The organism is Paracidovorax wautersii, from assembly GCF_900113035.1.
Lineage (GTDB): Bacteria > Pseudomonadota > Gammaproteobacteria > Burkholderiales > Burkholderiaceae_C > Paracidovorax > Paracidovorax wautersii.
In genome coordinates this window covers 1-174804 of the sequence record NZ_FONX01000012.1, presented here as the reverse complement: position 1 = coordinate 174804, position 174804 = coordinate 1, and the positions used below count along the sequence as shown (strand labels likewise).

Genomic DNA, 174804 nt, shown 5'->3' with positions numbered 1-174804 from the left:
CCTAGGCCGCCCGAAAGGGTCGCTGTAAGCGGGAATCGGCCGTCCGAAGGTACCTCAAAGACCCCTCAGACGAATCGCAGGCTCGGCCAATCCGAGTAAGCCACTGTGGGCCGGAGTAGCGCTGCTGCGAGGTAAGTTCTCCGTGCGTTATCACACGGCCTCGCCGCATCGCGGTCCTTCACCATGCGGGCACAAAAATTCAGCAGTTCGCGGTAGTAGCGCTCGAGCACGGATGAGCCATGGCGAAAGATACCGACACCTTCCCTGACAGGCCGGGGTTCGTGTGCGGAAGAGCGCAGTGGAGGCGCTCATAGATGGGAATAATTCGCATTATCCCCGATCCACGCCGCCCTCCGATAACCCACTCGCAGACGCTACAAAATCAATAGCAAACAATTATTACGTATCAAGCGCCAGCAGTCATTTTTGCAGTGGATCTGTCTTTCGCGCTCTGCTTTTGGCGTAGCAGCCACTCACGCCGTAGGCTCTTGCGCGTCTTCCGGTGCAGCGGTGTGGCGGATGAAGATCTGCGCGGCCCAGATGCCCAGCTCGTACAGCAGGCACATCGGCAGGGCCAGCGACAGCTGCGAGACCACGTCGGGCGGCGTGACCACCGCCGCGACGATGAAGGCCAGCACGATGAAGTAGCCGCGGAAGCCCTTGAGCTTTTCCACGCTCACGAAGCCCATGCGCGCCAGAAGCACCACCACGATCGGCACCTCGAACGCCAGCCCGAAGGCCAGGAACATGGTGATGACGAAGCTCAGGTAGGCCTCGATGTCAGGCGCGGCGGTGATGCTCTTGGGCGCGAAGCTCTGGATGAAGCTGAACACCTGGCCGAACACGAAGAAGTAGCAAAACGCCACGCCGATGAAGAACAGCACCGTGCTGGAGATGACCAGCGGCAGCACCAGCTTCTTCTCGTGCGAGTAAAGGCCCGGCGCCACGAAGGCCCAGACCTGCCAGAGCACGAAGGGCAGCGCCAGCATGAAGGCCGCCATGAGCAGGATCTTCAGCGGCACCATGAAAGGCGAGATCACCGAGGTGGCGATCAGCGTGGCGCCGGCCGGCAGGTGCGCCACCAGGGGCGCGGCCAGCAGGTCGTAGAGCGGGCCGGGGCCGGGGTAGAAGAACAGCACGGCCGCCATGACGCCGATGGCGATCAGCGCCTTGACGAGGCGGTCGCGCAGCTCCATGAGATGCTGCACGAACGGCTGCTCGGTGCCCGCGAGCTCGTCTTCTTTATTGGGAATATCGGACATGGTGGGGAAGGTTGCGGACTGGCTGCGTGCCCGCAGGGCAGGCCCGGGCGGGCAGCTGCACAGCGGCCGTCAATGGAATTTCTGCGGCCGGAAGCGCGCCACGCGCGCTGCGCCCGACTGGGCCTTGGTGCGCACGCCGGCGCGCGCCTTGTACCACTGGGGCGTGGTACCGCGCTTGAGGCGCCAGTTCTTGCCGGGGTTCTTGTAGGCCGGCACCACCGGGGCGGCATCGAACCCGACGGCGGATGCATCGCCCGAAGACGAATCGCCCGCGCCGTGTATGGAGGACTCCCAGTCTTTCTGGAAATCGCTGGCGTGGGTCTGCACCGATTGATGGACGTCGCGAGCGGCGCTCTCGACCGTGTCCTTCATCTTGCGCAGCTCGTCCAGCTCCATCGAGCGGTTGACCTCGGCCTTCACGTCGGCGACATAGCGCTGCGCCTTGCCCAGCAGCGTGCCCACGGTGCGCGCCACGCGGGGCAGCTTTTCGGGGCCGATGACGATGAGCGCGACGGCGCCGATCAGCGCCATCTTGGAGAGACCGATGTCAATCATGGAAGCGTGGGGAGGATGAAGCGCTAAGCCGCTGCGGCCGGGCCGTCATCAGCTCTTTTGCTTGGCTTCGACGTCGATCGTGGTCTTGTCGGCCGCCGTGTGGGTGCCGACCTGGGTGGGCGGCGTGACGGTGCTGGCGGCGGGAGGCGGCGCATCGGATGCACCGTCCTTCATGCCGTCCTTGAAGCCCTTGACGGCGCCCCCGAGGTCGGAGCCCATGTTCTTGAGCTTCTTGGTGCCGAACACCATCACCACGATGAGCAGCACGATGAGCCAGTGCCAGATGGAAAACGAACCCATGGAAATCTCCTGATGAATTGCGGCCCATTTTAGACGGGGGACATGTCAGGCCGGCGATACCCCTTGCAGCCTGCTGGCTGCGTGCCGCGCGGTCAGCGGAACCGGCTGCGCGGCATGGATGCGGTCATCCCTTGAGCCAGGGGCGCGGGCCGCCCATGACGTGGATGTGCAAGTGATGGATCTCCTGGCCGCCTTCGTCGCCGGTGTTCACCACGATGCGGAAGCCCCCTTGCGGATACGGGTTGCAGCCCTGCTCCAGCGCCAGCCGGGGCGCCAGCGCCATCATGCGGCCCAGCACGCCGGCATGCGCGTCGGTCACGCCGGCCATGGAGTGCACATGTTCCTTGGGCACCATGAGGAAATGCACCGGGGCCCAGGGGTTGATGTCGTGGAAGGCGTAGATCTCGTCGTCCTCGTACACCTTGCGGGACGGGATCTGGCCGGCAATGATCTTGCAGAAAAGGCAGTCGGGGTCGTGCATGGAGGAAGGCGGGGAAAGCGATGCGAAAGACGGGCGTGGGGCGGACGAGGGGCTGATGAGGAGCGGCGCGCCGCCCGTCAGGCATTGTCCGCGATGTTGACCGTGGGGCGCACGCCGATGTCGGAGCCATGGGCCTTGAGCCAGCGCTGGCCTTCTTCGCGGCCGAGGGTGAACAGCTCGCGGATGAACGGCAGGTCCGCCCGCGACTTGCTGGACGAGCCGAAGCTGGCCAAGAGCGAGCCGCCGTCGATGCGGTGCATGCGCACGCTGCGGTAGCGGCGCTCGTCGAGCTTGCCTTCGGCCAGCAGGCGGCGCACGAACTCGATGGCCCGCATCTCGGACAGCAGGCTGGCGTTGAAGGTGACCTCGTTCATGCGTTCCATGATCTCGGAGGCGTTGTCGGGCACGGTCGGGTATTCGATGGGATTGATCTGCACCAGCAGCACGTCGGCGCATTCGGTCTTGTAGATCAGCGGATGCAGCGCCGGGTTCCCGGAAAAGCCGCCGTCCCAGTAGGACTCGCCGTCGATCTCCACCGCCTTGAAGAGCAGCGGCAGGCAGGCCGAGGCCATCACCGCATCGGCGCTCAGGCGCTTGCCCGTGAAGATCTCGCCGCGGCCCGTGCGCACGTTGGTCGCGCAGACGAAGACCTTGGGCGAACGGGCGGTGCTGAGCACCTCGAAGTCCACCTCGCGCTCGAGCAGCCGGCGCAGCGGGTTGATGCCGAGCGGATTGGTCTGGTAGGGCGAGAGCCACTGCGTGAGCATGCCCACCATCGGGTTGTTGCCCGCCAGCGGCACGCCCAGCATCATGCTGCCCAGCGTGCCCACGCCTTCCCACAGCCGGCCCAGCGTGGCGCGGGCCATGTCGCAGCCGATCTGGTGCAGCTCGCGCGGGTCGGCGCCTGCATGCTGGTGCGCCGCCTGGGCGAAGCCGTGGGCGAGCGCCACGGCGTTCATGGCGCCGGCGCTGGTGCCGCTCAGGCCTTCGATGGCGAAGCGGCCGTCTTCGAGCAGCGCGTCCAGCACGCCCCAGGTGAGCGCGCCGTGGGAGCCGCCGCCTTGCAGCGCGAGGTTGAGCCGCTGCGGCTGGAAGGTCGCGTCAGGCATCGACGGCCCGGTTTTCGCTCATGGCCAGCATGCCGCGCACGATGCGGTAGAGGAACCACACCGAGATCACGGCCCAGGCGATCCAGCCCGGAATGATGAACAGCAGCCACAGCGGGAAGGTGAGGATGTAGAGCACGCCCGCCCAGAGCACGCTGCGGATGCGCCAGGAGAAGTGGCTCGCCTGCCAGGTGCCGTCGGCATCGCCGCGCTTGACCAGGTCGATCACCAGCGCGATCAGCAGCAGCGCGATGCTGGGCTGGGCGCTGGGCAGCACGGCGGCCACGGCCACGAGCAGGTGCAGCACGTAGCTGACCCAGCCGATGGTCTTCAGCGATTCGGCGCGACCGTTGGGCGTCACGTCGATGATTTCGTTGTCGCTCATGCTGCGGCTCCTCCTTCAAGGGTGGTTGTCAGGTGCGCTCTTCGATGGCGCGGTGCTCGGCCTTGCGCAGGGCCTTTTCCTCGATGCCGCTGGTGCCTTCGCGGCGCTCGAGTTCGGCCACCACGTCGGCGGGCGTGAAACCATAGTGCGCCAGCGCCACCATGGTGTGGAACCAGAGGTCGGCCACCTCATAGACGATCTTGCCGGCATCGCCGCCGTGGTCGGCGTCCTTGGCGGCCATGACGACCTCGGTGGCCTCTTCGCCGATCTTCTTGAGGAAGGCGTCCGGGCCCTTGTGCAGAAGGCGCGCGACGTAGCTCTTGTCGGGCTCGCCGCCGTGGGCCGGCTTGCGGCTTTCGATGACGGCGGCCAGGCGGGCGAGCGCGTCGTGCGATGCCGGGGATGCGGCGGGGGATGCGGATTCGTGGGCGGCCATGTCGGTCACTTGTAGATGGATTCGGGGTCTTTCAAGACCGGATCGACGGCGGTCCAGGCGCCGTCCTTGAGCACGCTGAAGAAGCAGCTGTGCCGGCCCGTGTGGCAGGCGATGCCCGGTTCGTGGCCCAGCTGCGTCACCTTGAGCAGCACCACGTCGTTGTCGCAATCCAGGCGGATCTCGTGCACGGTCTGCACGTGGCCGGACTCTTCGCCCTTGAACCACAGCCGCTGGCGCGAGCGGCTGAAATACACGGCGCGGCCCAGCTCCGCCGTGCGCTCCAGCGCCTCGCGGTTCATCCACGCGAACATCAGCACATCGCCGGTGGCGGCCTCCTGCGCGATCACGGGCACCAGGCCCTGCGCGTCCCACTTCACTTCATCTAGCCAGTTCATGGTGTCATTGTCTCTTGAATTGCTGCAGTGCAGCATTTTTCATTTGCTACTGAAAACATAGCAAACCATACAGGCGGAATAAGCGCTGATGGCCTTTTTCGCTGCCCACTCCAGCGCCACGGACATCACAGCCGCACCGGGATGCCACGCTCGGCCATGCGCGCCTTGGCCTGGCCCACGGTGTATTCGCCGTAGTGGAAGATGCTGGCAGCCAGCACGGCATCGGCGCCGCCCTGCTGCACGCCGTCGGCCAGGTGGTCCAGGTTGCCCACGCCGCCCGAGGCGATCACCGGCACGCCGACCGCGTCGCTCACGGCGCGGGTCAGCTGCAGGTCGAAGCCGGACTTGGTGCCGTCGCGGTCCATGCTGGTCAGCAGGATCTCGCCGGCGCCGCGCCGCGCCATCTCGGCGGCCCACTGCACGGCATCGAGGCCGGTGTTCTTGCGGCCGCCGTGGCTATAGACGTCCCAGCCCTCGCCGCGCGCGGCCAGGTCGTCGCCCTGGCGCCGCTTGGCGTCGATGGCCACGACGATGCACTGCGCGCCGTACTTGTCCGATGCGGCGTTGATCACGTCGGGATTGGCGAGCGCTGCGGAATTGAAGCTGGTCTTGTCGGCCCCGGCGTTGAGCAGGCGCCGCACGTCTTCGACGGTGCGCACGCCGCCGCCCACCGTGAGCGGAATGAAGACCTGGCTGGCCACGGCCTCGATGATGGGCAGGATCAGGTCGCGCCCGTCGCTGGTGGCCGTGATGTCGAGGAAGGTGAGCTCGTCGGCGCCCTGCGCGTTGTAGCGGGCGGCGATCTCCACCGGATCGCCCGCATCGCGCAGTTCGAGGAAGTTGACGCCCTTGACCACGCGGCCTCCGGTGACGTCGAGGCAGGGAATGATGCGTTTGGCCAGCATGGAGGCTCCAGGAGGGAAAGGGAGGGAAAAAGCGGAAATCAGAGGACCTGCAGCTGCTGCCAGCCAGACCAGCGGGCGCCGGGCGCCATGGCCACGGGCCGGTCGATGCAGGCGGCCTCCACGCACAGCATGTGGCGATAACCGTCGGCAGGCATGTCCGCCAGCGCGGCGCAGCGGGTGGCGCCGGGGTTCCAGACCACGGTGTTGTCCCACTCCGCGCCCTGCGCGATGGACAGCCGTCCGCCTGCGGCCGGCTGGACCTGCAGGGGAGCGGGCGCGGCGGCGAAGACGCTGTCGTATTCGCCCTCGAAGCTGACGGGGCCGTGCTGGACACCGTGCACGTCGGCCACGGCATCCCAGCGCGCGCAGCCGTCCAGGCCGTCGAGCCGGACCGTGGCGATGTCGTCCACCCGCAGATAGGTGTGCAGAGCGGCGGTGAAGTCCCACGCCGTGGTGCCGGGGTTGTGTGCCGACAACTCCACCCGCAGTGCGCCGGGGCGCAGCGTGACGGCCAGTTCCGCGGCGAAGGACTGGTCAGGCCACCAGCGGCGCGTGGCCTCGCTGTCCGCCAAAGAGAGGCGCAGGAACCGGCCCTGCCCGTCCGCCGCCTCTCCGCTGCCTGACAGCTGCCACGGCAGGTTGCGGGCGAAGCCGTGCTTGGGCAGCGGCCCGCGCTGGTTGAACTGGGGAAAGCACACCGGCACGCCGCCGCGGATGGCGGTGTGCCCGTCGAAGACGCTGCGCGGGCTGAGGAAGAGGCGTTCGGTGCCGTCCGCAGTGGTCCAGGACAGCACCTGGGCGCCCTGCGCGGCCACCACCACCCGGTCTCCGCCAGGCAGGGCCATCTGCCATGCCGGCTGGCCGTGGAAAAGGAAGGAAGATGCCACGGGCGGCGCTGCGTTCAGGGGGGCGGACATGGGTTTATTGTAAAAGCCCGTCACCATGCCGGTGGCGGGCTGCGCGGCGCGGCGCCGTCTTGCTGGACAATCGCCCCTTTTTTCCATTCCGGCAGGACGTCCCGCACCGAGGGCCGCCCGGCCCGCAGACCGCCTTCTATGTCGCTTCGCAAAAAAAAGCTGCCGCCCACGGCCGGCATCCTGGTCGCCATGGTGCTGGGCATCGTGATCGGCCACTTCATCCACGCCAACGCCCTGGAACCCCAGCAAGCCACGCGCATCGCGGGCTATATCTCGATCGCCACGGACGTGTTCCTGCGGCTCATCAAGATGCTGATCGCGCCGCTGGTGTTCTCCACGCTGGTGGTGGGCATCGCCCACATGGGTGACGCCGCCTCGGTGGGCCGGGTGTTCCTCAAGGCCATGGGCTGGTTCCTGACCGCCTCGCTGATCTCGCTGCTGCTGGGCCTGGTGCTGGCCAACGTGCTGCAGCCCGGCGCGGGCCTGAACCTGCCGCTGCCGGACGCCGGCCAGTCCGCCCAACTGGCGACAGCGAAGTTCACCCTCAAGGACTTCGTGAACCATCTGGTGCCACGCTCGTTCGTGGAAGCCATGGCCAACAACGAGATCCTGCAGATCGTGGTGTTCTCGATGTTCTTCGGCATCGCGCTGGCGGCCCTGGGCGAAAAAGGCCAGACGCTGGTGCGCGGCATCGAGGAGCTGTCCCACGTCATGCTCAAGATCACGGGCTACGTGATGAAGTTCGCCCCGGTGGCGGTGCTGGCGGCCATGGCGGCCACGGTGGCGGTGAACGGGCTGGGCATCCTGCTGAAGTTCGCCGTCTTCATGGGCGAGTTCTACCTGGCGCTGTTCCTGCTGTGGGGCGTGCTGGTCCTGGCGGGCTTCCTGGCGCTGCGCGGGCGGGTCTTCAAGCTGCTGCGCGAGATCAAGGAGGCGTTCCTGCTGTCCTTCGCCACCGCGAGTTCCGAGGCCGCCTACCCCAAGCTGCTCGATGCGCTCGACCGTTTCGGCGTCAAGCGCCGCATCTCCAGCTTCGTGATGCCCATGGGCTACTCGTTCAACCTGGACGGCTCGATGATCTATTGCACGTTCGCCACGCTGTTCATCGCGCAGGCCTACGGCATCCACCTGCCGCTGGAGACCCAGGTCACCATGCTGCTGATCCTGATGCTCACCTCCAAGGGCATGGCCGGCGTGCCGCGCGCCTCGCTGGTGGTGATCGCCGCCACGCTGAACCACTTCGACATCCCCGAGGCCGGCCTGCTGCTGATCCTGGGCGTGGACACCTTCCTTGACATGGGCCGCTCGGCCACCAATGCGGTGGGCAACTCCATCGCCGCAGCCGTGGTCGCCAAGTGGGAGGACGCGCTGCTGTCCGAGGAAGACGCCGAAGTGCGCGCCGCCACCCTGGACACGCAGCCCGATCCCCCGCGCGCCCACGCCCACGGGGCCTGAGCGCGCAGGCAGCGGCACGCCGCACGCCGCGCGGCGGTGGGCGGACCGGCGCCGCCCGCCCCGCCCTGATGCCGCTCAGCCCAGCGTGCGGGCCGTGCCGTCCTGCCAGCGCCAGGCGTCTTCGCACATGCGGTCGATGCCATGGCGCGTGCGCCAGCCCAGCAGCGATTCGGCCATGGCCGGATCGGCCCAGCACTGGGCCACGTCGCCGGGGCGGCGGTCCACGATGCGGTAGGGCACGGGCCGGCCGCTGGCCTTCTCGAAGCTGGCCACCATCTCCAGCACCGACACCGGCTTGCCGGTACCCAGGTTCACCGTCAGCAAGCCAGGGTTCTGGCGCAGGTAGTTCAGCGCCGCCACATGGCCGTCGGCCAGGTCGCAGACGTGGATGTAGTCGCGCACGCCCGTGCCGTCCGGCGTGGGGTAGTCGTTGCCATAGACGCTGAGCGCCGGCCGGATGCCCGCCGCCACCTGGGTGACGTAGGGCATGAGGTTGTTGGGCACGTCGCTGGGGTCTTCGCCGATCAGGCCGCTTTCATGCGCGCCCACCGGGTTGAAGTAGCGCAGCCGGGCGATGCGCCACTGGCCGGGCTCGGCCTTGTCCACGTCGGCCAGCACCTGCTCCATCATCAGCTTGGTCCAGCCGTAGGGGTTGGTGGCGGTGAGCGGGAAATCCTCGCGGATCGGCACCGTGGCGGGCTCGCCATAGACCGTGGCCGACGACGAGAACACCAGCGTGCGGACCTGGGCGGCCTGCATCACGCGCAGCAGGGCGACGGTGCCGGCCACGTTGTTGTCGTAGTAACGGAGCGGCTCGCGCACCGACTCGCCCACGGCCTTGAGCGCCGCGAAGTGGACCACCGCATCGACCTTGTGCTCGCGGATCACGCGCTCGACCAGCGCCTCGTCGCGCACATCGCCTTCCACCCACAGCGGGGCACGGCCTGTGATGCGCTCGATGCGCTCCAGCACCGAGCGGCGGCTGTTGGAGAAGTTGTCGAGGATGACGAAGGGCATCTGCGCGGCGGCCAGCGCGACGCATGTGTGGGAACCGATGAAGCCGGCTCCGCCTGTGACGAGAATCAATCGAGGCTCCTTGAAAGCAGAGGAATGCCGCCACGCGGCACGCGCCGCCATCGTGGCAGCCGCGTAAATGTATATGCTGCACGCGAACCCATTCCTGCACTCCCGCACCCCGGTGCACTCCGCCATGCCGAACTCGCCCGCTCCCTCCTCGCCCCCGCACGCAGGCCTGAGCCGGCGCACCTGGCTGTGCCTGGCCGGCTCGGTACTGGCTGCCGCCGGCTGCACCACGCAGAATGGCCGCTTCCAGGGCACCTTCATCCAACCGTGGAAAAGCTTCGAATCGCTGTCGCTGGACGAGTGGCGCCAGCGGCTGCGCACCACGCGGGCGCTGGGCTGCGACGAAATCGTGCTGCAGTGGAGCGCCACGGAAGGCGGCACCTACCCCTGGACCCTGCCCGAGAGCCTGATCGCCCTGATCTTCGACGAGGCCGCGCGCGAGGGCATGTCCATCCGCATGGGCCTGCCCTACGACGAGCGCTGGTGGACGGTGCTCTCTTCCACCGATCCGCAGGTGCTCAAGGACTTCTTCGCCAGCACCCAGAAGCGCTGCCTGGACTATGCGAAGACCGCGCCCTGGAGCCGCCGGCCCAGCTTCCGCGGCTGGTACCTGCCTTACGAGCTGGACCAGTACAACTGGGCGACGCCCGAGCGGCGCGCGCTCCTGGTGGCCTGGCTGCAGGCCATCGCCGCAGGCACGAGCCAGCCCCAGCCGCTGGCCGTGTCCACCTTCTACAGCCAGCTGCAGACCACGGGCAAGCTGACCACGCTCTGGTCGGACATCCTCGACAAGGTCATGCTGCGCCCCATGCTGCAGGACGGCGTGGGCGTGGCCGGCATGGGCAACTACGCCGGGCTGGAGCCGCTGCGCGGCCTGCTGCGCCAGCGCAAGGTGCCGTTCGACCTCATCGTCGAGCTGTTCGAGCAGCTGCCGGCCCTGGAAGGCACGGGAGGCGCCTTCCGCGCCCGCGCCGCGACGGCCGAGCGCGTGCGGGCCCAGCTCGAAGTGGCGCGCAACTACGGAGCCGAGCGCGTGATCGCCTTCGCCATCGATCCCTGGATGCTGGGCGACACGCCGGAAGCGCGCCAGCTGTTGCAGGACTGGCAAAAGTAGCACGGGTTCAGCCAAGAGTGCGCAAGCAGACAAAGTCTGCCTTGTGAAATACAAAAAAACTATTGAAAATGCATGTTCACTAAATTCACAACTATATGCCCCCCTCCGAGTCGTTGAGTCCGGCCGTCGCCGACCCAGATCTGGCCCAGGTTTTCGCGGTCGCCGCACAGCATGCCGACGCTGTGGACCGCGAAGGCCGCATCCCCACCGAAGCCCTGCAGGCCCTGCGTGAAGAAAAGCTGCTGGGCCTGCTGGTGCCGCGCCGCTTCGGTGGCCCCGAGCTCCCGATGCGGGCCGTCGCCAACCTGTGCCGCCGGCTCTCCGAAGCCTGCGCATCGACGGGCCTGATCTTCGCCATGCACCACTCGCAGGCCGCGGTGGCGATCCGGCAGACGGGCGACAGCGCCTGGCACCACGCCCTGATGGAAGACCTGGTGCGCAAGCAGCACCTGATCGCCTCCGCCACCACCGAAGGCGGCGGCGTCGGCGGCTCGATCCGCACCAGCTCCTGCTTTCTCGACCGGCGCACCGACGGGCTGCACCTGGACAAGGGCGGGGCCGTCATCTCCTATTCGGCTGCGGCCGACGTGTTCCTCGTCTCCGCGCGCCGCTCGGAAGACGCCGCGGCCTCCGACCAGCAGCTGGTGTCCGTGATGCGCGACCAGCTCACGCTCACCCCCCGTGGCCGCTGGAACCCCATCGGCATGCGCGGCGCCTGCACCGACCGGTTCGACCTCGCAGCACGCTGCAGCAACGATCAGATCTTCGAAGGCACCTTCGCCAAGGCCATGTCCGAGGCCATGCTGCCGACATCGCACATCCTGCTCGGGTCCGTGTGGCTGGGCGTCGCCGTGTCGGCGCTGTCGCGGGCGCGGGGCTTCCTGCGCATGCGCAACCGCAAGGGCATGCCGCTCAACCCCATCGCCAACCTGCGGCTGGCCGAAGGCGAGGCCCTGGTGCAGCAGATGCGCGGCATGCTCGCCGCCAACGTGGCGCTGTACGAAGACGGCGTGAGCCAGGCCTCCGGGCTGGACCGCATGGTGAGCTACAACGCGCTCAAGGTCGGCGCGTCGGAGCTCGTCGTGCGCATCACCGACATCGCGCTGCGCATCTGCGGCATCCAGGGCTACATGGAAGAAGGCGAGTTCTATCTGAGCCGCCACATCCGCGATGCCCATTCCGCCGCGGTGATGGTCAACGATGACCGCATACTCGGCAACATGTCGTCCGTGGTGCTCGGCGCACCGCTCGAACGCGACATCTGACAATCGGCGGGCCTGCGCGCTGCCTGCCTGCGGGCGGCGCAGGTCCACTTTTCCCATCGACACCTCACTCCTCATCGCCATGACGCAATCCGAAGTCGAAGCCCAGCTGGCCGACATGATCCAGGCCGCCATCTTCAAGAAGGTCGAACCCGACACCCTGCTGCTCGAATCCGGCCTGCTCGACTCCGTCGCGGCCGTCGATCTGATGCTGGCCATCGAGGCCCGCTTCGGCTGCACCGTGCCCATCACCGAGGTCGAGGAACACCTGCACTCGCTGCGCACGCTGTCCACCTACGTCGCAGCGCACAGCTGAGCCCGGCCTGGCCGAGGCGTTTGCTCCGCCGGCCCCGGCCGGCCTTCACTCCCCCTCTTTCCTGCGCGATGCCTGCCAAGGCGCGAAAGGAGCACCCATGCATTTCGACTTCGACACCGGCGAGTTCCGGGATCTGTCCACCCGCCCCGATGCGCTGGCCGTGATCGCCCACGACCGCAGCCTCAGCTGGCAGGCGCTGCGGGCCGAGGCCCAGGCCTGGTGCGACGAAGCCCGCGCGCTGGGCCTGGAGGCCGACGCCCCCATCGTGATCCGCGGCCACAAGGAAGCGGCCTTCATGGTGGCGCTCACCGGCGCCCTGATGCTGCGCGCGCCCTTCGTGCCGGTCGATGCGGTCTATCCGCAGGACCGGCTGCAGAGCATCATCGACACGCTGGACGCCCACCTGATGTACGACGCGGCGGCCGGCCGCTTCCAGGTGCTGCGCGAGGGCCCGGCCCCCACGCTGGCCGAAAGCGGGCTGGGCTACATCATGTTCACCTCGGGCACCACCGGTAAACCCAAGGGCGTGCAGATCGGCCGCGAGGGCGTGCAGGGCCTGATCGACTGGATGCGGCTCGACTTCGACCTGGGCGAGCTGCCGGTCTTCCTGAACCACACGGTGTTCAGCTTCGACGTGTCGCTCTACGACGTGTTCGGCGCGCTCACGACCGGCGGCACCATCATGATGCTGGACCGCGACTCGGGCGCCTCGGTGCTCAAGGTGGCCGAGCTGATCGCGCAGCACGGCGTCACCACCTGGGTCTCGACGCCCTCCTTCGCGCAGCAGCAGCTGCTGAACCCCGGCTTCTCCGGAGCCTCCCTGCCCTCGCTGCGCACCTTCCTCTTCTGCGGCGAGCCGCTGCCCGTGCCGCTGGCGCGGCAGCTGCGCAAGCGCTTTCCGGGCGTGCCCATCCTCAACACCTACGGGCCTACGGAGGCCACCGTCGCCACCACGCTGCTGAAGGTGGACGACGCCCTGCTGGCCACCGATGCCGTGATGCCCATCGGCTACGCCAAGCGCGACGCGCAGGTGTATTGCGACGAGGGCGAGCTCTGCATCGTGGGCACGCACGTGATGCGCGGCTACATCAACCGCCCCGACCTGAACGCCACCCGCATGTTCGTGAAGGATGGCCTGCGGGGCTTCCGCACGGGCGATCTGGGCACCGAGGGCGAAGGCGGGCTGCTCTTCTGCCAGGGCCGGATCGACGACCAGATCAAGCTCAACGGCTACCGGCTCGAACTGCTGGAGGTGGACGCCGCCCTGGCCACGCTGCCCGGCGCGCGCGCCGGAGCGGCCGTCGCCCTGCGCCGCGCCAACGGCTCGGTGGCGCGCCTCGTGGCCTTCGTGGAAACGGGCGAAGGCAACGAGAGCCTGCCCGAAGAGCTGGCCGACTGGAAGAACCTGCTCGCCGCCCGCCTGCCCCACTACATGCTGCCGACCGAGCTGCTGCCCTGCCCGCGCATGCCGGTGTCGGTCAACTACAAGATCGACCGCGCCAAGCTGGCCGAGCGGTATCTGGCGCTCAACGCCTAGCGCTTAACGCTTGACCGGGTCGGTGCGGCTGGGCTGCATCACCAGCACCGGCTTGCCGGCCGGGCCGACCAGGAAGAGGCTCAGGTAGTCGCCCGGCTGCAGCGCCGGCAGCGCCTGGGCGGCGGTGGCGGCTTCACCGCACTGGCCGCTCAGGCTGGCCTTGACGGGATTGACCGAGCGCGCAGCCGAGGCACCGGCCGCCACATCACGGAACACGGGCGTGCCGGCGGGCGAGAGCGCCAGCTGCGCCTTGGCACAGCCCTCCGCCAGGTTGTAGAAGCGCAGTTCGGCCTTGAGCGCATCGGGCGTTTCCGCCGTGTCGTCGATGGGCGTGAAGGCGAACTGTGCGCCCTCGCGGCGCAGCACCAGGGTGCTGAAGGTATTGGGCTTCACTTCCAGCGAGGCGGCCGGCTTGCCGTCCACCTGCACGCTGAAGCGGCGCCCACCGGCCACGATGGCGTAGCTGGTGGCGGGCAGCTCGCCCCCGACGCGCTGCACCGGCCCTTCGGCCACGCGCACCTGGAGCTTGGCCGGGGCAGGATTCACCACACGCACGAACGATGAGCCGGCCGGCGGACGCGCGGCGTAGAGCTGCGACAGCGCGCCCTCTTCGGCCGAGGCCGCACCCACCGCGGCGCCGAGCGCCAGGGAGAACATCAGACCACGCAGGGGGAAACGGATGGGAAAGCAATGCATCTGCGAACTCGCGTCAGAACTGGAAATAGAGGAAGCGGGTTTCCCGGTGCAGGTTGACCAGGCACAGGAACAGCACCAACAGGGTGGCGGCCAGCCAGGCCCCGTTGGGCCGCCAGCGCAGCCAGGCCGGCGTGGCCTCCTGCGGCTTGGCGAGGGCGGGCGAACAGTGTCCCAGGATCTGGTGCGAATTGGGCGCCAGCCACACGATGGCCAGCAAGAGGACCAGATACACGGCGTGCAGGTTCCGCCCGATCCAGAGGCTGGGCGGCGCGTCGCCGGCGATCAGGCCGGCGAAGGAGGCGCGGATGTCTTCCATGCCGTTCGCGCCCGCCATGGCCTTGAGCAGATCCACCGCCTGCGGCACGTCCACCGCGCGGAAGAAAGCGTGCGCCACCATCACCGCGACGAAGGTCAGCAGCACGCAGAAGCTGCGCCACAGCCAGCGGCTCCAGGCCTGGGAGGGAGCGATGCGCGGGCCCATGACGATGCGCCACGCATGGTTGATGCACAGATAGCTGCCATGCAGCAGGCCGTAGATGAAGAACTGCCAGCCCGCCCCATGCCAGATGCCCGCCAGCCCCATGGTGTAGAGCGTGGGCAAGGCGATCATCACCGTGAAGCCGCCCGCGGTGCGGCTGCCCACCGAGCCCACCGGCAGGCCGCGCCGGCTGCGCCAGCGCGACAGGCGCATGGCCATGGGGTAGTACAGGTAGGCGGTGAGGTAGCGCGTCAGCGTCATGTGCCAGCGCGCCCAGTATTCGATGATGCACGGCGCCTTGAAGGGCGAATTGAAGTTCAGCGGGAAGCGGATGCCGAACATCTTCGACAGGCCCATGGCCATGTCCGAATAGCCCGAGAAGTCGAAATACAGCTGCATGGCATAGGCCAGGCTGGTGCCCCAGGCGCCCCAGAACCCCAGGTGCGACGGGTCGGCGAAGCCCGTATCGGCATACGGGGCGATGGTGTCGGCGAACAGCACCTTCTTGGCCAGGCCGATCACGAACAGCGTGCCGCCGATGGACAGGTTCTCGGCCTTGAAGCGGTAGTTCTGCGGGTCCGCGAACTGCGGCATCATTTCCTTGTGGTGCAGCACCGGCCCCGCGATCAGGTGCGGGAAGAAGGTGACGAACAAGGTGTGGTTGAGCAGGCTGGGCGACTTGACCATGCCTGCCTTGCAGTCGAGCAGGTAGCCGATCTGCGTGAAGGTGAAGAACGAGATGCCGAGCGGCAGCAGGATGTCGTCCACCCGGGTGGCGGTCCAGCCCCAGTCGTGCAGCTCGCCCACCAGCGCCGCGAAATACTTGTAATAGAAGAGCAGCACGAGGTTGCAGGCGATGCCGAAGGCCACGGTCCACCACTGCCGCCGGGCCTGGCCGGCGCTGCGCACGATGAGCAGGCTCACGCCGTAGTTGAAGGCGATGGACGCCGCCAGCAGCACCACGAAACGCGGGTTCCACCAGCCATAGAAGACGAACGACACCACGCACAGCCAGAGCGCGGCCCAGCGCAGCCGCACGGTGCCCAGGGCGTAATAGCCGCCCAGCGCCAGCGGCAGGAAGAGGAACAGGAACAGATAGGAATTGAACAGCATGCCGTGTCAGCGCAGCTCGGCCAGCGCTTTGCGTTCCGCCGCGCTCAGGGGCAGCGAGAGCGAGAGTTCGGAGAATTGCCAGACCACGACCTTGAGGCTGGCGGGCCACTGGCCCTGCCGGCCCAGGGCGGCCAGCATGGCTCCGGCGAAGAAGCCGCCGTCCTGGCTCTGGTTCCACACCTCGCGCCCCAGGGCGCGCCCCAGCCGCCCGGCGAATTCGCTGCGCAGGCCGTTGGAGTCGCCCAGCAGCATCACTTCGGCGGCAGGCCCTTCGTCCAGCAGGCCGCCTGCCTGCACGGGCCGGATCTGCTCGGGAACGAAACTCTCGAGCGGCGGGCGCCAGCCTTCGGGGGCCTTTTCCAGGCCCGCGAGCACGATGAGATCGCCCATGCGGGGCTCGGGCGCGTTGCCGCGCACGTCGTCGAAGGCCTGCGCGCCCTTGCCGCCCAGCCCCGGCAGCGCGGACTGCGCCACCTGGCCGGCCGCCGCCTCGGCGCCTGCGGGCGCCATGTGGACGTCGGTGCGGTAATAGGCCTGCGGCAGCGCGGCGAGCGTGGGGCGCAGATCGATATGGGCCACGCCCTGCTCGGCCAGCGCCTGCTGGAACGCATCCATCCTGGCGCGCATGGGCTGCGACACGCGCAGGCCGCACAGCTGCGCGGCCTCGATGCGCGACTTGTCGGGCACGACCGCCACCACGGTGCGGATGCCGGCCTTGGCGAGCCGCTCCGTCCAGGCGCGCATGAGCTTCAGGCGCTCGTCGAAGGCGCCTTCGTTGCCGGGTTGCGGGCGCAGTCCGTCACGGTAGAAAAGCCAGCCCGGGCAGCCTTCGGCGACCTGCGGCCCCAGATCGCCCAGCAGCCGGTAGCGCAGCGCGGCGCTCCAGAGATCGATCTCGCCCTGCCCCGGCAGCACGCCGAGGGCCTTGTTGAGCTGGTTGCCGGCATGGCCGTCCACCCAGGTCGAGGGCTGGAAGTCCGCGGCGTCGAACTGCAGACGGGTCAGGCGGAAAACGCCCCAGGCGCAGCCAACGACCAGCACGAGGCCGATCACCCAGGCGATCAGTCGGTGGCCGGCCAGGGATGCGTCACATGAAGAGGGGGAAGGCGAAGGCGACGCCATCGCTCAGGATGCCAGCGCGGCCTTGAGCCTGCGGCTCCAATCCGCATCGCTGATCACCGAAGCCGCGTCCCAGAGGCCGCGCGCATCGGGGCCCAGGTGGAAGTTGGGCTCGAACAGCTGCCAGACCAGCGCCTGGGGCGGCTGCTTGCGGTACGCGTCCGACTCCAGGTATTCGAGCAGGATCGACCAGAAGCCCACGTCGCCCGGCTTCCAGTTGACCGAGACGCGCCGGTCGAGCAGGTTGGACAGCTTCTGCGGGAAGCCGAAATACGGCTGCACCATGCTGTTGCCCGTGACATGCACCGGGGCCTGCACCTCGCCCAGCAGGCTGTCGGCCTCCACGGCGCGGCGCACCGAGAAGATCTCGCGGCCCACGGACTTGCGCTGCTCCGGCGACAGGAAACGGTCCGCCAGATCGCCGAAGCGCCGCTCGTTGGACATCGAACCCAGGGCGAGGCCGGTACCGGGAGCCCCGGCCAGCTGGGGCACCAGGGAGCGGATCAGATCGGCCGTGGCCTGCGCGGTGGCGTCGGCAGCGGGCTGGGTCCAGTGCTGGTCGGTGCGGTAATAGACGGGCTGGCCGCTGCGCACCAGGCCACGCAGGATGCTGTCGTCGTCGAAGGTGGGGATGCCTGCCGCACGCATCCGCTCGAGGATGCCCGCATAGCGCGTGCGCATCTCGGGCGAGAGGCTCATGCCCTCGGGCAGCTTGTCTTCGTACAGCGCCATCTTGTCGGGCAGCACCGGCACCACCAGGGCGATGCCCTTGGCCGCCAGCAGCTTGCGCACCTCGGCCACGCGCGCGACGGTCGCATCGATGCCGGCCCAGTCCGGCGTGGCGGCATTGCCCCAGCCGGCGAACAGGTAGCCGTCCTTGCCGATCACGGCCAGCGTGCCCACCTGGGGCTGCTGGGCGGCCGCGGGCAGCGCGAGGCCGCAACCCAGGCCCAGAGACCAGGCCAGCACGGAACGGCGGCTGAATGCGGGGGAGGAAGCGGCAGGCAGGTTCATCATGGCAGCGAAGTGAAAAGGTTGAAGAGGCCAGGGAGCCGTGCCGGTATCCGGCGCCGGCCCCTGCGCCACAGGTCAGTAAGAGTACGACAGGTTCATGAACACGCCCTTGGAGCGGCTGGCATCGCCGCCGCCCAGGTTGGCGCGGTACTGCACGCTGAGGTCCACATGCGAACGCTGGGCGTTGTAGCGGTCCCCGGCCAGCCAGTAGCGGAAGTTCACGCCGGGCCCGCCACCCATCGACCACGACCGGCCGTTGCCCGCCAGGTCGAACGAGTCGTTGCCCGCCAGGGGAACGCCCGATGCGCGGTTGCGGGTGGAATACCAGTCGGCACCGACGGAGATGTGCGGGAAGATGACCAGCCGGTCGCTGTACGAGGACAGGAAGCTGCGGCCCACGCGCACTTCGCCCGCGGCAAAGCCCTGGCCGCGCTTGAGGCGGCCACGGTCGCTCGCCAGCACCTCGCCCGTGGCGCTGCGCACGGTGTAGCGCACGGGGGTGTCCAGCATGGTGTAGCCGGCCTGGAGGTAGCCCTCCATGGTGTACCAGCTCGTCGTGTCCAGACGCAGCGCCGTGCCGTCGTAGAAGCCGTAGAGCATGTACGCCTGCCAGCCCCCGGTGCCGCGGCTGGATTCGTAGTTCACCGCGGCGGCCTGGTTGTTCAGCTGGCAGCGAACGTCGTCGGGTGCCGGGTTGAGCGAGCCGCTGCGCGTGGCGCTGCCCAGCAGGAACTGCCGCTCCAGCCCGAAGGTGAAGTTGGCGGCCGTCGAAGGCGTATAGCGCGCGCCGATCGCCCCCGTGGTGGTCGGCAGGCCGGACACGCCCTGGAAGCTGGAATCACCCACGTTGATGGTGCCGCCGCCGCAGGGGTTTTGCACGACCTGCGAGCCGGTACGGTCGGTGCCGCTGCGCAGGGTGTTGGAGATCCGGCCATAGACGTCGAAGGTGGACGTGGTGGAGTTGAGGAACTCCGGCGGACGCCAATAGACCTCGGCCGTCGAGAACACCGAGTCGCCCGGCACCGACACCGGCTGGCCCACCAGCCCGTTGGACGCGGACCGTGCGCCGCGGTAACCGACCGAGACCGTCGCGCCCCATTCGCGCGAGAAGTTGGCCACGGCGCTGCGGGTGTCGAAGCGCTGCTGGGCATCGAGCGGCAGCTTGCCGGCATCGGCATCGTCGATGGCCTGGCGCAGCATGGCCGCAGCCGCCGGGCGGTTGCCGGTGGCGGCCGTGGCGTAGGCCTCGTCGAGGATGTTCGTGGGCGGCGCCTGGCCGGTGCTGCGCGCGGCGACGAAGTCCTGCAGCGCCAGCGCCGGCTGGTCGTCGGCCAGATAGAGGTAGGCGCGCTGGCGCAGCATGGCGGCGTCGTCGGGCGTCGCCTTCAGGGCCACGTCCAGGCGCTCCAGGGCTTCCTTGCGCTCGGGCGGCGTGCCGGCGGCCAGGGCGATGGTCAGCAGGTTCTGGTTGGCCGCGTTGTCGGGCTGCTCCGCCACAGCGCGGCGCGCCAGGGCGATGGCGTCGGCATAGCGCTTCTGGCCATAGGCGGCGTAGGCGCGTGCGGCGGGGTTGTCGGTTCCGGGGGCATCCCAGGGATGCACTTCGCAGACCGTTCCGTAAGGCGTGTCGCGGCACAGCTGCAAGGGCGCGTAGGCGGCGACGTCGAGCTTGTCGGCCGTGCTCCAGCCCCAGCCGCCGATCTTGGCTGCGGCCTGCCGGCGCTGGTCGGCCTGCGCATCGCCTGAAGGCAGCGGGGCCAGCAGCGCCAGGGCGCGCTCGGGGTCGGCGGCGGCCAGCGCCAGGTCGGCACCGATCAGGCGGGTGTCGCGGCGCTGCGCGTCATCGATCCAGTCGTGGGCGAGCACGGCATCGATATCTTGCTGCGCGGCCTCGGAGCGCCCCAGCTGCTGGCGCAGATAGGCGCGCAGCAACTGGATGGCGGTGTTTTCGGGGTCGGCTTCCAGCGCTGCGGTCGCGGCCTGTTCAGCGGCCGGCAGCTCCTGCGCGCTCTGCAGGGCACCGATCAGCAGCAGCTGGTGGCTGGCCACGTCGGGCGCCAGCCGCACGGCCTCGCGTGCGCTCTGGACGGCGTCGGCGAGCTTGTTCTTGGACAGCGCCTCGTAGGCTTTCAGCGCGTACTGGTTGGCGATGGCCTGGCGCGCCAGGCGGACCCGGGCCACGATCTCGTCGCGGTTGGGTGCACCCAGGGCCAGGGCCTCGTTGCCGGCCTGGATGGCGGCATCGAAGCGCTGGTCGCTTTCCAGCGCGTTGAGCCAGAGCAGCACCCAGGGGCCCTGCGTGGGATCGGCGCGCACGGCCTCTTCGGCGGTCTTGGCGGCTTCGGCGTACTTGCCGGCGTTGTACTGCTCGTAGGCCACGGTCGCGATGGGGAAGCCCTTGCGGTAGGCCTCCGTCGTGGGCGCCCCCGTGCCTGCGGGCTGCGGGCTCAGGTTGGTCACGGCGGCGGTGAGCTCGGGGCTGTCCAGGCCCTGTGCCTTGGCCTGCTGCGCGGCGCGCAGTGCCTCGTCGCGCTGGCCGAGCTTTTCGAGGGCGTAGATGCGCAGCAGATGCAGCCGGACCACGTCGGGGCGCAGGCGCAGGGCCTGGTCGGCCCGCTGCAGCGCCATTTCGTAACGGCCGCGGTCGTAGGCACGGAAGCCGGCATTGGCCAGGCGCCAGGCCCGGCCGCGCAGCGCCGGTCCGGCCTGCGTATCTTTCGGGGCCCTGGCCGCCGAACGCGTGCGGCGCTTGCGCCGCTCCTGGGCGGCCGGCCGCTCGCGCGCGGCATTGGCATTGCCTGCGAGCGGCGGGGGCAGTTCGATCACACCGCGCGGAGCGACCGGCGTGCTCGGCGCTGGTTCCGCAGGCTCAGCCGGCAGATAGATGGGCCGCGACCGCGACGACACGGCATAGAACTTGGCAGGCCACAGCGGCATGGGGGCCGGCATGCCGACCACCATGTCGGGACTGCCCGGGAGAGGGAGCGCGCGCGCGCCATCGGCGGAGGCCTGCTCCAGGTAGGCACGCAGGGCGGCCTCCAGACGGGCGCGCAGCTTCTCGTGCTCGATGCTGACGGCAGCAGCTGCGCGGCCCTGGGCCGACGCCACCAGCGGCGGCAGGCTGCCCACCGGGTCCACGTCCGGACTGGCGTGCAGCGCATATTCCAGGCGCATGCGCCGGGCCATCGCGTCCCGCGGGTCCAGCAGCGGATAGGCGGTCTGGACGGGGCTGGGCGGCGCCGTGGGCTGCGGCGCATTCTTCGGCGGGGCCGACAGGCTGTAGCTCATCGCCAGGTGCAGCGGCAGCTCGTCGTCGGGCAGGCCATTGCGTGCCGCGTGCTCCAGGCCCGCCGCCGCGAGTGCCGGCGTGATGGGCCATACGGCGGCCAGGGCGATCGCGAGGATCGTGCGATTGCTCAATCGGTTCATGCGGGTACTGCCTCTGGGGCGCCTTTGTTGCCCAGGGGGGCTGCGGCGGCCAGCGCCGCTTCTTCTTGTTGGAACGAAATCGCTTCGTCCAGCGTTCCCTGATCGAGCCAGCCGTTTTCCAGCAGGATGGTGCCCAGGGGGCGCCCGGACTCGGCCTGCAGCTTCAGTGCCTGCTCCAGGTGGACGTCATCGATGGCACGCCAGGACAGCAGCACCTCGCCCAGACGCTGGCGGCGCTGGGTGAGCTGGTCCGCCGACGGGAAGTCGTGCATGGTCTTGTCCCAGACCAGCCGCGTGCCGAAGAGCTTGCTGGAGAGGAACAGGCGCCAGGCGCGGGCCGCCGCCATCGCGTTGATGCAGTTGCCCACGATCATGCGGGGCACCGACAGCACGCCGTGCTCCCAGCCGTACATGGTGGTGACGAAGTAGGCACGCTGGACCACGCGCATGAGCAGCGCGAAGGCGTTGAGGCCCATGACGGTCAGGAACCAGCCACCGGGCGGGAAGACCGACGGGTAGTACACCGTCCACCAGCCCATCGCATCGGCGATGTAGAACAGCAGGAAGTTGAACATCAGCAGGTAGCCGAGCATGGCCACGAACGAGGTGACGAGGCCCTTGCGGTCGCGGAACAGCAGGTACTTGGTCGCGAGCGAGCCGCTCCAGCCCACCTGCTCCCAGCCCTGCAGGCCGATGCCCAGCGTCCAGCGCGCCTTCTGGCGGTAGGCCGTGCGGAAGGTGTCGGGGAAGAATTCGCGCACGCCCAGCGGCATCTGGATGGAGCCGACCTTCTCGCGCCCCAGGCCGAAGAAGGAGATGCGCCGGGTCACGTAATCGACGTCGAACTTGCCGAAGATCTGCTTCATGCCCATGCGGCTCAGGCGTGTGCCGATGTCGTAGTCCTCGGTCAGGCTGTCCACGTTGAAGGGCTGGTTGTTGGTGGTCAGCGACAGTTCCTTCAGCGCCCGGTGCGAGAAGCAGGTCCCCACGCCGGCGGACGGCACCATGCTCGAGAGGCTCTCCCGCACCACCAGATCCTTGCTGTGCCATTCGGCGAACTCGTCCATGTAGGTGCCGGCGACGAGTTCGAACCAGCTGCGCTCCAGGGAAGTGACCGGCAGCTGGATGAAGTCCATGCGCGGCAGCAGGTAGCTGTAGTACTTGAGCTCCAAGGGGTGAAGCACGTCTTCGCTGTCGTGGAGCACCACGCCGGCGAAAGGCGCGGGCAGATGCTTCTCGTGCTTGAAGAGCGCCTGCACGATCCAGTTGAGGCAGTCGGCCTTGCAGGTGGGGCCGTCGTGCGGCACCTCGACGCGCACCAGCTGCCGGTAGCGGCGGCGCATGCGCTCGACCTCGGCGATGGTGCGCGCGTCGTTGCGATACGTGCCCACGAAGATGGTGTAGTTCTTGTATTCGAGCGTGGACACCATGTTGCTCAACATGGGTGCGATCACGTCGTACTCGAGCCACGCAGGCACCATGATCGCCATGGGCTGCTCGGGGCGTTCGCGGAGTTCCGCAGCGGTCAGGCGCTTGTACTTGCGCCGCACGGTCATAGACCGGTAGATCTCGCGCACCCAGTACCAGACATCGACGAACAGATCGTCGATGCTGGACAGCAGGATGACCACGCTGACCACGGCCGTCAGGATTTCAAGCCAGTGGTAGTAGTCAGCGAAGAAGTACGGCCAGTACAGCGACATGCGGATTCAATCCATCAAGTGACGGCAGCGGAGCGCAGCCATCAGGACGACTGGTCCTTGCGGCGCTTGGCGCGGTAGGCGAACACCAGCAGCAGCAGCAGTGCCAGCAGCAGCAGGCTCAGCAGCGGAACGCCCCACGACAGGTAGCGGCGCCATTCGTAGAACGCGCTCTCGCCGGCGCCCGGGGGCTGGCTGGCGGAGGGGTTGTTGCTGTCCAGCCAGCTCACCGGGCCTTCGGCGCCGATGATGGCGATGTCGCCACGGTTGAGCACGAACGACTTCAGCATGCCGGTCGGCTGCTCGCCCAGGGCCTGCCAGATCAAGCCGTCATGGCCGTTCGAGCGGCTGACTTCGGCAGCGCTCAGGCGCGAGAGGCCGTCCACATCGAGCCACGGCGTCTTCTTGCCGCTGATGCGCAGATGGGCATCCTTGATCTGGACCTTGGAGTCCACGCCATCCACTGGCACCTGCATCGCCAGGAAGGGCTTGGAGGGCGAGAACGCCTTGCCTTGCTCGGTCACCACGAATTCGGCGCGCACCGGCGTCACGCCGGAAGCCACGGCGATGCGGATCAGGCGCATGAGGGTCGTGGGCGCATCGGACAGGTAGGAAGCCGGCACGGCCACCACGGGCGAGCCGGACATCAAGGGCAGCAGACCCACGAAGGTGCCGTCGGGAGCGGAGTCGCCGGCCCTCACGTAGCTGGTCGGCAGCACGTTGACGGGGAAGCCTTCAGGCGTCTCGTTGCAGTCATTGGAATACGGCTGGCGCTGGAACGACACGCGCACCACGTTGTTCAGGCCCAGGGCGTAGCCGGGAACGCGCGCATCCAGCCGCTCGGGACGGCCGTCGGCCTCCAGGCGCTTGGCCGACAGCAGCACGTTGTTCCAGAACACGGAGGCCACGGGCCGCGTGGACGAGGCGCCGGGCGCGGCCGCGACGTCGATGACGAGGTCGGTGGGCATGCGGCCGTTCACGGCCACGGCGCTCAGCGGCAGCGTGGCGGTCCAGTCACCGCGGGACACGACGTCGAAGTTGGCCTCGGTGCCCATGTTGGCGAGGCGCAGGACGGAGCGGTCATCCAGCTCCGGCGCATCCGCCTTGTTGACCACCACCTGGCGGGAGGTCAGCACGTTGCGCCACACGTCCGCGAACGCGCCGGCCGCCTGGGCGCCGGCATCTTCGGACAGCACGATCACCGGGCGGGCGCCCAAGGTTTCGAGCTTGATCTGGTGCGAAGCCGGTGCCGCGGCACCCGCAGCGGTCTGCAGGCCACGCCAGCTCGCGAAGGCCTGGGCGGCGGCGGAATCGCTGCCGAACTGTGCGGCCACGGCGTTCAGCGCCTTGCCGATCTGCTGCTGCAGCGCGGCATCCGACACCAGCAGGTCGCCAGCGGCTTCTGCAGCGCCCAGCACGAGGAGCGCGCCGACTTCGGCGTCGTCCTTGAGCACGTAGCGGGGATTGCCGCCAGCCAGGCCCGCGAAGGCGGGCAGCGCGGCCAGGCCGGCCGGCACCTGCCAGCCGCTGGTGTTGATGGTGTCGCCCGGCACCGGGAAGGCCTTGACCTGCACGCGGCGGCCGGCCTGCTCCAGCGCGGCGCCCATGCGCCATGCGGTGTCATAGGACGCCTTGGACAGGTTGCGCGAAGCCACCAGGAGCGTGGGGCGCGCAGGCAGGGTCAGCCAGGCATCGGCCAGGCTGGTCAGCGCAGCGCTGTTGAAGCGGTAGGTGAAGCGGGTCTCGGGCGAGATGGACAGCACGTTGCCGGTGGAGCGTTCCACCTCGCAGATGCGCTGGGCGACGTTGTTGCGCCAGTTCACGCCCAGGCGCAGGAAACCGTTCGTGCGCACCGAGGTATCGACCTTCAGCAGCTGGCTGGCATCGCCCTCCTGGGACTCGATGCGGCGCGAGAACGTCGGCCGGCCGTTCACGAAGACCACCATCCAGGTGCGGCCCTCTTCCGCCTTGTAGTAGCGGCCGTTGAAGTCGATGGTGGCCTCGGCCAGCGGCAGCGAGCGCGGCACGGGCAGGTAGAAGTCCTGCTTGGAGTCGAAGCCGTTCATCAGCACGGCGTCGTTGAAGCCCAGGTCGGACAGCGCGAAGCTGCGCGTGACCCACACGTCGCCTTGCAGCCGCTGCAGAGCGTCGCTCGCAGGGCTGGCGAGCGCCAGCAGGGGGGCACTCAAACCCATCATGCAGACCAGTCTGGCGGTGTGCTTCAGGCGCGGCGGAAGGGAAAGGACCATGGGAAAGCTCCGGGGTAATACGAACATGAATCGGGAAAACGGCTGGCCGGACATGGCTCAGGGACGGAATTCGGTGAACGGGCGGTTGCAGAGGGCATCCACGATGCGCTGACAAGCGTGGCCGTCGCCATAGGGATTGCCCCGACGGCTGAACTCGGCATGCACGCCCGCGTCGTCCAGCAGGCGCCGGGCCTCCTGCACGATACGGCTGTGCGAGGTGCCCACCAGGCGCACCGTGCCGGCCGCCACGGCCTCGGGGCGCTCGGTGACGTCACGCATCACCAGCACCGGCTTGCCCAGGTAGGGCGCCTCTTCCTGCACGCCACCGGAGTCGGTGAGGATGAGGTAGGCGCGGCGCATGAACCAGACGAAATCCAGGTAGTCCAGCGGCGCGATGAGATGGACGTTGGGCAGGCCCGAGAGGGTTTCCTTCACGACATCCTGCACATTGGGATTGAGGTGCACCGGATAGACGATCTGCACGTCGCTGCGGCCGGCGAGTTCCTTGAGCGCGGCGCAGATGTTGCGGAAACCGTCGCCGAAGTTCTCGCGGCGGTGGCCGGTCACCAGCACCAGCTTGCGGCCGGCGTCGAGCCAGGGGTAGCGGGCGGACAGGCTCGAGTCGAGCACCGGGTCGGCATCGAACTTGGCGATGGTGGTGGCCAGCGCGTCGATCACCGTGTTGCCGGTGACCCAGATCTGGCCGGCAGCGCCCTCGCGCGCGGCGGCATCGCGGGCCGACGGCGTGGGCGCGAACAGCCACTGGCTCATGCAGTCCACGACGCGGCGGTTCATCTCTTCGGGGAAGGGCGACTGCATGTCGCCGCTGCGCAGGCCGGCTTCCACATGGCCGATGGGAATGCGCCGATGGAAGGCAGCCATGGCGCAGGCCGCCGCGGTGGTGGTGTCGCCATGCACCAGCACGCTGTCGGGGCGCACGGTCTGCAGCACGTCGTCCACGCTGCCGACGAGGCGGGAGAACAATCCGTTCAGGGTCTGGTTGGGACGCATGACGTCGAGGTCATGGTCGGCCTGCAGGTCGAAGAGCGCCATGACCTGGGCCAGCATCTCGCGGTGCTGGCCGGTGACGCAGACCACGCTCTCGATCTGCGGCTCACGGCGCATGGCGATGACCAAGGGAGCCATCTTGATGGCTTCGGGTCGGGTACCGAAAATCGAGAGAACACGCATTCGAGGTCGCAGCAGCTATGCCCGCGCCAAGCGTGCCGCCGTGGGGCGACCCCTCCTTCGCACGAGCTGGACAACAAGGAAGGCACACGGAAGTGCACCTGCGGGCGGGAGCGATCTGCGTCGTCTGACCCTCGAAGGCGCGATATTAGCAAATGTCTCAGGGGTAAACGGACGTGACAAATCGACTTTCCACCCCGATAGCAATAATTAAACATCGGAGCGTCGTAGCCGTCCTACGAATCTGACGAGGAGGCCCGTGTTAGCCGTTGAACGCGGCGCCGTGTTCAAGGCCTGTTGACGATCCCGTCATGCCGGTTGACGATCCCTCGAGAGATCACGCTGGAGCGCACTCACTCGGATGGGTGGGTGCTTCGGATGCGCCGCATGGGCTTTCGAGCCCACGCAAGCGACCGGCGCGTCCCCGGACAGACTGCATGGTCCAGCGGCGCTTCAACCCGAAAGGCAGCGGAATGGGTGGGATGGGTGGTGTGGGGGACGAGGCGCGGTGCGGACCACCCGCCACGCCAACTCACGCCCCCTTTCCGGGAAATTCCCAGCGGGCTCCCCAGCCCGCATAGAGCGGCCTCAGGCCAGCTCGTCGGCCCGGGCCTGGGCCGCAGCGAAGTCCAGGTCGCCCGAATAGATGGCGCGGCCGCAGATCACGCCTTCGACGCCTTCGCTCTCCACGGCGCAGAGCTGCTCGATGTCGGCCATGCTGCCCAGGCCACCCGAGGCGATGACGGGAATGGTCAGCGCCTGCGCGAGCTTGACCGTGGCGTCGATGTTGATGCCCGACAGCATGCCGTCACGGCCGATGTCGGTGTAGATGATGGACTCGACGCCCCAGTCCTCGAACTTCTTGGCGAGGTCCACCACCTCGTGGCCGGTGAGCTTGCTCCAGCCGTCGGTGGCGACCTTGCCGTCCTTGGCGTCCAGGCCCACGATGATGTGGCCGCCGAAGGCGCTGCAGGCATCTTTGAGGAAGCCCGGATTCTTCACCGCCGCCGTGCCGATGATGACGTAGCGCAGGCCGCCGTCGATGTACTTTTCGATGGTGTCCATGTCGCGGATGCCGCCGCCCAGCTGCACGGGGATGTCGTCGCCCACCTCCTTGAGGATGGACTTGATCGCGCCGTAGTTCTTGGGCGCGCCGGCAAAGGCGCCGTTCAGATCGACCAGGTGCAGGCGCCGCGCGCCGGCATCCACCCAGCGCCGGGCCATGGCCGCAGGGTCTTCGCCGAAGGTGGTGGATTGATCCATGTCACCTTGCTTGAGGCGCACGCAGTGACCGTCCTTGAGGTCGATGGCAGGGATGAGCAGCATGATGTGAGAGATGAGCCGACGAAAGGTAAGGCTGTGCCGGGCCTGGGCCCGGCGGGTTGATGGAACTCAGGGATTCCAGTGCAGGAAGTTGCGGTAGAGCGCCAGGCCCTGGTCCGCGCTTTTTTCCGGATGGAACTGCGTGGCAAAAATATTATCGCGTGCGATGGCCGAGGCAAAGCGGCCGCCGTAGTCGGTTTCGCCTGCGCAATGGGCCGCATCCCGCACCACGGCATGGAAGCTGTGGACGAAATAGAACCAGCTGTCGTCGGGAATCTCGCCCCAGACCGGATGCTCGGCGCCCTTGCGCACGCGGTTCCAGCCCATCTGCGGCACCTTGTAGCGGCTGCCGTCGGGCTGGGTGCGGCCTGCCAGGTCGAAGCGGATGACCTCGCCCGGGATCAGCCCGAGGCCGGGCGTGTCGCCCTCGGCGCTGTGGTCCAGCAGCATCTGCATGCCCACGCAGACGCCGAAGAGGGGCTTGGAGGCGGCGGCTTCCAGCACGCTCTCCTGCAGGCCGGAATCGCGCAGCTCGCTCATGCAGTCTGGCATGGCGCCCTGCCCCGGCAGCACGACGCGCTGGGCGGCGCGCACTTCGTCGGGCTGGGAGGTGACGAGCACCGTCCAGCCGGTGCCGGCCGCCGCGGCCAGCACGGCCTGCGACACCGACCGCAGATTGCCCATGCCGTAGTCCACGACGGCGACGGTCTTTGCTTCACTATTCATAGCAGATTGCGCAGGAGGAAAGAGCGCCAGAGGCCGATGGGAGCCCGAGGAGTTACAGGGAGCCCTTGGTCGAGGGGATGACGCCGGCCGCGCGCGGATCGCGCTCCAGCGCGGCACGCAGGGCGCGGGCGAAGGCCTTGAAGATGGTTTCGCACTGGTGATGGGCGTTGAAGCCCTTCAGGTTGTCGATGTGCAGCGTGACGCCGGCATGGTTCACGAAACCCTGGAAGAACTCATAGACCAGCTGCGTGTCGAGCTGGCCGATGCTGCCGGCGGTGAACTTCACGTCCATGTGCAGCCCGGGGCGGCCCGAGAAATCGACCACCACGCGCGAGAGCGCCTCGTCGAGCGGCACGTAGGCGTGGCCGTAGCGGCGGATGCCCTTCTTGTCGCCCACGGCGCGCGCGAAGGCCTGGCCGATGGTGATGCCCACGTCTTCCACCGTGTGGTGGCCGTCGATGTGCAGGTCGCCCTCGCAGTCCACGCGCAGGTCGATCAGCCCGTGGCGGGCGATCTGGTCGAGCATGTGGTCGAAGAAGCCGATGCCGCTGGAAAGGCGCGCTTCGCCCGTGCCGTCGAGGTTGACGTACACGCTGATGCGGGTTTCGGCGGTGCTGCGGGAGACTTCGGCGGTGCGGTCGGCCGAGGCGTCGCCCTGCGAGGCGGAGGGTACGAGTGCGGAGGAGGTCATAGGGAGGCCTGGAGGGCGGCCAGCATCTGGGCGTTGTCGGCGGCGCTGCCGACCGTCAGGCGCAGGCAGTTGGCCAGCAGTGGATGCATTGTAGAAACGTTCTTGACGAGCACCTTGCGCTCTTTCATGCCTGCGAAGACACGGGCGGCGTCGGCCACGCGCAGCAGCACCATGTTGGCCTCGCTGTCCCACACGCGCTCGATGCCGGGCATGGCCCGCAGCGCGGCCAGCAGTTCGGTGCGCGCGGCGCACAGCTCGGCGGCCTGGGCGGCGAACACCTCGGCATGCTCGAGCGCGAAGAGCGCCGCCTCGCAGTTGAGCACGCTCACGTTGTAGGGCGGGCGCACCTTGTCGATCTCGTTCACCAGCGCGGCGGGGCCGATCAGGTAGCCCAGGCGCACGCCGGCCAGGCCGAACTTGCTGAGCGTGCGCATCAGCAGCACGTGGGCGTTGCGCTCGGGCTCGGCGCGCATGCGCGTGATCCAGCTGCGGCTGGCGAAGGGCTGGTAGGCCTCGTCCATCACCACGATGCCGCCCTGCTCGCCCACCGCGTCGGCGATGCGCTGCACCACGGCCTCGTCCCACAGCGTGGCCGTGGGGTTGTTGGGGTAGGCGATGTAGGTGATGGCGGGCTTGTGCTCGGCGATGGCGGCGAGCATGGCCGCCTCGTCCAGCGCGAAGTCGGGCGTGAGCGGCACGCCGACGAAGTCCAGCCCCTGCAGCTGCGCGCTCATGGGGTACATCACGAAGCCCGGCATGGGCGCCAGCATGGTGGCGCGGCCGCCGGCATGCGGCTGGGCGCAGGCCAGGGCCAGCAGGGTGATGATCTCGTCGGAGCCGTTGCCCAGCAGCAGCGCGCTGCCTTCGGGCGCGCCAGCATAGGCGGCCAGCGCCGCCTTCAGGTCGTTCTGGCGGGTGCCCGGATAGCGGTTGAGTTCCAGCGCGCCCAGGCGCTGGCCCAGCGCGGCCTGCAGCTCGGCCGGCAGGCGGAACGGGTTCTCCATGGCGTCCATCTTCAGCACGCCGGTGGCGGGCTGGACGGAATAGGCGTGCATGGCGCGCACGTCGGGGCGGATGCGGTCCAGGGCGCGCAGGGCGGCAGGAGCGGTGACGGCTTGGTTCATGCGGCGGATTCCTTGGCGGCAGAGGGAGGGCAGCGGGCCGGCGGCACGGGCGTGAGGCGCAGCTCGGCGGCGCGGGCATGGGCCTGCAGGCCTTCGCCGTAGGCCAGCTCGGCGGCGATGGTGCCCAGCTTCTGGGCGCCCTGCTCGCTCACTTCGATCAGGCTGCTGCGCTTCTGGAAGTCATAGACGCCCAGCGGCGACGAGAACCGCGCCGTGCCGCTGGTGGGCAGCACGTGGTTGGGGCCTGCGCAGTAGTCGCCCAGGCTTTCGGACGTATAGGCGCCCAGGAAGATCGCGCCGGCGTGGCGCAGCAGCGGTTCCCAGCGGTGCGGGTCGGTGCTGCTGACTTCCAGATGCTCGGGCGCGATGCGGTTGCTGATGGCGCAGGCCTCGTCCATGTCCCTGGTGAGGATCAGCGCGCCCCGGTCGCTCAGGCTCTTGGCGATGATGGCGGCGCGGGGCATCTCGGGCAGCAGGCGGTCGATGGCGGCCTGCACGGCGTCGATGTAGGCCGCGTCGGGGCACAGCAGGATGGATTGCGCGAGTTCGTCGTGCTCGGCCTGGCTGAAGAGGTCCATGGCCACCCAGTCGGGCGGCGTGCTGCCGTCGGCCAGCACGAGGATCTCGCTGGGGCCGGCGATCATGTCGATGCCCACGGTGCCGAACACGCGCTTCTTGGCGCTGGCGACGTAGGCATTGCCCGGGCCGGTGATCTTGTCCACCTTCGGCACGGTGGCCGTGCCGTAAGCCAGCGCGGCCACAGCCTGCGCGCCGCCGATGGTGAAGGCGCGGGTGACGCCAGCCACGTAGGCGGCGGCCAGCACCAGCAGGTTCCTGGCACCCTGCGGGGTGGGCACGACCATGATGATCTCGCCCACGCCCGCCACGTGCGCGGGGATGGCGTTCATCAGCACGCTGGACGGATAAGCCGCCTTGCCGCCGGGCACGTAGATGCCCACGCGGTCCAGCGGCGTGACCTTCTGGCCCAGCAGCGTGCCGTCTTCGTCGCGGTAGCTCCAGCTCTCGCCCGAGGCCTGCTTCTGCGCCTCGTGGTAGCGGCGCACGCGGGCGGCGGCGGCTTCGAGCGCGCCGCGCTGCACGGCGGGAATGGCGTCGAACGCGGCCTTGAGCTCGGCCTGGGTCAGCTCCAGCGCGGCCATGCCGTCCACCTGCAGGCCGTCGAAGCGGGCGGTGTATTCGAGCACCGCCGCGTCGCCGCGCGCCTGCACGTCGGCCAGGATGTCGGCCACGCGCTGCTCGATGGCCGCGTCGGTGTCGGCGGACCAATGCAGGCGGGCTGCGAAATCAGCCTCGAAACTGGCTGCAGCGGTGGACAGACGGGCGGGGGCAGCTACGAAATTCATAGTGACTTCAGTCGTTGCGGATGGCGCCGGCGAAGGCGTCGATGATGCGGCGCAGCGGCGCCTGCTTGAGCTTGAGCGCGGCCTGGTTGACCACCAGGTGCGAGCTGATGTCCATGATGCGTTCGACCTCGACCAGGTGGTTGGCGCGCAGCGTGTTGCCGGTGGAGACCAGATCGACGATGGCGTCGGCCAGGCCCGTGAGCGGCGCCAGCTCCATGCTGCCGTAGAGCTTGATCATGTCCACGTGCACGCCCTTGGTGGCGAAGAAGTCGCGCGCGATGCTGGTGTACTTGGTGGCCACCTTCAGGCGCGAGCCCTGCTTGACGGCCTGCACGTAGTCGAAGTCGTTGCGCACGGCCACGCTGACGCGGCAGCGCGCGATGCGCAGGTCCAGCGGCTGGAACAGGCCCTGGCCGCCGTGCTCGATGAGCGTGTCCTTGCCGGTCACGCCCAGGTCGGCGCCGCCGTACTGCACGTAGGTCGGCACGTCGGAGGCGCGCACCAGCACCACGCGCACGTTCGGCTGGTTGGTGGGCAGGATCAGCTTGCGCGATTTTTCGGGGTCTTCGAGCACCTCGATGCCGGCGGCGGCCAGCAGCGGCAGGGTCTCTTCGAAGATGCGGCCCTTGGAGAGGGCCAGGGTGAGGGTGTCCTTGCTCATTCTTATTGCACTCGCTCGATGTCGGCGCCCAGGCCGCGCAGCTTGGCTTCCATGCAGTCGTAGCCGCGGTCCAGGTGGTAGATGCGGTCCACCACGGTCTCGCCGTCGGCCACCAGGCCGGCGATCACCAGGCTGGCGGAGGCGCGCAGGTCGGTGGCCATGACGGTCGCGCCAGAGAGCCGACCCACGCCTTCGATGATCGCCACCTTGCCGTCGGTGCGGATGTGCGCGCCCAGGCGCAGCAGCTCGTCCACGTGCATGAAGCGGTTCTCGAAGATGGTCTCTGTGACCGTGGCCGTGCCCTGAGCGACCACGTTCAGCGTCATGAACTGCGCCTGCATGTCGGTCGGAAAGCCGGGGTATTCGGTGGTGCGGAAGCCTTGCGCCTTGAGGCTGCCGGCGCCCGCGCTGCGCACGCGGATGCCGCCCTCTTCGGGCTGCACCTGCACGCCCGCTTCGCGCAGCTTGTCGATCACGGCGTCCAGATGGTCGGCGCGGCCGTGGCGCAGCAGCGCCTCGCCACCCGTGGCGGCCACGGCGCAGAGGAAAGTGCCGGCCTCGATGCGGTCGGCCACCACGCGGTGCGTGCAGCCGTGCAGGCGCTCCACGCCCTGGATGCGGATGCGGCTGGTGCCGTGGCCCTCGATCTTCGCGCCCATGGCGATCAGCATCTCGGCCAGGTCGGTGATCTCGGGCTCCTGGGCGGCGTTCTCCAGCACCGTCTCGCCCTCGGCCAGCGTGGCGGCCATGAGGAAGTTCTCGGTGCCGGTCACGGTGACCATGTCGGTGGTGATATGCGCGCCCTTCAGGCGCGTGCGGCCTGCGGGCAGGCGCGCGATCATGTAGCCGTGCTCGACCACGATCTCGGCGCCCATGGCCGCCAGGCCCTTGATGTGCTGATCGACCGGGCGCGAGCCGATGGCGCAGCCGCCGGGCAGCGACACGGTGGCCTCGCCGAAGCGCGCCAGCAGCGGGCCCAGCGCGAGCACGGAGGCACGCATGGTCTTGACCAGGTCGTAGGGTGCCTCGGGCGTGTTCAAGCCGCTGGCGTCGATGCGCACGGTGGATTCGTCGCCCCGGCTGTCCAGATCGTCGCAGCCGGGCGTGCCGGGCTGCTCGACCTGAACGCCCATGTTGCGGATCAGCGTGAGCATGGTGGCCACATCCTGCAGGCGCGGCACGTTCAGCAGGGTGACGGGGTCGGCGGTGAGCAGCGCGGCGCACAGCTCGGGCAAGGCCGCGTTCTTGGCGCCGGAGATCGGCACTTCGCCGTGCAGCGGCCGACCGCCGCGAATCAGGAGTTTGTCCATGGCTTTTCGCCCCAGAATGTCATCAACAAAAAGCTGCCAGAGCGCCCGTGGATCAAGCGCTGGCAGCTATCAAAAATATAGTGAAAACCGAAAGATGCCGGCGCGGGTCAGCGGCCGTCCGGCTGCGCGGCCCATTCGGCCGGCGTGAAGGTCTTCATCGACAGGGCATGCACCTCGTCGGTGTGCATCTTGCTGCCCAGCGTGGCATAGACGCGCTGGTGCCGCTGGATGGCGCGCCGGCCCTCGAACTCGGCCGAGACGATGGTCGCATACCAGTGGCGGCCGTCGCCTTCGAGCGCGATGTGCTCGCAGGGCAGCCCGGAGGCGATGAGGTGCTTGAGTTCGTCTGCGGTCATGTGGGTCAGTTTCTGATTTTGTAGCCGGTGCGCAGCAGGTGGATGGCCAGGGCGCTGACGGCCAGCCAGGCCGAGCCGACGATGGCCAGGCTCAGCCACGGCGAGGTGTCGCTCTGGCCGAAGAAGCCGTAGCGGAAGCCGTCGATCATGTAGAAGAACGGGTTCAGGTGGCTCACGGCCTGCCAGAAGGGCGGCAGCGACTGGATGGAGTAGAAGACGCCCGAGAGGAAGGTCATGGGCACGATCACGAAGTTCTGGAACGCGGCCATCTGGTCGAACTTGTCGGCCCAGAGGCCCGCGATCAGGCCCAGCGTGGCCAGCAGCGCGGCGCCCAGCAGCGCGAACACGGCGATCCAGACCGGCGCGGCGAACTCGGGCCGCGCGAAGGCCAGCGTGACCACGAACACGCCCAGGCCCACGGCCAGGCCGCGCACGATGGACGAGCCCACATAGGCCGCGAACCAGCCCCAGTGCGACAGCGGCGTGAGCAGCACGAACACCAGGCTGCCCATGATCTTGCTCTGGATCAGGCTGGATGAGCTGTTGGCGAAGGCGTTCTGCAGCAGGCTCATCATCACCAGGCCCGGCACCAGGAAGGCGGTGTAGCCGATGTGGTCATAGACCTTGACGTGGTCTTCCAGCACGTGGCCGAAGATCAGCAGGTAGAGCACGGCAGTGAGCACCGGCGCGGCGATGGTCTGGAAGCTCACCTTCCAGAAGCGCAGCACTTCCTTGTAGAAAAGGGTTTGCCAGCCGGTCATAGCCGCACCCCGCCTTCTGCCGTCTCTTCGGGCCCGTCGGCCGGCGGCGGCGCGGCGGCCGGGTCGGGATAGCGGGATTCGGCCATCACGCTCAGAAACACGTCTTCCAGGTCGGCACGGCGGATCTCCACGTCATGCACGCGCACGCCGGCGGCGCGCAGCGTGGCCAGGTGCGATTCGATGTCTTCGGCCTGCTGGGCGGGCAGCTGCACCACCCGGCCGGTCACGCGGGCCACGGCCGCCAGCGCGGGCGGCAGGGCGTCGTCGGTCTTGAAGCGCAGCACGTTGGTGGAGGCCGCCTGCAGCAGCTCGGACGTGGTGGACAGCGCCACCACCCGGCCGCCGCTGGCGCCGCGCTTGAGCATGGCGATGCGGTTGCATAGGGCCTCGGCCTCTTCCAGGTAATGCGTGGTCAGCAGCACGGTATGGCCTTGCTTGTTCAGCCGGGCGACGAAGTGCCAGAGCGTCTGGCGCAGCTCCACATCGACGCCGGCGGTGGGCTCGTCGAGCACGATGATGGGCGGCTTGTGGACCAGCGCCTGCGCCACCAGCACGCGGCGCTTCATGCCGCCCGAGAGCTGGCGCATGTTCGAGTTGGCCTTGTCGGCCAGGCCCAGGCTGTCGAGCAGCTCGTCGATCCAGTCGTCGTTGTTCTTCACGCCGAAGTAGCCCGACTGGATGCGCAGCGACTCGCGGACATTGAAGAACGGATCGAACACCAGCTCCTGCGGCACGATGCCCAGCTTGCGGCGGGCGGCGGCGTAGTCGGACTGCACGTCGCTGCCCTGCACCAGCACGCGGCCGCTGCTGGCACGCGCCAGGCCCGCCAGGATGCTGATGAGGGTGGTCTTGCCCGCGCCGTTGGGCCCCAGCAGTCCGAAGAACTCGCCTTCTTCGATGTCGAGGCTGACGCCGTCGAGTGCCTGGAAGGGCCCCTTGGGGGTGGAGAACGTCTTGGAGACGGATTGGAAGGAGACTGCTGGCATGTAAGCCCGCGATTTTACGACCTCAGGCCGGCTCCCGGCCGACCTGGGGACTTGCGGCCCCGCCAGGGCACCGCGTGGCGCACGGCGTCAGGCGGCCGGCAGCAGTTCTTCGACGCCGTAGAGGCCCGCCAGGGTGGCGAGCGCGGGCGGCAGCGACTTGACGGCGAAGGTCTTGCCTTCGGACAGCGCCGCGCGGCGGCATTCGAGCAGCACCGCCAGCGCGGACGAGTCGAACGAGGCGAGCGCTGCAGCATCGACCACCAGGCCCGGATCGCGGTGCGCCTTCAGGCCCTGCAGCAGCATGCGCAGGCTGGCGGAAGCCTGCTCATGGGTCAGTTCGGGCGGTAGAACCAGCATGTTGTTACCTGCCGGCCGGATCAGGAGGACTTGCCGGAGTTGGCCTTGTTGCGCGCGGCCAGTGCTTCGATCAGGCCGTCGATGCCCTTGGTGTTGATTTCCTGCGCGAACTGGCTGCGGTACGTATCCACCAGCCACACGCCCATCACGTTCAGGTTGTAGACCTTCCAGCCGGCGCCGTCGCCGGGCGTCTTTTCCAGGCGGTAGTCGAGCTGGACCGGGTCGCCGCGGCCCTTGACCTCGGTGCGCACCAGCACGTCGGTGTCGCCAGGCGACATGCGCAGCGGCTTGACGGTGATGGTCTGGTCGCTCACCTGGTTGAGCGCGCCGGAATAGGTGCGGATCAGCAGCGTCTTGAATTCTTCCTGCAGGCGCTTTTGCTGCTCGGGCGTGGCCTGGCGCCAGGCCGGGCCGGTGGCGGCAGCGGTCATGCGACGGAAGTCCACGTGCGGCAGGATGGTCTGGTCCACCAGCTCCACCACCTTGTTGATGTCGCCGCGCTGCAGGGACTTGTCTGCACGCACCTTGACCAGCACGTCGGTGGAGAGGCGCTTGACCAGTTCGTCGGGAGCCTCGTCGGCAGCCCAGGCGGCCAGGGGGCCGGCCAGCGAGGTGGCAGCGGCCAGGGCGAGGGCCCAGCGGGCCAGGTCACGTCGGTGGATCATGTGTGGTTTCCTTTCGGTGCGGGCCACAGGAGCCCGCCATATGCAATAGGTTCTGATTGTGGAACCGGCCCGTGCGCGCAATACGTCGGACGGGTACCCGGATGCAAGTCGATGCAACGCCTGCAAGCGGATGCCAAGGCCGGCAGGCCTCTCAGGCCCGCCCGGCCCGCTCAGTTGGGCACCGGCGGCAGCTTGCCGGCATTGGGGTCGTAGCTGGAGTCGTCGTCCTTGCCGTCGTCGGACGAGGGGTCCATCTCCAGGCTGCGCACCCGCAGGAACACGTCGCGCGTGAAGCTGTACTTGTCGAGCGCGGCCGTGTCCAGCACGTTGCCCGCGGCCAGCAGGCTGGCGCGCTTGTCCACCACGCGCAGCACGTAGAGCTGGTTGCGCGCGGACACCGGGTCCACATCGCGCAGAGGATTGCCCTGCACGTCCACCGGCAGCGCGACGGTGTCGCGCACGGTGGAGGGGCCCAGCAGCGGCAGCACCAGGTACGGGCCGGTCGGCACGCCCCAGCGGCCGAGGGTCAGGCCGAAGTCGGTCTTGCGGCGCGGAATGCCCATCTCGCTGGCGATGTCCAGCACGCCGCCCAGGCCGAAGACCGTGTTCACGTTGAAGCGCACCAGGCTGTCCATGGCTTCGCTGCCGCGGAACTGCAGCACGTTGTTCACGAACGACCAGATGTCGCCCAGGTTGGCGAAGAAGTTGGAGACGCCCGTGCGGACGGGCGAAGGCATGACTTCGCGGTAGGCGGTGGCGACGGGCTTGAGCACGGCGCGGTCCACGCCGTCGTTGAAGTCGGTCACCGTGCGGTTGTAGGGTTCCAGCGGGTCGCGCGGGTTGGCGTCGGGCCCGGTGGCGCAGCCGGCCAGCATGAGCGAGCCCAGCGCCAGCGTGGCGGCGGCCGCTGCACGGCGCGCCGGCAGGCGCACCAGCGCCCCGCCCTGCCGCGTAACGCTAGATTGAGGATGGATGTTGTTGTTCATTTCTTGCTCCCGCTGTCCGAAGACCCCTGCTCCGCCTTGCCGTACAGGAACTGTCCGATCAGGTTCTCCAGCACGATGGCCGATTGCGTCTGCGTCACCACGTCGCCGGCCGCGAGGTTCTTCTCGTCGGCGCCGGCTTCGATGCCGATGTATTGGTCGCCCAGCAGGCCGCTGGTGAGGATCTTGAACGAGCTGTCCTTGGGGAAGACGTAGCGCTTGTCCAGGTCCAGCAGCACGTTGGCGCGGAAGGTCTTGTCGTCGAAGCTGATGGACTTGACCCGGCCGACCACCACGCCCGAGCTGCGCACGGCCGCCTGGGGCTTCAGGCCGCCGATGTTGTCGAACTTGGCCGTGACGGCGTAGCCGCTGTTGAAGTTCAGGCTCAGCAGGTTGGCGGACTGCAAGGCCAGGAAGACGAGAGCCGCCCCGCCCAGCAGGACGAAGAGGCCCACCCAGAAGTCGTTCTTGGAGTGCTGCATGGTGTTTTTGATTTCCTTGAAAGGCTGGCGATCGCTGCGGTCGGCAGCCATCAGATACTGAACATCAGGGCCGTGAGAATGAAGTCGAGGCCCAGCACGGAAAGCGAGGCCATGACCACCGTGCGCGTGGTGGCGCGCGACACGCCTTCGGGCGTGGGCTTGGCCACGAAGCCCTGCAGCACGGCAATGAAGGTCACCGCCACGCCGAAGACCAGGCTCTTGACGACGCCGTTGCCCACGTCCTTGAACACGTCCACGCCGCTTTGCATCTGGCCCCAGAAGGCGCCGGCATCGACGCCGATCAGCAGCACGCCGACGATCCAGCCGCCGATGACGCCGATGGCGCTGAACACCGCCGCCAGCAGCGGCATGGCGATGACGCCGCCCCAGAAGCGCGGCGCGAGAATGCGGCGCACGGGATCGACGGCCATCATCTCCATGGCCGAGAGCTGCTCGCCGGCGCGCATCAGGCCGATCTCGGCCGTGAGCGAGGTGCCGGCGCGCCCGGCGAAGAGCAGCGCGGTGACGACCGGGCCCAGCTCGCGCACCAGCCCGAGCGTGACCACCAGGCCCAGCGCGTTGGCCGAGCCGTAGCGCTGCAGCACGTTATGGCCCTGCAGCGCCAGCACGAAGCCCACGAACAGGCCCGACATGGCGATGATGGACAGCGAGTAGTTGCCCAGGAAATGGATCTGGTCGCGCAGCAGCGCGGGCCGGCGCAGCGTGGCGCCGATCAGCCCCACCAGGCGCACGAAGAGGCGCGCGCCCATGCCGATGTCGGCCAGCTTGCAGCGCACGGCATAGCCGACGTCGGAAGGTCTCCACCAGCTCATCGCGCACCTCCTGCGGGCATGCCGCCCACGGGGCCGAAGTCCTCCGCGAGGCTGGGGCCGGGGTAGTGGAAGGGCACGGGCCCGGTGGGCAGCGCGTTCACGAACTGGTGCACCAGCGGGTCGGTGCTGGCGCGCACCTCGTCGGGCGTGCCCTGGGCGGCCACCATGCCCGGGCCGAGCACGATGACGTGGTCTGCCACGCGGAAGGTCTCCTCCACGTCGTGCGAGACGACCAGGGTGGTGAGGCCCATGGCGTCGTTCAGCTCGCGGATGAGCTGCGCGGCGATGCCGAGCGAGATCGGGTCCAGCCCGGCGAAGGGTTCGTCGTACATGATGAGTTGCGGGTCGAGCGCGATGGCGCGGGCCAGCGCCACGCGGCGGGCCATGCCGCCGGAGATCTGGCTGGGCATGAGGTCGCGCGCGCCGCGCAGCCCCACGGCGTGCAGCTTCATCAGCACGATGTCGCGGATCAGCTCCTCCTGCAGGTCGGTGTGCTCGCGCAGGGGGAAGGCCACGTTCTCGAACACGTCCATGTCGGTGAACAGGGCGCCGAACTGGAACAGCATGCCCATGCGACGGCGGGCGGCATAGAGCTGGGCCTCGTCCATGCGGGCCACGTCCTGGCCGTCCACCAGCACCTCGCCCTGCTGGGCGCGGTACTGGCCGCCGATCAGGCGCAGCACGGTGGTCTTGCCACCGCCGGAGGCGCCCATGAGCGCCGTCACCTTGCCGCGCGGCACCGACAGCGACAGGTCGCGCAGGATGACGCGGTCTCCATAGGAGAAGGTCACGTTGCGCAGTTCGACCAGGGCAGAGGACGGAGGCATTCGGTAGGTACGCAAGAGGATGGGAACGGTGCGGGCGGATTGTCACCGCTGGCGCCGAAGCGCCGTGTGGGACGATGGTAACTCAAACATACATGCATGCATGTTTGCAACAAACGGCGGCATCATACCGCTATTGTTAAGTGAGCGCCCCGCCCCGCCGATGTACGCACCGGCAGGCCTTTGGGACCATGAGCGGTGGCGCTTTCTCACAGCATGCTGCGCAGGAAGCTGCGGGTGCGCGGCTGTTGCGGATCCGCGAACAGCGATGCGGCCGGGCCGGATTCGACGATGCGCCCCTGGTCCATGAACACCGCCGTGTGCGCCACCTCGCGGGCGAAGCCCATCTCGTGCGTGACCACCAGCATGGTCATGTGCTCGTCGGCCAGGGCGCGCATGGTGCGCAGCACCTCGCCGGTCAGCTCGGGGTCCAGCGCCGAGGTGGGCTCGTCGAACAGCATGATCTCCGGCTCCATGGCCAGCGCCCGGGCGATCGCCACGCGCTGCTTCTGCCCGCCCGAGAGGCGAGCCGGGTAGTTGTGGCGCTTTTCCGCGAGGCCCACCTTGGCCAGCAGCGCCTCGGCGCGGGCGATGGCCGCGTCGCGCGGCACGCCCTGCACCACCATGGGCGCCTCGATCACGTTCTGCAGCACGGTCAGGTGCGGGAACAGGTTGAAGTGCTGGAACACCATGCCGGTCTTGCGGCAGATGCGGCGCAGCTCGGCCTCGGGCGCGTAGCTGCAGCGGCCGTCCGCGCCGGTGGTGGCCAGCACCTCGCCGCCGATGGCGACATGGCCGCGGTCGATGGTCTCCAGCCGGTTCAGGCAGCGCAGGAAGGTGCTCTTGCCCGAGCCCGAGGGGCCGATCACCGCCACCACCTCGCCGCGGCGCAGCTGCAGCGACACGCCCTTGAGCACCTCCGTGGCGCCGAAGGCCTTGTGGATGCCCTGGGCGTCGATCATCGGCGCGGCGCCGCGCCGTTCTTCAGTCGTCGTGCTTGGCATAGCGCCGCTCCAGCCGCTGGAAGCCCCAGGTCAGCACCAGGGTCATGAGGAGATAGAAGGCCGCCGCCACGATGAACGGCGTGGTCGTGAAGTCGCGCTGCACGAAGCCGCGCGCGGCGCGCAGCAGGTCGTTCAGGGCCAGCACGTAGATGAGTGAGGTGTCCTTGACCAGCGTGATGGTCTCGTTGCTCATGGGCGGCAGCACGCGGCGCACCATCTGCGGCAGCACGATGCGGCGCATAGTCTGGCCGTAGGTCATGCCCAGCACGCGGGCGGCCTCGTACTGGCCCCGGTCCACCGACTGGATGCCGGCGCGGAAGATCTCGGCGAAGTACGCCGCGTAGTTCAGCGCGAAGGCCGCCACCGCCGCCGGGAAGTCGGGCAGCCGCACGCCGATGACCGGCACGAACGGCAGCGCGAAATAGATGAACAGCATCTGCAGCATGAGCGGCGTGCCGCGCATGAGCCAGATATAGCCGTTGACCACGCCCGACAGCACGCGCCAGCTCGACGTGCGCGCCAGCGCCAGCAGCAGCCCCAGGGGCACGGCCAGCGCCAGCGTGATGACAAACAGCTTCAGGGTGACGGTGGCGCCTTGCGCCAGCGGCCCCAGAAGGGAAAGAACGTAATCCATCTGCGAGAAGAATGATGGTCAGGATGCCAGAGGCCGCCATGGCTCGAGGCCTCGGCAACCGGCGCGGCCCAGGGCCAGCGGCAGCCGCGCAAGGGCCGCCCCGCCGCGCCGGCTGCGTCCCCCTTCCCGCATCGCGCAGCGAGGCGAGAGAAGGGGGAAGCGGCGAAGCCGCTCAGGGGGATGCGCCGAAGTTATTTGATGATGTTCTTGCCGAACCACTGCTCGGCGATGCGGCCGGCCGTGCCGTCCTTCTTCATCTCGGCCAGAGCCGTGTCCAGGCGGCCCTGCAGCGCGGTGTCGTCCTTGCGCACGCCCACGCCGTACTCTTCGGTGCCGAAGTTGTCCTGCAGCACCGCGTAGTCCTGCGGCTTCTTGGCGACGTAGTAGCGGCCCACCACTTCATCGACCACCACGGCGTCCAGGCGGCCGGTGGACAGGTCCATCAGCGCGGTCACGTTGTCGCCGAAGGTCTTGAACTCCTTGAACGACTTGAACACGGCCTCGTCCTTCTTGACGGCATCGACCGCGCTGGAGCCATCCTGCGCGCCGACGACCTTGCCGGCCAGATCGGCCTTGGTCTTGATGGCGGACTTCGCGGGCACCACGATGATCTGGTGGTTTTCCATGTAGGGCGCGGTGAAGGCGATGTTCTGCTTGCGCTCGTCGGTGATGGTCAGGCCGTTCCACAGCGCGTCCACGCGCTTGCCCGACAGCTCGGCTTCCTTGGCGCTCCAGTCGATGGGCTTGAATTCGACTTCCACGCCCATGCGCTTGGCGGCCTCGCGGGCCATGTCGATGTCGAAGCCGACCAGCTGGTTCTTGTCGTCACGGAAGCCCATGGGCGGGAAGTTGTCGTCCAGGCCCACCACGATCTTGGCGACGGCGGCCGGCGCGGGTGCGGCGGCGGCAGGAGCCTGGGCGGTTTCGTTCTTGCCGCAGGCGGCCAGCAAGGCACCCACGGACAGCAGCGCAATGGCGGCGATCTTCTTCATGGCAAATCGGTTTCCAGCAAGCAAAAAAACACCGCACGGCGCCGGACGGGAGGAGCGGCGGCTCGCGCGGATGCGGATGAGGGAGAACCCGTATTGTCGCCCACTCGGGCAGCGGGCGGTCCCAAGGCACCGCAAGCGCGCCGGGACTTCAAGCCCTTTGGGCCTGCAGCACAGGTGGAATCAGGGCATATAGCTATCAATTCAATAGCAAATCAGATGGATGAGCGCCATGAAAAACGGCGCCACGCGAGCGCCGTTCTCTTTTCCAGGCTGTCCCGCCCCCGAGGGCAGCGAGGCCAGCCGGGCCGGCCCCACGCCGCCGGTCAGCGCGGCAGGTCGGAATAGCCCATCAGGAACTCGTCCACCGCACGCGCGGCCTGGCGGCCTTCGCGGATGGCCCAGACGACCAGCGACTGGCCGCGGCGGATGTCGCCGGCGGCGAACACCTTGGGCACGTTGGTGACGTAGCCGCCATCGAATTCGGTGGTGGCCTTGGCGTTGCCACGGGCGTCCTTGTCCACGCCGAAGGCATCCAGCACGGCGGCGACCGGGCTCACGAAGCCCATGGCCAGCAGCACCAGGTCGGCCTTGAGCACCTGCTCGGAGCCGGCGACCTCGACCATCTTGCCGTCCTTCCACTCGACGCGCACGGTCTTCAGGCCGGTGACCTTGCCCTTCTCGCCGATGAATTCCTTGGTGGAGATGGCGAACTCGCGCTCGCAGCCCTCTTCATGGCTCGAGCTGGTGCGCAGCTTGATCGGCCAGTAGGGCCAGGTCAGCGGGCGGTTCTCTTCTTCGGGCGGCTGGGGCATCAGCTCGAACTGCGTGACGCTGGCAGCGCCGTGGCGGTTGCTGGTGCCCACGCAGTCGCTGCCGGTGTCGCCGCCGCCGATCACGATGACGTGCTTGCCGTCGGCGCGCAGCTGGCCCTTGAGCTTGTCGCCCGCGTTGACCTTGTTCTGCTGCGGCAGGAACTCCATGGCGAAGTGGATGCCGTCCAGGTCGCGGCCGGGCACGGGCAGGTCGCGGCTCTGCTCGGCGCCGCCGGTCAGCAGCACGGCGTCGAAGTCCTTCTGCAGCTGCTCGGGGGTGATGGTTTCCTTGGCCCAGTTGGTGACCTTGGAGCCCTTGCCCAGGCCGTCCTTGGCCGCACCCACGAACACGCCGGTGCGGATGGTCACGCCTTCGGCCTTGAGCTGGTCGGCGCGGCGGTCGATGTGCGACTTCTCCATCTTGAAGTCGGGGATGCCGTAGCGCAGCAGGCCGCCGATGCGGTCGTTCTTCTCGAAGAGGGTCACGTCGTGGCCGGCGCGCGCCAGCTGCTGGGCGGCCGCCATGCCGGCCGGGCCGGAGCCCACCACGGCCACCTTCTTGCCGGTCTTGTGCTTGGCCGGCAGGGGCTTGACCCAGCCTTCGGCCCAGGCGCGGTCGATGATGGCGTGCTCGATGGACTTGATGCCCACCGCGTCGTCGTTCACGTTCAGCACGCAGGCGGCCTCGCAGGGCGCGGGGCAGATGCGGCCGGTGAACTCGGGGAAGTTGTTCGTGCTGTGCAGCACGGCGATGGCGCTCTTCCAGTCCTGCTGATAGACCAGGTCGTTGAAGTCCGGAATGATGTTGTTGACCGGGCAGCCGTTGTTGCAGAACGGCGTGCCGCAGTCCATGCAGCGCGCGCCCTGGATCTTGGCCTGCGCTTCATCGAGGCCGATGACGAATTCCTTGTAGTGCTTCAGGCGCTCGGCAGGCGGGCGGTAGCCCTCTTCGATGCGCTCGTATTCCATGAAGCCGGTGGTCTTTCCCATGATGTCTGTCCTGATGTCTGTGAATGCTTGGCTGTGCGTCGGTCGCGGCCCGCCGGGCGGAGGTGCTCGCCTGGCGAGGCCGCTGCGCGTGGCTGGCCGGCCTTACTTGGCGGCGACAGCCTCCTTCTTGGAAGCCGTGGCGACCGCGGGGGTCGCCGGGTCTTCCAGCAGCTTGCGTTCATGGATTTCAGACAGGGCGCGCTTGTACTCGGTCGGGAAGACCTTGACGAACTTCGCCCGCGATGCCGCCCAGTTGTCCAGCAGCTCGCGCGCACGCTTGCTGCCGGTCCAGCGGTTGTGGTCTTCCAGCATCTTCTTGAGCTGGGCCTCGTCGGTCTGGCCGCGGTGCCAGATGCCGCGCGAGACGGTGGCTTCCTGCTCGTCGGCCGGCAGGATGCGTTCGAGCTTGACCATGGACAGGTTGCAGCGCGTCTCGAAGAGGCCATCCTCGTCATAGACGTAGGCCACGCCGCCGCTCATGCCGGCCGCGAAGTTGCGGCCCGTCTTGCCCAGCACCACCACGGTGCCGCCGGTCATGTATTCGCAGCCATGGTCGCCCGTGCCTTCCACCACCGTGGAGGCGCCCGAGAGACGCACCGCGAAGCGTTCGCCGGCCACGCCGCTGAAGAACGATTCACCCGAGGTGGCGCCGTACATCACCGTGTTGCCCACGATGGTGTTGCGCACCGTGTCGCCGCGGAAGTCGATGCTGGGGCGCACCACCACGCGGCCGCCCGAGAGGCCCTTGCCGGTGTAGTCGTTGGCGTCGCCGATCAGATAGAGCGTGATGCCGCGCGTGAGGAACGCGCCGAACGACTGGCCGCCCGTGCCTTCGAGCTGGATGCGGATGGTGTCGTCAGGCAGGCCTTCGGGATGCGAGCGGGTGACCTCGCCCGAGAGCATGGCGCCCACGGAGCGGTTCACGTTGCGCGCCACCTCGATGAACTGCACGCGCTCGCCCTTGTCGATGGCGGGGCGACTGCGCTCGATCAGCTTGCGGTCCAGCGTGTGCTCGATGTTGTGGTCCTGCACATCGACATGGAAGCGCGGCACGTCGGCCGGCACGTTGGGCTGGGCGAACAGGCGGCTGAAGTCCAGGCCGCGGGCCTTCCAGTGGGCGATGCCGGCGCGCACGTCGAGCAGGTCGGCACGGCCGATCAGGTCGTCGAACTTGGCGATGCCCAGCTGCGCCATGATCTGGCGGACTTCCTCGGCGACGAAGAAGAAGTAGTTCACCACGTGCTCGGGCTTGCCCGAGAACTTCTTGCGCAGCTCCGGGTCCTGCGTGGCCACGCCCACCGGGCAGGTGTTCAGGTGGCACTTGCGCATCATGATGCAGCCCTCGACCACCAGCGGCGCGGTGGCGAAGCCGAATTCATCCGCGCCCAGCAGCGCGCCGATGGCGACGTCGCGGCCGGTCTTCATCTGGCCGTCGGCCTGCACGCGCACGCGGCCGCGCAGGCGGTTCAGCACCAGGGTCTGCTGGGTTTCGGCCAGGCCGATCTCCCACGGGCCGCCCGCATGCTTGATGGACGACCAGGGCGATGCGCCCGTGCCGCCGTCATGGCCGGCGATCACCAGGTGGTCGCTCTTGCACTTGGTCACGCCGGCAGCGATGGTGCCCACGCCCACTTCGGACACCAGCTTGGTGCTGATGCTGGCGTGCGGTGCCACGTTCTTCAGGTCGTGGATCAGCTGGGCCAGATCCTCGATGGAGTAGATGTCGTGGTGCGGCGGGGGCGAGATGAGGCCCACGCCCGGCACGCTGTGGCGCAGCTTGCCGATGTAGTTGGACACCTTGCCGCCGGGCAGCTGGCCGCCTTCGCCGGGCTTGGCGCCCTGGGCCATCTTGATCTGGATCTGGTCGGCCGACGACAGGTATTCGGCCGTGACGCCGAAGCGGCCCGAGGCCACCTGCTTGATGCGCGAGCGCAGCGAGTCGCCGTCCTGCAGGGGCAGATCGACCTCGACGTTCTCGGAGCCGATCACGCTCTTGAGCGTGTCGCCCTGCTTGATCGGGATGCCCTTGAGTTCCTGGCGATAGCGGGCCGCGTCTTCGCCGCCCTCGCCCGTGTTGCTCTTGCCGCCGATGCGGTTCATGGCCACGGCCAGCGTGGCGTGCGCCTCGGTGGAGATGGAGCCCAGCGACATGGCGCCGGTGGCGAAGCGCTTGACGATCTCCTTGGCGGGCTCGACCTGATCGACCGGAATGGCCTTGGCCGGGTCGAACTTGAACTCGAACAGGCCCCGCAGCGTCATGTGGCGGCGGCTCTGGTCGTTGATGATCTGCGCGTATTCCTTGTACGTGTTCCAGTTGTTGGCGCGCGTGGAATGCTGCAGCTTGGCGATGGCGTCGGGGCTCCACATGTGCTCTTCGCCACGCGCGCGCCAGGCGTATTCGCCGCCGGCGTCCAGCATGGTTTCCAGCACCGGGTCGTCGCCGAAGGCGGCCTTGTGCATGCGGATGGCTTCCTCGGCGATCTCGAACACGCCAATGCCTTCCACGCGGCTGGCCGTGCCGGTGAAGTACTTGCCCACGGTCTCGGTGTTCAGGCCGATGGCCTCGAACAGCTGCGCGCCGCAGTAGCTCATGTAGGTGCTCACGCCCATCTTGGACATGATCTTCGACAGGCCCTTGCCGATGGCCTTGACGTAGTTGTAGATGGCCTTGTCCGGCGACAGGTCGCCGGGCATGTCCTTGTGCATCTCGGCCAGGGTTTCCATGGCGAGGTAGGGGTGGACGGCTTCGGCGCCGTAGCCGGCCAGCACGGCGAAGTGGTGCACTTCGCGCGCGGTGCCGGTCTCGACCACCAGGCCGGCCGTGGTGCGCAGGCCTTCGCCCACCAGGTGCTGGTGGATGGCCGACAGCGCCAGCAGCGCGGGGATGGCCACCTGCGTGGCGCTCACCTTGCGGTCGCTGATGATGAGGATGTTGGCGCCGCCCTTGATGGCGTCCACCGCCTGCGCGCAGAGCGAGGCCAGCTTGGCTTCGACGCCTTCGCGGCCCCAGCTCAGCGGGTAGGTGATGTCGATCACCGCGCTCTTGAACTTGCCCTGGGTGTGCTGCTCGATGTCGTGCAGCTTGGCCATGCCGGCGAAGTCGAGGATGGGCTGGGCCACTTCGAGCCGCATCGGCGGGTTGATCTGGTTGATGTCCAGCAGGTTGGGCTTGGGGCCGATGAAGCTGTTGAGCGACATCACGATGGCCTCGCGGATCGGGTCGATCGGCGGGTTGGTCACCTGCGCGAACAGCTGCTTGAAGTAGTTGTAGAGCGGCTTGTTCTTGCCCGAGAGCACGGCCAGCGGGCTGTCGTTGCCCATGGAGCCGATGCCTTCCTCGCCGTTGCGGGCCATGGGGGCCATCAGGAACTTGATGTCTTCCTGCGTGTAGCCGAAGGCCTGCTGGCGCTCCAGCAGGGGCAGCTCGGCCGCCAGCGGAGCGGCGGCCACGTCGGAGCCCACGTCATCGAGCTTGATGCGCAGGTTCTCGATCCACTGCTTGTAGGGCTTGGTGTTGACGATGTTGGCCTTGAGCTCGTCGTCGTCGATCATGCGGCCCTGTTCCAGGTCGATCAGGAACATCTTGCCGGGCTGCAGGCGCCACTTGCGCACGATCTTGTTCTCGGGGATGGGCAGCACGCCCGATTCCGAGGCCATCACGACCAGGTCGTCGTCGGTGATGCAGTAGCGCGAGGGGCGCAGGCCGTTGCGGTCCAGCGTGGCGCCGATCTGGCGGCCGTCGGTGAACACGATGGAGGCCGGGCCGTCCCAGGGTTCCATCATCGCGGCGTGGTATTCATAGAAGGCGCGGCGGCGCTCGTCCATGGTGGTGTGCTGTTCCCACGGCTCGGGGATCATCATCATCACGGCCTGGCTGATGGGGTAGCCGGCCATGGTCAGCAGTTCGAGGCAGTTGTCGAACGTGGCGGTGTCGGACTGGCCGGCGAAGCTGATGGGGTAGAGCTTCTTGAGGTCGGCCGCCAGCACGGGCGAGGCCATCACGCCTTCGCGGGCCTTCATCCAGTTGTAGTTGCCCTTGACGGTGTTGATCTCGCCGTTGTGCGCCACGTAGCGGTACGGGTGGGCCAGCGGCCATTCGGGGAAGGTGTTGGTCGAGAAGCGCTGGTGCACCAGGCCGATGGCCGAGACGCAGCGCTCGTCCTGCAGGTCCAGGTAATAGGTGCCCACCTGGTCGGCCAGCAGCAGGCCCTTGTAGACCACGGTGCGGCTGGACATGCTGGGAACGTAGTATTCCTTGCTGTGCTTGAGCTTGAGGGCCTGGATGTTGGCGCTGGCCGTCTTGCGGATCACGTAGAGCTTGCGCTCCAGCGCGTCCTGCACGATCACATCGTTGCCGCGGCCGATGAACACTTGGCGCAGGATGGGCTCCTTGGTGCGCACGGTGGGCGACATGGGCATGTCCACGTTCACCGGCACGTCGCGCCAGCCCAGCAGCACCTGGCCTTCGGCCTTGATGGCGCGCTCCATCTCCTGCTCGCAGGCGAGGCGCGAAGCGTGTTCCTTGGGCAGGAAGATCATGCCCACGCCGTATTCGCCCGCGGGCGGCAGCGTGACGCCCTGCTTGGCCATCTCTTCGCGGTAGAGCGCGTCGGGGATCTGGATCAGGATGCCCGCGCCGTCGCCCATCAGCTTGTCGGCGCCCACGGCGCCGCGGTGGTCGATGTTTTCCAGGATCTTCAGCGCCTGGGTCACGATGTCGTGACGCTTCACGCCCTTGATATGGGCCACGAAGCCCAGGCCGCACGCATCGTGCTCCTGATCGGAAGAATACAAACCGTGCTGCTGCAGGTGCTGGATTTCGGCGGCCGTCGTCATGGCGCACTCCTTGGAATGAGAATCGCGGGGACCGCAAGCGTAGTGCATTGCAGCAATGCCTTGCAAGCGATTTAATTAGGGTCAGATTCTAAAAATAATCGCAAAGCCGGAATCTGATTTTTTATTGGGGACACATCAAAGCCAGGAGCCGGCCATGCAACTCTCCGGCCAAGGCATTCTCCGAGCGCTGTGTGAAACAACGCGCCGCGCCAGACCCCATGCAAATTTCCTTCCCGTTCGCACCCAACGGCCTATCTGGCCGCCTTCTGCTGACCGCTGCAGCCCTCGCCTTCATGGCACCGGCCCAGGCGCAGGACCGGCGCGCCGTGGCCGAGCCCGCTCCGCCAGCGCAGATCTGCGCCACGCTCTTCCCGTCAGCCCAGGCTGCGGCGGGCTCGCTCGACACGGAGCGCCTCCAGTCCGCCATCGACCGCTGCCCCGCCGGCGCTGCCGTGCACCTGCAGGGCGCAGGCGCGCCGGCCCGATTCGTCAGCGGCCCGCTCACCATGCGCTCCGGCGTCACGCTCTGGATCGACCGCGGCGTGGTGCTGGCCGCCGACACGGACCCGCGGCGCTACGACCGGGGCGCAGGCACTTGCGGCAGCATCGACCGCAAGGGCCAGGGCTGCCGGCCCTTCATCCTCTTCAGCGGCACGCAGGGCGGCGGCATCGTGGGCGACGGCACCATCGACGGCCAGGGCGGCCAGCCCATGGCGGGCCACGGCGGCGAAAGCTGGTGGCAGCTCGCACGCCGCGCCCAGGCCGAAGGCGGCAAGCAGAACAACCCGCGCCTGATCGCGGTGGACCATGCCCGCGACATCGTCTTCCACCACGTGCTGCTGCGCGATGCGCCTAACTTCAACGTCGCGCTGAACGACGTGTCCGGCGCCACGTTCTGGGGCGTGCGCATCGACGCGCCCGCGGATGCGCGCAACACCGACGGCATCGACCCCGGCGCGTCGGAAGACATCACCATCACGCACAGCTTCATCCGCACCGGCGACGACAACATCGCCATCAAGGCCGGCAAGGGCGCGACGCGGCATGTCTCCATCACCGACAGCCATTTCTACTGGGGGCATGGCCTGTCGATCGGCAGCGAGACGCTGGCGGGCGTGAGCGACGTGCTGGTGCGCAACGTGTCGCTGGACGGCACCACGTCGGGCCTGCGCATCAAGAGCGATGCCAGCCGGGGCGGCCTGGTGAGCGGCGTGCGCTACGAGAACGTGTGCCTGCGCGGCAACCGCCGGCCCATCGACTTCGACACCCGCTACAGCCGCAGCGCGCAGGGCGATGCCATTCCGACCTTCCAGGACATCGTGCTGCGCCATGTGGCGGGCGACGGCGGCACGCTGGTGCTGCGCGGCTACGACGAGGCCCACCCCATCGGCGTGACGCTGGACGGCACGCAGTTCGGCCCCAGCGCCGTGTGGCAGGTGGAACACGCCCACATCCGCCTGGGCGCGCAGGGCGCCGAGCCCACGCCGCCCGGCGCAGCGCCTGCAGTCCGCCCGGCCGCCGCGCCCGACTGCGCTGGCCGCTGGGTGCCCTTCCCCGCTTCAGCCGACACAGGCGGCGCCAGCGCGGGTTGAGGTGGTGAGCGCGACCTGAGCCGGCCTCAGCTCGCCGCTGCCTGCTTGCGCGGGCGCCCGGGCTTGGCCTTGGTCAGGCGCCGGTCGGTCTGGCGCTGCAGCTCATCGAGAAAGGCCGCATCGCCCAGCGCCCAGCCCGAGAGGGCCGATGCGGCGATCGCCTCCTGCTCGGCCGCGCCGAGTCCGGCTTGCACCAGCGCGGCATAGGCGGCCTCACGCGCGAAGGGCGTGTTGCCCAGGGCCCAGAAGAGGGCATGCGGGGTGATGAGCGGGTCGCTGCGCAGCCCCAGCGCGTGGGCGTGGCTGGACCAGGGATGGTCGATGGCCTGCGCCGCAAGGCCCGCCCGCACCGGGTTGAGATCCATGAACACCATGCAGGCGAGCAGGTGGCGGTCGGGCTGGACGATGGTGGAGCGGTAGCGCCCCTCCCACAGCGTGCCGCTGCGGCCGTGGCGGTTGTTGAATTGCCGCACGTAGCTGCGGCCCACGGCCTGCATCATCTGCGGCAGCGCGTCGGCCGACGGCGGCGTGGCCAGCAGATGGAAGTGGTTGTCCATCAGCACATAGGCATGCACGGCCACGCCATGGCGCCGCGCCTGCTCGGCCAGCAGGCCCAGCAGGGTTTCGCGGTCCTGCCGGTCCACGAAGATCGGCTGGCGGTTGTTGCCGCGCTGGATGACGTGGTGCGGATAGCCCGGCAGGGTCAGTCGGGGCAGGCGTGCCATGGTGTGGGTGCGAAAGCAAACAAAGGGAAAGGCGCGATGGTAGTCACCCGCCGCGCACCGTGTGCGCCCCGGCCGGCCCGGCGGGAATCGGTGGGCGTCGATTCGCTATCTATTTAATAGCTGGATGCCCGCCACCGACCTGGGCTACCCGCCGAATTCATCCCAGAACGAAGGCCGAAAAGCGCCCTCCCCGGTTTCAGGCCATGCCCCCGGCCCTCACTCCGCAGCCGCGGGCTCCGGCGACTCCGTCAGCCCGAAGCGCGCGCCCAGCGCCTCCTGCAGGCCGAATTCGGCCAGGATGGCGCGCAGCCGCTCGGCCGCGCTGCGCTTCTTCTGGCCGGTGTAGCGGGCGATGATGAGCTCGTTCTTCATGCTGTGTTCCCAGCCTACCAGCTCGGTCACCGTCACCTGGTAGCCGCTGGCTTCCAGATGGAGGCAGCGCAGCACGTTGGTGATCTGGCTGCCCATCTCGCGGGTGTGCAGCGGGTGGCGCCAGAGTTCGGCCAGCGGCGTGCGGGACAGCTGCAGCGCCTTGCCCTGGCGCAGGCAGGCGGCCACCTCGGCCTGGCAGCAGGGCACCAGCACCATGGCGCGGGCGCGCTTTTGCAGGCCGAAGGCGATGGCGTCGTCGGTGGCGGTGTCGCAGGCATGCAGGGCCGTGACCACGTCGATGCGCGCCGGCAGCTCTGCCGCGTCGGCCGATTCGGCCACCGACAGGTTGAGGAACGACATGCGGCCGAAGCCCAGCCGCTCGGCGAGTTCGCGCGAGCGCTGCACCAGCTCGGCCCGGGTCTCGATGCCGTAGATGTGGCCCTGGCCCAGCGCCTTGAAATAGAGGTCGTAGAGAATGAAGCCCAGGTAGGACTTGCCCGCGCCGTGGTCGGCCAGCGTGGGGCCCGCCACGCCGGGCTCAGCGCCGCCCTCGGCCGGACGGGAGAGTTCCTGCAGCAGCGGCTCGATGAACTGGAACAGGTGATAGACCTGCTTGAGCTTGCGGCGCGAATCCTGATTGAGCCGGCCGTCGCGCGTGAGGATGTGCAACTCCTTCAGCAGCTCGATGGACTGGCCGGGCCGCAGCTCGGCCTGCAGAGCGGCGTCCTGCGCGTCAACGGCACCAGGGCGGGCGGGCTTGTGGGAGGCTGCGCGCTTCATGCGCCGCCTTTCGCGGGCGTGCCCGCCGCATGCGCCGGGCAGCGGCGCGGGCCCACGTCCAGCGCGGCCCAGCCTTCGGCGCCCAGTTCTTCCAGCATGTCGATGTTGCGCTCGAAGATGGCCTCGGCCTCGGGGAAGGCCTCCACGGCGCGGTCAATGCTCTCCTCGCGCAGCAGGTGCAGCGTGGGATAGGGCGCGCGGTTGGTGGCGTTGGTCACGTCGTCCACCGCCGTGCCGTCGAACTGGAACTGCGGATGGAAGGAGGCCACCTGCAGGATGCCGCCCAGGTCCATCGCATCGACCAGATCGTCCGCCAGGCCCAGGAAATCGTTGAAGTCCAGGAAGTCGGCCATGCAGTCCGGCGCCATCAGCAGCGTGGTGTCGCGCTTCTCGGGCGAGATCTCGGCCAGCGCCTCCAGCTCGCGCTGCAACTCTTCGAGCAATTCGCGCGCATCGGTGGCCGCGCTGACGACGTAGTGGATCTGCCCCTTGGTGTGCACGCCCTTGGCGAAGGGGCAGAGGTTCAGGCCGATGACGGCACGCTCCAGCCAGCGGATGGTGTCCTGCACCACCACCTCGTCATCGGCGGAGTGGCTGGGGGGCACGGTGGGCGAAGTGGTGGGCGTGGGTGTGGCTGTCATGGCGTGGGGCAAGCAGGGAACGCGGAGGCGCAAAAGAAAAAAGCGCGAAAAGACGAAGCTTCTCAGCGCGGCCGCCCATTTTAGGGATTTGCCCGTCGGCAGGGTTGGGCAGGCCCATGCCGCGCCCCGCAGAGGCAGGCAGCGGCACACGACCGCACCGCCCTGCCCTACCCCCTCCTACCCCATCCCGATCAGCCCACCAGGCGCTGGCCCGTAAGCCGCTGGTGCTCGCTACCGGCGAAGCGGTCGGTCATGCCGGCGACGAAGTCCGCCACGGTGCGGGCCTGCCGCTCGGTGGCGCCCTCGGCTATCGCCTGCGCCGCGCGGGCGGCGAAGGCAGCCTTCATCTCCTGCGGGCGCTGCATGTAGATGGCGAACAGCTCGCGCACCACCTGCTGCGCCTGCCGCGTGGTCTGCATGACCTGCGGATGGCGGTAGAGCTGGCTGAAGAGAAAGCGCTTGAGCGTCTGCGACTCGGCCCGCATGCCTTCGCTGAAGCCCACCAGCGGCCGGCCGGCCCGGCGCACCGCGTCGGCATCGGCCGGAGCGCACTCGGCCAGCGCGGCGCGGGTGGTGGCGATCACGTCATAGACCTGGTCGCTCAGCATGCGGCGGATGGCTTCGTTGAGCCAGCGGCGGCGGTGGGCGGGCTGGTCCAGGTGCGGGTGCTCGGCCAGCGCCTGGGCGCGGTAGCGGTCGAAGAGCGGCACGTCTTCGAGCTGCTCCATGGTGATGAGGCCGGAGCGCACGCCGTCGTCGATGTCGTGCGCGTTGTAGGCGATCTCGTCGGCCAGATTGCACAGCTGCGCCTCCAGCGCCGGCTGCTGGCGCAGCAGGAAGCGCTGGCCCACGCCGCCGGGCTCGCGCGCCTCGATCTGCTCGGCATGCTTGCGCGAGCAGTGCTTGAGGATGCCTTCGCGCGTCTCGAACGTGAGGTTCAGGCCGTCGTAGGTGGGGTAGCGCTCTTCCAGCGCATCCACCACGCGCAGGCTCTGCAGGTTGTGCTCGAAGCCGCCGTGATCGGCCATGCACTCGTTGAGCGTGTCCTGCCCCGCATGGCCGAACGGCGTGTGGCCCAGGTCGTGCGCGAGCGAGATCGCCTCCACCAGGTCTTCGTTGATGCGCAGCGACCGGGCGATGGAGCGGGCCAGCTGCGCCACCTCCAGCGAGTGCGTGAGCCGCGTGCGGAACATGTCGCCCTCGTGGTTGAGGAACACCTGGGTCTTGTAGACCAGCCGCCGGAAGGCCGACGAATGCACGATGCGGTCGCGGTCGCGCTGGTACTCGGTGCGCGTGGGCGCGGCGGCTTCGGGAAAGCGGCGGCCCCGGCTGCGCGCAGGGTCGCAGGCGTAGGGGGCGAGGGGCAGTTCTTGCATCGAATGGGCCTGGAGCGCTCGCCCCATCTGCGCATACTGCTATTTTTTCAATAGCAGTGCATTACAGCGGGGCAGGAGCGGTGATGAGCGGGAAGAAGCTGCAGCCCCGGGTCAGGCGCAGCAGGCGTCGATGACCTCACGCACCAGGGCGTCGGGCGCAGCCCGCATCACCGCCCGGCCCGGGCCGTCGATCAGCACGAAGCGGATCTCGCCGGCCTCGGATTTCTTGTCGCCGCGCATCCACGCGAGGTAGCGGCCGGCGTTGTCGTCGGCATCGATCACCGGGCCGCGGACCGGCAGCCCCGCCCGCGCGATGAGCGCGCGCAGCCGCTGGACGAAGGCGGCATCCACCAGCCCCAGCCGGTGCGACAGCTCCGCCGCCATCACCATGCCCGCGCCCACGCCCTCGCCATGCAGCCAGTTGCCGTAGCCCATGCCGGCCTCGATCGCGTGGCCGAAGGTGTGGCCGAAGTTGAGGATCGCGCGCAGGCCCGACTCGCGCTCGTCCAGACCCACCACCTGCGCCTTGATCTCGCAGCTGCGGCGCACAGCATGGGCCAGCGCGGCGGGCTCGCGTGCGCGCAAGGCCTCGATGGAGCCCTCCAGCCAGTCCATGAACGCCATGTCGGCGATGGGGCCGTACTTGATGATCTCGGCGAGACCTGCGGACATCTCCCGCTCGGGCAGCGTATCGAGCGTGGAGAGATCGCACACCACCAGCTGCGGCTGGTAGAAGGCGCCGATCATGTTCTTGCCCAGCGGATGGTTGATCGCAGTCTTGCCACCCACCGACGAATCCACCTGCGCCAGCAGCGTGGTCGGCACCTGCACGAAGGGCACGCCCCGCATGTAAGAGGCCGCGGCGAAGCCGGTCATGTCGCCGACCACGCCCCCGCCCAGGGCATAGAGCACGGTCTTGCGGTCGCAGCCGTGGGTGAGCAGGGCGTCGAAGATAAGGTTCAGTACCGGCCAGTGCTTGTGTTCTTCGCCATCCGGCAGCACGACCTGATGCACTTGCGCGTGCCGGCCTTGCAGCACATTGGCCAGGCGCTCGGCATAGAGCGGTGCCACGGTGTCGTTGGTGACGATGACGGCAGTGCTGGCCTGGGGCAGGCCAGCGAACGTGTCAGGCGCATCGAGCAGGCCAGCGCCGATGGCGATCTGGTAGCTGCGGTCTCCGAGGTCGATAGCGACCGTGTCGTGTGCCAGGCCAGCAGAAGACAAGCTAGCCCGATCGGAGGAAAGGATCAACTCGCTGGAGTCAGCTGACAAGCTGGCAGATTTCACGCCACGCGATTGAAGAGAGGTGACAGAGGTCATGACGCCGAGTCTATCGGCATCTCACGGCAAGAGGCTTCTGCACTTCAGCTGCTTGCTCGAACAATCGGCTACTGCAGGTGGATGGACATCAGAGCCATACCACCTGCAGAACAAGGTCCTTGAAGCGCGCGTAACCGCTCAATTCAAGCGAACGGGAATGGAGGTCACCAAGCCGCCAGGAGCAGCGATCTTGACATTCACGACCTGCCCGGAGGCGCAGCCCTTCAAGCCGATCGCCACCGCGGTCTTCAGGTCCTGATTGGGACTGCCCGGAGTGGGGATCACATTGACGACAGGAGAGCCCCCGATATCGCCCACGGAACAGCCATCGGCCACAGGCACGGCCGTGATGACCGTACCCACAGGCATCGGCAGCAAAGTATTGTCTTGGCTACCCAGCATGAAGCTGATGCTTGACGGGCCCGACGATACGTTCGAAAGAAATGGTTTGGACGAAGCAAACAGCAACACTGCCGCTTGGCGCACCGTCGCCTTCAACCCCGAACTGCAGGTGTCCGCCCGCGAAGGGAACAGTCCACCCGATCCTGCACAAGGAAGCGTGCCCCCATAGGAAACAAAGAACTCCCCAGGATCGAAAGCGTTGTTCTCGTTGTCGTCGCGGTAAGCGTCACCCAACTGTTTGAGGTTATCGATGCCGGGATCGTAGATATTGTTGCCGTTCAGGTCGTCGTAGTCCTTGGTGCCGTCCAGATACGCGATCACGGACACACGGCCGTCGGCCGGACGTGGATTCTGGCTGGTGAAGTTCACAGAGCACGAAGAGATCTTGTTGACGGTGGTCGTGGCGCAGCTGTTGGCCACTTGCCCCCCCTCCGTAGTGAAGTTCACGACCGTGCCATCGGCAACGGCATTGCCTTGGCGGTCGGCGATCCGGACGGTCAACGTGGTGGGGGTTCCATCCAACTCCCATCCTTCGATATTGGAACTGCTGACCGACAGGCTCATGAAGCGCTGGGATGGTGGGCCAGAAGCCACGGTGAGGTTTTGCGTTTCAGCGAAAACAGTAGGCGTGGAAGCCAAGCTGGCACGCACCTTGACCGGCCCGGGAATCGTGCCCGAGAACACCGAAATCGACACCAAGCCCGATTGATCGGTAGTACCCGTCACGCTAGCCGTTGAGCCGGAAGCATTCAGGCCCACGCCACCAGGATTCTGCTGGATGCTGAAGACTACATTGACGCCGGGCAAAGGCGTGCTGGATGCGGCGAACACCTTGAACGTCACGACGGCCTGCTCAGTCCCCCCCGAGCCCGCGATGAACACCTGGCTAGGTGCTGCACTGACGAAGGCAATCGCATTGGCGACGGGCGCAGCGACATTGATCGACGCAGTGCGCGTGGTCGCCCCCGTGCTGGAAGCAGAAATGGCGATGTTGCCACTGCACAGAGAACCATCCGCGTTGACGGAGGTGTAGTTCACCGAAGCCACCCCGCTGCCATTGGTCGTGGCGCTCACGCCACCACCCGAAGCACTGCCACCATTGATGCGGCCGCAAGACGCGGAGAACGCCACATTGACCGGAGTTCCGGTAAGCGGCGCGTTGTTCACCAGCGCGGTGACGGCAATCGAGGTATTACCGCCCGCATCCAGGCTGGAATTGCCGATGGACAGCGGCGACAGCGTCAGCCCCGCTGCAGCCACTGCGAAATCCGTGCTCCCCTGACCGGTGACGGCGGTGCCGGAACTCGATGTCAATTGCGCGGAAGCCGTGACGGTGGCAGCGCCCGCCGCAACAAACGAGGCGGCGTTGATGGGTACGCTGGCATTGCCCGATGCATCGGTCAATGCCGTCGTCTGTGGCAGCACTGCGACGGCTGCGTTGTTAACGGCAAAGGTGACAGCACGGTTGCTGACCACGGCGCCATTCTGGTCCGTCACATTGGCGCTGACCTGAAAAGCGCCGCCTGCAGTGATGCTGGTCACGGTCTGGCCAGAGGCATTGACCAGCTTCACGCTGATCGACAGCGCGGGAGCCGGCGTAGTAGGCGTTGAGGGCGAGCCGCCCGTACCACCAGAACCGCCGCTGCCCCCACCAGCATTGCCCGTAGTCCCCGGATTGCCACCGCCGCCACCACAAGCAGCCAGCGCGATCACAAGTAACAGACTCCAAGCACCAGTCATCAGCTTTTTCATTCTCGTTTCCCTCTTATTTACCGAACCGGTCCCTTGTCGGAAATCACCTTGGGCGTGATGAACACCAGCATCTCCCGCTTGGTGGACGATCGCGTCCGGTTCTTGAAGAGGTTGCCCACGACAGGGACATCCCCCAGCACCGGAATCTTGTTTTCCTGGTTGGTCTCTTCCATTTCGAAGATACCGCCGATCACCACGGTGCCGCCGTTCTCGACCAGCACCTGGGTCTTGATGTGCTTGGTGTCGATGGCCACGCCCTGGGTGGTGCTCTCGCCGCGGCTGTCCTTGTTCACGTCCAGGTCCAGGATGATGTTGCCTTCCGGGGTGATCTGCGGCACCACTTCCAGCTTCAGGACGGCCTTCTTGAAGGCGATGGTCGTGGCGCCGTTGGGTGCCGTGACCGAGTACGGGTATTCGGTACCCTGCTCGATCAGCGCCTTGGTCTGGTCGGCCGTGATCAGCCGCGGGCTGGAAACGATCTTGCCCTGGCCATCGGCCTCCATGGCGGAGAGTTCCAGCGCCAGGAAGCGATTGGCGGCCGAGTTGAAGATCGACAGAGCGAAGGTGCCCACGCTGTTCACACCGGCCACGGAAGCCGGCAGGTTGACGAAGTTGCCCCCCACGTCCACCGCCGAGCCGAAGCCCGTCGAATTGACGGCGTTGGAATACCCCGTGCCCACGGCCACCCGGCTGTTGCCGCCGATGCCGTAGCCGCCGTCGCCGCCGCGGTTGGCGCGCAGATCGCCACCGCCTAGGCGCACGCCCAGGGAACGGCCGAAGGAGTCGCGTGCCTCGACGATGCGCGCCTCGATCATCACCTGCCGCACAGGCACGTCCAGCGTCTGCAGCAGCAGGCGCACTTCTTCCAGCTTGGAAGGCGTGTCCGTCACGAAGAGCTGGTTGGTGCGCGGTTCGGCCAGGGCGCTGCCGCGCTCGGACAGGAATCGGTTGTTTTGGCCAGCAGTGCCTGCAACGCCGGTGCTGTTGCTGGTGGACAGCTGGGTCACCATGTCGGCCGCCTTGGCGTAGTTGAGCTGGTAGGCCTGCGTGCGCAGGGGCTCCAGCCGGCGGATGGCCTGTGCGGCTTCGAAGTCCTTGCGCGTGCGCTCGTCGATTTCGTCCTTGGGCGCGATCCAGAGCACCGTGCCCGACTTGCGCATGCCCAGGCCCTTGGCGTCCATGATGATCTGCAGCGCCTGGTCCCAGGGCACGTCCTTCAGACGCAGGGTCAAAGCGCCCGTGACCGTGTCCGACGTGACGATGTTGAAGTTGGTGAAGTCGGCGATCACCTGCAGCAGCGAACGCACCTCGATGTTCTGGAAGTTCAGCGACAGCTTCTCGCCGCTGTAGCCCGGGCCCTGCGTGAGCTTGCTCAGGTCCACCTTCTTCTGGCGCACTTCCACGACGAACTGGCCGTCGCTCTGGTAGGCGCTGTGCTCCCAGTCGCCGATGGGGTCGATCACCAGACGCACGCGGTCGCCCTGCTGCGATGCGGTGATGAGCTGCACGGGCGTGCCGAAGTCGGTCACGTCCAGCCGGCGGCGCAGCCCTTCGGGCAGCGACGAGTGCATGAACTCCACCACCAGCGACTTGCCTTGCTGGCGCAGATCCACACCTACCTGGTTGTTCGGCAGGCTGACGACGACGCGCCCGGCGCCGTCGCTGCCGCGGCGGAAGTCCAGATCGCGCAGCGCCTGGGTATTGCTGTTGCGATCCTCGGCGAACACGACGGGTGCCGCCTGGGTCATGTTGGGCGTGGCGTTGACGGGCGAGAGCCGGACCAGCAGCGTGCTACCCTGTACCTCGGCCTGGTAGGCGGTCGGCTGCTTCAGATTGAGGACCAGCCGGGCGCGATCGCCGGTCTCGACGATATTGGCCGACTTGATGTTGCCCTGGTTGATGTCGATGAGGGAGCGGCCCGTGCCGTTGCTGATGCCCGGAAAGTCCAGCGCGATGCGGGCCGGCGACTGGATGGAAAACCCGGTGGGCACCGAGCCCAACGGTTCAGACAGCTGGATGCGCACCGTTTCCGTGCCACCTTGCACGGTGCCTGTGACGGATTCGATGGTCCCCTTGGCGAAAGCGAAGGTCGTCATGACTGCCGCACCTGCCATCAGGGTCGCCGCGCGAAGACACCCGAGCCATGGGCGGTTTTTGTAGTTCATTGCTTACCTCTTTCCCTCTTGCAGATCCAGCGTGGTCATGCGCTCGACCCAGTCGCCGCTCACATCCTGCACGATCTCTCGGATCTGTATTCCCGTTTCGGTGATCTTCACGATCTTCCCGTAGTTCTGGCCGATGTAGTCACCCACCCGCACCTGATAGAGCAGTTTTTCGGCCCGCAGCAGCGCCGTGGGCGTGCCGGCCTTGTTCAGGCTGCCGACCATGGTCATGGCGTCGAGCGGATAGGCCTCCAGAGGCTGCTTGCGGCGCGCCATCTCCGGCGACACCAGCGAGGAGCCTGCGCTGGATTGCGCGGAGTCGCGCCGCAGGGCCTGGGTGAGCTTGGCGACATTGAACGGGTCCATGCCGGACTCGCCCACGTAGTTCTGCGGAATGAACTGTTTGGGTTCGGTGAGGGGCACCACACGGGGGCGCGTCGAGGCGCGCAGCTCCTGCATCCAGGTGCGGAGTTCCTCCTCGCCCGAAGGGCCGCAACCGGCCAGGAAACCGGCGGCGAGCAGTACGGCGGCCAGGCATCGAGCAGATGTCATTTCTTCTTCCCTGCTGCTGCGTTGCGCTGGGCCTGGATCTCGTCGGCATCCAGATACCGGAACGTCCGGGCGGTGGCGTCCATCGTCAGCACGGACGAATCCTTGGACGCCGTGATCGACAGGTTGTTCAGGGTCACGATCCGCGACAGGTTGGCCACGTCGGCGGCGAAGGCGCCGATATCGTGGTACTTGCCGGTCACGCGCAGGGCGATGGGCAATTCGGCGTAGTAGTCGCGCACCACGACCTGCCCGGGGCGGAACAGTTCGAACTGCAGGCTGCGGCCCAGGCCCGCCTGGTTGATGTCCGACAGCAGAGCCGACATCTCGGCCTTGCTGGGCAGCTGCTTTTCGAGCTGGATCACGTACTGCTGCACCTGCTCGCGCTGCTTCTTCAGCTCGTCGAGATTCACGGCCTTGACCAGCTTGGCCTGGTAGTCGGCCCGCAGCGTCTGCTCTGTGGCGCGCTCGGCGTCGAGTTCGGCCTCGTAGTCGCTGAGCTTGACGAACCACAGCAGCACAGCGACGCCCACGGCGATGGCCACGCACAGCAGCACCCGCGGCACGATGGGCCACCGGGACGGGTCCTTGGGGTCCAGATTCTGGAACTGGCGCTGCAGATCGCCCTGCAGGCGGGCGAAGTCGATGCGGGAAATCTTCTTGGTGGTCACCATGCGCTTACTTCCTGGCCGTGCCGGCTTCCGGCTGGGCTGAGGCTGCCGTCTTCTGCGCTTCGCTGCTGCGCACCAGACGGAAACGGAGGGTGAACGCAGCCACGCGCCGCTGGTCCCGAGGCGTCAGCGCCACATTGGCCGCCACGATCTCGACCAGCTCCGGCTTGCTGAACCAGGGCGTGTTGTCGGTGAAGTTGCGCAGCATTTCCGAGACGCGCTCGTTGGACTGCGCCATGCCCTGCATGGTCACCATCTCGCCCTCCTGCTTGAGGCTGGTGATGTAGACGCCATCGGGCAGCTGCTTGACCAGTTCGTTGAGCAGATGCACGGGCAGGTTGCGGTCGGACTGCAGGTCTTCCACGGCCTTCTGGCGGGCGCGCAGCGCGGTGATTTCGCCTTCGAGCGTGGCGATTTCCTTGATCTGCCCTTCGAGCACGGTGATCTCGCGCTTGAGGAACGCATTGCGATCCTGCTGGTCGGAAATCATCATCTGGAACCACCAGTAGATGAGCCCGGCGATGACGAGGCCCAGCAAGGCAGAGGCCACCATGGTGGCCTGGTACGCCTCGCGCCGCCGCTTGCGGGCGGCCTCCCGGTGGGGAAGTAGATTGATCAGGATCACTGCAGGAACCTCCGCATGGCCAGACCGCAGGAGGTGAGGTACGACGGGGCCTCGCGCAGCATCTTCTTGACGCGGACGCCGCTGCCGATTTCCATGCCATCGAAGGGATTGACGGTCGAGCAGGTGAACCCGGACGTCTTGACGACCGCCTCGGTCAGGCCCGGCAGGGGCGCGGAGCCACCGGCCAGCAGGATGTGATCGACACGGTTGTGCGGCGTGCTGGTGAAGAAGAACTGCAGCGCCCGGCTGATTTCATGCGCCATGCTTTCCACGAAGGGGCGCAGCACCGCGGCGGCATAGTCTTCGGGCAGGTCGCCGCTGCGTTTCTTGCTCTCGGCCTCTTCATGCGAGAAGCCGTACTGGCGGACGATGAGCTGGGTCAGCTGCGCGCCGCCGAAGGCTTGGTCGCGGTCATAGACCACCTCGTCGTTGCGGATCACCTGCAGGCTCGTGGTGAGCGCGCCGACCTCGAAGAGCGCCACCAGCGCATCGGCTCCGCCATTGGGCAGGGATTCGATCAACCGGCCGGCTGCCAGGCGCGATGCGTGGGATTCGATGTCCACGATGACCGGCTTGAGGCCCGCGGCCTCCGCCAGGCCCTGTCGATCCTGCACCTTCTCGCGGCGCGAGGCGGCGATGAGCACATCGACATCGCCGGGCATGCTCTTGCTGGGCCCGACCACGCAGAAATCGAGGCTCACCTCGTCCAGGGAAAAGGGGATGTACTGGTTCGCCTCCGACTCGACCTGCACTTCGAGCTCCTGCTCGGACATGCCGCCGGGCAGCGAAATGCGCTTGGTGATGACGGCGGATGGCGGCAGGGCGAGGGCCACGTTCTTGGTACGCGTGCCGCTCTTTTTGACGAGGCGGCGCAGCGCCTCGGCCACTTCGTCGAATTTTTCAATGTTGCCGTCGATGATCCAGCCGCGCTCGAGCTGCTCGATGGCGCAGCGCTCCAGCACGACGGCACCGGATTTATCACGGCCGAGCTCCACCAGCTTCACGCTGGATGAGCTGATGTCGATACCCAACAGGGGCGCCGACTGGCGATTAAACAAAGACCCCATTGAGATCAAAATTGGCCTCTCGTGAAACACCCATAGGCGCAACAAAACCTAACACTTCACATGCATGCTAGCAGTCGTGCGTATGACGGCAAAGTATTTTGCTCAGACGTAACATATTCGTCGTTGTCAAAAGCAGACGATGCACAGGACAGGATAAGACCCCGGCGCCCGACCTCCAGCACATCCGAATATCGGGGCAGGAGCCTGCTGGCCGGCCTGCAGATACCCCGCGCGGCACAGCTGGATGGCCGCCCGGGCATGCAGGCCATGAGGCCATCGTGAACACGTTCTTACAGCGCTGAAGAGCACGCGAGGCCGGCATTTTTATAATGGCGGGTTCTTTTCTCCCAAAGCGCGACATGCCGCCCAACGACACAAAACCCTCGACCCCTCCTGCTTCGCGGCCCACGTGGTTGAGAGTTCTCCTGCGGACCCTGACCTGGGTGGCAGGCCTGGCGGCAGCCGCCGTGCTGGCGGGGGTGCTGACGGTGGCCGTGGCGCTGGCCGTGGCCTACCCCAACCTGCCCGACATCTCCGACCTGGCCGATTACCGCCCCAAGCTGCCGCTGCGGGTGTATTCGAGCGAGGGCGCACTGCTGGGTGAATTCGGCGAAGAGCGCCGCAACCTCACGCCCATCGAGGACATCCCGAAGGTGATGACGGATGCCGTGCTGGCCATCGAAGACGCCCGCTTCTTCGAGCACGGCGGCGTGGACTACAAGGGCATGGTGCGTGCGGCGCTGGCCAACCTGGGGCGCGTGAAGAGCCAGGGCGCCTCCACCATCACCATGCAGGTGGCGCGCAACGTCTATCTGTCGTCGGAAAAGACCTTCACCCGCAAGATCTACGAGATCCTGCTCACCTTCAAGCTCGAGCATCTGCTGACCAAGAACCAGATCCTCGAGATCTACATGAACCAGATCTACCTGGGCAACCGGGCGTATGGTTTCTCCGCCGCTGCCGAGGCCTATTTCGGCAAGCCGCTCAAGTCCATCTCGATCGCGGAAGCGGCCATGCTGGCCGGCCTGCCCAAGGCGCCCTCGGCCTACAACCCCATCAGCAACCCCAAGCGCGCGCGCATCCGCCAGCTCTACATCATCGAGCGCATGCAGGAGAACGGCTTCATCACCGCGGAGCAGGCCGCAGCCGCCAAGACCGAGGAGCTGAAGCTGCGCACCGGCAACGACAACACCCGCGTGCATGCCGAATACGTGGCCGAAATGGTGCGCCAGCTGATCTTCGCGCAGTACGGCAACGAGGCCTACACCCGCGGCCTGAACGTGTACACCACGCTCAACGCCGGCGACCAGGACACCGCCTATGCCGCCCTGCGCAAGGGCATCATGGACTACGAGCGCCGCCAGCACTACCGCGGCCCCGAGAAGTTCGTCACCCTGCCCGACGACCCGCAGGAAGCGGAAGAAGCCATCGACGACGCGCTGGCCGGCCACCCCGACAACGGCGACGTGCTCGCCGCGGTGGTGCTGCAGGTCAGCCCCAAGCGGATCGTGGCCGCGCGCGCCAACGGCGAGCCGTTCGAGATCACCGGCGACGGCCTGAAGCCCGTGCAGTCGGGCCTGAGCGACAAGGCGCCGCCCAACATCAAGATCCGCCGCGGCGCCATCATCCGCGTGGTGCAGACGCCCAAGAACACCTGGGAAGTCACGCAGCTGCCCGAAGTGGAAGGCGCCTTCGTGGCGGTGGACCCGCGCAGCGGCGCCATCAAGGCCCTGGTGGGCGGCTTCGACTTCGACAAGAACAAGTTCAACCACGTCACGCAGGCCTGGCGCCAGCCGGGCTCCAGCTTCAAGCCGTTCATCTACTCGGCCGCGCTGGAAAAGGGCTTCACCCCCGCCACCATCATCAACGACGCGCCGCTCTTCTTCAGCGCCGGCGTGACGGGCGGCCAGCCGTGGGAGCCCAAGAACTACGACGGCAAGTACGACGGCCCGATGACGATGCGCACGGCCCTGGCCCGTTCCAAGAACGTGGTGTCCATCCGCATCCTGCAGGCGGTGGGCCCCAAGACAGCCCAGGCCTGGATCAGCCGCTTCGGCTTCGACCCCGAGAAGCACCCGGCCTACCTGACCATGGCGCTGGGCGCGGGCTCGGTCACGCCGATGCAGATGGTGTCGGCCTACTCGGTCTTCGCCAACGGCGGCTACCGCGTCAACCCCTACCTCATCAGCCGCGTGACGGACCACAAGGGCCGCATCCTCTCGGACTTCCAGCCGCCGGCCCTCGCCGAGAACATGCGGGCGATCGATGCGCGCAACGCCTTCATCACCGACAGCCTGCTGCAGGAAGTGGCCCGCACCGGCACCGCCGCACGCGCCCAGGCCACGCTCAAGCGCCCCGACATCTACGGCAAGACCGGCACCACCAACGACGCCATGGATGCCTGGTTCGCCGGCTTCCAGCCCACCATCGCCGCGGTGACCTGGATCGGCTACGACACCCCGCGCAACCTGGGCAGCCGCGAAACCGGTGGCGGCCTGGCCCTGCCGGTCTGGATCAGCTTCATGGAGCGCGCGCTCAAGGGCGTGCCCGTGTCAGAGCCCACCGTGCCCCCGGGCGTGGTGAACGTGGGCGGCGAATGGTTCTACGACGAATACGCCCGCAATGGCGGCGTGGCCAGCGTGGGCGTGGACGACCATGCACCGGCGCCGGGCGGCGCACCGGGCGTGGCACCCGCCGCACCGCCGGCGCCCGAGGAGCGCAGCCGCATCCTCGACCTGTTCAGGAACTGACCGGCAAAAGAAAAAGGGGTGGCCACTGGGTCCACCCCTTTTTTTCGAGCGGCGAGGCGGGCCCGGGCCCCAGGCCCTCAGCGGCCCGTCACCTCACTGGCCGTCGAAGCGCAGCGCCATGCCCGACTGCAGGCTGGCGTTCTCGTTGAGCATGGCGAAGAACTCGCCGCCGCCCTTGGTGTCCTGCCAGTGCGCGCCGTCGAAGCGGAAGTGGTAGCCGCCGGTGCGCGCGGCCAGCCAGATTTCGTGCAGCGGCTTTTGCTGGTTGATCACGATCTGGCTGCCGTTGCCAAAGGTGATGGTGATCATGCCGCCCACGCGCTGGCCGTCCAGGTCGGCGTCGGTGGCGTCGTTGATGCGATCGCAGCCCTCCTCCACCTTGAGCAGCAGTTCTTCGGCGCGATCCAGGAATTCGAGGTCCGTCATAATTTGCAGATGTTGAGAGCTTCCCAAATTCTAGTCAGGGCGCTTGTCCTTGCAGGCAGCGCGGCGGCGATTGCCGGCTGCGGCCAGCGCGGCCCCCTCTACCTGCCCACGGAACCGGCCGCGGCACAGCGTGCCACGCTGCCGCAGACGGTGCTGCCGTTCCTGAAGCAGGACAACAGCTCGACCCCCACGCCGGCCGCGCCTTCCGCGCCGGCTTCCGCCCCCGCCGATCCGGCCTCTTCCGCCCTGCCTTCTTCCTCCCGTCCATGACCTCGACTCCCCTGCCCGGCCACCCGCACATCGCCTACCGCGACGACGCGCTGTTCATCGAAGACTGCGCCCTGAGCGACCTCGCCCGCCAGCACGGCACGCCGCTCTACGTGTATTCCAAGGCGTCCATGCTCGATGCGCTGGCCGCCTACCAGCGGGGCTTCGCCGGCCGCAAGGTGCAGATCTGCTATGCGATGAAGGCCAATTCTTCGCTGGCCGTGCTGCAGCTGTTCGCCCGCCAGGGCTGCGGCTTCGACATCGTCTCGGGCGGCGAGCTGCAACGCGTGCTGGCCGCCGGCGGCGATCCGCGCAAGATCATCTTCTCGGGCGTGGGCAAGACGCGCGCCGAAATGCGCCAGGCGCTGCAGGCCGGCATCGGCTGCTTCAACGTCGAGAGCGAGCCCGAGATCGACGTGCTCAACGAAGTGGCGCTCGAGCTGGGCGTGCAGGCACCCATCAGCATCCGCGTGAACCCCAACGTGGACCCGAAGACCCACCCCTACATCTCCACCGGCCTCAAGGGCAACAAGTTCGGCGTGGCCCATGAGCGCACCGTGGCCACCTACCAGCGCGCAGCGGCGCTGCCGGGCCTGCGGGTGGTGGGCATCGACTGCCACATCGGCTCCCAGATCACCGAAGCGACGCCCTACCTCGACGCGGTCGATCGCATGCTGGACCTGGTGCAGGCCATCGAGGCGGCGGGCATTGCCATCCACCACATCGACTTCGGCGGCGGCCTGGGCATCGACTACAACGGCGACACGCCGCCCGCGGCCGATGCGCTCTGGGCCCAGCTGCTGGCGCGGCTGGATGCGCGCGGCTACGGCGACCGCCAGTTCATGATCGAGCCCGGCCGCTCGCTGGTGGGCAATGCCGGCGTGTGCCTGACCGAGGTGCTGTACGTCAAGCCCGGCGAGCAGAAGAACTTCTGCATCGTCGATGCCGCAATGAACGACCTGCCCCGCCCGGCCATGTACCAGGCCTTCCACGCCATCGTGCCGCTGCAGGCGCCGGCCGCAGCCGGCGGCGCCGCAGCCCAGGTCTATGACGTGGTGGGCCCGGTGTGCGAGAGCGGCGACTGGCTCGGCCGCGACCGCGAGCTCGCCGTGCAGCCCGGCGACCAGCTGGCCGTGCTCTCCGCCGGCGCCTACTGCAGCGCCATGGGCAGCAACTACAACACCCGCACCCGCCCGGCCGAGCTGCTGGTCGATGGCGGCACGGCGCACGTGATCCGCGCCCGCGAGACGGTGGCCGACACCTTCCGCAGCGAGCGGCTGGTCGCGGGCTGAGCGCCCTCGCGCCATCCGCTGCCGGCTTGACCGGCATCAATCCGGCGGCGGCGGTGCGGCTCTAGAGTCGGGGTCTTTACCCGACACGAGAGCGCCGCCATGGCCCACCAGCAACCCGTGGAGCTGTACCGGGACGCGCAGCACGCCTGCCTGATGTTCACGGACCTCATCGAGGAAGACGGGCAGGCGGTGCAGGCCAACCAGTTCCTCATCGTGGATGGCGACACGGGCGCCATCATCGACCCCGGCGGCAACCTCGCCTTCAACGAGCTGTTCATGGGGATGAGCCGGCACTTCGCGCCGCACAAGCTCTCCTACCTGATCGCCTCGCATGCCGACCCGGACATCATCGCGTCGCTGGACCGCTGGCTGACCAGCACCCGCGCGCAGCTGGTGATCTCGAAGGTCTGGGAGCGCTTCGCGCCGCATTTCGCCAAGGCCGGCAAGACCGAGAACCGCGTGATCGGCGTGCCCGACGGCGGCGGCCGCCTGCCGCTGGGGCGGCACGAGCTGGTGCTGCTGCCCGCGCACTTCCTGCATTCGGAAGGCAACTTCCATTTCTATGACCCGGTCAGCCGCATCCTCTTCACGGGCGACCTGGGCGTGTCGATGACCTCGGGCGCCCAGGCGCGCGTGCCGGTGACGGACCTGGCGCCGCACCTCCCGCGCATGGAAGCCTTCCACCGCCGCTACATGGTGTCCCGGAAGATCCTGCGGCTCTGGGTGCGCATGGCGCGGCAGCTGGACATCGCCATGCTGGTGCCGCAGCACGGCGCGCCGCTGGCGGGAGCGGCCATCGCCGACTTCTTCGACTGGATCGAAGACCTGCAGTGCGGCATCGACCTGATGGAGCAGGCGGCCTACCAGGTGCCCACGGCGCTGATCGATCCGGTGCGGCCTCGGACGTCGGCACAGCCGTGAACGGCCAGCGAATTCAAGGCAAAAGCCCCTGGAGCGCTTGATCCACCTGCGCCACTAGCTATATTTTCAATAGCATCAACCGGCTGATGCGGAGGCCGCCTTGCGGCCGGGCTTACGGCTCTTCCAGCGGTGCCACACGCGCCAGGCCAGCAGCGCCAGCACGATGGCGGCATAGACCCCCACCTCGGCGAAGTTGTTCTTGCCGGCGCGCATCCAGAAGAAATGCAGCAGGGCCAGCCCCGCCGCCGCGTACACGACGCGGTGCAGTGCCTGCCAGCGCTTGCCTCCCAGCCAGCGGATGGCGCGGTTGAACGAGGTGGCGGCCAGCGCCAGCAGCAGCGCGAAGGCCAGCATGCCCACCAGGATGAAGGGGCGCTTGGCGATGTCGGCCGCGATGTCGCCCAGATCGAAGCCCATGTCGAACCAGCTGTAGCACAGCAGGTGCAGCAGGGCGTAGAAGAACACGAAGAGGCCCAGCATGCGCCGAAAGCGCGCCAGGGCCGGCAGGCCCAGCTGCACGCGCAGCGGGGTGACGGCCAGCGCCACGCACAGAAGGCGCAGCGTCCAGTCGCCGGTGGAGCGGATCAGGGTCTCTGCCGGGTTCGCGCCCAGCTGGCCGGCCACGGCGCCATAGACCAGCCAGGCCAGCGGCAGCAGGCACAGCAGGAAAACGAGGGGCTTTGCGGCGGGATGCGCCAGGATCTTCTTCATGCGTGGGGCCCCGAGCGGGTGGAGAGGGCCGCCCGGCGGGCACGGGGCACGGAGCGCCCCGCTCGGCACGCGGGTGGACGGCGAACGGCGGACACGGCCGGGGCGCGCGCAAGGCGGCGCCCGCAGCCTTTCTCAGTAGTTCTTCTTCAGGTCCATGCCCGCATACAGCTGGCCGACCTGCTCTTCGTAGCCGTTGAACAGCAGCGTCTTGCGCTTCTTGGCGAAGAGGCCGTCCTCGCCGATGCGGCGCTCGGAAGCCTGGCTCCAGCGCGGGTGATCGACGTTCGGATTCACGTTGGAATAGAAGCCGTATTCCTGTGCCGCGGCCTTGTTCCAGGCCGTGCTGGGCTCCTTCTCGACGAAGCGGATCTTGACGATGCTCTTGGCGCTCTTGAAGCCGTATTTCCAGGGCACGACCAGGCGCACGGGCGCGCCGTTCTGGTTGGGCAGCACCTCGCCGTACATGCCGAAGGCCAGCAGCGTGAGGGGGTGCATGGCCTCGTCCAGGCGCAGGCCCTCGGTGTAGGGCCAGTCCAGCACGCTGGAGCCGACGAAGGGCATGGTCGCCTTGTCGGCCAGGGTGACGAACTGCACGTACTTGGCGCTGCCCTGGGGCTCCACGCGCTTGATGAGTTCGGACAGCGAATAGCCCACCCAGGGGATGACCATGGACCAGCCCTCCACGCAGCGCAGGCGGTAGATGCGCTCTTCCTGCGGGCTGAGCTTGAGCAGGTCTTCGATGGCGAACTTGCGCGGCTTGTTGACCAGGCCCTCCACCTCCACCGTCCAGGGCGAGGTCTTGAGCGTGTGGGCGTTGCGGGCCGGGTCGGACTTGTCCACCCCGAACTCGTAGTAGTTGTTGTAGGTGGTCGCGTCCTTGTAGTCGGTGACCTTGTCCATCGCCATGGCACCCGCCACGGCCGACTTGCCGCCCGGCAGCGCCGCCAGCTTGCCCGGGCGGGCCACCTGCGCGGCCATCGCCTCGCGGCTGGCCCAGGATGCGAGGGCCGCTCCTGCCGCGCCGGTCGCCATCCAGCGCAGCATGTCGCGGCGGCCTTCATAGACGGCGCGGGGCGTGATCTCGCTGGACTGGGGGTGTTGGAAGCCGTTCTGGCGGGAAGGGATCAGCATGGGGTTCTCCGTTTCAGGTCCTGGCCGCGCCGCACTGCCCTGGCGGCAGCGGCGGCCCGAAGCAGCCAATCTACCCGCAAGTGGAAATTGCTGCTGCTTGGCGGGTATGCAAGGGCGGTCGTCTTCCTTCTACGCAGGCGCGGCGCGGGCGGATCATGCCGCCGCCCTGCTGCCGCGGTACAGCGCTATAGCGTGCCGTAGCTGTGCAGGCCGCTCAGGAACATGTTCACGCCCAGGAAGGCGAAGGACGTCACCGCCAGCCCCACCAACGCCCACCAGGCCGACACGGTGCCGCGCAGGCCCTTCATCAGGCGCATGTGCAGCCAGGCGGCGTAGTTGAGCCAGACGATCAGCGCCCAGGTCTCCTTCGGGTCCCAGCTCCAGTAGCCGCCCCAGGCCTCGGCCGCCCAGAGCGCGCCCAGCACGGTGGCGATGGTGAAGAAGGCGAAGCCCACGGCGATGGCCTTGTACATCATGTCGTCCAGCACCTCGAAGGCCGGCAGCCGCGCCGCGATGTGGCGCCGCCCCAGCAGGATGCCGCCCACGATGAGCGCGGAGATGCCGAAATAGACCATCCAGTAGGCGCCGCCGCTGCCGTCGGCCCCGCCCTTGCGGAACACGATGGGCTCGAAGCACAGCACCACGCCCAGCAGCCACAGCGGCGTGAGCTTCCACCAGCGCGTCTCGCCGGCCTGCTGCTTGATGAGGTAGGCGAAGGCCACCATGGCCGACAGCGCGAAGGTGCCGTAGCCGATGAAGTTGGCCGGCACGTGCAGCTTCATCCACCAGCTCTTGAGGGCCGGCACCAGGGGCTGGATCTCGTGCGCCTCGCGCACCACGGTGTACCAGAGCAGGAAGCCCACGGCCGCGCTCACCACCAGCATGACGAAGCCGCCCAGGGCCCGGGTCTTGTACTGCGCTTCGTAGTAGAGGTAGAAGGCCGCCGTCATCCAGCAAAAGAGCACGAAGACCTCGTAGAGGTTGCTGACCGGAATGTGGCCGATGTCGGGCGCGATCTGGTAGCTCTCGTACCAGCGCACCATGGTGCCGATCAGCGCCATGGCGATCGCCACCCACGCCACGCCGGAGCCGATGCGCATCAGCGCCTGGCCCTCGCCGCGCGAGAAGAGACCGATCCAGTAGAACACCGTGCTCATGAAGAAGAGCAGGCTCATCCAGAGGATGGCGGACTGGCTCGACAGGAAGAACTTGAGCAGAAAGACCGTGTCCGCGCGGGACAGGTCGCCCCCCGCCCCGCCCTGGTAGAGCTGGATGGCCAGCAGCGAGCAGGCCGCCACCACCAGCGCCAGCACGCGCAGCGGCCGCCAGAACCAGCACAGCCAGATGGCGCAGGGCACGGCGCCGATCAGCACGCCCTTGTCGTAGCCGTCCATGGCGCTGCCGTAGCGCTGCAGCACGTAGATCGCGCCCGCGGCGACGAGGGCGGCGAACAGCCAGTCGAACAGCGAACGGCGCGCGAAGAAGCCTTCGTTCAGGGTGATCGTCGTCGTTGTCGTGGTCGTCGTGGTGGTGGCGGTATTCATGTCGTGGTGCCTCCGTGGGGTTCCGTGCCGATCAGCTTGCGGGCCAGCTCGCCGAACTCGCGGTCGCCGTCGAGCGTCTTGCGGTTGGTCGAGAGCGCCATGCTGGCATGGGCCGCGCCCTCGCCCTGCGGCGAGAGCCAGATCCAGAGCCGCCGGTCGCGCACGTACAGCATGGCGAAGACGCCCAGGATCAGCAGCGCGCAGCCCAGATAGACCACATTCTTGCCCGGCGCGCGCGCCACCTGGAAGACGCTGGCCTGCACCTGGTGGAAGTCCTTGAGCTCGAAGGCCACCGGCGCCGGGTACATCTGCGCGTCGCTCAGCGACAGCACGGCCTGCGTCATGAAGGCCTGGGTCTTGTCGCTCTGCTGCAGCGGCGGCTGGCCGGCGCGCTCGCGGGTCAGCTGGGCCAGCTCGAACAGCGTGCCGTTGAGGATGCGCACCAGCACCTCGCCGGCCCGGGCGCGCTCGGCCTCGGGCACGTTGGCTTCCATGAAGTCGGAGATGGCCTGCAGGCCGCCCGTGCGGGGGTGGCCTTCCTTGTCGGACAGGGCACCGGCGAAGAGCGCCAGCGCGCGCCCGGCGGACTGCGCCAGCTGCTGCGCGAGGTCGGGCCGCGAGGCATCGACCGCCATGGCCACGTAGCGCTTCACGGCCTGCTCGCGCAGCGCCGGATCGGCCAGCGCGAGGCGCATGCGCAGGAAGCCGTCCATGCTGCCCTGGTCGTCGGCCGGCACGCGCAGGTAGCGGAAGGGCTCGGCCGGCGTCTCGCGCACGCCCAGCAGATAGACGGGCTGGCCGTCGCCCGTGTCCACCGGCAGCATGAAGTTCTGGAACTCGCGCGCCTGGCCGGCCGCATCGCGCAGCTTGTAGGTGATGCTGGGGCCCACGTTGCGCAGGTCGCGGTGGGTGACGGTCTTGTTGCCCGCGCCCAGGCGCGCCTCGATGGAGTCGCGCAGATCGACGCGGCGCACGTCCACCGCCGAGCCGCTGGCGCCCGAGCCGGCGCCGCTGAAGTTCTCGACGTTGAGCACGCGCAGCGAGGCGTATTCGAGCGTGGCCGGCTGCCCGCCCAGGGCCGCGGCCGCCAGCGGCGTGCTGCCGCCGATGGTGCCCTGCACCTCGAAGGGCTTCACGCCGGCCACGAGCGGGCGCGCGCTCAGCGTGACCTGGGAGCCGCCGTCGTCGAAGCTCGATTGATAGATCTCGATGCCCCGGTAGCTGGCCGGGTGGTTCACCTCCACCCGTGCGGGCGTGGCCTCGCCGGTGGCCTTGTCGTGGATCACGATGTCGCTCGCGAAGAGCTTGGGCATGCCGGTGGAGTAGTACTCGACGATGAACTTCTTCAGCTCGATGGCGAAGGGCAGCTCCTGCAGCAGCACGCCGTCGGACTGGCTCAGGATGGCGGTGCTGGACTGCGTGCCCTCGGCCACCAGCAGGTTGCCGCGGAAGGTGGGGTTGCGCTCCGAGAGGCGGTGCTCGGGCTTGACCTCCGAGATCAGCCCGCCGCCCGTGTAGGGCGTCTTGCCGCCCAGCCACATCTGGGCGCGCACGACCAGGTCGCCGTCCAGCAGGCCGCCCAGGCAGATCAGCACGATGGCGCTGTGCGCGGCGATGTAGCCGATCTTGTTGGCCGCGCCGGCCTTGGCCGCCAGCATCCAGCCGCGCTCGCCGCGCTGCTGCAGCTTGACCTTCCAGCCGCCGGAGGCCAGCAGCGCGCCCAGGCGCCGGGCCGCGGCCTCGGGCGGCTCGGGCAGGTCGCCCTCGGCGCGGTGCGCGAAAGCCTTCAGGCTCTGCTCGCGGATGTCTTCCTTGTGCGTGCGCAGGTCGGCCAGGTAGCGCGGCGCGTTGCGGGCCACGCAGAGCGAGGTGCTCACCACCAGGAAGGCCAGGATCAGCAGGAACCACCAGGCGCTGTAGACGGCGTTGAGCTTGAGCGCCAGGAACAGCTCGGCCCAGAACGGCCCGAACTGGTTGACGTAGTTGGCCGCCGGCTCGTGCTGCTTCATCACCGTGCCGATGACCGACGCGATGCAGATCACCGTCAGCAGCGCGATGGCGAAGCGCATGGACGACAGCAGCTCGGTCACCGCGCGCAGCGCCTGCGAGCGGGAATGAAGGCGGATGCCGTGGGTGGTTTCAGACATGGGCAGGCAGCGATGGCGGGGGGAAGCAGCCGTGGCAGCGGCGCCCCAATGAAAAGGGCGGGCCATCTGCGCAGATCAGATGGCCCGCCCGTCTTGGGTGGTGATTATGGGTGGGAGGTTCCCGAACCGCAGTGCGATTAACCCTGAAGCTTGACGCCGGTCAACGCAGGCCCGCGATGTAGTCGGCCACGGCCTTGATCTCGCGGTCGTTCATCTTGGCCGCGACCTGGGACATGGGCAGGCTGTTGCCGCGCTTGCCGTCGCGGAAGCTGGTCAGCTGCTGGACGGTGTACTCGGCATGCTGGCCCGACAGGCGCGGGTACTGGGCCGGGATGCCGGCGCCGTTGGGGCTGTGGCAGCCCGCGCAGGCGGCGATGTTGCGGTCGGCGATGCCGCCGCGGTAGATGCGCTCGCCCAGGGCGACCAGGTCCTTGTCCTTGGCGAAGCCGGGCTTGGCGGGCTTGCTGGCCAGCCAGGCGGACACGTTGCGCATGTCGTCGTCGGACAGCAGGGACGCCATGCCCTGCATGACGGGGTTGGCGCGCTTGCCGGACTTGAACTCCTGCAGCTGCTTGACGAGATACTCGGGGTGCTGCTGCGCGAGCTTGGGATTGGCGGCGATGGTGGAGTTGCCGTCGGCCGCGTGGCAGGCCACGCACACGGCCGTGTAGCTGGCCTCGCCCTTGACCAGATCGGGCTTGGCCGCAGGCTTTTGCGCCTCGCCCGCAGCCTGGGCCGAAACGGCGGAAACTGCCATCGCGGCAGCCATCAGCAGGGGGGCAAGCAACTTCATATCGAGGGTTTCTTCTTTGTGGTATTGGGGCGCGAAACCGCTCGATTCTACAATCGCCCCCCTTTGGGCCGTATCCCTTCAAACCCCGATTTATGACGACTACATCACATGCGCCAGTTGCTGGCAATCTCCCGCCCGCACCCGACGCCAAGGTCGCCATGGGCTGGATGCACACGGCACGTTTCCTGACCACGGCGGCGCAGCTGCACCACCTGCCCGACATCACCGTGCCCGAGATCGCCTTCGTCGGCCGCTCCAACGCCGGCAAGTCCACCTGCATCAACACGCTCACGCAGCAAAAGCAGCTGGCCTTCGCCTCCAAGAAGCCCGGCCGCACGCAGCACATCAACCTCTTCGCTTTAGGCAAGCAGGGCGTGACCGACGCGGTGCTGGCCGACCTGCCCGGCTACGGCTATGCGGCCGTGTCGCGCTCGGACAAGCAGCGCTGGCAGCAGGTGATGGTGAACTACCTGCGCTCGCGCCAGGGCCTCACGGGCATCGTGCTGCTGTGCGATCCGCGCCTGGGCCTGACCGAGCTGGACGAAGCCCTGCTCGAAGCCGTGCGCCCGCGCGTCGAAGACGGCCTGAAGTTCCTGGTGCTGCTGACCAAGGCCGACAAGCTGACCCGCGCCGAGCAGGCCAAGGTGCTGTCCATCACGCGACTGCAGGCCGGCGGCGGCGAGGTGAAGATGTTCTCCGCCCTGAAGAAGCAGGGCGTGGACGAGGTGGCCCAGCTGCTCTGGCAGTGGTCGCATCCGGTGGGCGGGGCCGCACCGGCCGAGGCTCCTGCCGAGGGCGCCGAGGCGGGCGAGCCCTCCGCCCCCATCGAACCTTCCGAACCAAATTGAGCTGCAGCGCTTGATCCTCCTGCGCGAGCCGCTCTGGAAAGCGTAGCGCAGCATGACGATCGAGACCCTGGAGCACATCCTGCCGCACGGCATCACCCTGCACTGCCGCGCGAGCGGCGCGCAGGGCCGGCCGGTGCTGCTCTTCTTGCACGGCTTTCCCGAAGGCGCCTTCATCTGGGACGGCCTGCTGGCGCATTTCTCGCAGCCCGCGCACGGCGGCTTCCGCTGCGTGGCGCCCAGCCTGCGCGGCTTCGCGCCCTCCAGCAGCCCGAGCGCGCCCGAGGCCTACCGCGCCCGCCATCTGGTGCAGGACGTGACGGCCCTCATCGCCGCCGAATGCGGCCCGGGCCGGCCGCTGGCCGCGCTCGTCGCCCACGACTGGGGCGGCGCCGTGGCCTGGAACGTGGCCAACCAGCGGCCCGATCTGCTCGAACGCCTGCTGATCGTGAATTCGCCCCACCCCGGCGCCTTCGTGCGCGAGCTGCAGCAGAACCCCGCGCAGCAGGCGGCCAGCGAATACATGCACTTTCTCTGCCGGCCCGACGCCGAGGCGCTCTTGGCCGAGGACGACTTCCGGCGCCTCTTCGGCTTCTTCGATACGCGGGACGGCAGCGCGCCCGGCTGGCTCACGCCCGCGCTGCGCGAGCAATACCGCGCCCAGTGGCGCCAGGGCCTGACGGGCCCCTGCAACTACTACCGCGCGAGCCCGCTGCGCCCGCCCCATGCAGGAGACCCGGGCGCTGCCGCGGTGCAGCTGCCGCCGGAGATGCTGGGCGTGGCCGTGCCCACCCAGGTGCTCTGGGGCATGAACGACCCGGCGCTGCTGCCCGGCCTGCTGGACGGGCTCCAGGACTGGGTACGCGACCTGAGCGTGCAGCGGCTGCCGGCCGCATCGCACTGGGTGGTGCATGAACAGCCCGAGGCGGTGGCCGACGCGCTGGCCGGCCTGCTGGCGCGCCCGCCAGGCCGCGCAGACGCTACATAAACAATAGCACCATACCCACGCAGATCAAGCGCTGCCGGGCATTTCGATCAATACACCGAGGGCTCGCCCTCGGGCCGCGTCTTGAAGCGGCGATGCACCCAGTAGTACTGGCTGGGCATGGTCATGATGGCTGCTTCCAGCTCGCGGTTCATGCGGGCCGTGTCGGCCACCGCGTCGTCGGTGGGGAAGTGCTCCCACGCGGGCGTCAGCTCGGCCACGTAGCCCTCGGGCGTCATGCGGCTGTAGAGGGCCACGACCTTGGCCCGGCCGAGGCGGGCGAAGCGCGAGAGCGAGGGAATGGTCGCCACCTGCGGCACGGCGAAGAAGGGCACGAACACCGAGTCGGTGGGGCCATAGTCCATGTCGGGCAGCAGGTAGAGCAGCCCGCCCTTGCGCAGGCACGAGATGATGGGCTTGACCCCGTCGGCGCGGTTGAGCATGCGCACGTTGCCGAAGCGCTGGCGCCCGGCCATGAACCACGCGTCCTGCACCGGGTCGGGGTGCGTGGCGAAGATGGAGGTGAACTCGCGCTGCGTGTTCAGCGGCAGCGCCAGGCCGCCCGCATCCATGCTGTAGAAGTGCGGCGCGAAGACGATGGTGGGCGTGTCGCCCTCCAGCTCGTGCAGCGCGCCGACGAGCTTCACGCGGCTGCGCACCAGCGCCTCGGAGCCGGCCCAGAGCCAGCCCCGGTCCAGGAAGGTCTGGCAGAACACCTCGAACGACTGGCGCGCCCAGGCGCGGCGCTGCGCGGCGGGCACGTCGGGAAAGCACAGCGCCAGATTGCGCAGCGCCACCCGGCGGCGCGGCACGGCGAGCACGAACAGCATCCGCCCCAGCCACGCGCCCAGGGCGCGCAGCACGGGCAGCGGCAGGCGGCCCAGCAGGCCCAGGAGCCAGATGCCGGCACGCGCCATCATCGGCCCGCCTCCGCGGCGGCGGCCACCGCGGCCGGCCCGGCCGCAGCCTCGCCGCGCGGGTGCTTGTAGCGGGCATAGCCCCAGAGGTACTGCTGCGGGCACTGGCGGATGACGTGCTCCATCGCCTGGTTGATCTGCAGCACGGCAGCGTCGAGTTCGGGGGCCAGGGTCACGAGCAAATCCTCCAGATGCAAAACATAGCCACGGCCGCGCGGCTCGCGCTCGCAGCGCGCCAGCACCACGGCGGCGCCGGTCTGCTGCGCCAGCCGGGCGGCCAGGGTCATGGTGTAGGCCTCGCGGCCGAAGAAAGGCGACCAGACGCCCTGGCCTTGCGGCGGCACCTGGTCGGGCAGCAGGCCCACGGCTTCGCCGCGGCGCAGCGCCTTGATCATCTGGCGCACGCCCTGCAGCGTGGTGGGCACGGCGCTGATGCCGGGGCGGTTGCGCGCCGTCTGCATGATCTCGGCCAGCCAGGGCTGGCGCGCCGGGCGGTAGAGGATGGTGATCGGCCCGCGCTCGGCGCCCCAGCGCACGGCCGCGGCCTGCACCGACAGCTCGAAGCAGCCCAGGTGCGGCGTGAGGAAGACGATGCCGCGCCCGCGCTCCCAGGCGCGCTCCACGCATTCGGCGTTGACCATCCGCACCGGCGGCGATCCGGCCTGCAGCCACAGGCGCGGCATCTCGGCCACCATGCGGCCCGCGTGGCCCACGGCAGCGGCCACATCGGCGAAGGCATAGCCGGCGTGGCGGGCGTTGTCGATGAAGCGGCGGCGGTAGGCGGGCGAGCAGGCGAACACCACCCAGCCAAGGGCGGCGCCGAGCGCATGCGACCAGCGCAGGGGCAGCGCCGCGAGACCATGAAAGAGGGAACGGAACAAGGATGGCACTAGAATGGCCCGGTCGCTGACTTAAATGAGCAACTTGCAGGGCGACGTAAAAAAAATCTGCTAAAGCGTTCGCCAAAGCTTCCGAGCTGAGGGCCAACGCCCAAAAAAGCTGCAAGTACCGGAGTTTATTCAAATGGCGAACGATTTCCTCTTCACATCCGAGTCCGTGTCCGAGGGCCATCCCGACAAGGTGGCCGATCAGATCTCGGATGCCATCCTCGACGCGATCTTCACGCAAGACCCCCTGAGCCGCGTGGCAGCCGAAACGCTGACCAACACCGGCCTGGTCGTGCTGGCTGGCGAGATCACCACTAACGCGCACGTCGATTACATCCAGGTGGCGCGCGACACCATCAAGCGCATCGGCTACGACAACACCGACTACGGCATCGACTACAAGGGCTGCGCCGTGCTGGTGGCCTACGACAAGCAGTCCAACGACATCGCCCAGGGAGTGGACCGCGCCAGCGACGACCACCTGAACACCGGCGCCGGCGACCAGGGCCTGATGTTCGGCTACGCCTGCGACGAGACGCCCGAGCTGATGCCCGCGCCCATCTACTACGCGCACCGCCTGGTCGAACGCCAGGCCCAGCTGCGCAAGGACGGCCGCCTGCCCTTCCTGCGCCCCGACGCCAAGAGCCAGGTCACGATGCGCTACGTGGACGGCAAACCCCACAGCATCGACACCGTGGTGCTCTCCACCCAGCACCATCCCGACCAGTCCGAGACGGCCACCAAGATGAAGGCCAGCTTCGTCGAGGCGGTGATCGAGGAGATCATCAAGCCCGTGCTGCCCAAGGAATGGCTGCAGGACACGAAGTACCTCATCAACCCCACCGGCCGCTTCGTCATCGGCGGCCCGCAGGGCGACTGCGGCCTCACCGGCCGCAAGATCATCGTGGACACCTACGGCGGTGCCTGCCCGCACGGCGGCGGCGCCTTCAGCGGCAAGGACCCAACGAAGGTGGACCGCTCGGCCGCCTACGCCGCACGCTACGTGGCCAAGAACATCGTGGCCGCAGGCCTGGCGCGCCAGTGCCAGATCCAGGTGAGCTACGCCATCGGCGTGGCCCGCCCGATCAACGTGACGGTGTACACCGAAGGCACGGGCGTGATCTCCGACGACAGGATCGCCGCGCTGGTGCAGGAACACTTCGACCTGCGCCCCAAGGGCATCATCCAGATGCTGGACCTGCTGCGCCCGATCTACGAAAAGACCGCCGCCTACGGCCACTTCGGCCGCGAAGAACCCGAGTTCACCTGGGAAAAGACGGACAAAGCCCAAGCGCTGCGCGCAGCGGCCGGGCTGTAGGGCCCCGCAGGCCAAGCCTTGGGGTTTGGGGCGAAGTTCATATCGCGCAGCGATGTGAAGGCACGAAGGGCCGTGCCGGAGCCACAAGCCCTCCTCTCCCTGCGCTAAGCTGCCAAGCCCCTCAGGGCCAGCCCCATGCAGCACGCTCACTCCCCCCAAGCCGCTCCCCGCGCCGGCTTCTGGCACGACCCGGCACTGCCCTTCGCCGAGAGCCGCCGGGCCGTCCGCAGCCGCGCCTGCTACCGCATGCACACGCACACCACGCTGTCCATCGGGGTGGTGGATGCGGGCCAGAGCGTTTTCACATCGCAGGGGCGGAGCATCCGCCTCGCGGCGAGCGCGCTGGTCGTCGTGCCTGCCGGCTGCGCGCATGCCTGCAACCCCGCTCCTGGCACGGCCTGGAGCTACCAGATGCTCCACCTGGACGCTGGCTGGGCGGACCGCACCCTCGCTGCGGCCGGATTTCCGCCCTGGCCGCGCCACGCGCTCGTGCTGCACGATGCGGCCGCCTACCAGGCGTTCGACGCCCTCAACCAGCGGCTTTTCTCGGACGCATCCGCCGTGGACAAGGCAGCCTCGCTGGCGCGCTTCGTCACCGGCGGCTCCTGGCGGTGCGGCGACGCGTTGCTGCTGGAGCCGCAAAGCAGCGGCGCCACAGCCGTGGCCCGCGCGCAGGCGCTGCTGCAGGGCGACCCCGCCCGCGCGTGGCCGCTGCCCGCACTCGCGCAGGCCGTGGGCCTCTCGCCCCGCGCCCTGGTGCGCGCCTTCAAGGCAGCCACGGGGCTGACGCCGCATGCCTACCAGCTCGACCTGCGCGTGAACGCCGCCAGGGCGCAGCTGCGCGCCGGGAATGCGCCTGCCGACGTCGCGCACGGCCTGGGCTTCTACGACCAGAGCCACTTCCACCACACCTTCCGGCAGCACGTGGCGGCGACGCCGGGCGACTACCGGCGCTGACGTACGGGCGATCGGCCCTCGATAGGTGGCTGGCCGTGGGCCCACCCTGGAGCGCTGCCCCGGCCGCCGCAGCGCGTGTCCTTTTTTTCCAATACAGGCCGAACGCCCCCCGCCAGACTGCACGCAGCGCGGCACCCGGCTGCGCGCAACGTTCCAGGCACTGCTTTGCTCGACACCTTTCTCCTCGTGGCCGGCGCCCACTTTCTCGCCCTGCTCAGCCCCGGGCCGGACTTCTTCCTCATCGTGCGCACTGCCCTGCTATACGGCTGGCGGCGCGCGGCCGGCGTGTGCACGGGCGTGGCGCTCGCCAACGGGCTCTTCATCGCCCTCGCCTGGACAGGCGTGGCCGCCGTGCGGCCGGGCACTACCGCCTATGCAGCGCTGCAGTGGGGTGGCTGCGGCTACCTGGCCTGGCTGGGCTGGTGCCTGCTGCGCTCTCCGGGCACGCCGATCGCACTCGATGGCGCCGCGCCGGCCGCGGCAGCGGCGCCGGCCCCGGGCTGGGCGCGGGCCATGCGCATGGGGCTGGCCAGCGGCCTGCTGAACCCGAAGAACGCGCTGTTCTACGCCAGCCTGTTCACGCTGCTGGCCGGCGTCCCGCGCGGCGTGCAGGCGCTGTACGGTGCATGGATGGTGAGCGCCGTGCTGGGCTGGGATCTGCTGGTGGCGGCAGCGGCGGGCCATCCCGCGGTGGTGCGGCGGTTCGCACGGCGCCTGCGCTGGATCGAGCGCGGCACCGGGGACGTGCTGCTGGCGATCGCCGCGGGCATCGCCGTGCATGCGGTGCGTTGATGAAGTGAGCGAGCAAGCGCCCCTGCGGCGTGGCTCCGCTCCTACGCGCGCTCCCCGCGTGCGCCGACGGCAGCATCGAGCCCGCGCGCCTATCGTTGGTCCACCGGCACAGGCTGTCCGTGCCGCCCCATTCCATTCAGGAGGAACCCATCATGCTCAAGTACGCCATCATCTTCGCCCTCATCTCCCTCGTGGCCGGCGCGCTGGGCTTCACGGGCGTGGCAGCCGGTGCCGCAGGTATCGCCAAGGTGCTGTTCGTCCTGTTCCTGGTGCTGGCGATCGTATTCGTGGTGCTGGCCGTGATCGGCGTCGGCGCCGCCCGCAAGGTGCTGAAGTAAGGCCCGCGGCATGAGCACGCCAGGCGCTGCGGCCACCAACATCTTCGAGGCGCTGCGCGAAAGCCATGAGATCCAGCGCAATCTGGTCCGCCAGGTGCGAGAAACGCATGGCGACACGCCCGAGCGGCAGGCGCTTTTCGGGCAGCTCAAGCGTGAGCTGGCCGCGCACGAGCTGGCCGAAGACCGCCATTTCTACCGGCTGCTGATGGAGCACGACGGGGGCATCGACCTCTCGCGCCACGCCATCGCCGAGCACCATGCGCTCGACGAACTGGTGGAAGATCTGGAAGCCGCCGATCCGTCCAGCCCCGCATGGCTGGCCATCGCCAGCAAGCTGGGCGACAAGGTGCTGCACCATCTCAAGGAGGAAGAGCACCGCTTCTTCCAGGTCGCCGGCAAGCTGCTGACAGAAGGGCAGAAGCGCAGCCTGGCACGGGACTACCTGCAGACCTACGACGAGGCCAAGGGCGAGGCCGCCACGGCCTGAACACGTTCTTACAGCCCCCGCGCCGAGAGCGACAGGTGCCGCCGGAATTCCGGCCGCAGCCGGTAGAGCTGCGCCGGCCGGTGCGCGCCGCCGCTGTGCAGCGCGCCGGGCACCGGCTCCAGCATGCCCAGCTCGTCCATCTTGCGGCGAAAGCTCACCTTGTTGAGCGGCTCGCCGAGCACCGATTCATAGACGGCCTGCAGCTGCGGCAGCGTGAACTGCTCGCTGCACAGGTACACCGGCAACGACGAATACTGGCTCTTGCTGCGCACCCGCTCCAGCGCCACCTGCACGATCTGGCCGTGGTCGAAGGGCAGCGCCGGCAGCTCGTCCACGCCCACCAGGGCTGCGCCGCTCGCCAGCGCATCGGCCGGCAGCAGGTGCTCGGGCACCAGCGCGCAATAGGCCACGGCGACGGACCAGCCCCGCGGGTCCCGCGCAATGCCTGAGAAGGTGGCGAGCTGCTCCAGATACGGGCTCTGCAGCCCGGCCTTGTCCCGCAGCACGCGCGCGGCGCTGGCCTGGGCGTCGCTGTCTTCCTGCGCATGGATGTAGCCGCCCGGCAGCGCCCACGCACCGGCGAAGGGCGCCTTGTCGCGCCGCACCAGCAGCACGTGCAGCGCACCGGCCCGCAGGGTCAGCAGCACGACATCGACGGTGCAGAGGATGGGCGGCGGCAGAGCGGCGGGCATGGCTGGCGGGGTAGGCAAAGGGGAGGCTGGGGAAACGGGTTTCGATCATCGATGGACGAAGGAGCGTACCACCGCACCGCGCAGAAGCGGCCTATTCCCTCGGCTCCTACGCTCTGCAACATCTTTTCGCCAAGCATCCCAGCCACTTAGTTGCACTAATGAACTAACCAATCTACACTGCAGCCATCGCAAAACAGGAGGCCCGCCATGACCCGCACCGTCCATCTTCTGGCCATCGATCCGCAGAACGATTTCTGCGACCTGCCCGCAGACTGGCAGCCGGGCCATGCGCCCACCGGGCGGGCGGTGGCGCCTTCGTTGCCCGTGGCCGGCGCGCATGCCGACATGCAGCGGCTCGCGGCCTTCCTGCAGGCGAACGCGCAGCGCATCGACGCGGTGACGGTCACGCTCGATTCGCACCAGCGCTACGACGCGGCCCACCCCGGCTTCTGGCGCAGGGGCGACGGCGGCGCGGTCGCGCCGTTCACGCCCATCACCGCGCAGCAGGTGCGCGGCGGGCAGTTCGCCCCGGCCGATGCCGCAGCGCTCCCCCGCGTGCTGGCCTACCTGGATGCCCTGGAAGCGCAGGGCCGCTACACCCTGATGGTGTGGCCCGTGCACTGCGAGATCGGCAGCTGGGGCCATGGCCTGCATGCCGACGTGCTGGCCGCCTGCGGCGCGTGGCAGGCCGCCCGCCAGCGCGCCGTGCAGCATGTGTTCAAGGGCATGAACCCCTGGACGGAGCACTACAGCGCCCTGCAGGCCGAGGTGCCGGACCCGGCCGACCCCGCCACGGCGCTGGACACGCGCCTGCTGCAGCGCCTGGGAGAGGCCGACCTGCTGCTGATCGGCGGCGAGGCCAGCAGCCACTGCGTGCGCGCCACCACCGAACACATCGTGCAGCACCTGCCCCGCCTGCAGCCGGGCTGGACCGCCGCGCGCATCGTGCTGCTGACGGACTGCATGAGCCCGGTGGCAGGCTTCGAGGCGCAGCACGGCGCCTTCCTGGAGGCGATGCGCACCCAGGGTGCGCAGCTGGCCGATTCGAGCCAGATCCGTCTCTAGCCCTTGCCCCGCCTGCGCACCCCGCTATCACAACAGAAGCAACCGGAGACCTGCGCCATGCGCCCCGTGATCACCAGCCTGCTCGACACCGACCTCTACAAGTTCACCATGTGGCAGGCGCTGCTGCACCGCCACCCGCAGACGCAGGCCGAGTACCGCTTCGTGTGCCGCAACCGGCCGGCCTATCCGCTCGCCGAGCTGGTGGACGAGGTGAACGCCGCGCTCGACGAGCTCTGCGCGCTGCGCTTCACCGCCGCCGATCTGGACTACCTGGGCGGGCTGCGCTTCCTGCAGAGCGACTTCATCGACTTCCTGCGGCTCTTCCAGTTCCAGCGCGGCTTCATCGAGGCGCGGGCCGAGGGCGAGCACCTGCGCATCGTCGCGCGCGGCCCGCAGGTGCATGTGATGGGCTTCGAGATCTTCGTGCTGGCTATCGTCAACGAGCTGTATTTCCGCCGCGTGGACCAGGCCGGCGCCCTGTCGCAGGGCCGCGCCCGGCTCGCGGCCAAGCTGGAACGCCTGCGCCGGCTGGCAGGCGAGGCGCCCTGCCGCCACCCCTTCGAGATGTTCGACTTCGGCCTGCGGCGGCGCTTCAGCGGCCCCTGGCAGCGCGAGGTGGTGCAGACCCTGGCGCAGGAGGCGCCGCAGTGGTTCAAGGGCACCAGCAGCGTGCTGCTGGCGCGCGACCTGAACCTCGTGCCCATCGGCACCATGGCGCACGAATACCTGCAGACCTACCAGTCGCTCGGCGTGCGGCTGCGCGACTTCCAGCAGGCCGCGCTGGAAGACTGGGTGCAGGAATACCGCGGCGACCTGGGCATCGCGCTGACCGACACGGTGGGCATGGACGCCTTCCTCGCCGACTTCGACCTCTACTTCGCCAAGCTCTTCGACGGGCTGCGGCACGACTCGGGCGACCCCATCGTCTGGGGCGAGAAGGCGCTGGGCCACTACGCGCGCCTGCGCATCGACGCCCACGCCAAGCGGCTGGTGTTCTCCGACGGGCTGGACGTGGACCGCGCCATCGCCCTCTACCGCCACTTCGGCGACCGCGTGCAGCTGGGCTTCGGCATCGGCACGCAGCTGACCAACGACATGGGCGATGCGCCGCAGCTGCAGCCGCTGCACATCGTGATGAAGATCACGCGCGCCAACGGCCAGCCGGTGGCCAAGCTCTCCGACAGCCCGGGCAAGACGCTGTGCGACGACGAGACCTTCCTGGCCTACCTGCGCCAGGTGTTCGGCATCGCCCCGCCCGCGCAGGCCCTGCAGTTCCGCTGAATCCCGCCACAAAGGACACCGCCATGCTCCGCATCACCCTGGCCCAGCTCAATCCCACCGTCGGCGACATCGAAGGCAACGTGCAGCGCATGGAGGCCGCCGCACGGCAGGCGGCGCAGGAGCGTGCCGACCTCGTCGTCTTTCCCGAACTCTCGCTGTGCGGCTACTACCCCGGCGACATGCTGGACGAGCCGGCTTTCCTCGCCCGCATCGACGCGGGCCTGGCCGCGCTGCGCACCGCCTCGGCCGCCCTGCCCTCGCTGCACTGGGTGGTGGGCGCGCCCACGCGCACGCAGGGGCCGGGCAAGCGCCTGCACAACGCGCTGCTGGTGCTGCAGGCCGGCGAGGTGCGGCTGCACTACGCCAAGCAGCTGCTGCCCACCTACAACATCTTCGATGAGCGCCGCCACTTCGAGCCAGGCCCGGACGTCGCCAAGGTGCTGCGCATCGCCGGCGCGCAGGTCGGCTTCCTGATCTGCGAGGACGGCTGGAACGACGCCCAGGCCGACTACGCCCACAACCCGCTGCTGCGCATGGCCGACGCCGCGCCCGACGTGGTCGTGAGCATCAACGCCAGCCCCAGCCACATCGGCAAACGGGAGCAACGCCACCAGGTCTTCGGCGGCGCGGCACGCCGGCACGGGCTGCCCATCGTCTATGTGAACCAGGTGGGCGGGCAGGACCAGATCGTCTATGACGGCGCGTCTTTCGCCGCCGAGCCCGCGGGCGGCGTGGTGTTCGAGGCCAGGCGCTTCGCCGAAGACATCTGCACGCTGCAGCTCTCGGCCGATGGCCGCTTCAGCCTGGGCGACGGCACCGCCCCCGCGCCCGTGCCGCAGCAGGGCCTGCCCACGATGGAGTTCTACCGCCAGCAGATCGTGCTGGGCCTGGCCGACTACGCGCGGCGCTGCGGCTTCACGCAGGCCGTGGTGGGCAGCTCCGGCGGCATCGACAGCGCGCTCACGCTGGCGCTGGCCGCCCAGGCGCTGGGGCCGGAGAACGTGGTGGGCATCACCATGCCCTCGCGCTTTTCCAGCAGCGGCTCGGTCGATGATTCGGTGCAGTTGTGCCGCAACCTCGGCGTGGCGCTGCACACCCATCCCATCGCCGAGCTGGTGGCGGGCTACGCCCGGCAGTTCGAGGCCTCGTTCGCCCAGCCCCTGGCCGGCCTGCCGCTGGAGAACCTGCAGGCGCGCATCCGCGGCACCACGCTGATGGAATATTCCAACGCCTTCGGCCACCTGCTGCTCACCACCGGCAACAAGTCGGAGATCTCGGTCGGCTACTGCACGCTCTACGGCGACACCAACGGCGGCCTGGGCCTGATCGGCGACCTCTACAAGACCGAGGTGTTCGCCCTCGCGCGCCATGTGAACGCGCAGGCCGGGCGCGAGCTGATCCCGCAGGCCATCATCGACAAGGAGCCCTCGGCCGAACTCGCCCCCGGCCAGCGCGACGTGGACAGCCTGCCGCCCTACCCGGTGCTCGACGAGATCCTCAAGCTGCTGATCGAGGGCGAGGGCCTGGCGCAGGACGAGCACGCCGCCGCCCGCGCCTTCGTGCAGCGGCTGGAGCAGGACGAAGCCGGCCGGGCCCTGGTGCAGCGCGTGCGGCTGCTGGTGGCGCGCAGCGAATACAAGCGCCGCCAGGCCCCGCCCATCCTGCGCGTGCGCGCCAAGGCCTTCGGCAACGGGCGGCAGATGCCGATCGCCGCCGTGTACCGCTGAGCGCGAGCCCCGGCGACGGCGTTCATTTGCGTCAAAATGCCCCGCAGCGCTTGTTCCGCCAGCGCATGCCGCTCACTTTTTTGTAGAGACAGATCCACCCCTCCCGCACCGGCCCGACCGCCTGGGCCCCGTGGGCAACCGCCTCCCCCTTCGCGCATGTACGACACCGCCATCCTCATCGGCCGTTTCGAGCCCGTCCACCACGGCCACCTGGCGCTGCTGCGGCAGGCACTGGAAAGCGCCCCGCAGGCCATCGTCATCATGGGATCGGCCTGGCAGGCGCGCTCGCCCAAGAACCCCTTCGCCTGGACCGAGCGCCAGGCCATGCTGCTGGACGCCCTGCCCGCCGCCGAACGCGCCCGCGTCACCGTGCTGCCGGTGCGCGACCACTACAACGAGGCGCGCTGGGTCGCCGCCGTGCGGCAGGCCGTGGCGCAGCACACCGCGCCCGGCGCGCGCATCGGCCTGGTGGGCCATTTCAAGGACGCCAGCAGCAGCTACCTGCGCGCTTTTCCCGGCTGGCAGCTGATCGCCGCCGAGCGCCAGGGCAGCATCGACGCCACCGCCATCCGCGATGCCTACTTCGGCGCCGCCGATGCGCAGGACGTGCCCCGGGCGCTGCAGCCGCTGGCCGGGCAGATGCCTGCGAGCACGCTGGACTTCCTGCAGCGCTTCGCCGCAGATCCCGCCTACGCCGCGCTGCAGCAGGAATGGCGCATGCTGCGCGACTACCGCGCCGCCTGGGCCGCGGCGCCCTACCCGCCCGTCTTCGTCACCGTCGATGCCGTGCTGCGCTGCCAGGACCAGGTGCTGCTCATCCGCCGCGCCCACGCGCCCGGCAAGGGCCAGCTGGCCGTGCCCGGCGGCTTCCTCGAACAGCGTGAGACCGTCTGGCAATCGTGCCTGCGCGAGCTGCAGGAAGAAACCCACTGCGCCCTGCCCGAAGAGCGCATGCGCGCCGCGCTGCGCGAGGCCACCGTGTTCGACCACCCCGACCGCAGCCAGCGCGGCCGCACCATCACCCACGCGCACTACTTCGACCTGGGCGCCGACGCCTTTCCCGCCGTGCGTGCCGACGACGACGCGGCCGAAGTGCTGTGGATGCCCATCGAGCGCCTGGCCGGGCTGGAGGACGCCTTCTTCGAGGACCACTTCCACATGCTCGACCACTTCCTGGACATCACGGGCCAGAGCGCCTGAAACACCTGAAGCGCCCGAAGCACCTGCATCGCGGGTTTACGCCAATGCCTCCATTGGCATCGTTCAGCCCTCAAAAGTGATTGGATCGTTATCGCTCGTCTTCCTACACTGCGCCGCACCCGGACCCCACCGGATGCCGGGCCCACAACAAGGAGGAGACGAGAGACATGCACCACCGATCAGCATCCACCACCCGCCGCGCCCTGCTCGGCACGGCCGCAGCCACCACGGCCTCCGGCCTGCTCGCGCCGCTGGCCGCCCTTGCGCAGGGCAGCGCCGGCGCCTGGCCCGCCAGGCCCGTCTCGCTGGTCGTCGGCTACCCGCCCGGCGGCCTGACCGACGTGGGCGCGCGCGCCATCAGCCGCAGCCTGGCCCAGTCGCTGGGCCAGCCCTTCACGGTCGAGAACAAGCCCGGCGCCTCGGGCAACATCGCGGCCGCCGAGGTCCACCGCGCCGCGCCCGACGGCTACCGCCTGCTGGTGGCCAACACCAGCCTCACGATCAACCCGCACACCTACGACTCGCCGTCGCCCAACCCGAACGACTTCACGCCCATCGGGCTGATCCTCGAATCGCAGCTGGTGCTGTGCGTCCACCCTTCCTCGCCCGCGAAGGATCTGGCGGGCTTCGCCGCCTGGGTCCGGCAGGGCGCGGCCTCCGGCGGCTTCAGCTATGCCTCGGCGGGCAGCGGCGGCAACACGCACCTGGCCATGGAATACCTGCGCGAACGCGCCGGCCTGCCGGCCATGACGCAGATCCCCTACAAGGGCAGCGCACCCGCCATCCAGGACCTGGTGGGCAACCAGGTTCCCTGCCTGATCGACGCGGCCTCGCTGCTGCTGCCCTTCATCCAGAGCGGCAAGCTGCGGCCCATTCTGGTGACCGGCGCCACGCGGCTGCCCGCCTTGCCGCAGGTGCCCACGGCGCAGGAACTGGGCCTCAAGCATTTCGACGTGACCGTCTTCGTGGGCCTCTGGGGCCCGCCCCGGCTGCCTGCCGACATCGCACGCCGCACCAACGCCGCCCTGGCCACGGCGCTGGCCGATCCGGCCGTGGCCGGCCCCATCACCAAGAACGGCGATCTGGTGGGCGGCGGCGGGCCCGAGCGCCTCGCCGCGCTGACGCGGGACAGCTACCAGCTCTGGGGCGACATCGCGCGGCGCAACGGCATCAAGGCCGGCTGAAGCCAGGCCGCACGCCCCATGGAAAAAGACCCGGCCGCGGGGCCGGGTCTTTTTTTGTCAGATACGGCCTGCGGCATCCCGCAGGCCTTGTGTGCGCTCGCTCAACGCGAGAGTGCGTCCTGCGTCGCCGTGTCCAGGCGGCCGGTGACGGGAATGCCCTTGTCCTTCTGGAATTCGCGCAGCGCCCTGGTGGTGCGCGGGCCGGCCGAGCCGTCGGGCGTGCCGACGTTGTAGCCCAGGCTGCCCAGGCGGTCCTGCGCCTCACGCATCGACATGGACGCACCAGCGCGGGTCTGCGAAGGAGCGGCCGAGCCGTCCACCGTCAGGCGGCCGCCGCCGCCCAGGCCCTGTCCTTGAACGCTCTGCGCCTTGTAGTTGCGCAGGGACACGACCATCTGGTTGTAGGCATCCATGAAGGCGGCGGCGATGACCTTGCCTTCCGGGGTGTTCTGGTAGCCGCCCAGGCTGCCGCCTGCGGAATTACCGATCAGCTTGCCCAGGCCAGCGAAGTCGCTCTTGGACGCGCTGCCTTCGGAGGCCGACACCTGCACGCCGGAGCGGTTGTCCACCAGGGTCAGCATGGCGCTGGCCTCGCGCGTCTTCAGGCTGCCGCTCAGTTGCGCCAGCGCGGAGCCGCGGCTGCCCAGCAGGCCGCTCAGGGCGCCGCCGATGCCGCCGGCATCGCCGTTGGAGAAGACCACTTCGGGCGACAGACCGTAGTCGGACGCCACCACCTGGCCCCGACCGTAGTTGCTGCCGCCGCGCATCTCGCCCGAACCCATGAGCTGGCGCTCGCGGTCCATCGCGCGCATGCCGGTCGCGCTGCGCTCGACCACGACGAAGCAGTTGGACTGCTGGATCATCAGGCGCAGCAGGTTGGCGGTGGGCGGCAGCTTGTATTCGTTGCGCAGGATGGTGTACCAGCCGGCGTCCTGGTTCTCGACCAGCGACACCGTGCCCATCGGCGCGGAGCACTTCTGCAGCTCGGAGTTCTCCCCCGAGGCACTGGCGCCGCCGGCCGCGCCGGTGGCGACGGTCTTGGCATCGGCGCTGCCCATGCGCATGTTGGTGGTTTCGCAGCCCGACAGCAGCGCGGCGGCAGCGCAGGCAGCGGCCACGAAGGTCAGCCGGGTGCGCAGCGCCGGGGCTGACGATGCGGCGGGAGAGGAGGCGGATTGGAATCGGAGCGTCATGGCGTGTTGCGGCAGGTGGAATGGTGAAAGCCGCTGGACGTTAGCCGGCCCCCCCGGGCCGCCACAACCCTACCTGAGGGGGGGTGCTGTAACACTTCATGAACGCCCTCATGTGCCATCGGCCGCCTGGGCCGCAATGCAAGCCGCCGTCAGTGCCCGACCGGGCGCCCCACGGCCGCCGGGTCGTGATGCACGCCGAAGCGTTCCACGAGCTGGGCGCTCGACTGGTCCAGCCCCCCCACATCCACCTGGGCACCGCCGCGGCGCAGCTTGAGCACCACGCGGTCCAGCGCCTCCACCGAGGTGAGATCCCAGAAACGGGTCTGGCTCACGTCGATGCGCACGCGCTCGGGCTTTTCCTGGAAGTCGAACCGGCCGACGAACCGTTCCGCCGATGCGAAGAACACCTGCCCCGTGACGACATAGGTCCGCTGCCGGCCATCGGGCGACTGCAACGAGGTGACGTCGAGGATGCGCCGCACCTTGTGCGCGAAGAACACCCCCGAGAGCAGCACGCCCGCGAGCACGCCCTGGGCCAGATCGTGGGTGGCCACCGTGACGACGACCGTGGCCAGCATCACCACGCTGGAGGTGCGGGGATGGACGGCCAGATCGACGACCGAGCGCCAGTTGAAGGTGCCGATGGACACCATGATCATCACGGCCACCAGGGCCGCCATGGGAATCCGGCGCACCCACGCGCCCAGGAACACCACGAGGATGAGCAGCACGACGCCCGCCGCCAGCGTGGAGAGCCGCCCGCGTCCGCCCGACTTCACGTTGATGACGGACTGGCCGATCATGGCGCACCCCGCCATGCCGCCGACGAACCCGGCCGCGATGTTCGAGACGCCCTGGCCCACGCACTCGCGGTCCTTGCTGCTGGTGGTGTCGGTCATGTCGTCCACGATGGTGGCCGTCATCAGCGATTCCAGCAGGCCCACCACGCACAGCGTGGCCGAATAGGGCAGGATGATCCGCAGCGTGTCCCACGTCAGCGGCACCTGCGGCAGCAGGACGCGGGGCAGGCTGTCGGGCAGCTGGCCCATGTCGCCCACGGTGCGGATCTCCAGGCCCAGGGCGATGGACACGGCCGTCAGCACCACGATGGCCACCAGCGGCGAGGGCACCGCCCGCGTGAGCTGCGGCAGGCCGTAGATGATGGCCAGGCCCGCCGCCGTCATGGCATAGACGTGCCAGCTCACATGGGTCAGCTCGGGCAGCTGGGCCAGGAAGATCAGGATCGCCAGCGCGTTGACGAAGCCCGTCACCACCGAGCGGGAGACGAACTGCATCAGCTGCCCGAGCCGCAGCCAGCCGGCCACGATCTGCAACACGCCCGCAAGGATGGTGGCCGCCAGCAGATAGTCGAGCCCGTGCTGCTTCACCAGCGTGACGATGACCAGCGCCATGGCGCCCGTGGCAGCGGAGATCATCCCCGGGCGCCCGCCCACGAAGGCGCTGAGAGTGGCGATGGCGAACGAGGCGTAAAGCCCCACTTGCGGGTCCACCCCCGCGATGATCGAAAAGGCGATGGCCTCGGGAATGAGCGCGAGCGCCACGACGATGCCGGCGAGCAGATCGCCCCGGACATTGGAGAACCAGTCGGTTCGGAGAGTTTGAAGAGACATGGAGATACCCCGCCCCGGCAACTGCGGGGCGACAACGCGCGCACCGGGCAGGTCGCGGCCCAGTGCGGACAAGGAAAGAAACGGGAGTGGCCACTCAGCCCCTGCGGGAAGGGCTGCGGACTACAAAGAGGTGGCGCAAGGCCGGGGACAGCCGCCGAAAGCGGCACGCGTCAGGGCGGGGTGACGGAATGGAAATGGCCGCGAGGCATGGCGGCGCTCCGGTATTGCACCGGAAATTCGACGATGTGCTGGATGCCTGCCATGCCGTGATTCTAGATACCGTGATGTGCGGGCGCGGCTCCAGGGCCGCCGGTGACCCTGATGCGGCAGGGGGCTGCGCCCTCGCCCGGGCGGCCTTGCCGGCAAGCGACCGCCACGCCGGTCCCCATGGAGGCAAAGCGGCGCTCTACGACTGGCACGGCCAGCAAACGTCACCCATCCGTCGCACCCCATCTTGAAAATAGGACGAATGCCCGTATCATTAGCACTCGATGCCGGTGAGTGCTAACAACACGCTCCGGCTGCCATCCCGGGCGCCGGCCCCGAGCCGGTGTCCTCTTGTTGAGACCGCAGTCCTTTTTTGAACCAGGAGAGATGCAAATGAATCTTCGCCCCCTGCACGATCGCGTGATCGTCAAGCGCATTGAAAGCGAAACCACGACCGCCTCCGGCATCGTGATCCCCGACAACGCTGCCGAAAAGCCCGATCAAGGCGAAGTCCTGGCCGTCGGCCCCGGCAAGAAGAACGACAAGGGCGAAGTCGTCGCCCTGAACGTGAAGGTCGGCGACCGCGTTCTGTTCGGCAAGTACTCGGGCCAGACCGTCAAGGTCCACGGCGACGAGCTGCTCGTGATGAAGGAAGACGATCTGTTTGCAGTGGTCGAGAAGTAATTCTTCTCCCTCGCGCCAGACACTCACATTTCCATAGCTGCTCGCCCTTGATTCACAAGCGCTGGCAGCTGATTTGATCCAAATTTTTGTAGGAGCCAAACATGGCAGCAAAAGACGTAGTTTTCGGCGGCGAAGCCCGCGCCCGCATGGTTGAAGGCGTGAACGTTCTGGCCAACGCGGTCAAGGTCACCCTGGGCCCCAAGGGCCGCAACGTGGTGCTCGAGCGCTCCTTCGGCGCCCCCACCGTGACCAAGGACGGCGTGTCCGTGGCCAAGGAAATCGAACTCAAGGACAAGCTGCAGAACATGGGCGCCCAGCTCGTGAAGGAAGTGGCCTCCAAGACCAACGACATCGCTGGTGACGGCACGACCACCGCCACCGTGCTGGCCCAGGCCATCGTGCGCGAAGGCTCCAAGTACGTGGCCGCCGGCCTGAACCCGATGGACCTGAAGCGCGGCATCGACAAGGCTGTCGTCGCCCTGGTGGAAGAGCTGAAGAAGGCTTCCAAGGCCACGACCACCTCCAAGGAAATCGCCCAGGTGGGTTCGATCTCCGCCAACTCCGACGAATCCGTGGGCAAGATCATTGCCGACGCGATGGACAAGGTCGGCAAGGAAGGCGTGATCACCGTCGAAGACGGCAAGAGCCTGGACAACGAGCTGGACGTCGTGGAAGGCATGCAGTTCGACCGCGGCTACCTGTCGCCCTACTTCATCAACAACCCCGAAAAGCAAGCCGCGATTCTGGACAACCCCTTCGTGCTGCTGTTCGACAAGAAGATCAGCAACATCCGTGACCTGCTGCCCACGCTGGAGCAAGTCGCCAAGGCTGGCCGTCCGCTGCTGATCATCGCCGAAGAAGTCGAAGGCGAAGCCCTGGCAACGCTGGTGGTCAACACCATCCGCGGCATCCTGAAGGTCGTGGCCGTCAAGGCTCCTGGCTTCGGCGACCGCCGCAAGGCCATGCTGGAAGACATCGCCATCCTGACGGGCGGCAAGGTCATCGCTGAAGAAGTGGGCCTGACGCTCGAGAAGGTCACGCTGGCCGACCTGGGCCAAGCCAAGACCATCGAAGTGGGCAAGGAAAACACGATCATCATCGACGGCGCCGGCGCTGCTGGTGACATCGAAGCCCGCGTCAAGCAGATCCGCATCCAGATCGAAGAAGCCACCAGCGACTACGACCGCGAAAAGCTGCAAGAGCGCGTGGCCAAGCTGGCCGGCGGCGTGGCCGTCATCAAGGTCGGTGCTGCCACCGAAGTCGAGATGAAGGAAAAGAAGGCCCGCGTGGAAGACGCCCTGCACGCTACCCGCGCTGCCGTGGAAGAAGGCATCGTGGCCGGTGGCGGCGTGGCTCTGCTGCGCGCCAAGCAAGCCGTGGGCGACAAGGTCAAGGGTGACAACGTCGACCAGGAAGCCGGTATCAAGCTGGTGCTCAAGGCCGTCGAAGCGCCCCTGCGCGAGATCGTCTACAACGCCGGCGGCGAGCCCTCGGTGGTCGTGAACAAGGTGCTGGAAGGCTCCGGCAACTTCGGCTTCAACGCTGCCAACGACACCTACGGCGACATGCTCGAGCTGGGCATCCTGGACCCCACGAAGGTCACCCGCACCGCTCTGCAGAACGCCGCTTCCGTGGCCTCGCTGCTGCTGACGACCGAAGCCATGGTCGCCGAAGCACCGAAGGACGACGCTCCTGCCGGCGGCATGCCCGACATGGGCGGCATGGGTGGCATGGGCGGCATGGGCATGTAATGCCCGGCTGAGCCTCGCTCACCACGACGAAAGGGCCGCGCAAGCGGCCCTTTTTTCATGGGCGTCCCGGTGGGCTCGTGGCCTCTTCCGGGACGGGCGCCGCGGGGCGCCGGAATCTCGTCAGAACTGCTCGCGCAGGGCCCGGTAGAGGGCCTGGAAGCGCGCATGCCGCGCCGCATGGCCTGCCGCATCCGCAGCGGCGGGATCGAAGCGCTGGCGCGGCTGCGGCAGCGCGCAGACCTCCGCCACGGGGCCGCCATCGGCCAGCCAGGCCAGCCGCGCCGCGCCCAGGGCTCCGCCCGTTTCGCTGCCCTCGTAGAGCGTGAGCGGCACCTGCAGGATGTCGGCCAGCAGCTGACCCCACCAGGCGCTGCGTGCGCCGCCGCCGACCAATGCCATTTCGCGCAGCGGCATGCCGGCGGGCAGGCGCAGGGTATCCAAGCCATCGCGCAGGCCGAAGCTCACGCCCTCGACGACCGCATAGGCGATCTCGGCCGGCCCGTGCGCATGCGTCAGGCCGAACAGCACGCCCTGCGCGCCCGCATGGTTGTGCGGCGAACGCTCGCCCGAGAGATAGGGCAGGAACAGCGGGCAGCGCCCGCGCTGGGTGACGGTGGCCGCGGCCTCCAGCAGCGCGGCCTCATTGGCGAAGCCGAAGGTCTTGCCGGCCCACTGCACGGCGCTCGCTGCCGACAGCATCACCGACATCTGATGCCAGCGCCCGGGCAGCGCATGGCAGAAGGAATGCATGGCCTGCGCCTGGTTGGGCAGGAAGCGGTCGGTGGAGACGAACACCACGCCCGAAGTGCCGAGCGAGACGAAGCCCTGCCCCGGCTCGACCAGCCCCATGCCGACGGCGCTGGCCGCGTTGTCGCCGGCCCCGCCGGCGATCACCACCTGCTCGCCCAGGCCCCAGCGCTTGGCGAGCTCGGGCAGGAGGCGCGCCGAGGGCTCGCTGCCTTCGACCAGGCGCGGCATGTGCGCGCGGGTGAGGCCGGTGGCCGCCAACAGCGCATCGGACCAGTCGCGCGCACCCACGTCGAGCCAGAGCGTGCCCGCCGCGTCCGACATCTCGCTCACGGCCTCGCCGCTGAGCATGAAGCGCAGCCAGTCCTTGGGCAGCAGCACGCGGGCCGTGCGGGCGAAGATCTCGGGCTCGTGCTCGCGCACCCAGAGGAGCTTGGGCGCGGTGAAGCCGGGCATGGCCAGGTTACCGCTGATCTCGCCCAGGCCCGGCACGGCGCGGGCCAGGGCCTCGCACTGCGCGGCGCTGCGCCCGTCGTTCCACAGGATGGCCGGGCGCAGCACGGCGCCGGCCGCGTCCAGCAAGGTGGCGCCATGCATCTGGCCCGACAGGCCGATGGCGCGCACCGCCGCCAGCTCGGCCGGATGCGCGCTGCGCAGCGACTGCATCACGGCCTCCAGCGCGTCCCACCACTGCGCTGGCGATTGCTCCGACCACAGCGGCTGCGGGCGCTGCACGGTGAGCGGCGCCCGCGCCACGCCCACGATGCGGTGGTCGGGCGCCAGCAGCAGCGCCTTGAGTTCGGAGGTTCCGAGATCGATGCCCAGGTACACGCGTGTCTCCTCTTCGCTTCTTACATTCCACCGCCGAAGCGGGTGTCGGCCTGCCGGCGGAATTCGGTGGGCGTCATGCCCTTGATCTCCAGGAAGCGCCGGTTGAAATTGGCCACGTTGTTGAAACCCACTTGGTGGCAGATGTCGGTCACGTAGTGGTCGGTCTGCATCAGCAGATGGCAGGCGCTGTTGATGCGCACCCGGTTCACGAAGTCGGTGAAGCTGTTGCCGGTGGCGCGGCGGAAGAACCGGCTGAAACGGCTCTCGCTCATGCCCAGCTCGGTAGCCACTTCCTGCAGCGAGATGGGCTCGGCGATGTGGCTGGTGATGCGATCGACGATGCCGTTGATCTGGTCGAACTGGGCATCGCCGTCGGCGCCGTGCTGGCCCTGCATCTGCACGCTCGACAGCAGCCGGTAGTCGGTGCACTCGGCCAGGTCGGCCAGGAATTCGCAGAACCGGGCCAGCCGGCGCAGGCCGCGCGCGGCCTTGACCGCGTCCCAGTGCGCCAGCGCCTGCTGCGACATGCCGAAGAATTCGATGCCGTGGCGCGCGCGCTCCAGCAGGGGCATGAGCTCGCGCAGCTCCGGCATGCCGGCGGCGGCGCGTTCGATGGGTTCGTGGCAGAACTGGATGACCCGGTCGCGGCCGGGCGCGCCGCCTTCGGCCACGTCGAGCGAGATCCAGTTGTGCGGCAGCAGCGGCCCGCACAGCACCAGATGGCCCGGCTGGAAGGGCCCGATCCAGTCGCCGATGAAGGCCTTGCCCGAGGTCTCGGTGATCAGGTGCAGCTCGTAGTCTTCATGGAAATGCCAGCGCACCAGCGGGCTGGGAAAGCCGTGCGCCAGGCAGCGCACCAGGCCCGCCTCTTCGGGCGTCTCGTAGCCCAGCGAGGGCGAGCGCGCGACTTCGCGCTCCAGCACCGGCTGGCGTTGGCGGGGCGCGGTGCGCGGCTTGCGGGGCGTCGTCATGGCGGGCGCCTTTCGGAGATCAGGAAACGGGGGCCGCCGGGGCGGGTTCCATGCAGGCCAGCAAGGCCTGCACGGCGGCCAGCGTGGGCGGGTCGGCACCTTCGTGCGTGCAGTTGAGCGCGGCGGCCGTCGCGGCAAAGCGCATGGCGCTGTGCCAGCCGGCATCGTCCAGCGCGCCCAGCTGCGCGGGCCGCTCCACGCCCTGCGCCAGCAAGGCCACCGACAGGCCCGCCGTGAAGGTATCGCCCGCGCCGATGGTGTCGGCCACCGGCACGCGCGGCGCGGCCACGGCCAGGGGCGCCTGGCCCGCGCGCCAGAGCGTGGCGCCGTCCGCCCCCTGCGTGACGACGACGGCACGCGCCCCGGCGGCCAGATACGCCGCCGCCACCGCGCCCAGCGGCTGGCCGGGCGCAAGCAGTTCCGCATCTTCGTCGCTGAGCTTGACCACGTCGGAGAGGCCCGCCCACTGCGCCACCTGCGTGCGGTAGCGCGCCATGTCGTCGATCAGGCTGGGCCGCACGTTCGGGTCGAGCACGACCACGCGGCGCCCGGCCGAGGCGCGCACCATGTCCAGGATGCGCGCCGCTGCCGGCTGCTGCAGCATGGCGATGGAGCCGTAGTGCAGGAAGGCGCATTCGAGCGGCAGCTCGGGCAGCGGCTGGGGCGACCAGGTCGCGTCGGCGCTGCCGGAGGCATAGAAGGCGTAGCGGTTGGTCTGTGGCGTGCGCTCGACGAAGGCCAGCGTGGAAGGCGCCGCGCTGCGCGGCACGAAGCGCGTGTCCACGCCGTTGCGCTGCAGGTAGGCCAGGATGCGTTCGCCGAACAGGTCGGTGGACAGCTGGGTGAGAAAGCCGGTGGCCTGCCCCAGCCGGGCGCAGGCGATGGCCGCGTTGAGCAGCGAGCCGCCCACATGGCCCTCGAAGGCCAGGTCGGCGGCCCCGCTGGAGGTGAAGTCGATCAGGGCCTCGCCCATGAAGGCTATGCGCATCGGCAATGCTCCCGGTGGTTCAGCACGCCGCCGCGTCGGCCAGGAAGCCGCGCTCGGCCTCCAGCGTGGCGGGGTGGTCCATCAGTTCGGCAAAGAGCTGCGGCGGGATGGTGATGGCACCCACGCCCAGCTGCAGCAGCGCCAGGTAGGCGTCGCGCGAGCGCACGCTGGCCACCAGCAGGCGTGTGCGCGTGCGTGCGGCCGGGGCCTGGGCCACCAACGCCTGCATCTGCGCGATGCGCGCCAGGCCGTCCACGCCCGAATCGTTGAGGCGGCCCAGATACGGCGCCGCATAGGCCGCGCCCAGCTGCGCCGCGAAGTGCGCCTGCTCCAGCGCATAGACGGCCGTCCAGGTGACGGGCACGCCCTGGGCGATGAGATGCGCGCCGGCCTGCAGGCCCTGGCGCGTGGCGGGAATCTTCACCACCAGCTGGCCTTCGTCGAAGTGGCGCAGCAGCTCCAGCGCGTCTTCGAGCATGCCGTCCGCCTCGGCGGAATGCACCTGGGCCTGCACCTGGCGGGCGCCCCGCTCGATGCAGCGGGACAGCAGCCCGGGCAGCGTGGCGCGGGTCACGTCGGCACGGCGCAGCAGCGTGGGGTTGGTGGTCACGCCGTGGATGACGGGGTGCGGCAGGCAGGCTTCGATCTGTGCGATGTCGGCGCTGTCGATGTAGAGGTGGAAATCAGGGGCGTTCATGGCGCTCAGCTCATGACGTTGCCGCCATCGACGTTGAGCGTCTGGGCGGTGATGTAGCGGGCCTCGTCGCTGGCGAGGAACACGGCCGCGCCGGCCACGTCGCGCGGATCGCCCATGCGGCCCAGCGGCACGGCCAGGCCCACCTGGCGCTTCTTCTCGCCGATGGGCAGGCCCTCGGCCTTGGCGAAGAGGCTGTCCACATGGGCCCACATGGGCGTGTCCACCACGCCGGGGGCGATGCCGTTGACGCGGATGCCGTGCGGCGCCATGGCGAGCGCCGCGCTCTGCGTGTAGCTGATGACGGCGGCCTTGGTGGCGCAGTAGTGCGACACCAGCGCCTCGCCGCGCCGGCCGGCCTGCGAAGCCATGTTGATGACCGACGCGCCCTGCGTGCCGGCCTCCACCATGTGCCGCAGCACGGCCTGCATCACGAAGAACATGCCCTTGACGTTGACCGCGAACAGCTTGTCGAACGAGGCCTCGTCGCTGTCCAGCAGCGGCGCCAGGTCGAACACGGCGGCGTTGTTGAACAGCGTGTGGACCGGGCCGAAGGCGGCGATGGCCTCGGCCAGCAGGCGGGCGATGGCGCCGGGCGCGGTGATGTCGGCCGCGATGTAGGCCAGCCGCCCGGGGTGGCGCTGCTGGAGCGCTGCCACCTCGGCGGGCACGTCGGCGCCGCGATCGACGACGCTGCAGCGCGCGCCTTCGGCCAGGCAGGCCTCGGCCACGGCCAGGCCGATGCCGCCGCCGGCTCCGGTCAGCAGCACGTGGCGGTCTTGCAAACGAAGAGAGGTCGTCATGGTGGTTCAGCTCCTGGATTGAATGAATTGCGCGACGCGCTCGCTGGCGCGGCGCAGGGCATCGACGAGGCGGGCATCGCCCGCGATGCCGCCCCAGAGGCCCGCGTCGGCGCACATCGCCGCGACCGGGTCGGCCGCCTCGCAGATGGCATGCGCCACGGCCTCGTCCATGCCCTGGTCCTGGTAGGCGTAGGGCAGGCTGCCCCGGTGCCAGCGCTGCAGGAAGGCCAGGAACAGCGCGGGCAGCATGGCCACGCTGTCGATGGTCTGGCCTGCGGCCAAGCGCTCGCGCACCGTGGGCGCGATGAAGCCGGGGATCTTGGAGAAGCCGTCCATCGCCACGCGCTGGTTGGTGTCGCGGATGGCGGGGTTGCCGAAGCGGTCGAGCACCACGTCGCGGTAGGCGGGCAGATCGACCGGGCTGGGCTGGCCGGGGCGGCCCAGGCAGGGGATGGTGTCGTCGGTCACGTAGTCGTAGGCCATCTGCCGGATGGCGGCGTCGTGCGTGCCTTCGTGGATGAAGCCGTAGCCCACCAGCGTGCCGGCCCAGGCGATGCAGCTATGCGTGGCGTTGAGCAGGCGGATCTTGGCCTCTTCATAGGGCTGCACGTCTTCGACCATCTCCACGCCCACGCGCTCCCACTCGGGCCGGCCGGCGGCGAAGCGGTCTTCGATCACCCACTGGATGAAGCGCTCGGCGGTGATGGCGGCGCCGTCGTCGCGGCCGGTGGCGGCCTGCACGCGGGCGCGCAGCTCGGCCGGCGCGCGCGGCGTGATGCGGTCCACCATGGCGTTGGGGCAGGCGGTGTGGGCCTGCACCCAGGCCAGCAGCTCGGCATCGCCCGCACGCTCGATGAATTCGAGCAGGCCGGCACGGAAGCGGTCGCCGTTGTGGCGCAGGTTGTCGCAGTTGAGCAGCGTGACGGCGCCCGCTCCGGCCGCGCGGCGCGCGCGCAGGATCGCGGTGACGGCGCCGTAGAGCGTGCCGTTCTCGCCGCTCACCTCGCCGCGCCGGGCACGATCGATGTCGGCCACGAGCTCGGCGAAGCCCTGATCCAGCCGGCCCTGCGCGTCGAGGTAGTAGCCCGCCTCGGTCACGGTGAAGGAGACGATGCGCGTGGACGGCGCAGCGCCGCGCGCCACCACGGCGGCGAGCGTGGGGCTCCATGGCAGCACCTCGCGGATGGACTCGATCGACTCGTAGAAGTATTCGCCCGCGGGCGATACCGTCTCGAGCGTGTAGCGGCCGCCCTGCGCCTGCAGCGCGGCGATGACCTCGGGCATGTCGGGCCGGATGTTGGCGCCCGAGAGCGACCAGCGTGCGTCGCCCGCCTCGATGAGGCGCTGCAGATAGACGGCCTGGTGCGCCCGGTGGAACGAGCCCAGGCCCAGATGAAGCATGGTGAACTCCGTGGGAGCCGGAGGAAGGTGCGCAGGGGTCACGGCAATGGTCCGCTGAAAGAAGTGGGGAGGGGTGTGGAAGAAGGAAGGGCGCGGGAAAGAAGCGGCTCAGGCGCGCACGGCGCGGCCCTCGCGGTCGAAGCAGTGCAGCACGGCGGGGTCGAGCTCCACGGCCACACCGTCGCCAGGCTGCAGGGGCGTGCGCTCGTTCTGGCGCGCCACCAGCGGCACGCCGGCCACATCGACGTGGATCAGCGTGTCGGCGCCCAGCGCCTCGATCAGCTCGACGCGGCCGGGCACGCCCTGCGGCGCGTCCTGCCCGCGATGCACGCGCAGCCCCTCGGGCCGCACGCCCAGGAAGCCGTCGGCCGGCAACGCGCCGCCGATGGCGGCCGCGAAACGCGGAATGGCCTGCGCCGCCACCATGTTCATCGACGGCATGCCGATGAACTGCGCGACGAAGCGGTTGGCCGGGCGGTCGTAGAGCTCCAGCGGCGTGCCGACCTGCTCGATGAGCCCGTCTTTCAGCACGACCACGCGGTCGGCCAGGGTCATGGCCTCGACCTGGTCGTGCGTCACGTAGATGGTGGTGGCGCCCAGGGCGCGGTGCAGCTTGTGAATCTCCACGCGGGTGTTGCCGCGCAGGGCCGCATCGAGGTTGGAGAGCGGCTCGTCGAACAGGAACACCTTGGGCTGGCGCACGATGGCGCGGCCGATGGCCACGCGCTGGCGCTGGCCGCCGGAAAGCTCCTTGGGCGTGCGCGCGAGGTACTGCGTGAGATTGAGCGTGGCCGCAGCATGCTCGACCTTGGTCTTGATCTCGTCCTTGGGCACGCCCGCGAGCTTGAGCGCGAACGACATGTTGTCGTACACGCTCATGTGCGGATAGAGCGCGTAGCTCTGGAAGACCATCGCCAGATCGCGCTTGCCCGAGGGCGTGTGCGTGATGTCGCGCCCGTCCAGCATCAGGCTGCCGCTGGTGATGGGTTCGAGCCCGGCGATCAGCCTGAGCAGCGTGGACTTGCCGCAGCCCGAGGGGCCGACGAAGACGATGAATTCGCCCTGCTGGATCTGCAGATCGACGCCCTTGATGATTTCGGCATCGCCGAAGCGTTTGCGGATGCCCTGGAGTTCGAGGTAGGCCATGGAAGCTGTCTGCCTTTCTTGTGTCTCTTGTGTTCTGCGCGTGCGCTTACTTGACGGCGCCGAAGGTGAGGCCCTGCACCAGCTGCTTCTGGCTGAACCAGCCGAACACCACGATGGGTGCGATGGCCATCAGCGAGGCGGCCGAGAGCTTGGCCCAGAAGAGGCCTTCGGGGCTGGAGTAGGAAGCGATCAGCGTGGCCAGCGTGCCGGCCTTGGCGGAGGTGAGGTTGAGCGCCCAGAAGGCCTCGTTCCAGCTCAGCACCAGGCACAGCAGGCCCGTGGAGGCCAGGCCGCCCACCGACAGCGGCAGCACGACGTGGCGGAACTCGGTCCAGAGGCTGGCGCCGTCCATGCGTGCGGCCTCCAGGATCTCGTGCGGGATGTCCTTGTAGGCGCTGTAGAGCATCCACACCATGATGGGCAGGTTCGACAGCGTGAACACGATGGTGAGCGCGGTGAGCGAATCCAGCAGGCCGGCGGTCTGCGCGATCACGTAGATGGGCACCAGCGCGCCCACGGCCGGCATCATCTTGGTCGAGAGCATCCACATGAGGATGTCGCGCGTGCGGCGGGTGCGGAAGAACGCCATCGAGTACGCCGCGGGCGCCGCGATCAGCAGGCCCAGCACGGTCGAGCCCAGGCTGGTGATGAGCGAGTTGCGCGCATACAGCAGGTAGTCGCTGCGCCGCTGCACTTCGCTGAAGTTCTCCAGCGTGGGCTTGAAGACGAAGAGCGGCGGCACGTGGATGGCCTGCAGCTCGGTCTTGAAGGCCGTGAGGAACAGCCAGGCGATGGGAAAGAACAGCAGCAGCGCGGCCCCCCAGGCGGCCACGGTGCGGATGGAGAGGGCCAGCGTGCCGCCGGCGGTCGCTTGGGATTGCATGGTGGTTCCGTCGCCTTCTTTTCAGTCCAGGTTCTTGCCGACGATGCGGATCAGGAACACCGCCACGATGTTCGCCAGCACCACCGCGAACAGCGCGCCCGCCGAGGCCACGCCCACATCGAAGTTCATGAGCGCCTGCTTGAAGATCAGGTAGGTCATGTTGGTGCTGGCATTGCCCGGGCCGCCGCTGGTGGTGATGGCGATCTCGGCGAACACGCTCAGCAGGAAGATCATCTCGATCATGATGACCACCGCCATGGGCCGGCCCAGGTGCGGCAGCACCAGGTAGAAGAAGCGCTGCGGCGCGGTGGCGCCGTCCATGCGGGCGGCCTCCATCTGCTCGCGGTCCAGCGACTGCAGCGAGGTGATGAAGATCAGGCAGGCGAAGGGCAGCCACTGCCAGGCCACCATGACGATCACCGACAGCAGCGGGTAGTCGGTCATCCAGTCGATGGGCGTGGCGCCGAAGAAGCGCCAGAGGTCGGCCAGGATGCCGTAGATGGGGTTCATCATCATGTGCTTCCACAGCAGCGCGTTGACCGCGGGCATGACGAAGAAGGGCGAGATCAGCAGCACGCGCACGATGCCGCGGCCCGGGAAGGGCTCGTTCACCAGCAGCGCCAGCAGCACGCCCAGCACCAGGGTGATGCCGATCACGCTGCCGATGAGCACCAGCGTGTTCCACACCGCGGGCCAGAAGTCCGGGTCGGTGATGAAGTACTGGAAGTTGTCCAGGCCCACGAAGGGGTGCTCGCCCGGCTGCAGCAGGTTGTAGTTGACGGTGGAGAAATACACCGTCATCACGAGCGGCACGATCATCCACGCCAGCAGCGTGAGCACCGCGGGCGCCATGAGGGCGCGGGGCAGAAGTCTTTTCATGGGGACCATCCGGCGAACGAGGACAGGGGGCGGGCGACGGGCGAAAGCCCCGGGCCGATGGACCCGGGCCTGTGCGGCGCGCCAGGCCTGGAGCGGGTCACGGAACCCGGCGCAGCGGTTCTGGCGAGGCGCTGCACCGCAGGCAGCAGCGGCGCTGCGACACGATGCGGCACGACGCCGGAAGGGTTCCGCGGGCCGCGCCTGCTTACTTGTAGTAGCCGGCCTTCTTCATGTCGCGCTCGGCCAAGGTCTGCGAGGTCTTCAGGGCCTGCTCGACCGTGACCTTGCCCGCCAGCGCGGCGCTCATCTGCTGGCCCACGCCCACACCGATGGCCTGGAACTCGGGGATCGCGGCGTACTGCACGCCCGCGTACGGCGACTTGGGCAGCGTGTTCTCGCCCGGGTTCGGGTTGGCCGTTTCGATCGCCTTCAGCTCGGCCGCCGCGAACTTGGCGACCTTCTGGAACTCGGGGTTGGCGTAGGTGGACTTGCGGGTGCCGGTGGGCACCGCGGCCCAGCCCGCCTCCTTGGCCACCAGCTGGATGTAGTCCTTGGACGTGGCCCAGCGGATGAACTTCTGCGCGGCCTCGTTCTTCGAGGAGCTGGCCGGAATGGCCAGGTTCCACGACCACAGCCAGTTCGCGCCCTTGGGCGTGACGGCGACCGGCGCCTGCGCGAAAGCCACCTTGTCAGCCACCTTCGACTGCTTGGGATCGCTGATGAAGGATGCGGCGATGGTCGCATCCACCCAGGCCGCGCACTTGCCTTCGCTGAAGAGCGCCAGGTTCTCGTTGAAGCTGTTGGCCGAGGCGCCGGGAGGGCCGTCCTTCTTCATCAGATCGACGTAGAAGCTGATGGCCTCCTGCCAGGGCTTGGTGTCGAGCTGCGGCTTCCAGGCCATGTCGAACCACTGGCCGCCGTAGGTGTTGACCAGGGTGGAGAGAAAAGCCATGTTGTCACCCCAGCCCGGCTTGCCGCGCAGGCACATGCCATAGACGCCCGCCTTGGGATCGCCCGCCTTGTCGGCGAAGGCCTTCACCTCGGCCCAGGTGGGCTGGTCGGAGAACTTCACGCCCAGCTTGTCGGCCAGGTCCTTGCGGTACATGAGCATGGAGCTTTCGCCGTAGAACGGGGCGGCGTAGAGCTTGCCTTCGTACGAGAGGCCGGAGCGGATGGCGGGCAGCAGGTCGTCCACGTCGTAGGCCGCATCGGTGGCGATGGGCTTGAGCCAGCCCTTCTTCGACCAGATCGGCGCTTCGTAGAGGCCGATGGTCATCACGTCGAACTGGCCGCCCTTGGTGGCGATGTCGGTGGTCACGCGCTGGCGCAGCGTGCCCTCTTCCAGCGTGACCCACTTGAGCTTGATGTCCGGGTTGGCCTTCTCGAAGAAGGGGGTGAGCTTCTGCATCTCGATCATGTGGCCGTTGTTCACGGTCGCGATCACGAGTTCGGTGGCCGCCTGGGATGCGCCGGCCGCACCGATCACCGCCAGTGCCAGGCCTGCTTTCAGAAAACGCTGCATGTTTGTCTCCTTGAGGTGAGCGACGCCCGCTTTTCCGGAGGGCTGAATGGGTCGCCGTGGGACCGGATTGTGGAGAAGCCTTGCCCTCCGGTTTGGTACTTCAGCCTGCCAACCCGATACTTTCTTGCATGGATTGCCTGGGATATTCCCTAGTACACGCAATACCGCATGGAAACTGCCCCGTACCCGCGCATGAGCGACGCCCCTGACGGAGGCGCCCGGCGCCGCAGGCTCGCAGGCAAAAGTGCGAAAAGCGCGAAAGGCGCCCGCCACAAAGCCGACAGCCCGCATGAAGCGGGCTGTCGGCGCGGCGGTCGAAAGGAGAGGAAAAAGGCCGGTCAGCCCTGCGGCATCAGCCGCCGCATGAGGCCGGCCGTGGAGGCGTCCAGCCCCTGCACGTCGCCCGAGGCGAGGCGCGGTTCCAGGTCCTTGGCGAGCACCTTGCCCAGCTCCACGCCCCACTGGTCGAAGCTGTTGATGCCCCAGATCGCGCCGGTCACGAACACGCGGTGTTCGTAGAGCGCGATGAGCGCGCCCAGCGCGGCGGGTTCGAGCCGGTCGAGCAGCAGGAAGGTGCTGGGCCGGTTGCCGGTGAAGTGGCGGTGGCCGTCCTCGCTGTCCTTGCCCAGCATCAGCGCGCGGGCCTGGGCCAGCGCGTTGGCCAGCAGGCGCGGATGCTGCGCGGGCAGGTCGGCGCCGCCCTGGCGCAGGGCGATGAACTCCACCGGGATCACGTCCGTGCCCTGGTGGATCATCTGGAAGAAGGCGTGCTGGCCATTAGTGCCGGGCTCGCCCCAGACCACGGGCGAGGTGGCGAAGGGCAGCCGCTGGCCCTGCGCATCGACGCCCTTGCCATTGCTCTCCATCTCCAGCTGCTGCAGGTAGGCGGGCAGCCGGCGCAGGCCGTGGCTGTAGGGCGCCACGCTGCGGCTGGTGAAGCCGTGGAAGTTGCGGTACCAGACGTCCAGCAGGCCCAGGCGCACGGGCAGGTTCCGTTCGAGCGGCGCGGTGCGGAAGTGCTCGTCCATGGCATGGGCGCCGGCGAGCAGCGCGCGGAAATGCTCCGCGCCGATGGCGATGGCGATCGGCAGGCCGATGGCGGACCAGAGCGAATAGCGCCCGCCCACCCAGTCCCAGAAGCCCAGCGTGGTGTCGATGCCGAACTTCGCCGCCGCCTCCACGTTGGTGGTGAGCGCGTAGAAGTGGCGCGACAGCGACAGCGGAGCCGCCCGGTCGTCGCTGCCGCCGTGGGCGATGAACCAGTCGCGCGCGGCATGCGCGTTGGACATGGTCTCGGCCGTGGTGAAGGTCTTGGAGGCGACGAGGAACAGCGTGCTCTCGGGCTTGAGCTGGCGCAGCACCCGGCCCAGCTCCATGCCATCGACGTTGGAGACGAAGTGCATGCGCTTGCCCGGATGGCACAGCTCTTCGAGCGCCTTGACGGCCATCGACGGCCCCAGGTCGGAGCCGCCGATGCCGATGTTGACCACGTCGGTGATGGCGTCGTCGGCGCGCACGCGCTCGGCCAGCTGCAGCATGGCATCCAGCGTGGCGTGGACGTCCTGGAGGCCTTCGGCCAACGCACCCGCTACATTTTTAGTAGCGGCATGCCCAGGTACATCAAGCGCTGGAGCCGGATTGCGCAGCAGCCAGTGCATGACGGCGCGCTGCTCGGTGTGGTTGATGGCGGCGCCCGCGAACATCGCGTCGCGATAGGCTTCCAGGCCCGTCTCGCGCGCCAGCTGCAGCAGCAGGGCTTCGGCCGGGGCGTCGATCAGGTTCTTGGACAGGTCGGCGAAGACGTGCGGCGCCTGCAGGCTCAGGCGCTCGAAACGCTCCGGCTCGGCCGCGAAGGCGCCGCGCAGGTCGAAGCCGCGGCCTGCCCCCTCGAAATGCGCCTGCAGCTGCGCCCAGGCGGGCGTGCGGTCGCAGCGGGTGCGGGTGGGAAGGACGTGGCCGCTGCTCATGCGGCCGCCTGCATCAGCTGTTCGAGCTTGGCCGCGTCGGCCGCGAAGGCGCGGATGCCTTCGGCCAGCTTCTCGGTGGCCATGGCGTCGGCGTTGAGCGCGTAGCGAAAGCCCGCCTCGTCGTATTCCACGGCCGGCAGGTCCAGGCCGCGTGCGGCGTCCGGGTCCAGCGCGCGCTGCACGGGCGCATCGCTCGCGGCCAGCTGGGCCAGCAGGTCGGGGGCGATGGTGAGCAGATCGCAGCCGGCCAGCGCGATGATCTGGCCGGTGTTGCGGAAGCTCGCGCCCATGACTTCGGTGGCGATGCCGAAGCGCTTGTAGTGCTGGTAGATCTGGCGCACCGACTGCACGCCCGGATCGTTGGGGCCGGCCATGGCGGCTTCGTCCCAGCCGGCGCCGGCCTGCTTCTTGTACCAGTCGTAGATGCGGCCGACGAAGGGCGAGATCAGCTGCACCTTGGCCTGGCCGCAGGCGACGGCCTGGGCGAACGAGAACAGCAGCGTGAGGTTGGTGCGGATGCCGCGCTCTTCGAGCTGGCGCGCCGCCTGGATGCCTTCCCAGGTGGAGGCGATCTTGACCAGCACGCGCTCGCGGGCGATGCCTTCGGCCTGGTAGAGGGCGATGATGCGCTCGCCCCGCGCCACGGTGGCGGCGGTGTCGAACGACAGGCGCGCATCGACTTCGGTGGACACGCGGCCCGGGATCAGCGAGAGGATCTCGCAGCCGAAGCGCACGATGAGCCGGTCCATCACCTCGTCCAGCGGCTGGCCGCGCCAGCGGGCCACGGCCTCGGTCATCAGCGGCGCGTATTCGGCTTTCTGCACGGCCTTGAGGATGAGCGAGGGGTTGGTGGTCGCATCCTGCGGCTGGAAGGCGCTCAGTTGGCGGAAATCGCCCGTGTCCGCCACCACGGTGGTGAACTGCTTGAGCGCATCGAGTTGGTTCATGGCCATTTGCTTTGTTTCCTCTTCTCTTGTGTCCTGTGGGATGAAGTGCCTTGGATCGGCCCCGGTCGAAGATTCCGGGTTACCGCCTGCATCAGGGGCCGCCGATGCGCACGACAGCGCAGAAGTGTAGGCCCAGCCGCTGCTGTTTTGACGTAGGCCCATGCCAATTCGTGAAACTCGGTAACATACCGGGCATCGACAACGAAACATCGTACGGGAGACACGGAACACCATGAGCTTCGATCTGGTCCTTTTCGGCGGCACGGGCGACCTGGCCTGGCGCAAGCTGCTGCCCGCCCTCTTCCAGGCCTTCCGCCACGGCTCGCTGCCCGAGGGCGGCCGCATCATCGGCGTGGCGCGCGACGACCTGAGCGACGCGGCCTACCGCGACCTGATCGCCAGCCGCTTCGACGCCGTGATCCAGGAAAAGCGCCCCACGGCCGAAGAGTTCGAACGCTTCGCCGCGCTGCTGCAATACCAGCGCATGGATCTCTCCAAGCCCGAGGACTACGCGCAGCTGGCCGAGCGCCTGCGCGAGCGCAATGCCGACACGGTGGTGATGTATCTGGCCACCGCGCCCGGCCTCTTCACCACCGCCTGCGAACAGCTGGGCGCCGCGGGCCTGGCCACGCCGAAGACGCGCGTGGTGCTGGAAAAGCCGCTGGGCCACGACCTCGAATCCAACCGCGCCATCAACGCCGCCGTGCGCCGGGTGTTCCGCGAAGAGCAGATCTTCCGCATCGACCACTACCTGGGCAAGCCCGCCGTGCAGAACCTGCTGGCGCTGCGCTTCGGCAACGTGCTGTTCGAGCCGCTCTGGCGCCGCGAGATGGTGGCCAGCATCGAGATCACCATGGCCGAGAAGCTGGGCGTGGAAAAGCGCGGCGCCTTCTACGACGGCACCGGCGCGCTGCGCGACATGGTGCAGAACCACGCGCTGCAGCTGCTGTGCGCGATCGCCATGGAGCCGCCCATCAACGCCACGGCCGACGCCATCCGCGACGAGAAGCTCAAGGTGCTGCATTCGCTGGTGCCCTGGACGCCCGCCACCCTGGCGCGCGATGTGGTGCGCGGCCAGTACACCGCCGGCAGCACCGGCGGCGAGCGCGTGCCCGGCTATGCCGAAGAGACCGGCGTGCCGGCCGACAGCCGCACCGAGACCTTCGTCGCCCTGCGCACCCAGATCGCCAACTGGCGCTGGGCCGGCGTGCCGTTCTTCATCCGCACCGGCAAGCGGCTGGCCGCGCACGAGGCGCACATCGCCATCAACTTCCGCGCCACGCCCCACCCCATCTACCGCACGCCCATCGGCGCGGCCAACCGGCTGGTGATCCACCTGCAGCCGCGCGACGGCGTGGCGCTGCACCTCTTCGCCGCCGGCCAGGACAAGCGCAGCGCGCGCGCCGCCGAGGCCCAGTCGCTGGCCCAGGTGCACCTGGACCTGGACTTCGAGCAGCGCTTCGGCACCGAGCGCGTGGGCGCCTACGAACGGCTGCTGCTGGACGTGATCGCCGGCCGGCTGAACCTCTTCGTGCGTGCCGACGAGCAGGAAGCCGCCTGGCGCTGGGTCGAGCCCATCATGCAGTCCTGGCAGGAATCGAACGAAGGCCCGCGCCCCTACGCCGCCGGCACCTGGGGCCCGGCCGCCGCCAGCGCCATGGTGGCGCGCGAAGGCCACAGCTGGATCGAGGAATCCTGATGCGCAAGCCCTTTGCGCGCCTGGTTCCGCCCGCGCCCTGCGCGCCGCTGCACCGCGTGAAGCAGGATGGCTGACATGCTGGAACGCATCACCGCCTCCCTGCCCTCGCTGGCCCCGGCCGAGCAGCGCGTGGCCGCCCTCGTGCTGCAGGACGCGCGCGCCTTCGCGCGCCTGCCGGTGCGCGAGCTCGCCGCACGCGCGGGCGTCAGCAAGCCCACCGTGGTGCGCTTTTGCCGCAGCATGGGCTACGACGGGCTGGCCGACTTCAAGCTCAAGCTCGCCGGCAGCGTGAGCGAAGGCGTGCCCTTCATCCACCGCAGCGTGGACGCCGACGACAAGACCGGCGACGTGCTGGTGAAGGTGGTGGACAACGCCGTGGCCGCCTTCCTGCAGTACCGCAACGCAGCCAGCACCGGCGCCATCGAGCGCGCGGTCGAGGCCATCGCCGGCACCTGGAAGACCGGCCACCGCATCGAGATCTACGGCGCCGGCAACTCCGGCATCGTGGCGCAGGACGCGCAGCACAAGCTCTTCCGCCTGGGCATCACCAGCCTGAGCACCAGCGACGGCCACATGCAGGTGATGAGCGCCACCCTGCTCGGCCCGGGCGACTGCCTGCTCATCGTCTCCAACTCGGGCCGCACGCGCGACCTGATGGACGCCGCCGACATCGCCCGCCGGAACGGCGCGACCACCGTGGCCATCACCGCCAGCGGTTCGCCCCTGGCGAGCGCCTGCCACATCCACCTGGCGGCGGACCACCCCGAAGGCTACGACCGCTACAGCCCCATGGTCTCGCGCCTGATGCACCTGCTCATCATCGACGTGCTGGCCACCTGCGTGGCCCTGCGCATCGGCGAGCCGCTGCAGCCCGTGCTGCAGCAGATGAAGGACAACCTGCGCGCCAAGCGCTACACCTGATCCGCTACCGGTGCGAGAAGGGCCCGCCAGCCCCCCCGCGCCCGGGCTGCAGCACCCATTACCTGCCGAGGCCGCAGCAGGCCTGCCTTAGAACGTGTTTACGATCTCCCAGGGGTCGCGCAGCTACGTCGGCGGGATGGGATGCAAGGCGCGGTGCGCAGTGGATAGCACGGCTATCCACAAGCGCCGCAACGCCGCAGACCGCCCGCCGACGTAGCTGCCCTTCGGGTTGGAGCGAAATCGGGCGATTGAACGCCCCGGCTGCTTGCATGGGCATGAGCCCATGCGGCGCATCCGAAGCATCCACTCATCCCGATTGCGCTCCAACGCGATCCCCTGCGAGATCGTAAACACGTTCTTAGGCCCCAGGCGGCCCTGGGGCGGGTGCCGGCGTCCATCACTTCGCCGGCGGCGTGAAGTTCCTGGTGCTGTAGAGCGCGGCCGGCAGGCGATTCAGCACCGGCAGGCCGGTGGTCGCATCCTTGGCCTGCTTGTCGATGTAGGTGAAGAACACGTCGGCATCGAGCACGCCGATGTCCAGTCGGCGCGAGGCGGGCACGGCGGCCAGGGTCTTGTAGCCGTCGCCGCCGGTGGCGTTGAAGCTCAGCACGAAGAGCTTGTAGGTCTTGGCGGCATCCAGCGCGCTCCAGTTGCCGCTCTGGCGGTCGCGCACCTCGATGTTGCTCACGCGCTGGCCGAAGGCGGCCGAGGCGTTGACGTCGAAGCGCAGGCCGCCGGTGTACGGGTAGGGGCCGGTGGAGCCGCCCGTGCCATAGACGGCTTCGAGGCCGTCTTCGAGCATGGACTTGACCTCCGTGCCCGTGATGTCCAGGCGGAACAGCATGTTGCCGAAGGGCAGCACCTGGATGACCTGCGCGGCCGAGACGGTGCCCGAGAGCGGAATGCGCACGCCGCCGCCGCTTTGCAGCGAGATGTCGGCGCCTCCGTACTGGGCGTTGGCCACGTCCAGATAGGCCTGGGCCACGAGCTGCTGGATGTCGCCGCCGCGCAGGCTCACGCTGCCTTCGGCATTGCAGGCCGCGCTGGAGCGGCCGTAGTCCACCGTGCCCTGGCCGCCGGGCACCCGGCGCGAGCAGAGTTCCTGCGGCACCGTGGCGACCTGCTTCTGGTTGAACACGGACACGCGGTCCTTGAAGGGCTGCAGCACGCTGGCGGCCGAGGCCAGCGGCGTGGTGGTGCGCAGGAAGCCCGTGGCGGCCACGCTGGCCTTGATCGCCTGCAGCTGCGCATCGGTCGCGGCCTTGCCGCCGATGGTGAAGCTGTCGCCGATCAGCACGTGCGGCGTGCCGGCGCAGCTGGCCACGTCGCCGTTGGCGTCGAAGCGCACCTTGAGCTCGCCCACGACCTGGGCGTATTCCCAGGCCTGCACCACGCAGACGGGCTTGCCGTCCTTGTCGGCCAGGCGGGTGGGATAGGCGCCGGCCGGCGTGCCCACGCCCGTGGTGCGCAGGGCGTCGGGGCCCAGCAGGGTGTGCGAATCGGCGCCCACCACCACATCGACGCCCGAGAGCCTGGGCACGATCTGCAGGTCGTTGTCGTAGCCGATGTGGCTCATGAGGATGATCTTGTTGATGCCCTGGGCGCGCAGGCGATCGATCTCGCGCTGCGCGGCGGTGGCTTCGTCCTCGAAGGTGGTGTCCGGGTCGGGGCTGGAAGAGGCCTTGGTCTTGCCCGCGATGGTCACGCCCACGATGCCGATCTTCTGGCCGCCGCGCTCGACCACGGTGGAGGCGTTGACGCCGTCCGTGGCCTTGGACGGGTTGAGCGCCGAACTGGCGCCGAAGCGCACGTTGGCGCTGAGCACGGGCGTCTTGCAGCTGCCCTTGTGCAGCAGGTCGATGAAGCCCTTCAAGCCGCTGTCGCCCTTGTCGAACTCGTGGTTGCCGAGCGTGAAGGCATCGAAGCAGACGGTGTTCATCATCGCCGCGTCGGCCTCGCCGTTGGCGCCCGCGCGGTTGAAGTAGAGCGTGCCCGTGAGCGCATCGCCGGCGTGCAGCTTGAGCACGTTGGCCGACTGCGCGGCCAGCTCGCCGATCGCCGCGGCCACGCGGGGAAAGCCGCCCGCATCCACCGACACCGCCACGGCCGAGCTGCCGCCGGCGGAGAGCTGCAGCGCCTTGGTGCGCGACTCCAGCGTGGAATGGTGGTCGTTGATGTGCAGGATGGTCAGGTCCAGCGGCTGGGCCTGGGCGGGTGCCGGCGTGGGGTTGGGCGCGGGCGTGGGGGTTCCGCCATCCGATCCGCCGCCGCAGGCCGCCACCAGCACGGCGGTGGCCAGGGCCAGCGCGCCGGCGGCCCAGGGGCGCGGGCGCAGGGCCGGCGCGCTCGTGCGCGCAGCCGTGTTCTGGTTCGTTGTCATGTGTACAGGCATGTCCATCTCCCAACCTTCTTTGTCGAAGGCCCGGATGCTGGGCAGCCCGCATGACAGCGGCATGAAAGTTCCCCGCCGCGACGCAGGGCCGAATCGGCTGCGGCCGGCCCACCTACAAACCATGCGCACGCATCGCCGCATGCTGTCTGGCGTGTGCGCCAGCGCACAGACGGCACGGCGCCGGTTGCGCACACTGCGGGCTGCCGGCGATGCACCGGCTGCCAGCCCGCCGGGCCACCGCTCAGGGCGCAGAGCGCACCGGGGCTGTCCGCGGCACGCATCGCCTTGGTCCTTACATCACATACCGTTCAGAAGAGAGGTTTTCCATGAGCACCACCACCACCCGTTCCATCCCCACCACCGCGGCCCAGGGCGACGATGCCGGCAAGCTCGTGCTGCGCCTGGCCATCGGCGTGCTCGTGCTGCTGCACGGCATCTTCAAGCTGCAGCACGGGGTGGGCTTCATCAGCGGCATGCTGGAAAAGGCCGGCGTGCCGGGCGTGGTGGCCTATGGCGTGCTGGTGGGCGAAGTGCTGGCGCCGCTGCTGCTGATCGCGGGCCTGTTCACGCGTGCCGGCGCGGCCATCATCGTCATCAACATGCTGGTGGCCTTCGCGCTGGTGCATCGCGCCGACCTGTTCGCGCTCACCAGCCAGGGCGGCTGGGCGCTGGAACTGCAGGGCCTGTACCTCTTCGGCGCGCTGGCCGTGATGCTGCTGGGCGCGGGCCGCTACAGCGTGGGCGGCGCGCAGGGCCGCCTCAACTGAGTGTGCGCCCGATCGCCCGCGCCATGGGTAGCGCGGGCCGATTGCTATTAAATCAATAGCTAAAGGCGCAGGCGTATCAAGCGCCTGCGCCTGAAAACCCTTGAAGCTCAGGCCGCCACGGCCTCGATGCGCGGAATGCGCCCTTCTTCCACGGCATGGCAGGCCACGCGGGTGCCGCCGTCGTCGATGAGCACGGGGCGCTCGCTGCGGCAGCGGTCGTTGGCGTGGGGGCAGCGCGGGTTGAAGGCGCAGCCGGCCGGCGGGTTCAGGGGGTTGGGCACCTCGCCCTGTACGGGCGTGCGGGCATGGCCGGTGTCGTGCATCTTGGGGATGGCGTCCAGCAGCATGCGCGTATAGGGGTGGCGCGGCGCGGCGAAGAGCTGCTGCTTGTCGGCCAGCTCCACCAGCCGGCCCAGGTACATCACGCCGACCTGGTCGCTCACGTGGCGCACCACGGCCAGGTTGTGGCTGATGAAGAGATAGGTCAGCTGCCGCTCGCGCTGCAGGTCCTTCATGATGTTGAGCACCTGTGCCTGCACGGAGACGTCCAGCGCCGAGGTGGGCTCGTCGCAGACCAGGAACTCGGGCTCGGTGGCCAGCGCCCGGGCGATGGAGATGCGCTGGCGCTGCCCGCCCGAGAACTGGTGCGGGTACTTGGCCATGTCCAGCGGCGAGAGGCCCACGGACCGCAGCAGCTCGCCCACACGGGTCTTGAGCTCTGCCTTGTCGGTGATGAGGCCGTGCTCGCGCAGCGGCTCGCCCACGATGTCCTCGACCAGCCAGCGCGGATTCAGGCTGGCGTACGGGTCCTGGAAAATCATCTGGATGCGGCGCCGCATGGCGCGCGCGTCGCCGCCCTTGAAGGCGGCGTGCGCGTCCTGCCCGTCGAAGGTGAAGCCGCCGCGCGTGGGCTCGTAGAGGCCCACCAGCAGGCGGGCGACGGTGCTCTTGCCGCAGCCCGATTCGCCGACCAGCGCCAGCGTCTTGCCGCGCTCGATCTCGAAGCTCACGCCGTCCACCGCATGCAGCAGCGTGCGCGGCTTGCGTTCGAGCACGCGGTTGAGCCAGGGCGCGGACACGTCGAAGGTGCGGGCCAGGTCATGCGCCTGCACCAGCGGCTGGCCCGGGCGGGCCGGGGCGGCGGCGGCGTGGCGGGGAGTCATCGGGGCTTCGTGGTTCATGCGTCGGCTCCTGCCAGGCCCGCGGCGGCCACGGCGGCGGCGGCGGAACGGGGGTCGTGCAGCCAGCAGGCGGCGCGGGTGGCGCCGGCGGGCAGCAGGTCGGGCCGTTCGGTGCGGCAGCGGTCGAAGGCCTTGGGGCAGCGCGGGTTGTAGGCGCAGCCCGGGGGAATGGCGTTCAGGCGGGGCATGGCGCCGTCGATCTGGTTCAGGCGCTCGCGGTCCTGCGCCATGTCGGGGATGGAGGCCATCAGGCCCGCGGTGTAGGGGTGGGCCGGCTGGTTGATGACCTGGTGCACGGGCCCGATCTCGGCGATGCGGCCTGCGTACATCACGGCCACGCGGTCGCAGGTCTCGGCGATCACGCCCATGTCGTGGGTGATGAGCATCACCGCCGCGCCGCGCGTGCGGCAGATGTTCTTGAGCAGCTGGATGATCTGCGCCTGGATGGATACGTCCAGCGCCGTCGTGGGCTCGTCGGCCACGATGAGCTGGGGTTCGGCCGCCAGCGCCAGGGCGATCACCACACGCTGGCGCATGCCGCCCGAGAACTGGTGCGGGTAATGGTCCACGCGCTGCTCGGCGGCGGGAATGCCGGTGTCCTTGAGCAGGTCGATGGCGCGCTGGCGGGCCTGGGCGGCGTTCATCGGCAGGTGGGTGCGGATGGTCTCGACCAGCTGGTGGCCCACGGTGTAGAGCGGGTTCAGCGAGGTGAGCGGGTCCTGGAAGATGGCGCCGATGCGCCGGCCGCGCACCTGCCGCATCTTGTGCGCGGGCAGGTCGTCGATGCGCTCGCCCTGCAGCAGGATGCGGCCGGAGGCGATGCGCCCCGGCGGCTCCAGCAGGCCGATGATGGAAGCGCCCGTGAGCGACTTGCCCGCGCCGGATTCACCCACCACGCCCAGGATCTCGCCCGGCGCGATGGAAAAGGAGATGTCGTCCAGCGCCCGCAGCGTGCCGCGGCGGCCGGGGAATTCGACGACGAGGTTCTGTACTTCGAGAAGAGACATATCAATCCATCCGTAATCCGATGTGCCCGGCACGGCGCCGGAAACCGCCACGGCCCAGGCCAGTGGCCGCCGAGCAAGGGCCGCCCCGCAGTGAGGGCGGCGTCCCCATCCCCATCGCGCAGCGATGAGAGGAGGGGGAAGCGACGAAGTCGCTCAGGGGGTGGCGCTCCATCTTCAGCGCAGGCGCGGGTTGAGCGCATCGCGCAGCCAGTCGCCCAGCAGGTTCACCGAGACGGCGATCAGCACCAGCATGGCGCCCGGGAACACGGTGATCCACCATTCGCCCGAAAAGAGGTAGTCGTTGCCGATGCGGATCAGCGTGCCCAGCGACGGCGAGGTGGGCGGCGCGCCCACGCCCAGGAAGGACAGCGTCGCCTCGGTGATGATGGCCGTCGCCACCTGGATCGTGGCCAGCACCAGCACCGGCCCGAGCACGTTGGGCAGCACGTGGCGCCGCATGATGCGCAGCGAAGACACGCCCGTCACCCGCGCGGCCTGCACGTATTCCTTGTTGCGCTCGACCAGCGTGGAGCCGCGCACCGTGCGCGCGTACTGCACCCAGCCGGTCAGCGAGATGGAGAGGATCAGCACGCCGAAGGCGAGCGACTCGCCGCCGTTGGGAAACATCGCCCGCCCCACGCCGGCGATGAGCAGCGCCACCAGGATGGCGGGAAAGGACAGCATCACGTCGCACAGGCGCATCAGCAGCGCGTCGATCCAGCCGCCCTTGAAGCCGGCCAGCAGGCCCAGCGCCACGCCCACCACCACCGACAGCGCCACCGAGGCGAAGCCCACGATGAGCGAGATGCGCGCGCCGTAGATCACGGCCGAGAGAATGTCGCGGCCCTGGTCGTCGGTGCCCAGCAGGTACTTCAGGCTGCCGCCGCCCTCGGTGTTCCAGGCGGGCGGCAGGCGCGCGTCCGACAGCTCCAGCGTGGTCAGGTCGAACGGGTTGTGCGGCGCGACCCACGGGGCGAACACGGCGCAGAACAGGCACAGCAGCGCCACCAGCGCCGCGCCCACGGCCACGGGCGAGGTGCGAAAGCTGTAGGCGACGTCGCTGTCGAGCCAAAGGGAGAGTGGATTTTTCATCGCGAAGTCTTCAGGAGCGGGCCAGCTGGCCCAACGGAACCGGCAGGCTCTCGCGGCCTGCATGCTGCTGGGGCGTCCGATCGGGCGGCCATGGCGCGCCGTCCGATGCGGTTCCACGATTGTGTCATCGAGTTGTGCCATAAAGACCGGCTTCCGGCTCGGCGCAGGGTTTCGTTTCGTGTTCCGGCAGCCGGCGATCGATGACCGCATCCCTTCCCATGAATCCCTCCCTCCTGCCCCGCCGGGGCTTTCTCGGCGCCTTCGGCGCAGCCATCGCCGCGCCCAGCCTGGCGCAGGATGCCGGCTTCACGCTGCCCGCGGCCAGTGGCAGTGGCCCGATCGCGGCCGACACCGCTTTCTGGCAGGCCGTGCGCGGCCTCTACGACACCGACACCTCGCTCGCCAACCTGGAGAACGGCTACTGGGGCATCATGGCCCGGCCGGTGCTGGCCCAGTACCTGCGCCTGACCGAAAAGGTCAACCGCGAGAACACGGCCTATGCGCGCACGCGCTTCGGCGCGGACTGGCAAGCCGCCCGCGCGGCAGTGGCCGCGGCGGCCGGCTTCGACGTGAACGAAGTGGCGCTCACCCGCGGCGCGACCGAGGCGCTGCAGCTGCTCATCAGCAACTACAACCGCCTGCGGCCGGGCGACGCGGTGCTCTACGCGGACCTGGACTACGACTCCGCCCAGTACGCCATGCAGTGGCTGGCGGAGCGGCGCGGCGTGCAGGTGGTGAAGATCGCCCTGCCCGAGCCGGCCACCCGCCAGGCCGTCATCGACGCCTATGCGGCCGCCTTCGCGGCGCATCCGCGGCTCAGGCTGGTGCTGCTCACCCACCTGAGCCACCGCACGGGGCTGGTCATTCCGGTCAAGGAGATCGCCGAGCAGGCACGCGCCCGCGGCATCGACGTGATCCTCGACGCCGCGCATTCGTGGGGCCAGCTGGACGTGGCACCCCACACGCTGGGCGTGGACTTCATCGCCTTCAACCTGCACAAGTGGATCGGCGCGCCGGTCGGCATGGGCTGCCTGCGCATCGCGGCCCACCGGCTGCAGGACATCGATCCGCAGCTGGGCGACCAGGACCATCCCCGCAGCTCCGTCGCCTCGCGGGTGCATACGGGCACGCTCAACTTCGCGGCCGCGCTGACCCTGCCCACCGCCCTGGCGCTGCACCAGCAGATCGGCACGGCGGCCAAGGCCGCGCGGCTGCGCCACCTGCGCGATCTCTGGGTCGCGCAGGCGCGGCGCATCCCAGCGCTGGAGGTGCTCACGCCGGACGAGCCCGGCATGAACGGTGGCATCACGGCCTTCCGCGTGCGGGGCCAGGCCGCGCCGCAGCAGGCCGCCGCGCTGGCGACCCTGCTGCGCGAGCGCTACAAGGTGCTGACGGTGGCCCGCAACGGCGCCGCCAGCGGCGCCTGCGTGCGCGTGGCGCCGGCGATCTACACCACCGAGGACGATGTGCTGCGCCTGGCGGCAGCGCTCAGGCAGGAGTTCTCCACGTGAAACGGGCAGCCGGACGGCAACGCCTCACTGGATGCTCATCCACTTGAAGGGCATGTTGTTGTCGGCCAGCTGCACCAGGCGCAGCTTGTCGGACACGCCCCAGGCCAGTTGCTGCTGGTGCAGCGGCAGATGGCCCACGTCTTCCGCGTGGATCTGGAACGCCTCGCGGATCATCGCGTCGCGGCGGGCCTTGTCGGTCTCCACAGCGATGCGGCGGATCAGCGCATCCACCCGCGGATTGCAGTAGCCGCCCAGGTTGTACTGGCCCGCGCCCTTGCCGTCGGGGCAGGCCACCAGGGCGCCCAGGGCATCCTCCGCATCGTAGGTGGAGGGCGCCCAGCCCAGCAGATAGAAGCTGGTGTCGCGCCGCAGCACCCGGGGGAAATAGCTGCGCCGGCTTTCCAGCTTCAGCCGCACCTTGACCTGGATGCGCGACAGGTTGGAGGTCACGGCCTGGCAGATGCGCGCATCGTTCACGTAGCGGTCGTCCGGGCAGTTGAGCGTGATCTCGAAACCCTCGGCATAGCCCGCCTCCGCCATCAGGCGCTTGGCGGCGGCCACGTCGTAGGGCAGCCGCTTGGCATCGGCCTGGAAGCCGTTCACGCCCGGGCCCACCAGCCAGGCCGCGGGGTTGGAGGCGCCGCGCATCACGTCCTTGCGGATGCCATCGATGTCGATGGCCTGGTAGAAGGCGCGGCGCACGCGCGCGTCCTTGAACGGGTTGCGGCCCCGCACGCTGGAATAGAGCAGCTCGCTGCGCTGCTGGTCCATGCCCAGGAAGATCGTGCGCAGCTCCGGCCCGGTGACCGCGCGCGTGCCGGGGTTCGCGTTGACGCGCGCGATCTCTTCCACCGGCACGGGCTCCATCACGTCCACCCGGCCCGAGAGCAGCGCCGCCAGCCGGTCCGCGTCGCGGGCGATGGGCGTGAAGACGACCTCGGCGGCATTGCTTTCGATGGGCGCCCAATAGCCGGCATTGCGCACGAAGACCGTGCGCACGCCCGGCAGGCGTTCACCCAGGCGGAACGGGCCGGTGCCGTTGGCCCGCATGAGGGTGCGCCCGCTGGTGCCTGCGCTGCGCGCATCGGAGGGCGCCAGCACGCCCTGTGCCTCGCACCACGGGCGGCTCATCATGTACACGGTGGTGAGCACTTCGGGCAGGATCGGATAGGGCATGGCCGTCTCGATCTCCACCGTGTATTCGTCGATCTTGCGCACCTGCTTGATGGAGCCGACATAGCTCTTCATGCCCGAGCCGGCCATCTGCGCGCGCTCCAGCGAGAACACCACATCGTCCGCCGTGAAGGCCGATCCGTCGTGGAAGCGCACGCCTTGGCGCAGCTCGAAGCGCCAGACGGTGGGCGCCGTCTGCCGCCAGGCCTTGGCGAGGGCCGGTGCCAGGCTCAGGTCCTTGTTGCGGCCCACCAGCGGCTCGTAGACGTTGCCCAGCAGGCTGAGCTGCAGCGCCTCGTCGAGGGAATGCGGGTCCATCGACAGCGCATCGCCCTGGTCGGCGATGCGGATGGTCTGCGCGAACGCTATCGGATGGAGAGCAACGAGCGCAAGCAGGACGGGCGCTGCCGCCCATCGGCGCACCCATCCCAGGCAGAGGGCCAGGATGGATGGGCCGCCGCCTTCGGGCGAGCGCTGCGTCATAGCGTAGCCAGCGGCATCGCCTGTTCCACCAGGCTGGCATGCAGCGCTGCCCCCAGCGGCAGGATGTCGTCGTTGAAGTCGTAGCGGCTGTTGTGCAGCGCGCTGTTGCCCGGCCCCATGCCCTGGCCGATGCGCAGATAGGCACCCGGGCGGCTCTGCAGCATGAAGGAGAAGTCCTCGGCGCCCATGCTGGGCTCCAGGTCGCGCACGACGTTGTCGGCCCCCACCAGCCGCTCGGCTACGTCGCCCGCGAAGATCGCATGCTCCTCGGTGTTGATGGTGGCCGGATAGATGCGCTCGTAGCGCACGCTGGCCGTGGCGCCGAAGCCCAGCGCGATCGCGCCGCACACTTCCTGGATGCGCCGCTGCACCATCTCCTGCACGGCCGGATCGAAGCTGCGCACCGTGCCCACCAGCGTGGCCGAGCCAGGAATCACGCTGAACGCGCCCAGGTCGCCCGCCTGCACCGCGCACAGGCTGATGACGGCGCTGTCGAGCGGCCGCACGTTGCGCGAGACGATGGACTGCACGGCCGTGATGATGTGCGCGGCCACCAGCACCACATCGACCGCCTGGTAGGCATGCGCGCCATGGCCGCCGCGGCCGTTGATCTCGATGGTGACGCGGTCGGCCGCCGCCATCATGGCGCCGGCGTTGAGCCCCACCGTGCCGGGCTTCATCGCCGGCCAGTTGTGCATGGCATAGACCGACTGCACGGGAAAGCGCTCGAAGAGGCCGTCCTCGATCATCACGCGCGCGCCGCCGAAGCCCTCTTCGCCCGGCTGGAAGATCAGCACCGCCGTGCCGTCGAAGTTGCGCGTGGCCGCCAGATAGCGTGCCGCGCCCACCAGCATGGCGGTGTGGCCGTCATGGCCGCAGCCGTGCATGAGCCCGGGCTTGCACGACTTCCAGGGCGCATCGCTCTGCTCGGTGATGGGCAGCGCATCCATGTCGGCGCGCAGGCCCACCATGCTGCCGCTGCCCCGCCCCTGCCCACGGATGACGGCGACGATGCCAGTGCGACCGATGCCGTCGTGGATCTCGTCCACCCCGCAGACCTTGAGCGCCTCTTTCACGCGCGAGCCGGTATAGACCTCTTCGAAGCCCAGTTCGGGATGGGCGTGCAGGTCGCGCCGGAAGGCCGTGAGTTCGGGGTGGAACTGCGCGATCTGCGCAAAGGCCCGTCCGCCGGCCTTGAGACGGGGGGTGGGGGGCATCACGTTGCCGCCGGCTGCGCTCGCCATGTCAATGTCCTCCGGCTTTGCCCACGCGCAGGCGTGGATCGACCACGAAATAGAGCAGGTCCACCACCAGGTTGATGACCACGAAGATCAGCGCGATCAGGCACAGGTAGGCGGCCATCACGGGAATGTCGGCGAAGGTGACGGCCTGGATGAACAGCAGGCCCATGCCCGGCCACTGGAAGACCGTCTCGGTGATGATGGCGAAGGCGATCAGCCCACCCAGCTGCAGGCCCGTGATCGTCATCACCGGCACCAGGGTGTTCTTGAGCGCATGGCCGAAGTGGATGGCCCGGTCGGAGAGGCCCCGCGCCCGGGCGAACTTGATGTAGTCGGTGCGCAGCACTTCCAGCATCTCGGCACGCACCAGCCGCATGATGAGCGTGAGCTGGTAGATGGCCAGCGTCACGGCCGGCAGCACGATGTGGTGCCAGCCCTTGGCCGTGAGCAGGCCGGTGCTCCACCAGCCGATCTGGGTGACCTCGCCCCGGCCGAAGCTCGGGAACCAGCCCAGATGCACGGCGAAGACCAGGATCAGCAGGATGCCGATCAGGAAGGTGGGCAGCGAAACGCCCAGCAGCGAGATCGTCATGAACACCTGGCTCATGAACGTGCCCCGGCGCAGCGCCGCATAGACGCCCATCGGCAGGCCGATCAGCAGCGCCATCACGGCGGCCACCAGGGCCAGTTCCAGCGTCGCCGGAAAGCGCTCGGCGATCAGCCGCGAGACCTTAGCGCCCTGACGCAGGCTGATGCCGAACTCCCCCTGCGCCGCATTCACCAGGAAATGCCAGAACTGCACGACGAAGGGCTGGTCCAGCCCCAGCGCGGCGCGCATGTCGCGGATCTGATCGGGCGTCGCGTCCTGCCCCAGCAGGGACACGACGGGGTCGCCCACGTACTGGAACAGCATGAACGAGATGAAAGCCACGGTGATCATCACGATCACGGCCTGGATGAGGCGGCGCAGGATAAAGGCGAGCATTCAGTGAACCGGAGTTGGGAGAGGCATGCTAGCAGGAGATATTTCGCGCACGGGACTCAGGGCATGTGCAAACGCAGGGCACGCGTGCATTGCAGAGCGGCAGCCGGGGACCTGGCAGGCCGGCGCCGGCAGATCTCACGGCAGCGGCCCGGTCACGGGAAGCGGAGGCGACAAGCGGCGCTTCATGCGACATGACAATCGAATACCGTCCAGCGAAGGACTGCTGCACCGCGACCATTCACACACTCCTAGCGACCAGCTCGAACGCAGGCCCACTCATCAGCAAGTGCAGTGCCAGCCAGCTTGGTGTAAGTCTCTTCTTCCCCGCCTCGCACCCACAAAAAAGCCGACGGTCCCAAACGGGAATCCGTCGGCCTGGGCAGGCGGCCGGCACGCCGAAGCGTGGGGCCCTCCTGCCAGCGCATGTCGGCGCAATGGCGCAGCGATCAGAAGCGGTGGCGCATGCCCACCGTGATGCCGGTACGGTTGCGCGCACCGTTGCTGTCCAGCGCCATGCCGGCGCCGCCGTTCACACGGGTGTGGTCCACCGCGAAATACGCATCGGTGCGCTTGGAGAGCGCATAGTCCAGCACGGACACGAGGAAGTCCGCCTTGCCGCTGTAGGCACCGGATGCCGAACCCGACTGGCGGGCATGGAAGTAATGCACGCCGATGTTGATCTGCGACGTGGCCTGGTAGCCCACGCCCACCTTGTACATCTGGCGCTTGTCGGCGTGGTCACGCAGGTTCAGCACGCTCGCGGGATTGGCCGGATTGGCGGCAGCGCCCGGCAGGAAGCCGCCGTTGGAGGAGCCGGACCAGTACGCGCCCATGATGGAGCTGTCCACGACGCCGGCGGTATTGAAGCCATAGGCATCCTGCCGCTTGTTCAGCCCGTAGCCCAGGGCCAGGTACCAGGGGCCGGTGCGGTAGGAGCCGCCCAGCGTCCAGGCATCCACATCCGTGCCGCCCGGCAGGCGCGTGTTCAGGTAGCCCACGCCGGCAGCCACGCCGCCCGATGCGTAGCGCAGGTAGCCGCCTGCCGTGCGGATGGCGCCGGCCGGGTTCACGTTGGCGCCCAACTTGTCCACCGTATTGCCCTCGTCGAAGGAATACTGCAGCGCGCCGCGGAAGTCGCCCACCTCGGCCAGGTACTTGATGGCATTGTTGGCACGCGCACCCATCGCCATCCCGAGTTCGGGCTTGTAGGCTTCCATGTAGGGCGAGTACGGGAACGACGCATAGGTGGAGGTCACCAGGTCGAACAGCATGTTGTACTGGCGCCCCAGGGTGACACGGCCGAAACCGCCCTGCAGGCCGACCCAGGACTGCTGGAAGTAAGGCGTCGTCGGCGTGCCGCTGTCGGCGTTGAAGCGGTTCTCCAGGTTGGCGATGGCCTTCAGGCCGCCACCCAGTTCTTCATTGATGTTGATGCCCCAGCGGCTCTGCGACATACCGCCACCGATCATCTGGCTCAGCGATCCGTCCGCGTTGGCACCTTCATTGTTGGTATGGCGATAGGCCACATCCACGATCCCATACAGCTGCACGCTGCTGGTGGCGGGGGCCTGCTGTGCCAAGGCCAAAGGCGCCACTGCGGCCAGAGCCGTCATCGCCAGCGTTTTTTTCACAAACGGAATGCGCATGGTTTGTCTCTTTCTGTAAGGGAAGGAATCTCATTCTAGGAACCAAGGGCGATGACCAACATAGGGCAAGCACCTCAAAACCACAGTCGTTTTCCCTTAAGTCCTGTTACCTGCGCGACAAAAAAAAACCGCTGCCCGAGGGCAGCGGTTTCTTGTCTTCTTGCTAACTCAAGCTGGCTAGGCCAGCCGGAAATTAGAAGGAGTGACGCACACCGACTTGCACGCCGGTTTGGTTGTTGCCAGCGCCGGGGCCGGTCGTGTTCAGGTTCTTGGCGTCCAGGCCCAGGTTGGACTGGTCCTTGTTCTTCAGGTAAGCCACGGTGCCGTACACAGCGGTGCGCTTGGACAGGTTGTGCACGTAGCCCAGGGACAGTTGGTGAGCCTTGGAGCTGATGGCCTTTTGGTCGTACAGAGCGTATTGCAGCTTGAACTCGCCAGCGCCGACGGGCATGGAAGCGCCGATAGCGTATGCGTTGAACTTGGCATCAGCCAGGCCAGGCGTTTCGTACTTGGACTGTTGCAGGATCGTGCTCAGCTTGGCGACGTTCAGGTCGTAGGAGCCCGACACGGTCAGGGTGTCACGCTTGGAAGCGGCAGCCAGATCGCGACGGTCGTACGACAGAGCAACGCTCAGAGGACCGTTGTCGTAGGCGCCGAAAGCACCAGCGTAACGGCCAGCCTTGCCGACGGTTTGTTCGTCGAAGCCATAGCCCACGCCGCCGGTGAAGCCGCTGAAGTTGGGCGTGTAGTAGCTGACCATGTTGCTCGAACGGATGTCGTTGGCATCAGCCACGGCGCTGCCGTTCCAGTTGCTCCAGCCCTTGAATTGACCGATGCCGGTTTGGCCGAACAGGTCGTAGCTGCTGGTCTTGGCGTAGGTGGGGGTCAGGTCACGGCCCAGGCGCACTTCACCGAAGTTGCCCATCAGGCTGATCGTGGAACGACGTTGGAAGTTGAAGCCGTTGGCGTTGCCGTTGTCACCGAAGATTTCGCCTTCGAGCCAGAAGCCAGCCTTCAGGCCGCCACCCAGGTCTTCCGTGCCACGGAAGCCCAGACGGCTCGTAGCGTTGCCGCTGGTGCTCAGGCCGTACAGGTTGTCGCCGTTGGCGTTGGCCTTGTTGACGTAGCCAACAGCGGTGTCAACGATACCGAACAGGGTCACGGACGATTGAGCCATTGCAGCGCCGGAAGCAGCAGCCAGCACAGCCAGGGCAATCAGAGATTTTTTCATTGCGAGTACTCCAAGGTTAAACAGAGGGCGCCGGTTCGGAGGGCTGAGCTGCGTCATGCAAAGCGCGCAACCCTCGCCGGTTCCCCGGGCCAACCTCCTGGTGGGGAAGTTACTGATATTGCAACAGACGCCAGCGGGTTTCGCAAAGGAATTCCCGCACAATCCTTTAGCAAAGCCTGTTTTCGTTGCGGTGTTGCAACAGTGGCCGGGGACAGGAAAATTCCTGACAACGGCAGACGGCAAAGGCTGACGGCTCAAGCACTTACAGCAATGTATTGAACCTCTCTGGAAGACTCACCATGGACAAACTCCTGAACGCGGCCGATGCGGCACTGAGGACCCTGTTCGCCAAGCCCGTGGCGGCCGAAGCGTCTCCGGCACGGGGCGTCGCACAACAAGCACTTTCCGTACCAGACAGAGCCCTGTCCGGCGCACTGATGCGGGTCAACCATGTGGGCGAGGTCTGCGCGCAGGCGCTCTACACCGCCCAGGCCAGCGTGACGTCCGACCCGGTACTGCGGCGCGAACTGCTGGAGGCGGCGCGCGAAGAGACCGACCATCTGGCCTGGACCCAGGAACGCCTGGATGCCCTGGGCGCTCGCCCCAGCCTGCTGAATCCGCTCTGGTATGCCGGCGCCTTCGCCATCGGCTTCGTGGCGGCCAAGGTGAGCGACCGCGTGAGCCTGGGCTTCGTGGTGGAAACGGAACGCCAGGTGGCCTCCCACCTGCAAGGGCATCTGGGCCGGCTGCCGGCCGACGACCACGCCTCGCGCGCCGTGGTGTCCCGCATGCAGGCCGACGAGGAGCGGCACGCCAACCACGCGCTGGCCGCCGGCGCCGTGCCCCTGCCCGCGCCGGCCCGCCTGGCGATGCGTGCCGCGGCCAAGGTCATGACGACCACCGCGCACTATCTATAAGAACGTGTTCACGATCTCAGCAAGCAAGCCCTGGCCGCAACGCGGCGGCGCCCGGTAAGGCTCAGGCCTCGACGATGTCGTAGCCCGTCGTGATCTCGGCGGTCTTGCCCAGCATGATGCTGGCCGAGCAGTACTTGTCGTGGCTCATGGCGATGGCGCGCTCCACGGCGGCCGGCGGAATGCCGCGGCCGGTGACGGTGAACTGCATGTGGATCTTGGTGAACACCTTCGGATCGGTGTCGGCCCGCTCGGAGGTGAGCTTGACGCTGCAGCCCCGCACATCGTGCCGGCCGCGCTTGAGGATCAGCACCACGTCGTAGGCCGTGCAGCCGCCGGTTCCGGCGAGCACGGTTTCCATCGGGCGCGGGGCCAGGTTCTGGCCGCCGTTGGCCGGGTTGGCGGCATCCGGCGCGCCGTCCATCGCCAGGACGTGGCCGCTGCCGGTTTCCGCGATGAAGCCCATGCCCGAGCGCGTTCCGCTCGCTCCGGTCCAGCTGACAGTGCATTCCATGTTGTTTTTTTCCAAAAATTAGGCGAATCAGCAGCCAATCTGCCACACGCTACCCAGATTTTGCTGCATCGCAGCATCCATTGGGCTACACTTGCCCCATGCGCTGCTTTTCATGAGTGGCGCACCTATTGTCTCCTCCATCTCCTCAAAGGATGGATTCGGCCCTGGACCTCACGGTTCGGGGCCGTTTTTTTTTGCCCGTTCGCAATCCACGGGGAGCGCCTGGGCCAAAGCCTATGATGTCGGCCCCTGCCCTTCGGCGGGGCTTTCGTTCGATGCAGACCGCCGCCCGCCCATGACCACCCCGCCTCTTTCCCCGTTCGACTATCTCAAGAAGATCCTGACGGCACGCGTCTATGACGTGGCCGTCGAGTCCGATCTGCAGCCCGCCCACGCCCTCAGCCAGCGGCTGGGCAACCAGGTGCTCCTCAAGCGCGAAGACCAGCAACCCGTCTTCAGCTTCAAGCTGCGCGGCGCCTACAACAAGATGGCGCACCTGACGGCCGAGCAGCTGGCCCGGGGCGTGATCTGCGCCTCCGCCGGCAACCATGCCCAGGGCGTGGCGATGAGCGCACGCAAGCTGGGCACGCGCGCCGTGGTGGTGATGCCCACCACCACGCCGCAGCTCAAGGTGGATGCGGTCAAGACCCTGGGCGGCGACGTGGTGCTGCATGGCGACAGCTATTCCGACGCCTACGGCCATGCCGTGCAGCTGCAGCAGGAGCAGGGCCTGACCTTCGTCCACCCGTTCGACGACCCCGACGTGATCGCCGGCCAGGGCACCATCGCCATGGAGATCCTGCGCCAGTTGCAGAGCCTGGGCAGCAGCCGGCTCGATGCGGTCTTCGTCGCCATCGGCGGCGGCGGGCTGGTGAGCGGCGTGGCCAACTACATCAAGGCCGTGCGTCCGGACATCAAGGTGATCGGCGTGCAGATGAACGACTCCGACGCCATGGCGCAGTCGGTGCGCGCGCACGAGCGCGTGGCGCTGGCGGACGTGGGCCTCTTTTCCGACGGCACGGCCGTCAAGCTGGTGGGCGAGGAGACCTTCCGCGTCGCGCAGGGGCTGGTGGATGAATTCATCACCGTCGATACCGACGCCGTCTGCGCCGCCATCAAGGACATCTTCGTGGACACGCGCAGCATCGTGGAGCCGGCCGGCGCGCTGGCCGTGGCCGCCATCAAGCAGTACGTGGCCGAGCGCAAGACCACGGGCGAGACCTACGCCGCCATCCTCTGCGGCGCCAACATGAACTTCGACCGCCTGCGCTTCGTGGCCGAGCGCGCCGAGGTGGGCGAGGAGCGCGAGGCCCTCTTCGCCATCACCATCCCCGAAGAGCGCGGCAGCTTCCGGCGCTTCTGCGAGGCCGTGGGCTCGCTGCCCGGCGGCCCGCGCAACGTGACCGAATTCATCTACCGCATCAGCGATGCCGCGCGCGCCCACGTCTTCGTGGGCCTGACGACGCAGGGCCGGGGCGAATCCGCGCAGATCGCCGACACCTTCCGGCAGCAGGGCTTCGAGGCGCTGGACCTGACCCACGACGAGCTGGCCAAGGAACACCTGCGCCATCTGGTCGGCGGCCATTCGGCGCTGGCGCAGGAAGAGCGGCTGATGCGCTTCACCTTCCCCGAGCGCCCCGGCGCGCTGCTCAAGTTCCTGAGCCTGATGCAGCCGAGCTGGAACATCAGCCTGTTCCACTACCGCAACCAGGGCGCGGACTATGGCCGCATCCTCGTGGGCATGCAGGTGCCGGCGGACGACAAGGCTGCGTTCGACGCCTTCCTGCAGGCGCTGGACTACCCCTGGGTGGAAGAGACGGCCAACCCGGCGTACCGGCTGTTCCTCAAGGCCTGATGCAGGTCTTTCAGGCCGCCAGCGCTTGATTTACCTGCGTATTCAGCTACCGAAACCATAGCAGCAGCATGCAGCAAGCCCTGCGCCACTATTTGCTGGCCGTGCAGTTCTTCACGCGGCTGCCCGTCACCGGGCGGCTGGCGGACTGGGTGGGCTACAGCCCGGCCATGCTGCGGGCCAGCGCGGCGCACTTTCCAGGCGTGGGCTGGCTGGTGGGCGCCATCGCCGCAGCCGCCTATGCCGCGCTGCACGCGGCGCTCAGCGGGCAGCCGCCGCTCGTGCCGCTCATCGCCGCCGTGGGCTGCACCATCGCCACCGTGATCGCCACCGGGGGCTTCCATGAAGACGGCCTCGCCGACGTGGCCGACGGCCTGGGCGGCAGCGCGCAGCGCGAACGGGCGCTGGAGATCATGAAGGATTCGCGCATCGGCGCCTTCGGCGCCATGGCGCTGGTGCTGGCCCTGCTGGCCAAGGTGGCGCTGCTGGCGCTCATCGGCACGCACGGGCTGGGGGCGGCGCTGGTCTCGCTCTGGGCCGGGCATGTGCTTTCGCGCGGCTGGCCGCTGCTGCTGATCTGGCGGCTGCCGCATGTGGGAGACACCGCCACCTCCAAGAGCAAGCCGCTGGCCGAACGCATCGCCACGCCGGCGCTGTGGGCCGCTGCGGCCTGGTGCGTGCCGCCGCTGGCGCTGGCCGGGTGGGTGCTGGGCGCCCCGTTGCTCGCCGCGGTGCTGATTACCAGCGCCCTCGCCGCCGCGTGGATGGGCCGCTGGTTCCAGCGCCGGCTACAGGGCTTCACCGGCGACTGCCTGGGCGCGACGCAGCAGGTCTGCGAGATCGCCTGCTACCTGGGCGCCGCCATCGCGCTGGCGCAGCGCGGCGGCCTGGGCTGATGCCGCCCGCCCCGCCCCAACTCTGGCTGGTGCGCCACGCCCGGCCGCTGATCGATGCCGGCATCTGCTACGGCCGCCACGACGTGCCCGCCGATGCAGACGCCACCCACGCCTGCGCCGCCCGGCTGCAGGCCGCCCTGCCCGGCCGGCTGGCCGGAGCCGCCACCTCGCCGCTACGAAGATGCGAGCAGCTCGCGCAGGCGCTGCAAGCGCTGCGGCCTGATCTGGCCTTTGAAACCGATCACCGGCTGGCCGAACTGGACTTCGGCACCTGGGAAAACCGCGCCTGGGCCCATATCCCCCGCGCCGACATCGACGCCTGGACCGCCGACTTCGCCCGCCACCACCCAGGTGGCGGCGAAGCGCTGACGGACATGCTGGCCCGCGTGCAGGCCGCGCTGGCCCAAGCCGCGCAGCAGGCGCTGGAGCATGGCGGCGATGTGCTGTGGATCACCCATGCGGGCGTGGCGCGCTGCGTGCAGTGGCTGCAGCAGCATGGCGCCGTGGCGCCCCTGTCGCACGAATGGACGGCGCCCGCGCCCGGCTACGGCGAATGGCTGCGGGTGCCGCTGGCGCTGGCGGGCACCGGCGCAAAGCACCTCATTTCTTGATCGGGATTTCCAGCGTCATGCTGGTGGCGCCATCCCTCGACGGCCCCAGCCGCGCCTGGCTGCGCGCGAGCGACTGCAGCACCAGGCCGGGCTCGATCTCGCTGCCCACCCGGTAGGGCTTGGGCGGCTTGCCGTCCACGGCGATCAGCGCCGCGCCATGGCCGCTGGCCGTGCCGGCCAGCACACCCACCAGAGCGAAGCGGCTGGCCGCGGCAGGCGCCTCGGCCGGGGCCACCGGGCCGGCGCCCAGCAGGCGCGCCAGGGCCTGCGCATCGGGCGCCACGGGCTCGGGCGCCGGGGCGGCCACCGGCCAGGCCGGCGCCTGGGCCGAGAGCCGCAGCCCCCAATACACCACGCTGGCGCCTGCCAGAACCCAGAGCGCCATCGTGCCCAGGCGCACGCCCCAGGGGCTGAATGTGTTTGTCACCATTGCAGGATTATGATTGACCGGATATGTCAGAACTGCGCACCCACCCGAGTCTCTTGCCCGCAATGCAACACACTCCCGCCGCCCTTTCGCCCACCCCGTGCGCCTCTGCGCGCCCGCGTTTCGCCCAGCGGCTGCGCCGCCGCGTGTCGGCCGGCTTCACGCTGATCGAGCTGATGGTGGTGCTGGTCATCATCGGCGTGCTGGCCGCGCTGATCGTGCCCAACGTGCTGGACCGCGCCGACGACGCCCGCAGCACCGCGGCGCGCACCGACATCACCAACATCATGCAGGCGCTCAAGCTCTACCGCCTGGACAACCAGCGCTACCCCACGTCCGAGCAGGGCCTGCAGGCGCTGATCGCCAAGCCCACCACCGGCCCGGTGCCGAACAACTGGCGCCCCTACCTGGAAAAGCTGCCCAACGACCCCTGGGGCCGCCCGTATCAGTACCTGAACCCCGGCATCAAGGGCGAGGTGGACGTGATGTCGCTCGGCGCCGACGGCCAGTCCGGCGGCGAAGGCAAGAACGCGGATATCGGCAGCTGGCAATAAGGATGGCCCCCACGGTCGCGCACTGCGCGTCGCTCCCTGCCCTCCGAGGGAGCCGCGTTTCGCCTGGGGGCGGCCCGGCGGCGCAAGCTCTCCGCGACTGACACCGGCATTTGCGTGCGTCTTCCGTGCAGCCTGCTCGTCTTTTTCCTTTGAATCCCCCGGGGCGTGCGCGCGGATTCACGCTGCTGGAACTGCTGGTGGTCATCTCCATCATCGCCCTGGCCACCGCCGGCGTGGGCTTCGCCCTGCGCGACAACGGCGACACGCAGCTGCAGCGCGAAGGCGAGCGGCTGGCGGCGCTGCTTGAATCTGCGCGGGCGCAGTCGCGCGCTTCGGGCGTGGCGGTGCGCTGGCGCGGCGGGCCGCAGGGCTTCCGCTTCGACGGGCTGCCGGCCGGCACCAAGATGCCCACGCAATGGCTGGAACCCACCACCGGCGTCAGCGGCCCGGCCGAGCTGTGGCTGGGGCCGGAGCCGCTCATCGGCGCGCAGCAGGTCGTAATCGTGAGCAGCGCCCACCCGCAGCGGGCCGTGCGCGTGGCCACCGACGGGCTGCGGCCCTTCGCCGCGCAGGGCGTGCAGTGATGCTGCGGCGGCGTCCATTCCCCACCGCCCGGCGCGGTGCACGCAACGGCTTCACGCTGATCGAGGTGATGGTGGCGCTGGCCATCGTCGCCATCGCGCTGCTGGCCGGCATGCAGGCCACCTCGGCCCTGACGCGCAACGCCGCGCGCGAGACCGACGTGCTGCTGGCCCACATCTGCGCCGAGAACGAACTGGTGAAGGTGCGCCTGTCGGCCCAGATGCCGTCCATCGGCGACGGCCGCACCACCTGCGAACAGGCGGGCCGCAGCTACGGCGTGCTGGTGATGGTGCTGCCGCTGCCCAACCCGCAGTTCCGCCGCGTGGACGCCCAGGTGTTCGACGGCGACAACTCGGTGCTGCGCGTGTCCACCATCGTCGGAAGGTATTGATGAGCCCCCCCCTGAGGCGCAGCGCGCCTTCGCCCCTCTCTCGCCTCGCTGCGCGATGCGGGAAGGAGGACGCCGCCAGCGCGGCGGGGCGGCCCTTGCGCGGCGGCCGCTGGAACGCGCCGCGCCCGGCGCCGGCCAATGCTGCACGCGGCTTCACGCTGATCGAGCTGATGGTCGCCATCGCGGTGATGGCGCTGATCGCCATCATGAGCTGGCGCGGGCTCGACGGCATGGTGCGGTCGCAGGAGCTGACCCGCCAGCGCACCGACGGCCTGCTGGTGATGCAGACGGCGCTGGCGCAGTGGAAGACCGACCTGGACGCGCTGCAGGCCATCGAAGGCACCCAGCCCATCGCCTGGGACGGCCAGGTGCTGCGCCTCACGCGCCACGGCACGCGCCAGCCCGACGACGGCGCCATGGTGGTGGCCTGGACGCTGCGCGCCGTGGGCAACACCACGCAATGGCTGCGCTGGCAGTCGGGCCCGCTGCGCACGCGCGGCGAGTGGAACGATGCCTGGCAGCACGCCGCGCAATGGGCGCGCACGCCCAGCGAGGCCGACCGCCGCTCCGAAACCGTGCTGATGCCGCTCATGCAGTGGCAGCTCTTCTATTTCCGCGGCGGCGCCTGGTCGAACGCGCAGTCGAGCGCGGGCACACCCGTGGGGCCGCAGGTGCCGGGCGGGCTCTCGCCCGAGGCCGCCAGCGTGCCCGACGGCATCAGCCTGCATCTGATGCTGCCCCCGGGCGGCGCCCTGGCCGGCGGCATGACGATCGACTGGGTGAATCCGCTGCAGGGCGGCAACAAGTCATGAGACTGATGCACCGCCGCCCCTGCTGCCGCGCCGCAAGGCCGCCGATCTGGCGGCGCGCCGCCGCACACGGCACGCAGGCCGGCGCCGCCCTGCTGGCCGCCATGCTCACCGTGACCCTGGTGGCCAGCTTCGCCGCGGCCGCCATGTGGCAGCAGTGGCGCTCGGTGGAGGTCGAAACCGCCGAACGCGCCCGCATCCAGGCGGCGTGGATACTGATCGGCGCGCTGGACTGGTCGCGGCTGATCCTGCGCGAAGACTCGCTCGCGCGCGGCGGCGACGGCACCGACAACCTGACCGAGCCCTGGGCCGTGCCGCTCGAAGAGGCCCGCCTTTCGACCTTCCTCGCGGCCCAGCGCGGCGTAAGCCAGGCGGAAGACGCCAGCACCGACACGGCCAACGCCTTCCTCTCGGGCCAGATCACCGACATGCAGTCGCGCCTGAACCTGCGCAACCTGGCCGCCAACGGCCAGGTGAACCCGGTGGCGCTGCGGCAGTTCACCCGGCTCTTCGAATACCTGGGCCTGCCGATGCAGGAGCTGAACCTGGTCGCACGCGGCATGGTGCAGGCCCAGGTGCTGCACGGCCCGCCCAGCGCATCGGGTGCGGGCACCGCATCGGGCACGGGCACCGGCGCGCCGGCCAGCAGCACGGCGGGCAACGCGGCGAACGCGGGCAGCGCAGGCATCGCCAGCGGCGGCAGCAGCAACAACAACCCCAGCGCGCCGCTGATGCCGCAGACCGTCTCGCAGCTCACCTGGTGGGGGCTGCCGCCGGCCAGCGTGGCGGCGCTCGCGCCCTACGCCACGATCCTGCCGGTGCCCACCCAGGTCAACCTCAACACCGCCAGCGCGGTGGTGCTGTGGGCCAGCATCGACAAGATCGACATGTCCGACGCCCAGCGCCTGGTGCAGGCGCGCGAGGGCCAGCATTTCCGCAGCGAGAGCGACGCCGCCCGGCTGATCGGCAGCCAGGCCGAGCTGACCGCCGCCACGCACAGCGTCTCGTCCAGCTACTTCGAGGTGCGCGGCCGGCTGCGGCTGGGCACGGCGGTGGTGGAGGAACGCTCGCTCGTGCTCAAGCAGCGCGGCATGGTGCGCACCCTCTGGCGCGAGCGCGGCAGCTTCGTGCGCGACAGCGCCGACACGCTGCGCTGACCGGTGTCCCACCCACCCCTCGGGTCTGTCATGGCAGGCCCCTAAAATGGCCCGCGAAACCGATCCATGAGCACCCTCATCCTTACCCTGACCCCGGAGATGCCGGGGCCGTCCACCGAGTACGGCTACACGCTGACCGCCGACGGACACACCGCCCAGCGGAACGCCAGCGCATCGGCCGCCCTGCTGCCCGACCCGGGCCGTGCCGGCGAGACCGTCGCCGTGGTGCCATCGCGCCTGCTGTCGTGGCACCGCGTGACGCTGCCGCAAGGCACCGGCACCCAGGCGCCGCGCCTGCGGGCCGTGCTCGAAGGCCTGCTGGAAGAGCGCGTGCTCGACGACACCGTGCTGCTGCACTTCGCGCTGGAGCCCGGCGCTCGCGCCGGCGAGCCGGCCTGGGTGGCCGTGTGCGACCGGGCCTGGCTGCGCGCCACGCTGCAGGCGCTGGAAGCGGCCGGCCGGCCGGTGTCGCGCGTGGTGCCCGAATTCGCGCCCGGCCCCACCGGCAGCGGCGCGCCCGAATACTTCGCCACCGGCACGCCCGAAGACCCGCAGCTGGTCGTCACCGGCCACGGCGCCGACCAGGCCGTGGTGGTGCTGCTGCTCACCCCCGCCTCGCTGGACTGGGCCGGCGCCACCACCGCGCAGGGTGCAGGCGACCCCGACGCCGCCCCGCCCGCGCCGCTGCGCGCCGAACCCGCCGTGGCCACCCTGGCCGAACGGCTGCTGGGCCGCCCGGCCGAGATCCACACCGCCAGCCAGCGCGCCCTGGCCGCCGCCCGCGGCAGCTGGGACCTGGCCCAGTTCGACCTGGCCAGCAGCGGCCGCACTCGCGCGCTGCGCAAGGCCGGCAGCGCCGCCGGCCTGCTGGCGCGCGCGCCGCAGTGGCGAGCCGCGCGCTGGGCGCTGGGCGTCGTCGTGGTCACGCAGGTGGTGGGGCTCAACGTCTGGGCCTGGCAGGAAAAGCAGGCCCTGGCGGCCAAGGAAGCCGGCGTGCGCAACGCGCTCACCCAGACCTTCCCGCAGGTCAAGGCCGTCGTCGATGCGCCGGTGCAGATGGAACGCGAACTGGCCCAGCTGCGGCAGGCCGCCGGCAGCATGTCGCCGTCGGACCTGGAGCCGCTCATGGCCGCCGCTGGCGCCACCCTGCCCGAAGGGCAGCTGCCCGCCACGCTGGAATATTCCACGGGCGAGCTGCGGCTGCGCGGGCTGGACCTGCCGCCCGAACAGATCGATGCGCTGAACCAGCGTCTGCTGGCGCGCGGCTACGTCGCCAACGACACCAACAACCAGCTGCAGATACGCATGGAGACCGCGCGATGACCGGCAGGACGACCCCACCCGGCAGCGGCGGCAAGAGCGGCGCCAGGAGCGAGAGCAACAGCCCCCAGGCCATGGCCGCCGTGCTGCAGGCGCGCTGGAGGGCGCTGGCCCGGCGCGAGCAGACCCTGGTCATCGCCGCCGGCTCCGTGGTGGCGCTGGCCCTGCTCTGGTGGGTGGCCCTGGCGCCCGCGCTGCAGGTGCTGCGCACCGCCCCCGCCCGCCATGCCGCGCTGGATGCGCAGCTGCAGCACATGCAGTCGCTGCAGGCCGAGGCGCAGCAGCTGCAGAGCGTGCCCCGTGCGCGCAGCGGCGATGCGCTGCGCGCGCTGCAGACCTCGATCGCACAGCAGCTGGGCACCAGCGCGCAGCTGTCTTCGGCAGGCGACCGCGCCACCGTCACCCTCAAGGCCGTGCCGGCCGATGCGCTGGCACGCTGGCTGACGCAAGCCCGTGGCACGACCCGCGCCGTGCCGCTGGAAGCGCGGCTGACGCGCAGCACGGCGGCGGAATCCACGCCCCAGGCCGGCGCCAACGGCCTGCGCCCCGCCACAGCCCTGCCCGGCGCCGCGCCGGCAGCCCCGCAGGCCAGCCCCGCAGCGACCGGCGTGCCGCGCTGGGACGGCACGGTGGTGCTCTCCCTGCCACCGGCCTGAGGCCGGCACCTGCGCTGCCTCAAGCCCGCCCGCTCCTTCGCCGTCTTCATCCATCGTCGCCCCGTGGCCCGCAACTTCTCCTCGCGCAATTCGTCTTCCGCCGGCCTGCCGCGCTCGCCCTGGGGCTGGGCGCTGCTGGGCCTGCTGCTGGGCGCCCTGCCGGCGCTGGCCGTGTTCGCGCCCGCGCGCTGGCTGGCTGCCGGCGTGGCCAGCGCCAGCAGCGGGCAGGTGCAGCTGGCAGAGCCGCGCGGCACCGTGTGGGACGGCTCCGCCCAGCTGCTGCTGACCGGCGGTAGCGGCAGCCAGGACCACGCCACCCTGCCCAGCCGCGTGCAGTGGCGCCTCTGGCCCGCCTGGGCCGGCGTGCGCGCCGAGCTGCGCGCCGACTGCTGCACCACGGCCGGGCCGATCGGCATCGCCGCGCAGGCCGGCTGGAACACCGTGCGCGTGCAGATCGCCGATGGCCGCAGCCAGTGGCCCGCCGCCGTGCTGGCCGGGCTGGGCACGCCCTGGAACACCGTGCAGCCGCAAGGCCGGCTGGCGCTGTCCACCCAGGCGCTGGCGCTGAACTGGACGAACGGCCGCATGCAGCTGGCCGGCTCCGCGCAGCTGGACGCGCTGGACATGTCCTCGCGCCTGTCCACCCTGCGCCCCATGGGCAGCTACCGGCTGGCGCTGGACGGCAAGGGCCCGGCGCCCACGCTCACGCTCTCCACCCTGGGCGGCGCGCTGCTGCTCAAGGGCAGCGGCGAATGGGTGGGCGACCGGCTGCGCTTCACCGGCGAGGCCACGGCCGCGCCCGACCGCGAGGCCGCGCTGGCGAACCTCCTCAACATCATCGGGCGGCGCACCGGCGCGCGCTCCATCATCACCGTGGGTTGACCGAATGAAATCCTTGCCTTCCCCGCGCCTGCATTTCGCTATGAAATTCGTAGCTGCATGCGCGCTCATCGCCTGCGCCAGCGGCCCGCTGAATGCACAGACGGCCATCACCACGAGCACCGGCAGCGTGCGTTCGGGCGAGCCGGTGACGCTGAACTTCGCCAATGCCGACATCGAGGCCGTGGCCCGCACCATGGCCACCATCACCGGCCGCAACGTGGTGGTGGACCCGCGCGTGAAGGGCCAGCTCACGCTGGTGACCGAGCGCCCGGTACCGCCCGCCGCCGCGTTCGACCAGTTCCTCGCCGCGCTCAGGCTGCAGGGCTTCACGGTGGTGGAAGCCGCCGGGCTCTACAAGGTGGTGCCCGAGGCCGACGCCAAGCTGCAGGCCGGCTCGGTCAGCGTCACGCAGGGCAGCTCGGGCCGGGCGCCTTCGGGCGGGCAGATCGTCACGCAGATCTTCAAGCTGAACTTCGAGAACGCGGCCAACCTAGTGCCGGTGCTGCGCCCACTCATCAGCCCCAACAACACCATCAACGTGAACCCGGGCAACAACTCCCTGGTGATCACCGACTACGCCGACAACCTGCAGCGCATCGCGCGCATCATCGCGGCGATGGACGTCTCCAACGCCAGCGACGTGGAGGTGATCCCGCTGCAGAACGCGGTGGCGAGCGAGCTGGCCCCGCTGGTCTCGCGCCTGATCGAAGGCGGCGCCGCCACGCCCACGGCCGCCGTGGCCCAGGGCGCGCCGGTGGCCGGCGGCAGCGAATCGACCTTCCGCACCACGCTGCTGCCCGAGCCGCGCAGCAATTCGCTGATCGTGCGCGCCGCCAATCCGGCGCGGCTGGCGCTGGTGCGCTCGCTGGTCGCCAAGCTGGACCAGCCGGCCGCGCCCGGCTCCAGCGCATCGCACGGCAACATCCACGTCGTCTATCTGAAGAACGCCGACGCCACCAAGCTCGCGGCCACGCTGCGCGCGGCGCTGGCGGCCACGCAGACCGGCACGGGCACGGGCGGCGGCGCCACCTCGGGCGGCTTCACGGCCACCAGCAGCGGCGGCAGCGCCGCGGGCGGCATGTCACAGGTGGGGGGCGCCTTCGGTGGCAATTCCGGCAGCAACAGCATGGGCATGGGCGGCGGCAACTCGGGCGGCGGCCTGGGCAGCAACGCGGGCAGCCTGAATTCGGCCAACAGCAACCAGCCTTCGACCGGCGGGCAGATCCAGGCCGACCCGAGCACCAACTCGCTGATCATCTCGGCGCCCGAGCCGCAGTTCCGCCAGCTGCGCGCCGTCATCGACCAACTGGACGGCCGCCGCGCGCAGGTGCTGGTGGAAAGCCTGATCGTCGAAGTGGCGGCCAACAAGGTGGCCCAGTTCGGCATCCAGTGGCAGACGGTGGCCGGCAACTACGGCAACGGCACCATCGGCGTGCTGGGCACGAACTCCAGCCAGGGCGGCGGCGCCAACATCCTGAACCTAGCGCTGGCAGCGGCCAGCGGCTCGGCCAGCAGCGTGGCCAGCGCCCTGGCCAGCGGCAACGCCACGCCCGGTAACGGCCTGAACGTGGGCGTAGCCCCGCGTATCAACGGCAACTACTACCTGGGCGCGCTGGCGCACTTCCTGGAGAACACGGGCGATGCCAACGTGCTCTCCACCCCCAACCTGCTGACGGTGGACAACGAGGAAGCGCAGATCATCATCGGCAACAACGTGCCCTTCGTGACCGGCTCCTACGCCAACAGCACGGGCGGCGCCACGGTCAACCCGTTCACCACGGTCGAACGCAAGGACGTGGGCCTGATGCTGCGCGTGCGCCCGCAGATCAGCGAGAACGGCACGGTCAAGCTCACGCTCTACCAGGAGGTGTCGCAGGTGGATGCCTCCACCATCGGCAACGCCAACGGCCCTTCCACCAGCAAGCGCTCCATCGAATCGACCGTGCTCGTCAACGACGGCAGCGTGATCGTGCTCGGCGGCCTGCTGGAAGACCGCTACGCCATGGGCCAGGACAAGGTGCCGCTGATGGGCGACCTGCCGCTGGTGGGCGGCCTGTTCCGCAACGAGAACCGCTCGCGCCGCAAGACCAACCTGATGGTCTTCCTGCGCCCGGTGGTGATCCGCGACACGGCCACCAGCGACGCGCTGGTGCAGGACCGCTACGAGGCCATCCGCGCGCTGCAGCAGGTCACCCAGCCCGCGCCCAGCGCGGTGATGGGCAGCGTCTCGGCCGCGCCGGTGCTGCCGCCGCTGCAGCAGCCGCAAGCCCCCGCCACGCCGGGCAGCCCGCGCCCCGCGCCCCCCGGGCCGCTGATCGTGCCGCTGCAGACCGAGTCCATCCCGCTGACGCCCGCCCCCGCGCCGGCGCCCGCCGTGGGCAACAACCCCTACAGCCCGCAGTAAGCCTGCCGCCCGCCGCAAGAACCGCCCCACGATGCGCCACCCCCTGCCCTACGCCTTCGCGCGATCGACGCAACTCCTGCTGGAGGACGACGGCCAGAGCCTGCTGCTCTGGCACGGCCTCGCGCCCGATGCGGGCGCGCTGTCGGAGGTGCTGCGCAAGTACCCCGCCGTGCGCGAGCTGATGCCGCTCGACGCGCCCGCGCTGGCCCAGCGCATCAGCGCGGCCTATTCGCAGAACGAATCCAGCGCCGCCATGGTGGTGAGCGAGGTCGAGAGCGACGCCGACCTCTCGCGCATGATGCAGGAGCTGCCGGCGGTCGAGGACCTGCTGGAATCGGCCGGCGACGCGCCGATCATCCGCATGCTGAACGCGCTGCTCACGCAGGCCGCGCGCGACGGCGCGAGCGACATCCACATCGAGCCCTACGAGCGGCATTCGAGCGTGCGCTTCCGCGTCGATGGCTCGCTGCGCGAGGTGGTGCAGCCCAACCGGGCGCTGCATGCCGCGCTGATCTCGCGCCTGAAGATCATGGCGGACCTGGACATCTCCGAAAAGCGCCTGCCGCAGGACGGCCGCATCAGCCTGCGCCTGGGAACGCGGGCCATCGACGTGCGCGTCTCCACCCTGCCCAGCGCCCACGGCGAGCGCGCCGTGCTGCGCCTTCTGGACAAGACGCAGACCAAGCTCACGCTGGAATCGGTGGGCATGCAGGGCGACACGCTCTCGCGCTTCGAGCATCTCATCACCCAGCCGCACGGCATCATCCTCGTGACCGGGCCCACGGGCTCGGGCAAGTCCACCACGCTCTACGCGGCGCTGCAGCGCATGGACGCCACGCAGGGCAACATCATGACGGTGGAAGACCCCATCGAATACGAGCTGCCGGGCGTGGGCCAGACGCAGGTCAACGCCAAGATCGACCTGACCTTCGCCAAGGCGCTGCGCGCCATCCTCCGGCAGGACCCGGACGTGATCATGATCGGCGAAATCCGCGATTTCGAGACCGCGCAGATCGCCATCCAGGCCTCGCTCACCGGCCACCTGGTGCTGGCCACGCTGCACACCAACGACGCGGCCAGCGCCATCACCCGCCTGACCGACATGGGGGTGGAGCCCTTCCTGCTGTCGAGCTCGCTGCTCGGCGTGCTGGCCCAGCGGCTGGTGCGCAAGCTGGACGCCGGCGACCCCACGGGCTACCGAGGCCGCACCGGCGTCTTCGAGCTGCTGGTGGTGGACGACGCCATCCGCGAGCAGATCCACAACCAGTCGGCCGAGGCCGACATCCGCGCCGCCGCCCTGGCCCGCGGCATGCGCCTGATGCGCGAGGACGGCGAACGCCTGGTGCAGGCCGGCATCACCAGCCAGGAAGAAGTGCTGCGCGTGACGCGGGACTGATCGGCCAGAGCCGCCGCGTCCTGGCGGCAGCCAGCCCTGCGGGCGGGCGCCATGGAGCGCCATGGAGCGCCAAAACAACAGTAGTAGCGATGTCACGGAGATGGCGTCATGATATGCCGCCGCTATCGGCTCCATAAAAATCAACGACTACTACTACTGGAGGATTCACATGGCTGTATCGCCCGTTTCATCGCGCCTGCCCGCTCACACCGGAAGGAGCCTGATCACCGCCGCCGTGATCGCACTATTGGCCGCATGCGGAGGTGGAGGAGGTAGCGCAAGCGGAGGTGGCGCGGGAGCGGGCGCAGGCACCGGTTCCGGCGGCGGCCAGCCTTCGAGCCCCGGCGGCGGAACGCCCGTGGCGGCTTCCAGCTATACGTTTTCCGGCACCGCCGCCACCGGCGCCGCCTTCGAGGGCGGCGTGGTGACCGTCATCGACGCCAGCGGCGCGGTGGTCGGCACCAGCGGCACGCTCGGAGCCGACGGCAAATACACGGTGACCATCGCCGCGACGGCCAAGGCGCCTTTCGTGATCGTGGCGGCCCGCAGCGCCGCCAGCGGCGAGACCGAAAAACTCGTCAGCGTCAGCGCTGGCCCCGGCAACCAGACCATCAACGTCACGCCCGTCACCACGCTGATCGCGGCGCGCCTGAGCGCCTCGGGCAACCCCGAGAACCTGGCCGCGGAACTGGCCAGCGGTGCTGCCGCCCTGACGGCGGCCAAGCTGCAGGACAAGGCCACGGAGATCCAGGGCGTGCTGGCCCCGGTGCTGTCGGCAGCCGGCGTGGGTTCGGTCAATCCGCTCAGCGATGCCTTCAGCGTCAACGGCACCGGCTACGACCGCCTGCTCGACTCGCTGCTGGTCAGCATCACGCCGGCCTCGGACACCAGCTCCAACATCGAGGTGGGCGTGCGCCAGCAGGTCAGCTCCAGCGGTGCGGCGCCCGTCTCCGTGCGCTTCAGCAGCAACGCCTCCGCCCTGCCCCCGCTGCCCTCCTCCACCACCTACGCGCTGGTGGAAGAAGGCACGACCGCCAAGATCTCCGCACTGCTCGACACCCTCACGGCCTGCTACGCCCTGCCCACCACGCAGCGGGTCAGCAGCCCGGTCAGCAACGGCGTGGCCACGGGCGATGCCAGCGCCGTGGTGGCCGCCAACTGCAAGGCGGCCTTCCTGGGCAACAACCCGGCCGGCTACCTCAGCAACGGCTCGCGCGTGGGCCGCAACGACAGCAATAGCGGCGCATTCGCCAGCCTCTTCCGCGACAGCGCCACGGGCACCAGGTTCCTCCAGGGGCGCTACGAATACACGCGCGCCAACGGCGATCTCATCATCGCCTACAAGCAGCTCGATACCCAGAACGCGGAGTTCTACGACACCCTCGTGGTCCGCAAGGACACGGACGGCAAGCTGCGCCTGATCGGCAACCAGTTCAGCTATTCGGGCGGCGTGTCGCCCTTCCACCAGCTGCGCGTGTTCCCGACGCTGAACCAGTCCGCCTACAGCTACCTGAGCACGGGCTACACGCTGACCGTCAACAACGAAACCGAACAGGTCAACGGCCAGACGCTGCTCAAGTTCGATCGCGTGGAGGTCGCCACGCCCTTCGGCACCAAGCTCACGCTGTGGCCGGACGCCAACTATTCCACGCTCAACTTCAAGCGCACGAATGGCCGCGTCTCGGGCACCAACGTGGTCAAGCTGGGGGCTGCATTCGTGGCGGCCAATGCCCCGGTGCAGTCGCCCGCAGCCGGCATCGATCCCAGCATGTACTTCGCCGACCCGCTGTTCACGGACGCGGCGCTCGCCGGCTACGCCGCACAGAGCACCTGGACGTTCAGCTACTTCCTGCGTGGCAATTCCAGCACGACGGCGGACGCCGTGCAGGTCTATCGCACGCGGGCCCGGGCGCTCACCATCGGCGAGCTGAAGAAGCAGAACTTCCCGGTGCTGAACCCGGCCTTCATGCAGACCGCGTTCGGCGCCAGCGCCGGCATCCCCACCACCGGCCCCGTGCAAGGCAGCGTGCCCCTCTACAACGCGGCGACCGGCCCGCAGATGGCCTTGGTCGAGGTCAAGGGTGCAGACGCCTGGACGCTGCCCGCCGGGGCCGTGCCGCCGACGACGGTGTCGGTGTACGGCAGCTACGCGCCCCAGTCTTCCGTGCTGTTCAACTTCAACGACTCGGTCCGCGTGCCAAGCGTGGCGGCATCGGCCCGCAAAGCCGCCGTGCCCTGCTCGCCCCCTGCGACCAGCGGCAACGGCCAGTGCGCAGACCGCACGTCGGGCAACTACGGCCAGGGCGCCTACATGACCGGCTTGCAGCTGACCGGCACTGCGTCGAACGGGCGGCAATTCGCCACCCACTACGGCACCTACCGGCTGAACCTGTCGAACTGAGAAGGCCGCACCCTTCTTGCCCGCGCATCGGCTGCCGGCATGGGTTCGCATCCCTGCCGGCAGCCGGGGCGGTGCATCGCCAGATGGCACGCCCCTCCCACGGGCAGCGGAGCTGGCGGGCTGCCCGGAAGATCCTTCGACAGGCGCTCAATCAATCCATCGCCTCGTGCAGCAGCGCCACCAGCTGCGCGACGCTGGAGATCTCCAGGCGCGCATAGATCGACTTGATCTGGTTGCGCACCGTGGCGGGCGACCGGCCCAGCTGGCGCGCCACTTCCTTGTGGGTGAGGCCACGCGCCAGCAGCCAGGCCACCTGGTGCTCGCGCGGCGACAGCCCATCCACCGCGCAGCGTGGCCGGGCCTTCAAGAAGAGCAGTCCATGTTCCGCATGGCAGCGCACCACCAGGGTCCGGCCGGCATGCCGCAGGTGCCCCGCGCGCAAGGCCTGCATCAACGGCTCGGGCAGGCGCGCCATCGACGATGCCCGTGCTCCCGGCCACTCTCGCGCCGCCAGCTCGCCGAACAGCGGCGTGGCGTGATAGACCATGCCGCGCAGATCGGCCACGGCCTGCGCGCGGCCTGCCGCAGGGGGCTGCTGCCCGGCCTCCGGCATGGGCATCACCCGGTCGAAATGCCGCACGCGGTTGTAGCCCATGGCCTGTTGCAGATGCGGGGCCACCGCGGCCAGCAGGCTGCGTTCGGTCTCGGTGCAGTGGGCCGCCTCGTGGGCACGATAGAGCGTGACCCACTGCACCAGGCCACTGGCCGGATTCATCTCGGAGCTGATGAAGAAATGCCGCATATCGAAACGCTGGCCGTGCGCCCGGATGGCTTTTTGCTGCGGCGCGGCGAACTCCACATCGCGGTCGAACGCCCGGGTCGCTCGCACCAGCCCCTCCAGGGAGGCGGCGGCCGAATCCAGATGCTTGACCTCTTCGTAGTCCGCCAGCATGTCGGGCGGCTGCCGGTGCAGGTGCAGCGTGTGGATCTGGATGCCGGCCCCCTCAGCCCCCGGCGTGGCCGAGCCCCACATGGACGAATCGAAGGGCAGCACGCGCCGCAAGGCGTCGAGCGCCTCGTCCTGGAAGGCCTGCAGCGGCTGCTCGTGCGACAGCCGATAGACGTGCAGCAGCAGGTCTGAGAAGTCCTCGAATCCCGACAGGTTCGCCATTTCCCCTCCACAGGCAGTGCATGACGCCAGCGCCCCCATCCAGCAGGGCGATAGTGCATTTGCATCATTTATGAATGGATCGTAGCGATTTACTTTCGGGGCACGAAAAACAAACCTCGGGACCCTTCCATGACAGCCTTCTCCTATTCCCCCTCGGCACTGCCGCCCCGGTTCGGCAAGAGCCTGATGTCCACCGGCGTGCTCGCCCTGCTGGCCGCCTGCGGCGGGGGCAGTGGCAGCAACGACGGCGGCAGCGGCAACACCGGCGGCGGCAACCCCTCGCCGTCGAGCCCCGCGGCCATTTCGCTGAGCGGCACGGTGGTCGCCGACCAGGCCCTGAGCAATGTGCTGGTCTGCGCCGACCTGAACGGCAATCAGGCCTGCGATGCGAACGAGCCCAAGGCCGCCGCAGCCACCGGGGCCGACGGCCGATATGCCCTGACCTACCAGCCGGCCGACGACGCGGCAGCCCGTGCCTTCCGCGCCGCGCCCCTGCTGGCCCAGGTGGGTACCAGCGCAGTGGATGCAGGTGATCCCGACCCCATCAGCAGCGCCTTCGTGCTCTCCGCCCCGGCAGGCAAGGGCGGCGGCCAGATCTCGCCCCTGACCACGCTGGTGCAGAAAGCCGTGGCAGGCGGCCTGCCGCTCGCCGACGCCGAGGCGGCCGTCGCACAGCAGCTCGCAGTGCCCGTCGCCAAGCTCTACGACTACCAGGGCGATGCGCGCTCTGCCGACGCGGTACTGCCCGACACCGCGCGCACGGCCGCCAAGCTGACGGCCCTCGCACTGCAGATGGGCGGCGTGTTGAACACGGTGGCCGTGAACGCCACGGCCGCGGCCTCGTCTTCGCAAGGCTCGCTGGCCTACACCGACGCGCAGAACTGGCGCCTGGCCGTGCGCGATTCCGACGGCACCGTGGATGCCAATGGCAACACCCAGCAATTCGAACGCCGCAGCGGCATGTCGGCTGGCGCCGCCCTGTCCGCCGCACAGCTCTATCCCACGCCCGCATCGGTGACGCTGACCGACACAGGCTGGAACCGCTGCGACGGCACGCCCCCGCGCCTGAACACGCGCGGCTCGCCCTCCCGCACGCGCTACTGCGACGGTGCCACCCGCTTCTACAGCGTGACGGTGGCCGAGCAGGACGTCTCCGGCAAGCCCATGGCCGATGTGGCCGCGCAGATGCAGGCGGGCAACAGCCAGCTCAGCGGCAACGGCTTCCAGCAGACAGCGACGCTGACCATGGCATCGGTGGCGCCGCTGGGCAGCGCGACCTTCCCTGCGGGCTCCGTGCTGCGCACCAACGTGAGCGCACAGCTCAACCAGGCGATCACCATCAACAACACGGCCACCGACCTGCTGGCAGGCGGCGCCTTCACCACGCTGGAAGCGCTGATTGCCGGGCGGCCGGCTTCGGCGGTCAACCTGGCCACCGCCGGAGGCACGCTGCCGCTGGGCATCCAGGATGACACGCACTCGCTGCGCGCGGCCTTCGTCGATGGCAGCACGCTGCAGATCTACCGCTGCAACGCCACGGCGCCCAACTACAGCGACTCGAACAACTGCACCGCGCTGTCCCAAAACGCCTATTCCATCGATACCTCGGGCGGTGGCGTGCGGCTGCTGAGGATCGCGAACTTCCCGCTCACCTCGCCGAACCAGCTGCGCGGCTATACCGAGTACAACGGCGGCGTCTATCAGTACCGCCAGCCGCGCCCCGCGACGAAGGAGGAGCAGGTACTGAGCTATACGGTGCGGCTGAACAATGCGGGCTGGGCCGCCTTCAGGAACCAGCTGGGGCTCTGAGCACATCTTGACGATCCCGGTCCGGTCCGCGCAATGCCGCCCGGACCGGGATGCCGGGCTCAAGTCCCGTCACCAGCATGGATATGGCTCGGCGCCCACAATGGCTGCATGACTTCTTCCATCACGCACCTGCCCGCCCTCTCCATGCTCGACCTGGTGACCGTGCGCGAAGGCGCCACCGTCGCCCAGGCGCTGGCCCTGGCCGTGCGCACCGCGCAGCATGTGGAAAGCCTGGGCTTCACCCGCTACTGGATGGCCGAGCATCACAACATGCCCGGCATCGCCAGTTCCGCCACGGCCGTGCTGATCGGCCATGTGGCGGGCGCCACGCAGAGCATCCGCGTGGGCTCGGGCGGCATCATGCTGCCCAACCATGCGCCGCTGGTGGTCGCCGAGGCCTTCGGCACGCTGGCCGAGCTGTATCCGGGCCGCATCGACCTGGGCCTGGGCCGCGCGCCGGGCACCGACGGCCCGACCATGCGCGCCCTGCGCCGCGACCGGGTGGAGTCCGAGCAGGACTTCCCGCGCGACGTGGCCGAGCTGCAGCGCCTGCTGGGGCCCGCAGAGCCGGGCCAGCGCATCACCGCCGTGCCGGGCGCGGACACCAACGTGCCGATCTGGCTGCTGGGCTCCAGCCTCTTCTCGGCGCAGCTCGCGGCCGAAAAGGGGTTGCCCTATGCCTTCGCGTCGCACTTCGCGCCGCGCATGCTGCACCAGGCCATCGACATCTACCGCCGGCTGTTCCGGCCCTCGGCCACCCTGCAACGGCCTTACGTGGCCATCGGCGTGCCGGTGATCGCCGCGCCCACCGACGAAGAGGCCGACTACCTCGCCAGCAGCACCTACCAGCGCGTGCTGGGCATCCTCACCGGCCAGCGCGGCCTGCTGCGCCCGCCGGTGCAGGGCTATGCGCAGTCGCTGCAGCCGCAGGAGCGCGCCGCGATCGGCGACTTCCTCGCCGCCGGCGTGGTGGGCGGGCCCGAGACGGTGCGCGAGGGCTTCGCCGAACTGGCGCGTGCCACCGAGGCCGATGAATTCATCCTGGTGAGCGACGTGTATGACGGCGATCTGCGCCTGCGTTCGCTGGAGATCGCGGCAGCGGCCCATGCCTCGCTGGGCGCCGCGGCGCCTGCGGCGGCGGCTGCGGCCTGAGAACGTGTTTACGATCTCCCAGGGGTCGCGCAGCTACGTCGGCGGGATGGGATGCAAGGCGCGGTGCGCAGTGGATAGCACGGCTATCCACAAGCGCCGCAACGCCGCAGACCGCCCGCCGACGTAGCTGCCCTTCGGGTTGGAGCGAAATCGGGCGATTGGACGCCCCGGCTGCTTGCATGGGCATGAGTCCATGCGGCGCATCCGAGGCATCCACTCATCCCGATTGCGCTCCAACGCGATCCCCTGCGAGATCGTAAACACGTTCTGAGCGCCGGGCGCACGCCCGGCCAGCACCTATCGATTCAGCTCAACGCCCGCCGCCGCGCAGCGTGCGGCTGAGCAGCATCACCGGCACCAGCCCCACGGCCACCAGCGCCAGCGAAGGCAGCGCGGCTTCGCCCAGGCGCTCGTCGCGCGCCAGCTGGTAGGCGACCACGGCCAGGGTGTCGCTGTTGAAGGGCCGCAGCACCATGGTGGCGGGCAGCTCCTTCATCACATCGACGAAGACCAGCAGCGCCGCGGCCGCGGTGGAGCGCTTGAGCAGCGGCGCATGCACGCGCAGCATCAGCCCCAGGCTGCCCACACCCAGCATGCGGGCGGAATCGTCCAGGCTGGGCGGAATGCGCGCATAGCCGCTTTGCACCGACTGCAGCGCCACCGCGCAAAAGCGCACCAGATAGGCCCAGACGATGCCCACGGCCGTGGAGGTGATGAGCGCGGGCAGCCCCCAGCCGGGCGCCGCCGCCTGCAGCCAGCCCACGGGCAGCAGCAGGCCCACGACGATGACCGCACCCGGCACGGCGTAGCCCAGGCTGGCCAGCTGCACCACGCCACGCGTGAGCGCGGAGGGACTGCGCCGCACGGCGAAGGCCAGCGCCAGCGCGATGGCCACGGCCAGCACGGCGGTGATGGCGCCCAGGCGCACGCTGTGGCCGGCCCATTCCACGAAACGCCCCCAGGGCAGCACCGACCAGTCGGCCGCCAGCGGGCGCAGCATGAAGGCCACCGGCAGCACGAAGCCTGCGAGCACCGGCAACAGGCAGACCACCCAGGCCGCCGCGCAGCGCCAGCCCCGCAGGCGTTGCGGCTGCGCCTCGGCCGAGCCGGCGCGCCCGGCGCTGCCGGTGGCAAAGCGCATGCGGCGCTGGGCGCGCAGCTCCAGCTGCAGCAGCGCCACGACCAGCACCAGCAGCATGGTGGCCAGCTGCGCCGCGGCCAGCCGGTTGTCCATGGACAGCCAGGCCTTGTAGATGCCGGTGGTGAAGGTCTGGATGCCGAAGTAGCTGGCCACGCCGAAGTCGGCCAGCGTCTCCATCAGCACCAGCGCCACGCCCGCCGCCACGGCCGGGCGCGCCAGCGGCAGCGCCACCATGCGGATGCGGCGGGCCAGCGGCGCGCCCAGCAGGCGCGCGGCCTCCATCAGGTGCGCGGCACGCTCGCCCAGCGCGGTGCGCGCCAGCAGATAGACATAGGGGTAGAGCGAGAAGATGAACACCCACACCGCGCCGCCCAGGCTGCGCACCTCGGGCAGGAGCCGCCCTTCGAGCCCGAAGCTCGCGCGCAGCCACACCTGCAGCGGGCCGCTGAACTGCAGGAAGTCGGTGTAAGCATAGGCCGTCACATAGGCCGGCATGGCGAGGGGCAGGAGCAGCAGCCACTCCATGCTGCGCCGGCCACGGAAGTCGAACAGCGTGACGGCTGCCGCCGTGGCCGTGCCCACCACCGCCGCGCCCAGCGCCACGGCCAGGCCCAGCCACAGCGTGGTGGCGACGTAGCCCGGCAGCACGGTGGCAGCCATCTCGCGCAGGATGGCACCGGCCGCCTCGCCGCCCGCCCCCCAGGGCAGCCATGCGCCCAGCACGGCCAGCACCGGCAGGGTGAGCAGCGCGGCGAGGGCGATGAGCGGCAGGGAGCGCAGTGCGGAGCGGAGCGGAGCCAAGGAGCGGGCCGGTGAAGCGATGGGGAAGATGGCGGAAGCCGCAGGCGCGGCCCGGGGCGGGGTACAGCAGGCCCGCCAGGCGGCAAGCCACCGCGGCGGCGCTGAGAATGCGAATTCTACGCATCCATGCCTTCTAGAATCCCCTGCATGTTCCTGGAAGTCTCCCAACTGCAAGTGCGCTATGCCGGCCGCGCACAGGCCGCCGTGCGCGGCGTGAGCCTGGGCCTGGCGGCGGGCGAGATCGGCGTGCTGATCGGCCCCTCGGGCTGCGGCAAGACCACGCTGCTTCGCGCCGTGGCGGGGCTGGAGCCGGTGGCGGGCGGCGAGATCCGCCTGAGCGGCGCGGTGGTGGGCAGCGCCGGCCGCAGCGTGCCGCCCGAAGAGCGCCGCATCGGCATGGTGTTCCAGGACTACGCCCTTTTCCCGCACCTGAGCGTGGGCCGCAACGTGGCCTTCGGCATCCACCGCCTGGCGCGGGCCGAGCAGGCCGCGCGCGTCGATGAGGTGCTGCGCCTGGTGGGCCTGGAAGGCAGCGCCGGGCGCTTTCCGCACGAGCTCTCGGGCGGGCAGCAGCAGCGCGTGGCGCTGGCCCGGGCGCTGGCGCCGCGCCCGCAGCTGATGCTGCTGGACGAACCCTTTTCCAACCTGGACGTGGAGCTGCGCGAGCGCCTCGCGCACGAGGTGCGCGGCATCCTGAAGGCCGCGGGCGCCACGGCCCTCTTCGTCACGCACGACCAGCTGGAGGCCTTCGCCATCGGCGACCGCATCGGCGTGATGGAGTCGGGCACGCTGCACCAGTGGGATGCCGCCTATGCGCTCTACCACCGGCCGGCCACGCGCTTCGTGGCGGATTTCATCGGCCACGGCGTGTTCGCGCCCGCCACGCTGGAGCACCAGCCCGGCGGCGGCGTGGTGGCCCGCACGCCGCTGGGTGACCTGGCGGACCTGGAGGAATGCCCCCTGCCCGGCGCCTACCCGGGCGGCGAATGCGATGTGCTGCTGCGCGCCGACGACGTGGTGCACGACGACGATGCGCCGGTGCAGGCGCGCATCGTGCGCAAGGCGTTCAGGGGCTCGGAATTCCTCTACACGCTGCAGCTGGCCAACGGCCTCAGCGTGATGGCCCATGTGCCCAGCCACCACGACCATGCGGTGGGCGACTGGATCGGCATCCGGCCGCAGGTGCAGCACGTGGTGACGTTTCCACGGGGCTGAGCGGCCGGGATCGAGGGTTGTGAGGCTTTCAGGCCTCCAGCCCAGGCAGATCAAGGGCTGATAGCTATATTTTCAATAGCAGATTGCCGGCCACCGCAGGAGGCCGGCCAGCCCCTGCCCCATCAACTGCGCCGCAGCCCGTCCACCACGCTGCGCAGGTCTTCGGCCCAGGTGCGGCGGTCGCGGCCGGCGGCCTGCTGCGGCGCGCCGTAGTGCACCACCGCCACCAGCCCGTCGGCGCAGAGGGTGCGCCAGAGCGAGCCGATCAGCGTCTCGTCGCCCACATAGCTCGCGGCCTGGCTGGGCGCGCCGGTGCGGCCGTCGATGAAGCGCAGGCCCACGGGCTGCACGGGCGCATCGGCGCTGATGGCCGACTGCAGCAGGTTGGCGTGGAAGGGCAGCAGCGCGATGCCGTTGCTGGTCGTGCCTTCGGGGAACACGGCCAGGATCTCGCCGCGATCGAGCGCATCGCGCATGGTGTGGACCACGCGCAGCGCGTCGCGGCGCGATTCGCGTTCGATGTAGAGCGTGCCCGCCGCCGTGGCCAGCCGGCCCAGCACGGGCCAGCCCTGCACGTCGGACTTGGAGACGAAGCGGCAGTGGCGCGCCGCATGCATCACCGGAATGTCGAGCCAGGAGATGTGGTTGGCCACCAGCAGCAGCGGCCCGTGCGCGGGCGGCGTGCCCTGCACCTGCAGCTGCACGCCGGCGCGGCGCAGCATCTCGCGCGCCCAGGCCTGCACGCGGGCCTGCTGCTCTTCGACCGGCATGCCGCGAAAGCGCAGCAGCACGGTTCCCAGGCCGATGGCGATGTGGGTCAGCATGCGGGCAAGGCGCAGGCAGGCGCGGGCTTGGCGTCTCATGGTGGCGGCTCGAAGGAGGGAATCGGAGGAGCGGACAGGAGCGAGGAAGCCGTGGCGCGCCGCCGGCCCGGCACCGCACCGGGTGCGGCCAGGACAGCGCACCCGGGAAGGGATCAGCCGGGCTGGCGCTCGAACGCGACCTGCCCGCCCACCAGCGTGCAGCGCACGCGGCCCGGCAGCTCGTAGGACGAGAAGGGCGTGTGCTTGCCCTGGCTGCGCAGCGCGGCGGCTTCCACCGTCCAGGCGCCTTCGGCATCGACCACGCAGAGGTCGGCCACCCCGCCTTCCACGATCTGGCCCACGCTGGCCTGCAGCGTGCCCAGGGCGCTGCCCAGCACGCGGGCCGGCTCGGCGGTGACCACGCCCAGCGCGCGCGCCAGCGGCACGCCGGCGTCGTGCGACCACTTGAGGGCCACGCTCAGGAGCAGCTCCAGGCCGGTGGCGCCGGGCTCGGCCTCGGCGAAGGGCAGCACCTTGGCGTCTTCATCGACCGGCGTGTGGTCGGAGACCAGCGCGTCGAGGGTGCCGTCGGCCAGGCCGGCCAGCAGCGCATCGCGGTCGCGCTGCTGGCGCAGCGGTGGCGAGAGGCGCGCGCGGCTGTCGAAGAAGCCGATGTCGGTGTCGGTGAACATCAGCGAATTGATGCTCACGTCGGCCGTCACCTTCAGGCCTGCGGCCTTGGCCTGGCGCACCAGCTCGACGCCCGCCGCGCTGGAGAGGCGGCAGAGGTGGACGCGCGCGCCGGTGGTCTTGAGCAGCTCGAAGATGGTGTGCAGCGCGATGGTCTCGGCCGCGACGGGAATGCCCGAGAGGCCCAGCCGCGTGGCGAGCGGCCCGCTGGCGGCCACGCCCCGGCCCAGGTACATCTCCTGCGGGCGCAGCCACACGGTGTAGCCGAAGGTGGCGGCGTACTGCAGGGCGCGCTGCAGCACCTGCGTGCTCTGCAGCGCCTCTTCGGCCTGGCTGAAGCCGACGCAGCCCGATTCGGTGAGTTCGGCCATCTCGGTCAGCACCTCGCCGGCCAGGCCCCGCGTGAGCGCGCCCAGCGGAAAGAGCCGCGACTGGTGCAGCTTCTCGGCGCGGAACTTGAGCATTTCCACCAGGCCCGGCTCGTCCAGCACCGGGTCGGTGTCGGGCGGGCAGACCAGGCTGGTCACGCCGCCGGCCACGGCCGCGGCCATTTCGGATTCGAGCATGCCCTCGTGTTCGTAGCCGGGCTCGCGCAGGCGCGCGGCCAGGTCCACCAGGCCGGGCACCACCAGGCAGCCGCTGGCGTCGATCACGCGGTTGGGCGCGAAGTCGCGCGGCGCGCGGCCCAGCGCGATGATGCGGCCGGCCGCCAGCGCGATGTCGCAGGTCTGGTCGAAACCGCTGGCCGGATCGATCACGCGGCCGTTCTGGATCAGTATCTTCATGATTTCAAGCCCAATGAACCGCCAGCGCTTTCTGGATGCGCGCTGGCAGCTATTTTCTTTATAGCAATCAAGCCTCGTTACCGGCGACGATGGACATCACGGCCATGCGCACGGCGATGCCGAAGGTGACCTGCGGCAGGATCACGCTCTGCTTGCCGTCCACCACGGCGGAGTCGATCTCCACGCCGCGGTTGATCGGGCCGGGGTGCATGACGATGGCGTCGGGCTTGGCCAGCCGCAGCTTCTCGGGCGTGAGGCCGAAGCTCTTGAAGTATTCCTGGCTGGACGGCAGCAGCGCGCCGCTCATGCGCTCGTTCTGCAGGCGCAGCATGATGACCACGTCGGCATCCTTGATGCCCTCTTCCAGCGTGTGGCACACGCGCACACCCATGTGGGAAAGGTCGCTGGGCACCAGCGTGCGCGGGCCCACCACGCGCACCTCGGGGCAGCCCAGGGTGGTGAGGCCGTGGATGTCCGAGCGCGCCACGCGCGAATGCAGCACGTCGCCCACGATGGCCACCGTGAGGTTGGAGAAGTCCTTCTTGTAGTGGCGGATGGTGTACATGTCGAGCAGCCCCTGCGTGGGGTGCGCATGCCGTCCGTCGCCCGCGTTGATGACGTGCACATGGGGCGCCACGTGCTGCGCGATCAGGTAGGGCGCTCCCGATTCGCTGTGCCGCACCACGAAGAGGTCCGCCGCCATGGCCGAGAGGTTGGCGATGGTGTCGAGCAGCGACTCGCCCTTGCTGGCCGAGGAGCGCGCGATGTCCAGGTTGATCACGTCGGCCGACAGGCGCTTGGCCGCGATCTCGAAGGTGGTGCGCGTGCGGGTGCTGTTCTCGAAGAACAGGTTGAACACGCTCTTGCCGCGCAGCAGCGGCACCTTCTTCACCTCGCGGTCGTTCACGCTGACGAAGTTGGCAGCGGTGTCGAGGATGTGGGTGAGGATGCTCTTGGGCAGGCCCTCGATGGAGAGCAGATGGATCAGCTCGCCGTTGGAGTTGAGTTGGGGGTTGCGCTTGTACAGCACCGTCAGGCCTCTTGGATGTTCACTGCTTTGACGTCGAAATGGAAAGCGCCGGCCTCGGTGCGGGCCAGGGCCAGCGACTGGGTGGCCGGCAGCGCCACGCGGGCGGCGGCGAAGTCCGCCTGCACCGGCAGCTCGCGCCCGCCGCGGTCCACCAGCACCGCCAGCCGTACGCTGGCGGGGCGACCGTAGTCGAACAGCTCGTTGAGCACGGCGCGGATGGTGCGGCCGGTGTAGAGCACATCGTCCAGCACCAGGATGTCGGCGCCGCTCACCTCGAAGGGCAGCGCGGTCTGCGCGCTCACCGACATGCCGCGCTGCGAGAAGTCGTCGCGGTGCATGGCCGAGGACAGCACGCCGGGTTCGCCGGGCAGGCCCAGGTCCTTCTGCAGCCGCTCGGCCAGCCAGGCGCCGCCCGAGGCGATGCCCGCCAGGTGCGTGCGCCCGGTGCGCAGCGCACGCACGCCGCGCAGCAGCTCGGCATATAGCGCTTCGGCGTCGAGCGCCAGCGTGCCCGCGGCGTGGGGCGTGGAAGAAGGGGACGGGGGAGCGCTCATGGAAGATTCCTCAAAAACTGTTCCAGGATGATGCAGGCCGACGCGGCATCGGCGTCGCGGGCGCCGGCGGCATGGGCCTCGGTGGTGCTGTAGCGCTCGTCCACCTCGAACACCGGCAGGCCGAAGCGCCCGCGCAGCTGGCGCGCGAACTTCAGGGCGCGGGCCGTGTTCTCGTGGCTCGCGCCATCGGGGTGGTAAGGCACGCCGATCACCAGCGCATCGGGCTGCCATTCGCGGATGCGCTCGGCCACGTGGGCGAAGCGGGCATCGCCCTCGGCGCGGATCGTGGCCTGCGGCGTGGCGGTGCGCAGCATGCGATTGCCCACGGCCACGCCGCTGCGCTTGAGCCCCAGGTCAAGCGCCAGGAAGGACTGGAAATGCGCGGGAACGGCCTGCGATGCGGAAGGGGATGCGGGGGCTGCGGAAGAGCCGCTCATGCGTGCCCCGCCTCGGGCGAGAGCATCCACGACTGCAGGCCCAGCAGGGCCATGGCGCGGTCGTAGCGCTGGTCCACGGGCGTGTCGAAGATGACCGACAGATCGGCCCCCACGGTCAGCCAGCTGTTCTCGGCCACCTCGGATTCGAGCTGGCCCTGCGCCCAGGACGAATAGCCCAGCGTGACCAGCACGCGGCGCGGGCCGGCGCCGGTGGACATGGCTTCGAGCACGTCCTTGGAGGTGGTCATCTCCAGCCCGCCCGGAATGGCCATGGTGGAGGCATAGATGGATTCGTCGGCCTCGACGCCCTCGCCCGTCTCGGACGAGGACGCGACCACGGGCTCGTGCAGCACGAAGCCGCGCTCGGTCTGCACCGGGCCGCCCTGGAAGACCGGCTGCTGGGTGAGGTCTTCGCGCTGCAGCGGCAGATCGACCTTGTCGAAAAGACCCCGCAGACTGATGTCGGTGGGCTTGTTGATGATGAGCCCGAGGGCTCCGCGTTCGCTGTGTTCGCACACATAGACCACGCTGCGCGAGAAAGACGCATCTTCCAGGCCGGGCATGGCGATCAGGAAATGGTGCGTCAGGTTCATGGGCGCAGAATCGGCAGGCATTCGGCAATTTTAAACGGTGAACATGGCACCCACTTTTTCTTCCGGCCTGGTCTGGTTCCGGCGCGACCTGCGCTCCACGGACCACGCGGCGCTGCACCATGCGCTGCGCCAGTGCCAGCAGGTGCATTGCGCCTTCGTCTTCGACACCGAAATCCTGGATCCCCTGCCCCGCGCCGACCGGCGGGTGGAATTCATCCGCGAATCGCTGGTGGAGCTGGACGCCTCCCTGCGCGAGCTCTCCGGCGACGCGCACGGCGGCCTCATCGCCTGCCACGGCCTGGCGCGCGACGAGCTGCCCGCGCTGGCGCGCCAGCTGGGCGTGCAGGCCGTCTTCGCCAACCACGACGACGAACCCCAGGCGCTGGAGCGCGACGAGCACGTGCGCTCCGTGCTGCTGGCCCTGGGCATCCGGCTGCTCACCTTCAAGGACCACACGGTGTTCGAGCGCGGCGAGGTGCTGACCCAGAGCGGCACGCCCTACACCGTGTTCACGCCCTACAAGAACGCCTGGCTGCGCAAGATCGACGACTTCTACCTGAGCGCCTACCCGGTGGAGCCCCGCGCCCGCCGCCTGGCGCCGCGCCCCGAGGGGCTGCGCCGGCCCGTGCATTCGCTGAACGCGCTGGGCTTCGAGCCCACCGGCCTCGCGCAGCTGCGCCTGCCCACCGGCATGCAGGGCGCGCAGCAGCTGCTGGACGATTTCCTCGAACGCATCGACGCCTACGACGAAGCCCGCGACTTCCCCGCCGTGAAGGGCCCGAGCTACCTCAGCGTGCATCTGCGCTTCGGCACGCTCTCGATCCGCCAGGCCGCGCGGCTGGCGCACGAACGCAGCGCCCGGGGCAGCGCGGGCGCCGCCACCTGGCTCAGCGAACTCATCTGGCGCGATTTTTATTTCCAGGTGCTGGCGCACCACCCGCAGATCGCGGGCGGCGCCAGCTTCAAGCCCGCCTACGACGCCATCGAATGGGACAGCGGCGCCCATGCCGACGCGCTCTTCGCCGCCTGGTGCGAAGGCCGCACCGGCTACCCGCTGGTCGATGCCGCCATGGCCCAGATCAACCAGACCGGCTACATGCACAACCGCCTGCGCATGGTGGTGGCGAGCTTTCTCGCCAAGGACCTGGGCGTGGACTGGCGCCGGGGCGAGCGCTACTTCGCCGAGAAGCTCAACGACTTCGACCTCTCGGCCAACAACGGCGGCTGGCAGTGGGCCAGCTCCAGCGGATGCGATGCGCAGCCCTACTTCCGCATCTTCAATCCGGTGAGCCAGAGCCGCAAGTTCGACCCCGAGGGCCGCTTCATCCGCCGCTACCTGCCGCAGCTGGCCAAGCTGCCCGACGCGGCGCTGCACGCGCCCTGGCTGGCCCGCCCGCTCGAGCTGCAGGCGGCCGGCGTGACGCTGGGCGAGGACTACCCCCGCCCCGTGGTGGACCACGACGAGGCCCGCCAGCGCACTCTGGCGCGCTACGCGGTGGTGAAGAAGGCCGACTGACGCAGCGCGATGCGCAGCAGGCGCCGGCCCGGCAGCACCGGGGGGCGCACGCTCAGGCCTCTTCCTGCGTCAGCTCGGCCTTGCGGGCGTAGTGCTCCACCAGGCCCAGCAGCTCCTCGTCGGAATAGGGCTTGCCCAGGTAGTGGTTCACGCCCAGCTCCATCGCATGCTCGCGGTGCTTGCGCGCGATGCGCGAGGTGATCATCACGATGGGCAGGTCGCGCAGCAGCGCATCGCCGCGGATGTTGCGCGCCAGGTCGAAGCCGTCCATGCGCGGCATCTCGATGTCGGAGAGCACCAGCGCCGGCCGCTCCTGCTGCAGCCGCTCCAGCGCCTGCAGGCCGTCGGAGGCCAGCGCCACGCGGTAGCCCTCGCGCTGCAGCAGCCGCTGGGTGACGCGGCGCACGGTGATGGAGTCATCCACCACCAGCACCAGCGGCACGCCCGCACTGCCCGCAGCCGGCGCGGCCAGCTCGGCGATGCCGCCCGCCGAGGCCGCACCGGCAGGCTCGCCACCCGCCTGGGCCAGGGCCCGCGCCTGGTCGCCATACACGGTGGCCAGCGCCACCGGGTTGTAGATCAGCACCACCGCGCCGGAGGCCAGCACCGACATGCCGGCCAGCCCCGGCAGGCGCGAGAGCTGCGGCCCCAGGTTCTTCACCACCACTTCCTGGTTGCCCAGCACCTCGTCCACATGCATGGCGATGCGCTGCGCCGCGCTGCGCAGCACCACCACCGGCCGGGTCTTGCTGCCGGGCTCGCCGCTGCGCGGCGACGACTGCAGCAGCGCGCCGAGCCAGAAGAACGGGATGGATTCCACGCCGTCATGGAACTGGCTGCCCGCGTAGCTCGCATCCAGCTCCGCCGCGGTGGTGCGGCGCACGATCTCCACCAGGCTGGCCGGCACGCCGATGGTCTGGTGGCCGGCGCGCAGCATCACCACCTGCGTGACGGCGGTGGTGAGCGGCAGCACCATGCGGAACGACGTGCCCTCGCCGGTGCGCGACTGCGTCTCGATGCGGCCGCCCAGGGCCTGCACCTCCGAGCGCACCACGTCCATGCCGATGCCCCGGCCGGAAAGCTCGGTCAGCCCGGCGGCGGTGGAAAAGCCCGGCTGGAAGATGAGCTGGGCGGCCGCGCCGGGCGCCAGCTCGGCGCCTTCGGCCATCAGCCCCTGCGCCACGGCCCGGGCGCGGATGCGCTCCAGATCGAGGCCTGCGCCGTCGTCGCTGAAATCCACCGCGACGTCGTTGCCCTCCTGGCGCAGCGCGATGGCGATGCGGCCAACGGCCGGCTTGCCTGCGGCCACGCGCTGCTCGGGCGGCTCGATGCCGTGCGCCACGCTGTTGCGCAGCAGGTGCTCGAAAGCCGGCGCCATGCGGTCGAGCACGCCCCGGTCCATCTCGATGGAGCCGCCCTCGATGTCGAGCTTGATCTGCTTGCCCGCTTCCTTGGAGGCCTGGCGCACCACGGCGTAGAGCCGCTCGGCGATGCCGTCGAACTCCACCATGCGCGTGCGCAGCAGGTCGCGCTGCAGCTCGCGGGCCTGGCGGCCCTGGGCGATCAGGTCGTCCTCGGCGGCCTCGACGGTGCGCTGCAGGTTGCGCTGCACGGTGGCCACGTCGTTGACCGACTCGGCCATCATGCGGGTGAGTTCCTGCACGCGGGTGAAGCGGTCGAACTCCAGCGGGTCGAAGCCTGCGCCCGCGTCCTTGGAAAGCGCCAGGCGCGACTGCATCTGCGTCTCCGCCTGCACCTCGATGTCGCGCAGCTGCTGGCGCAGCCGCTCCAGGTTGCCCGACAGCTCGCCCAGCGAGGTCCGCATCTGGCCCACGCGCGCATCCAGCCGCGAGCGGGCGATCATCACCTCGCCCGCCTGGTTGACCAGCCGGTCGAGCAGCTGCGCGCGCACCCGCACAGTGGGGCCTGCGGCGCGGGGCGGCATGGCAGCGGGTGGCGTGCTGCGCGGGGCGGGCGCTGCGGGCAAGCCCTCAGCCGCCGGCTCGGTGGCCGCATCCCTGGCCGCCTGCGGTGCAGCGGCGGCGCTGGAAGGTTCGGGCTGCGGCGGCTGCGCACCGCGTGCGCGCAGCGCGTTGAAGCCGGCCTGCAGGCCGTCCAGGTGCGTCAGCAGCGGCTCGATGTCTTCGCTGCGCGGGGCCTCGGCATCGATCTGCTCGACCGCCGACTCCATGCGGTGCGCCATCGCGCCCAGCCGCATGGCGCCGGCCAGCCGCGCACTGCCCTTGAGCGTGTGCAGGCCGCGCAGCAGCTCGTTGCGGGCCCCCAGGTTGCCCGGCCGCGCCACCCACTGGCGCAGCGCCGCACCCAGGCCGGGCAGCAGCTCTGCGGCCTCTTCCTCGAAGATGGGAAAGAGGTCGGGGTCGATCACGTCGCGCGCATCGATCTCGTCGTCGATGTCCTGCGCGGTGGAAGGCGCCGGGGGCGGCGGAGCGTCGGCAAGGCCTTCCTGCGGCTCCTGCTCCGCCCAGGCCGCCTCGGGCGCCTCCGGCTCGGCGCCGGAATCCGCGGACGCCATCTCCGCCTCGGTGTGCAGGATGGCGCGCAGCTCGTCCATCAGCTGCGGGTTCGGTTCCTTGAGGAAACCGGCCGCGAACTGGTGCAGCAGGCGGCGGATGTCCTCGGCCGTGGCGACGAACGTGGCGGCCTGCTCGGGCACGCCGTGCGGCTGCCAGCGCACGTGTTCGAGCGCATGCTCCAGCGTGCGCGCCATCTCGGACAGCGCGGAGAAACCCACGGTCGCCGAGCTGCCGGCCAGCGAATGCGCCAGCGCCACCGCCATGTCGGGCAGCGGCTCGTGCAGCTCCAGCGACCATTCCTGCAGCGCGGTGGACAGCCGGCGCGACCACTCGTCGGCCTCGTTCAGATAGACGTTGTAGAGCGGTATGCCGATGCGCAGCGTGCCGATGACCTTGACGGCCTCGTCGGACGGCGCGGGCTCCAGGGTTTCCGCAAGTTCTTCGGATTCCTGCGCAGCGGGCGGCTCCAGGGGCTCCGAGGACTCCACCGCAGCAGGCACGTCTTCGGGCGCGGGCAGTTCGGGAGGCAGTGCCTCGTCTGCCTGACATGCTTCGGCGGCCACCGGCGATTCGGGCTCGGTGGCGGCCTCTTCAGCCAGTTCCACGACGTCGGCGAGATCCAGCGTGGGAACCGTATCGTGCGCGACGAGCGGCTCCGGCTCTTGGCTGGCTGGCGGGAGGGCTTCCGCTTCGGATGTGCCAGCGACGGCGGCGTCGGCGTCGGCCTCCACATCAGCCGCGGCCGGCTCGCCCGCCGGATCGGGGGCCTGCGCTGCCTCTGCGGCATCCGACGCTTCGACGGCCTGCATGAAGTCGGCGAAGTCGATCTCCTGCGCGGGCAAGGCCTCGGCATCGTCCACAGGCGCGGCCTCGGCAGACGGCAGGCCGCCCTCTTCGTCCACGGCCAGGGCTTCCGCCTCGGTATCGGCGGCGTGCTCCTCGGCCGAAGCGGGCAGATCGCCGCTCGAGGGCTCCGGTGCGGCTGCGGGCAGGCCTTCTGCACCCGGGACCCGCAAGGGCTCCGGCGTCTGGCCCGCGCGCAGCGCGCTGGCGGCATCCACGAAAGGCTGGGCCTGCCAGCCGCTGTCGTCGCCTGCGGCGATGGCGTCGGCCCAGCGGCCGAAGGCCTGCAGGCTTTGTTCGGACAGGTCCAGCAGGTCGGCCGGCGCGGGCTTCTGTTCGGCCAGCCAGGCGTTCAGGGCCTGCTCCATCGCCCAGGCGGCATCGCCGAACAGCGCCAGGCCGACCATGCGCGAACTGCCCTTGAGGGTGTGGAAGGCGCGGCGCAGCGTGGTCTGCTCGCTCAGGTCGCCCGGTGCGGCGCGCAGGCTCTGCACGGCGGCGAGGCCGGTGGCGACGACTTCGCGCGCCTCGTCGAGGAAGATGTCCAGCAGCTCCTGGTCTTCGTCGTCCGCGTCGGGCAGGGGTTGCGCCGGGGGCAGCGGCTCGGGCGCCAGCGGCACGGCGGCGGCCAGGGATTCGGCCGCGCCCTGCTCGGCCGGGAAGTCCAGCGCGTCCAGGTCCAGAGTGAAGCCGGGCTCGGCGGGCGTGGGAGTTTCCTGCTCAGGCTCCGCCGCCTGCGCAGGCACCGGGGCCGGCTCCGGTTCGGCGGCGACGGCGGCGGGAATTTCTTCGGCAAGTGCCTCGGGCGGCACCGCTGCCGGCTCTGCCGCCGGTGCCGGCTGCGGTGCCGGTTCCGGCGCGCGTTCCTGCTCCTGTGCCTGCCGCGCGCGGTGGGCGAGTTCGCGGGCACGGCCCATGCGCAGGCGCAGTTCGCCCTGCACCTCGTCATAGACGAAGAGCTTGCGCGCCATGGAGCGCTGGTAGCCCAGCATGTCGATCAGAAAGCCCAGCGCGCCCAGGCTGTTGCCGAGCTTCTCGAACAGCGCGGGCCGCTCGGCCTCTGCCACCTGGCCGGCCAGCAGCCGTTCCACCGTGTCGCGCATGCGCAGCGCGGCCAGCGAGGCCTGGTCCAGCCCCAGCACCGACAGCACGCCGCGCATCTGCGCCAGCCGGTCGGGCACGGGCGTGAGCGAGGACAGGTCTTCGGGCTGGCGGAAGAACTGGTCCATGGCCTTTTCGGTCTCGGCCAGGGAGGCACGCAGCTCGCCCACCACGCTGCCCATGGTCTGGTGGTCGCTGACGCGGCGGTAGAGCTCCTCCATCCACGCTTCCAGCGGCGCGGGCTCGCCGCCGGCCGCCACATGGTCCAGGCGCTGGGCCAGCTCCGCGCCGCGCTCGGCCAAGTGCGCCTGCGCGGTGTCGGGCTCCTCGAAGGCGGCCTGCAGGTAGAGCACCGAGGTGGCGACTTCCATCGCCAGATCGGGCGGCGGCACGCCGCCGGCGCGGCCGGCGGTCTCGACCGCGCGGGTCAGCGCGCCCGCCAGCGCTTCGCTGCCCGGGTACAGGCGGGCGAGGGAATCGCAGACCAGGCCGAACTGGTCGGCCGCCGGCTTGTGCTTGCTGCGGTCGCCGCCGGCCAAGGCGGACCAGGTCTCCGCCGTCGCCGCGATGCGCCGCCGGGCCTGCGCCAGCACGGCCGGGTCGTGGCGGCCGAAGCGCGGCTGCTCGTAATCGACCGGCGTCGCCGCCTGCTGGCCGAACGTCTGCCGCACGGCATGCAGCGGCGTGGCGCCGGCGGCATCGCCTGCGGGCACGCGGGCCTGGGCACAGAAGAAGAGCAGGTCCTGCACCAGCCGGTCGGCGATGGCCGCATCGCCCTTGGCGAGGGAGGCGTACTGCATCAGCACCCGCGAGGCGACGCGCTTGACGTACACATCGGTCGGCAAAAGCCCGGCGGCGAAGGCGTCGAAGAAGCCGGCGCAGAGCTTCCAGAAGGTGCGCGGCTCGCGCTCGGCATTGGCGGCGGCCAGGCCCAGGCAGACATCGCGCATCTGGCCGGCCGCTGCCGCATCGCCATGCTTGACGATGCGCAGCACGGCGCTGTCGAGGCGGGCGCGGGCCGCGGGGCCGTAGGGCAGCGGCGCTTCGGGCAGCGGCATCTCGGGCTCGCGCAGCTCGCGCTCCACGGGCCAGAGGTCGGCCGGATGCACGCGTTCGGCGCCCGTCAGCGCCTGCACGTCGCGGTATTGGGGAAAGAGCGCCACCGGCGAGGCCGGCTTGCCGGCCAGCACCAGTTCCAGGTATTCGACCAGGGCGAAGCTCGCACGCTCCAGCACGGCGACGGCCTCTTCGCCGCACTGGTCGGGGCGCTGCACGAACTTCTGCACGGCGGCTTCCATCGACCGCAGCACCAGCGCGGGCGCGGCCATGCCGACCATCTCCAGCGCGCCGCTGGCCTGGTGCAGCTGCTGGCGCGCCATGCGCAGCGCGCTGGAGTCGAGCGCAGCCAGATCGGATTCGCGGGCCACGGCGGCCTCGCGCACGAAGCGGCGCAGCGACTTGAGCGCGCCGTCGAGCGACTTGCGCAGCTCTTCGTGGACCCAGGCGAGCGGCCCCAGGTCCTGCTCGGGCGGCGGCGCCCCTTCGGCGGCGGATGCGTGTGCGGCGTCCATGAATGGCATGAGTTCGTCTCCGGCTGCCTGGAGCCAGTGGTGGGTCGGAGGGTGGGCGGAAAGGCGGCTCAGCCGATCTTGAAGCGCGACACCGACTGGCGCAGCTCTTCAGCGATCTGCGAGAGCTCGCGCACCTGCTGGGCCGTGGTGCGCGTGCCCTCGCCGGTCTGCTCGGTCACGGCGAAGATGTGCTGGATGTTGCCGGCCACCTCGTTGGCGAGCTCGGCTTCGCGCGAGGCGGAGGACGAGATCTGCTCGATCAGCTCGGCGAGGCGCCGCGACACGCGGTCGATCTCGGTGAGCGCGGTGCCGGCGGAATCGGACAGGCGCGCGCCTTCGACCACGCCCTGCGTGGAGCGCTCCATGGCGGCCACCGCATCCTGCGTGTCGGTCTGGATGGCCTTCACCAGCGCCGAGATCTGGCGCGTGGCGTCGGCCGAACGTTCGGCCAGGCGCTGCACTTCTTCGGCCACCACCGAGAAGCCCCGGCCCGCCTCGCCGGCCGATGCGGCCTGGATGGCGGCGTTGAGCGCCAGCACGTTGGTCTGCTCGGTGATGTCCGAGATCAGTTCGGTGATTTCGCCGATCTCCTGCGACGACTCGCCCAGGCGCTTGATGCGCTTGGAGGTGTCCTGGATCTGGTCGCGGATCGAGTTCATGCCGCCGATGGCGTTCTGCACGGCCTGCAGGCCCGAGTCGGCGGCCTGCAGCGACTGGCGCGCCACGGAGGCGGATTCCTGCGCCTGGCTGGAAACGTCGTTGATGCGCGTGGCCATGTCCAGCACCGACTTGCCGGTCTCGCGGATCTCGCGCAGCTGCTCGGTGGACGCGGCCAGCAGCTCGGTGGAGGTGCTGTCCACCTGCGCCGTGGTCTGGGCCACGCGGGCCGCCGTCTTCTGCACGCTGCCCACCAGCTGGCGCAGTTCTTCGACGGTGTAGTTGACCGAGTCGGCGATGGCGCCGGTGATGTCCTCGGTCACGGTGGCTTCCTGCGTCAGGTCGCCCTCGGCCACCGACTGCAGCTCGTTCATCAGCCGCAGGATGGCCGCCTGGTTGGCGTCGTTCACGCGCTTGGCTTCCTGCTCCTGGCGCTTGGCGTCCTGCTGCAGCGCCTCGGCCGAGGTCTGGCGCGAGCGGCTGTCCATCAGCTGCACCCGCGAGATGCCGATGCCGCACAGCAGCACGAAGAGGCCGGCCACCGCCAGCGCGGCGAACTGGCCGGCGCCCAGGCCGGTCTGGGCCGACAGGCTCGCCTGCAGCGCCTCCAGCTGGCGGCGCAGGGGCTCGCTGTCCGCGATGATCGAGGTCTGCGCCTCGCGCGCCGAGACCAGGCCCTGCAGGTTGCTCAGGATGGCGCCGGCCCGCACGCGGGTCTGCTCGTAGAGCTTGATGAGCTTGTCGAGCTGCTCGCGCGTCTGGGCGTCGCGTGTGGGGGGCAGGCGCTGCTCGGCGCTGCCGTCCAGCATGCCCTGGGCGATGTCCTTGAAGGAGTTCAGATCCTTGCCCAGCAGGAACACGGCCTCGGGGCTCACGCCCTCCATGGTCTGGAATTCGTTGGCCGACTTGCCGATGCGCTGCGTGAGCATGACCAGCTGGCCCGCGGCGGAAATCTCGGCCGCCGATGCGTTCTGCTGCAGCTTGAGCGAGGCGATGGTCTCGGCGATCTCCAGCAGGTCGGAGGACTGGCGGTTGATGGTGCGCAGCGCGTCGCCCACCTGGGTCAGCGTCTTCTGCTGCGCCATCACCACGGCGGCGTTGTGTTCGGCCCGCTCGGCCAGCGTGGTCACGGCCTCCAGCTCGCTCTTATAGCCCTGGCCCAGGGCCTGCACGCCCAGCTCGGCGTCGCCGCCGTTCAGGGCGCGCACGTTGCGCGAGAGCACGCCGGAGCTTTCGGCCACGTCCGGGAAGGCCTGCGGGCTGCCCACCAGCGCCTGCGACACCGACTTGGCGAGCCGCTGCGACTGCATCAGCGACTGGCCGGTGGCCGCCAGCTGCTGGGCGGACCGGTCGGCCTGCCGCAGCACCCAGCCGGCGATGAGCGCCAGCACCACGAGGCCGGCGGCCAGCATGATCAGCAGGCGGCGCTGGTGGCGCGCAGCGGTGGCACGGCCGAGCACGGGCAGCGTGATGAGGTCACCCTCGGCGTCGTCCAGCTCGGGGCCGGCGGCCGGGCCCTCCGGCTCGCCCTGCAGGCTGCTCAGCCCGTCCAGCACGGCGCCGCCGCCCTGGCGCACGTTGGCGGCACCGTGCCCGCCCTGCGCCGGGGAGAGGTCCAGCGCCTCGGGCTCCGCAGGCTTGCGGTTGAACAGCTTTCCAAACAGGTTGACGACGGACATGAGACGGCCTTGGTGAAAAACGAATCGCGCCCGCAGGCGCTCAGACACTGATGCCGAGGAACGCAGGGTGCTGCGACAGGGCCTGGAGATCGAGCACCTGCCAGCGCCCGCCCTGGGCGTCGATATGGCAGGGGCCGAGATAGGGCGGCGCGCCGGCGGCCGGCGGCTCGGACGCGACGAAGGCGTCGGGCCCGCGCAGGCCGGCCAGGCGTTCGACCAGCAGCGCGGCATTGACCTCGAACGCCGCGTTCAGCGACAGCAGGCTGGATTCGGCCAGCGCCGCATCGCTCCGGGGGCCGGGGGCGCCCAGCAGCGCCGCCACGTCCGCCACGCCGACCAGCACGCCGCGCAGGTTGGCGACGCCGAGGAACCAGGGCTGGGTGTAGGGCACCGGGCGCACGCCGCGCCAGGGGAATATCTCGCCCGCCTGCTCCAGCGGCAGCAGCAGGCGCAGCCCGGCCGACTCGACCGCCAGCCACGAGGAAATGGCCGAGCCCTCGCCACGCGCGGCCTGCAGCCGGGCGGCGAGGCGGGCCTGCAGCTCCCTCAGCGCTTCACGATTGGCCATGGGGCGCGGGCCGGGCGGTCTGGGAGGGCATGGCGGTCGGTTTCACGCCGCGTCAGTTCAGCGCGTCGATCTTGGCCTGCAGCTCTGCCGCATCGACGGGCTTGGTGATGTAGCCGCGCGCGCCCTGGCGCATGCCCCAGACGCGGTCGGTCTCCTGGTTCTTGCTGGTGCACATGATGATGGGCACGTCGGCGTACTGCGGGTCGCGCGAGATCGAGCGCGTGAGCTGGAAGCCGTTCTGGCCCGGCATGACCACGTCCATCAGGATCAGGTCGGGCTTCTCTTCGGCCAGGCGCCGGAAGGCCTCGTCGGCGTTCTCGGCGGTCCGCACCTGCATGCCCTTCTTCTGCAGCAGGTCGGTCAGGAACATCAGCTCGGTCTTCGAGTCGTCAACGACCAGCACTTTCCGGATCGGCATTACAAGGCTCCTGGTTGGGCATGACCGAACTGCTGCACGGCTTGCAGCAGCTGGTCCTTGGTGAAAGGTTTGGTGAGGTAGTCCTGGCAGCCCACCATCCGGCCGCGGGCCTTGTCGAAGACCCCGTCCTTGGAGGAGAGCATCACCACGGGAATATCGGCGAAACGGGCGTTGCGCTTGATGATGGCGCAGGTCTGGTAGCCATCCAGCTTGGGCATGAGGATGTCGCAGAAGATCAGCTGGGGCTGATGGTCGTTGACCTTGGCGAGGGCGTCGAAGCCGTCGTCGGCCAGCAGCACCTCGTGCCCGCCCTGCTTGAGGAAGATCTCGGCGCTGCGGCGGATGGTGTTGCTGTCGTCCACCACCAGCACCTTGAAGGCGCTACCTGTCGTCGTAGTCAATGTCATTGCTCCAGGGGAATGAAAAAACCAACGCTGGCAGGGGCCAGGGGCTCGCGCCTAGATGGCGACCATCTCGAAGTCGTCCTTGCGCGCGCCGCATTCGGGGCAGGTCCAGTTCATGGGCACATCGTCCCATGCGGTGCCGGGTGCGATGCCATGCTCGGGCGCTCCCTGCGCTTCGTCATAGATCCATCCGCAAATCAGGCACATCCAGGTTTTGGGATCGGTCACGGGTTACAGAGGCGTTCACATAGAATGGAACGATTGTATCCAGCCACTATGACGCAGGATGCAGCTTTCGTGCCTCGGCTTGAGGCCGGCGCCAGGCCCATGACGACCCACACCTCCCCCCCTCCCGATCCCGCCTCCGGCACCGACATGGCGGCGGACGCCGAGGACGCCTTCGCCCCCGTGTGCGTGCTGGTCTTCAATGCCAGCGACCCGAGCGGCGCAGGCGGCCTCACGGCCGACATCGCCACCATCGCATCGGTCGGCGGCCACCCGGTAGCCGTCGTGACCGGCGCCTATGCCCGCGACACGGCCGAGATCTTCGACCACTACGCCTTCGACGACGAAGCCGTCGCCGAGCAGGCCCGTGCCGTGCTGGAAGACATGCCGGTGCAGGCCATCAAGGTCGGCTTCGCGGGCAGCCCGGAGAACCTCAGCGCCATCGCCGAGGTGGCCTCCGACTATGCCGACGTGCCGGTCATCGCCTACATGCCCAACCTCTCGTGGTGGCGCGACGACCTGATCGACCAGTACCTCGACGCCTTCCAGGAACTGCTGCTGCCGCAGACCTCGGTGCTGGTGGGCAACTACAGCACGCTGCGGCGCTGGCTGCTGCCCGACTGGGGCAACGAGCGGGCCCCTTCCGCGCGCGACCTGGCCATGGCCGCATCCGCCATGGGCGTGCCCTATGTGCTGGTCACGGGCATTCCGGCGCCCGACCAGTTCATCGACAACGTGCTCGCCTCGCCCCAGGCCGTGCTCAGCTCCGCGCGCTTCGAGCGCTTCGAGGCCACCTTCTCTGGCGCCGGTGAAACCCTCTCGGCCGCGCTCACCGCCCTGATCGCCAGCGGCGACGACCTGGCCGAAGCCACGGCCGAGGCGCTTTCCTATCTGGACAGCTGCCTGGACGCGGGCTTTCGCCCCGGCATGGGCCACGTGCTGCCCGACCGCATGTTCTGGGCCCAGCCCGACGATGAAGACGACGACGGCCCCAGCGATGACGAGCCGCCGCAAGATCCCACGGCCACCGATGGCTTCGTGATGCCCCCTCATGACACCCAGCACTGACCTGAACCTTCCCCTCTTCGAGCGCGCCAAGGCGCTCATCCCCGGCGGCGTCAACTCGCCCGTGCGCGCCTTCCGCGCCGTGGGCGGCACGCCCCGCTTCGTGCAGCGCGCACAGGGCGCCTATTTCTGGGACGCCAACGGCCAGCGTTTCATCGACTACATCGGCTCCTGGGGTCCCATGATCCTGGGCCACGGCCACCCGGCCGTGCTGGAGGCCGTGCAGAAGGCCGCGCTGGACGGCTTCAGCTTCGGCGCGCCCACCGAGCGCGAGGTCGATCTGGCCGAAGAGATCCTGCGCCACGTGCCTTCCATGGAGATGATCCGCTTGGTCAGCTCCGGCACCGAGGCCGGCATGAGCGCCATCCGCCTGGCGCGCGGCGCCACCGGCCGCAGCAAGATCATCAAGTTCAACGGCTGCTACCACGGCCATGCCGACGCGCTGCTGGTCAAGGCCGGCTCGGGCCTGGCCACCTTCGGCCATGCCACCAGCGCGGGCGTGCCGCCCGAAGTGGTGCAGCACACCCTGGTGCTCGAATACAACGACATCGCCCAGCTCGAAGAGGCCTTCGCGCTGCACGGCAGCGAGATCGCCGGGCTGATGATCGAGCCCATCGCCGGCAACATGAACTTCGTGCGCGCGAGCGTGCCCTTCATGCGCCGCTGCCGCGAGCTCTGCACCCAGCACGGCGCGATGCTGGTGTTCGACGAGGTGATGACCGGCTTCCGCGTGGCCCTGGGCAGCGCGCAGAGCCTCTACGCCCAGGCCATCCCCGGCTTCAAGCCCGACATCACCGTGCTCGGCAAGGTGATCGGCGGCGGCATGCCGCTGGCGGCCTTCGGCGGCCCGCGCGCGGTCATGGAACAGCTGGCGCCGCTGGGCCCGGTCTATCAGGCCGGCACGCTCTCGGGCAACCCGGTGGCCACCGCCTGCGGCCTGGCCACGCTGCGCGAGATCGCCAAGCCCGGCTTCTATGAAGCGCTGGGCGCGCGCACCCGCTCGCTCGTGCAGGGCCTGGCCCAGGCCGCGCAGGCGGCGGGCGTGCCCTTCAGCGCCGACAGCGAAGGCGGCATGTTCGGCTTCTTCCTGCTGCCCGAGCTGCCGCAGAACTACCCGACGGTGATGACCACCGACGGGGCGCGCTTCAACGCCCTCTTCCACGGCCTGCTCGACCGCGGCATCTACATCGCCCCGGCGCTGTACGAGGCCGGCTTCGTGAGCGCGGCGCACACCGACGAAGACATCGCCGCGACCGTCGCCGCGGCGGCCGAAGTCTTCCAGACCTGGGCCCGCTCCTGAGATGTTCGCCTTGCTGAAGATGGTGGCGTGCGGCCTGGTGCTGGCGCTCAATACCGTGGGCTGCTTCTCGCTGATGATGCCCTTCGCACTGGCCAAGCTGGTGCTGCCCTTCGCGCCCGTGCGGCGCGTGACCGACCGCGTGCTGGCCGCCCTGGCCGAGCTGTGGATCGGCATCAACAACCTCTGGATCCGCGCGGCCAACCCCGCGCGCTGGCAGGTGTCGGGCCTGGAGGGCTTGAGCCCGCGCCACTGGTACCTCGTCACCTGCAACCACCAGAGCTGGGTGGACATCCTCGTGATGCAGCGCGTCTTCAACCGGCGCATTCCGCTCCTGAAGTTCTTCCTCAAGTACGAGCTGATCTACGTGCCGGTGATCGGCCTGGCCTGGTGGGCGCTGGACTTCCCGTTCATGCGCCGCAGCAGCGGCGGCGCCAGCGCCCGGCAGGACCTGCGCGCCGCCAAGGCCGCGTGCGAGAAGTTCCGCCGCATGCCCACGGCCGTGATGAACTTCGCCGAAGGCACGCGCTTCACGCCCGAAAAGCATGCCGAGCAGGCATCGCCCTACCGCCACCTGCTGGTGCCCAAGTACGGTGGCATGGCCACCGCGCTGCAGACCCTGCACGACCAGCTGGATTCGGTGCTGGACGTGACCATCGCCTACCCCGACGGCGTGCCCAGCTTCTCCGACGCCCTGGCGGGCCGCCTGGGCCGCGTCATCGTGCACGTCGAGCGGCGCCCGGTGCCCGGCGCCCCCTCGCGGGCCGGCGCGCGCAATGCCATGCAGGAATGGCTGGACGGGCTGTGGCGCGAGAAGGACGCGCGGCTGGATACCTGGCTGGGCACCGGCCCCACCGCCTCCCCTGCCGACCCTGCTGTAGAGCCACATCAAAAACCATAGCATCTGGCGCTGATGGATCAAGGGCTGTAGGCCTTTTCGGCTTGAAAGCTCCAGACCACCACCAGCCCCCGGTTCCCCCCAAAAAGAAAGCGGCCCTCAGGCCGCTTTCTTTTTGGGTGTGGGTGTTATCGAGCAGATGGCCAAAGTCCCTCCAAATCAAAGACTTAGGTGAAATCAAAGTGGCTCGAAGAGAAAATTAGCAGGGCGTCGCGCTGCCGCAACGAAAAGACGCCGTTACGGACAAGTTCCGTAATGTTCCGTAATACGGAGCCCCGGCCTACCGAGAGAGCAAGCTCCCTAGAGCCTGATTGACCGATTCGAACGCTCGAATCACTCCATCAAAAACGAAGTCCAAGGCAAGGCCATAGCCGGCTTTCAGGCTGGCGACCTCAAATCCCATTTTCTCGAGCGTCTTGATCGCTTCGCTGACAGCCTCATGAGCATCCGCGATGCGCAAATCGTTGTTCAGGAACAGGGGGGCCATGTTCGGGTTTCGCTCGGACCAGCCCTCTGGGGCTTCCTTGGACAACAAGGAATCAACTCTCTCCTGCTGGGCGCCCATTCGCTGCGTGACATTCAGCAAGGCCTCTAGAAGCTTCAGGCTCTTGAGACCCTTCGACGGGTCCTTCGGCACGCCCGCCGCATGCAGCAATTGCCGAAGAAGACCGTCAGGAATTCGTTGCCAAATCTCGTGCAAGCTCTTGCACCGTGACAAGAACGCCTGCTGGGTCATCTGCAGCGGAGCCACCTGCGCGAGCCGGCCCAACTGGCCGTATGCGGTCCAGCCGTAATAGTCCAGTTTGGCACGGTCGAACCCCACCCAATCTGCCGGCGATTTCTCAATGCCGGCGACATGCCCAAGCTTGGAAAGGTTGTCGCCCAGGTCGAGCAATTGTTGGAGCAGCCTGTGAGTCTTGTTGGCAACGTGCTCGCCGTCCAGTCCGCGCGCCTGAGCTTCCTCTGGCGTTATCGCAAACGCATGGGCATGCAGGATTTCCGAGTCAGGCTTCGGCTTGTAGATCTCCCGCAGCGGGACCTCAATGATGTTTCGGCCGGCCCGCCGGCAGTCCGAAAAGGCCCACTGACCCCGGTACGAAGGGTTGCACAGCCATTGTCCGTAGTAGAGCGGCAGCGAGCCGTAGTACAGATTCTGTTCGTAGCGCTCCAAGAATCTGTCGTCAAGGTATACCGTTGGACTGGCCAGCCAGGCGTTGGCGCGGTCACTGGTCACGGGGTCTGCAATGCCTGGCCAAACAAGGCCCTCCGCGCTGGGCTCGGCGCTTCGCTCGCAGGCGACCGCGACCACAGCGGCCCACACCTGGAGCACCAATCTGCCGTCGTGCTCTCGAATATCCACTTCGAACCAGGAATCTCTTGCGCCGATGCAAACGTGAGCTTTGCCACCCATCAGCCCTCGGATTTCCGCGCGGTCCTCCACAGTCCCTTGGTAGTAGAAGCACCGAACACCCACGGCGCCGCGCAGCCAGAGGTACCTGCGCAAGTAGTCATTGCGCATGCGCCAGCGGATGTTTCGGGACGCCTCCCAGTGGAATTCGGCCGAAACGTCACCGTCTGCGACGTCGAAACTGGGAAGGCTCAAGTCGTCGTAGGCCAGTCGCTGCTCCGTGTTTCCGAGGCATCTCGGAACGAGCCCCAGAGCCATCCACACCTTCTCGGCCAAGTTGTAGGTGTATGACGAGCCACTTCCCCAAGAGGCCACGATGTAGTCCTGCCCGGCGAGGCAGGGGGCGAAATTCTCGACATTGCCCTTCTCGCGCAGGACGGGCTTGGACTCCGCCACCAGTACCGTACCTCGCAGATTGCTCAGGCAATCTGCGGCGGCCCCCTCTGGAACCACAGCCATTGCCATGTACGCATATTCCCTGGGCTTCACGGCGGGGTCCGAGTCGAAACGGCTGCTGACCTCGACCATCTCGGTAGGAATTAGTCCAACGGGAGTCAACAGCGCCTGCAGCTTGGCCGGGAGGAGATGTGACGGTATTGGAAATTCGGCAAGGAAATCGCGGTTCATTTTTGTCTCGAAATAAGGGGTTCACCAGTAGTCTTTTAATTCTTTCTTGGATGGTGGGGACCTTCCCATCCTGCGGTCCCGCTCATCCCAAGCCCGCTTGGCCGCCTGGAAAGTGAATCGCCCCGGTTTTGAACTGCCCCCCAGAAGTTGGACGGTCACGATTCCGCCGATCAGGCGGAGCTTCTCAATCGGTACCCCACCGGACTGAGCCCCTGCAGCCCGAGCTTGATGCGCTCGTGGTTGTAGTAGTTGACGTAATCATGCACGCCCGCTTCGAGCGCATCAACGCTGTCGGGCCTTTCGAGATGGAAATACTCGGCCTTCAGAGTGCCGAAGAAGCTTTCAATTGCCGCGTTGTCGAGGCAGTTGCCTTTGCGGCTCATGCTTTGCTTGACTCCGCGTCGCGCGAGCATTGCTCGGTAGGGCTGCATCTTGTAGTGCCAGCCTTGGTCGGAGTGCACGATCAGGTTGGTGACGCAACTGGCCCGTGAGAGCGCGGCTTCAAGCATGCTGGAAACCATCTCGAAGACCGGACGCCTTGCCATGCGGTACGCGACGATCTCGCCGTTGTACAGGTCCATACAGGCCGACAGGTAGAGCTTGTGGCCGCTCACATTGAACTCGGTGACATCGGTCGCCCACTTCTGGTTCGGGGCGGTCGCACAGAAGTCGCGCTGCAGAACGTTGGGCACGTGCTCATCGCTCATGCCCGGAACATGCCGAGATCTCTTCTTCGCCCGAATCAACGCGCGCAGCCCCATCTTCTGCATCAGACGCTGCACGCACTTGTGGTTGACCGGTTCTGCCATTGAATTGCACAGCACCGCAGTGATGCGTCGGTATCCGTAGCGGCCCTTGTGCTCGTCGTAAATGGTGCGGATTCTGGCTTCCACTGCGCGTTGCTGGTCGGCGTGCTGGGTCGCCTGGCATTGGTAGTAGAACGTGCTGCGCGGCAGGCCCGCTATGTGCAACAGGTCCGCCAACTTATGGTCATGCCTCAACCCGGCAATCAGGCGCGCTTTGTCGGCGCAGCTGACCTCTTCGACCGAATTAAGGCCTGCAATTTTTTTAGGTACGCGACCTCCGCGCGCAGTCGTTCGTTCTCTTCCCGCAAGGTTCTCTCCGCATCGGCAACGACCGTGCTCGACGGTGCTGCAGAGCGCCGTTCTGGCTTCATCTTGGGCTGCTCTTCTTTCCCCCTCTCGCGCGCTTGCCAGCGGCCTTGATCGAGATTGCGTCGCCAGACCACGACCTGGTTTGGATTGCGAATGTCATAGATCGCCGCGACCTGACGGCTGGAAAGCTGCTCGCGATCCTGATGAGCCAGCACCTGCAGCTTGAACTGCGCACTGTACGCGCTGCGCTTGGGGCTCAAGCCGTCGATGCCGTGGAGACGGTAATGGCTCACCCAAGTGCGGATCTTCTCCTCGGGAACCGACCACCGCCGAGCCAAAAGCTTCGCGCCGCCTTCGCCTTCCAAGAAGCTCTGGACAACTTCCAGCTTGAACTCCACTTCGTACCTCTTCATGAAACCCCTTGAAGTTCATCCAACTTCTGGGGGTCAGTTCA

Annotated in this window: 152 protein-coding genes; 51 read left to right on the top strand and 101 right to left on the bottom strand. The window is 68.9% G+C overall.

Annotated features, from left to right (window positions below; all coding sequences use genetic code 11):
• Positions 1-473 precede the first annotated feature (473 nt).
• The 10 genes from tatC to BM070_RS17110 form a co-directional block, all read right to left on the bottom strand.
• Positions 474-1262 carry a twin-arginine translocase subunit TatC gene (gene tatC, locus BM070_RS17155; RefSeq protein WP_092940556.1) on the bottom strand — a complete coding sequence of 263 codons (789 nt, stop codon included), beginning with the start codon at positions 1260-1262 and terminating at the stop codon, positions 474-476.
• A gap of 69 nt (positions 1263-1331) precedes the next feature.
• Complete coding sequence (tatB, locus tag BM070_RS17150) at positions 1332-1817, bottom strand: Sec-independent protein translocase protein TatB (protein ID WP_092940555.1); 486 nt, start codon at positions 1815-1817, stop codon at positions 1332-1334.
• A 48-nt stretch (positions 1818-1865) separates the two neighbouring features.
• The gene (tatA, locus tag BM070_RS17145) at positions 1866-2117 is read right to left on the bottom strand and encodes a Sec-independent protein translocase subunit TatA (RefSeq protein WP_092940554.1); all 252 of its coding nucleotides are present in this window, start codon (positions 2115-2117) and stop codon (positions 1866-1868) included.
• 124 nt (positions 2118-2241) lie between these two features.
• The gene (locus tag BM070_RS17140) at positions 2242-2598 is read right to left on the bottom strand and encodes a histidine triad nucleotide-binding protein (protein ID WP_092940553.1); all 357 of its coding nucleotides are present in this window, start codon (positions 2596-2598) and stop codon (positions 2242-2244) included.
• A gap of 77 nt (positions 2599-2675) precedes the next feature.
• Positions 2676-3707, bottom strand: coding sequence for a patatin-like phospholipase family protein (locus BM070_RS17135; RefSeq protein ID WP_092940552.1), 1032 nt, complete (start codon positions 3705-3707; stop codon positions 2676-2678).
• Complete coding sequence (locus BM070_RS17130; protein WP_092940551.1) at positions 3700-4089, bottom strand: DUF4870 family protein; 390 nt, start codon at positions 4087-4089, stop codon at positions 3700-3702. The genes BM070_RS17135 and BM070_RS17130 overlap by 8 nt, the downstream gene beginning before the upstream one ends.
• Positions 4090-4117: 28 nt before the next feature.
• The gene (locus tag BM070_RS17125; RefSeq protein ID WP_092940570.1) at positions 4118-4525 is read right to left on the bottom strand and encodes a phosphoribosyl-ATP diphosphatase; all 408 of its coding nucleotides are present in this window, start codon (positions 4523-4525) and stop codon (positions 4118-4120) included.
• A gap of 5 nt (positions 4526-4530) precedes the next feature.
• Complete coding sequence (gene hisI / locus BM070_RS17120) at positions 4531-4956, bottom strand: phosphoribosyl-AMP cyclohydrolase (RefSeq protein WP_486158503.1); 426 nt, start codon at positions 4954-4956, stop codon at positions 4531-4533.
• 89 nt (positions 4957-5045) lie between these two features.
• Positions 5046-5825 (bottom strand): imidazole glycerol phosphate synthase subunit HisF, encoded by a 780-nt coding sequence (gene hisF, locus BM070_RS17115; protein ID WP_092940549.1) that lies wholly within the window; start codon positions 5823-5825, stop codon positions 5046-5048.
• Positions 5826-5863: 38 nt separating this feature from the next.
• Complete coding sequence (locus tag BM070_RS17110; RefSeq protein WP_434803195.1) at positions 5864-6742, bottom strand: D-hexose-6-phosphate mutarotase; 879 nt, start codon at positions 6740-6742, stop codon at positions 5864-5866.
• A gap of 138 nt (positions 6743-6880) precedes the next feature.
• On the opposite strand from BM070_RS17110, the gene BM070_RS17105 reads away from it, so the two are divergent.
• Complete coding sequence (locus BM070_RS17105) at positions 6881-8197, top strand: dicarboxylate/amino acid:cation symporter (RefSeq protein ID WP_092940548.1); 1317 nt, start codon at positions 6881-6883, stop codon at positions 8195-8197.
• 75 nt (positions 8198-8272) lie between these two features.
• Here BM070_RS17105 and galE read toward each other — a convergent pair whose 3' ends face one another.
• Positions 8273-9283, bottom strand: coding sequence for a UDP-glucose 4-epimerase GalE (gene galE / locus BM070_RS17100; protein ID WP_092940547.1), 1011 nt, complete (start codon positions 9281-9283; stop codon positions 8273-8275).
• A 124-nt stretch (positions 9284-9407) separates the two neighbouring features.
• Between galE and BM070_RS17095 the strand changes: the two genes are divergently transcribed.
• The 4 genes from BM070_RS17095 (at position 9408) to BM070_RS17080 (ending at position 13509) form a co-directional block, all read left to right on the top strand.
• A complete protein-coding gene (locus BM070_RS17095; RefSeq protein ID WP_092940568.1) occupies positions 9408-10394 on the top strand; it encodes a DUF4434 domain-containing protein in 987 nt (328 codons plus the stop codon).
• A gap of 95 nt (positions 10395-10489) precedes the next feature.
• Positions 10490-11659 carry an acyl-CoA dehydrogenase family protein gene (locus tag BM070_RS17090; protein WP_092940546.1) on the top strand — a complete coding sequence of 390 codons (1170 nt, stop codon included), beginning with the start codon at positions 10490-10492 and terminating at the stop codon, positions 11657-11659.
• Positions 11660-11738: 79 nt separating this feature from the next.
• Positions 11739-11972, top strand: a complete 234-nt coding sequence (locus tag BM070_RS17085; RefSeq protein ID WP_092940545.1) for an acyl carrier protein — start codon at positions 11739-11741, stop codon at positions 11970-11972.
• 97 nt (positions 11973-12069) lie between these two features.
• Entirely contained in the window at positions 12070-13509 is a 1440-nt protein-coding gene (locus BM070_RS17080) for an AMP-binding protein (protein ID WP_092940544.1), read from the top strand.
• Between the two features lie 3 nt (positions 13510-13512).
• Here the strand turns inward: BM070_RS17080 and BM070_RS17075 are convergent, their stop codons facing one another.
• The 29 genes from BM070_RS17075 to BM070_RS16935 all read right to left on the bottom strand — a co-directional run bounded on the left by BM070_RS17075 (position 13513) and on the right by BM070_RS16935 (position 49209).
• Positions 13513-14166: an alginate O-acetyltransferase AlgF gene (locus tag BM070_RS17075; protein WP_245785268.1), complete on the bottom strand. Its 654-nt coding sequence runs from the start codon at positions 14164-14166 to the stop codon at positions 13513-13515.
• A gap of 52 nt (positions 14167-14218) precedes the next feature.
• A complete protein-coding gene (locus BM070_RS17070) occupies positions 14219-15796 on the bottom strand; it encodes an MBOAT family O-acyltransferase (protein WP_092940542.1) in 1578 nt (525 codons plus the stop codon).
• 6 nt (positions 15797-15802) lie between these two features.
• Positions 15803-16918: an alginate O-acetyltransferase AlgX-related protein gene (locus BM070_RS17065; RefSeq protein ID WP_092940541.1), complete on the bottom strand. Its 1116-nt coding sequence runs from the start codon at positions 16916-16918 to the stop codon at positions 15803-15805.
• A gap of 3 nt (positions 16919-16921) precedes the next feature.
• Complete coding sequence (locus tag BM070_RS17060) at positions 16922-17932, bottom strand: alginate O-acetyltransferase AlgX-related protein (RefSeq protein WP_092940540.1); 1011 nt, start codon at positions 17930-17932, stop codon at positions 16922-16924.
• 72 nt (positions 17933-18004) lie between these two features.
• Complete coding sequence (locus BM070_RS25290) at positions 18005-21358, bottom strand: NfrA family protein (protein WP_281245435.1); 3354 nt, start codon at positions 21356-21358, stop codon at positions 18005-18007.
• Entirely contained in the window at positions 21355-23061 is a 1707-nt protein-coding gene (locus tag BM070_RS17050; RefSeq protein ID WP_092940539.1) for a glycosyl transferase family protein, read from the bottom strand. The genes BM070_RS25290 and BM070_RS17050 overlap by 4 nt, the downstream gene beginning before the upstream one ends.
• A gap of 41 nt (positions 23062-23102) precedes the next feature.
• Positions 23103-25307: a cellulose biosynthesis cyclic di-GMP-binding regulatory protein BcsB gene (locus tag BM070_RS17045; RefSeq protein ID WP_092940538.1), complete on the bottom strand. Its 2205-nt coding sequence runs from the start codon at positions 25305-25307 to the stop codon at positions 23103-23105.
• Positions 25308-25364: 57 nt separating this feature from the next.
• Positions 25365-26498, bottom strand: coding sequence for a non-hydrolyzing UDP-N-acetylglucosamine 2-epimerase (gene wecB, locus BM070_RS17040; protein WP_092940537.1), 1134 nt, complete (start codon positions 26496-26498; stop codon positions 25365-25367).
• A gap of 585 nt (positions 26499-27083) precedes the next feature.
• Entirely contained in the window at positions 27084-27821 is a 738-nt protein-coding gene (gene hisA / locus BM070_RS17035) for a 1-(5-phosphoribosyl)-5-[(5-phosphoribosylamino)methylideneamino]imidazole-4-carboxamide isomerase (protein WP_092940536.1), read from the bottom strand.
• A 66-nt stretch (positions 27822-27887) separates the two neighbouring features.
• Positions 27888-28544 (bottom strand): imidazole glycerol phosphate synthase subunit HisH, encoded by a 657-nt coding sequence (gene hisH / locus BM070_RS17030; protein ID WP_092940535.1) that lies wholly within the window; start codon positions 28542-28544, stop codon positions 27888-27890.
• A gap of 52 nt (positions 28545-28596) precedes the next feature.
• Entirely contained in the window at positions 28597-29235 is a 639-nt protein-coding gene (hisB, locus tag BM070_RS17025; RefSeq protein ID WP_092940534.1) for an imidazoleglycerol-phosphate dehydratase HisB, read from the bottom strand.
• Positions 29232-30359 (bottom strand): histidinol-phosphate transaminase, encoded by a 1128-nt coding sequence (hisC, locus tag BM070_RS17020; RefSeq protein ID WP_092940533.1) that lies wholly within the window; start codon positions 30357-30359, stop codon positions 29232-29234. Before hisC ends, hisB begins: the two co-directional genes overlap by 4 nt.
• Positions 30356-31723, bottom strand: a complete 1368-nt coding sequence (gene hisD / locus BM070_RS17015; protein ID WP_092940532.1) for a histidinol dehydrogenase — start codon at positions 31721-31723, stop codon at positions 30356-30358. The genes hisC and hisD overlap by 4 nt, the downstream gene beginning before the upstream one ends.
• Before the next feature lie 7 nt (positions 31724-31730).
• Positions 31731-32384 (bottom strand): ATP phosphoribosyltransferase, encoded by a 654-nt coding sequence (gene hisG, locus BM070_RS17010; protein WP_092940531.1) that lies wholly within the window; start codon positions 32382-32384, stop codon positions 31731-31733.
• 2 nt (positions 32385-32386) lie between these two features.
• Positions 32387-33694 (bottom strand): UDP-N-acetylglucosamine 1-carboxyvinyltransferase, encoded by a 1308-nt coding sequence (gene murA / locus BM070_RS17005; protein ID WP_092940530.1) that lies wholly within the window; start codon positions 33692-33694, stop codon positions 32387-32389.
• Positions 33695-33801: 107 nt separating this feature from the next.
• The gene (locus BM070_RS17000) at positions 33802-34050 is read right to left on the bottom strand and encodes a BolA family protein (RefSeq protein WP_092940529.1); all 249 of its coding nucleotides are present in this window, start codon (positions 34048-34050) and stop codon (positions 33802-33804) included.
• Positions 34051-34055: 5 nt separating this feature from the next.
• Positions 34056-34811 (bottom strand): ABC transporter permease, encoded by a 756-nt coding sequence (locus tag BM070_RS16995; protein ID WP_092940528.1) that lies wholly within the window; start codon positions 34809-34811, stop codon positions 34056-34058.
• Complete coding sequence (locus BM070_RS16990) at positions 34808-35797, bottom strand: ABC transporter ATP-binding protein (protein ID WP_092940527.1); 990 nt, start codon at positions 35795-35797, stop codon at positions 34808-34810. Before BM070_RS16990 ends, BM070_RS16995 begins: the two co-directional genes overlap by 4 nt.
• A gap of 87 nt (positions 35798-35884) precedes the next feature.
• Complete coding sequence (locus tag BM070_RS16985) at positions 35885-36154, bottom strand: STAS domain-containing protein (protein WP_092940526.1); 270 nt, start codon at positions 36152-36154, stop codon at positions 35885-35887.
• A gap of 20 nt (positions 36155-36174) precedes the next feature.
• Entirely contained in the window at positions 36175-36819 is a 645-nt protein-coding gene (locus tag BM070_RS16980) for an MlaC/ttg2D family ABC transporter substrate-binding protein (protein ID WP_092940525.1), read from the bottom strand.
• 170 nt (positions 36820-36989) lie between these two features.
• Positions 36990-37805: an MlaA family lipoprotein gene (locus BM070_RS16975; protein WP_092940524.1), complete on the bottom strand. Its 816-nt coding sequence runs from the start codon at positions 37803-37805 to the stop codon at positions 36990-36992.
• Positions 37802-38284, bottom strand: coding sequence for an outer membrane lipid asymmetry maintenance protein MlaD (gene mlaD / locus BM070_RS16970; protein ID WP_092940566.1), 483 nt, complete (start codon positions 38282-38284; stop codon positions 37802-37804). Before mlaD ends, BM070_RS16975 begins: the two co-directional genes overlap by 4 nt.
• 50 nt (positions 38285-38334) lie before the next feature.
• The gene (gene mlaE / locus BM070_RS16965; protein WP_092940523.1) at positions 38335-39117 is read right to left on the bottom strand and encodes a lipid asymmetry maintenance ABC transporter permease subunit MlaE; all 783 of its coding nucleotides are present in this window, start codon (positions 39115-39117) and stop codon (positions 38335-38337) included.
• Entirely contained in the window at positions 39114-39944 is an 831-nt protein-coding gene (locus BM070_RS16960) for an ABC transporter ATP-binding protein (RefSeq protein ID WP_092940522.1), read from the bottom strand. The genes mlaE and BM070_RS16960 overlap by 4 nt, the downstream gene beginning before the upstream one ends.
• Positions 39945-40150: 206 nt before the next feature.
• Positions 40151-40945, bottom strand: coding sequence for an amino acid ABC transporter ATP-binding protein (locus tag BM070_RS16955; RefSeq protein ID WP_092940521.1), 795 nt, complete (start codon positions 40943-40945; stop codon positions 40151-40153).
• Positions 40926-41579 carry an amino acid ABC transporter permease gene (locus tag BM070_RS16950; protein ID WP_092940520.1) on the bottom strand — a complete coding sequence of 218 codons (654 nt, stop codon included), beginning with the start codon at positions 41577-41579 and terminating at the stop codon, positions 40926-40928. The genes BM070_RS16955 and BM070_RS16950 overlap by 20 nt, the downstream gene beginning before the upstream one ends.
• A gap of 191 nt (positions 41580-41770) precedes the next feature.
• Complete coding sequence (locus tag BM070_RS16945; protein ID WP_092940519.1) at positions 41771-42571, bottom strand: amino acid ABC transporter substrate-binding protein; 801 nt, start codon at positions 42569-42571, stop codon at positions 41771-41773.
• A 323-nt stretch (positions 42572-42894) separates the two neighbouring features.
• Positions 42895-44373 (bottom strand): glutamate synthase subunit beta, encoded by a 1479-nt coding sequence (locus BM070_RS16940; protein ID WP_092940518.1) that lies wholly within the window; start codon positions 44371-44373, stop codon positions 42895-42897.
• 102 nt (positions 44374-44475) lie between these two features.
• Complete coding sequence (locus BM070_RS16935) at positions 44476-49209, bottom strand: glutamate synthase-related protein (RefSeq protein WP_092940517.1); 4734 nt, start codon at positions 49207-49209, stop codon at positions 44476-44478.
• Between the two features lie 218 nt (positions 49210-49427).
• On the opposite strand from BM070_RS16935, the gene BM070_RS16930 reads away from it, so the two are divergent.
• On the top strand, positions 49428-50801 hold the full coding sequence (locus BM070_RS16930; RefSeq protein ID WP_245785267.1) for a glycoside hydrolase family 28 protein: 1374 nt from the start codon (positions 49428-49430) through the stop codon (positions 50799-50801).
• A gap of 26 nt (positions 50802-50827) precedes the next feature.
• Here BM070_RS16930 and BM070_RS16925 read toward each other — a convergent pair whose 3' ends face one another.
• The 11 genes from BM070_RS16925 to BM070_RS16870 form a co-directional block, all read right to left on the bottom strand.
• Complete coding sequence (locus BM070_RS16925) at positions 50828-51526, bottom strand: transposase (RefSeq protein WP_092940515.1); 699 nt, start codon at positions 51524-51526, stop codon at positions 50828-50830.
• 216 nt (positions 51527-51742) lie between these two features.
• Positions 51743-52678, bottom strand: a complete 936-nt coding sequence (locus BM070_RS16920; protein ID WP_092940514.1) for a class I SAM-dependent methyltransferase — start codon at positions 52676-52678, stop codon at positions 51743-51745.
• The gene (locus BM070_RS16915; RefSeq protein WP_092940513.1) at positions 52675-53319 is read right to left on the bottom strand and encodes a DUF1415 domain-containing protein; all 645 of its coding nucleotides are present in this window, start codon (positions 53317-53319) and stop codon (positions 52675-52677) included. Before BM070_RS16915 ends, BM070_RS16920 begins: the two co-directional genes overlap by 4 nt.
• A 191-nt stretch (positions 53320-53510) precedes the next feature.
• A complete protein-coding gene (locus BM070_RS16910; RefSeq protein WP_092940512.1) occupies positions 53511-54695 on the bottom strand; it encodes a deoxyguanosinetriphosphate triphosphohydrolase in 1185 nt (394 codons plus the stop codon).
• Positions 54696-54806: 111 nt separating this feature from the next.
• Complete coding sequence (gene aroB / locus BM070_RS16905) at positions 54807-55919, bottom strand: 3-dehydroquinate synthase (protein ID WP_245785266.1); 1113 nt, start codon at positions 55917-55919, stop codon at positions 54807-54809.
• Positions 55920-56153: 234 nt separating this feature from the next.
• Entirely contained in the window at positions 56154-58169 is a 2016-nt protein-coding gene (locus BM070_RS24335) for an Ig-like domain-containing protein (RefSeq protein ID WP_139222861.1), read from the bottom strand.
• Positions 58170-58186: 17 nt separating this feature from the next.
• Positions 58187-60334 carry a type IV pilus secretin PilQ gene (locus BM070_RS16890; RefSeq protein WP_092940508.1) on the bottom strand — a complete coding sequence of 716 codons (2148 nt, stop codon included), beginning with the start codon at positions 60332-60334 and terminating at the stop codon, positions 58187-58189.
• A gap of 3 nt (positions 60335-60337) precedes the next feature.
• The gene (locus BM070_RS16885) at positions 60338-60883 is read right to left on the bottom strand and encodes a pilus assembly protein PilP (RefSeq protein ID WP_245785264.1); all 546 of its coding nucleotides are present in this window, start codon (positions 60881-60883) and stop codon (positions 60338-60340) included.
• A complete protein-coding gene (locus tag BM070_RS16880; RefSeq protein ID WP_092940506.1) occupies positions 60880-61554 on the bottom strand; it encodes a type IV pilus inner membrane component PilO in 675 nt (224 codons plus the stop codon). Before BM070_RS16880 ends, BM070_RS16885 begins: the two co-directional genes overlap by 4 nt.
• A 4-nt stretch (positions 61555-61558) precedes the next feature.
• Positions 61559-62176: a PilN domain-containing protein gene (locus tag BM070_RS16875; protein WP_092940505.1), complete on the bottom strand. Its 618-nt coding sequence runs from the start codon at positions 62174-62176 to the stop codon at positions 61559-61561.
• The gene (locus BM070_RS16870) at positions 62173-63252 is read right to left on the bottom strand and encodes a pilus assembly protein PilM (RefSeq protein ID WP_092940504.1); all 1080 of its coding nucleotides are present in this window, start codon (positions 63250-63252) and stop codon (positions 62173-62175) included. Before BM070_RS16870 ends, BM070_RS16875 begins: the two co-directional genes overlap by 4 nt.
• A gap of 350 nt (positions 63253-63602) precedes the next feature.
• On the opposite strand from BM070_RS16870, the gene BM070_RS16865 reads away from it, so the two are divergent.
• A complete protein-coding gene (locus BM070_RS16865) occupies positions 63603-65993 on the top strand; it encodes a penicillin-binding protein 1A (protein WP_092940503.1) in 2391 nt (796 codons plus the stop codon).
• 93 nt (positions 65994-66086) lie between these two features.
• On the opposite strand, the gene cyaY is transcribed toward BM070_RS16865, so the two are convergent.
• Complete coding sequence (cyaY, locus tag BM070_RS16860) at positions 66087-66419, bottom strand: iron donor protein CyaY (protein ID WP_092940502.1); 333 nt, start codon at positions 66417-66419, stop codon at positions 66087-66089.
• Positions 66420-66428: 9 nt separating this feature from the next.
• On the opposite strand from cyaY, the gene lptM reads away from it, so the two are divergent.
• The 3 genes from lptM (at position 66429) to BM070_RS16845 (ending at position 68899) form a co-directional block, all read left to right on the top strand.
• Positions 66429-66689 carry an LPS translocon maturation chaperone LptM gene (gene lptM, locus BM070_RS16855; RefSeq protein WP_092940565.1) on the top strand — a complete coding sequence of 87 codons (261 nt, stop codon included), beginning with the start codon at positions 66429-66431 and terminating at the stop codon, positions 66687-66689.
• On the top strand, positions 66686-67978 hold the full coding sequence (gene lysA / locus BM070_RS16850; protein WP_092940501.1) for a diaminopimelate decarboxylase: 1293 nt from the start codon (positions 66686-66688) through the stop codon (positions 67976-67978). Before lptM ends, lysA begins: the two co-directional genes overlap by 4 nt.
• Before the next feature lie 99 nt (positions 67979-68077).
• Complete coding sequence (locus BM070_RS16845; protein WP_092940500.1) at positions 68078-68899, top strand: oxygen-binding di-iron domain-containing protein; 822 nt, start codon at positions 68078-68080, stop codon at positions 68897-68899.
• Between the two features lie 75 nt (positions 68900-68974).
• Here BM070_RS16845 and msrQ read toward each other — a convergent pair whose 3' ends face one another.
• The 5 genes from msrQ to BM070_RS16820 form a co-directional block, all read right to left on the bottom strand.
• On the bottom strand, positions 68975-69610 hold the full coding sequence (gene msrQ, locus BM070_RS16840; protein WP_092940499.1) for a protein-methionine-sulfoxide reductase heme-binding subunit MsrQ: 636 nt from the start codon (positions 69608-69610) through the stop codon (positions 68975-68977).
• A 132-nt stretch (positions 69611-69742) separates the two neighbouring features.
• A complete protein-coding gene (msrP, locus tag BM070_RS16835) occupies positions 69743-70741 on the bottom strand; it encodes a protein-methionine-sulfoxide reductase catalytic subunit MsrP (protein ID WP_092940498.1) in 999 nt (332 codons plus the stop codon).
• Between the two features lie 185 nt (positions 70742-70926).
• Positions 70927-72285 carry a c-type cytochrome biogenesis protein CcsB gene (gene ccsB / locus BM070_RS16830; protein ID WP_092940497.1) on the bottom strand — a complete coding sequence of 453 codons (1359 nt, stop codon included), beginning with the start codon at positions 72283-72285 and terminating at the stop codon, positions 70927-70929.
• Positions 72282-74432, bottom strand: coding sequence for a cytochrome c biogenesis protein ResB (locus BM070_RS16825; RefSeq protein WP_092940496.1), 2151 nt, complete (start codon positions 74430-74432; stop codon positions 72282-72284). The genes ccsB and BM070_RS16825 overlap by 4 nt, the downstream gene beginning before the upstream one ends.
• Positions 74433-74592: 160 nt before the next feature.
• Positions 74593-75225, bottom strand: coding sequence for a c-type cytochrome (locus BM070_RS16820; RefSeq protein ID WP_092940495.1), 633 nt, complete (start codon positions 75223-75225; stop codon positions 74593-74595).
• Between the two features lie 92 nt (positions 75226-75317).
• Between BM070_RS16820 and yihA the strand changes: the two genes are divergently transcribed.
• Positions 75318-76073, top strand: a complete 756-nt coding sequence (yihA, locus tag BM070_RS16815) for a ribosome biogenesis GTP-binding protein YihA/YsxC (protein ID WP_092940494.1) — start codon at positions 75318-75320, stop codon at positions 76071-76073.
• Between the two features lie 52 nt (positions 76074-76125).
• Positions 76126-77058: an alpha/beta fold hydrolase gene (locus tag BM070_RS16810; protein WP_092940493.1), complete on the top strand. Its 933-nt coding sequence runs from the start codon at positions 76126-76128 to the stop codon at positions 77056-77058.
• Positions 77059-77105: 47 nt separating this feature from the next.
• Here the strand turns inward: BM070_RS16810 and BM070_RS16805 are convergent, their stop codons facing one another.
• On the bottom strand, positions 77106-77975 hold the full coding sequence (locus BM070_RS16805; protein WP_092940492.1) for a lysophospholipid acyltransferase family protein: 870 nt from the start codon (positions 77973-77975) through the stop codon (positions 77106-77108).
• Positions 77972-78862 (bottom strand): lysophospholipid acyltransferase family protein, encoded by an 891-nt coding sequence (locus BM070_RS16800; protein WP_092940491.1) that lies wholly within the window; start codon positions 78860-78862, stop codon positions 77972-77974. The genes BM070_RS16805 and BM070_RS16800 overlap by 4 nt, the downstream gene beginning before the upstream one ends.
• Before the next feature lie 133 nt (positions 78863-78995).
• Here BM070_RS16800 and metK point away from each other — a divergent pair, with 133 nt between their 5' ends.
• From metK to BM070_RS16775, 5 genes are all read left to right on the top strand, one after another.
• On the top strand, positions 78996-80177 hold the full coding sequence (gene metK, locus BM070_RS16795; RefSeq protein WP_092940490.1) for a methionine adenosyltransferase: 1182 nt from the start codon (positions 78996-78998) through the stop codon (positions 80175-80177).
• A gap of 135 nt (positions 80178-80312) precedes the next feature.
• Entirely contained in the window at positions 80313-81134 is an 822-nt protein-coding gene (locus BM070_RS16790) for an AraC family transcriptional regulator (protein ID WP_092940489.1), read from the top strand.
• Between the two features lie 165 nt (positions 81135-81299).
• Positions 81300-81926, top strand: coding sequence for a LysE family translocator (locus BM070_RS16785; RefSeq protein ID WP_092940488.1), 627 nt, complete (start codon positions 81300-81302; stop codon positions 81924-81926).
• 152 nt (positions 81927-82078) lie between these two features.
• Positions 82079-82264, top strand: coding sequence for a DUF1328 domain-containing protein (locus BM070_RS16780; RefSeq protein WP_092940487.1), 186 nt, complete (start codon positions 82079-82081; stop codon positions 82262-82264).
• A 10-nt stretch (positions 82265-82274) separates the two neighbouring features.
• Positions 82275-82751, top strand: a complete 477-nt coding sequence (locus tag BM070_RS16775) for a hemerythrin domain-containing protein (RefSeq protein ID WP_092940486.1) — start codon at positions 82275-82277, stop codon at positions 82749-82751.
• Between the two features lie 8 nt (positions 82752-82759).
• Here the strand turns inward: BM070_RS16775 and BM070_RS16770 are convergent, their stop codons facing one another.
• A complete protein-coding gene (locus BM070_RS16770; RefSeq protein ID WP_092940485.1) occupies positions 82760-83443 on the bottom strand; it encodes an NUDIX hydrolase in 684 nt (227 codons plus the stop codon).
• Positions 83444-83650: 207 nt separating this feature from the next.
• Between BM070_RS16770 and BM070_RS16765 the strand changes: the two genes are divergently transcribed.
• The 5 genes from BM070_RS16765 to BM070_RS16745 all read left to right on the top strand — a co-directional run bounded on the left by BM070_RS16765 (position 83651) and on the right by BM070_RS16745 (position 89900).
• Positions 83651-84508 (top strand): cysteine hydrolase family protein, encoded by an 858-nt coding sequence (locus BM070_RS16765; protein ID WP_092940484.1) that lies wholly within the window; start codon positions 83651-83653, stop codon positions 84506-84508.
• 57 nt (positions 84509-84565) lie between these two features.
• Positions 84566-85789 (top strand): nicotinate phosphoribosyltransferase, encoded by a 1224-nt coding sequence (gene pncB / locus BM070_RS16760; protein WP_092940483.1) that lies wholly within the window; start codon positions 84566-84568, stop codon positions 85787-85789.
• A 23-nt stretch (positions 85790-85812) separates the two neighbouring features.
• On the top strand, positions 85813-87516 hold the full coding sequence (locus BM070_RS16755) for an NAD+ synthase (RefSeq protein WP_092940482.1): 1704 nt from the start codon (positions 85813-85815) through the stop codon (positions 87514-87516).
• 156 nt (positions 87517-87672) lie between these two features.
• Positions 87673-88716, top strand: a complete 1044-nt coding sequence (locus BM070_RS16750; RefSeq protein WP_092940481.1) for a bifunctional nicotinamide-nucleotide adenylyltransferase/Nudix hydroxylase — start codon at positions 87673-87675, stop codon at positions 88714-88716.
• Between the two features lie 167 nt (positions 88717-88883).
• Positions 88884-89900: a Bug family tripartite tricarboxylate transporter substrate binding protein gene (locus tag BM070_RS16745; RefSeq protein ID WP_092940480.1), complete on the top strand. Its 1017-nt coding sequence runs from the start codon at positions 88884-88886 to the stop codon at positions 89898-89900.
• A 101-nt stretch (positions 89901-90001) separates the two neighbouring features.
• Here the strand turns inward: BM070_RS16745 and BM070_RS16740 are convergent, their stop codons facing one another.
• Together BM070_RS16740 and BM070_RS16735 are read right to left on the bottom strand one after the other, a co-directional pair.
• Entirely contained in the window at positions 90002-91093 is a 1092-nt protein-coding gene (locus BM070_RS16740; protein WP_092940479.1) for a peptidoglycan-binding protein, read from the bottom strand.
• Positions 91094-91242: 149 nt separating this feature from the next.
• Positions 91243-92724 carry a SulP family inorganic anion transporter gene (locus BM070_RS16735; RefSeq protein ID WP_092940478.1) on the bottom strand — a complete coding sequence of 494 codons (1482 nt, stop codon included), beginning with the start codon at positions 92722-92724 and terminating at the stop codon, positions 91243-91245.
• A 600-nt stretch (positions 92725-93324) separates the two neighbouring features.
• Here BM070_RS16735 and BM070_RS16730 point away from each other — a divergent pair.
• Together BM070_RS16730 and groL are read left to right on the top strand one after the other, a co-directional pair.
• On the top strand, positions 93325-93615 hold the full coding sequence (locus BM070_RS16730) for a co-chaperone GroES (RefSeq protein WP_056660833.1): 291 nt from the start codon (positions 93325-93327) through the stop codon (positions 93613-93615).
• A 101-nt stretch (positions 93616-93716) separates the two neighbouring features.
• Positions 93717-95366, top strand: a complete 1650-nt coding sequence (gene groL / locus BM070_RS16725) for a chaperonin GroEL (RefSeq protein WP_092940477.1) — start codon at positions 93717-93719, stop codon at positions 95364-95366.
• Positions 95367-95486: 120 nt separating this feature from the next.
• Here groL and xylB read toward each other — a convergent pair whose 3' ends face one another.
• From xylB to tal, 12 genes are all read right to left on the bottom strand, one after another.
• Entirely contained in the window at positions 95487-96944 is a 1458-nt protein-coding gene (xylB, locus tag BM070_RS16720; protein WP_092940476.1) for a xylulokinase, read from the bottom strand.
• A gap of 20 nt (positions 96945-96964) precedes the next feature.
• The gene (locus BM070_RS16715; RefSeq protein WP_092940475.1) at positions 96965-97915 is read right to left on the bottom strand and encodes an AraC family transcriptional regulator; all 951 of its coding nucleotides are present in this window, start codon (positions 97913-97915) and stop codon (positions 96965-96967) included.
• 19 nt (positions 97916-97934) lie between these two features.
• Complete coding sequence (locus tag BM070_RS16710; RefSeq protein WP_092940474.1) at positions 97935-98903, bottom strand: carbohydrate kinase family protein; 969 nt, start codon at positions 98901-98903, stop codon at positions 97935-97937.
• A gap of 19 nt (positions 98904-98922) precedes the next feature.
• Positions 98923-99600, bottom strand: a complete 678-nt coding sequence (locus tag BM070_RS16705; RefSeq protein ID WP_092940473.1) for a transaldolase family protein — start codon at positions 99598-99600, stop codon at positions 98923-98925.
• Between the two features lie 5 nt (positions 99601-99605).
• Positions 99606-100400 (bottom strand): L-iditol 2-dehydrogenase, encoded by a 795-nt coding sequence (locus BM070_RS16700; protein WP_092940472.1) that lies wholly within the window; start codon positions 100398-100400, stop codon positions 99606-99608.
• A gap of 6 nt (positions 100401-100406) precedes the next feature.
• Positions 100407-101801: a D-arabinitol 4-dehydrogenase gene (gene dalD / locus BM070_RS16695; protein WP_092940471.1), complete on the bottom strand. Its 1395-nt coding sequence runs from the start codon at positions 101799-101801 to the stop codon at positions 100407-100409.
• A 108-nt stretch (positions 101802-101909) separates the two neighbouring features.
• Positions 101910-102947: an ABC transporter ATP-binding protein gene (locus BM070_RS16690; RefSeq protein WP_092940470.1), complete on the bottom strand. Its 1038-nt coding sequence runs from the start codon at positions 102945-102947 to the stop codon at positions 101910-101912.
• 46 nt (positions 102948-102993) lie between these two features.
• Positions 102994-103830, bottom strand: coding sequence for a carbohydrate ABC transporter permease (locus BM070_RS16685; RefSeq protein ID WP_092940469.1), 837 nt, complete (start codon positions 103828-103830; stop codon positions 102994-102996).
• A gap of 21 nt (positions 103831-103851) precedes the next feature.
• Positions 103852-104709 carry a carbohydrate ABC transporter permease gene (locus BM070_RS16680; RefSeq protein ID WP_092940564.1) on the bottom strand — a complete coding sequence of 286 codons (858 nt, stop codon included), beginning with the start codon at positions 104707-104709 and terminating at the stop codon, positions 103852-103854.
• A gap of 205 nt (positions 104710-104914) precedes the next feature.
• Entirely contained in the window at positions 104915-106231 is a 1317-nt protein-coding gene (locus BM070_RS16675; protein WP_092940468.1) for an ABC transporter substrate-binding protein, read from the bottom strand.
• Between the two features lie 338 nt (positions 106232-106569).
• Positions 106570-108198 carry a glucose-6-phosphate isomerase gene (gene pgi, locus BM070_RS16670; protein WP_092940467.1) on the bottom strand — a complete coding sequence of 543 codons (1629 nt, stop codon included), beginning with the start codon at positions 108196-108198 and terminating at the stop codon, positions 106570-106572.
• Positions 108195-109145 (bottom strand): transaldolase, encoded by a 951-nt coding sequence (gene tal / locus BM070_RS16665; protein ID WP_092940563.1) that lies wholly within the window; start codon positions 109143-109145, stop codon positions 108195-108197. Before tal ends, pgi begins: the two co-directional genes overlap by 4 nt.
• A gap of 232 nt (positions 109146-109377) precedes the next feature.
• Between tal and zwf the strand changes: the two genes are divergently transcribed.
• Both zwf and BM070_RS16655 read left to right on the top strand, forming a co-directional pair.
• Complete coding sequence (gene zwf, locus BM070_RS16660; RefSeq protein WP_092940466.1) at positions 109378-110844, top strand: glucose-6-phosphate dehydrogenase; 1467 nt, start codon at positions 109378-109380, stop codon at positions 110842-110844.
• Positions 110845-110919: 75 nt separating this feature from the next.
• Complete coding sequence (locus tag BM070_RS16655) at positions 110920-111765, top strand: MurR/RpiR family transcriptional regulator (RefSeq protein ID WP_092940562.1); 846 nt, start codon at positions 110920-110922, stop codon at positions 111763-111765.
• A 397-nt stretch (positions 111766-112162) separates the two neighbouring features.
• Here BM070_RS16655 and BM070_RS16645 read toward each other — a convergent pair whose 3' ends face one another.
• Entirely contained in the window at positions 112163-114145 is a 1983-nt protein-coding gene (locus BM070_RS16645; protein ID WP_092940561.1) for a bifunctional metallophosphatase/5'-nucleotidase, read from the bottom strand.
• A gap of 338 nt (positions 114146-114483) precedes the next feature.
• Between BM070_RS16645 and BM070_RS16640 the strand changes: the two genes are divergently transcribed.
• On the top strand, positions 114484-114924 hold the full coding sequence (locus tag BM070_RS16640) for a DoxX family protein (protein WP_092940464.1): 441 nt from the start codon (positions 114484-114486) through the stop codon (positions 114922-114924).
• A 107-nt stretch (positions 114925-115031) separates the two neighbouring features.
• Here BM070_RS16640 and BM070_RS16635 read toward each other — a convergent pair whose 3' ends face one another.
• The 3 genes from BM070_RS16635 to BM070_RS16625 all read right to left on the bottom strand — a co-directional run bounded on the left by BM070_RS16635 (position 115032) and on the right by BM070_RS16625 (position 118204).
• Positions 115032-116087, bottom strand: a complete 1056-nt coding sequence (locus BM070_RS16635; RefSeq protein ID WP_092940463.1) for an ABC transporter ATP-binding protein — start codon at positions 116085-116087, stop codon at positions 115032-115034.
• A 14-nt stretch (positions 116088-116101) separates the two neighbouring features.
• A complete protein-coding gene (locus BM070_RS16630; protein ID WP_092940462.1) occupies positions 116102-117112 on the bottom strand; it encodes an ABC transporter ATP-binding protein in 1011 nt (336 codons plus the stop codon).
• Positions 117113-117286: 174 nt separating this feature from the next.
• Positions 117287-118204 (bottom strand): ABC transporter permease, encoded by a 918-nt coding sequence (locus BM070_RS16625; protein WP_092940461.1) that lies wholly within the window; start codon positions 118202-118204, stop codon positions 117287-117289.
• Positions 118205-118422: 218 nt separating this feature from the next.
• On the opposite strand from BM070_RS16625, the gene BM070_RS16620 reads away from it, so the two are divergent.
• Positions 118423-119715: an aminotransferase class V-fold PLP-dependent enzyme gene (locus tag BM070_RS16620; RefSeq protein ID WP_092940460.1), complete on the top strand. Its 1293-nt coding sequence runs from the start codon at positions 118423-118425 to the stop codon at positions 119713-119715.
• A gap of 24 nt (positions 119716-119739) precedes the next feature.
• Here the strand turns inward: BM070_RS16620 and BM070_RS16615 are convergent, their stop codons facing one another.
• From BM070_RS16615 to BM070_RS16595, 5 genes are all read right to left on the bottom strand, one after another.
• Positions 119740-121320, bottom strand: a complete 1581-nt coding sequence (locus BM070_RS16615) for an ABC transporter substrate-binding protein (RefSeq protein ID WP_434803196.1) — start codon at positions 121318-121320, stop codon at positions 119740-119742.
• Positions 121321-121367: 47 nt separating this feature from the next.
• Positions 121368-122615 (bottom strand): M20 aminoacylase family protein, encoded by a 1248-nt coding sequence (locus BM070_RS16610; RefSeq protein ID WP_245785263.1) that lies wholly within the window; start codon positions 122613-122615, stop codon positions 121368-121370.
• 1 nt (position 122616) lies between these two features.
• On the bottom strand, positions 122617-123597 hold the full coding sequence (locus tag BM070_RS16605) for an ABC transporter permease (protein WP_092940458.1): 981 nt from the start codon (positions 123595-123597) through the stop codon (positions 122617-122619).
• A gap of 446 nt (positions 123598-124043) precedes the next feature.
• A complete protein-coding gene (locus tag BM070_RS16600; RefSeq protein WP_092940457.1) occupies positions 124044-125243 on the bottom strand; it encodes a porin in 1200 nt (399 codons plus the stop codon).
• A 193-nt stretch (positions 125244-125436) separates the two neighbouring features.
• Entirely contained in the window at positions 125437-126474 is a 1038-nt protein-coding gene (locus BM070_RS16595; protein ID WP_092940456.1) for a porin, read from the bottom strand.
• A gap of 55 nt (positions 126475-126529) precedes the next feature.
• On the opposite strand from BM070_RS16595, the gene BM070_RS24330 reads away from it, so the two are divergent.
• Positions 126530-126724, top strand: coding sequence for a hypothetical protein (locus BM070_RS24330; RefSeq protein WP_139222860.1), 195 nt, complete (start codon positions 126530-126532; stop codon positions 126722-126724).
• A gap of 49 nt (positions 126725-126773) precedes the next feature.
• Positions 126774-127391 (top strand): 2-polyprenyl-3-methyl-6-methoxy-1,4-benzoquinone monooxygenase, encoded by a 618-nt coding sequence (gene coq7, locus BM070_RS16590; RefSeq protein WP_092940455.1) that lies wholly within the window; start codon positions 126774-126776, stop codon positions 127389-127391.
• A 61-nt stretch (positions 127392-127452) separates the two neighbouring features.
• Here the strand turns inward: coq7 and BM070_RS16585 are convergent, their stop codons facing one another.
• Entirely contained in the window at positions 127453-127902 is a 450-nt protein-coding gene (locus BM070_RS16585; protein ID WP_092940454.1) for an OsmC family protein, read from the bottom strand.
• A gap of 295 nt (positions 127903-128197) precedes the next feature.
• On the opposite strand from BM070_RS16585, the gene ilvA reads away from it, so the two are divergent.
• The 3 genes from ilvA to BM070_RS16570 all read left to right on the top strand — a co-directional run bounded on the left by ilvA (position 128198) and on the right by BM070_RS16570 (position 131261).
• Positions 128198-129757 carry a threonine ammonia-lyase, biosynthetic gene (gene ilvA, locus BM070_RS16580; RefSeq protein ID WP_092940453.1) on the top strand — a complete coding sequence of 520 codons (1560 nt, stop codon included), beginning with the start codon at positions 128198-128200 and terminating at the stop codon, positions 129755-129757.
• 68 nt (positions 129758-129825) lie between these two features.
• Positions 129826-130650 (top strand): adenosylcobinamide-GDP ribazoletransferase, encoded by an 825-nt coding sequence (locus BM070_RS16575; protein WP_092940452.1) that lies wholly within the window; start codon positions 129826-129828, stop codon positions 130648-130650.
• Positions 130650-131261 carry a histidine phosphatase family protein gene (locus BM070_RS16570; protein WP_092940451.1) on the top strand — a complete coding sequence of 204 codons (612 nt, stop codon included), beginning with the start codon at positions 130650-130652 and terminating at the stop codon, positions 131259-131261. The genes BM070_RS16575 and BM070_RS16570 overlap by 1 nt, the downstream gene beginning before the upstream one ends.
• On the opposite strand, the gene BM070_RS16565 is transcribed toward BM070_RS16570, so the two are convergent.
• The gene (locus BM070_RS16565; RefSeq protein ID WP_092940450.1) at positions 131251-131691 is read right to left on the bottom strand and encodes a type II secretion system protein N; all 441 of its coding nucleotides are present in this window, start codon (positions 131689-131691) and stop codon (positions 131251-131253) included. The two genes, BM070_RS16570 and BM070_RS16565, sit on opposite strands and share 11 nt — an antisense overlap.
• Before the next feature lie 62 nt (positions 131692-131753).
• Here BM070_RS16565 and gspG point away from each other — a divergent pair, with 62 nt between their 5' ends.
• The 11 genes from gspG to BM070_RS16510 all read left to right on the top strand — a co-directional run bounded on the left by gspG (position 131754) and on the right by BM070_RS16510 (position 144240).
• A complete protein-coding gene (gspG, locus tag BM070_RS16560) occupies positions 131754-132242 on the top strand; it encodes a type II secretion system major pseudopilin GspG (RefSeq protein ID WP_281245434.1) in 489 nt (162 codons plus the stop codon).
• Between the two features lie 149 nt (positions 132243-132391).
• Positions 132392-132826, top strand: coding sequence for a pilus assembly FimT family protein (locus BM070_RS16555; RefSeq protein ID WP_245785262.1), 435 nt, complete (start codon positions 132392-132394; stop codon positions 132824-132826).
• Positions 132826-133215, top strand: a complete 390-nt coding sequence (gene gspI, locus BM070_RS16550; protein ID WP_092940447.1) for a type II secretion system minor pseudopilin GspI — start codon at positions 132826-132828, stop codon at positions 133213-133215. Before BM070_RS16555 ends, gspI begins: the two co-directional genes overlap by 1 nt.
• A gap of 170 nt (positions 133216-133385) precedes the next feature.
• The gene (locus BM070_RS16545) at positions 133386-134027 is read left to right on the top strand and encodes a PulJ/GspJ family protein (RefSeq protein WP_245785270.1); all 642 of its coding nucleotides are present in this window, start codon (positions 133386-133388) and stop codon (positions 134025-134027) included.
• Complete coding sequence (gspK, locus tag BM070_RS16540) at positions 134024-135181, top strand: type II secretion system minor pseudopilin GspK (protein WP_353615609.1); 1158 nt, start codon at positions 134024-134026, stop codon at positions 135179-135181. The genes BM070_RS16545 and gspK overlap by 4 nt, the downstream gene beginning before the upstream one ends.
• A 66-nt stretch (positions 135182-135247) precedes the next feature.
• Positions 135248-136504, top strand: a complete 1257-nt coding sequence (gene gspL / locus BM070_RS16535; protein ID WP_092940444.1) for a type II secretion system protein GspL — start codon at positions 135248-135250, stop codon at positions 136502-136504.
• A complete protein-coding gene (locus BM070_RS16530) occupies positions 136501-137157 on the top strand; it encodes a type II secretion system protein M (RefSeq protein ID WP_092940443.1) in 657 nt (218 codons plus the stop codon). Before gspL ends, BM070_RS16530 begins: the two co-directional genes overlap by 4 nt.
• A 63-nt stretch (positions 137158-137220) precedes the next feature.
• Positions 137221-138039, top strand: a complete 819-nt coding sequence (locus BM070_RS16525; RefSeq protein WP_245785261.1) for a type II secretion system protein N — start codon at positions 137221-137223, stop codon at positions 138037-138039.
• A 4-nt stretch (positions 138040-138043) separates the two neighbouring features.
• On the top strand, positions 138044-140443 hold the full coding sequence (gene gspD / locus BM070_RS16520; protein ID WP_092940442.1) for a type II secretion system secretin GspD: 2400 nt from the start codon (positions 138044-138046) through the stop codon (positions 140441-140443).
• Positions 140444-140474: 31 nt separating this feature from the next.
• The gene (locus tag BM070_RS16515) at positions 140475-141839 is read left to right on the top strand and encodes a GspE/PulE family protein (protein ID WP_092940441.1); all 1365 of its coding nucleotides are present in this window, start codon (positions 140475-140477) and stop codon (positions 141837-141839) included.
• A 358-nt stretch (positions 141840-142197) separates the two neighbouring features.
• Entirely contained in the window at positions 142198-144240 is a 2043-nt protein-coding gene (locus BM070_RS16510) for an Ig-like domain-containing protein (protein ID WP_092940440.1), read from the top strand.
• Positions 144241-144391: 151 nt separating this feature from the next.
• Here BM070_RS16510 and BM070_RS16505 read toward each other — a convergent pair whose 3' ends face one another.
• Positions 144392-145411, bottom strand: a complete 1020-nt coding sequence (locus BM070_RS16505; RefSeq protein ID WP_092940439.1) for a helix-turn-helix transcriptional regulator — start codon at positions 145409-145411, stop codon at positions 144392-144394.
• Between the two features lie 129 nt (positions 145412-145540).
• Here BM070_RS16505 and BM070_RS16500 point away from each other — a divergent pair, with 129 nt between their 5' ends.
• Both BM070_RS16500 and BM070_RS16495 read left to right on the top strand, forming a co-directional pair.
• The gene (locus tag BM070_RS16500; RefSeq protein WP_092940438.1) at positions 145541-147220 is read left to right on the top strand and encodes a hypothetical protein; all 1680 of its coding nucleotides are present in this window, start codon (positions 145541-145543) and stop codon (positions 147218-147220) included.
• A gap of 108 nt (positions 147221-147328) precedes the next feature.
• On the top strand, positions 147329-148372 hold the full coding sequence (locus BM070_RS16495) for an LLM class flavin-dependent oxidoreductase (RefSeq protein WP_175518528.1): 1044 nt from the start codon (positions 147329-147331) through the stop codon (positions 148370-148372).
• Positions 148373-148682: 310 nt separating this feature from the next.
• Here the strand turns inward: BM070_RS16495 and BM070_RS16485 are convergent, their stop codons facing one another.
• Positions 148683-150314, bottom strand: a complete 1632-nt coding sequence (locus tag BM070_RS16485; RefSeq protein WP_092940436.1) for an ABC transporter permease — start codon at positions 150312-150314, stop codon at positions 148683-148685.
• A gap of 147 nt (positions 150315-150461) precedes the next feature.
• Between BM070_RS16485 and BM070_RS16480 the strand changes: the two genes are divergently transcribed.
• Positions 150462-151529 (top strand): ABC transporter ATP-binding protein, encoded by a 1068-nt coding sequence (locus BM070_RS16480; RefSeq protein WP_092940435.1) that lies wholly within the window; start codon positions 150462-150464, stop codon positions 151527-151529.
• 122 nt (positions 151530-151651) lie between these two features.
• Here the strand turns inward: BM070_RS16480 and BM070_RS16475 are convergent, their stop codons facing one another.
• The 6 genes from BM070_RS16475 to BM070_RS16450 all read right to left on the bottom strand — a co-directional run bounded on the left by BM070_RS16475 (position 151652) and on the right by BM070_RS16450 (position 156442).
• A complete protein-coding gene (locus BM070_RS16475; protein WP_092940434.1) occupies positions 151652-152392 on the bottom strand; it encodes a lysophospholipid acyltransferase family protein in 741 nt (246 codons plus the stop codon).
• Between the two features lie 113 nt (positions 152393-152505).
• Positions 152506-153807, bottom strand: a complete 1302-nt coding sequence (locus BM070_RS16470) for a dihydroorotase (protein ID WP_092940433.1) — start codon at positions 153805-153807, stop codon at positions 152506-152508.
• 67 nt (positions 153808-153874) lie between these two features.
• Positions 153875-154837, bottom strand: coding sequence for an aspartate carbamoyltransferase catalytic subunit (locus BM070_RS16465; RefSeq protein WP_092940432.1), 963 nt, complete (start codon positions 154835-154837; stop codon positions 153875-153877).
• A gap of 2 nt (positions 154838-154839) precedes the next feature.
• The gene (pyrR, locus tag BM070_RS16460; RefSeq protein ID WP_092940431.1) at positions 154840-155391 is read right to left on the bottom strand and encodes a bifunctional pyr operon transcriptional regulator/uracil phosphoribosyltransferase PyrR; all 552 of its coding nucleotides are present in this window, start codon (positions 155389-155391) and stop codon (positions 154840-154842) included.
• Positions 155388-155828 carry a Holliday junction resolvase RuvX gene (ruvX, locus tag BM070_RS16455; protein WP_092940430.1) on the bottom strand — a complete coding sequence of 147 codons (441 nt, stop codon included), beginning with the start codon at positions 155826-155828 and terminating at the stop codon, positions 155388-155390. Before ruvX ends, pyrR begins: the two co-directional genes overlap by 4 nt.
• Positions 155825-156442: a YqgE/AlgH family protein gene (locus BM070_RS16450; RefSeq protein ID WP_092940429.1), complete on the bottom strand. Its 618-nt coding sequence runs from the start codon at positions 156440-156442 to the stop codon at positions 155825-155827. The genes ruvX and BM070_RS16450 overlap by 4 nt, the downstream gene beginning before the upstream one ends.
• Before the next feature lie 22 nt (positions 156443-156464).
• On the opposite strand from BM070_RS16450, the gene BM070_RS16445 reads away from it, so the two are divergent.
• On the top strand, positions 156465-157937 hold the full coding sequence (locus BM070_RS16445; protein ID WP_092940428.1) for a cryptochrome/photolyase family protein: 1473 nt from the start codon (positions 156465-156467) through the stop codon (positions 157935-157937).
• 52 nt (positions 157938-157989) lie between these two features.
• On the opposite strand, the gene BM070_RS16440 is transcribed toward BM070_RS16445, so the two are convergent.
• From BM070_RS16440 to BM070_RS16415, 6 genes are read right to left on the bottom strand one after another with little or no spacing between them, the layout of a single operon-like run.
• On the bottom strand, positions 157990-163998 hold the full coding sequence (locus BM070_RS16440; protein ID WP_092940427.1) for a FimL-related protein: 6009 nt from the start codon (positions 163996-163998) through the stop codon (positions 157990-157992).
• A 59-nt stretch (positions 163999-164057) separates the two neighbouring features.
• Positions 164058-166325, bottom strand: a complete 2268-nt coding sequence (locus BM070_RS16435) for a methyl-accepting chemotaxis protein (protein WP_092940426.1) — start codon at positions 166323-166325, stop codon at positions 164058-164060.
• A gap of 40 nt (positions 166326-166365) precedes the next feature.
• Positions 166366-166893, bottom strand: a complete 528-nt coding sequence (locus tag BM070_RS16430) for a chemotaxis protein CheW (RefSeq protein ID WP_092940425.1) — start codon at positions 166891-166893, stop codon at positions 166366-166368.
• A 52-nt stretch (positions 166894-166945) separates the two neighbouring features.
• Positions 166946-167311 carry a response regulator gene (locus tag BM070_RS16425; protein ID WP_092940424.1) on the bottom strand — a complete coding sequence of 122 codons (366 nt, stop codon included), beginning with the start codon at positions 167309-167311 and terminating at the stop codon, positions 166946-166948.
• Complete coding sequence (locus tag BM070_RS16420; protein WP_092940423.1) at positions 167311-167718, bottom strand: response regulator; 408 nt, start codon at positions 167716-167718, stop codon at positions 167311-167313. Before BM070_RS16420 ends, BM070_RS16425 begins: the two co-directional genes overlap by 1 nt.
• Positions 167719-167769: 51 nt before the next feature.
• A complete protein-coding gene (locus tag BM070_RS16415) occupies positions 167770-167943 on the bottom strand; it encodes a rubredoxin (RefSeq protein ID WP_092940422.1) in 174 nt (57 codons plus the stop codon).
• Positions 167944-168042: 99 nt separating this feature from the next.
• Here BM070_RS16415 and thiD point away from each other — a divergent pair, with 99 nt between their 5' ends.
• From thiD to yihG, 3 genes are read left to right on the top strand one after another with little or no spacing between them, the layout of a single operon-like run.
• Positions 168043-169008 carry a bifunctional hydroxymethylpyrimidine kinase/phosphomethylpyrimidine kinase gene (gene thiD, locus BM070_RS16410; protein WP_175518527.1) on the top strand — a complete coding sequence of 322 codons (966 nt, stop codon included), beginning with the start codon at positions 168043-168045 and terminating at the stop codon, positions 169006-169008.
• On the top strand, positions 168992-170305 hold the full coding sequence (hemL, locus tag BM070_RS16405) for a glutamate-1-semialdehyde 2,1-aminomutase (RefSeq protein ID WP_092940421.1): 1314 nt from the start codon (positions 168992-168994) through the stop codon (positions 170303-170305). Before thiD ends, hemL begins: the two co-directional genes overlap by 17 nt.
• 1 nt (position 170306) lies before the next feature.
• Positions 170307-171203, top strand: coding sequence for a 1-acylglycerol-3-phosphate O-acyltransferase, YihG family (gene yihG, locus BM070_RS16400; protein ID WP_092940420.1), 897 nt, complete (start codon positions 170307-170309; stop codon positions 171201-171203).
• Positions 171204-171480: 277 nt separating this feature from the next.
• Here yihG and BM070_RS16395 read toward each other — a convergent pair whose 3' ends face one another.
• Together BM070_RS16395 and BM070_RS16390 are read right to left on the bottom strand one after the other, a co-directional pair.
• Positions 171481-173235 carry a hypothetical protein gene (locus tag BM070_RS16395; RefSeq protein ID WP_092940419.1) on the bottom strand — a complete coding sequence of 585 codons (1755 nt, stop codon included), beginning with the start codon at positions 173233-173235 and terminating at the stop codon, positions 171481-171483.
• 170 nt (positions 173236-173405) lie between these two features.
• A protein-coding gene (locus tag BM070_RS16390; protein ID WP_245785156.1) for an IS3 family transposase occupies positions 173406-174763 on the bottom strand; the annotation gives its coding sequence in 2 pieces (ribosomal slippage) (positions 173406-174286 and positions 174286-174763; 1359 coding nt in all).
• Positions 174764-174804: the final 41 nt, after the last annotated feature.

Excerpts from the sequence above, each read along its gene's own strand:
- tatC (WP_092940556.1), bottom strand. The coding sequence starts at position 1,262 with ATGTCCGATATTCCCAATAAAGAAGACGAGCTCGCGGGCACCGAGCAG.
- tatB (WP_092940555.1), bottom strand. The coding sequence starts at position 1,817 with ATGATTGACATCGGTCTCTCCAAGATGGCGCTGATCGGCGCCGTCGCG.
- tatA (WP_092940554.1), bottom strand. The coding sequence starts at position 2,117 with ATGGGTTCGTTTTCCATCTGGCACTGGCTCATCGTGCTGCTCATCGTG.
- BM070_RS17140 (WP_092940553.1), bottom strand. The coding sequence starts at position 2,598 with ATGCACGACCCCGACTGCCTTTTCTGCAAGATCATTGCCGGCCAGATC.
- BM070_RS17135 (WP_092940552.1), bottom strand. The coding sequence starts at position 3,707 with ATGCCTGACGCGACCTTCCAGCCGCAGCGGCTCAACCTCGCGCTGCAA.
- BM070_RS17130 (WP_092940551.1), bottom strand. The coding sequence starts at position 4,089 with ATGAGCGACAACGAAATCATCGACGTGACGCCCAACGGTCGCGCCGAA.
- BM070_RS17125 (WP_092940570.1), bottom strand. The coding sequence starts at position 4,525 with ATGGCCGCCCACGAATCCGCATCCCCCGCCGCATCCCCGGCATCGCAC.
- hisI (WP_486158503.1), bottom strand. The coding sequence starts at position 4,956 with ATGCTGCACTGCAGCAATTCAAGAGACAATGACACCATGAACTGGCTA.
- hisF (WP_092940549.1), bottom strand. The coding sequence starts at position 5,825 with ATGCTGGCCAAACGCATCATTCCCTGCCTCGACGTCACCGGAGGCCGC.
- BM070_RS17110 (WP_434803195.1), bottom strand. The coding sequence starts at position 6,742 with ATGTCCGCCCCCCTGAACGCAGCGCCGCCCGTGGCATCTTCCTTCCTT.
- BM070_RS17105 (WP_092940548.1), top strand. The coding sequence starts at position 6,881 with ATGTCGCTTCGCAAAAAAAAGCTGCCGCCCACGGCCGGCATCCTGGTC.
- BM070_RS17095 (WP_092940568.1), top strand. The coding sequence starts at position 9,408 with ATGCCGAACTCGCCCGCTCCCTCCTCGCCCCCGCACGCAGGCCTGAGC.
- BM070_RS17090 (WP_092940546.1), top strand. The coding sequence starts at position 10,490 with ATGCCCCCCTCCGAGTCGTTGAGTCCGGCCGTCGCCGACCCAGATCTG.
- BM070_RS17085 (WP_092940545.1), top strand. The coding sequence starts at position 11,739 with ATGACGCAATCCGAAGTCGAAGCCCAGCTGGCCGACATGATCCAGGCC.
- BM070_RS17080 (WP_092940544.1), top strand. The coding sequence starts at position 12,070 with ATGCATTTCGACTTCGACACCGGCGAGTTCCGGGATCTGTCCACCCGC.
- BM070_RS17075 (WP_245785268.1), bottom strand. The coding sequence starts at position 14,166 with ATGTTCTCCCTGGCGCTCGGCGCCGCGGTGGGTGCGGCCTCGGCCGAA.
- BM070_RS17070 (WP_092940542.1), bottom strand. The coding sequence starts at position 15,796 with ATGCTGTTCAATTCCTATCTGTTCCTGTTCCTCTTCCTGCCGCTGGCG.
- BM070_RS17065 (WP_092940541.1), bottom strand. The coding sequence starts at position 16,918 with ATGGCGTCGCCTTCGCCTTCCCCCTCTTCATGTGACGCATCCCTGGCC.
- BM070_RS17060 (WP_092940540.1), bottom strand. The coding sequence starts at position 17,932 with ATGATGAACCTGCCTGCCGCTTCCTCCCCCGCATTCAGCCGCCGTTCC.
- BM070_RS25290 (WP_281245435.1), bottom strand. The coding sequence starts at position 21,358 with ATGAACCGATTGAGCAATCGCACGATCCTCGCGATCGCCCTGGCCGCC.
- BM070_RS17050 (WP_092940539.1), bottom strand. The coding sequence starts at position 23,061 with ATGTCGCTGTACTGGCCGTACTTCTTCGCTGACTACTACCACTGGCTT.
- BM070_RS17045 (WP_092940538.1), bottom strand. The coding sequence starts at position 25,307 with ATGGTCCTTTCCCTTCCGCCGCGCCTGAAGCACACCGCCAGACTGGTC.
- wecB (WP_092940537.1), bottom strand. The coding sequence starts at position 26,498 with ATGCGTGTTCTCTCGATTTTCGGTACCCGACCCGAAGCCATCAAGATG.
- hisA (WP_092940536.1), bottom strand. The coding sequence starts at position 27,821 with ATGCTGCTCATCCCTGCCATCGACCTCAAGGACGGTCACTGCGTGCGC.
- hisH (WP_092940535.1), bottom strand. The coding sequence starts at position 28,544 with ATGAATAGTGAAGCAAAGACCGTCGCCGTCGTGGACTACGGCATGGGC.
- hisB (WP_092940534.1), bottom strand. The coding sequence starts at position 29,235 with ATGACCTCCTCCGCACTCGTACCCTCCGCCTCGCAGGGCGACGCCTCG.
- hisC (WP_092940533.1), bottom strand. The coding sequence starts at position 30,359 with ATGAACCAAGCCGTCACCGCTCCTGCCGCCCTGCGCGCCCTGGACCGC.
- hisD (WP_092940532.1), bottom strand. The coding sequence starts at position 31,723 with ATGAATTTCGTAGCTGCCCCCGCCCGTCTGTCCACCGCTGCAGCCAGT.
- hisG (WP_092940531.1), bottom strand. The coding sequence starts at position 32,384 with ATGAGCAAGGACACCCTCACCCTGGCCCTCTCCAAGGGCCGCATCTTC.
- murA (WP_092940530.1), bottom strand. The coding sequence starts at position 33,694 with ATGGACAAACTCCTGATTCGCGGCGGTCGGCCGCTGCACGGCGAAGTG.
- BM070_RS17000 (WP_092940529.1), bottom strand. The coding sequence starts at position 34,050 with ATGACCGCAGACGAACTCAAGCACCTCATCGCCTCCGGGCTGCCCTGC.
- BM070_RS16995 (WP_092940528.1), bottom strand. The coding sequence starts at position 34,811 with ATGACCGGCTGGCAAACCCTTTTCTACAAGGAAGTGCTGCGCTTCTGG.
- BM070_RS16990 (WP_092940527.1), bottom strand. The coding sequence starts at position 35,797 with ATGCCAGCAGTCTCCTTCCAATCCGTCTCCAAGACGTTCTCCACCCCC.
- BM070_RS16985 (WP_092940526.1), bottom strand. The coding sequence starts at position 36,154 with ATGCTGGTTCTACCGCCCGAACTGACCCATGAGCAGGCTTCCGCCAGC.
- BM070_RS16980 (WP_092940525.1), bottom strand. The coding sequence starts at position 36,819 with ATGATCCACCGACGTGACCTGGCCCGCTGGGCCCTCGCCCTGGCCGCT.
- BM070_RS16975 (WP_092940524.1), bottom strand. The coding sequence starts at position 37,805 with ATGAACAACAACATCCATCCTCAATCTAGCGTTACGCGGCAGGGCGGG.
- mlaD (WP_092940566.1), bottom strand. The coding sequence starts at position 38,284 with ATGCAGCACTCCAAGAACGACTTCTGGGTGGGCCTCTTCGTCCTGCTG.
- mlaE (WP_092940523.1), bottom strand. The coding sequence starts at position 39,117 with ATGAGCTGGTGGAGACCTTCCGACGTCGGCTATGCCGTGCGCTGCAAG.
- BM070_RS16960 (WP_092940522.1), bottom strand. The coding sequence starts at position 39,944 with ATGCCTCCGTCCTCTGCCCTGGTCGAACTGCGCAACGTGACCTTCTCC.
- BM070_RS16955 (WP_092940521.1), bottom strand. The coding sequence starts at position 40,945 with ATGCCAAGCACGACGACTGAAGAACGGCGCGGCGCCGCGCCGATGATC.
- BM070_RS16950 (WP_092940520.1), bottom strand. The coding sequence starts at position 41,579 with ATGGATTACGTTCTTTCCCTTCTGGGGCCGCTGGCGCAAGGCGCCACC.
- BM070_RS16945 (WP_092940519.1), bottom strand. The coding sequence starts at position 42,571 with ATGAAGAAGATCGCCGCCATTGCGCTGCTGTCCGTGGGTGCCTTGCTG.
- BM070_RS16940 (WP_092940518.1), bottom strand. The coding sequence starts at position 44,373 with ATGGGAAAGACCACCGGCTTCATGGAATACGAGCGCATCGAAGAGGGC.
- BM070_RS16935 (WP_092940517.1), bottom strand. The coding sequence starts at position 49,209 with ATGACGACGGCCGCCGAAATCCAGCACCTGCAGCAGCACGGTTTGTAT.
- BM070_RS16930 (WP_245785267.1), top strand. The coding sequence starts at position 49,428 with ATGCAAATTTCCTTCCCGTTCGCACCCAACGGCCTATCTGGCCGCCTT.
- BM070_RS16925 (WP_092940515.1), bottom strand. The coding sequence starts at position 51,526 with ATGGCACGCCTGCCCCGACTGACCCTGCCGGGCTATCCGCACCACGTC.
- BM070_RS16920 (WP_092940514.1), bottom strand. The coding sequence starts at position 52,678 with ATGAAGCGCGCAGCCTCCCACAAGCCCGCCCGCCCTGGTGCCGTTGAC.
- BM070_RS16915 (WP_092940513.1), bottom strand. The coding sequence starts at position 53,319 with ATGACAGCCACACCCACGCCCACCACTTCGCCCACCGTGCCCCCCAGC.
- BM070_RS16910 (WP_092940512.1), bottom strand. The coding sequence starts at position 54,695 with ATGCAAGAACTGCCCCTCGCCCCCTACGCCTGCGACCCTGCGCGCAGC.
- BM070_RS24335 (WP_139222861.1), bottom strand. The coding sequence starts at position 58,169 with ATGAAAAAGCTGATGACTGGTGCTTGGAGTCTGTTACTTGTGATCGCG.
- BM070_RS16890 (WP_092940508.1), bottom strand. The coding sequence starts at position 60,334 with ATGAACTACAAAAACCGCCCATGGCTCGGGTGTCTTCGCGCGGCGACC.
- BM070_RS16885 (WP_245785264.1), bottom strand. The coding sequence starts at position 60,883 with ATGACATCTGCTCGATGCCTGGCCGCCGTACTGCTCGCCGCCGGTTTC.
- BM070_RS16880 (WP_092940506.1), bottom strand. The coding sequence starts at position 61,554 with ATGGTGACCACCAAGAAGATTTCCCGCATCGACTTCGCCCGCCTGCAG.
- BM070_RS16865 (WP_092940503.1), top strand. The coding sequence starts at position 63,603 with ATGCCGCCCAACGACACAAAACCCTCGACCCCTCCTGCTTCGCGGCCC.
- cyaY (WP_092940502.1), bottom strand. The coding sequence starts at position 66,419 with ATGACGGACCTCGAATTCCTGGATCGCGCCGAAGAACTGCTGCTCAAG.
- lptM (WP_092940565.1), top strand. The coding sequence starts at position 66,429 with ATGTTGAGAGCTTCCCAAATTCTAGTCAGGGCGCTTGTCCTTGCAGGC.
- lysA (WP_092940501.1), top strand. The coding sequence starts at position 66,686 with ATGACCTCGACTCCCCTGCCCGGCCACCCGCACATCGCCTACCGCGAC.
- BM070_RS16845 (WP_092940500.1), top strand. The coding sequence starts at position 68,078 with ATGGCCCACCAGCAACCCGTGGAGCTGTACCGGGACGCGCAGCACGCC.
- msrQ (WP_092940499.1), bottom strand. The coding sequence starts at position 69,610 with ATGAAGAAGATCCTGGCGCATCCCGCCGCAAAGCCCCTCGTTTTCCTG.
- msrP (WP_092940498.1), bottom strand. The coding sequence starts at position 70,741 with ATGCTGATCCCTTCCCGCCAGAACGGCTTCCAACACCCCCAGTCCAGC.
- ccsB (WP_092940497.1), bottom strand. The coding sequence starts at position 72,285 with ATGAATACCGCCACCACCACGACGACCACGACAACGACGACGATCACC.
- BM070_RS16825 (WP_092940496.1), bottom strand. The coding sequence starts at position 74,432 with ATGTCTGAAACCACCCACGGCATCCGCCTTCATTCCCGCTCGCAGGCG.
- BM070_RS16820 (WP_092940495.1), bottom strand. The coding sequence starts at position 75,225 with ATGAAGTTGCTTGCCCCCCTGCTGATGGCTGCCGCGATGGCAGTTTCC.
- yihA (WP_092940494.1), top strand. The coding sequence starts at position 75,318 with ATGACGACTACATCACATGCGCCAGTTGCTGGCAATCTCCCGCCCGCA.
- BM070_RS16810 (WP_092940493.1), top strand. The coding sequence starts at position 76,126 with ATGACGATCGAGACCCTGGAGCACATCCTGCCGCACGGCATCACCCTG.
- BM070_RS16805 (WP_092940492.1), bottom strand. The coding sequence starts at position 77,975 with ATGATGGCGCGTGCCGGCATCTGGCTCCTGGGCCTGCTGGGCCGCCTG.
- metK (WP_092940490.1), top strand. The coding sequence starts at position 78,996 with ATGGCGAACGATTTCCTCTTCACATCCGAGTCCGTGTCCGAGGGCCAT.
- BM070_RS16790 (WP_092940489.1), top strand. The coding sequence starts at position 80,313 with ATGCAGCACGCTCACTCCCCCCAAGCCGCTCCCCGCGCCGGCTTCTGG.
- BM070_RS16780 (WP_092940487.1), top strand. The coding sequence starts at position 82,079 with ATGCTCAAGTACGCCATCATCTTCGCCCTCATCTCCCTCGTGGCCGGC.
- BM070_RS16775 (WP_092940486.1), top strand. The coding sequence starts at position 82,275 with ATGAGCACGCCAGGCGCTGCGGCCACCAACATCTTCGAGGCGCTGCGC.
- BM070_RS16770 (WP_092940485.1), bottom strand. The coding sequence starts at position 83,443 with ATGCCCGCCGCTCTGCCGCCGCCCATCCTCTGCACCGTCGATGTCGTG.
- BM070_RS16765 (WP_092940484.1), top strand. The coding sequence starts at position 83,651 with ATGACCCGCACCGTCCATCTTCTGGCCATCGATCCGCAGAACGATTTC.
- pncB (WP_092940483.1), top strand. The coding sequence starts at position 84,566 with ATGCGCCCCGTGATCACCAGCCTGCTCGACACCGACCTCTACAAGTTC.
- BM070_RS16755 (WP_092940482.1), top strand. The coding sequence starts at position 85,813 with ATGCTCCGCATCACCCTGGCCCAGCTCAATCCCACCGTCGGCGACATC.
- BM070_RS16750 (WP_092940481.1), top strand. The coding sequence starts at position 87,673 with ATGTACGACACCGCCATCCTCATCGGCCGTTTCGAGCCCGTCCACCAC.
- BM070_RS16745 (WP_092940480.1), top strand. The coding sequence starts at position 88,884 with ATGCACCACCGATCAGCATCCACCACCCGCCGCGCCCTGCTCGGCACG.
- BM070_RS16740 (WP_092940479.1), bottom strand. The coding sequence starts at position 91,093 with ATGACGCTCCGATTCCAATCCGCCTCCTCTCCCGCCGCATCGTCAGCC.
- BM070_RS16735 (WP_092940478.1), bottom strand. The coding sequence starts at position 92,724 with ATGTCTCTTCAAACTCTCCGAACCGACTGGTTCTCCAATGTCCGGGGC.
- BM070_RS16730 (WP_056660833.1), top strand. The coding sequence starts at position 93,325 with ATGAATCTTCGCCCCCTGCACGATCGCGTGATCGTCAAGCGCATTGAA.
- groL (WP_092940477.1), top strand. The coding sequence starts at position 93,717 with ATGGCAGCAAAAGACGTAGTTTTCGGCGGCGAAGCCCGCGCCCGCATG.
- BM070_RS16715 (WP_092940475.1), bottom strand. The coding sequence starts at position 97,915 with ATGACGACGCCCCGCAAGCCGCGCACCGCGCCCCGCCAACGCCAGCCG.
- BM070_RS16710 (WP_092940474.1), bottom strand. The coding sequence starts at position 98,903 with ATGCGCATAGCCTTCATGGGCGAGGCCCTGATCGACTTCACCTCCAGC.
- BM070_RS16705 (WP_092940473.1), bottom strand. The coding sequence starts at position 99,600 with ATGAACGCCCCTGATTTCCACCTCTACATCGACAGCGCCGACATCGCA.
- BM070_RS16700 (WP_092940472.1), bottom strand. The coding sequence starts at position 100,400 with ATGACGACCTCTCTTCGTTTGCAAGACCGCCACGTGCTGCTGACCGGA.
- dalD (WP_092940471.1), bottom strand. The coding sequence starts at position 101,801 with ATGCTTCATCTGGGCCTGGGCTCGTTCCACCGGGCGCACCAGGCCGTC.
- BM070_RS16690 (WP_092940470.1), bottom strand. The coding sequence starts at position 102,947 with ATGGCCTACCTCGAACTCCAGGGCATCCGCAAACGCTTCGGCGATGCC.
- BM070_RS16685 (WP_092940469.1), bottom strand. The coding sequence starts at position 103,830 with ATGCAATCCCAAGCGACCGCCGGCGGCACGCTGGCCCTCTCCATCCGC.
- BM070_RS16680 (WP_092940564.1), bottom strand. The coding sequence starts at position 104,709 with ATGAAAAGACTTCTGCCCCGCGCCCTCATGGCGCCCGCGGTGCTCACG.
- BM070_RS16675 (WP_092940468.1), bottom strand. The coding sequence starts at position 106,231 with ATGCAGCGTTTTCTGAAAGCAGGCCTGGCACTGGCGGTGATCGGTGCG.
- pgi (WP_092940467.1), bottom strand. The coding sequence starts at position 108,198 with ATGAGCAGCGGCCACGTCCTTCCCACCCGCACCCGCTGCGACCGCACG.
- tal (WP_092940563.1), bottom strand. The coding sequence starts at position 109,145 with ATGAACCAACTCGATGCGCTCAAGCAGTTCACCACCGTGGTGGCGGAC.
- zwf (WP_092940466.1), top strand. The coding sequence starts at position 109,378 with ATGAGCTTCGATCTGGTCCTTTTCGGCGGCACGGGCGACCTGGCCTGG.
- BM070_RS16655 (WP_092940562.1), top strand. The coding sequence starts at position 110,920 with ATGCTGGAACGCATCACCGCCTCCCTGCCCTCGCTGGCCCCGGCCGAG.
- BM070_RS16645 (WP_092940561.1), bottom strand. The coding sequence starts at position 114,145 with ATGACAACGAACCAGAACACGGCTGCGCGCACGAGCGCGCCGGCCCTG.
- BM070_RS16640 (WP_092940464.1), top strand. The coding sequence starts at position 114,484 with ATGAGCACCACCACCACCCGTTCCATCCCCACCACCGCGGCCCAGGGC.
- BM070_RS16635 (WP_092940463.1), bottom strand. The coding sequence starts at position 116,087 with ATGACTCCCCGCCACGCCGCCGCCGCCCCGGCCCGCCCGGGCCAGCCG.
- BM070_RS16630 (WP_092940462.1), bottom strand. The coding sequence starts at position 117,112 with ATGTCTCTTCTCGAAGTACAGAACCTCGTCGTCGAATTCCCCGGCCGC.
- BM070_RS16625 (WP_092940461.1), bottom strand. The coding sequence starts at position 118,204 with ATGAAAAATCCACTCTCCCTTTGGCTCGACAGCGACGTCGCCTACAGC.
- BM070_RS16620 (WP_092940460.1), top strand. The coding sequence starts at position 118,423 with ATGAATCCCTCCCTCCTGCCCCGCCGGGGCTTTCTCGGCGCCTTCGGC.
- BM070_RS16610 (WP_245785263.1), bottom strand. The coding sequence starts at position 122,615 with ATGGCGAGCGCAGCCGGCGGCAACGTGATGCCCCCCACCCCCCGTCTC.
- BM070_RS16605 (WP_092940458.1), bottom strand. The coding sequence starts at position 123,597 with ATGCTCGCCTTTATCCTGCGCCGCCTCATCCAGGCCGTGATCGTGATG.
- BM070_RS16600 (WP_092940457.1), bottom strand. The coding sequence starts at position 125,243 with ATGCGCATTCCGTTTGTGAAAAAAACGCTGGCGATGACGGCTCTGGCC.
- BM070_RS16595 (WP_092940456.1), bottom strand. The coding sequence starts at position 126,474 with ATGAAAAAATCTCTGATTGCCCTGGCTGTGCTGGCTGCTGCTTCCGGC.
- BM070_RS24330 (WP_139222860.1), top strand. The coding sequence starts at position 126,530 with ATGCAAAGCGCGCAACCCTCGCCGGTTCCCCGGGCCAACCTCCTGGTG.
- coq7 (WP_092940455.1), top strand. The coding sequence starts at position 126,774 with ATGGACAAACTCCTGAACGCGGCCGATGCGGCACTGAGGACCCTGTTC.
- BM070_RS16585 (WP_092940454.1), bottom strand. The coding sequence starts at position 127,902 with ATGGAATGCACTGTCAGCTGGACCGGAGCGAGCGGAACGCGCTCGGGC.
- ilvA (WP_092940453.1), top strand. The coding sequence starts at position 128,198 with ATGACCACCCCGCCTCTTTCCCCGTTCGACTATCTCAAGAAGATCCTG.
- BM070_RS16575 (WP_092940452.1), top strand. The coding sequence starts at position 129,826 with ATGCAGCAAGCCCTGCGCCACTATTTGCTGGCCGTGCAGTTCTTCACG.
- BM070_RS16570 (WP_092940451.1), top strand. The coding sequence starts at position 130,650 with ATGCCGCCCGCCCCGCCCCAACTCTGGCTGGTGCGCCACGCCCGGCCG.
- BM070_RS16565 (WP_092940450.1), bottom strand. The coding sequence starts at position 131,691 with ATGGTGACAAACACATTCAGCCCCTGGGGCGTGCGCCTGGGCACGATG.
- gspG (WP_281245434.1), top strand. The coding sequence starts at position 131,754 with ATGCAACACACTCCCGCCGCCCTTTCGCCCACCCCGTGCGCCTCTGCG.
- gspI (WP_092940447.1), top strand. The coding sequence starts at position 132,826 with ATGCTGCGGCGGCGTCCATTCCCCACCGCCCGGCGCGGTGCACGCAAC.
- BM070_RS16545 (WP_245785270.1), top strand. The coding sequence starts at position 133,386 with ATGGTCGCCATCGCGGTGATGGCGCTGATCGCCATCATGAGCTGGCGC.
- gspK (WP_353615609.1), top strand. The coding sequence starts at position 134,024 with ATGAGACTGATGCACCGCCGCCCCTGCTGCCGCGCCGCAAGGCCGCCG.
- gspL (WP_092940444.1), top strand. The coding sequence starts at position 135,248 with ATGAGCACCCTCATCCTTACCCTGACCCCGGAGATGCCGGGGCCGTCC.
- BM070_RS16530 (WP_092940443.1), top strand. The coding sequence starts at position 136,501 with ATGACCGGCAGGACGACCCCACCCGGCAGCGGCGGCAAGAGCGGCGCC.
- gspD (WP_092940442.1), top strand. The coding sequence starts at position 138,044 with ATGAAATCCTTGCCTTCCCCGCGCCTGCATTTCGCTATGAAATTCGTA.
- BM070_RS16515 (WP_092940441.1), top strand. The coding sequence starts at position 140,475 with ATGCGCCACCCCCTGCCCTACGCCTTCGCGCGATCGACGCAACTCCTG.
- BM070_RS16505 (WP_092940439.1), bottom strand. The coding sequence starts at position 145,411 with ATGGCGAACCTGTCGGGATTCGAGGACTTCTCAGACCTGCTGCTGCAC.
- BM070_RS16500 (WP_092940438.1), top strand. The coding sequence starts at position 145,541 with ATGACAGCCTTCTCCTATTCCCCCTCGGCACTGCCGCCCCGGTTCGGC.
- BM070_RS16495 (WP_175518528.1), top strand. The coding sequence starts at position 147,329 with ATGACTTCTTCCATCACGCACCTGCCCGCCCTCTCCATGCTCGACCTG.
- BM070_RS16480 (WP_092940435.1), top strand. The coding sequence starts at position 150,462 with ATGTTCCTGGAAGTCTCCCAACTGCAAGTGCGCTATGCCGGCCGCGCA.
- BM070_RS16475 (WP_092940434.1), bottom strand. The coding sequence starts at position 152,392 with ATGAGACGCCAAGCCCGCGCCTGCCTGCGCCTTGCCCGCATGCTGACC.
- BM070_RS16470 (WP_092940433.1), bottom strand. The coding sequence starts at position 153,807 with ATGAAGATACTGATCCAGAACGGCCGCGTGATCGATCCGGCCAGCGGT.
- pyrR (WP_092940431.1), bottom strand. The coding sequence starts at position 155,391 with ATGAGCGCTCCCCCGTCCCCTTCTTCCACGCCCCACGCCGCGGGCACG.
- ruvX (WP_092940430.1), bottom strand. The coding sequence starts at position 155,828 with ATGAGCGGCTCTTCCGCAGCCCCCGCATCCCCTTCCGCATCGCAGGCC.
- BM070_RS16450 (WP_092940429.1), bottom strand. The coding sequence starts at position 156,442 with ATGCCTGCCGATTCTGCGCCCATGAACCTGACGCACCATTTCCTGATC.
- BM070_RS16445 (WP_092940428.1), top strand. The coding sequence starts at position 156,465 with ATGGCACCCACTTTTTCTTCCGGCCTGGTCTGGTTCCGGCGCGACCTG.
- BM070_RS16440 (WP_092940427.1), bottom strand. The coding sequence starts at position 163,998 with ATGCCATTCATGGACGCCGCACACGCATCCGCCGCCGAAGGGGCGCCG.
- BM070_RS16435 (WP_092940426.1), bottom strand. The coding sequence starts at position 166,325 with ATGTCCGTCGTCAACCTGTTTGGAAAGCTGTTCAACCGCAAGCCTGCG.
- BM070_RS16430 (WP_092940425.1), bottom strand. The coding sequence starts at position 166,893 with ATGGCCAATCGTGAAGCGCTGAGGGAGCTGCAGGCCCGCCTCGCCGCC.
- BM070_RS16425 (WP_092940424.1), bottom strand. The coding sequence starts at position 167,311 with ATGCCGATCCGGAAAGTGCTGGTCGTTGACGACTCGAAGACCGAGCTG.
- BM070_RS16420 (WP_092940423.1), bottom strand. The coding sequence starts at position 167,718 with ATGACATTGACTACGACGACAGGTAGCGCCTTCAAGGTGCTGGTGGTG.
- thiD (WP_175518527.1), top strand. The coding sequence starts at position 168,043 with ATGACGACCCACACCTCCCCCCCTCCCGATCCCGCCTCCGGCACCGAC.
- hemL (WP_092940421.1), top strand. The coding sequence starts at position 168,992 with ATGACACCCAGCACTGACCTGAACCTTCCCCTCTTCGAGCGCGCCAAG.
- yihG (WP_092940420.1), top strand. The coding sequence starts at position 170,307 with ATGTTCGCCTTGCTGAAGATGGTGGCGTGCGGCCTGGTGCTGGCGCTC.
- BM070_RS16395 (WP_092940419.1), bottom strand. The coding sequence starts at position 173,235 with ATGAACCGCGATTTCCTTGCCGAATTTCCAATACCGTCACATCTCCTC.